The following is a 166,933-nucleotide window of genomic DNA, read 5'->3' as shown; positions in this document are numbered from 1 at the left end:
GCCGCCCAGCGTGTCCAGCAGTCCGTCAGCCAGGACGTCGTCGTCGGCACCGCCCAGCAGGCCCCGACGGCTCAGGCCACCTTCGCGGAAACCGGCAAGAGCGTCGCGGCAGGTCGTGTCGAGACCGCCCTGACCCAGTCGTCCATTGAAGGGCACGGCAGCGCTACCGCCAGCCGTGAACAGGCCTTCGACAATGACGCTGGCAAGAGTGTCGCCGCTACCCGCGTTCAGCACGCCCTGAGCGACAGCAACGTCTGATTGACCGTCATCCCTGACCTGCATTTCCAGGTCTGATCATCACTTCATCTTCATCGAGGAAATCATCATGAACACTCTCAAGACCCTGATCGCCGCTGCCGCTCTCGCCACCGTCAGCACCGCCACCTTCGCGGCTGATGACAGCCCGGCTGCCCAGCGTGTCCAGCACAACGTCAGTGAAAGTGTCATCCATGGTGCCGCTCAGCAGGCACCGACAGGCCAGGCGACCTTCGCGGAAACCGGCATGAGCACTTCGGCAGGCCGTTTCCAGATTGCCTCCGGTGACGACGAGATCCGTGGCCATGACCGCTCCATCCATCTGCAGGAATTCGATGTCGCCAATGATTCAGGCGATAGCGTTGCCGGCACCCGTGTTCGTCACGCCGTGAGCGACGTCAACGTCTGAGACGCCCGATGTCTGCGTCAGGCGCTTGCAGGCCAGGTGTCTGCACTGACATGACCTTTTTCAATAGGAGAACCCCCATGCAATCTCTCAAGTCTCTATTCGCCATTGCCGCATTGTCCGTTGCCGCCACTGGCGTGGCCTCTGCCAATGACAGCGAAGCCGATGCCCGCGTACGTGCCACCCTCAGTGATCGCGTGATCATGGGTCAGGCACAGCCGGTCACTCAGCAAGCCACACTGCACCATGATGATGTCGTGAAAACCGGCATGAGTGTCGCTGCCAGCCGCGTCCAGACATCCATCAGCAACGCCGGCATCCAGGGCACCACCCGTGCACTGGCAAGCGATTCGGCGGATTACGTCAACGATGCCGGCAAGAGTGTCTCTGCCACACGCGTCGAACATGCCTTGAACGAGAGCGCGTAACCGCTCGCGGCAACGCAATAGTCCCCGACTCTGCAAGACAGCCAAGGACGCCGATATGCCATCGACCTACCTCTGTCAGTTGCTGAATGGACCCACTGACCATCACGTTGTCTCCTGATGGTCAGTGCTCCAGAGAACAACTCGTGAGAGAGAAGAACGCTTGAGCAAGTGTTTTGACCCGAACGCAAGACCGCACTCGTCGTCAATGGCAGAACCCTTGCTCAAACGCTTTCCTGTCCTGAATGTCCTGTCCCGACATTCCCTGCCCGCCATTGGCGGGCTTTTTTTTGGCTTTTCGACGCTTCATGTGGATGTGACTTCATCCAGCACACGAACCACGGGGCTGTTGATCAGCGAGATCATCGCAATGAGGTCCCGTGAGAGAAAGGGCGCCGTGTGGTCGTGGTGACTCGCCTTGCATGAGAAACGCCCGCCATTCGGCGGGCGTTTCTCATGCAAGGATTTTCTCTTGCGTGGCGCTCGGATCAGTGAGCGCGAGTCAGGCGCGTGGCCAGCCACCAGCCCAGTAGCATCGTCAGTAGAAAACCCGCCAATGGCAGACTCATGGCGCTGCTGGAGACGATGGCAGGCCCGGGGCAGTATCCGCTCAGGCCCCAGCCGGTACCGAACAGGGCCGCGCCGAGCAGCAGGCGACCATCGATATCGCGGCGTGTAGGCAGTTGGAATCGCTCACCCAACAGGGGAGTGCTGCGTCGCCAGGCGAGGCGATAACCGATGAAGGTGGTGATGACCGCCCCGCCAAGCACGAAGATCAGCGTGGGGTCCCAGTCTCCGGCCACGTCGAGAAAGCCGACGACACGCGCGGGGTCGGTCATGCCGCTGAGTGTCAGGCCGAGGCTGAAGACCAGCCCGGTAATGAAGCCGGTGACAGCTTTCATGGTGACTCTCCCAGCAGATGTCGGGTCACGAAGACCGTCAGCATGGCGATGGCCACGAACACCCCCGTGGCCACCAGCGAGCGCGGGGAGAGACGCGCGATGCCGCAGACGCCGTGGCCACTGGTGCAGCCGCCGCCGATGCCTGTTCCCAGGCCCACCAGCAGGCCGGCGAACATCATGCTCAGCACCCCGCTGGCGGGATCGCCGATCAGCGCATCCGTGCCCTCGGCCACATTGCCCCAGTCAAGATTGAACAGCACAAGGAGCAGCGGGCCGCTGATCAACCCGAGCACGAAGGCGATACGCCAGCGGCGGTCCGGGCCTGATTCCAGCAGCGCGCCCCGCGTGATGCCACTGATACCGGCGATACGTCCCAGAAAGGCCATCAGCATCACTGCCGAAAGACCGATCAGAACGCCGCCGGCGAGTCCTTTCATGCTGCTCATCATGTCCATGTGGTTCGTCCTCGTGTCGCGGTCATCCTGCGTTGCGACGATGATATGCTCGTGCCTGGCGAGCGCCAACCGTCATCGGCCACCGACTGCTGAGTCTGCTGGTCATGACATCTGCCCATCGGGTGGCCTGAGCGGATCCGGTTGACCCGACAGCCACGGAAAGGCCCGCCTCGAGCATCTCGGGGCGGGCCTTTCCGTGGCTGTTCTACGTGTGGGCAAGGTCAGACCAGCTCGCGGTGCTCCTTGCGAGCGCGACGACTGTCACGCACCACGGCGCCGCAGATCACGGCGAGTACGCCAAGAGCCGCCGGGGCGCTTGTGGCAAGCATCCCGATCAGGTCAGGGACTCGTCGTAATGGCCGACCTTGTCGGTGATGGTGGTGAAGTCAAAGCGCGGCTGGCGGCTGGCGAGACTCCAGGCCGATGCTCAAGCGCTGGAAGATCGCCTGAGTCGCGCCGCTCATCTTATGACGTGCGGGCCCGTCTTCAGCGAAATCTTCGCGCCTTCGGCTCAGGACTGGGGGAGGTCCCAGTAAGGCGGGCTACCGAAGTACTCGGAGAAGTAGTCCAGAAACGCCCGGATCTTGGGGGCCAGTTGTCGGGAGCTTGAATAGATCGCCCAGATACCGGTCTCGTTGACCAGCGGTGTCTCGGGCAGCACTTCCACCAGCTCGCCCCTCGCCAGATGACGATAGAGACTCCAGGTCGAGGAGAGGGTGATGCCCAGGCCCGCGGCGCAGGCATCGCGCACCGCTTCGCCATTGTCGGTCCGTATGCGGCCCTTGATGCGTATCACCTCGACGCGATTCTCGTGCTGGAAACTCCATTGATCCATCCCGATCAGCGTCAGGCATTCATGGTGTTTCAGTTCCGCAGGGCGGGTTGGAGTGCCATGGCGCTGCAGGTATTGCGGAGAAGCACACAGGATACGCTTGTCCGGGGCCAGGCGCCGCGCGATCAGACTCGAATCCTTGAGAGCGGAGTTGCGGATGGCGATGTCGAAGCCGCCTTCCACCAGATCGACGATGGTATCCGTCAGGCGCAGATCCAGCTCGAGGTCCGGGTAGCGTGCCAGAAAGCCGGCCAGCCCGGGGATCAGATGCATGCGTCCGAAGGAGGCCGATGCCGTGATGCGCAAGGTGCCGGTGGGGGTGGTGGTGCCGGCACCGACGGCAGCCCGCGCCGCCTCGGCACTGGCCAGCACCTCTTCTGCGTGGGGGAGAAAGGCGCGACCTTCTTCGCTCAGTGCCACATGACGCGTGGTGCGATGCAACAGGCGTACCCCCAGACTGTCCTCGAGCTTGCGCAGGTGAGAGCTGGCGACGGCGGGCGACAGTCCCAGGTCCTCGCCGGCCTGACTGATGCTGTTCACGGCGGCGAGACGGACGAACAGCTTCAGGTGCTCAAGATTCATGTCATCTCCCCCCGAGGCGATGGTGTTGTGGACTGATATTCAACAAAATATAGAAACTGATTGTATCAACTCGCCGTTTATTGTTCATGCCGAAGATAATTACCATGGCATGAACATTCACGCAGGAGTCAGACTCATGAAAGCGATGCTGGTGACGTCATTCGGTGGTCCCGAAGTGTTCGAAGCGGCGGAAATCGCCAAGCCCCAAGCGGCGGCAGGTCAGGTACTGGTGCGTATCGCCGCCACCAGCATCAATACCGTCGACACCATGATTCGCGAGATGGGCGCAGAGCTTCCGCTGTCTCCGGCACTGCCGGCGCTGCTGGGCATGGACTTCGCCGGTACTGTCGAAGCCGTGGGCGAGGGCGTCGAAGGCTACGCCATAGGGGATGACGTCTATGGCTGTGCTGGTGGCCTGGCCGACCTGCCGGGTACGCTGGCCGAGTACATCGCCGCCGATGTTCGCCTGATCGCCCACAAGCCGAAGTCCCTGAGCATGGTGGAAGCCGCGGCGCTGCCGCTGGTCGGCATCACGGCCTATGAAGGCCTCAAGCGGGCCAACATCCAGGCCGGTCAGAAGGTGCTGGTTCACGGTGGTGCGGGGGGTGTGGGCCACATCGCCATCCAGCTGGCCCGTCACTTCGGTGCCGATGTCGCCTCTACCGTCGGTCGTGATGAGCACGAGACGCTGGTCGATGGCCTGGGGGCCAGTGCCATCAATTACCGCAATGAGCAGGTCGCCGACTATGTGGCCAGGCTCACCGACGGCAAGGGCTTCGACATCGTGTTCGACTCCGTCGGCGGCGCCAACCTGCCGACCTCCTTCGAGGCTGCCGCGCTCAATGGCCATGTCTCGACGACCGTGTCCTTCATGGACATCGATCTGACCACCGCGCACTTCAAGGGCCTGTCACTGCATGTCGTCTTCATGCTGATCCCGATGCTGCATGACTTCCGTCGTCAGGAGCACCACGAGATTCTGGCCGACATGGCGCGTATCGCCGATGCCGGCGCACTCAAGCCGATCATCGATGATCAGGTCTTCCCGCTCGCGGAAGTGGGCCAGGCCCACGCGCGGCTGGGCAGCGGTCAGGCAACCGGCAAGGTCATCGTCGAGGTCTGATACCGTGACCGAAAGCCACATTGGCAGGATCATCCTGACACTGCGCTGGCACAGACAAACGACAGGGTGTGGCCATACGGCACACCCTGTCGTTCGCGTCTCAAGCGTCGTGGGACATATCAAGGAGAGAGCACATGAAAACCATTCTTATCACCGGTTCCACCGATGGCATCGGCCTGGTCACGGCCAAGGCCCTGCTGGAGCGCGGCCATCGCGTGCTGATCCACGGGCGTAGCGAGCAGAAGGTCAATGGTGTCGTCGCCGAACTTGCGGCGCTGGCCGGGGCTGAGCGTGTCGCCGGTTTCGTGGCCGACCTGTCCGACCTGGTCGCCATCGACTCACTGGCAAGCGATGTGCTGGCGGCCAATGCCAGTCTGGATGTCCTGATCAACAATGCCGGTGTCTTCCAGGCACCCAGCGTCGTGACGGCGGACGGTCTCGACCTGCGCTTCGTGGTCAATACCCTTGCCCCCTATCTGCTCACCCAGAAACTGGCGCCGGCACTGCGTCCGGCCGGGCGGGTCGTCAATCTGTCCTCGGCGGCTCAATCCCCCGTGGACCTGAAGGCCCTGACCGGCGAGGTCGCGTTCAACGACCACTACGCGGCCTATGCCCAGAGCAAGCTCGCGATCACCATGTGGACCCGCATGCTCGCCCAGGACTGGGAAGGCCAGGGGCCTATCCTGATCGCGGTCAACCCGGGCTCTCTGCTGGCCAGCAAGATGGTCAAGGAAGGCTTCGGCGTACCGGGCAAGGATCTTGGCATCGGTGCCGATATCCTGGTACGTGCGGCACTGGATGAGGAATTCGCCGGCGCCAATGGTCAGTACTTCGACAATGACGCCCAGCGTTTCGCACCGCCGCACGCCGACGCACTCGATGATGCGCTGTGCCGTCAAGTGGTCGCGACGATGGAGAGAATGCTTGACCGGATTGGCCGCTGAGTGACTCCGACCAGAGGGCAGCGAGCTGGAGTGCCCTGTCTGAAGACGAAACGCCCACCCCGAGAGTCTCGAGGCGGGCGTTTCGGCTTCTGCGCGCGGACCGATCAGACCAGCTCGCGGTGCTCCTTGCGAGCGCGACGGCTGTCACGTACCACGGCGCCGCAGATCACGGCGAGTACGCCAAGGGTCAGCAATGGCCAGATGAGGACATAGGTGGCAAACAGGAATGTCATGGGCGTGTGTCTCCTGAAATGTGCAGTAGGAAAGTCCCCGGCGACGCCAAGGGCCGCCGGGGCGCTTGTGGCAAGCATCCCGATCAGGTCAGGGACTCGTCGTAATGGCCGACCTTGTCGGTGATGGTGGTGAAGTCAAAGCGCGGCTGGCGGCTGGCGAGACTCATGATCACACAGACCAGGGTGCTGGTGCCGTAGGCCGTGAGCGAGGCCAGCAGCACGGTGTAGTCACGCAGTTCGCCTGTCGCGAAGACGACCATGGCCAGCATGGCCAGCACGCCGGCGACCAGTCCGGCGATGCGACCGAGGAAGCCGAAGACCATCAGGCCGATGATGACGCCGCCGCCGATGCTGGCGAGCAGCTCGAAGATCAGCCCACTGATACCCTCCAGCGGCACCCACTCGAAGCGTGCCATGCAGAACACCACCATGGCGACCAGGACGGAACTGGTGAAGGCCAGGTTGGTGATGCGATCCCAGAAGCAGCTGGCGATCACCGGGAAGACGATGGCGCCCCAGAGTGCGCCGACGAAGACCAGCATCACCAGAATATCCAGGGAGAAGCTGGCGAAGACGATCCCCAGCACGGTGGCGATGATCATCGTCAGACGCCCGACCAGCAACATGCGTCGAGGGTCGGCCTTGCCGCGGGCGATGTTCTTGCCGTAGACGTCCGCCATCATGATCGCCGAGAGTGCCGAGAGGTCGGAGTCAGCGGTGGAGGACAGCGAGCCGATCACCAGGATGAAGAACAGGGCGATGAAGAAGGGCGGCAGGTACTCCGACACCATCTGCGGAATCAGGTTGTTCATGTCGCCATTGAGCGGCTCGACCCCGAGGGTCAGCGCCATCAGACCGATCATCCCCAGACCGATCACGATGGCACCGTAGCCGACGGTAGCCGTGATGAAGGTCGGCTTGATGTGATCTTCATTGACCGCGAACAGGCGCTGGGAAATCGTCTGATTGCCGATGGCATACGCCAGCACGGCCACGAAGAAGGGCGCCCCCTGATTGAGGATGGCATCAGTCGAGAAGAAGTCGGCCTGTTGTGGCGTGACATGCTTGAGCCCTTCCACCAGCTCCGAAGGGCCACCCATGGCAAAGAACACGGCCGGAATGATGACGATGGCGATGGCCATCAGTGCCACCAGCTGGGCGAAATCCGTCAATACCGAGGCGCGGAAGCCCGACCAGAGCGTATAGCAGAGCACTCCGACCCCCGCCAGGATGACGCCTGTCTGGAAGGACAGCGGCGACAGCACCGAGACAAGCGCACCGGCGGCCGTGAAGTTGACCATCAGGCTGATGATGCTGCCCAGCACGTTGGAGAAGGCCAGAATCAGCTGGCTGCTCGAACCGTGGCGTGCATGGATCAGCTCGCCCAGCGTATGGGCGTTGGGGGCCAGCTTGCGGAAGCGGCGGCCGAAGGGATAGATGAACAGGATCATCAGCGCGCCCCAGAATCCATAGTGGATCGGGCCTGACACGCCATAGGTATAGCCGGAGGTGGCAGCGGCATAGAAGGAGGCGGCCCAGATCCAGGTGGCGGTCATGCTGGCGGCGCCCATGCCGAAGCCGACACGGTGGTTGGACACCATGAACTCGTCAGCATCTTCCTTTTTCTTGCGAATGGTGAGAGTGATCAGGTAGGTACCGCCATAGAAGGCGATCAGCAGGAGAAGAACGGTAATGGTCGAGAATTGATAGAGAGAGTCGTTGTTCAAGTACGGAGCCTCCAATGGATGACAGAACACCTGTTGACCTGAGCAGCGAGCTGTTCAGGAGTGCGGTGATGAGAGTCATGAAAGGAAGGTTCTGAGCCGTCTTGCCTTGAGATGGTTGTCGTGTCCAAGGCGTCTTCGTCTGGTGAACAGGCAGACCCTGTCACACTTGCGAGCTACGAGGTGTCAGCACTTTCCAGGGAAGAAAGTGCGGGGTGGCGGGCGTCGTGGCATGCACTTGCCCTCATCAGCGTAATGCTGCGTCATGGATTCCCTCTCTTATCGATAATGTCGAGGTTTCGACAGTCTTTCGAAAATACTGGTGATCCAGTGGGTCGCGAGTCCTGGTGCTTTCGGTGAGCGTTAAGATTGAGTTAATGAAGGCTGCATACCTTAGTGTCTGGTTTGCGACATGTCCACCCTTGACAGATTCCAGCAGATCGCTCTCAGGTATTGCCTGAACTCCAGGTCCATAAAGATGGCGTCATGCCCAGAGGTATCTGGCGTTTTATTGAATCTTCATTCAATATAAATCAAGTGTAATTCTTGGTGTTTCAGGACGTCAAAGTCTGTCATTTAATGTCATTGAACTGTGTGAATTCCCCTTCTTTTTCTCGTGATGCCTCTCGGATCTTTGAGGGATTTTCTCTGCCTCATCGTGGGGTTTCATGTTGATGGATATTCAATGATTTCACGCAAGTGATTGTTTAAAAGGTTGTTTGTCTAAAATTGCTCAGCGTTCGGCCAGTTCTCATGAATACTGTGATGACGAGGAGGGCGCGAGAGGAGTACGAAGAGAGGGCGAGAAGAGTGCAAGGAGAGGGCGAGAGGAAAACAAGGAAAAAAGGGAAGGCTGTCTCGACGGTTGTACGCCACCTTGCTGGCCGATGAGTCAAAAAAACCGCCCCCTGAACGGGAGCGGCAAGATGATGTTCTCAGTGCAGAGCACGTCACTGAGGGGCGTCTTCAGCCCGCCGGGCTCAGGATGCGGATATCGCCATCGGCAATCCAGTCACCGGCGTTGTCGCGGAAGCGCTGCATATGTTCGGTCTCACGGTGGGCCTGCAGCGCATCGTGGGATTCCCAGGCTTCTACCACGGTGATGGTGTCGTGGCGTGGGTCGTTGTCCTTGTCGGCGGCGCGCTCGGAGTCCAGGCACGGGTGGTAGGCGTGGCAGCCATCTTCCTCGCGCACGGTGGGCGCGACGGCGCAGAGTTCATTGAAGACATCCTGAACGTGACCTTCCTTGGCGGTAACGGTGGCGATTACCCAGATCATCCTGACTCCTTGTGACGGTGTTGACCGCAGTTGTGGCAGGGATTCTCGTGATGAGATGTCCTGACTATGTGGAGTCGTTTCTGGCCACTGCAAGGGGCGGCGGCTGACTGCCGGCATGATCTCGCGTGATGCGCACACCAAAGCGCCGGACAGCAGGGCTGTCCGGCGCAGTTGTCACCAGGCAATGATCCGTGGATCAGGCCGGGAAGGCGATCGATCAGGACGGGAAGGCGAACTGGGCGCCTTCACGCAGACCAGCGGAAGGCCAGCGCTGGGTGATGGTCTTGCGGCGAGTATAGAAGCGCACCGCGTCCGGGCCGTAGGCGGACAGATCGCCGAACAGCGAGCGCTTCCAGCCACCGAAGCTGTGATAGGCGACCGGCACCGGCAGCGGCACATTGATGCCGACCATGCCGACCTGGATGTGATCACTGAAGTAGCGGGCGGCTTCGCCATCTCGGGTATAGATGCAGGTGCCGTTGCCGTATTCGTGATCATTGATCAGCTGCATGGCGGCTTCCATCGAATCGGCGCGCACGACCAGCAGCACCGGGCCGAAGATCTCTTCCCGATAGCAGGTCATCTCCGGGGTGACGCCATCGATCAGGGTGCCGCCGACGAAGAAGCCGTTCTCGCCGCCTTCGACCTGCGGATTGCGGCCATCGACCACCACCTTTGCGCCTTGCTGCTCGGCGCTATCGATGTAGCCCACCACCTTGGCGCGATGCGCCGCGGTGATCAGCGGGCCGAAATCATTGCCCTTGTCGCTGTAGATACCGACCTTGAGGCCTTCCATCTGCTGCTTCATCTGCGCGATCAGCTTGTCGGCGGCGTCATCGCCCACGGCCACCGCGACGGACAGCGCCATGCAGCGCTCACCGGAGGAGCCGAAGGCGGCGCCATTCAGTGAGTTGGCCACGTATTCCATGTCGGCGTCCGGCATCACGATGGCGTGGTTCTTGGCGCCACCGAGGGCCTGACAGCGCTTGCCGTTGGCGGCGGCGCGGCTGTAGATGTACTCGGCGATCGGCGTGGAGCCCACGAAGCTGACCGCCTGGATGCGCGGGTCATCCAGCAGCGTATCGACGGCTTCCTTGTCGCCATTGACGACATTCATGACGCCGGCCGGCAGGCCAGCCTCCATCAGCAGCTCGGCGATGAACAGCGTGGAGGTCGGGTCGCGCTCGGAGGGCTTGAGGACGAAGGTGTTGCCGCAGGCGATCGCCATCGGGTACATCCACAGCGGCACCATGGCCGGGAAGTTGAACGGCGTGATGCCGGCAACGACGCCCAGTGGCTGGAATTCGCTCCAGGAGTCGATGCCCGGGCCGGTATTGCGGCTGTGCTCACCCTTGAGCAGTTCCGGGGCGCTGCAGGCATATTCGACATTCTCGATGCCGCGCTGGAGTTCCCCCAGCGCATCGTGACAGATCTTGCCGTGTTCCTGGCCGATCAGGCGGGCGATCTCGTCGGCGTGCTCTTCCAGCAGCTGCTTGAAGCGGAACATCACTCGGGCGCGCTTGATCGGCGGCGTGTTGCGCCATTCCGGGAAGGCGGCGGCGGCGGCCGCGATGGCTTCCTCGACGGTCGCCTTGCTGGCCAGGCGCACCTGACCGCCGACCTCACCGGTGGAGGGATTGAAGATGTCCTGGGTACGGCCTTCGCTGTGATCGAGGTTGCCGTTGATGAGGTGACCGAGCGTTTTCATTGTTGTGGGCTCCATGAAATGACTTGCAAGAAAAAGGGCAGTGATGGGGCTGGCGTCGATCGCCAGTCCGAACGTGATTGTCAGTCCTGAACGTGATTGTCAGTCCTAAGCGTCGATCATCAGTCCTGTGCGGCGAAGGCATCGCCCAGGGCATTGATCAGACGATCCAGTTCATCGTGCTCGGTGATGAACGGCAGACCCAGCTGGATGGTGTCGCCGCCGTAACGCACATAGAAGCCGGCCTTCCAGCAATGCATGGCGATCTCGTAGGGACGCCGCGCCGGCTCGCCGGGATAGGCCTCGACCTGCAGAGCACCGGCCAGGCCGTAATTGCGGATGTCACTGATGTAGCGAGTGCCCTTGAGCTCGTGCAGCTTCTTCTCGAAGACCGGGCTCAGTTCACGGACACGGGGGATGAGCTGGTCATTCTCGAGCACGTCGAGGGCCGCCAGCGCCGCGGCACACGCCACCGGGTGACCGGAGTAGGTGTAGCCGTGGGGAATCTCCATCATGTAATCGGCGCCGCCGTTGTCCATGAAGGTCTGGTAGATATCGCCCTTGACGACCACGGCACCCATCGGCACCGCGCCATTGGTAAGCTGCTTGGCGACATTGAGGATGTCCGGTGTGACACCGAATTCCTCGGCGCCGCTCATGGCGCCCATGCGCCCGAAGCCGGTGATGACCTCATCGAAGATCAACAGGATATCGTGCTGGTCACACAGCTCGCGCAGTCGCTTGAGATAGCCCACAGGTGGCGGCAGCACGCCGGCGGAGCCTGCCATCGGCTCGACGATGACGGCCGCGATGTTGGAGGCATCATGCAGCGCGATCAGCTCCAGCAGCTCATCGGCGCGCTCGGCACCGGTCTGGGGCATGCCGGGGGTGAAGACATTTTCCTTGAGCAGGGTATGCGGCAGATGGTCGGCATCGACCCCCTGGCCATAGAGCGTGCGGTTGGCGCCGATGCCGCCGACGCTGAAGCCCCCGAAGTTGACGCCGTGATAACCCTTGCTGCGACCGATCAGCTTGGTCTTGGTCGGCTTGCCTTTCTTGCGCCAGTAGGCGCGAGCGATCTTCAGTGAGGTATCGGCGCTTTCGGAACCTGAGCCGGTGAAGAAGACGTGATCCAGCCCCTCGGGCATCAGTCCCGTGATGCGATGTGCCAGCTCGAAGGCCTTGGGGTGGCCGTACTGGAAGGATGGCGCGTAATCCAGCTCGCGCAGCTGTGCGCTGACCGCTTCGGCGATCTCCGGGCGGCAATGGCCGGCACCGCAGGTCCAGAGACCCGACAGGCCATCGAATATCTGGCGTCCCCGAGAATCCGTGAAGTAGGCACCCTGCGCCTTGGTGATGATGCGTGGGTCCTGCTTGAACTGCCGATTGGCCGTGTAGGGCATCCAGTAGGCGTCAAGTTGTTCCTTGCTCAATCCTGCCTGGGCGGAAGGGGATGTGTCGAAGGCGGTCATGATGTCTCCCGAAGAGTGCTGTTGTTGTTGGATCTCGGCTCCTGTCTGGCTAGATTAGAAAGCCCTTTTGATAAGATAAATGCCGTTGTCTTTATCTTCAGGAAAGCATTTACTTAACTTTCCATGTCGTGGAACTCAGGAGGGCAGACCATGCGCAAGGACGGCATGAGAGGACAGCTTGGCGATGCCGATCTGCGCTTGCTGCGCATCTTTCGCAAGGTGGTGGAATGCGGAGGCTTCTCGGCGGCCGAGATCGAGCTCAACATCAGTCGCTCCGCCATCAGCATGGCGATGAGTGACCTGGAGACGCGGCTGGGCCTCAAGCTCTGCCAGCGGGGTCGCAGTGGTTTCGCGCTCACCAATGAGGGAAGAGACGTCCATGAAGCCGCGATGCAGATGCTGGCAGCGGCGGAAGGCTTTCGCACGCGCATCAACGGACTGCACGCCTGGCTCAAGGGCGAGCTGAACATCGGCATCACCGACAACCTGGTCACCATGCCGGAGATGCACATCACTCACGCCCTGAGCGCGCTCAAGAAGCACGGTCCGGAAGTGAAGATCAACATCCGCATGATCCCGCCCAATGAGATCGAGCGCGCCGTACTGGATGGGCGATTGCATACCGGGGTGATCCCGACGCTCAAGACGCTGCCGGGACTCGAGTATCGCTCGCTCTACGAGGAAACCTCCTGCCTTTACTGCGCGCGGGGCCATGTGCTGTTTCGCGAACCCCGGGAAGGCGACACTCGCGCGCGCGGACGCCCGGTGGGGCAGGAGGAAATACGCCAGCATGATGCCGTGCTGCCTGCCTACGCGCAGACGCCTGCGATCAAGGCGCTGCACGAGCCGCTCAAGGCCGCCGCTTCCGCGACTGACCGCGAGGGCATCGCCTTCCTGGTGCTTTCCGGGCGCTATCTCGGCTATCTGCCCACCCACTATGCCGAGCGCTGGGTGCGCGATGGCCAGATGCAGGCGCTCAGCCCGGTGGCCAACTCCTATGTCACCTATTACAGCGCCATCACGCGTAAGAGCCGCCCACCCAATCTGGTGCTGGAGCGTTATCTGACGGAGCTGGATGCCCTGCGCCAGGCGAAACCGACACGGAAAGCGCCAACTACCCAGGAGGGCCGGTCATGAATCAGCACCAGGGGAAGTGGGCCATCCAGGGGCGGGGAGACTGTCGGGATCATCAGGCGCGGTGAAGCGGATGACCTATTCGTTGTCGTCGTAGTGAATGATCGACAGCAGCTGAATCGGGACCTCGTTCAACTTCTCGGGGCCATGCGGAACGCCGGCATCGAAGGCCAGGCTGTCGCCGGGGCCCATGTCATAGAACTTGTCACCATGACGGTAGGTGAGATGTCCTGACAGCAGATAGATGAATTCATGCCCGGCATGACAGAAGTTGGGGAAGACTTCGCTGGCATCATCCATGGTGATCAGAAAGGGTTCGTAGCGCTTCTTGGGGCCTTGTTTGTAGCTCAACAGTTGATAGGCATGGCCGACTTCCGTGCCGGTGCGTACCACCTGCATGCCTTGCCCGGCCTTGATGTGCTGGGCACCACGCCCATTGACATCGTAATCGCTGAACAGCTTCGAGATCGGCAGACTCAAGGCATTGCACAGCTTGTTTAGGGTATCGAGACTGGTGGATACCTGGGCGTTCTCCACCTTGCTGATCATGCCTTGACTGACACCGGCGATACGCGAGACGTCAGAAATCTTGTAGCCCTGCGAGACGCGCTGCTGCTTGAGCGCGCGTGCGATGTGCTGCTCAAGTCCGAGACGCGTCTCGTCAGCTGCCGCCGTGATGGTGTCTTTCCTCTCTGATTGCGCAGCGGGGTCGGTCGCTGGTTCACGGGGCAGAGTGTCGGAGCTGTCCTGTTCCGACTTCTCGGAGGGAGCGGGGGATTTTCGCGGCATGATGACTCCTGTAGCGGAGAGGGTGGCAATGGGAAGGGGATGGCCGGCGAGGACGCGGCATGCCCTTGTGAGGCATGCGGCGCATCGGCTCGCGAGCGGGGTATGGCGTGACATTACCAACTTTGCCGTCAACCCTCATCCTTGATGTCTGCCAAGGGGGCGGGAGTACCTTTCGAGAGTCCTTCTCAATCACCTGGACTGGGTGTGAGGCAAGAGGCCTCCTCGACGTCACGTCGAGGAGGCCTCTTGCGTCTTGCGTTCGCAATGCGTCCTGCCACTTCACCCGGTTGTCACTGCAGGTCTTGCAGTGCCCGACATGGTGCGTGTGCTCAGCCGCGCGCCAGTCGCTTGGCCTTTTCCGGGTCATCGAAGGGCAGGGAATGGCTGATGGCCGAGAGGCTGGTCTCTCCGTCAGTGCCGGTCTTGAGGGTCAGCGGGGTGCCATGCTCGGCATAGCCGGGTTCGAGACGTGCCAGCGCCATGGAGCGATCGCTCAGGCGCGAGTACATGCCTTGGGTGATGACACCGACACACTTGCCGTCGGCGTAGATCTTGTCACCGATCTGGGCGACGTCTTTCGAGTCCAACAGCACGCCATAGACCTTGACGCGCTCCTTGCCCTGCAGCGCGAAGTGTTCGCTGGCGCCACGGAATTCGGTCTTGCCCGGCGAGACGGTGAAGTCCAGGCCCAGCTCCCACAGGGTGTCGCCCACCGGCTGGTCGGGATACGGGTAGGTTTCGGAATTGTCCGCCGGGTAGAACAGCAGGTGGCTCTCGACCCGCAGCCAGTCAAGGGTGCCAAAGCTGCACGGCTTGATGCCCATGTCGGTGCCATCTTCGAGAATCTGTTCCCACAGAGAGGGAGCGTCCTTGGCCTTGCAGAAGATCTCGTAGCCACGCTCGCCGGTGTAGCCGGTGCGCGAGATCATCACGTGGTAGCCGAACAGCTGGGTCTGCAGATGGTGGAAGTAACGCAGCTCACGGATGCCCGGCACATGACGCTCCAGAAAATCCACCGCGACCGGCCCCTGCAGTGACATGTCATGCATGTCGTCATCGAAGGTCAGGCTGACGGCGCGCCCCAGGGCACTCTTGGCCAGCATTTCATTCGCGGTGCCCGTGCCGTGCACCACGAGGTAGGAGTTCGGCGCCAGACAATAGACGATGCAGTCGTCGACGAACTTGCCGGCCTCATTCAAGACGCTGGCGTACACCGATTTGCCTGGATACAGCTTGGACATGTCCCGCGTGGTGACGTAATCCAGCACGGCCTGGGCGTGCGGGCCATTGCAGTGGATCTTCTTGAGCCCCGAGACATCCATCAGACCGGCGCGGGTGCGGATGGTCTCGTGGTCATCGGCCGTGTCCGAGACGGCGTAATTCCAGGCGGTGCCCATGCCATTCCAGTCTTCAAGCTCCGCGCCCAGCTTGCGGTGTTGTTCGGCCAGTGCCGAGATGCGCCATGAATTCGCCATGCGTCCCTTTCTCCTGTGAGTCGTGCTGCCTAGCGTAAGTGGGTGGTGCCGTAGTCCTGCTGGTGCTGGCGAAGATGGCGCGCAAGACGCGCATTCGCCGCAGGAGGTGTTGTTGTTCTGTTGCCTCTTCAGGCGCCTATTCAGGCGCTTCACAAGGGCTTGTGCCTGCTGCTTGCCTTGCCTGATCGCATGAGTGTCGATTCTTGAAAGGAAAGAAACATTCCTCATGGTTAAGCAAGGGGCTTGCCAATTCCGTCAAAGGCCATGGACACGGCAACCCTTGAGCGGGTCAGGCGCTGATTGGCAGCACGAATTCGGGCGTGAATATCAGCGCTTTGCGTCATGCTGGTGCGAAGAGGGGGCTTTGGGCGCCGAAATGATGCCTATTTCGAGAAACGGGCAGGATTTCACTCAGGATCACCTGACGTTTCCGGTGAGGTAAAACGCCTATGGAAAATAAATTTCCATACAAAACAGGAGGTTGATGAAAAGTTAAGGGCGACAGCTGACGAAATGGCATGCTGCATGCTTTTCTTTGAGGGAAATAAAGTTGACCAGCAGGAATCACAAAAACTCGTTTCATCCGCTATCTTGGCGTGGCGTGTCACCACAAGGGGTCAGGTTTCCCGGGGTGGCAGACAGTGTCGAGGGAGATGGAACCCGGTCCGCTCTCAGAGGAAACCCAGATGTCACCCGAAAAGGCGCAACAGTTCATCAAGGATCACGATATTCGCTACTTGCTGGCGCAGTTCGTGGATATTCATGGCGCTGCCAAGACCAAGTCCGTGCCGGCCAATTGCCTGATGGATGTGGTCGAGAAGGGCGCCGGCTTTGCCGGCTTCGCCGTCAGTGGTCTCGGCATGTCGCCGGAGGGGCCGGACTTCATGGCGCGGGGTGATCTGAGCTCGCTGTGCCTGGTGCCGTGGCAGCCTGGCTATGCGCGCATGGCCTGTGATGGCTACGTCAATGGGCAACCGTTCGCCAACGACAGCCGTGTGGTACTGCTCAAGCAGCTGGAGCGCCTGAAGGAGAAGGGCTGGACACTCAATAGCGGGCTGGAGCCGGAATTCTCGCTGTTCCGCCGCGGGGAAGCGGGTGAGCTGTTGCCGGTGGATGAGAGCGATACCCTCGCCAAGCCCTGCTACGACTACAAGGGTCTGTCGCGTTCGCGTGAATTCCTCGAACGGCTGGTCGAATCGCTGCAGGCGGTGGACTTCGACGTCTATCAGATCGATCACGAGGACGCCAATGGCCAATTCGAGATCAACTACACCTACAGCGATGCGCTGACCTCGGCAGACCGCTTCACCTTCGTGCGCATGGCTGCCGGCGAGATCGCCAATGATCTGGGCATGGTGTGCTCCTTCATGCCCAAGCCGCTGGCGGACCGCCCGGGCAACGGCATGCACTTCCACCTGTCCGTGTGTGATGACACCGGCCGCAACCTGTTCGGCGATGACTCCGATTCCCAGGGCATGGGCCTGTCGCCGCTGGCGTATCACTTCCTCGGCGGTCTGCTGGCGCATGCCCCGGCGCTGTGTGCCTTTGCCGCGCCGACCGTCAATTCCTACAAGCGTCTGGTCGGCGGCGGCAGCACCAGCGGCGCGACCTGGGCGCCGGTCTTCATCGCCTACGGGGACAACAACCGCTCGGCCATGGTGCGTGTGCCCTACGGTCGCCTCGAGTTCCGCCTGCCGGACGCCGGCTGCAACCCCTATCTCGTGCACGCCGCCATCATCGCCGCGGGGCTGGATGGCGTGGCGCGCAAGCTGGATCCGGGCACGCCCCACAACATCAATCTCTACTCGCTGACCCCGAGCGAATGCGCCGAGAAGGGCATCGAGACGCTGCCGCAGAATCTCTCGCTGGCCATCGATGCGCTCGAGGCGGACAGCATTCTGCGCGAGAGCCTGGGCGAGGGGATCTGCGCCGAGTTCATGCGCCTCAAGCGCGAGGAATGGCAGGACTACAACGCCCAGGTCAGTGAGTGGGAAGTCAAACGCTACGCCGAATTCTTCTGATCTCATCCGGCGGCGCTCGCGGATCTCGCGGGTCATGTCAGACGAGGGTCGCCACTGTCACCACCACGCTCAAGACACCAGGCAGGAGACGCCTCCTGCCCGTGAGAGGACATCACCATGTGTGGAATCGTAGGGCTTTATCTCAAGAACCCGGCGCTGGAATCGCGCCTGGGGGAGCTGTTCGAGCCGATGTTGATCGCGATGACCGATCGCGGCCCGGATAGCGCCGGCTTCGCCATCTATGGCGACGAATTTGACGCTGGCATCAAGCTGACGCTGCAGAGCGATGGTGTCGATGAGGATTGGGGGGCGATCGCCAAGGGCCTGGGCGAGCAGGTCGGCACGGTGGCGGACTGGTTCAGCAATGCCAGTGTCGCGGTATTCAAGATCGCCGGGGAAGAGAGTGCCGTGCGCAGCTGGCTTGCCGACAGCGCCCCGCAGATACGCGTATTGAGCGTGGGGCAGAGCATCGAAATCCTCAAGGCGGTGGGCCTGCCGGCGCATATCGCCAGCCTCTATGGCCTCAAGGGCATGCAGGGCAGCCACATCATCGGCCATACCCGCATGGCGACCGAAAGCGCCGTGACCCTGCAGGGCAGCCACCCGTTCTCCACCGGGCGTGACCTGTGCCTGGTCCACAATGGCTCGCTGTCCAACCACAACTGGCTGCGCACCAAGCTCAAGCGTGAGGGCATCAGCTTCGAGACCGACAACGATTCCGAAGTCGCCGCCGGCTACCTGACCTGGCGTCTGGAGCAGGGCGACAGCCTGGAATCCGCGATCACCGGCGCCCTGAAGGACCTTGATGGCTTCTTCACCTTCACCATTGGCACCCGTGATGGCTTCGCCGTGGTGCGTGACCCGATCGCCTGCAAGCCTGCCGTGATCGCCGAGACCGATGACTACGTGGCCATGGCCTCGGAATACCGCGCCCTGGCCAGTCTGCCGGGCATCAAGGATGCCCGCGTGTGGGAGCCGGAACCCGGCCGCCTGTATCTGTGGGAAAAAGACACCGCCCGTTCGGAGGCCGCGTAATGATGAAGACTCACGATCTGGCCGTTGATGGGCTGCGCGAATTGAACCAGGCCTTGCACGATGCCGACACCCTGAAGGACGCGCGTGAGTGGCGAGTGGTCAATTCCGACGGCGCCCACAACATCGCCTGCGGCATCAATGACGCTATCAGTGTCGATATCGATGGCCACGCGGGCTACTACTGTGCGGGCATGAATCAGAAGGCCAGCGTCACCATCCACGGCAACACCGGGGTCGGGGTGGCGGAAAACATGATGTCCGGCTGCGTGCGGGTCAAGGGCGATGCTTCCCAGTCCGCGGGCGCGACCGCCCACGGCGGCCTGCTGATCATCGAAGGCAACGCCTCGGCGCGCTGCGGCATCTCGATGAAGGGCGTGGATATCGTCGTCAAGGGCAACATCGGGGCCATGAGTGCCTTCATGGGCCAGGCGGGGCGCATGGTGGTCTGCGGCGACGCCGGCGAAGGACTCGGCGATTCGCTCTATGAAGCGCGACTCTACGTGAAGGGCACGGTCGCATCGCTGGGCGCGGACTGCATCGCCAAGGACATGCGTGCCGAGCACCTGGAAGAACTGGCGGAGCTGCTGGCGAGTGCCGGAATTGATGAAGACCCGGCCAGCTTCACGCGTTATGGATCTGCGCGTCAGCTCTATCACTTCAAGGTCGACAACGCCTCAGCCTACTGATCAGGATGCCCAACATGACTGACGAAACTCAGACACAGCCTTACAACCCGGCACTGCGCGAATCCGCCACCTTCGGCCGCGATGTCATCCATGAGATCCAGCGCGCGGCGGAGACGGGAATCTACGATATCCGTGGCTGGGGCGCCAAGCGCAAGGTGCCGCATTTCGATGACCTGCTGTTCCTCGGCGCCAGCATGTCGCGCTATCCGCTGGAAGGCTATCGCGAGAAGTGCGAGACCGAAGTCGTGCTCGGCACGCGCCATGCCAAGAAGCCGGTCGTGATCAGCACGCCGGTCACCATCGCCGGCATGAGCTTCGGGGCCCTGTCCGCCCAGGCCAAGGAAGCCCTGGGGCGTGGCGCCTCGGAAATCGGCACCTCCACCACTACCGGCGATGGCGGTATGACCCCGGAAGAGCGCGGCCAGTCCTCGCGCCTCGTCTATCAGTATCTGCCATCACGTTATGGCATGAACCCGGACGACCTGCGCAAGGCCGATGCCATCGAAGTCGTGCTCGGCCAGGGCGCCAAGCCCGGCGGTGGCGGCATGCTGCTGGGGCAGAAGATTTCCGAGCGAGTCGCGGGCATGCGCACCTTGCCGCAGGGCATCGACCAGCGCAGCGCCTGTCGCCACCCGGACTGGACCGGCCCGGATGACCTGGCGATCAAGATTGCGGAACTGCGCGAGATCACCGACTGGCAGGTGCCGATCTACGTCAAGATCGGCGCGACCCGCACCTACTACGACGTCAAGCTGGCGGTGAAGGCGGGCGCGGATGTCATCGTGCTGGATGGCATGCAGGGCGGCACCGCCGCCACTCAGGATGTCTTCATCGAGCACGTCGGTATCCCGACCATGGCCGCCATCCCGCAGGCCACTCAGGCACTGCAGGAAATGGGCCTGCACCGTGAGGTGCAGCTGATCGTCTCCGGCGGGATTCGCAACGGCGCCGATGTGGCCAAGGCCATCGCACTGGGTGCTGATGCCGTGGCCATCGGTACCGCCGCCTTGATCGCGCTGGGCGACAACCATCCGCGTTACGCCGAGGAGTATCAGAAGCTGGGGTCCGCCGCCGGTTTCTATGACGATTTCCAGGATGGCAAGTGTCCGGCCGGTATCTCCACCCAGGACCCGGAGCTGAGCCAGCGACTGGACCCGGTCGCGGCCGGCAAGCGTCTGGCCAACTACCTGCGCGTGCTGACGCTGGAAGCCCAGACCCTGGCACGTGCCTGTGGCAAGTCACACCTGCATCATCTGGAGCCGGAAGATCTGGTCGCCCTGAATGTGGAAGCGGCCGCCATGGCACGTGTTCCGTTGGCGGGCACCAACTGGGTGCCGGGCCAGGGCGGTTACTGATGGCACGATCTCTATCGTGCGTGTGCCATTGCGCATGAGAGCGATCGTGCATGGCTGCCATTGCGCATGATTGTCATGGCAAAGCTGCGAAGCCTTTTGTCAGCAAGATCGCCGCAATGTTGTCCAGGAAAAATGTCGCAATGACAAGAACTCTGCTCCGGTTGATGTAGAAAAATATGACCTGACGATATTGAGTCATCAAAGCGCCTCACCCTTCGGTGAGGCGCTTTCTTTGGTGGTGAGTAAAATCAAGGAAAAAGGCCAATATCATGCAAGCGAAAGTGCATCAGAATGCTGACGGTGGAGAAGCGCGTAGTGTCGTGTCGATTGTGAGATCGTGATTCTCCCAAGATAAAGTTTTTCCATTCTTTCAGCATCTTGAAGACATTAAATGAGAAATATGTCAGGCGTAGCGATTGGCTTATGAGGTGAGGTTGGGTCAGGGCAATAATGGTGAATGCAAGCCGATATTCATGAGCTTTGTGTTCTGTTTTGGTGCGTGAATACCTCTATTGATTTTTCATATGTGAAATGGGGTTTTCAGACGATTTTGCCGGGCATGCGGGGTAATGATTTTGCCGTCAATGGCACGAAATATGCTCAAGAAATGGAGTGGTAGTCGAATGCACGTCATCGTCAAGACGGCGGCATTACAACAAGGACAATTTCTCAGAGCAGGGTCGTGTCATGAAAAGCCCGCAATCATCCTCTGTCACTGCCGGGATTCGAAGTCGGCAACACTATCCACGCATCGAGGCGCTGCCCGATGCCCAACGGTATCTGGTGGCATGCCAGTCTCCCGAGAGCCTGCCAGGCACTGGAGAGGCGGCGGGCAACGCCCGTCAGCAACTGCAGATGCATTGTCAGCTGATCAGTACGCTGCTGGGGCAGCTCGGTAGCCGCGAGGTGGGAGGCGCCGTGCAATCCGCTCCGGCAACAGAGGCGTTGCCCAAGGGGCTCGCCGACAGCGCCCGCCTGTATCGCTGGTACGACGTCGATGATCGCCCCCTGGCCTGCGATGCGCTGGCGGGTGCCATCGGCGAGGTAGGCGCGGCGGGGTGTCTGGTCATCATCGGCAGTGAGCATTTCGTGTGGCAGGTCGCCAATCTGGCTCAGCAGCAGGGGCTGCTGCTGGATGACATGGTGATGTTGCCGGTGGCTGCCCTGGGGCGGCATGTGTTCTGCGTGCACTGCCAGCAGGTCAGTGAGCACGTCATTCACTCGCCGTCAGCCTGTGATGGCTGCGGCCTGATGCTGGAAGTGCGTGATCATTTTTCCAAGCGTCTCGGCGCCTACATGGGCGTGCGAATCGATGCGGAAGCGCCGGGAGAGATTCCCTCACAGGAGGAGGTGGCACCATGTCTCGCTTCATGAAGGCGCGGGTCGCCGCGGTCGATCAGCTCAGCAGCAGCGTGCGCCGTCTCACTCTGGTGCCTGCCGATGAGGCCTCACCCTTCACGCCGTTCTCGCCGGGCAGTCATGTGGTGCTGGGCATTCCGGGAGAAGGGCGGGTGTGTCGCAACGCCTATTCATTGATCAGCCCGCCGGATGATCCCTCGCAGTACTGCATCGCGGTGCGTCGTCAGCCGGTCTCGCGTGGGGGCTCCGAAGCCATCCATTCCCGCGTCAAGGTCGGCGACGAGCTGGAGCTCAGCCCGCCGGCCAACCTCTTTCTGCCGCACTGGCAGGCGCGCCATCACCTGATGCTGGCAGGCGGCATCGGCATCACGCCGTTTCTCTCCTACCTGCCGGAATTGGAGAGGCGTGGCGCCAGCTGGGAGCTTCACCTGCGCAGCCAGGACCTCGACGTCGCCCGCTTCCCGGAGGCCGCGCCCTATCTGGCGAGTGGCAACATCACCCAGCACCGTCTCGAGCGTCCGAATCTGAAGGCCCTGCTGGCGCGTCAGCCCGACGGCACGCACGTCTACCTCTGCGGCCCGCAGGCCATGATCGATGCCGTGAAGGACGCGGCGCGCGAGCTGCACTGGAGTCTCGCGCGCATCCATCACGAGGTCTTTGCCGCCCCGGAACCGGGGACTCCTTTCACGGCCGTGGCGCGCGGCAGCGGCGTGGAAGTGACGGTCGGTGCCCAGGAATCCCTGCTGGAAGCGCTGGAGCGCAGCGGTGTCGAGGTGACGAGCCTGTGTCGCGGCGGGGTCTGCGGACAGTGTCGGGTCGAGATGCTGGAGGGGGAGGCGGAACACCGTGACGCCTTCCTCGATGAACAGGAGCGGGCCAGTCAGCGCTGCATGATGCCCTGCGTTTCCCGGGCACGCAGCCAGCGGCTGGTGCTGGATCTCTGAAACCGTCTTTCGCGAGATGGACCCCCAAGGAGCAGGAACATGCAATTTTCCCCGCGAGATGACCAGGCGTTCCATGGTCAGTTCACCTTCAAGAACTCCGACTACGCCATCCAGCGTTTTCCCTTCCCGTTCCCGGAAGATGAGTACCGTTACTCGGTCAATATCGAGCCGCATGTCTTGCCGGGCAAGCCGGGCTCCATCACCGAGCACATGCTGGATATCGATGAGCACTACCTGAGCGAGATCGCCGAGCGTGAGCGGGTGCTGGCCAAGGACCCCAGACGCTGCCTGGTGATGCCACACATGCAGCCGGCAGCCTGGGACTTCCTGGAATTCGTGATGACGCACTACGCCCGGGACTATCCGCAGGCCTTCAGTTTCGAGCGCGACGGCGATGACTGCGTGTGGCGCAACCATCTGCTGGGGCTGGAGCAGGCCTTTTGCATGGGTGATGCCACCAGCCTGCCACTGCCGCCACTGGACTATATCGGCCGTCAGATGCAGGGCGATATCGCGCTGCTCGACCAGCGCGACGGTGACCTCTTCATGGACGCCGGCATGATCACCTGTCCGGCGGACTGGTCACTGGCCTTCGATGCCGGCATGAGCTTCAAGCAGTGGCATGGTCCGGTGCCGCTGGCGCATGAGATGGGCGTGTTCGATCGCGCGCTCAAATACCTGTGCGCCATCCAGGTCGGCGGGCCGGTGCGACGCCTCAACTGGACCATGACCATCCATCCGCGCATGGACAGCTCCCCGGAGACCTATGCCGAGTGGGGCAGTGATCGCACCACCATCACCGCCGAAAACGCCGGTCGTGATGTGCATCTGCGCGTCGAGCTGCAGACGCTGGTGCGCATGCCGCGTAGTCATGCGCTGTTCTTCGGTATCCGCACCTATCTGATCAGCCTCGAGGACCTGTGTACCAACCCGGTCTGGCAGACGCGTCTGCTGAAGGTGCTGCATACGCTGCCGCCGGAGCTGATCGACTACAAGGGACTGACGCGCTATCTGCCCAGCGTGCTCGAGTGGCTGGAAGCCCGCGAGGCAAGCGTGGCGGCCATGGCCGAAGCGACGGCGCAGGCAGCGGTCTAGGCCACGCTCTCGGCAAGCTGCTTCTGGCAGACAGCTCCTGATAAAGAGCTCTTGATAAAGAGCTCTCGGCCAACCGCTCTCGGCGCCGAGGGCGTGATAGGGAATGGATCGCAAGCCACTGACCACAGCGCTTGCGGATAACAACAAAGGGGAAACGCTGGTGAATATCGATGTGCTGCAACTCAGCTACGCGCTGGATACGTTCTACTTCCTGATGTGTACCGCGCTGGTCATGTTCATGGCCTGCGGCTTCGCGATGCTGGAATCCGGGCTGGTGCGCTCCAAGAATACCGTCGAGATCCTGACCAAGAATGCGCTGCTCTACGGCATCGCCTGTCTGGTGTTCCTGGTGGTGGGCTACAACGTGATGTATCCCGGTGACAACGCCATCAGCAGCGTGATTCCGGGGCTGTCGTTCATGCTCGGCGCTGACAATACCCTCAGCGACATCAGTGCTGGCGAAGGGGCGGTCTATTACTCCAGCATGGCGGACTTCATCTTCCAGGCGGTGTTTGCCGCCGCGACCATGTCCATCGTCTCGGGGGCCGTGGCGGAACGCATGCGCCTGTGGCCGTTTCTGATCTTCGCGGTGGTGATGGTCGCGGTCATCTATCCGGTGGAAGGCTACTGGAAGTGGGGCGGCGGTTTCCTGGATGCGATGGGCTATCAGGACTTCGCAGGCTCGGTGGTCGTGCACATGGCGGGCGCGGCGGCGGCATTGGCGGCGGTGCTGCTGGTCGGTCCGCGCAAGGGGCGCTACGGCGTGGACGGCAAGGTACGTGCCATTCCGGGTGCCAATTTGCCGGTCGCCATGCTGGGCATGTTCATCCTGTGGATGGGCTGGTTCGGTTTCAATGGCGGCTCGATGCTCAAGATCGCCAGTCTCGATGATGCCAACAGCGTGGCGCGTATCTTCGTCAACACCAATGCCGCGGCCTCGGCAGGGATGGTGGCCGCGGCACTGCTGTCACGCGCGATGTTCGGCAAGACTGACATGACCATGGTGATGAACGGCGCGTTGGCCGGTCTGGTCTCGATTACTGCCGAGCCGTTGCTGCCGTCTGCCGGCCTTGCGGTGCTGGTCGGTGCGGTAGGCGGCATCATCGTGGTGCTGTCGGTGGTGGGACTGGACCGTCTCAAGATCGATGACCCGGTCGGTGCCATCTCCGTACACGGCTCCGCCGGCCTGTGGGGCATCATGGCAGTGCTGTTCTCCAATCCGGACGCCGCGTACGGTACCCAGATCCTGGGCACGCTGATCATCTTCGTCTGGATGTTCGGCGCAAGCTTGGTGGCGCTGCTGGTGATCAAGAAGGTCTGTGGTGGCCTGCGTGTCAGCGAGGAAGAGGAACTGGAAGGCATGGACATGCACGAATGTGGCATGGGGGCCTACCCGGAATTCGTGAACATGTCCTCCCCGTCACAGGGAGAAGGCACTGCGTCCGGGCATGCCGGCAAGGCGAGCGCTGCAGTTCCGGCTGCGGTGCTCAAGGGGGCGGCGCGTTGAGTCTGCCCCCCAAGTGCTGGATTCCCCGAGTGAGGTGAGTCCTGTCAGCGTGTGATACGAGAAGGCCCGCCAATTGGCGGGCCTTCTCGTGTTCCAGGGGGAGCGTAAGGGGAAAGGGTGGGCAAGGGATGGGGAAAGGAGGGGGAAACAAGAGGGAAACAAGAGGGAAACAAGAGGGATGATGGACGTCCCGGGAGAACAAGCAGCGACCAGCAGGAAACTGCCTGTCAGCGGCGGTGCAGTCCCCCCAGCTCATGATTGATATGGCGGGCGCAGTCCATCAGCGCGCCGCGCAACAGCAGGCGCCGGCGCTCGTCGGCCATCATCGCATCGGGGCCCGAGATATTGATGGCGCCCACCAGATGGCCGGTGTGGTCATAAAGCCCCGTGGCGATGGCGGTGGCGTAGTCGGAGCGACTTTCCACCCATCCCTGGCGGCGAGCTTCCTCGATGGCATCCTTCAATGCCGGCAGGTTCTGGGGCGCCGGCGGTGGGTAGTCATCCAGGCGGATCTGGCGGTAGAGCTGCTGCAGTTCATCCTCGCCCAGCACCGTGAGCAGGATGCGCCCCATGGCGCTGACATGACACGGCAGACGGGAGCCGATGGGGATGTTGACCGACATGCGCTGTGCGGCGAAGGCGCGGTAGAGATAGATGGCATCCGTGCCCTCACGCACGCTCAGGTGACATGACATGGTGGTCTGATCGCGCAGGGTGTCCAGGTGGGGTGCCACTACCTCGACCAGGTCACGACTGGCCAGATAGCTGAAGCCCAGCGAGATGACCTGTGGCCCCAGTTCATAGGTGTTGCGAGCGATCTTCTTGAGATAGCCCATGTCGGTGAGGGTGATGACGATACGGTAGATGGCCGAATTGGTGGTGCCCAGTTCCTCGGCGAAGTCATTGGTGGTCAGCACCTTGCGCCTGCTGCTGAACATCTCGAGGATTCTCAGCCCGCGAAACAGCGCCGGCACGGTGTAATCATTCTCGCGAGCAGGCGCGGTCGAGAGCGATGGGTCATCGGTCACGACATCCTGCCTGGAAGGGAGCGAGGCGTGGGAATCGGGCATACCTGGTTCCTTTTGCTGCGTATGGCGAGCCGTAGGTGAAACGCAGTCTCCCCGTCGCTGCCTGGAAGTCAGACAACGACGGGGAGCGGGTGACAACGTGAGAGGCATGCGCGAGCGGATGCCAAGGTTGCGTCGCAATCGCTAGCCGTGATGATGGGCCAGCAGGGCAGCGGCTGTCACGGTCTGCCCCGAGTATTCGCGCATGGCATCGAGCATGACGCCCCACAGATAGTGGCTGGAGGCGATGTCGAACAGCAGGTGGAAGCAAGGGCACTGATGGCTTCCCACGTTGACGATGATGGCATTGGTGCGTGCCACCGAGGTCTGGGCGACGCTTCCCGGCGGGAAGGCCTCGCTGCGCAGATCCACTCCACACAGCTTGGCCATCAGGGCGGGCAGGGTGATGCCGCTCAGGCTGAACCAGGCGTGGGAATCACGCCGTGGCAGGGAATGCACGCGCATGCCCTGGGCCAGCGCTTCATCCGCCTGCGCCATGAGCGGCAGCTCGGCCACGCCCGCATCGGGAGTGATGGCCGGCGTCAGTTGCAGAAACTCGCCCACTGACAGCCTGACCAGCCAGCTGCCATCCGTCTGGAGCCTTGCCGTATTGGGCGTATCCGGCACCGTGAAGCCCAGCGAGGCCAGCCAGTCGGCGGCCTCGCGGCCGCGGACGCCTGCGCGTCCCAGGGCGCTCATGTCGGCGAGCGCACAGTGGCTGGTGGCCGGCGTCATGTCACTTGAGCTTTCGGCGGTCGACGCGCCAGTGAGGCTTGCCGGCAGTGCACAGCGCGCCAACGCCGTGGCGCCATCCAGGTGGACCGTCATTGATGTCGTCATTTCACAGCTCCTGGCGGGCAGACTTGGGATCAAAGAAGGGCAGTGCCACGACCTCGGCCTGGACCAGTACGTCGCCCTGGGTGCGGATGGTGATCTTGCTGCCGGGCGTACTGCTGTCGATTCCGGCGTAGGCCAGGCCGATGATGGCACCCAGCGTCGCGCTGTATTCACACGAGGTCACGTTGCCGGTGATATCGCCACCGGGCTTGGCGGCGTCGGCGCTCTGCTCCCCGCCGCTGAGCACCAGCTGACCTTCCAGCGGTTGCGGGCTGTCCTTGGGCAGCATGAAGCCGACCAGCTTGCGGGTCTGGGGCTGGGCGGCAAGAATCTCGATCGCACGACGGCCGACACAGAAGGGCTTCTTGTGGCTGACAGCCCACTCAAGGCCGATCTCGCCGGGATGGCTCATGCCATCGGTATCCTGACCGATGATGATGTGACCTTTTTCGAGGCGCAGCAGACGCTGGGCCTCGACACCGAAGGGGCGGATACCAGCTTCCTTGCCCGCCATCATCAAAAGATCCCACAGCGCTTCGCCGAAACGGCTCGGCACGTGGATCTCGTAGCCCAGTTCACCTACGAAGCCGACCCGCAGCAGGCGGGCGGGAATCCTGCCCGATGTGCCCAGCAGCTCGGTCTCGAGATGGCCGGTGCGCAGCTCCAGATAGGGGAAGGCCTGGGGGCTCAGGTCGATGTCGCGACACACCTTGCTCAGCACCTCACGGGCCTTGGGCCCGGCCAGATTGACGGCGCAGTAAGCGGCGGTGACGTTGGTGATATCGACATCGAGTCGCCACTGGGCATTCCACTTCAGCATCTGCTGGTAGACACGGTCCACGCCGCTGGTGGTGGCGGTGACATAGAAGTGTTCCTCACCGAGGCGGCACGAGACGCCATCGTCGATGATCACGCCTTGCTCGTTGGCCATGGTGGCGTAGCGCGTGCGACCCACCGGCTGCTTGAGGAAGGCGAAGGTGTAGAGGCGGTTGAGCAGCTCGGCGGCATCCGGCCCGCGCAGCTCGATGCCACCGAGGGTCGAGACATCGATCAGGCCCACGCCGTTGCGCACGGCCAGCGCCTCGGTCTGCATGGCGTCATTGCGCTGCTCGGGGCGGCCATAAAAGGCCGGGCGCGCCCAGTGGCCGGCCGGCATCATGCTGGCACCGAGAGCCAGATGGCGCTGATGCATCGGTGTCTGGCGGTAGGGGTCGAAACTGCGACCGGCCAGCAACGGCAGGGGTTCGGCCACGAAGGGCGGGCGCGCGGTGGTCACGCCGGTCTCACTGACGGTACGTTGCGTGGCCTCCGCGACCAGGCGCGCGGCTGGCAGTGCCGAGTGACGACCCTGTGACGGGCCCATGCCCAGTGTAGAGAAGCGCTTGACCAGCTGGATGTCGCGGTAGCCGTGGCGGGTGGCATTGAGGATATCGCGAATCTGCAGGTCTTCATCCAGATCGACGAATTCCTTGCCCTTGGGGTGCGCGAACAGCGGCCAGCCATGCTGACGGAAGGGACGTGATGGCGTGATGGCTGCCGGCTCATTCGCCTCCGGCGTGACATCCACGACCTTGCCTGCGGCGGCAAGCCCAGCCAGTGCAGACCTGGCGGCACGCTGGCCATCGGCGATCACGTCCTTGAGGTGATAGAGGCCATTGGCGGAGCCCGCCATGTGCAGGTGTGCCGGCAGGCCGCTGAGGCTGAAGCGTGCATCGTCATCCAGATAGGAGAGCTTGGCACCCGCCTGGCAGGCCAGCTGATAGACCGGCATGTAGCCCGCCGTCATGCAGACCAGATCACAGGGGATCACCTCTCCCTCGGTGGCCAGTTCGCCGCGCGCGATGATCTTGCGTACCTCGACGCCCGTGACGTGATGCAGCGACTTCTCCGCCTGCGCCTCGAAGATGGCGTGCTCGAGCTTCAAGGCGATGCCGCAGTGGCGCACCGCATCGGCAAGGCTTGCCTCATCGGGCTGGGCGCGCATGTCGAGCAGCGCGACGATGTTGACGCCGTGCTCCATCAGGTCCAGCGCGGCCAGATAGCCATCATCGCTGCCGGTGATCACCACGCCTTGCTTGCCCGGCAACACGCCATAGTGCTGCATCAGGCGCTGGGCGGCACTGGCGAGCATGATGCCCGGCAGGTCGTTGTTGCGAAATACCACCGGCTGATCGAAGGCGCCGCTGGCGAGAATGCATTCCTTGGCGCGCACCTTGTAGAGGCGCTTGCCGCGGATCACCGGCAGGTAGTTGTCGGTGAACCAGGCATTGCAGGTCGCTTCGGTCATCACGTCGATGCGCGGATGCGCCGTGACGGCCGCGCTCAGCGTCTGCAGTGTCTGGTTGGCCTCATGGCCTTCGGCGTCGAAGCGCGCATAGGTCAAGGCGCCGCCGAGCAGACGGCCCTGTTCGACCAGCAGCACGTTGGCGCCACCCTCGGCAGCCCCAAGCGCCGCCGTCATGCCCGCCGGGCCGGCGCCCACCACCACCACGTCGTGGAACAGATAGGCCTTGTCGTGATAGTCGCCACGCACGTCCAGATTCAAGGTCCCGAGCCCGGCCTTGCGGCGAATCAGCGGCTCCCAGTACTTCCAGACGCCCTTGGGCTTGTAGAAGGCGCGGTAATAGAAGCCCACCGGCATGAATTTCGAGAACTTGCCCAGTCGCATGTCGCGGTCATTGTCCAGACTGCCATTCACGTTCTGAGCTGTGACCTGCAAGCCGCTGCTGATCTGGCGCTCATCGCCCAGCACGTTGGGCTCATCCGGCAATTGCACCAGGGTGTTGGCATCCTGGCCGGCAAAGGTCAGGGCGCCGCGCGGGCGGTGATACTTGAAGGAGCGCGACAGCAGCCAGCGGCCATTGGCGGCCAGGGCGCTGGCGATGGTGTCGCCGGCAAAGCCCTGATAGCTCTTGCCGTCAAAGCTGAAGGTCACCGGCGTGTCACGGTCGATCAGTCGGCCCATCGGGGCTGGCAGACGTGCGCCTCGGGTCATGGGGACTCTGGCGTTCATGCGCGTTCTCCCGAGCTATCCGTGGTGTGCAGTGGAAACTCCACGCGCTGGGTGAAGCGCTCGGAGGGATCGAAGGTGCGCAGGATCTCGTCGGTCACGGTGTGACGCTCGGCGAGAAACCAGTAGCTGGAGGCGGCGTGCATCCACCATTCGGTGACGACACCGGCGGTGTTGTCGCTGAAGAAGACGTAGTCGGCCCACTCGCGATCACTGCAGGTATCGGGGTCTGGCATGTCGGCAAGCTCGCCGCCATACACGAATTCGCTGATATTTCGGGGCCCATTGAGTGGGCAGGGCATGATCTTCATCGCGGAAATCCTTGACCGTTGTTCTTGTACATCCAGCGTGGGGTGCGCATTCCCGGGCAGTCATCGAGCCTTGTAGGTCGAGCCGTCGCGAGGCATCAGTGGCTGGCGGCAGTCGCGCCCATCTCGTTGACTTGACGGAAGCGCGCGAAGCGTTCCAGCGCGAAGGGGGCGATCAGGTCCGGGGTCTTGCCGCCGGAGGCGACCAGTTCGGCCATGGTCTTGCCGCAGATCGGCGTCGCCTTGAAGCCCCAGGTGCCCCAGCCGGCATCCAGGTAGTAATTCTCGACGGGGCTTTCGCCCATGATCGGGCTGTAGTCCGGCGTCATGTCGGTCGTGCCTGCCCATTGGCGCATCAGGCGGGCCTGGGACAGGAAGGGGAACATCTCCAGCGCCGCGGCGATCAGGCTTTCCTTGAGGTCCAGCGTCGAGCGGGTGTTGTAGAGCGGGTAGGGGTCGGAGCCACCGCCGAACACCACCTCGCCACGGCTGGTCTGCTGCACGTAGCAGTGCAGGGCCGAGGAGCTGACGAGCGGATCGAGAAACGGCTTGAACGGTTGGGTGACCATCGCCTGCAGCGGGTAGCTGATGATGGGCATGGTAAAGCCGGCCTTGCTGGCGAGCACCGAGCTGTGCCCGGCCACCGCCTGCACCACGCAGCCACATTGCACGGTGCCGCGATTGGTCTTCACCGCGCGGATCTTGCCGCCTTCGACCACGAGGTCCTGTACCTCGGTGAGCTGGTGGATCTCGACACCGCGCTTGGCGGCCTCCTTGGCGTATCCCCAGGCGACGGCATCGTGCCGCGCAGTGGCACCATCGATATGCCACAGGCCCGCCATGACCGGCAGGTGGCCGGGGTCCAGGTTCAGGCTCGGTACCAGCTCGCGGATCTGCTGGCGATCCAGCATCTCGGTGCGCCCACCGAAGTGGGTGTTGACCTCGGCGCGCTGACGGAAGGCCCGCACGGTGGAATCGGTATGCGCGAGGGTCAGCTGGCCACGCTCCGAGTACATGATGTTGTAGTCGAACTCGTTGGACAGTCCCTGGAACATGCGCACCGATTCGCTGTAGAAGCGCACGCCTTCCGGGGTCAGATAGTTGGAGCGAATCACCGCGGTGTTGCGCGCGGTGTTGCCGCTGCCCAGGTAGGCCTTTTCCAGCACGGCGATATTGGTGATGCCGTGATACTTGGCCAGATAGTAGGCGGTGGCCAGGCCGTGTCCGCCGCCGCCGATGATGACCACATCGTAGCGGGACTTCAGCTCCGTGGGCGGTGGGAGGTCGACTTCGGCCGGATACTCGGAGGACAGGCCGTACTTGAGCAGGGAAAAGGGCATCATTCACTCCCGGTACGCGCAGGCGTACCTCTAGTGGTTCAGGCCGACTGGCGACGCGCGGCAGTCAGGGTGTTGGCAAGCAGGCAGGCGATGGTCATCGGGCCGACGCCCCCCGGGACAGGCGTGATGGCACCCGCGATCTTGCTGACCGCAGCGAAGTCCACATCCCCGACCAGTCGCGTGCGCGCCTTGCCGGTAGGGCTTTGCTCGGCGGACTGCGCGATGCGATTGATGCCCACATCGATGACCACGGCGCCGGGCTTGATCCAGTCAGTTCCGATCATGTTCGGGCGACCGACGGCAGCCACCACGATATCGGCCTGGCGGCAGAGTTCGGCGGGATTCTGGCTGCGTGAGTGCAGCTGGGTGACGCTGCAGTTGGCGGCCAGCAGCAGGCTGGCCATCGGCTTGCCGACGATGTTGGAGCGCCCGATGATCACCGCATGCAGGCCGGAAAGATCCCCACCGCGCTCGGTAAAGGTGTCACGCAGCAGGCGCATGCAGCCGGTGGGCGTGCAGGGCGCCAGGGCATCGGCCCCTTGGACCAGCGCCCCGACGTTCATGCGATGGAAGCCGTCGACGTCCTTGGCGGGATCGATGGCCTCCAGCACCGCGTCTTCCTGGATATGCGACGGCAGCGGCAGCTGGACGAGAATGCCGTGCACATCAGCGTCGGCATTGAGCTTCGCTACCAGCGCCAGCAGCTCGGCCTCGAGGGTCTCGCTGGGCAGGATGTGCTCGAAGGACTGCATGCCACACTCGACGGTACGCTTGAGCTTGTTGCGCACATACACCTGACTTGCCGGGTCCTCGCCGACCAGCACGACGGCAAGCCCCGGTATCACGCCCTGTCGTGCGAGGCCGGCGACCTCTGCCGTGACTTCCTCCAGCAGTCGCGCCGAGGCGGCCTTGCCATCGATCACGGCGGCGGTGGGCTGTGCGAGTGTCTCGTCCACGATCGCGGTGGGTGTCGCTTGGGTATTCATGACTGCGCTTCCTCCCTTGGGTGACGGCCGATGATTCACACGTGGTCTGTCTTGAAGGCTTGTGTGACGCCTTGCTTGAAGACTTATTTGACGCCTTACTTGAAAATCACGGTGCGATCATTGGCGAGGAAGACGCGGTGTTCGATGTGATAGCGCACGGCATTGGTCAGCGCCTGGGTCTCGGTATTGCGGCCGGCGGCAACCAGGTCATCCGGGGCGAAGTTGTGCTCGACCCGCTGTACGGCCTGATCGATGATAGGCCCTTCGTCGAGGTCTGCCGTGACGTAGTGGGCGGTGGCACCGATCAGCTTGACCCCGCGGGCGTGTGCCTGGTGGTAGGGCTTGGCGCCCTTGAAGCCCGGCAGGAAGGAGTGGTGGATGTTGATGGCGCGCCCGGCCAGCTTCTGGCACAGCTCATCGGAGAGAATCTGCATGTAGCGCGCCAGTACCACCAGTTGAGTGCCGGTTTCCTCGACGATGTCCATCAAGGCTGCTTCCTGGCGCGCCTTGGTGTCCCTGGTGATCGGCAGGTAGACGAAGCGGATGCCTTCGCGCTCGACCATCGGGCGCAGGTCCAGGTGGTTGGAGACGACCGCGGTGATCTGCATGTCCAGCTCACCCTTGCGATAGTGGTAGAGCAGATCATCCAGGCAATGGTCGAACTTGGAGACCATGATCAGCACCGGCATCTTGTCCTTGCCACCGTGGATCTGCCACTGCATCTCGAAGGGCGCCGCCACATCTTCAAAGGCCTGACGCATACGCTCGATATCGCCTTCGATGCCCGTGTTGAAACGGAAGCGTGCGCGCAGGAAGAACTGCCCCTTGTCCTCATCATCGTACTGCGCCAGCTCACTGATGTAGCACTCGTGAGTGGTCAGGAAGGTGGTGATGGCCGCCACGATGCCGGACGTCGCCGGGCAGCTGATGGTGAGGATGAAGTGATCGTCTGAGGTGCAGGTCGCGTGAGGCATTCTGGGCTCCGATGTCGGCAGAAAGGCATTGTTGTTGTGATATGAAGAATCTCATTCACTGACGTGGTTTCGATTCGGTTATTTCCTGTCAGTGACTTAATTTTCTTCTCAAGTAAATAACAATGTTTTTCTGGCGCTGGGTCAAGCCTGATCGACACGTCGACCGGTGTTAGTGTCCATGAAATGAAGACAATGATTCACTGATGAATCTTTACCGCTTTTGGGGATCGTGGAGCAGGGTAAAGCCATGAGGCGGGCGAGGGTGGGACAGGTGCCTGATGAGACACGCTCGTCTCGAGTTGGCTACAGCCTGCGAGCAACGTGAAAGGAATCGTCATATCCCGGTTGGGCAATTGCTGGCTGCAATATCAACACGTTAGTGTGCACTCATTGTATGCCTTGAGGTGTGACCTCTTGAGCGGTATTCCTGCAAGACAATGAGGTAGACACGATGCGCACATTGACGATCGCGGCACTGATGGTGGCCAGCATGGCCGGTTCCAGCGTGGCGATGGCCGGCAACCCGGTCGATGATGGCCATGCTGCCAAGTCCCAGTACACCCAGCACAAGGACAGCGTCAGGACCTCTGCCCAATCCCACAAGGCGGCCGCTTCCGGGCAGGTGGCTGACAAGTCCTCTCACGTTGCCAGCAAGGCCCACGATGCCAAGTCCAAGGTGAGCAACAAGGCGAGCGATGCCAGGTCCAAGGCGAGCGATACCAATTCCCGCTATCAGAAGAAGAACTATGCTGACGTGCTCAAGAACGAGCGCCACTGATGGCATGACGCTTTTGCTCGGCACGGCTTGAGTCGGGCAGTTGCCCGCTGTTGACAAGACCCCCTGAAGCCTCCGGTTGCAGGGGGTCTTTGCATGCCGGGCACGCTCCTTGAGATCCGCGCCTGACTGGCGCGGCAGGCGGTGTGCCTCTGGTGTGCGTCATCAGACGCTGACGTCGCGTGTTTCATACGCTCGCCTCGACAAGATGCAAGCATTCGTCAAGCGAGCCTGACTGGCTTGCGAACATAAATATCAAGGAGTTAGTGTGCCACCACCCTGTCTCCCTGGACCCTGGTCTTCAGGTCAGGAAGGGGACAATTCGCGAGTAGAGAGGAGTAGGTACGATGCGCAGGATGACGATTGCAGCACTCATGGTAATGGGCATGGCTGGCTCCTCAGTGGCAATGGCAAATTCCTACACTGATGCGGCGAAGGACAGTGCCAAGTCCCAGTACACCACAGCCAAGGACAACGCCAGTTCCAAGGTGACTTCCCGGACTGACAGTGCCTCTTCCAAGGTCAGCTCTGCCAAGCACAAGGCAAGTGACAAGGCCAGCTCTGCCAAGGCCAAGACAAGTGACAAGGTCAGCTCTGCCAAGTCCACCAAGTCCAGCTACGAAGACAAGTTCAAGTGATCTGATCCCCCTGGATTCGGGGGAGTCATGTGACACCCAGTCCCCGTCAGCCTCAGGCTGGCGGGGGCTTTTTCGTGGGGGGATCCCCAAGGCCGCGCAGGAGTCGTCTCTCGCCGGGAAGTGCGTTCTGCCCGGCACGCCATGAGGAGAATGAGCGAGCCGGACGGGCATTGGCAGATCAGTGGTCCGAAAAGGTCTCGACCAGATGCTGGGCGAAGGCCTGCACGCGGCGTGGTTGAGCGCGGGCGGGCGGGAACAGCAGCTGAAGCGGTGAGGGCGGAGCAGCGTGCTCCGGCAGCAGCTCCACGAGGCGACCCTCGCGCAAGTCATCCGCCACGTCGACTTCCGATTTCAGGGCGATACCAAACCCTTCCAGACACCATTGACGCACCAGCTCCCCATCATTGGCGATGCGATTGCCGCTGACGGTGACGATCTGCGGCACCTTGTGGTTGCCGAAGTGCCATTCATTGTCGAGGCTCTTGCCAAAGCGCATCACCAGACAGTTGTGGTGCTTGAGATCGGCCGGCGTCAGCGGTGCGGGGTGCTGCGCCAGATAGGCGGGAGAGGCACACAGCAGGCGACGTTTCTGGCCCAGATGACGCACGCGCAGCGTGCTGTCCATGATGGTGCCGAAACGCAGCGCAAGATCGATCCCCTGACTGACGATATCGATGTAACTGTCCGACAGCAGCAGCTCTATCTCGATGGTGGGGTGCTGACGCTGAAATTCGGTGATGGCGCGTGACAGGGCGTTGCGACCCAGATCGCTCGGTGCGCTGATGCGAATTCGACCGGTGAGTGTCTGGGCGCCCAGGCGGATGCGGGTCTCAAGCTCCGAGACACTGTCGAGCAGACCACGGGCTTCTTCCATCAGCGTGCGGCCCTCTTCGGTCAGGCTGATGGCACGTGTGGTGCGGTTGAGCAGCACCACCCCGTAGTGCGCCTCCAGTGAAGCCAGACGCTCCGATACCGTCGTCGGCGACAGTCCCGTCTCGCGCCCCGCGGCGGTCAGGCTGCCTTTCTCGACGATGGTCAGAAACAGCGCGATGTTGTCCAGTAGCATTGTGCGGTTTTTCCGAATTATCTTTGCGAAAAGGGGATGTTTATACGGACAAGGCTTGTGACTAGGATGATCACATCGCTTGAGCAACTCAAGCCTTCCTGACACATCACGGAGTTCCTTCCATGTCCCAGTTGACCATCATCGCCAATATCCACGCCAAGCCGGACCAGATCGAGAAGGTCAAGGCGGCGCTTCTCAAGCTGGTGCCGATCACCCGCGCTGAAGAAGGCTGCCTCACGTACACCCTGCATCAGAACAACGAGAATCCGGCACATTTCACCTTTCACGAGAACTGGGTCTCGCGTGAGCTGTGGCAGCAGCACATGCAGGCACCGCATCTGGAAGAGTACGTGGCAGCGACAGAAGGCGCGGTCACTGAGTTCACCTTGCAAGAGATGACGGCTTTCGCCTGAGGTGTGGCCTTCGGGTGATAGGTGGTCCTGATATTCCACGCAGGCAATACAGGCTTGCTCGCCAGCTCATCGGCGCCGCGGCGCTCAAGGATCTCTCCCAGCTCTATATCGGCAATCCGCGTCTCAGTGAACTGGAAGATGGACTGCGCCGTCGCGCCTGATTCTTTGCGCCTGATTCGTCGCACCTCAATCTCTACAACCCCCGGGCGATGACCACGTCATCGTCCAGTCTCTCTATCTCATCTTCATCGACCCTGCCGGCCCGGCGCACAGCGCCAACCGGCGGGCTAGGAGTCCCCATGCGTTTTTCTCGCCTCAAGACTGTCATCTTCATCGCCTCGCTGGGCGTCAGCGCTGCCTCTACCGTGCAGGCTGATGCCACAACGGCTGAAGCCTCCGCCGACAACCACCAGAGCGCCGCAGCCAGTGCCTGGAGCCACGCGACCCTCAGTACCTTTGCCGAGTACTCGGACACCCGCCCCGGCAATATCACCTTCACGCCGGATGGCCGCCTGATCATGTCCCAGCAGCCACTCGATGCTCCGGCACTGCGCGTGGTCGAGATCACCCAGGACGGCAAGCGTGTGCCATTCCCGACCCTGGATTGGGCCGATGGCCCGGCAGAAGGCGAGGTCGGCATCGCGTCAATCATCGGCGTACATTCCGACCGTCAGGGCGTGGTGTGGATGCTCGACATGGGCAGTCAGGACAGTGCGCCCAAGCTGGTGGGCTGGGATACCTGCAGTGATTCGCTCAAGAAGGTGATCCCGCTTGGGGGAGACAGCGTGCTGCCGATCTCCTTCCTGCAGGATTTCGTCATCGATGAAAGGCGCGGCAAGATCTATATCGCGGACATGACCTTCACTGCCCCCGCCTCCCACATGAAACCGGCCTTCGTGGTGGTGGATATCGCCAGTGGCAAGACGCGCCGTGTGCTGCAGAGCGATGAAAGGCTGATGCCGGTGGCGCATGACATGGTCATCAATGGGCGTCTGATGGCGGCCAAGGGCGATGGTGATGGCGAGGGAGAGCAGAGTGGCGGGCCGAAGCCCTGGTACCTGGGCTTGAACGCCATCGCCTTCGATCCGGAAGATGACGTCGTCTATTTCGGTGGCGTGAACGGCAGTGAGATCTATCGCCTGCCAGCGGCTGAGCTGGCCGATGACACTGCCACACAGGCGGAGCTGTCGAGCGCCATTACGCATTACGCCACCAAGCGTCCCAATGATGGCTTCATCTTCGACGCCAGTCGCGGCGGCATCATTGCCGGTGACGCAGAGCACAATGCGCTGACCTTCTCCTCTCCCGAAGGCATGTCGGTCATTGCCCAGGATGATGAGCGTCTGCGCTGGCCGGATGGCTTCGCCTTCGCGCCCGATGGCAGCCTCTACCTCACCACCAATCAGCTGAATGCTCACCCGGCGCTCAATCAGGATGTCGATGGCAGCGACAAGCCTTACTACCTGCTCAAGCTGACACCCGCCAACTGACAGGCTCTGCTGGCGGCAGGCGAAGGGCTTGTCTGGCCAGTCCTTCGCCCTGTCTTGCCTGTCAGCGTATTTCCCCAACGCAGGACGTGTCTGATGACCGTCCTGCGTTGTCGTCTCTTGCCCTTCGCCTCTGTAGCCGACGACCCGCTGGTGTCTCCCTGGAGGCAACCCGCAAACTCGCTACTCATTATCCGCTTTATCCGGATTAACTTTGCGGATATGGGTCGTTTTTACGCTCAGCCCATGGAGTTAGCATGGTGTCATCGCTTCACGGCAAGGCCATTCAGCGCTGCCGTGACTGACATGATCTCAGGAGAGACTTTGATGAAAGCCATTGGTTACTACGCTGCCGGTTCCATCGATCGTGATGATGCCCTGGTCGATATCGAATTGGACACACCGGTCGCCACCGGTCACGACCTGCTGGTCAAGGTTGCCGCTGTCTCGGTCAACCCGGTGGACTACAAGATCCGCGAAAGCCGCGAGCCGACCGCAGGCGAAGCTGCCGTCATCGGCTGGGACGCCGTAGGGGAAGTCGTCGCCGTCGGTGACAAGGTCACTTCCTTCGCCGCAGGTGACAAGGTCTGGTATGCCGGCGATATCACCCGCGCCGGTACCAACAGCGAATTCCATCTGGTGGATGAGCGCATCGTCGGTCATGCGCCCAGGTCCGTTGAGGTCCATGAGGCGGCTGCGCTGCCGCTGACCACGCTGACCGGCTTCGAGATGCTCTTCGATCGCCTGCGTGTCACCGAGCCGGTACCCGGCGCTGCACGTGCCATCCTGATCATCGGCGGGGCCGGTGGCGTGGGCTCCATCACCATCCAACTGCTGCGCGCACTGACGGATCTGACCATCATTGCCACCGCGTCACGTCCAGAAACCCAAGCGTGGGTCACGTCGCTGGGCGCGCATCACGTCATCGACCACAGCCAGCCGTTGCCGGCGCAGATCGAGGCATTGGGCATCGGTGCACCGGCCTTCGTGTTCTCGACCAATTTCTCCGAGCACTACGCACCGCAAGTGGCTGAGTTGATCGCGCCGCAGGGGCGTTTCGGCATGATCGATGATCCGCAGACCCTCGATGTGGTGCCGTTCAAGGGCAAGGCCGTGTCCATCCACTGGGAGCTGATGTTCACTCGCTCACTGTTCACCACCGCTGATATCGCGCGTCAGGGCGAGATCCTCACCAAGGTGGCGGGTCTGCTGGACACTGGCAAGATCACCTCCACGGCAACGGAGACCTTCGGCACCATCAATGCCGAAAATCTCAAGCGCGCACATGCCTTGCTGGAAAGCGGCAAGGCCAGGGGCAAGATCGTGCTTGAAGGCTTCTGATCGAACCCACTGCTGAGGCGGTGACGTGAAAGGCGTGCGGCCGGGCAACCGGTCGCACGCCTGTGTCCGGGAGAGGGGCTGCCAATATCCTGGTCAGCGACGAGCGCCGGGCATCGCTGGCGCATGAAGGCGCGCAGGCCATCGTACACGGCAACCCTTGGCTCTATGACCGCCTCACGGGGTGAGTCGAGACGGTGGCGGCAGTACGTTGCCGAGATCCCGGGGATCACCTCTCATCTGGGTCAGATGGGCGATATCTGGCGTCAAGTGCTTGTCAGGCATATAAAAGATCGTTCCGATGAGAGTTATCCGACCGCACATTGCGCTGCTGACGCGTTATGCTGAGAGGGGAGAACAGGGGGCCTGACACATCGCTTCCCGGGACCACTTATGGTTGTCTGAGCCGGGCTCAGGGCGCCAGAGGCATACAGCCTGACGAGGAGACAAGACATGAACAGGTGGTCATTGACGGGGCTGACTCTGGCGTTGGCGTTGTTGGGTGCCTCGGTGGTGCAGGCCGAGGCCGCGGATGACGGCAAGAGTCATGAGGAGCAGCTCAAGAAGAAGCACGAAGCGCTAGAAGGGCAGGCCAAGGCTGAACGCGTTCAGGCCGAGCAGATGCATGAGCTGAAGCAGATCCAGAAACAACGCCAGGCTGCAGAAGCGCAGGCGGACAAGGCGGTTGCGGACAAGGGTGCCCCGGCCAAGGCGGTTGCGGACAAGGCTGTTCCGACCAAGGCCGTTGCGGACAAGGCCGCCCCGGAGACTCCTCCGGCAGGAAAGTCCGATACGAAGGCAGCGTCACCTGGGCCTCTGCTCAGACGTGGCGGTCAGTTGCCCGATGCCTTGGCGTCTGACAAGGCGCTCTGGGTGGAGGACTGGCAGCGACATCAGCTACCCGAACCTGGCGAAGGTCAGCGCTGGCTTCAGCTTCGCAGCGGATTCGTCCTGACGGATATTCAGAGCGGCACCATTGAAGAGATACTGCTTGGGCCGTGAACCGCACTTCTGACATGACACCCGTGACAGGATCTCGTCGTGTTGCGTGGTATCTCTGTCGGTAAGTCGCGACATCTATGGGTATCTTGGCGACAACTTCGGTCACATTGTCGGGAAACGTGAAGAAACCTGCGCAGACTTGCAGAGTGCAGCGTAAGTCATCAGAATTAGGGAACAGTGTTTTCTAATTCCCGGTGTTGAACGTGCCCGGGCATGACGAGGAGATCGAAGATGCGCAACCGCACCCTGACAGTCTGCAGCATGGTGATTGCCCTGATGAGCGCCTCCGTCGCGCAGGCGGCTCCTGATGATCGTGATGATCGTGGGCAAGGCCAGCATCAGCAGCAACGCAAGCACTCTCAAGGCAATCAGCAAGGTAATCAGCAAGGCAACCATCAAGGCAATCAGCAAGGTCAGAAGCACCAGGCCAAGCAGCAACATGCAGCGCAAGGACACGGCAAGGCCCGTGCGGGGCATCATTCCGCTGGGCCCCAGCACTGGAAGCGGGGCGACCACGTCTCGCGCGATTATTACGGCAACAAGCGTTACTGGGTAAGTGACTGGAAGGCACACCACCTGTCCCGGCCGCCGGAAGGGCATCGCTGGTTGAATGTGGATGGCCGCTACGTTCTGACGGCCGTCGCGACCGGTGTGATCACGGCGATCATTCTCAATCAGTGATGCCGCCTGGACTGACAGTCCATTGACGACGCCATGGCATCGCACAATGAAAACCGTGTCATCAGAACCGTGTCATGAAAAAGGGGCCTCCAGATGGAGGCCCCTTTTTTCGTCTTGCGGTCAGCCGTCGCTGCGGTCAGCCGTCGCTGCGGTCAGCCGGGACAGCATCATCGGGCCAGCAGTGTCTCCAGCGCCTGGGCGACGCGCAGCAGCGCCACATCCTGACCCTGAGGGCGTGACAGCATCAGGCCCAGCGGTTCCTCGTTCTGTGGTGCCGGCGCGGGAATCGAGATCGAGCTGGCATCCAGATAGTTGAAGACGCTGGTGTTGCGCAGCGCACGCTTGTTGAGCTGGGCAAACAGCGCGCCATCCTGCTCCAGCAGGTCACGACGCGGGGCGCGCATGGCCACGGTCGGCATCAGCACCGCATCGACATCCTGCACCTGCTGAGCGAAGCGTTGCTGGATGGCGGTGCGCGGCCACAGGCGCGCCAGATACTCGCTGGCCGTGATGTCACGCCCGCCATTCAGGCGCTCGGCGATCAGCGGATCATACTGATCTTCATGGGCAGCCAGCAGTTCGTGATGCACGGCGGCCGCTTCCGGAATAACCAGCCCGCCGCGCTGATTGATGGCGTAAGCGGCCTCGATGGCCTCGACCGGCACGCGCTTGAGACGAACACCCAGCCCCTCGAGTCGTTCCAGCAGGGCGGCGAAGTCGGCGGCCACATCGGCATCCACTTCACTGACCAGCTCGCTCTCCGGCACCAGCAGCGTCAGCGGGCGAGTGAGCGGCGTCGGGTCAGCGACCTCACCGCTCAGGACTTCCCACAGCGTGCGACAGCAGGCGACGCTGGGCGCGATGGGCCCGATACAGTCCAGGCTCGGTGACAGCGGAAAGGCGCCATCTCCCGGCACGCTGGCCTGTGACGGCTTGAAGCCCGTCAGCCCACAGAAGGCCGCCGGAATCCGCAGCGAGCCGCCGGTATCGCTGCCCAGGGTCGCCGCGGCCAGCCCGAAGGCGACGGAGGCCGCCCCGCCGGAGGTCGAACCGCCGGTGATGCGCTCGCCATCGAAGGGGTTGGGCGGCGTGCCGACGTGCGGGTTGAGGCCAAGGCCAGAAAACGCGAACTCGCTCATGCTGGTGCGACCGGCATGCAGGATGCCGGCGGCTTTCAGGCGGCTCAGCGCCGGAGCGTCCTGGCTTGCCGGGTGACTCTCTGCCAGTGCCCGCGAGCCTGCCAGCGTCGTCATGCCGGCCTCATCGAAGAGATCCTTGATCGAGACCGGGACCCCTCCCAGCGGCAACGACGTCGCAGCCGCCTGCAGTTGCTGCTGGGCCGCTGCCTGCGCGCTCATGACCGCGTCATCGCGGCTGATGATGCTGTGGCTGGCGGTCTCACCCAGGGCCTGGTGGCGCTCGGCAAGCACCGTGGCAGTCTGCTCGGGACCGAAACTGCCTGCCTGATAGGCGGCCAGCAGCTGCGTCAACGTACGCTGGCGGGACGAGCGCGCCCAGAGTTCCCGGGCGTTGTCCATCTTCACGCGCTCAGCGCTCATGCCTTCATCACTCATGCCACCACCTCAAGTTCTTCCACCTCGTAACGGTGCTCGATGCGACGACCCGTCTGCGGGTCGATCAGGCGCATGGTAAAGCTCGGGCTGGGGCGGATGCCACCGATCGCCGGCACGGTACCGCACAGCAGCACGCTGTTGGGGGCCAGGCTGCCATCCTTGGCGATGGCGGCGGGCAGGCGCTCCATCAGGGTGGCGACCGGCAGCAGCTCGGCGAGGGTGCCCTGCTGGTAGCGCACGGTCTTGCCGGCGTCCTCGATCTCGCTTTCGATCTCGAGGCTGTCCCAGTGGTCGATGACCTCACTGAGCTTCCAGGCATGACGGGCAATCGGCTTGGCGCACAGCTGCTTGGATTCGGCGACGCCGACGGCTTCGAGCTTGCGGTCGGTGTGATCCGAGGCAATCGTCACCCACAGAGTGCCCTCGGCGTCGCTGACCAGACAGGTCTCGACCTCACCGGAGCCTTCGCCGCCGAGCATCGCGACCTGAGAGGCCTGGGTCAGCGTCTCGCGGCTCACGCGGTAGAACAGCGGAGTCTGGGAGGGCGGTGCCACACCCAGCAGCTTGAGCTCGTCGATATGGTGCTGCACGCCTTCCTGGTCGCGTCCGGCCCAGCCGGCAATCGCGACGCGTTGGATATCAAGGGTGAATTCGCCGTTGTCATGGGTAAAGGTCAGCATGGTTTATCGCTCCGTTATCGGGGTTGTCGTTGTTCTTTGAAAAATTCTTGAATGAACGGTGTGGCGCCAATGACACCTGCCGGCTTGCCAGCAGGTGCCAGGCAAGAGCAGGTTTACAGTGCCGAAGGCAGCCACAGCGCGATCTGCGGGAAGGCCACCAGCAGCGCTGCCATCACCAGCATCGCGCCCAGATACGGCAGGGTGCCGATGATGACGTCGGCGAAGGCTTCGCCACGCCGTGAGGCCTGCACGATGTAGAGATTCAAGCCGACTGGCGGGGTGATCAGCGCCAGCTCGACGAACAGGATCATCACGATGCCGAACCACACCTTGTCGTAACCGGCCGCGACGATCAGCGGGGTGACGATGGGAATGGTGATGACCATCAGCGACAGGGTCTCGATGAAGAAGCCGAGCACGATGAACAGCGCGATCACCGCCATCAGCAGCGCGAAGGGACCCAGGTCATAGGCTTCGAGCAGGCCGGTGACCTGCTGGACCATGCCGGAGGAGGCCAGCGCGAAGTTGAGGAAGGAGGCCGCCATGATGATGAACAGGATCATCGAGGTGGTCTTGACGGTGCCGTCCAGCGCGCGGCTGATCATCGACAGGTTCAGCGAGCGGTTGATGGCGGCGAGGCCCAGTGAGGCCAGCACGCCGATGGCGGCGGCTTCGGTGGGCGTCGCCCAGCCCAGATAGATGGAGCCGACGATGACGATGAACAGCACCAGCAGCGGCAGCAGGAACGACAGGCTCTTGAGGCGGGTGCTCCAGCTCGCGCTCTTGCGCGGGCCGCCCAGCGATGGCTTCCAGACACACAGCAGCAGCGAGGCCAGCATGAACAGCGCCGCCAGGCCGAGGCCCGGAACCAGGCCGGCCATGAACAGCTTCGGGATGGAGGTCTCGGTCAGGAAGCCATAGACGATCAGGTTGATCGACGGCGGGATCAGGATGCCGAGGGTGCCGCCCGCGGCGATGCTGCCGCAGAACAGCTTGGGGTCGTAGCCGAGCTTCTTGCCCTGAGGGAGCGCCACGGTCGAGACCGTCGCCGCTGTCGCGACCGAGGAGCCGGAGGTCGCCGAGAACAGCGCCGAGGTAGTGATGTTGGCATGCAGAAGACCGCCCGGCAGCCACGACAGCCAGTGGTCCATCGCGCGGTAGGCCTTCTCGGCGATGCCGGCGCGCACGATGATCTCGCCCATCAGCACGAAGAGCGGAATCGCGATCAGCAGGAAGGAGTCCGCGGCAGACCACAGGTTCTGGCCCAGTGCCTTGGTCAGCGGGAAGAAGGAATAGAACTGGTCGATCCCGAAGGCGAGCAGGAAGAGGGTGACCGCAACGGGAATGCCGGCCAGCAGCAGGGTGAGGATACCTACCGAAAGAAAGCCCAACATCAGCGTGTCTCCTTGGTCGTGGAGGCCGCCTGGGCCAGAGCCCCTTCGCTTTCTCCGTGATCGGGGCCGGCCAGTGTCTCCAGCGTGGTGGTATCACGCAGACAGGCGGCAACGAGAACGCGCAGTCCCAGCACGCTGGTGGTGATCGCGAACCAGGCATAACCGGACAGCCACAGCAGCTGCGGAATCCACAGCGGTGTCGCCAACGGGGTATTGGCGGTGGAGCCGTTGCTCAGCGACTTGCCGAGCACCGGCCAGGCATTGATCAGGATTACCCAGGCCACCAGGTTCAGCGCCAGCATCGCGAGGATATCCAGAGTGTGGCGCGAGAAGGCCGGCAGCTTGCCATGCACGACATCGATACGGATGTGGGCACGCTCCATCAGGGTATGGGACAGACCCCACGCCGAGAGCATCGCCAGCACATAGCCGGCATATTCGTGCACGCCGGGCAGCGGATGATTGAACAGTTGGCGCATGAGGATTTCCGCGCCGATGAAGACCACGACGGCCAGCAGCAACAGGCCCATCAGGCGTGCGGCGTGGCGCGATATCGCACGTGTCAGGGACACGAGGACATCGAGTGCGTGAAGGAAGGAGTTCATGAGTCGGGTCCTGCTGGGGCGGTGAACGACGCTGATCCGTGCCAATCAGGCGAGGTGCGGGCGTTCAGCGCCGTGTCTCTGGGGAGCATGTCTGCCGTATCCGGGCAGGGCGGGGCTTTCGGCCCCTGCTCACGAACAGCCCTTCGCGAGCAGGGGCCGTTGGATCACTCCGCGGTGGCGGTCAGGCCGACGACCTTGCCGACACTCTCGTTCCAGGCCGTGCGCGTCTCGGCATCGACACGTGCCGCCCAGGCAGGCAGAACGGTGTCCTCGAGCGCCGCACGTGCGCGTTTGGCATCGTCATCGCTGAAGTCGACCAGCGTCATGTCGGCGCTCTTGCCCAGCGGGCAATCGCCTTCGCCGGTCAGACAGGCCACGCCTCGCGCGGTCTCGCCACGCGCGTTTTCCCACACCGGCGCGGTGAATTCGCTGTCCACCTGTTGCTGGATCAGCGTCTGGCTATCAGCGCTCAGGCTCTGCCACTTGTCCTGATTGATGGCGGTGATCACGTAATCCCAGCCGCCCAGCGGCAGCGGCATAAGATGGCTGGAGACTTCGTGCCAGCCGGCGCTGTAGCCGGAGAGCGAACCGGTGACGGCGCAGTCGATCACGCCACGTTCCAGGGAGCCCGGCACCTCGTTGAAGGCGATGTTGAGGCTCTGCGCGCCCAGCGCCTCGATGAACTCACCGGTGGAGCGGCCGCTGGCACGTACCTTCTTGTCCTTCAGACCATCGAGCCCTTCGATCGGGGTATTGCAGAACAGCACCTGGGCCGGATACGGCACGATCGCCAGCACATGGCTGTTGAAGCGCTTGTTCATGGCGGATTCGGCCAGTGGGCGGAAGGCTTCGGCCACCTTCTGGGCCTCCTCGGCCGTCGGGGCCATCATCGGCAGATCCAGACCTTCGAGTTCCGGCGCGTCCGACACGGTGTAATCCGCGACGGTCATGCCGACATCGAAGACGCCATCGCCCAGGTAGCGATAGACGTCGGAGCCAGGGATGCCCATCTGGTCGAAGGTGGTCACCTGGGTGCTGAGTTCACCGCTGCTGGCAGCTGGCAGCGTCTCGCTCCAGAAGGGCTTCTCGAACTGACGGTTGAGCTCAAGGCTGCTCCAGCTGCCTACCACGTTGAGGGTGTCGGCAGCATTGGCGCTACCGGCAGCGGCGAGCGCGAGACCAAGGGCGGAGAGGGCAAAACGTGTCTTCATGGGAGTCACCATTGTTGTTGTGCATCTGGTGTTATCGAAAGAATCTGACGGTCTTGTCTGTTGCGGAGCAGGTCCGTGGCTCCCACAAGCGGTCATCCGTATTTGAGGCGATGATTGGGGATATCGGTGATCAGCATGTGGCCCGGGCTGTGTGCGATGGCCAACGGCAGGCGCGCCTTCTCCAGCGCCAGTTGCGGCGTGACGCCACAGGCCCAGAACACCGGCAGGTCGCCTGTCTCAAGCGTAGGTGCATCGCCGAAATCAGGGCTGTTGATATCGGAAATGCCGATCAAGGCGGGGTCACCCAGATGGACGGGCGCGCCGTGGACGCGGGGCATGTCGGTGGTGATCTGGATCGCGCGAATGGCATGCGCCGCCGACATCGGACGCAGGGACACCACCAGGTTGCCGTGGAAACGACCAGTACTGATCAGCGGAATGTTGGTGCGATACATCGGCACATTGCGCTTCAGGCGCGCATGGCGAACCTCGACGCCTTCGTTGAGCAGCGCCTCTTCAAACGAGAACGAGCAACCGATGGAAAACGCCACGAAATCGTCCTGCCACAGGGCGGCGATATCCGTGCGCGTTTCTTCAAGCTTGCCGTGACGGTAGATGTGATAGGCGGGCAGGTCGTGGCGCAGGTCGATGTGCTCACCGAGCCCTGTCGGGGCGGGAGAACCGACGGCCGTGACATCCAGCAACGGGCAGGCCTTGGGATTGGCCTGGCAGAACTGCAGGAATTCGCCGGCAGCCTCGGCTGGCAGGATGATCAGGTTCGTCTGGGCAAAGCCTGCAGCGATACCGCTGGTGTGGCTGGCCCAATGACCGCTGCGGATCTGCTCGCGCGCCTCGCGGGGGGACGACGCGGCACTGAGAAGTGTCTGGGGCATCGTGGGGGCTTCTTGTGAAGTTGTTGTTGTCTGTCTTCACCATAAGAAGCACGCCCGGATAAATCCAATCGATTTTTATCGAGTCAAGCCATCGGAAATTCCTTTCATGTGGTGTATGAAATGGCCCGTCGCAGGCCCGCGAGACGTGAGCGAGACAGGAAACGTGGGAGCAGGAACATGGGGGATGCGAGAGCGTCGTTGGCAGACAGCGATGCTCAGGACAGGCGTGAATGCGCCTCCTGATCCTGGCGGGCGATCTCGATGGCCAGTTCACACACGCCTTCGGCGAGGGCGCTTTCCATATGGGTCGGCCAGGAGGCGGTGAAGGTCAGCTCGGGCAGGTCGCAGGGCAGGCTGAGCAGGGTGCCCTGGCGGATTTCCTCGGCGACGATGCGCGGCGGGATGGCGCCGACGCCCAGGCCATCCAGGGTCATGCGCACGATGGTCCACAAGGAGCTTGAGCAATGCAGCTTCACGTCATCGAGTCCCATCTGATGCAGCATGGAGCCAAGTTCATGGTGCGGCCGGCTGTTGCGGGCAAACGAGATCAGCGGCAGAGCATTCAGGCGTCGCAAGGAGAAGTTGTCTTCGGTGAAGCCAAGAGACGGGCTGGTCACGAAGCCCATCGTGTAGTTGCACAGAAAGCGGTTGAGCACGTTTTCCGCCGTGACCGGCCCCATCAGGAAGGCGAGATCGATATCGCCGGCGGTGAGCATGGCGGCAAGCCCCGGGGAGCTGTCGACTTCCAGTTCCAGGGTGAGATCCGGGTAACGGCGCGCCAGTTCGGCCAGAAAGCCGGGCAGCCAGCTGTGCGCCACGGTCTCCACGACGCCCAGTCGCAACACGCCCTGGAAGGGCGTGCTCAACGCCATCATGGACAGCGCTTTCTGGCGCGCTTCCAGCAGCGCCTCGGCGTGACGATAGAATTCGCGCCCCTTGAGAGTGGGCTGTACCGGTCGGCGAGTGCGCTCCAGCAGGCGGGTTTCCAGGGTGGTTTCCAGCTTGTTGATACGTTCGGAAATCGACGGCTGGGTCAGATGCAGATGCTGGGCAGCCAGTCGGAACGACCCCAGGCGAGTGATCCACACGAAGGCTTCCACTTCCTTGAAATCGAACATGGCCAGATCCTGTCGTGATTGATGCCGCAAGCTTGGGGCTCACATTACCATTCGTTAAGAAATTGCGTTCTCGATGGCGTGCATTCCGGTACGATGTGGAGCATCGAGAAATGTGTATTTTCAAGAAAGGAAATGATGATGCAGTCTAGCGTGCGAGTTGTCAGCCTTGTGATGCTGAGTGCCCTTGTCATGGCGGGGTGCAGTTATACACCGGCGCGGATCGATGCCGAACCCATCATCGAAATCGGTGATGGACATCATGATCACAAGCGTGGAGGCGGCGACTTCTGTCCGCCGGGGCAGGCCAAGAAAGGCAACTGCTGATCACGTCGAACCACAAGGAGCCGCTCATGCGGCTCCTTTTTCGTTGTCGCTCGCTTCCTGATATGGGCCTCTGGAGTCGCTTGATCTGCAAGGATATCCTGAGTGATCCGAGTCTTGCCTCTTCCTCCACTGCTGCTGGCGGGTACCGTATTCCATGCTCAATCCCAAGGCGCTGACGGCGCTGAATGAAATCATCCGTCGCGGCTCACTGCGCCGTGCGGCACGGCACCTGAATCTCGACCCTTCCGCCGTCAGCCGCCAGATCAAGCAGCTGGAAGAAGAGGTGGGTGTCGCGCTGTGCGAGCGCAGCGAGACGGGCATGCGTGCGACCCAGGCCGGGGTGTTGCTGCTGGATCATTTCCATCGTCAGCAGGCGGCGGAGGCCGCAGCGCTCTCGCAGCTGAGTGCCCTGCAGGGGCTGCGTAGCGGTGAGGTGCGAATCGCGGTGGGCGAGGGCTTCATCGCCGATCTGATCTCGCTGCCCTTGCAGAGCTTCATGGCACGTCATCCCGGCATCGAGGTGGTGGTACGCATGGCCGGCGTGAATGAGGCGACCGAGCTGTTGCGCGACTTCGAGGTGGATATCGCGCTGCTCTACGCCCCGCCGGTAGACCCGATTCTCTGCTGTCATGTGGAGACCTGTCAGCCGTTGGATCTGATCGTGCCGGCGGCACATCCGCTGCTCGAGATCGGCAAGCCATTGACGCTCGCACAGGTGGCGGATTGGCCACTGGCATTGATCGACGAGTGCACCGGCATGCGCCAGATGGTGAATCAGGCGGCGCAGCAGGAGCGGGTCTCGCTGCGCGCGCAATTGCGCACCAATTCCGTCTCGGTGCTCAAGAACTTCGTGCGCTCGGGAATCGGTGTCACCTTCATGCCCGAGCTCAGCGTAGTGGAGGAGTTGCGGCGTGGCGATATCTGCCTGCTGCCGATGCAGCATCCGGCCCTGGCACAGACCCGCGCGCAGATGTGTACGCGGCGCGGGCGTGAGATGACGGTGGCCGTCGAGGCCTGCCTTACCCACCTGCAGCAGGGATTGCGGTTCTTCACCGCAGATGCGCCACGTCTGCTCGGCAAGTGACACCCGCTGGACAGCGCCGCGAGTGGGTCAATCCTCGGCGCATCCAGTCTTGACGGCTTCTCGTATCAGAGTCTGGGCATAGTGATATCTCACGACAACAACACCTGATGCGAGGATTTCCTCCGATGCTGAGCCCCCTCAAGACACTACTGGCGCTGGCAGCGCTTCCTTTCAGTCTGCAGGCCCAGGCCTATGAGATAGAACCTCTCGGAGAGGGGCTCTATCGCTTCATCGATGATCGCCATCGCTCCGTGTTCATGATCACCGATCAGGGCGCGCTGGTGACGGACCCGATGAATCACGCTGCGGCGAGCTGGTTGAACAACGAGATCAAGCAGCGCTTCGACACTCCGGTTCGCTATGTGGTGTATAGCCACAACCACAGTGATCACATCTATGGCGGCGAGGTCTTCGACACGCCGGATACCACCTTCATCGCGCACCGGCTGGCAGCTCAGGATATCGCCAGCACCCGGGCGAAGGCCGTACCGCCGGATCTCGTCTTCGAGGATGAAATGACCTTGCGACTGGGCGGCAAGGAAGTCCAGCTGCGCTATCACGGCCCGAATGACGGGCGCGGGTCGATCAGCATGTACTTCAAGGACCACGCCACGATGTTCGTGGTCGACTGGATCGTCATCGGACGCATGCCATGGCAGAAGCTCTGGAGTTATGACATCCAGGGCATGATCAACTCGACGCGTGAAGTGCTGGAATATGACTTCGATACCTTCGTTGGCGGGCATGCCGAGATCGGTGATCACGCCGATGTCGAACGCTACCTGACCTATCTGGAGTCACTGTATTCCCAGGTGACGGAGGGCATTCTCGCCGGCAAGTCACTGGAGCAGATCCAGCAGGAGGTCGATCTCTCCGAGTACAGGGATCTGGCTCAGTATGAGGAGTGGGTCGGTCTCAATATCGAGGGCGTACATGAACGCCTGAAGGAAGAGTCCGGCATGGGCTGGCGTAGTGATCTCAAGGGGGAGCATACCCACTGACGATGTAGCGCCTCGTTCAGCCCTGCTTCGCTCAACACTGCCTCGTTCAGCACGGCCTCGCCGTGTCATTGAAATGGCCCCGAAAACTCCGGTTTTCGGGGCCATTCTGGTCTTGGGGTACGTCAGGTCTTGGGGTACGTCAGGTCTTTGGATACGTCAGGTCTTTGGATATGTCAGGTCTGTGGGAACGCCAAGCCAGAGATGGGCTTGTCAGGTCCAATGGGTGTGGACGAAAAAACAACACTCGCACGATTGATTAGTCTACAGCGACAACGCTACTTTCGACGTGTGAGGGTAACGCCCACCACCTGGCTGGCCACAGTGCCATATCCCCGGGACGGCGTTTCTCCCGCCGCATACCACCGATATCTACAAAAACAAAAGGGAATCCACATGTCCTTGTCCAAGACATCTCTGCTGCGCAAGACGCTTACCGGTTCCACTCTGGCGCTCAGCCTGCTGGCGGCCAGCGTGCAGGCCCAGACCATCAATCTCAGCTACAACGGCGCACCGGATGCCGACAAGAATGCCGTGCACGTCTTTGCCAGCAACCTGAAGACGCTGGTGGAAGAGAAGACCGATGGTGAGCTGGAGCTCAAGCTCTACCCCAACAGCATGTTGGGCGAGGAGCAGGAGCGCATGGAGCAGGTCATCAGCGCACCGAGCCTGAACATCGCCTCCTTCGCGGGCATGGCCCCCATCGTGCCGGAAGTCTATGTCAGCGCCACGCCGTTCATGTTCGACGGCTTTGATGAGGCGCGTCGTTTCTTCGATGAAGGTCAGTACTGGCAGCAGGTGCAGCAACTGTTCAGTGAGCGCACCAACGGCGCCGAGATTCTGGCCGTCGTGGAGGAAGGGGGCTTTCTGGCGTTCACCAACGACAAGCGTCCGATCACCAGCCCCGATGACTTCGAGGGGCTTCGCTTCCGCGCGATGGACCCGAGCCAGGTAGCGCTCTATGAGGCCTTCGGCGCCTCGGGTACGCCGATTCCGTGGACGGAAGTCTATATGGCGCTGCGTACCGGGGTGGCGGATGGCCAGATGAACCCGCCGATGTACATCCTGCTGGGCAGTCTGCAGGAAGTGCAGAAGTACCTGACGCTGGCCAACATCCAATACTCGGATCAGTTCCTGGTCGCCAATGGTCAGCTGCTCGAGAGCCTGTCTGATGAAGAGCGCACCGCACTGCTCGAATCAGTCAAGGAAGCCAATGCTCAGGCCCGTCAGGACAACCAGAGCCAGGTCGAGTCACGCATCGCCTTGCTTGAAGAGCAGGGCATGCAAGTGATCCGCCCGAGCGAGGCAGACCTCGAGGCATTTCGCAGCAAGGGCCAGCCGGCCTACCTCGAGTGGCTCAAGAGTCAGGACATCGCACCAGAGCTGATCGATACCGCGATGAAGGATGCCGGTCTCTCTTCATGAGGGGCATGTGAGGCGCGCGGTTTCCACAGCGCTCAAGTGCCCAGGCGCCTCTCGACGTGAGAGCGCCCTGGGCCTGATGAGCTGATGGTGCAGTTCCCCCGATGCCCGGGGAATGTCGTCCGGGCATCGGGGCTCTGATTCTCCCTCCTTTCTGGTGGATTGCGGTAAATGACTTCCATGACTCCTTCACGACTGTCTTCCTTCAGGGAAGGCCTGCTGCATGCCTGTGGCCGCGTGACGCTGGCGCTCGCGGCGATGCTGCTGGCTTCCACGGTGCTGATCATGCTCTACGGCGTGGTGATGCGCTATATACTGGGCGGCGCGCCCATCTGGGTCGATGAGCTGACCCGCTATCTCATCATCGCCAGTGTCATGCTGGCGATCGGCGTCGTCTGGGCAGAAGGGGCACACATGCGCGTGGCGCTGCTGGAACGGCGTCTGCCTCCGCGCCTGGCCAGGGGGCTGATCCATTACCAATGGTGGCTGACGCTCGTATTGATGGCCGGCGCGACCTGGATGACCTGGCACTACGCCATGTCGGCGAGCATGTTCCGCACCATGGGGCTGGGCATCAGCCGCAGCGTGCCGATGCTGTCGATGCCGATCGGTTTCGCGTTGATCACGGCCCAGGTGCTGTTGCATGGCCCACGGCCGCTGAGATCCCAGACACTGGAGATCGCACCGGACGAGGAGGCCGCCGACCTTCCGGCGCATGATGACAAGACAGGAGGGCCGCGCACATGATCTGGGCAATGCTGGCCATCTTCGTGGTGCACGTCCTGCTGGGCCTGCCGCTGTTTCTCTCCCTGCTCGCCACCGCCGTGACCGGCTTTCTGTTCATCGATATCTCGATGCTGGAACGTCTCGGACCACAGCAGTTCTTCGGTGGCATCAATGCCTTCTCGCTGATGGCGATTCCGCTGTTCATCCTTGCCGGCAACCTGATGAACATCAGTGGTCTGACCGAGCGCCTGATGCGCCTGGCGCGGCTGATGGTCGGGCATCTGCGCGGTGGCATGGGTCACGTGAACGTCGTCTCCAGCGTCTTCTTCGCCGGCGTCAATGGCTCGGCGGTCGCCGATACCTCCGCGCTTGGCTCGTTGCTGGTGCCCGCCATGCGCAAGGAAGGCTATTCGACGTCCTTCGCCGCAGGCCTGACCGCAGGCAGCTCGTTGATCGGGCCGATCATTCCGCCCAGCATCTTCATGATCCTCTACGCCTCGCTGACCAATACCTCCGTGGGCAGCCTGTTCCTGGCCGGGGTCGTGCCCGGACTGGTATTGGCGGTGGCGTTCATGGCGATGAATGCCTGGTATGCCCGTCGGCATGGCCTGCAGGCGCGCGGTCAGGCACCGGCACGCAGTGAAGTGATCTCGGCAATCATCGGCGCGCTGCCGGCACTGGTCGCGCCGGTGATCATCGTCTCCGGTATCGTGCTGGGCATCGTGACCCCGACGGAATCCGGCGCCTTGATCGTCGCTTACGTGCTGCTCTGCGGGTTGTGTCAGGGGCCGCTCAAGCTTGTCGAGGTATGGGGTGCCATCAAGGATACGGCGCGTCTGACCAGTGCCATCTTCGTGATCATGGCGGTGTCGTCCATCGTCAGCTGGCTGCTGTCCTATGCCCAGGTGCCCAATCAGTTCGTGGCCCTGCTGACGCCCTACATCGACAGCCCGATCCTGATCCTGTTGCTGCTCAGTGCCATCACCTTCGTCACCGGCATGTTCATGGAAGAGGTCTCGGCGCTGATGCTGCTGACACCGATCTTCGTGCCCGTGGCCATGGCCGCCGGCATCGACCCCGTGCATCTGGGTGTCATCATCACGCTCAATATCACCATCGCGCTGATCACGCCGCCGATGGGGGCCTGCGTCTTCGTGGCCGCCGCGGTCAGCAAGCTCGAGATCACCTCACTGTTTCGCACCATCTGGCCCTTCGTGCTGGTGGCAGTCGCGGTACTGCTGATGCTGATCGTCTTCCCGCCCTTAACTCTGTGGTTGCCGACCCTGTCTGGATAACACCTCATGACGTCATCACTGACTTTTACGCCTCCTGCCATCCCGAGTCATGACGAGCCGGATTGGTCGCAGGTGACCTGCATCCCCGTGAAGGGCTGTGACAGTCCTCTGGTGCCCACCAGCCTCGGGCCGTCATGCCTGAAGGTCTATCCCGCCTACGCACGCCTCGGCATTCCCGGGGCGGTCAATGAATGTCTGGTGCGGCGTGCGGTGTATCAGCGCCTGCTGCAGGCCGCACGCGCCTTGCCGGAAGGGCTGTCGCTGGTGGTGATGGATGGCTGGCGACCCTGGCGGGTACAGCAGTATCTTTTCGAGACGCTGTATCAGTCGCTCAAGACGCATGACCCCTCGCTTTGCGAGGCCCAGCTGCTGGCGCGTACGCGGGAATTCGTCTCCTTGCCCAGTCGTGATCCTGACGCGCCGAGCCCGCACCTCACCGGCGGTGCCGTGGATGTCACGATCTGCGATGCCGATGGCTTGCTGCTCGAGATGGGGACGCTGTTCGATGAGGCGACACCTGAATCCCACGCCGATTATTTCGAACGTCATCCGCCTGGCGCAGACACGCCCCAGGCTGAGGCACGCGACAACCGGCGGCTGCTCTATCACGTCATGACCCAGGCCGGTTTCACCAACCTGCCCAGCGAATGGTGGCACTTCGACTTCGGGGATCAGCTCTGGGCCTGGTACCGGGGCGAGCCCGAGGCACTCTTCGGTCCGGCGGAGATGGACAGTATCGAGAGTCTCTGGAAGCGGTCTCTGCAATAGCGACTCATGGCGGGTCGCACGGATAGGCCATGCTCAGCGCCAGACACAAGACGCCCCGCTCGATGACCTCTCGAGCGGGGCGTCTTGTCATCCTGTGGGAGGGGAATCACGCCTCAGCTGACGATCTCGGCCTGATCCAGCATGGCGTGGAAGAGCACGTTGCAGCCGGCGTGCAGGTCCTTGGGGGCGGCGTTCTCGATCTCGTTGTGGCTGATACCGCCTTCGCAGGGCACGAAGATCATGCCGGCGGGGGCGATACGGCCCATGAAGATGGCGTCGTGACCGGCGCCGCTGACGATGTCGAGATGCGAGTAGCCGAGCTGGCTGGCGGCATTGCGCACCGCGTTCACGCAGTTGTCGGCGAAGTGCTCGGGGACGAAGTCGGCGGTAGGGGTGAGCTCATAGGTCAGACGATGTCGCTGACCGACGGCTTCGACGACTTCTTTCAGCTCGGCGACCATCGCGGTGAGGGAGTCGGGCTCCAGCGAACGCAGGTCGATGGTCATGTTGACCTGACCCGGGATGACGTTGCGAGAGCCCGGATGGACCTGCATCACGCCCACGGTGCCGCGACCGTGCGGTGCATGCTCTATGGCGATGCGGTTGACGGCGACGGTGATCTCGGCCGCGCCGAGCATGGCGTCCTGGCGCAGCGACATGGGCGTGGGGCCCGCATGGGCTTCCTGGCCGGTCAGCGACAGATCGAACCAGCGCTGGCCCAGTGCGCCCATCACAACGCCGATGGTGGTCTCTTCATCTTCCAGGATCGGGCCCTGCTCGATATGGCTCTCGAAGAAGGCGCGCACGTTCTCGCGGGGGATCTCATCGCTGCCCCGATAGCCGATGGCATCCAGCGCTTCGCCGGCGGTCACGCCATCCGTGTCCTTCTGAGCCAGCATCTCGTGCAATGACAACTGGCCGGTATGCACGCCGGACCCCATCATGCAGGGCGCAAAGCGACAGCCTTCCTCGTTGGTCCAGACCACCACCTCCACCGGGCAGCGGGTCTTGATGTCGTGCTGATTGAGGCTGCGCAGCACTTCCAGTCCCGCCATCACCCCGAAGCAGCCATCGAACTTGCCGCCCGTGGGCTGGGTATCGATGTGGCTGCCGGTCATTACCGCCGGGGCGTCCGGATCGGTGCCGGCGCGGCGCGCGAAGATGTTGCCGATGGCATCGATACGGATCGTGCAGCCTTCGGCCTTGCACCACTCGATGAAGAGATCGCGCGCCTGGCGGTCCAGTTCGGTCAACGCCTGACGGTTGACGCCGCCCTTGGGCGTGGCGCCCAGCTCGGCCAGGGTCATCAGGGCTTGCCACAGGCGATCACTGTCGGTGCGCAGCTCGCTCAGGGTGCTGACGGGGGAGGTATCCATCTGGGCAGTGGTCATCGATTTCCTTCCTCTCGTGAATATTGTTCTTGTGATGTGTCGTGCGGTTTCAGGCTCTGCTGTCGGCCATCAGCTGCGCCGGAGTGACGAGCAGCTGGTCGGCCATTTCCACCTCGAGGGCCGTCATATGGTGCTCGGCATCCTGCATGTGCTCCGTCATGAGCTGACGGACCTGTTCGTGATCCTGCTGGCGGAACGCCGTGATCAGCCCACTGTGGTAATGCTGATTGGCGGCATCGAACTGCTTGCGCTCCGGGAGATAGGCCTTCTTGATGACGACAAGCTCGTGCAGCATGTCGTTGAGGAACTGGCACATGAAACTGAGCAGCGGGTTGGGGCAGGCGCGCGCCAGTACCTGATGGAACTCGATTTCCAGAAAACGCTGGCGACGCTGGTCCTCGTCCTGTGGCTGATGGCAACTGCAGTCACTGACATTGTGCTCGAGCGCCACCAGGTCTTCTTCGCTGAGCAGGCCCACCACCGATACCGCCATCTCGACTTCCAGCAGCCGGCGCAGCTGATAGACCTGGGCGCCATTGAGCGTCTTGAAGTGCAGGAAGCTTCTCAGCATGCGACTGGCGGGCTCCATGCTCGGCGCATTCAGCACGGCGCCGCCATTGGGGCCCGTCTTCAGCGTGATCAAGCCTTCGACTTCCAGAATCTTGAGGGCTTCACGCAGCGTGCCCTTGGCGCAGCCGTATTGCGCCATCAGCGCCTTCTCGTTGGGTAGCCGGTCACCTTCGCTCAACCCGTCACGCACGATGCTGCGCCTCAGATCATCGCTGATCAGCTCGGCCAGTTTCTGGCGTTTGGGAGCGCCAGAGCCATTGCTGGTGCGTGACGTGATCAGTGGTGGAGGCGATGTCGGCATGCGATGTCCTGAGCGGAGGCGAGTCATTCATATTTATTCGTATAAATAAGCTTTAGTCGCGGACTCGAGCGCTGTCAAACCCGCAATGCGAACGTGAGCGTCGCGAATTCGATCAAGGACATGACGCGTCGCATCAAAGGCTGCGCATTGGCGAAGTTCCGGGTGGCAGTCTTGAAAAGCGCCTGGTCTGACATAAGGTTTCTCTCTTCGACCCCGCTAAAGGAGGCCCTATGGAAACGCATGACTCTCAGCGAACGCGTAACGCCGATATCGTCATCGTCGGTGGCGGTGCCGGCGGACTGGAGCTGGCGGTCCGCCTGGCCAAGGCAGGCCACAAGGACGTGTTGCTGATTGATCGCGACACCAGTCACGTGTGGAAGCCGCGCCTGCATGAGATCGCGGCGGGCCTCGGACGGCGTCAGGTCGATGAGTTGGGGTATGCCGGTCTGGCGGAGCAGTGGGGATTTCGCTTCGAGTGCGGCACCCTCGAAGGCGTGGACCCTGAACAACGCCAGATCACCCTTGCGGCGATACCGGGGAGGGAAGATGACGCGACCGCCGAGGTGCCGGTCCGCGTCAGAGGTTATCGCCAGCTGGTACTGGCCCTGGGAGGGGTGACGCCTGACATGGGCGTCGAGGGCGTGCTGGAGCATGCCTGTCTGCTTGACTCGCCGGAAGACGCCGAACGTATTGCCGAGCGCTTCTCGCGTGGCTTGCTGGCCAATCATGTGGCGATGGAAACAGCACCGACAGGCGATGCTGACGTGTCAGCCACCCAGGACGGCGCTCAGGATGGCGCCAAGGGTGGCGCTCAAGAGTCTCCGGGGCGGCCGTATCAGGTGGTGATCGTCGGCTCCGGTGCCACCGGTGTCGAGCTCGCGGCGTATCTGCATGAGGCACGTGGCAGACATGATGCGCCTGCGCCGAAGGACTCGCGGGTCGAGATCACGATCCTCGAGGCCACCGAGACCTTCATGCCCGGTGTCTCACAGGAACTGCGCGAGGCGATCCATCAGCGACTCGAGGCACAGGGCATCAATATCGAGCTGTCTCGTCAGGTCGCCAAGGTGTCACCCGGCAGCGTCGAGATCAGCGAAGGTGACGAGTCCGTGACTCGCGAGGCAGACCTGGTGGTCTGGGCGGCGGGGCGTGTGGGGCCTGCCATCGTCGAGGAGATCGAAGGTCTGGCCAGCAACAAGAAGCGTCAATGGAAGGTGACGCCCGGACTGCAATGCCTTGAGCAGGAAGCCATCTTCGCGCTGGGCGACTGTGCCTGCATCGATGAGGCACCCCTGCCACCCACGGCACAGGTGGCCAGCGAACAGGCCGAGTTCCTGGCGGAAGAACTGCCGCGTCGCCAGCAGGGCGAGGCGGCTCAGGCCTTCGAGTTCAAGGATCGCGGCACGCTGTTGTCGCTGGCCAGGGCGGGCAGCGTCGGCGAGCTCGGTGGCAAGCTCAGCGCCAAGCTGAGTAACGCACAAGGCAACGATGGGCATGAGGATCTGCAGGTGAGAGGGCGCTTTGCACGCGCGGCCTATCAAGGACTGCAGCGTCAGCATCAGTTTTTGCTGCTGGGGCCGCTCAAGGGCTCAGCCGAGGTGGTCAGTGACGTTCTGCGCCATGCCATGGGGCCGCGACTCAAGGTGCATTGAGGCAAGCCCATGCAAGCCGGTGCGCTGGCCCGAGAGGGCAGCGTGCAAAGGAGGACAGGCCGACATGTGCCGTGGTGGATTCCATCGGCGCATGTCGGCCGTCGTCATCAAAGGCTTGTGTTTCTCACGAGCTTCTGGTCTGTGAACTGGCCACCGGATAGGTGCCGGGCCTGAGAATTCGCGTGTCCACGTCATGGATATCCCGCAGTCCGCACAGGGCCAGCGTCGTGTCGAGCTCCTTGTGGATGATCTCCAGGGTCTTCGTCACGCCTTGCTCGCCCATGGCGCCGAGTCCATACAGGAAGGCGCGTCCCAGATAGACGCCCTTGGCGCCCATCGCCACCGCCTTGAGCACATCCTGGCCAGAGCGAATCCCGCCATCCATGTGGACCTCTGTCCTGTCGCCGACCGCCGCGAGAATGTCCGGCAGAGCGGAGATGGAGGAGGCCGCACCATCGAGCTGACGTCCACCGTGGTTGGAGACGATCACGGCATCGGCGCCTGCCTGAACGGCCATCTCGGCATCCTGCGGCTCCATGATGCCCTTGATGATCAACTTGCCGCCCCAGCGATCCTTGATCCATTTGATGTCATCCCAGCTCAGGCTGGGGTCGAACTGACTGGCGGTCCATTTCGACAGGGAGCTGAGGTTGTCGGTGTCCTTCACGTGACCGGCGATGTTGCCGAAGCTGTGGCGCTTCGTCTTCAGCATGCCGGCGCACCAGCGCCACTTGGTCGCCAGGTTTAGCGCGGTGGCCACGGTGGGACGAGGAGGGACACTCAGGCCATTGATCAGGTCCTTGTGGCGCTGGCCGATGATCTGCAGATCAGCGGTGAGCACCAGCGCGGAACATTCCGCCGCCTTGGCGCGATCGATCAACCGCCCGATGTAATCCTTGTCGCGCATCACGTAGAGCTGGAACCAGAAGGGGCGTGTGCTGACGGATGCGACATCCTCGATGGAGCAGATGCTCATGGTCGAGAGCGTGAAGGGCACGCCGAAGTCACTCGCCGCCCGCGCGGCCAGCATCTCGCCATCGGCATGCTGCATGCCGGTGAGGCCTGTGGGCGCGATCGCCACCGGCATGGCCACATCCTCTCCCAGCATCTGCGTGCGCAGGGTGCGATTGTCCATGTCGACCATCACCCGTTGACGCAGTCCGATGGCGGAAAAATCAGCCTCGTTGGCGCGATAGGTGGTTTCCGTCCATGAGCCGGAGTCGGCATAGTCGTAGAACATCTTCGGCACACGGCGTTTCGCCAGGCGTTGCAGATCATTGATGCAGGTGATGGTCATGCAGAACTCCATCCAAGGAGAGAAGGCGGATCGTTCGAGGTCCAGGGACATCGCCAAGGGGATGCTGGGCTTACTGTCTCCGATGGATGGGGGGTTCACCATTGGCGATACGTCTATCTGTCGAGGACGCCTGTGCCATAGCATCATGGCAATGATGCAACCAACCTGCTGCACGACGTCTGCAGACGGACACGTTGACTGCGCGACCTGAGGTGTCAGGTAGCGCCCCCATGAAAGGTGATGGACCCATGAGATTTGCCTGTAGCGCCTCAGCCGATGGTCGGCGCCCGACAACGCCGCGCGATCCGGCCAGGCCCCATGGCGCGGCAAGGGCAAGAGTCCTGCGTCGTGGGCGTGACGCGATGCTGGCGTGCTGGCTGTCATGGCTGATGATCAGTCCGGCTCACGCAGCGTCCGTGATCGCTTCCGAGGCGGAGCGCGAGGGACTTGTGGTCGCCAATCTGCAGGAAATAGAGCAGCGGGTCGGCGCGCGCCTTGGTGTGACGGTACTGGATACTGCCAATGGCAGACGTGTCAGTTGGCGGGGTGATGAGCGTTTCCCCATGAGCAGTACCTTCAAGGTGCTGGCATGCGGCAATCTGCTCTCGCGGGTGGATGCCCGCCAGGAGTCGCTGTCACGCAAGGTGGAGATTCGCCCGGCGGATCTCGTGTCCTATTCCCCCGTCACCGAACGTCAGGTGGAAGGCGATGGCATGACACTGGCGGCGTTGTGCCGCGCCACCATCACCACCAGCGACAATACCGCCGGCAATCTGATTCTCGATGCCATCGGTGGGCCTGTCGGGCTGACGAATTATCTGCGGACTCTGAAGGATGACATCACACGTCTGGATCGTCGTGAAACGGCGCTCAATGAGGCCACTCCGGGAGATCCCCGTGATACCACCACTCCCGACGCGATGGCGTCCACCCTTCAGCGGCTGCTGCTGGGGGAGGCGCTGAGCGAGGCGTCGCGTCTCACGTTGCAGGGCTGGATGCTGGCCAATACCACGGGAAGTGACAAGCTGCGTGCCGCCTTGCCGGATGACTGGCAGATCGCTGACAAGACCGGGGGCGGGGGGCATGGCACCAACAATGATATCGCCATCATCTGGCCGCCGAATCACGCCCCGTTGATCGTGGCGGTCTATCTGACCGAGAGCGAGGCCGAGCGTGCGGTGCGTGACGCCGCGATTGCCGATGTCGGGCGTCTGCTGGTGTCTGAGGTACTGGCCAACGAGGGGGTGGACACGCACGCTGACAATTGATCGCGTGATGGATGAGAGAACGTGCGTAAGGAGCGTGCCTGAGAAAGCCTGCGTGAAGCCTGGGCAACTCAGCGTTGCCGGCCCTGATGCCATCCTTTGCTTGTGACTCCTGCCTCTCGCCCGCATTGTGCCTGAACTATGTCCGCAATGGTTTGCCGGGGGAGATGGAACCCGTTCCCCCTGTCATGTCCGCTCATGAGCCTTGCCCAACCTGTTCCTGCACGTGTCTGGAGGATATCCATGTCCACACTGTTTTCCCCGCTGAAGCTCGGCCCGCTCACGCTGGACAATCGCATCATCATTGCACCGATGTGCCAGTACTCCGCCCAGGATGGCCGGATGCAAGCCTGGCATGACCAGCATCTCGGCAACCTGGCCCAGTCAGGTGCCGGCCTGCTGATCTTCGAGGCCAGTGCCGTCTCCCCCGAAGGGCGTATCACCCATGGCGATGTGGGGCTCTTTGACGAGGCAACGCGTGACGCGATGCAAGGTGTCGTCGAGCGTATCCGTCGTTATTCGCCGATGCCGTTGGCCGTGCAGATCGGTCACGCGGGCCGCAAGGCCTCATGCGAGAAGCCCTGGGAGGGCGGAACTGCCATTGCTCCGGGACAACCCAACGGCTGGCAGACACTGGCACCCAGCGCGATTCCCTTCAGTGAAGGGGGGCCGCTTCCCGAGGCGATGAGCGCCGAGCAGATCGCCCAGACCATCGACGCCTTCGTGGAAGCGGCCCGGCGTGCCGTCGAGATCGGTCTCGACGGGATCGAGCTGCATGCGGCCCATGGTTATCTGCTGCATCAATTCCTGTCACCGTTGAGCAATCAGCGCGAGGACGACTATGGCGGTTCACTGGAGAATCGCATGCGGCTGACGCTTGAGGTGTTCGACGCCGTTCGCGCCGCGATTCCTGACGAGGTCATGCTGGGCATCCGGATCAGCGCGACGGACTGGGTCGAGGGCGGCTGGGATCTCGCACAGAGCATCGAACTCGCCAAGGCGCTTGACCGCCGTGGCTGCCACTATCTGCATGTCTCAAGCGGCGGGCTCAGCGAGCAGCAGCAGATTCCGGTGGAACCCAACTATCAGGTGCCGCACGCCGAGGCCTTGAAGGCTCAGGTGGTCATGCCCGTCATCGCGGTGGGCTTGATCACCGAGCCACAGCAGGCGGAAGACCTGCTGGTGACAGAGCGTGCCGATGCCATCGCCCTGGCGCGTGGCATCCTCTACGACCCGCGCTGGCCCTGGCATGCGGCCGCCGCGCTGGGAGATACCGTCAAGGTCTCGCCCCAGTATCTGCGTTGCCAGCCGCATGGGCTGAAGTCATTGCTGGAGAATCAGCAGGACTGAAGTCCGTGAAAGGACATCGATGACTGACGCCCGCGTTCATGAGCCCTTGCTCGATGATCGCGGGCGTTCTTGTTTGCTCAATCCCCTTTGCTCAATTCCCTTTGCTCAATCCCCCTGGCGGCGCGAAGCCTCGATCTGAGGGTGGAGAGTGGAGAGGCGTTTGCGCCTCTCCTGTGGCTCAAGGCGGCGCTGCGCCAGCAGGGCGATGAAGGCACGGGGGAGCACAGGACGGCTGGCAGTAATTATACGAGTGTGCAATAGTGGCGGAAGATCCACCGCAATCCACTCGCTGCCAGTCGTGACACAAGGAGAGCCAATGCCAAGCCAAGCCCCGATTCTGGGTGTCTACCTGAGTGAATCCCTGGACCTGGACAGCCTCTACGGTGAGGCGCTGCGCCAGCTGGGCGAGGATGTCGTGCTGCAGAACCCGCAGGAGATCGAAGACCCCACGGAGGTCGCGTTCGCCATCTGCTGGCAGCCGGGAGAAGACGCCTTCACGCCGTACCCCAATCTCATGCTTGCCATGTCGATCGCGGCGGGGGTGGATGCTCTGCTCAGTCATCCGGGGCTGTCAGATGAGGTTCAGGTGGCACGGGTACGAGATCCGCATCAGGCATTTCTGATGGCCGGGTTTGCCGCGCATGAAGTGCTGCATCAAGAGCGCGAGTTTGCCGTCATGGCAGACAATGCCACGCGCCGTGAGTGGCAGCCCTTGCCGATGCGTGCGCCCGAGAAGGCGCAGGTGGCGGTGCTGGGCCACGGCAGCATGGGGCGCGCGGTGGTCACTTCGCTGTCGGCACTGGGATTCTCGGTGACGGTCGCCTGTCGCAGTGAACCTGTCGCACCAGTGCAAGGCGTGTGCTATCTGACGGGCGACAATGCGGTGATGGCCGCGGCTCAGGGGGCGGATTACCTGATCAACATCCTGCCGCTGACTCCGGTCACCGAGAATGTGCTGAATGCGACCCTGTTCGCCCAGCTGCGGCCGGGGGCCTGGCTTGTGCAGATCGGCCGCGGCGAGCACCTGGTGGAAGCCGATCTCGATGCGGCACTGGCGTCCGGTCAGCTGGCGGGCGCGACGCTGGATGTCTTCCGCGAGGAGCCATTGGCGCCCAATCATCGCTGGTGGCAGGACGCGCGCCTGCGCATCACGCCGCATGTCGCCAGTGACTCGCTCCCCGAGGTGGTCGCCGAGCAGGTGGTGGCCACGGCGCGCGAGTTGCGCGATGGCCTGCCGCTCACGTTGGGCGTGGATCGCCAGCGCGGCTATTGAGGCCCTAGGCTATTGAGGACCGGAAGGTGGAGGCGTCAAGGCTTTTCAGGGCTCAGCGGAGCCTTTCTCGACCCCAGACAGCGACATCTTGATCACAGGAGACAGCGACATGCAGACATCAACCATGAGTGACGCGGAATGGCAGGCACGCCTTGATCTGGCAGCCTGCTATCGGTTGGCGGCGCACTATCGCATGACCGACCTGATCTATACCCACATCACGGCGCGAGTGCCGGGTGAGGAAGGGCACTTCCTGATCAATCCCTATGGTTGGCGCTGGGAGGAGATCACCGCATCCTCGCTGGTCAAGATCGACGTCAACGGCGAGAAGGTCGATGACAGCGCCGCGCGGGTCAATCCAGCCGGCTTCACCATTCACTCAGCGATTCATGCGGCAAGCCACTCTGCCAGCTGGATCATGCATACCCATACGCGCGCCGGCGTGGCGGTATCGAGCCTGGAAGAAGGACTGCTGCCGCTGAATCAGATCGCCCTGCAGTTCCATGGTCGCGTCTCCTACCACGACTACGAAGGCATCGCGCTGGATCTGGATGAGCGCGAACGCATCGTGGCAAGCCTTGGCGACAATCCGGCGCTGATCCTGCGCAATCATGGCCTGCTGACCACGGGTGCCTCTGCTGCCGAGATGTTCAACAACATGTTCTACCTCGAGCGCAGCTGCGAGATTCAGGTCGCGACCCTGTCCATGGGCCAGCCGGTGCGCCGTCTCTCGCCCGAGATCTGTGCGCATGTGGTCGGCCAGTACGACATGGCCATCCATGAGGATGGCGATCTGGCACTGGAATGGGATTCCCACCTGCGTCTGCTGGAGAGCCTTGGCAGTGACTATCGACGATAAGCCTTCCCTCGATGCGTGGCCGCTGTCACGTGAGAGTGAGGCAAGTGCGGCAATCCCGGCGTTGAGTGAAGGAGAGGGGCCCAGATGAGTCGCAAGGTGTTCCAGCGCCTTTCCCAGGATCAGCGTCGTCGCGACCTGCTGGAAGCCACGCTGAGCTGTGTCGCGCAGCATGGTCTGGCCGGCGCCAGCGTGCGCCGCGTGGCGGAGGCGGCCGGTGTCTCACCCGGGCTGATTCGCCACCACTTCGGCACCAAGGATGACATGATGCGGGCCGCCTATGCCTACATGATGGGCCAGCTGACCTCCGATATCGCCGATGCCAGCCCAGCCAGTGATGAATCCTCGGCGTGTCGTCTGGCACGCTTCATCGCGGCGAGTCTCACGCAGCCCAATCTGGCCGCCCACAAGGTCTCCCTGTGGGCGACCTTCATTGGTCGGGTACGTCACGATGCCACCTACTCGGCGGTCCATCAGGAAACCTATCGTGAGTTTCTCGATCTGCTGCGGTTACTGATCCAACCCGTTCTGAGCGCCAATGATCTGCCCGCTGATGACGCCATCTGTGAGGAGCAGGCGATCGCCCTCAATGGCTTGATCGATGGTCTGTGGCTGGAAGGCGGGCTGGAACATGGCCTCTATGCCGTCGAGCGCCTGCCCGCGATCGCGATACGGGCGGCAGAGGGCATCCTGCGCCTGCCCCACGGCACCTTGCTTGAGCATGTCGAGATGACAACAACACCCCCACCTCACAGGAGTTGAGCATGCGCTACGCCACCATCACCGAACGATTGAGCGATCTGGGCGGTGACAAATGGGCCGTCCACAGTGCCGCTCGTCAGCGAATTCTGGCGGGAGAACCGATCATCGAGCTGACCATCGGGGAACCCGACATCGCCACGCATCCGGCTCTGGTCGAGCGCTGTGTCGAGGCGCTGCGCGCCGGGCGTACCCGCTACTCCGATGGCCGTGGTGAACCGGGGCTGGTCGCGGCATTGGCCGAGCGCTACTCAGCGCGCATGCCCGAGATCAGCGCAGACAACGTGCTGTGTTTCCCCGGCACTCAGACGGCGCTGTTCGCGGTGATGCTGGCGCTGGTGGAAGAAGGATGCGGCGTACTGACCGGCGACCCCTATTACGCCACCTATGAAGGCGTGATCCGGGGTGCCGGCGGTGACCTGCAGCCGGTACCGCTGCGCATGGAGCATGGCTTCGTGTTGCAGCCGGAAGATCTGGCCGCGGCCATCACGCCGCAGAGTCGCGTATTGCTGCTCAATACGCCGCACAATCCGACGGGCGCGGTGATGGACCGTACGACGCTCGAGCGCATCGGTGAGCTGTGTCGCGAGCATGACCTGTGGATCGTCTGTGATGAGGTCTATGAAGCGCTGATCTTCGCGGGCGAATTCGTCTCGCCGCTGGAGATCGAGGCACTGCGTGAGCGCACCGTGGTGGTGTCCTCCATCTCCAAGAGCCATGCTGCCACCGGCTTTCGCAGTGGCTGGGCCATCGGCTCAGCGGAATTCTGCCGCCGGCTGTTGCCTGTCTCGGAGACCATGCTGTTCGGCAACCAGCCCTTCATCGCCGACATGACCGAGGCCGCGCTGCGCGGGGATTTCGATACCACCGAGCGTCTTCGCGAATCACTCGGGCGCCGCGCGCGTCTGGTCCATGAGGCGCTGGCGGCCATCCCGCAGCTGTCCTCCAGCCTGCCCCAGGGCGGCATGTTCCTGATGGTCGATGTCTCAAGCACCGGCCTGGACGGTGAGCAGTTCGCCTGGCGGCTGCTGGAACGGCAGCAGGTCGCGGTAATGCCCGGCAGTGTCTTCGGCGACTGCGGAAGGCCACTGGTACGTGTTGCCCTCACCGTGCCGGATGACACCCTGCTGGAAGCCGTGCAGCGCATGGCGACACTGTGTGATCAGCTGGAAGGGGAAGTCATCGTCTGAGGCGCGACTTCGGCCATGCACAGTCTTTCGCTCAATTTCGTGCAGGTTCACGCACAAACGCCGCTCATGAGCGGCGTTTGTGCGTTCAGCGATGCTCATTTCAGGAAATCATTTCCAGCCCATCTGCCAGACATCGTCCTGCTTCAGCTCACGCCAGCCCAGCACGTGATCGCGATGTGTCAGCACCGCCTGCAACACGACCTCGACCACATGCTCATCCTGATCATCACGAATCACGCGCGTGACGATGAAATGTCGCTCACGATTCCTGGGTGTCACGGCGGTCCATTTGCTCTGCAACAGCTTTTCGGGGTTGATGCGGTTCATGCAATGTCTCGTCGGTAAAAAGGAAAAGGGAAAATGAGGAACAGGGGAGGGTATCTGAACTGGGGTAACGTGAGGATGAATCTGACCCTCAAGTCACTTCTTGAGGCCGCTCACTGCCCGAGCGGCGTTGCTCGCGCTCCTGCAGGTAGCGGGCAGGCGTGGTGCCGAGCAGCTTCTTGAACATGCTGATGAAGGCGTTGACGGATTGATAACCGACGTCTTCCGAGACGCGCTGCACGCTCATGCCCTCGGCCAGCAGGCGGATCGCCACCACCAGGTGGAGTTGCTGGCGCCAGCGGCTGAAGCTCAGGCCGGTGTCGCGCTGGATCAGGCGGGCGAGGGTGCGTTCGCTCATCGCCAGTTCGCTCGCCCACTCGGCCAGGGTGCGCCGATCATCCGGTGTCTTGATCAAGGCATCGCTGATGCGGGTCAGCCGCGGGTCTTCGGGCAAGGGCAGATGCAGACGTTCGCTGGGCATGCAGGCCAGTTCTTCCAGCAGGACATCGACCAGCCGCGCTGTCGGCCCCTGTTCAGGATATGGCTGGGGCAGCTCCGCCAGACGCAGCACCAGCTCGCGCAGCAGGGGCGAGATCGACAGCGTACAGCTGTGGCTCGGCATCTCGAGCGCTCCTGGCTCGATGAACAGGTGGCACACGCGGCCGCCACGGGTCAGGTGGTTGCTGTGGGGCAGGTTGCCGGGAATCCAGACGCCGCTGTGCGGCGGCACCATCCACAGCCCTTCCGGCACGCGGCTGGTCACGACGCCATGCAGGGCGATGACCAGCTGTCCCTTGCGATGCTGGTGGATCGGGACTTCCATCACCTGTTGTCCGGTATCCACATGCAGGGCACTGGCCGGAATCTCGTAGATGTCCGGGTCATGTTCGCAGACGCTGCTGGAGAAGGGCACGGAGGAGTGACCGCTGGCGACTCCTGACGATGAGGTTGCGTCTCGCGTGGCAAGGGAAATCGGCGTCGCGGAGGTCCTAGAGGAGGTGGCTGACATGTCGGCTCGCAGATTGTCTGATTTCAGGTATCTGATGTCATGATGGCTCAATTCTGCAGCGATATTGGCGATTACGCTATCGTTAATCTGCGCGGGAATTCACCTTTGATGTGTCGTCCCGCTATCTGTCCGTTCCAAGTTCGCTGCGAGCGTCTCATGACTGAACTCTGCCACTCTTCTCCTGTTCGGCGATTGAGCCATCCTGCCGTGTTGATCGCCGGCATCCTGATGATTGCCATGAATCTGCGTGCGCCCTTTACCAGTATCGCGCCGTTGCTTGAGCGTCTGCAGGCGGCGCTGGGCTTCAATGCCACGGCGGCAGGGTTGCTGATGATTCTGCCGCTGTTGGCGTTCGTCGTGGTGTCCCCCTGGGTACCCCGTCTTGCACGGCATGTGGGGCTTGAGCGCAGTGTCTTCCTTGCCTTGCTGGCGATCGCCGCCGGCATCGTGCTGCGGGTGCAGGGCAACACGCTGGCGCTCTATGTGGGGATCGCCTTGATCGGGGCGGGCATCGCGGTGGGCAATGTGCTGTTGCCCAGTCTGGTCAAACGCAGCTTTCCCCGACACATCGCGCTGCTGACCTCCTGCTATGTGCTGACCATGGGCATCATGGCCGCCATCGCCTCGGCGGTGATGGTGCCGCTGGCGCAGGATAGTGCGGATGGCTGGCAGTTCGCGATGCTCATCGTGGTCATCCTGCCAGTGGTGACGATGGTGGTGTGGTGGCCACAGTTGTCGCATCGCTCCCTACCGACGGCGGCGAAGGAAGCCGAGAAGGTAGCCGAGAAGGGTGCCGCGCGGCCGGTGCGTCAGGCAGCCGTGTGGCGCTCGCCACTGGCCTGGCAGGTGACGCTGTTCATGGGGATCAATTCGCTGCTGTTCTATACCGTCAACAGCTGGCTGCCGAGCATGCTGGCGGACAACGGCTTTTCCCCCGAAAAGGCGGGATCGTTGCACGGCCTGCTGCAGCTGGCCTCGGCCTTGCCGGGGCTGATTCTGGTGCCCCTGATGCCGCGCCTGAAGGATCAACGCCTGATCGCCTTCGCGACGCCTTGCATGTCGCTGGCAGGGTTCATCGGGCTGTGGCTGATGCCGGGGTGGGCGCTGGTGTGGGTCTTGCTGCTCGGTGCGGGGTCCGGGGCCAGCTTCATTCTCGCCCTGTCGTTCATGGGGCTCAGGGCGCGCGATGCCATGCAATCGGCGTCGCTGTCGAGCATGGCGCAGACCCTGGGCTACCTGCTCGCGGCCATGGGGCCGCCGTTGATCGGGGCGCTCTACGATCGGCAGGGTGACTGGCAGCTGGCATTGATGGTGTGTGCCTCCCTCAGTGTGCTGATGGCGGGAATCGGCTGGTTGGCGGGCAGGGACCGCCAGTTGCCTGAGGCGTCGGCATCTGAATAATGGAGCGCTGCCCCCAAGGGGCACTGGCATATCCCCCCATGACAAGGAAGTGAGAGATGGCGAATGCTTCATCGGCTAGCGAAGATCAACGGGCGTCTGACGCGCCAGGTGTTGCGCAGCACCCCGGACGTCGGCGCAAGCCCCATTTGCGGGCAGCCATCCTTGGCCTGGCCAGCCTCGGAGGTATCTTCATGATCGCTCAGCCAGCCAATGCCGCGACGCTGTCACTGCGCGTGATCGAGACCACCGACATCCACGCCAACGTGATGGATTACGACTATTACAAGGATCGTCCCAGCGTGCGCATCGGCCTGGTGAGGGCGGCGAGCCTGATCCAGCAGGCGCGTTCCGAGGTGGCCAACAGCGTGTTGCTGGACAACGGGGACCTCATTCAGGGCAGCCCAATGGGCGATTACATGGCGGCGGAAGGTCTCGAGGAGGGTGATGTCTTCCCGGCCTACAAGGTCATGAATCAGCTGGATTACGATGTCGGCAACATCGGCAATCATGAGTTCAATTACGGGCTCGAGTATCTCGAACGGGCGCTTTCCGGCGCGCAGTTCCCCTATGTGAACGCCAACCTGCTGGATGCCACGACCGGCGAGCCGTACTTCACGCCTTATCAGATCACCCCCCATGCCTTCACCGACGGTGAAGGCAACGCTCAGACGTTGAAGATCGGCTATATCGGCTTTGCGCCGCCGCAGGTGATGACCTGGGATCGCAAGCACCTCAAGGGCCGCCTGACGGCCGAGGACATCACCGAGAGCGCCCGGCGCTGGGTGCCCGAGATGCGCCGGGCGGGCGCGGATGTGGTGATCGCCATCCCGCACTCCGGCATCTCGACCGACCCTTACCGGGTGATGGCCGAGAATTCGGTATATTACCTCTCGCAGGTCGAGGGCATCGATGGCATCGCCTTCGGGCATGCCCATGCGGTCTTCCCCAGCGAGGAATTTGCCGAGGTGCCGGGGGCCGACATCGCCAAGGGCACCCTCAATGGGGTGCCGGCGATGATGCCAGGGCATTGGGGCAGCCATGTGGGCGTGATGGATCTCGAACTGAGCAATGACTCGGGCCAGTGGCGGGTGGTAAGTGGCCAGACAGAGGCACGCCCGATTCAGGTGGGTGGCGAGGCGCAGGTGGGGGAAGATGCCGAACTGGCGGCGTTGGTCGAGCATGAGCACGACGCCACGCGGGAGTACGTCAACCGCAGCATCGGTCGCGCCAGTGCGGCGATGAAGAGCTATCTGGCGCTGGTGCAGGACGACCCGACGATCCAGATCGTCAATCGTGCCCAGGCTGATTACGTCAAACGCTTCGTCGAAGGCGACCCGGATCTGGAAGGCTTGCCGATTCTCTCGGCGGCCGCGCCGTTCAAGGTCGGTGGCCGTCACAATGATCCGACCCAATTCACCGAGATGGAGGCCGGCGAGCTGAGCTTCCGCAATGCCGCCGACCTCTATCTCTATCCGAATACGCTGGTGGCGCTCAAGGTTACCGGCAAGGAAGTGCGGGAATGGCTCGAGTGCAGTGCCGGGCAGTTCCATCGCATTGACCCGAATCTCGCCACGCCCCAGCCCCTGATCAACTGGGAAGGTTTCCGCAGCTACAACTTCGATGTGATCGACGGCGTCGAGTATCAGGTGGATGTCACGCAGCCGGCGCGTTATGACGGCAATTGCGCGCTGATCGACGCCGATGCCCACCGTATCCAGGGGCTTGCCTACGAGGGCGAGCCGGTCAAGGACGACGATGTCTTCCTGCTCGCGACCAACAACTATCGCGCCTACGGCGAGGACTTCCCCGGCACCGGAGAGTCGCATGTCGCTTTCGCGTCACCGGATGAAAATCGCAGCATTCTGGCCCAGTACATCTCGCGCCAGACGCAGCAGCAGGGCGCGGTGGACCCTGCGGCGGATCACAACTGGCGGCTGGCCGCGATCGACACCGATACCCCGCTGGACATTCGCTTCACCACCGCCCCCGGTGAGGATGCGCAGCAGTTCATCGATGCTCAGGCCGTCTACCCGATGACACTGGTGGATCAGGACGAGATGGGCTTTGCCCGTTATCGCGTCGGGCTGGACCGGATGAAATAGCCAAGGCAGCACATTGTCGAGCACGTAGTTATTGGCCTTGATTCAGGTGGGAAAAAACGCCAGTCAGCGATTGCTGACTGGCGTTTTTCTGTCGCCAGTCGTTACCCGCTATCTGTTTCACTATCCGCTTTCACTTCACGACTCTCGATCGCAGGCTCACTGCGGATCAGCGCCAGGGCGCGTGCAAGGCGATGCTCAACAGCACACGTTTGCCGCGCTCGATGCGGCTGACGCTGTGTTCGTGAAGGTCGGGGCGGAAGAACACCACGCGGTCCGTGAGGCAAAAAATGCTGCCATCGGTCTCGAAGACACCGCCCTGGCGGGGCTTCTTGAGCACGATATTGAGCTTGTAGTAGCTGCCGCTACCCATCGGGTCGTTATGGCGCATCACGCTGTGGCCCTCGGGGTAGGTCACCAGATTGATGGTCAGGCGGCGAAGATCGAGCAGACTACGGTTGATGACACGGGCCATTGGGCTTTCCCTTTGAAGATTGCGGCTATTGAAACGTATTTTGAGTGATTGATCAAAAAAGAGGTTGAGTGATTGCTCAAAAATACGTACGGTGGCTCCACGTTCACGGCGCACAAGGTTCGGCAATCGAGATCGCCGAGGCCGTGATTGAGAATCGAGCAAGCAAGGAGGTCAGCAATGAGCCACGACAACGTGACAATGGAAGCCCTGGATACCCGTTATGCGATGATCGAAGGTCACCGCATTGCCTACAAGGAAATGGGGGAAGGTCAGCCGCTGTTGTTGATTCACGGCATTCCGACCAACAAGCTGATGTGGCGCGATGTGATGCCGGAATTGGCCAGACATTACCGTGTCATCGCCCCGGACATGCTCAACTATGGCGAGTCGGACATGCCGGTGGATGCTGATGTTTCCATCAATGCCCAGACACGCATCTTCATCAAGCTGATGGATGCGCTGGGTGTGGCGAGTGCGGATGTCGTCTCGCATGATATCGGCGGGGGCATCGGTCAGCTGATGGCGGTCAACCACCCCGAGCGCGTTCGTCGCCAAGTGCTGATCGACAGCGTGTGCTTCGATTCCTGGCCGATTCCGGAGTTCAAGCAGCTGCTGGAGCCGGGCGTTGAGGAAGCCACCAGCGTCGAGGAATTCATCAGCACCATGCGCGGCTTCATGCCCAGTGGTGTGCATGATCCGGCGGTGGCGACCGAAGAGATGGTCGAGCGCTACGTGTCCCAGTGGAACAGCGAGCAAGGCAAGGCAGCCTTCTTCCGCAACATGCGTCGTCTCAACAAGGAATACACCCAGGCCATTGCGGGCGAACTCAAGAATATCGAGATCGACACCTTGGTACTGTGGGGCGACAAGGACAACTTCCAGAAGCCGGATTACGCCCCGATGCTCACAGATGCCATCCCGGGTGCCGAGCTGATCTGGGTGAAGGATGCCGGTCACTGGGTCACTGACGAGAAGCCCGAAGAAACCGTGCGCTATATCCTGGATTTCCTGGCGCGCTGAGTGATGGCCAGCCCCGATGCCCAAGCGGGGTGTCGGGCGCCATGCCAGAGAGCAAACAAAACCGCCCGGTCATGAGACCGGGCGGTTTTGTTGTCATTGCAGAGACGCTGCCGAGCTTTCTGCCATGGCGTCATGGCGAAGAGGGGGCGAAGACATCTCACTGGATGTCATGGCCCTGGCCCCCGTCATGACCTTGCGCTGCATGGCGATGATGCCTCCCGCGCGCGTCGGGGTGAAGGGCTCCTCGAGTCTCACGAATCCATGACGTTCATACAGGGCGATGGCCGGGCTGTCGGAGAAGGCCCGAAGCCGCAGGAGGGTGTCGTGGGGCTGACGCTTGCTGAGGCAATCGATCAACCAGCTCAGACAGGTGGAGCCGATACCGCGTCCCTGCCACTGGGCCACCAGCTGCAGGTCACGCAGATACACCATGTCGTTCAGCGACTTGAGGCTGATGAAGCCGATCCATTCGCCATTGAGGCGCACGGCGAAGTTCTTGTTGTCCTGCCATTTTTCCTCGAATTGCTCTGCATCCCAATGGAAACCATGACGCTTGTAGGTCGCGAGCATGTTGCCACAACTCAGCCGTTGCGCCGCTGCATTCAGGTAGCGGTTGGCAGGTGTGTCGTAGATGGGGGAAATGCTGAGATCATCCATGATCCTTCCGATTCTTTTGAGAGTTATGTCAGGGAGTAGCATCCGTCACGTTGCAATTTCTGCAGGCCGACCATCCAGTCAGTTAGTGAGTGCTAATTCAAGCGCACTATCTTCAGGTTTTCAGGACAGCCTGACAAGTGAATGCCTGTCCAGTACCAGATGCCGCTCGGGATTGCCAACGCTGGTCCGTTATACTATAACATTGCGCCTTTCTCACGCTGTCTGACGGCAGCGAACATGTCTTTTTGACAGGATGCGCAATGACGATGGTCCACCCTCTGAGCAGGCTCAGGCCTCCTGACGCTGAACGGCGATGGTACAAGTCGCTTTTCCGCTCTCTGACAGCTCCCGTGTCGGCTGATCTTTCCCGATCTGCAAGGCATTCCCGGCCCGTGGGTGAGCAGATCACGTGCTGGCTGGGAATGACGCTCATGATGCTCGGTCTTGGCATGCCTCAGGCCGTCAAGGCATCCGCTCAGTCTTCGGGCGATGAGCAGGCGACGTCGCGTCGTCTGGAGATCGTCGCGCCCTTTGACATCAAGGGGGCGGACCCGCTGCTCAGCGGTATCCTTTTCCAGCGCATGCAGGTCGTCGAGACATTGGTCGAGGTGGATGCCACGGGAGAGCTTCAGCCGGGGTTGGCGATCGATTGGAAGGTCTCGGATGACGGCCTGGAGTGGCGCTTCACGCTGCGCTCCGGCGTGCAGTTCCATGATGGCAGCCGTCTGGATGCCGAAGTCGCGCGTCAGGTACTCGAGATCGCCCGTGCCAAGCCGGGCATCTTGAAGTCAGTGCCAATCGAGCGGATCGTCGCCGCAGATGACCATACGCTGGTGATTGCCCTCAGCGAGCCCTTCGCCGCGTTGCCCGCCTATCTGGCCGATTATCGCCAGCAGATTCTGGCACCGGCGTCCTTCGATGAGTCAGGCACTGCCCAGCAGGTCATCGGCACCGGCCCCTATCGCATGCTGCGCATGACGCCGCCGCTGAGCCTGGAAGTCGTCGCCTTCGAGGATTACTGGGGCCCGCAGCCCGAGGTGCGTCAGGCGCGCTATCAGGCGGTCAGTCGCGCGGAGGGCAGGGCATTGATCGCCGAGAGCGGAGATGCCGACTTCACCTACGGGCTGGACCCCGCCAGTCGTCAGCGTCTCTCTAAGTCACCGCGCGTGACCCTGGCGGCGGCCGCGACGCCGCGCACGATGCTGTTGAAGGTCAACGCCAATCATCCGGCCTTCCAGGACCCTGATGTGCGGCGTGCCTTGAGCCTGGCGATCGATCGTACCGCCATCGCGCAGGTGGTGCTGCGCTATCCGCGCGGGGCCAGCCAGCTGTTTCCGCCGATGGTGGAAGGCTGGCATGACCCCGCGCTGCCCGAACTCCATCAGGATGTCTCTGAGGCGCGTGCATTGCTGGACGCCGCTGGCTGGAAGGTCGCGGAGGATGGCGTTCGTCAAAAGGATGGTCAGCGCCTCGCGATCAGCTTGATCACCTTTTCGGATCGTCCGGAGCTGCCATTGGTGGCCACGGTGCTGGAGCGTCAGTTCCACGCCATCGGCATCCAGACACGTCTGGATATCACCAACTTCTCGGCAATTCCGGCCGGTCATCATGACGGCAGCCTCGACATGGCGCTGTTCGCGCGCAATCTGGCCATGGTGCCGGACCCCATCGGCAACGTGCTGAGCGATTACGCGGGAACGCCTGAAGCCCCCGGTGGCGACTGGGGCGCGATGGGCTGGTTCGATGCGGACTTCACCGCAGAGCTTGAGCGCATGGCACGCGAGGGCTACGGGCCTACGCCCGCAGGGGAGAACCCGCGCGCCCAAGCCAGTGGCGTGATCCAGCAGGCATTACCCGTGATCCCCATCGCCTGGTACTACCAGAACCTGGCGATCTCCAATCGACTGCAACGCGCTCAGGTTGACCCCTGGGAGCGTAGTTTCGGCCTTTCAGCATTGCGGTGGGCACAATGAATCTCCCTTCACGTCTGTTGCAGCTATTGATGGTGGTGCTGATGGTCGGCGGCGCCAGCTATCTGATGATGCAGAGTTTGCCCGGCGATGCCGCCTGGCGCATCGCGGCCGGTCGCTATGGTTATGACGCGCTGGATGCGGCCGCTGCGGCCTCGGTACGCGCCGAACTGGGTCTCGAGGCACAGGGCGGCTTGCACTTCCTTTACTGGCTGGGCGATATCCTGCGCCTGGAGCTGGGCACCTCGCTGATTTCCGGGGAATCGGTGTGGGTGGAGATTCGTCATCAGCTGGGCAACTCCCTGTCGCTCGCCGGCGCGGCATTGGGCATCTCGCTGTTGATCGGCCCGCCGCTGGGGCTGCTGGCCGGTCTGCGTGCCGGTGGCTGGCTGGACCGAAGCCTGCTGGCCGTCTGCAGTCTGCTGCGCGCCACGCCGCAATTCTTGCTGGCACTGGTGCTGATCCTGCTGATCTCCGTGGAGATGGGCCTGCTGCCGGCCGCCGGTCACGGTGAGCCGCAGCACTTCATCCTGCCGGCGATGACGCTGGCGCTCGGGCTGGCAGCCGTATCGGCACGCCTGGCACGCGATGCCATGGCCGCCGTCACCCAGACAGCCTTCCATGATTTCGCGCGCTGGAAGGGCCTCAGCAACGCCCAGACCTTCTGGCGTCACGGCCTGCGCCATGTGGCCTTGCCGCTGGTGACCTACCTGGGGCTGCAGTTCGTGACCCTGGTGGAAGGGGTGGTGGTGATCGAGAGCATCTTCGGCTGGCCGGGCATCGGCCATGCGCTGGTGCACGCCATCTTCTCGCGCGATGTGCCGATGGTGCAGGGCACCGCCCTGGTGCTGGGCGTCGGCTTTGTCTTGATCAATCTGCTGGTCGATCTGCTGGGTCGCCAACTGGACCCACGGGGTGTGAAATGAATCAGGTGGTGGAAGGGCTTGCGCCGCAGCGCGTGGACGCCGTGCGTCGTCCACGTCTTGACTGGCCATTGCGTCGGGTGATCGGGGCCGCAATTGTCGCGAGTCTCGTGCTGCTGGCTCTGCTGGGCAATCTGGTGATACCGGGGGACCCGCTGGAACAGCATCTCTATCGTGCGCTGCAGGGCGCGGACGCCGTCGGTGTCTCTGATGCCGGTGAGGTGATCACCAGCGCCCCGCTGGGCTATGACCATCTGGGGCGCTCCCTGTATCACCGCCTGGTGGCGGCGCTCGGGCTGTCGCTGTCCATCGCTGCGGGGGCGGTGATTCTGGCGGCGTTTTCAGGCATCTCGCTGGGCCTGCTGGCCGCGGGACGCGGTGGCTGGGCCGAGCGCCTGTTGAGCCTGGTGGCAGATAGCCTGCTGGCATTGCCGGGGCTGCTGCTGGTGCTGATGGTCAGCGTCATCCTGCCGTCGACGCCGCTGGCATTGTGGCTGGGCCTGTCGCTGGTGTTGTGGGTGGAATTCTTCCGCCTGGCACGTGCCACCGGTCGCAGCGTGCTGGCGAGTCCCGGCGTCGAGGCCAGCCGTCTGCTGGGCTTCGGGGCCTGGTACCGTTTTCGTCATCACCTGTGGCCGGAAATGGCCCCCGTGATGATGACGGCGATGGCCTTCGGCATGGCCAACGCCCTGATGGCGATTGCCGCGCTGGGCTTCGTGCACGTCGGCATTCCGGAGCCCACGCCGGAGCTGGGCACCATGATGGTCGAGCTGTTGCCGTATTGGCGTGAAGCGCCGTTCGCGCTGCTGACGCCGGTGCTGGTCACCTTCCTGCTGTTGCTGGGGCTGTTGCTGATGTCCGGCAGCAAGGCCAGAACGTCAACCGCCGCTGAGACCCTCGAAGGAGCGCGCCCATGAATGTCGCGACGATGACCATGCCTGCCTCTCACACGCGGCATGGGGCAACGGCGGATGATGTGGTGCTGAGTGCCGAGGATGTTAGCGTGCGGGTCCGCGGCGTGCAGGCGGCGCTGCTGGCGCCTGTCTCGCTTGCGCTCAAGCCGGGAGAGCCGCTGGTGGTGATCGGCGAGACAGGCTCCGGCAAGAGCCTGCTGGCTCAGGCTCTGCTGGGCACGCTGCCCCGGGAGCTTGTGGCCTCCGGCAGCCTGTGGCTCGACGGCGAGTCATATCCTCTGCACACGCCAGAGAATCGTCGCCCGCTCTGGGGTCGCCGTATGGCGGTATTGCCCCAGGAGCCCTGGCTGGCGCTGGACCCGCTGATGAAGGTGATTCGTCAGGTCAGTGAGGCATATCGTCTGGTCGCGAGGCGTTCGGCGCAGGCCTCTCATGCGGCCGCGCGCAGTGATCTGGAGCAGCTTGGCGTCGCTGCCGCCGGCGAGCAGCTGCCGGGCAAGCTGTCCGGTGGCATGGCGCAACGTGTGGCCTTCGCGGCCGCCCGCGCCGGCGGCGCGCCGCTGTTGATCGCCGACGAGCCGACCAAGGGGCTGGACGCCGCCCGCGTCAGCGAGATCGGCGAGCTGCTGCTCAAGTCACTGGCCGAGACACCGCGTGCCGGCTTGATGGTCATCACCCATGACATGGCGCTGGCGCACCAGATCGGCGGCCGCCTGATGGTAGTACGCAAGGGCGAAGTGATCGAGCAGGGCGCGACCCGTGACGTGCTGGCCGCGCCGACACATGCCTATACCCAGCGCCTGGTGAATGCCGCGCCGCAGGCCTGGCCGGAGGCCGCCTTCAAGCCGGCAGCGGACAGTGCAAGCCGTGATGGCAAGGCGGCAGGCGAGACCATCATTCACGCCGAGACTCTGACCATCGCGCGCGGGGGCACCGCGCTGCTGCATGACGTGGAGCTCAGCGTGAAGGGCGGTGAGATCATCGGTGTCCAGGGCGCGTCAGGTTGTGGCAAGTCATCGCTGGGGGATGCGCTGCTCGGCCTGCTGGCTCCGTATTCAGGGAAAGTGGTGCGCAGCGCCGAGATGCTTGAGTATCAGAAGCTCTATCAGGACCCCGTGGCGACCTTCCCGCCACGCCGGACACTGGGCCGTCTGCTGAAGGATCTCAGCGCACGCCATCGTCTCGATGACAGCCAGCTTGCGCAGCTGATGGCGCAACTGAGCCTGGCGCCGGAATTGCTCTCGCGTCTGCCGGGACAGGTCTCGGGTGGCGAGCTGCAGCGTTTCGCGCTGTTGCGTCTGATGCTGATCAAGCCGCGCTTCGTGTTCGCCGATGAGCCAACCTCACGCCTCGACCCGCTGGTCCAGCAGGAGGTGATCGCCTGCATGGTGAAGATGGTGCGGGAGCAGGGTACGGCGCTGGTGCTGGTCAGTCATGATGCGGCGCTGCTGCGCAAGGTCGCGGATCGCGTGCTGGTGGTGGAGGAAGGTCGCTTGAAGGCGCGTCAGCAGCTCTGATCACTCATCAGAGCCCATGGCGGCAGGGTCGCGACAGCAAGAGGACGATTCAAAAGACAGTGCTTCATACGCCAACGCCCGGCCGAGACTCCTGCAGAGTGTCGGCCGGGCGTTGGCGTATCTGGTGTGTTCGTCAGGGCGAGAGGCTCACGGTGCGCAGCGCTCAGCTCCCCAGCAAGGCGGGATTGGCTTGCCAGACGGACCAGGTCAGGGCACTGGCCAGCGTCACCCATGCCAGGTAGGGCAGCATCAACAGTCCGGCGAAGCGATTGATGCGCCAGAAGGTGAACAGGGTGACGGCGATCAGCGTCCACAGCACCAGCACATCGATGAAGGCCGCCTGACCGAGATGCCAGGCAAAGAACAGCCAGCTCCACAGGGCATTGACGATCAGTTGCACCACGAAGAGTCCGAGCGCCAGACGATGGCGCGAGCGGAAACCGTTGCTGGCATGCAGACCGTCGCGCGCGACCCGCCAGGCGGCGAGTGCCATCATCACGAAGAGCGCCGTCCAGACTGGTCCGAAGGCGCCTGCCGGAGGTGCCCAGGCGGGCTGGGTGAGGCTTGCGTAGAAGGCCTTGGCATCTACCGAAGCAAGTGCACCGATGGCGGCAGTGAGAAAGCTCAGCCCGAACCAGATTCCCATCTGCACGGTGGCGCGCAGGGCGGTGGGGGGTGAGGACGGTGAACGCTGCAAGGTCATCGGCTGCCTCCTGCTTTCATGGGACGTGATGAAGGAAAGAACGATATACCACGCTGGGCCATGAGAAACGACCATGACTCACACGTTGTTCAGTCCGGTATCGGGGCGTCGAAGACGTCCGTGCGGCGACCGGTCAGCGTCGTGCCAACCGAGGCGGTGATCACCAGTCCAATGGCAAGCCATTGAAGTAGGCCCAGTGTCTGGCCGAGGAACAGTAGCCCGGACAGCGCCGCCACGGCCGGCTCCAGACTCATCAGGGTGCCGAAGGTATGAGTGGGCAGGCGCGGTAGAGCGATCATCTCGAGCGTATAGGGCAGGGCGGTCGAGAGCACGGCGACGGCCAAGGCCAGCGGCAATATCTCGAGTGAGAACATGGCGCTGCCCGCCTCCATCACGCCGATGGGTGCGACCACCACCGCCGCGATCGTGATGCCCAACGCAGCACTCTGAGTACCGTTGCCTGCCCCGGCCTTCTGGCCGAACAGGATGTAGAGCGCCCAGCACACGCCGGCGCCGAGGGCGAAAGCGGCTCCGACGGGGTCGATCGGCGCGGCGGTGTCCTCACCCAGCAACAACAGCAGTACCAGTCCGATGATGGCCAGCGCGACCCAGCCCAGGTCGAGCCAACGACGCGAGCTCAACAATGCCACGGCCAGCGGGCCGGTGAATTCGAGTGCCACGGCGATACCCAGCGGCACCGTCTTGAGGGCCTGGTAGAACAGCAGGTTCATCACGCCCAGCGCCACGCCATAGAGGGTGATGGACTTCCAGGCCTTGCGTGTCACTGCCTTGCGCCATGGGCGCAGAATGGCCAGCAGCAGAACGGAGGCGATGATCAGACGAATCGCCGTCGCGCCAGCGGCACCGATCATCGGGAACAGGGAAGTGGCCAGCGAAGCACCGCTCTGGATCGAGCACATGGCGACCAGCAGCATGGCGACGGGCCACAGACGAGAAGAGGAGGCTGCGACAGCAACGGACATGGGGGTCTCCTTGAGTGATCCAGTGGGTGATGGGCATGGTCAGTCAGCAACACATGCGGCATGATTCGTGGACAATGAGGTAGCAAGGGAGGAGGCGGGCCGGGCGTTATGCCCCCACTTCCTCGTCGTCGGCAAGATTGTACGGATGCGCATTATATTGCACAACGAAAATCAGAGACCTGATGTACTGGTTCACGTCGCGGCCAACGTCCGTCGCCTGCGGCTGGCGGCCGAGCTGAGCCAGCAGGCACTCGCGGATCAGGCCGAGATCAGTCGGCGGATGCTGGTGAACATCGAGAAGGGTGACGTCAATGTGAGCCTCGGCACGCTCGACAAGCTCGCCGAGGCGCTCGGGGTGCTCTTCTACGCGCTGGTGCAGCCGCCGGAAAGCGAGGATTCAGCACGTATCAATGAGGTGGCCTGGGTCGGGAAGGCACCTGAGAGCCGAGCCGTACTGCTGGCCAGCAAGCCGGCCACACAGGAAGTCGAGTTATGGAGCTGGACTCTGGCCCCCGGCGAGCGTTACGACTCCGCCCCGGATGATGCCGGCTGGCACGAGATGCTGGTGGTCACCCAGGGAGAGCTGACATTGACGCTGGAACGCGAGGACATCGTCATTCGCGCCGGCGATTTTCATGTCTATCCCAGTGACCAGGCTTATGCCTACCGCAACACCGGCACTGACATGCTGCGCTTCATTCGCAATGTGATGCATTGATTGCTGCCGGGCCATGGCCTCTCAAGCTTGCAGTATTCGACCCGAACTCAATCCAGCCTGGCCTGTCCCATTGTCATGATGTTTCGTTTCGAGGAGCAACGGATGGCGAAGGTACGTATCACGCAACAGGGCACGATCCATTGTTTTCCGGCAGGCTTGAAGGATGAGGATGGCAAGCTGGTGAATGCCGAGATTTCCGCCGTGGCCTATGACGGTGAGCGGTTGTTAATGGCGAGTGACAAGCCGATTCCGGGCGAGGGGCGTTCAGCCGTCTTTTCATTGCCGTTGGATTCCAGCGGGCCGGATGATAGCCAGCTTGAGTATCTGACCACCCCGCTGATTCGTCAGGCGGTCAAGTATGAAGACTTCGCGCTGACCACCGATGGGCGTCACATGTTGGCGACTACCGGGTTTGATCGCATCGACAGCGAGAGCCATGCCCTGAATGCCTACAACCACCTGTTGATCTGGCCGCTGGGCGAACCCGACAAGGTACAGGTGGTCGACCCGGACCCACGTGATGGGGTCGAGGGCTCACTGGAATTTCGTCAGAAGCTGGAAGCGGCCATTGGCCAGCCGTACTACAAGATCGAAGGTCTGGCGGTCGTGCCGAGTGACAGGGGCGATGGTCTGATCCTGTTCGGGGTGCGGGAACAAGGCAATTCGCATGATGATTTCGCGTATGTGCGTCGGGTCATCGGGGCGCGTTATGCCATGACCGACAGCGACAACATCGAGTTCATTGAGGAGCTTCACGACGTCTATGCCTTCGACCCGGCCGAGTATGACGGCGTGGATCACGAGTGTGGTCTTTCTAGCCTGGAATATGACCCCTATCACGCACGCCTCTATCTGGTGACCAGCTTCGAGACCGAGCAGGGCAGTGAGGAGGTGATCGGGGGATATCTGTGGGTGCTGTCGCTGGCGGACTTCCACGCCGGGAAACCTCCGACGCTGGTGACGCATGAGGATGGCCGTGTGCTGGAGTTCGAGCACAAGGCAGAAGGGCTTGCGGTACTGGATCGCGAACGGCTCTTCGTGGTCTATGACAATGATCGCAACCACGAGCTGGGCAGTGTGGATGAACGCGACGAGCGCCATTCCTGTGAAGCGCCCTATACGATGCTGGCGCTGGTCTGACGGCAGCTCGCCGGCTCAGAAGCTTTCTCACTGCCCGGGAGAATCAGACTCATGGCTTTTGCACTTGAATGGCAGACTGTCTGTCTTCGCCATGGCGCCGTTGTCGCCAGACGGGACTGATCAAAAAATCCAGCCGGAATCATCCATCTCCTGTCGGGATTGATGACGACAAAGCCCCGACATGCTTCTGCATGTCGGGGCTTTTCATGATCTCACCTTCCCTGTGTCAATGCGCTCTGTCACACGACATCGAGTGGTGAATCTTCTTTATCTCTGGCTCAAGATTACATGGCCTTGTAGAACAGATAATCGGCTTGGTACATCACGATTTCGACCTTGTCCTTGTGGGCATCATCACAGGCCATGTCAGGAGCGGCACCGCCCTGGGTATTGAGGCGCTGCACATAGGTGACGCCCTGCATATGCCCTTCACCTTCGGCCGGATTGGCCTCGACCAGCTGCAGCGGAATATTGCCCTTGCCGTTGGGCTCTACCGCCAGCTGTGTGCCGGTGATCTTGGAGCCATCCATGGATTCCCAGGTGGCGGGCGGACCATAGTATTTGCCGACCTGCTTGCCATCAGCATCATTCAGCGCAGCATCCGGCCCCTTGAAGACCCAGCCCATGGTGCCATCATCCTTTGCTTCACAGGCCCATTTGATCTTGCCGACGCCAACGGTTTCCATGGCGACGTCATTGCCTTTCGGCACCGTGACGCTTTCGGGAATTTCCATGGCTTGAGCCATCGGGCTCATTGCGAGGGCAGCGAAAATACCAGAGATACAGGCGATTGTTTTCATCTTGACGACTCCGTAGACAGATAAGGTTCAGCTAGCGGTTGCAGGTGTGTCGTTGTCTCCCTTGCACTGCTCATAACGCTGGCCTTTCCCGTCTGGATGTCACGGGATCAAGATTTTTTCGTGCTTTCTATTCGAGGTGCGTTTCTGGCTTGTCAGGCGGAGTGAGGCAAGGACAGATTGAGGTAAGAGCGGGATGATCAAAGAAGGGAGGGTAAGGAGAGAGTGGCGAAAGGAAGCCGAAAGAAAGAGGAAAGAGTGATGAACGATACAGGGCAGGTTTGAAGGCCCTGATACAAAGCCGCCCCGCAGCACCAAGGCTGCGGGGCGGCTTTCCTGCGCGACCGGAACCCTGAAAGGTTCAGCCGTAATTGCGGGTGCCGCGAATCGGGTAGTGGTTGTCCGGCTTGCGGATGAACTCGATACCCCCGATGAGCGTGTCCAGGCCAGGACGTACGAAGGGCGCATTGGCGACTTCTTCGATCTGGACCTTGCCTTCGCCATTGACGATGAAGAAGGCCGGCTCCGGGAAATCGTGATCGGTTTCCTTCTCGCTGCGTGGCGTGGAGATGAACAGCCCCAGCGTTTCCATCTGCTCTACCGTCAGGCCACCGGCAATCGGGAAATTGAGATCCAGAGATTCGAGGTGCTCGTTCAGCTGCTGCTGGCTGTCGGCAGAGACGGCGACGAGATCCACGCCTTGTGCGCTGAAGCGCTCACGATATTCCGTCAGCTTGTTGAGGAACTTGGTGCAGATCGGGCAATGCTTGCCGCGATAGACGACCACCAGTTGCCAATCATGCTCGCCCTGGGGCTTGCCGAGCGTCAGGGTTTCGCCATCGTGGCGCTGGACCTGGATGGCCGGAAATTCACTACCTGGATGAAGCTTGCGTGTATACATGCAATCTGGCTCCCCTATTGGATATCAAGATGTGCGATACGCCACATGTCCCTCTTGAATGACGCCATTGTCAGGGTTTTCAAGGGACCCTTGGCGGAACGCGGAGATGCATCCATCGCCAGGGGCAGGGACTGGTCGGGCCAGAGCCCCCTTGCTGGGGGCTCTGGCCTGCTGGGGAAAGCCTTAGCCAAGATAGCCGGTGTGTTCCAGCAGGATGGTCGTGCCGATGCCGATCAACACCAGGCCACCGATGATTTCCGCGCGCTTGCCGACCATCTTGCCCAATACGCCCCCGAGCATCACACCGGTGGTGGCCATCACGAAGGTGGCGGTGCCGATCGCCAGCGCAGTGGTGATGATATTCACGCCAGCAAAGGCAAGCCCGGCACCGACGGCCATGGCATCGATGCTGGTGGAAAGGCCAGTCAGCATCAGGCGGGGCAACGATTGCGGCGTGCTGCAATCCTCATCTTCCTCGTCCTTGGAGAGCCCCTCATGAATCATGTGGAGACCGAGCAGCAACAGCAGAGCGAAGGCGATCCAGTGGTCCCACTGTTCGACGTAGACGGCCAATGAGCGACCGATCAGCCACCCGATCATGGGGGTGATGGCTTCGATGACGCCAAAGATGAGGCCGATGCGCAGGGCATCTTTCAGGGACGGCCGTCGAATGGCCGCACCCTTGCACAAGGCAGCAGCGAAGGCGTCGCAGGACATGGAAAAGGCGAGCAGGAATGTCGATAGCAAAGGCATGTGTCAGGAAGTTCCAGGCCGGTTACGAGTCAATAACAGCGAGACACCACCGGCCGGAAGCGTCTGACTGTCATTGGTCTCGCCGAACCTTGTCCTGACCGATCATGGGCATGATCTGGATAGGTGGGTCCTCGGTGCCACGGCAATGCCTGCCGACCATGTTGACAACCGAGACTCTCGTTGGGTAACGAGAGCGGGCTACTCCCCAAAAACTGGTGGCATGTTAGCAACAAACTTTCGTCGTTTCATCCCCTTGTGTCACAAGCGTCTGACCGTCATAACTGGGCTACCGAGTCAGAGCGCCACAACACCGACGTTTCTGACGCCATCGAAGTCTTGAAGCTTCAACAGGATGCCAAGGAGTCAAGGGTATGAGCGACAGCTATCAGCCACCCAAGGTCTGGACATGGGAAAGTGAAAGTGGCGGCAAGTTTGCCAGCACCAATCGGCCTATTGCCGGACCGACGCATGACCAGGAGCTGCCGGTCGGGGAGCATCCCTTCCAGCTCTACTCCATGGCGACACCGAACGGTGTGAAGGCCACCATCATGTTCGAGGAGCTGCTGGCGCTCGGACATTCCGGTGCGGAATATGATGCCTGGCCGATCCGCATCGGTGATGGCGATCAGTTCGGCAGTGACTTCGTCGCGATCAATCCCAATTCGAAGATTCCCGCGCTGATGGATAGAAGTGGCGACACGCCTGTGCGTGTCTTCGAGTCCGGTTCCATCCTGCTGCATCTTGCGGACAAGTTCGGCGCGCTCATCCCCAAGGAGCCGGCCAAGCGGGTCGAGGTCATGAACTGGCTGTTCTGGCAGATGGGCTCTGCGCCGTATCTGGGTGGAGGCTTTGGCCACTTCTATGCCTACGCCCCGGAGAAGATGGAGTATCCGATCAACCGTTTCGCGATGGAGACCAAGCGTCAATTGGACGTGCTGGATCGTCAGTTGGCTGACAATGCCTACATCGCGGGTGATGAATACAGCATCGCGGACATCGCCATCTATGCCTGGTATGGCGCGCTTGCCGAGGGCAAGCTCTATGACGCTGCCGAGTTCCTTTCCGTGCAGGACTACCCCCATGTGCAGCGCTGGGCCAAGTCGATTGCCGAGCGTCCTGCGGTCAAGCGTGGTCGCATGGTCAATCGTTTCTGGGGGGAGCCGCATGAGCAGCTGATCGAACGCCACTCGGCGAGTGACTTCGACACCAATACCGAAGACAAGCGCGCCGACTGACCCTCAAGACACAATGTCTAATGTCTTGTGAAGTTGCCGCTGTCTGGCAATGAAAAGGGCTACCCATCGGGTAGCCCTTTTGCATTCTGGCCATCAGTCCCTGAGGAAACTGACTCAGTCCTGGCAAACCTTGAGCACGACCTTGCCCACATGACCTTTCTGCTGGAAGACGGCCTGGGCAGCGACTCTGCCTTGGCAGCGCTGGTGATGGCGATCACATGAGCACCACGTGCCTTGGCGAGCTGAACGGCTGCAGAGCCGCCCCCCCTGAGGCGCCGGTGATCAACACGCGTTCCCCCTTGGCAAGCTGCGTGCGTGTCAGCAGGTTCTCGGCGGTGGAGTAGGAACATGGGAATGAGGCCAGTTCCACATCGCTCAGTGCGCTCTTGATGGGGTGTGCATGGTGTGCTGCCACCTTGGTGTATTCGGCGAAGCCGCCATCTCCCTTGGAGTACCACGCCAGGCGTGTGTTGATGTCGGTGTTGTTGACGCCAGCAGCCCCGACGCGCACCAGTACGTCGCGCGGGCCGGGAACCGGACGGGGGATGTCGTCGCGCACTTCCAGCACCTCCGGGCCGCCGTGGCCGGTCAGTTAGATACCGTGCAGGGTGCCATGGCGTGTGGATACAGCGCTCATTTGCGAGGTTCTCCCAGGAGGGTGAGGGTGGTGGAAAGTGCCGCTTCGATCGCTGTGTCGCCCAGTACCAGCCAGGCCGAGGATGCCCCTTCATGAATCAGGAACAATTCGTTGGCGAGATCTTTCCGCCGACTGCGCGTGCCAAGCCAAAGGAGGGTTTCCCGTTTGTGACGGGTGACGGCATCACTGACGTCACGGTTGTCAGGGAAGGCCGCCAACGCATTGATCGACATGCAGCCATTGGGGGCTTCGTGCTTCATCCAGTGGCCCAGTCGTCGGTAAAGATGACTGAGCGCAGCGGCGCCATCGCTGGGCACCTCGTCCTCAAGAAAGGCGAGGTAGCGCTCATGGCGATGCTGGAGGGCACCGATGACCATGCTTTCCTTGGAAGGAAAATGTCGGTAGAGGGTGCGTAGGCTCACGCCAGAGGCAGCCTTGAGCTCTGACACACTGGGTTCTGCGAAGCCACGCTGGCTGAAGAGGGCTTCCAGGCGAGCGGCGATGTCGTGCTGAATCATGGAAGGACCATCGTCGAAGATTTCAGGAAGAGCGTTTGTTCTACCTCTGCAGGGTAGAGCGTTCATTCTCCCTGTGTCAATGTCCTGCAGCATTGTCCCGCTCGTCACCCCCCTTTGATGGCTCGGCGACCCACGTGCGGTCCTCAATGAGGAACGACATCCTGTCCCCAGAGCGCAAGAGACTGCTTTCATCACGACCAATGGCGATGATTTCGGCCACCTGCTGGCTGGATTCTCGAGATAACGTTGCGACACTTTATGGTAAAGATTATCATTCGCGCTCAATTTGCTGGCGCAGGGGGCGTCAGTCATGGCCATGCTCTGTCAAATACAGGGCGAGATGTTGATTCAGCAGGACGCTGGCACATCACATAGAAGGGTTCCAGGTGCCAAGTCATTCTCGCAACCACGTCGTCAACAAGAATACCGTCAGCAAGAGCACCGTCAGCAAGAGCACCGTCAGCAAGAGCAAGGGGCCATTTTCCTGTCTGGTCTTCAGCCTCATGGCATTGCCGAGTACCACACTGGCGGCAGGTGAGTCGGCACAGGACGCCTCGGCAGTCGCAAGCTCGGTGATGGTGGTCACCGGCCAGCGGGAATCGGAAGTGGCGCCGGGCAGTTACCGTGCAGAGGCCTCAAGCCTTGCCAACAAGCAGTCGGTGGAGTTTCTCGAGCAGGCCCGCACCATCAATGTGGTGACCCGGCAGGTCATGCACGACTTCAATCTCGATGACCTGGAAGAGTCGCTGCAGCCGGTGGCTGGCATTCAGCTGGGCAATACGCTGGGGGGCACCGAGGATGGCTTCGTCAAGCGAGGCTTCGGCAGCAACAGCGATGGCTCGATGCTGATCGATGGCATCCGTCAGCCGCGCCGTACCTACACCACGGCGACGGTGGACCGCGTCGAGGTCCTCAAGGGGCCGTCATCGCTTTTCCAGGGGCAACAGAACCCCGGCGGCGTGATCAACATGGTCACCAAGCGTCCGCAGTACGAGACGCACACCGAGATCAGTGGCGAAGTCAGCTCCTTCGGCGGTGGCAATACCACCCTGGACACTACCGGTCCCATCGAGGATACCGGCCTGGCCTATCGCTTCATCCTCTCGCATGAGGATGAGGACTCCTGGCGCGAGTACGGCAATGACCGCCGCACCACCATCGCCCCGTCCTTGCGTTGGGAGGGCGAGCACAGCAGCGCCCAGATCAGCTACGAGTATCAGGACTACGAGCTGGATATCGATCGTGGCACCGTCTTCTACAACGGCAGCGCCGCCAACGTCACGCGTGGCACGCGTTTCGATGAATCCTGGAACCGCGTCTATGGCCATGACGAGTCCGTCAATGCCTGGTGGAAGCAGGAAGTCACCGACAACTGGGACATGAAGCTGACCTACGGCTGGACGCGTCGCCAGTACAGCGATGCGCGCGCCAACGTCACGAATGTCAGCGATAGCGGTGATGTGACCGTGCGCGCCGAAGAGAACCAGGGCTATGAACGCAGCGAGCACTACACGGCGCTGGACGCCATGGGTGATGTCGAGATTGCCGGGCAGCGTCACCAGCTGGTCATCGGTGCCGATTACGAGACCACCCGCGACTATCTGGATGAGCGCTATTTCGGCGACTCCGTCACGGTCTCCACCGTCACCGACGTGAATCACGGCCAGCTGGCCCAGGTGACCTCCGACGACATCAACACCTCGCGCAGCAATCGTCTCGACGAGAGTCAGGCCATCGGGGTCTATGTCAGCGACCGCTGGTATCTGAGTGACAAGTGGATTCTGGGCCTTGGCGGGCGCTACACCTGGTTTGATCAGCAGAGCGGGCAGGGCGAGGATTTCGTGTCTGACCCCGATTACAGCGATGACCTGTTCCTGCCCTCCGCGAACCTGCTGTATCGCATCGACGATGCCAGCTCTGCCTACATCAGCTACAGCGAATCCTTCGTGCCCAACGGCAGCGACAGTGACAGCGGCGAGAGCCTCGACCCTGAGCTCGGCAAGGGCTACGAGATCGGCTACAAGCGTCAGTGGAATCCGCGTCTGGCGACGTCTGTGGCGCTCTACCAGATCCGCAAGGAGAACGTCGCAGTCACTGACAATGGGGTGACTCGCACCATCGGTGAAGCCGGCTCGCAAGGCCTGGAGTTCAGCCTCGAAGGCGCCCTGACGGATCGTACTTCCTTGCTGTTCAGCTATGCCTACACCGATACCGAAGTGCTGGAGGATACCGAAGGCACCGAGGGCAATCGTCTCCCGAACGCGGCGCTCAACGCGGCCAGCCTCTATCTGGCACATGATCTGGCGATTGATCCGTCCTACGGCGAGTGGCGTGTCGGCGGTGGCGTGCGCTACGTCGGTGAGCGTGAAGGTGACGACGACAACAGCTTCTCGATGGATGCCTACACCGTGGCGGATGCCTTCGTCGGCTGGCGTCATGACTTCTTCGGTCCGGACACCGAATTCAAGCTGAATGCGAAGAATCTGTTCGATACCGCCTATTACTACGGCAGTGGCGGTGACACGCGCGTACTGGTGGGCGATCCGATGGAAATTACCCTGTCGGCCAGCGTGGGCTGGTAACACCGCTGATTGCTCTTTATGAGCTGATTGCTCTTTATGAAGAGGGGACGACAGGCAACTGTCGTGGACCAGGGGCGCTCCAATGCGCCCCTGATGCGTTGCGACGACTCGACATCGGGGCCTGACGTATCGGGTCCTGCCGCTGATTCAATCGGATTGGCTGATAGACTGACGTCTCGAGGGTCTCTGCCTTCATTCGATGTCACTACTGTCCGGAGAGCTTCACATGCTCGACTCGCTTCCCCTTGCCGATATCCGTGCCTTTGTCATGACAGCGGATCACGGCAGTTTCACCCGGGCCGCCGAGACGTTGGGCGTATCGCGTTCACAGGTGTCCAAGCAGGTCACCGCGCTGGAGAAGCTGCTGGGCGTTACTTTGATGCAGCGTTCCACTCGCTCGTTGCGGCTCACCGAGAGTGGTCATCTTCTCCACGCGCAATGTCGTAGTGCGCTGGGCGACATGGCGCAGATCGTGACGCTGGTGCGTGAAGAGCGTAACGCCATGCGCGGTCGGATTCGGCTCAACAGTGTCGGGGGCCCAATCGGCGAGCGTCTGCTGGGGCCAGCCGTTCACGCCTTCATGCAGGCCTGGCCGGAGGTCGAGATCGAACTGGATTTCAGCAGTCATCGCGTGAATCTGATTCGCGATGACTTCGATATCGCCCTGCGCATGGGTGCACTCGAGGATGCCGATTTCATTGCCCGTCCGCTGGCGACTCTGTCCTATGTGGTCGTGGCGAGTCCTGACTATCTATCGCGGCATGGCTCACCGCATACTCCCGGTGGCCTGCAGGCTCACCGCTGCCTGGTGGGCTCGGTCGCGCGCTGGAGCTTTCGCGCCCGACATGACCCGAAAAGCGAGACACAGGTGGATATCAGTGCCCAGTTGCAGTGTCGCAACGGGCATGTGCTGGTCAGTGGTGCCCTGGCCGGCAACGGCATCATTCGCGTGCCCAGACTCTACTGTGATGACGCCATCGCAAGCGGAGAGCTCAAGGAAATCCTGCAGGATTGGCAGCCGGCGGATGTGCCGTTGTCATTGATCTACCATCGTGAGCGCCATCGTCCGCTGCGTACCATGCGTCTGATCGAACATCTGGTCACCTGGTTTGATGAGCGCAATGCCTGATTGTGTGCTTCATTACCAAGTGAGTCATACTGAGTTGATTAGGAGCACGATGCTCCTGTGAATGTCGGCCTTCAGTGGGAAACCGCTGGGGATTCACGCATTGCGTGCGCGATGTGCTGGCGGCAAGTCACGGAGTTCCAGGTGGGATCAATCTGACAGGGAGTCGCTCATGAACCTGATCGCTGCATTGGCCAGTGCGTTGTCAGTCTGAATGCGCCACTTGCCGAGTTACCTTTATCAACCGCCCTACGGTGTGGGGACGCTCGCGTCGGAGGCGCTTGACCTGTTGGAACGGCTGTACCGACATGACGCTGACACCCTGGCGCATTCCTGGCGGGTGGCAGGGCTTTCGGTCTCGCTCTATGCCAGGCTGCTCGACCCGCAGGCGCGCAGGCTTTCCTTGCAGGCACTGCACCATGCGGCGCTGCTGCATGATATCGGCAAGCTCTCTATCCCTCGCGAGTTACTGCAGGCGCCACGAGCGCTGATACCAGAGGAGCGCTGCCTGATGCAGTGCCATGCGAGTGAAGGTGGCCTGCTGCTCGACACGCTAGGGGAGCCGCTGCGTACGCTGAGTATCGAGATTGCGGTAGGGCATCACGAATGCTGGGATGGCTCTGGCTACCCTGGCCAGATCATGACGAAGGCACTGCCCTTGCATTGCCGAGTGGTCGGGCTCATGGATGTCTTTGATGCATTGGCGTCTCCTCGGGCCTACAAGGCGGGATGGCCGCTGGACAGATTGATCGCCTTGTTCGTTGCCCAGGCCGGGCGTCAGTTCGATCCGCAGTTGATCGGTCGCCTCTCACCCCTCTGGAAGGAACTGCTCGCGGTGCATCATCAGTTGCTTGATCAGACACGAAGTGATTGAGCGTGGTGATGTCTCTCCGGGTCATTCAAAGGCCCCTGTCTTGAACATCGACAGGGGCCTTTGAAGTTAAGTGCCATGCGAGCAATGCGTCATCAACTGCAGCGCTCACGCTTGATGGCGGCCCAGTCAGTAGTTGGATTGCGGCGGCCATGATTGCCGGCATAGGCCGCGATCTTGGGCGACTCCCAGTCTGCGAGAACATCACCTTCCAGACGGTAGATCTCCACACCGAGCGGGTTGCAGGTCTCGAGCGGGTCACGCGCATCAGGGCCCCACAGGTCCACAGACAGATCACCGCCCGGGCAGCAGGACATCGCGCACAGCAGGTCCGTCTCGGCAAAGAACTCCAAGTAATCGCCCTTGCGAGCCGGGCAGGCCTTCATGAAGTACTTGTCTTCGTTGTTGAGGCCGGTGCACTGGAAGATGTTGAGCACATCGTGGATATCGAATTCGGTCAGGCCCCAGGGTGCCACCGCGCGCACCAGATTGGAGTGGCAGTGGTGATCGAAGTCCTCGCCGGTCAGCAGGCGATTGACGTAGGGGTCGCAGCGCGTGCCCAGCAGGTCATGCACGCGGCCGCCCTCTGCATCGACACCATAGTCGGCGAGGGTGTCATCGATGATGGTCGCCATCGGACGTAAATAGGGCAGTGTCGACCACAGGCGATCATAGGTGCTGACATGCGCGCGCTGCAGCTGGCGAGTGCGAGACGCCCACATGCGCTCACGCGGATTGTGCAGGTTCCACATGTTGAAATCGCCGACCTGTGAACCTTCGGTGATCTTGATGCGCAGCACGTGGCCCGCCGGCACTTCCCATGCCAGGCCATCGCGCAGCGGCACGGTATGGGTCGCGACCAGCGTGCGCTCGGCCTTGCCTTCGGTGAGGCTGTCGTAGAAGTCGCGATCGACGTCCAGAATCGATCCCTTGCTGGCTTGATAGGCGGCAGGTACATCACTCATGACAGGACTCCTCGTAAATCGAAATTGGGTCTGATGACCAGGCCGGACTGCCTGGAATTCGCTGCCCGGTCGGGGCTTTCGTGCACTGCCGGCAAGTGTGATGGCCGGCAGTGGCGGTATCTGCAGGGCACAGGGAAGTTTCTCGGTCCCCCTGCGCGGGGTCAGGCCTGTTCGCGGCGCCAGTGCTTCATCAGACGGTCGAAGCAGGCGCTGGCGGCAGGTTCTGCGTTCATGCGGCTGACGATGCCGACGGCGATCAGGGCGAACAGGAAGCCGGGTACGACCTCGAACATGTCGAATATCTCCAGCGGGCCGCCGCTCAGCGGCTTCCAGATCGCGACGGTAAGGGCACCGACCAGCAGGCCGGCGATGGCGCCATTGCGGGTCATGCCACGCCAGAACAGTGACAGCAGGATGACGGGACCGAAGGCGGCGCCGAAGCCACCCCAGGCGTAGGACACCAGGCCCAGGATGCTGCTGTCACGCTCGCTGCCCATCACGGTGGCGAGCAGTGCGATGCCGATCACGCTGGCACGGCTCAGCCAGACCAGCTCCTTCTGCGTCGCCTTGGGGCGAATCAAGCCACGGTAGATGTCTTCGGCGATGGCGCTGGAGCAGACCAGCAGCTGGGAATCGACGGTACTCATGATCGCGGCCAGGACGCCGGCCAGAATGAAGCCTGCCACCCAGGGGTTGAGCATGATCTGGCTCAGGGAGATGAAGACACGCTCGCTGTCCGTGAGACCGCCACCCAGCTCACCGCCGAACCAGTAGTAACCCAGCACGCCCACTGCTACCGCAGCTGCCATGGTGATGGCGGACCACAGCAGGGCGATATGACGTGACACCTTGATATCTTCACGCTTGCGCAGGGCCATGAAACGCACCACGACGTGTGGCTGGCCACAGTAGCCGATCGCCCAGCCGGCCAGCGACAGCATGCCCAGGAAGGTCACGCCTTCCATTAGACCACCGATGGGGGCGACATCCTGCGCCGCTGCCGGGGCGGCTGCGCCATCGCCGAACAGCGCCACCGCCGTCATGGCAGCCACGGCACACAGCGAGGCGGCCATCATCAGGCCCTGGATGAGGTCGGTCCACGAAGCGGCGAGGAAGCCACCGAGGAAGGTATAGCCGACGATGACCAGCGCGCCCAGCCACAGTGCGACGCGGTAATCGATGTCGAAGAGACCTTCGAACAGCACGGCACCACCGACCAGGCCCGCCGAGACATAGAAGGTGAAGAACACCAGCATGACCACGGATGACAGAGTGCGCAGTACGCGCGAGCGGTCTTCGAAACGCGCTTCCAGATAATCCGGCACCGTCAGCGCATTGCCGGCCGCTTCGGTGAACACGCGCAGTCGCTCGGCGACCAGGGTCCAGTTCAGGTAGACGCCGACCAGGGTCCATACCGCGATCCAGGCTTGCGAGAGGCCACCACTGAAGATGGCGCCGGGCAGGCCCATCAGGGCCCAGCCGCTGAGATCGGAAGCGCCGGCACTCAAGGCCGCGACGCTTGGCGGCAAGCCGCGTCCCCCGAGGATGTAATCCGACAGATTGTGGGTGATGCGATAGAAGTAGATGCCGATGCCAAGCATCAGCAGCAGATAGAGCCCGAACGACAGCAGGACAGGTAAGTTCATCCTAGGAGACCTCATGGTGACGCCGAGGCGTCTTGTTATTGTTCACCAGTGATGTCGTGTTGCAGCAGGCTTGCACGGAACAAGCCGCGGGGAGCTGGCAATAGCACTGACACCGTCACCTTAACCATGAGGTGGATTGCAGAAAACTGATCATTTTTCGTTTAACATATGACTCAATGTCATGGGTAGCCGTCATGTGCTGGTTGACGCCTTTCTTCTATCAGGGCGCTGCTCGCAAGTACTCGGCACAGCGCTTGGCACAGGCACTCGGCACCCAGTTCTGGCACCCGGCCAGGCCAGTCATCAAGGACAACCCATGCGACCCAGTCTGTCATCGCTCAATGCTTTCGAGGTCGTGTCACGCCTGGGAAGCATTACTGCGGCTGCGGATGAGCTCAACATCACCCAATCGGCAGTGAGTCACCAGATCCGCCGCCTGGAGGCCACGCTGGAGGTCAGTCTGTTGGAGCGGGCTGGACGCGGCGTGGTGCTGTCACATGCCGGGCGTCGACTGGCCGATGGCCTGCAGGCCGGCTTTGCCAGAATCGAGCAGTCGGTGGCCGAATTCGAGGTCGACCCACAAGGCGTGCATCAGCGGCGCCAGCTGCGCGTCAGCTGTCTTCCTTCAGTGGCGGTGCGCTGGCTGATCCCGCGGCTCAACAGCTTTCGCGAGCAATGCCCTGATATCGCGGTCAGCCTGCAATATGCCGGCGTCAGTGCGCGGGGACTGCTGCCGGAGGTCGATGTGATGATCACCTGGCAGGACGAACTCCCGGACAAGGCATCACAGGCGTTCCGCTTGTTCTCGGGGGCTACCCAGCCGGTGGCCAGTCCGCTGTATCTGGAGCATCACCGCCGCCCGTCCCAGCCGGCGGACCTATTGAAGCTGGAGCTGATCCACGACCAGTCGCGCCAGCCCTGGCATGACTGGTTCAACAACTGCGGGCTGTATCCCTCCCAACTCGACAAGGGCGATCTCTATCAGGACTTCAGTCTGCTGAGTGCTGCGGTGGTCGCGGGGCAGGGGGTCGCGCTGTGTCCACCACGCCTGATCCGCAAGGAGCTTGAGGACGGCACCCTGGAATGCCTGTTCGAGATGGCCGCCAACCGCCAGCGTGCCTACTGGCTGTTCCATCACCCGCAGCCTGCCAGACACGTGCAGCAATTCTGCGACTGGATGCGCGCGCAGATCGCCGCCGAGGGTGAAGCGGCCGACAGTGGAGTCATCGTCAGTCGCCGCCAGCCCTGACGGCGGACATCTCACTGCCAGTCAATGGCGCACATAACGCAAAAGCCCCGCCGGGATTCGGCGGGGCTTTCTTGTGCAGGCACTCATGTTGCGGCATGAGCCATTAGCAAAGCCATGACCTGAGCCACTACCTGGCGAGGTCGTCAGCCGTTGAGCACACCAAGCCAGGCCCACAGGCCGAGCAGGGTGGCGACAGATTGAACAGAGCGTAACTGGGTCTCTTGGTTGGCCAAGAATTACTGGTCCTATACACAACTTGACCTGTAATGGATCACTAAGTGAAGCAAGAACGTGTCAATTTCTTCAGTAAATATTTGACAATCAATATGAGAATATACGAAATTATGCATTGACGTTAAATGGCTGAAAGATGAGGTTGCATAATGAGTGAAGATAAAGCCAGAGATAGGTTTGTGCGCTTGGCAGAGTCTCGAGTTTCCAAAGCTCTCAAGGATATCAAGTTGATTGGGAATTTATCAAACAGGAATCACTACACTTATACAGAAGAAGATGTAAAGAAAATTAACCAAGCTCTCAAGAGAGCTGTAGATGATGTGAGATCAAGATTCGATAACAAGGGTGATGAAGAGAAAGAAATATTTAAACTTTGATGATGAGACAAAATATGTCAATTATGTTAGAGGGTGAACATGAAAGCAAGCTGGAAATTTGAAAAAAAGCGCCGGAGTCAAAAATCCAGAGACCCGATGCAAGCTAGTTTTTTTACAAATGCAAGTATTGATGAGGATGCTCAAGCTCTGATAAGAGAGCTCATCCAGAACTCACTTGATGCAAAGGTAAGTTCGACATCGGACGAACCGGTTAGAGTGCGTCTGAGTGTTGGTAAGCACGAGCCTGAAAATGGCGTAATGAAAAATTATATAACTGAGGAGGCTTGGAAGCATTTTACTGCTGAAGATAATGGTCTGGATACCTCCCTCTCTGCTTCTCATTTGTGTAGGTTCTTGGTGTATGAGGATTTCAATACATGCGGTCTAGTGGGTGATGTGACAGTCAATGATGAGCAACCAGGCAATTCATTTTATTATTTCATGCGGGCTGAAGGTCAATCAGGAAAGCTTGAGGGCGTTAGAGGACGACATGGGATAGGTAAGTATGTTGTTCCAAAGACTAGTTGTATCAGAATGTTCATAGCTCTCACGGTTCGAGAAACGGATAAGAAATGCTTGATCGCTGGTCAGAGTGTACTTAAATCTCATCATGTTGATGGTGTTGCATATACTCCTGATGCATGGTGGGGGGTATTCGACGAGTATGATAGCGGAGATTATTTTCCGATGCCTGTAGAAAGTGAGGAATTGTTCAATCGAGTCGTCGAGGATTTTGGGCTTGCTAGAAATCGTCAAGAGACAGGCCTTTCCTTGATAATTCCGTATGTCCAAGAAGATATTTCTGTAGAGACTCTTGCGAAGTATATCGTGAATGAATATTTTTGGCCGATTTTGAATGGCCAACTTTTGGTGGAGGTCGAGGAGATATGACGAAACATGTAATTGATGCCGATTCCATTCATGCTAACCTCCGTGATTTGCTGCCGGTCGACCGCCTGGCGGAGATGGAGCCGCTTGTCCAGCTCGCATCTGATATTGTTGCCAAGAATAATCTTCATACGGTCATTCTAAAGCTACCGGAAGCACCTTCCCAGCCTAAATGGGGCAAGGGCTATATGACCTCAGAACTGGCTGCTGACTGCCAAGAAAAGCTTACAGAGCCCAATACAATTCTTCATTTGAAGTGCCCTCTTTATATCCAGAGAAAGAACTCTTCCCCGGACGAATCTTATTTCGATATGTACATCACCCGAGATTATTCGGATCATTCTCGAAAACCCCGCTTCATTCGAGAGGGTATCACTATACCAGAGGATCGTGTATCAAAAGTCAGAGGGTATACAAGTTTAGTAGTAGTCGGTTCCGGGCCGCTGGCGACTCTGCTTGGTGATTCTGAAAACCCTGCTCATACGGAGTGGGAGAAGAATGCGACAAAATTCAAAGGAAAATACAAATGGGGGCCATCTACTATAGATTTCGTCAGGCTAAGTGTCGGTAAAGCTATACAGTTGATGAGTCAAGGTGACAAGGAGCAGGATTATACTCTGCTTTCAGATATCTTCTATCTGGAGCAGCCTGAGAGTGAAGAAGAGGTCCCTGATCAGCGGCTAAAAAAGAAAAAAAAAGAAGCAGGCGATCAAGCTGAATCCTCACCTCCCAAGCCTCATGAAGCAAGACCTAGGCATTATAGACTATCAAAAATTGATGGGGGATTCATTTTGAAAGGCCCCAGAGAACCAATGCCCTTAACTCGTAGTTTTAGAGTCACTGTGGCTTACGACTTTGTAGGCGCTTCGAAAATTAGCGCTTTGAAAAAATACCATAAAAACGATTTTTCACTTGATAAAGCAAGATATGTTGATCAGCCACAGGCAAGAAATGTAGAAAACCTTGAAGTGGGAGGAAATACACTGGAATTTACAGCACAAACAAATGATTTCGAAGTGTCTGTCACTGGATTTGATAATGAGCGAGATATTATCGTTGATGTGAAGTCGGAGGCGCTGAAGACTGATGAAAAGATTTAACTTTACAGGCAGGAAGAAGATTTTCCGCGAGGATGTTAGTATCAGATTGTGTGGTGGTTTTTATGAGAAGCCTGTTGTAAATGTCTCTGTAAATCTCGCCGATTATAACCTCTCTCCTGACAGCATCGTTTTTCTTGAGGCACAGTCTAGAACACGATTCTCACGTGAAAGATTAGGTGGTGTATCGCCGAGTGTAAGAAAGAACGCAATCTCGCTTGAGCAGTTTGATGATGCTGAAAATCTGTCTTTCAGAATCAAGGTTGTTGATGAGTGTCGTGGGCTATTGGAAGCCATTGCCGAAAATATCAAGCCATATGATAAAGATGATAATCCGGCTGATCATCATAAAAGCATTCTGCCGGTGGCAAGTGCCGATTTACTGAGCTATGGGGGTCTATGGAGGGTTGATTATGATGACCAGAACGCCACTCTCCAGATCGAGCAGGAGTTGGGTAGCAAGGATCAGGTAGTTCGTTCACTTCTGTTTCGTGGTTTCATTTTGCCAGCTGCCATGCGTCAGATTCTTGCCAAAATTGTCTATGGGGACTGGGATCCGGACTTGAGTGATCCAGAGGAGCTTTCTACCCGGTGGTTGTTATTCGTGAAACAGATAGGTGGAGACGTTCCTGAAGTTAACACTGATGATCATGAAGACTGGTTGGATGATGCTGTACGGTATATCTGTAACCGAATTAGCGTACGAAATCAGATCATTGAGGAGTTTGATTCGGGGGTATGGAAATGAAAATTTGTCGTTTGACCGGGCGAGGCATCGAAAAATTCATAAATTATCTTGATAGCCTGAAGACTGACCGCCCACAGCAGTTTCCTCACGAGCTTATGTCTCCTTCAGATTATGCTGTCGAGATCGGTGGTAAAGCTGAATGGCTCGATGCTCTGGAACTCTCTGATCGCATGGAAACTGCTAAGGGGCTCGATGCTATAGTCCATAAGCTCGGTTTGCAGTCGGCTGAACGAGATAAAGGATTTTGGACTTGGTGCGCAGCTTATCTATTTGACAGGCTATGCAAGCGTAGTGACGGTCGTTACTCACCTGGAGAGCTGGCAATATGGGTAGCTGAGCCTGATAATTGGAAACGCTATTATCGCCATTATCTTGCGTCTATATGGCAAGTCTATTCTGCACATAAAGATATGGAGGAGCAACTGATAGTTCTTCTCAATGGTCCTGTAAATACTCCTGGTGAGCTATGGGCTCAAGTTGCTGCGAACCAGAAACTAATAACCAATCCTTCTATGATTGGTGCTATTTTCCACTTGTTTTGGGACAAGGAGAATGGTGAGCGAAAGCGTGGATCTGGTGGTATTGGAGCACGTCGCCTTAGTCAGGTTCTAAAGCAGTTTGAACGTACATATGATTTTTATTCGATGAAACCCGATGATCTGGTACGCCTTCTTCCTCAAGAATTTGAGAAATTCAAAGAGTTCAGTTCTTCTCAAAAATGACTGTGAATCAAGTTGAATTCTCCAGGCACAGATATAGTGCCGGGAAGCAGATGTCTCTGCGCATCTTGGGCAGACAAGGCAGGGGGTCGCGCTGTGCCCGCTACGTCTGATCCGCAAGGAGCTTGAGGACGGTATCCTGGAATGCCTGTTCGAGATGGTCGCCAACCGCCAGCGTGCCTATTGGCTGTTCCATCACCCGCAGCCTGCCAGACACGTGCAGCAATTCTGCGACTGGATGCGCGCGCAGATCGCCGCCGATGGTGAAGCGGCCGACAGTGGAGTCATCGTCAGCCGCCGCCAGCTCTGACGGCGGACATCTCTATCTCGGGCAATGACGCACGCAACGCAAAAGCCCCGCCGGGATGCGGCGGGGCTTTCTTGTGCAAGTGCCCATGTCATGACGGCATGGGTCGCGATCTAAGCCATGGCCCTTGGCCAGGAGATGGCGGGCCGTCAGCCATTGAGCACGCCCAGCCAGGCCCACAGGCCGAGCAGGGTGGCGATCAGCACCGGCGGCGTCAGGATCAGGCCGACCTTCATGTATTGCCCCCAGCTGATGTGATGGCCTTTCTGATCGAGCACATGCAGCCACAGCAGTGTGGCGAGACTGCCGATCGGGGTGAACTTGGGCCCCAGGTCATTGCCGATCACGTTGGCGTAGACCATCAGCTCACGCGTCGCGTCACTGACATGCTGCGCGGAGAGGTGGTCGATGGCCAGCGCGCCGATCAGCGTGGCCGGCATGTTGTTCATCACCGAGGCGGTGACGGCGGCCAGCACGCCGGTGCCGAGAGTGGCGACCAGGCTGCCCTGACTGGCAAGCCAGGCGAGGATGTCGCTGGCGTGATCGGTCAGGCCGGCATTGCCCAGCCCGTAGACCACCAGATACATGCCCACCGAGAACAGCACGATCTGCCACGGCGCACCGCGCAGTACCGGGCCGAGTTCGATCACGGCATCACCGCTGCCCAGCCAGCGGCCGGCGATGGCCAGCAGAACCAGCGCGGCGCTGCCGGTGACGACGGCCAGCGGGATGCCCAAGGGTGCGGTCACGAAGTAGGCCACCAGCAGCACGCCGAGCAGCGGAAAGGCCGCGCGGAATACCTGGGGGTCCTTGATGGCGCTCGAGGGTGCCTCGAGCTTCTCCAGCGCGTAGTGCGAGGGCAGCTCCTTGCGGAACATCAGCCACAGCACGATCAGCGTGGCGGCCAGTGCGATCAGATCCACCGGTACCATCACCGCGGCGTAATGCGTGAAGGAGATATCGAAGTAGTTGGCACTGACGATGTTGACCAGATTCGAGATCACCAGCGGCAGGCTGGTGGAATCCGCCACGAACCCGGTGGCGATGATGAAGGCCAGCGAGGCCGCCGCCGAGAATTCCAGGCGTACCAGAATCGCGATCACGATCGGTGTCAGCAAAAGGGCCGCGCCATCATTGGCGAAGAAGGCCGCGATCACCGCACCCAGCAGCACGATGAGCGGGAACAGCCTGCGCCCATTGCCGCCGCCCCAGCGCGCGACATGCAGTGCCGCCCAGCTGAAGAAGCCCGCTTCATCGAGAATCAGCGAGATGATGATCAGTGCCACGAAGGTGAAGGTGGCGTCCCAGACGATGTCCCACACCACCAGTACGTCCGGCAGCGTGACCACGCCGCAGACCAGTGCGATCACGGCGCCGCCGAGGGCGCTGGTGCCGATGCCCAGGCCGCGTGGTTGCCAGATCACCAGTGCCAGCGTGATGACGAAGATTGCCAAGGCAAGCATGACGTCTCCTTGTCGAGGGGGAAGAGCAAGAAAAGCACGACGTGTGCGAACACGGACAGCGTCAGATCGTGCTCTGATTGACGCGTTTCGAGACCTCTTCGGCACTCTCGACACGCTCGGAATAGCGCTCGGTCAGATAGTCACTGCGCTCGCGGTTCATCCAGGTGAACTTCATCAGCTCTTCACAGACATCGACGATGCGCAGATACAGCGGTGACATGCGCATGCGGCCGTTTTCATCGAATTCATTGAAGGCCTTGGGCACGGATGACTGGTTGGGGATGGTCAGCATGCGCATCCAGCGCCCCAGAATGCGCATCTGGTTGACGCTGTTGAAGCTCTGGCTGCCGCCGCTGACCTGAAGGATGGCCAGCGTCTTGCCCTGGGTAGGACGTACGCCGCCCAGTGACAGCGGAATCCAGTCGATCTGCGCCTTCATGATCGAGGTCATCGCGCCATGACGTTCAGGGCTGGCCCAGAGCATGCCCTCGGACCACTGAGCCAGCTCGCGCAGCTCCTGTACCTTGGGATGATCGGCATCGCAGTCATCCGGCAATGGCAGGCCGGCCGGCGAGTACAGGCGCACCTCGGCACCGAATGCGGTCAACAGGCGCGCCGCTTCCTCGGCGGCAAAGCGCGAGAAGGAACGCTCACGCAGGGAGCCGTACAGCACCAGAATGCGCGGCGCATGACGTGGTGCATCCGGGCCGACCAAGCGGTCGATCTCCAGCGGTCGCCAGTGTTCGGCGTCGATATTGGGCAGATCGGCCAGCGCCGCTTTCATCGCGTCTGTCATGGTGTCGCCTGTCGGCAGGTGAGAGTGGGTGGAAGTGTGTGCGTTCATGGGTCAAGTCCTTGGGGCGTGGACGACGTCGCCGTCTTCCTTGGTGTAGTGCGCGACCGGGTTGTCCAGAAGCTCCAGTACCGTCTCCGACGGGCGGCACAGGCGCGTGGCTTCGGGCGTCACCACAATGGGGCGATTGATCAGGATCGGGTGGGCCATCATGACGTCGATCAGCTCGGCATCGCTCATGGACGGGTCATCCAGATTGAGCTCGTCATAGGGCGTGCCCTTGCGGCGCAGCAGCGGGCGCGGGCCACCTCCCATGGCGGCAATCAGCGACTCCAGCGTCTCGCGCGTCGGCGGGGTGACCAGATACTCGATGACCTCCGGTGTCTCACCGGAAGCCTTGAGCATGGCCAGCACATTGCGTGACGTGCCGCAGGCCGGGTTGTGATAGATCGTGATCGTGTGGGAAGAGCGAGTGGATTCAGTCATCGTTTCCGGGCTCCTGCGATGTACCGGGAGTGTGGGCGTCACCGCAGCTGGGCAGGGTGAGCGAGGCCAGCAACGGATCGCAGACCACCGAGGAGCCAGCGCAGCAGTCGCGTACCAGAAACTGCACGGTGGCGAGCATGTGCTCGAGGTTGGCGCGGTAGATCAACGAACGGCCCTCGCGCTGGGAGTGGATCAGCCCCGCGCGACTCAACACGCCAAGATGGGTCGAGAGCGTGTTGTGCGGCACCTCGAGACGACGGGCGATCTCGCCGGCCGGTAGTCCCTCTGGCTCATGGCGGACCAGCAGCCGAAACGTGTCCAGACGCGTGGCCTGGGATAGCGCCGCGAAGGTGTCCAGCGTGGCCTGCGGGTCGGGCAGGCTGTCAGTATCATTCATATCATCTTGTCCATATGTCGAGACTTGTCGAAATGACGATGGTGCGATGATAGATCAGCGTGCCGCATATGGGAAGATGCCCGGAGGAAAGAATGGGTGCAGATAGCCCTTGGCCATTCTCGAGGATTTGTGAGGGCGCGTATTCCGGTCAGGCAAAGCCCGCACAGTCTTGGTAGCATGTGCGCCATTGATTACCGGACAAGGGAAGATGGCACGATGATGATGGTATTGCAGATTCTGGGGGGCTTCGTGCTGGCGGCGGGTGTGCTGCTTGCGGCAGTGCCGGAGCTGGTCAATCGCTTCAAGGGCCCGGATGACACGCCCTTGACCGTGCCCAGACAAACGGGCGCGGCGATCTCTCGCCGGATCCGCTGGGGCTGGGTCATCGCGGTAGGGTACCTGCTGATGTATCCGCCGATCGGTCTGGGAGTGTTGCCGGTGCTGGTGACACTCGCCGTGGCGGGTATCGCCGGCATCATGACGGCACGCCTGATGGGGTTGATGCTGGATGGCATCGACATGCGTCATCTGTTCCGCTTTGCTGCCGAGTCGCTGATTCTCGGCGGCCTGTGGACCTGGTTCGTCAAGCTGTCCGCTTGAGAGGGGGGCTCCCAGGCAGAGAGCGATTCCCGCTGTTTTTCCCTTCCCTGAGGCTTCTCCATGCCGCTCAATGACAATACGCTAGCCGCATTGGCTCATCTGGACAGGTCGCACCCCGTTCTGGTGACAGGAGCGACGGGGTATGTGGCGGGACAGCTGATCCGTCGCTTGCTGCAGGAGGGCCTGACAGTGCATGCCGCTGTGCGTGATCCAGGTAACACCGAGCGTCTGGCGGCACTCAAGGCACTGGAAGACAGCATGTCGGGCAAGCTGCGCGTCTTCGCCAGTGATCTGCTCGAGCAGGGCTCTTACGCCGAGGCGATGGCGGGGTGTCGCGTGGTCTTTCACACCGCCTCGCCTTTTGTCGTCAGTGTCGAGGATGCACAGCGAGATCTGGTGCGGCCAGCAGTGGAGGGCACGCGTAACGTGCTCCAGGAAGCCAATCGTCAGAGCAGTGTCGAACGCGTGGTGCTGACCAGCAGTTGTGCTGCCATCTACAGTGACAATGCCGATGCGCTGGACACCCCGCGTGGCTGTTTCGACGAGAGTGTCTGGAACACCACGGCGTCGCTGACACACCAGGCCTACTCCCACTCCAAGACGCTGGCGGAACAGGCCGCCTGGCAGATCGCCGAGCAGCAGTCGCGCTGGCGGCTGGTGGTGATCAATCCCTCGCTGGTGCTCGGCCCCGCGATCAGCGATGACACGCACGGCGAATCCTTCAGCCTGATGACGCAGCTCTGTGACGGCACGCTCAGGATAGGCGCGCCGGATTACGGCATGGGCGTGGTGGATGTGCGGGATGTCGCCGAGGCGCATCTGGCGGCGGGATTCTTGCCCACGGCCACCGGGCGTCATCTGGTCGCCGGGCACTCCTCAAGCTTCATCGCGCTGGGGCGCCTGTTGAGTCATCACGCCGGCCCGCAATATGCGATTCCCACTCGCCAGCTGCCCAGATGGCTGGTGTGGCTGGCGGGTCCGCTGGCCAACAGGGCGGTGACCCGCAAGGTCGTCTCACGCAACGTGGGGCATGCCTTCGTGTTCGACAATACCCGCAGCCGTGAGCAGCTGGGGCTGATCTACCGGCCCCTCGAGACGACGCTGCACGACATGTTCGATCAACTGGAGGCCAGCGGCCGCCTGTCGTGAACCTCATCTTCTGCATGTCAGCGACGTCGCAGCGGCTCCAACAGGGCGTTCAACCCGTTGTGATCTATCTCGTGCATCAGCGCCAGCAAGCGACCTATCTCGCCTTGCGGAAATCCCTTGCGCGCAAACCAGCCCAGGTAATCGCCGGGCAGGTCGGCAATCAAGCGTCCGGCGTACTTGCCATAGGGCATCTGGCGGGTCGTCAGTTTCTGCAGGTCTTCGGGGCTCATCCAGTGACTCTCATTCCACTCGGTTAAGGACGGTCTGGTCAGTTGCAGGTGCCATTCTGGCACAGCTGTGATGCAACGGTTGGGTTTTGCTCCGGCACCGCCATGTCTTGATCATACTCATGACACGGAGTGACTCATGTCCCGCGACTATCAGAATCTCGAGCAGCTACCCCTCGCAGGAGAATGGCGTAACGGCCGAGCCGGCAGGACGCTTGAGGTGGTGGACCCCTTCGATCAGAGCTCGCTGCTCTCGATTCCCATGGCCAATGCCGAGGATCTCGATGCCAGCTATCGCAGGGCGCGTGATGTCCAGCCTGACTGGGCTCTGACACCGGCGAGCGAGCGCGCTGGCGTGATGCACAAGGTGGTGGAGCTGATGGACGAGCGACGCGAGGAGTTGCTCGGCTGGCTGGTGCGTGAGTCGGGCAGTACCCGCCTCAAGGCTCAGGCGGAACTGGCGGCAGCCCGTGCAATCACGCTGGAATCCGCCGCGATGGCCAATCGCGTGGCCGGGATGATGATGGAGGCTCAGGTACCGGGCAAGGAGAGCCGTGTCTTCCGCAAGCCGCTAGGTGTCATCGGCATCATCAGCCCGTGGAATTTCCCGCTGCATCTGACCCAGCGTTCCCTGGCGCCGGCACTGGCACTCGGCAACAGCGTCGTCATCAAGCCGGCGAGTGACACTCCGCTGACCGGCGGCCTGCTGCTGGCCAGGCTATTCGAGGAGGCGGGGCTGCCTGCCGGTGTCCTGAGCGTGGTGGTCGGTGCCGGCAGCGAGATCGGCGATGCCTTCGTGGATCACGAGGTACCGCGGCTGATCTCCTTTACCGGTTCCACCCAGGTGGGCAAGGGCATCGGTAGTCGCGCCGTCGGTGGTGATCATCTCAAGCAGGTTGCCCTGGAGCTGGGCGGCAACAGCCCCTTCGTGGTGCTTGATGATGCAGATATCGAGCAGGCGGTGGACGCCGCGCTGGTCGGCAAGTTCCTGCATCAGGGGCAGATCTGCATGGCCATCAACCGCATCATCGTCGATGCGTCGGTCCATGACGCCTTCGTCGATCGCTTCGTGGCGCGTGCCCGTAAGCTGAAGGTCGGCAACCCCGCTCAGGTCGATACCGTCATCGGGCCGATCATCAATGCCAAGCAGCGTGATGGTCTGCTCGAGATGATCGAGATGGCCAAGGGTGAGGGTGCCCAAGTGATGCTTGAGGGCGAGGCGCAGGGTCAGCTGGTGCCGCCGCATGTGTTCACCGATGTTACCAATGACATGAGCCTGGCGCAGAACGAGATCTTCGGCCCGGTGGTCGGCATCCAGAAAGCCCGTGATGAAGCGCATGCGCTGGAACTTGCCAATGGCACCGAATATGGTCTCTCAGCCTCCGTCTTCACCGCGGATATCGCACGCGGCGAGCGCTTCGCGCGTCAGGTCGAGGCGGGCATGGTGCACGTCAATGACATGCCGGTGAATGATGATCCACGCTCGCCCTTCGGCGGCGAGAAGAATTCAGGCCTTGGGCGCTTCAATGGCGACTGGGTGCTGGAGGAATTCACCACCGATCAATGGGTCAGTCTGCAGGTCGAGCCACGCCAGTATCCGTTCTGATCCCTCTTATCTGTAGTTGCGCATGACAAACAACGCCCCGCTCAGCCTGCTGGCTGAGCGGGGCGTTTTTGATGGTGAGTAATGCAGACACGTCATGGTGATGATGCAGGCAAGAAGGCCTAGGGATCTTGACAGCAAGGGCGGCGCTGTAGAGAGGACAGAGACGCAAGCTGCGATCATCAGTAGGGATCGAGGGCGGAAAGCGTCACGACCAGCCCCAGTACCAGCGCCGCCAACATCACTTCCAGTCGCGTCATCCACTCAAGGGCTCGTGTGGTGCCGCCCTGGCCGGAAAGCTTCGGCACAAGCCAATAGCGATTGAAGAGGGCGATACTGACCATGCTGAGCACCAGCCCGATCTTGATGGCCAGCAGTCCTTGATAAGGGTGTGACCAGTCCAGCGGGGGTGTCCCGAGAATCAGCCCGGTATTGAGGGCCCCCGTCACGACCACCAGAGCGACCGCGAGGTGGCCCATGCGGGAGAAGCGTATCAAGGCAGCTCTGGCGGCTTGGCACAAAGTTTCGGCATGCAATGCACGCAGGGTGGACACCACCGGGAACAACGCCCCGATCCAGAAGCCACCACTGAGTAGGTGCAGCCATTGATTGGCGCGGTGAATACCTCCCAGCCAGCCACCGTGCATGGCGGCGTGACCGGAGAACGCAAGGCTTGCCAACATTGCCATGCTAGCAAGCGCCAGGACCACCAGGCGATGTGCGGGAATCACCATCAGCGCCAGCAGTGCCATCGACAGGATGCCTGCCTTGCCTGCCCAGGCAAGCCCCGAGGTCGTCTGGGTCATGACGCTCCATGCCAGGGAGACATTGGAGAGATCTCCCCAGCCAGCCCCGATGATGGCAGTCTGGAGTGGCAGTTGGCAGGCAGTGGCGATCACGGCCAATGCCAGTGCCAGGCGCAAGGCCCCCGACCAGCGCTCCTCAAGCCAGAGGCGCAGCTCGCGCGATGACGATGTCAGCAGGAATCCGCTGACGCCCCAAAGGAACACGACCGCTCCGTCAAGGACGAAGCGGCTCGCGGCAAGGGCGTTATCGGGGCCGATCACGGCGTGACGGTGAACTGATACTGACCTTCGGTCTTGTGACCATCGGTGGAAAGCACATGCCATTTGACGGCATATTTTCCTGCCTCGAGCGTCTTGCTGACCGGAGCGTTCAACGTCTTGCCGCCATTGTCGAGAGTGGCATCCCCCAGGGAGACGGGGTTGCCATCGACTCTGCTGAGACCCAGGCCACTGAAGGGCAACTCCAGCCCTTCGCTGAAGGTGAGGCTGATGCTAGTCGGCGAGGCGATTCTGGCGCCGTCCGCGGGATTGGCACTGCTGACATGGGCGTGAGCGAATGCCTGGCCACTGAACAGCAGGCTGCCAGCGACGAGTGTGGTGAGCCAATGTCTTGCATGCGTCATCTTGATGTCCTCTGGACTTCGGTCGCGTTGACTTGTGCATGGTCCAGCCATGGGGATTCACACCCTCTGGCCAGAGGTATGCACTTGCAGAAGGGGCACGTTACCTCAGCCAGCACTGTGGTGTCCCCCGCAATAATGTCGCACCCCGAGTTCCGCCTGGTGGCGGATCAATGACTGATCAGAGAGACGCTACCCAGCCAGGCAAGCCTGAGTGCCAGCAATGACAGCGCCCATTTGAACAGGCCATCGAAGTGCCGGTTGGAGACACGATCCAGAAAACGCAGTCCGAGGCGGGTACCGATCAGGCCCGCACCGATCATCAGCACGATCAGGGGCAACCACTCATGGAAGAGAAACCCTGCCATGCCGAAGATGAAGGCCTTGGTGAGGTGCTGCGCGACCATGCAGGCCGCGAAGGTCGCCACCTTGGTGTGACGCTCGCCGCCGCCTTGTTTGATGAAGCTCGCGACCAGTGGGCCGCTGGCCCCGATCAGACTCGAAAGGAACGTCGTGATGGCACCGGCGATCAAGGTGCCTGTGCGGCTCAATGCCCGCTTGGGCAGCGGCGGCCCCCAGCAGGTGAACAGCACGAACAGCGCGATGGAAAGCTCCAGCACCCCCTCAGGCAAGCGGATCAACACCCAGGCCGCGACCAGCGCACCCAGCGCCACACCCGGCAGAAAGGCTAGCAGCCGGCGCATGTCGATATGGCGCCAGGTCATCGCCATGCGCCCGCCGTTGGAACCCAGCTGCACCATGCCATGCACCGGAATCAATGCAGCGGCAGGCATCAACTGCGCCATGATCATGATCAGCAACGTTCCGCCGCCAACCCCGACAGCCGCAGACAGCGCGGAGGTGGCAGCAGCCAGCAGGATCAACGCGAAGACGATGGGCAGCGAGAGCGGGAAATACTGCGCGAGGCCGTCAAGCAGGCTTGCGAGGTAGGGAATATCGGCGGAATTGGCGGGCATTGCGGGCATCCTGTGCAGATAGCCAATAAAGAGAGGGAATGGGGGCTCAGGCAAGACAGTCGACATGATGCATGACCTGCCTGACAAGCGTGCAAGGCTACCGTGACAGAGAGGCTCTGCCCAGTATCTCAGGTGTCACCTGAGGGTGTTGCAGGCCCCCCTGGAAGATTCATCCGCTGATGAGCTGGCAAGTGTCGGCTGACTTGGACATCAGAGAGGTGCTTTCCAAAGGCAATGGTGTAGTGTCCGGTGCCTGTCATTGCCGTGGCTGGCGCTTTTCAGCCAGCACTCAGCATATACCTGCAGGATGGGGGGGGGTTCTGCAGATGTTGCGCTTGCCATGGGAGCGGTGTTCAGTGAAGGTCAGTGGGATAAAGGAGGGTAGGCATGAAGCTGTTGTTGCTTGAGGATGATGACCTGCTGGCAGAAAGCCTCGCTGAACTGCTGGAAGATAATGGCTATCGACTGGATGTCTCCACGAGTCTGCATGAAGCACAGGCTTTCATGGCGACGGAACAGTATGCATTGGTCGTTCTGGATCTCGGGCTTCCGGATGGTTCGGGGTTGGAGTTGCTGAAACGCTGGCGACAGTCTCACGTGGATATTCCCGTGCTGATTCTTACGGCACGTGATACCTGGGAGGACAAGGTTGTGGGGTTGCGCAGCGGGGCAGATGATTATCTGACCAAGCCATTTCATGAAGCCGAGTTGCTGGCGCGACTTCATGCGCTGCTTCGGCGTCGCCAAGGGGGAGGCCATACGTATCTTGAGGTCAGCGGGATTCAGCTGGATGAGGAGTCGCAACGTGTCCGTTGCGACGGCGAGGATTGGTTGACCTTGACGGCTACCGAATTCCGTTTGCTGCGCTACCTCATGCATCATCCAGACAGAGTGCATTCCAAAGTGCAGTTGCTGGATCAGCTCTATGCACTGGAGCAGGATGCCGCTGCACCCAATCTGGTGGAAGTCTATATCGCTCGTCTTCGCCGCCGCGTGGGCAAGGACTTGATACAGACCCGTCGCGGACAGGGGTACCTGCTTGTTTCACATCGATCGTCGTAGCCTTCGTTTTCGTCTGCTGACACGCCTGGGAGGGGCATCCCTCGCTGTAGTGTTGTTTGCCTGGTATCTGCATGGGGTCTTTCTGCACGAGCTGGCGAAGGATTTTCTTGGTGAGCGTCTCAAGGATGAGGCATCTCACATCGTCACCTTGCTCAAGAAAGATGAGCGTCCTGTTGCCCAGCTCATGGTGGCGGCACGCGAGGAGTCTCTGAGCTTTCATCATTTCTATGTGTTGCGAGTCGGGAACGAGGTCAGTACTTCGCTTCCTGCCATGCCTACGGAGATGCTTCCTTTGCTTGAGGGCAAGGGGGATGCGTTGTTCATGCATCAGCTGCAGCAGCAGCCTATGTTGGCCTATCGGTATGGCTTTGATCTGCGCGGGCAACGGGTGCAATTGTTGATTGCCGAGAATTTCTCGCCAGTGGAGAAGGGCTTGACCCGAGTTCATTGGTGGATTGGTGCCAGCGCCTTGTTGTTGTGGGGAATTCTCGTGTCACTCAATCTGCTGGCGGTAAGACGGGGTCTCAAGCCCTTGAGTGGCTTGCGTCACCAGTTGAGTGAACTCCAAACCGGCCATCGAAAGCGGATTGCCCTCACGGTGCCGTCGGAGCTGGATACGCTGGTGTCACAGCTCAATAAGCTACTGGATGAATTTGATCGCCGTCTGACTCGCTCACGAGAGTCCGTCGCCAACCTGTCCCATGCTCTAAAGACACCTCTGGCGGCATTGACGCAGGTGTTGCGGGGCACACGCCCGATCAATGAGGTACGTCGTGGCAAGATGCTGCAACGTGTCGAAGCGATACACTCCCAGCTGGAGGCCGAACTCAGGCGAGCCCGTATTGCTGGCCCACGTGCGGGCCAGACCACGCGCCCTGCTGAAGAGGCCGGGCGATTGATCGAGATGTTCCAGGGACTCTATCCGCAGCGCACCTTCTTGCTGGAGTGTCTGGGCGTATCTAATGAGCATGCGGATAGCTGGGTGAATGTCGAGACACAGGATTTCACCGAAATGCTCGGGATATTGCTGGATAATGCGGGCAAGTGGTCTGTCAATCAGGTGCAATGCCGAGTGACGGTAGAGAGTGACCAGGTCGTACTCTGTATTGAGGATGATGGTCCTGGGGTGCCGCAGGAACAACTGGCCCATCTTGGCGAGCGTGGGTGGCGACAGGACGAAACTTACCCAGGTTATGGGTTGGGGCTCTCCATTCTTTCGCATCTCGTCAAGCAATACGCGGGTTACGTGAGCTACTCATCAGGAGCAGCAGGGGGATTGAGAGTCAACGTGCATCTGCCAACACGTAAATAGTCTCTTCATTCAGGATCGTTTCAGCTTGCCGTGGCTTCATCCATGTCATGACTCATCATTCATGACCCGGGGGCAACAATGGCCATGGCATCAGGAACGTCTGATTTCTCTGTATCACGTCGTCAATTGCTGAAGGGAGGTTCTGCCCTGGGGCTTGGCACAATGGCACTGGGGATGGCACCTGTCTGGGCCAATCCCTGGGGGCAAACATCGACTTATTCTCAAGGGATTGTGCATGGCCCCGAAGTCTCGCTTGTCATTCGTCGTGAAGATTTCGACATCGACGGGCAGTTCGCGCGTCCCATCACGATCAATGGCAGCAGCCCCGGCCCCATGGTGCGTTTGAAAGAGGGGCAAGATGCTGTCATCAAGGTGACGAACCTGATGGATGAGCCGACCTCCATCCATTGGCATGGCATCATACTTCCCCCGGAAATGGACGGCGTGCCGGGTATCAGCTTCGCGGGAATCGCACCGGGCGAGACCTTTACCTATCGGTTTCCTGTCACCCAGAGCGGTACCTACTGGTATCACAGCCATTCAGGCCTTCAGGAGCAGGAAGGCCATGCTGGGCCCCTGATCATCGATTCAGCGACTCCCGAAGCCTTCGAATACGATCGTGAGCATGTCCTGCTGCTCACTGACTGGACGTTTGAAGATCCCAAGACAGTCTTTCGCAATCTCAAGACCATGGAGGGGTATTACAACTTCCAGGAACGGACCGTTGCTGATTTCTTTGCGGATGTGCGGCGTAGAGGGCTGGTAGACACGATCGAGGCACGCAGCATGTGGGCTGAGATGCGCATGAGTTCGCGGGATATCGCGGATGTCACCGGCAGTACCTATACGTATCTTCTCAATGGTCATTCACCAGAAGAAAACTGGAGCGCGCTATTCAAGCGTGGGGAAACCGTACGTCTGCGTGTCGTCAATGGCTCGGCAATGAGTTACTTCGATTTACGTATTCCAGGTTTGAAGATGACCGTGGTCGCTGCAGATGGCCAGCCAGTGCAACCGGTAGAAGTGGATGAGTTCCGCATTGCCGTGGCGGAAGCCTACGATGTGCTGGTGACACCGGAAGACGACAAGGCGTACACCATCTTCGCCGAAGCCATGGACCGCAGTGGCTATGCGCGAGCCACGCTGGCACCTCGCCCCGGGATGGAGGCGCCCGTACCTGAACGACGACAGATCGCTGATCGCGGGATGGAGGCCATGGGCGCTCATGCGGGAATGGACCATTCGCAGATGGCAGGCATGGATCGTTCGAAGATGGCAGGTATGGAACATTCGAAGATGGCCGGTATGGATCATTCGAAGATGGCCGGTATGGATCATTCGAAGATGGCAGGCATGGATCATTCGCAGATGGCTGGTATGGATCATTCGAAGATGGCAGGCATGGATCATTCGAAGATGACGGGCCTGCAAGCCGATGTAGCCAAGGATGGCATGCTGATGGCGGGTGCTGTTCAGCAGGGGGCTCGTTACGACCAGGCTGGCATCGGTCTGGATCAATCGCTGCGTCGTGTACTGGTCTATCAGGACCTCAAGGCCCATGCGCCCTGGCCGGACAGGCGCGGCCCCACGCGCGAGATGGAGCTGCATCTGACCGGCAACATGGAGCGCTATATGTGGTCCTTCGATGGCAAGAAGTTCAGTGAAGTCAATGGCCCGATTCACTTCAAGAAAGATGAGCGACTTCGGCTCATCCTGATCAATGACACCATGATGGAGCATCCCATACACCTGCACGGCATGTGGATGGAGTTGGAGAATGGTCAAGGAGATCTGATTCCTCGCAAACATACCTTGAATGTCAAACCGGGTGAGCGAGTGTCAGCGTTGATCACTGCAGATGCAGAAGGTAGCTGGGCTTTCCATTGCCATCTTCTGTATCACATGGACGCAGGTATGTTCCGTGTCGTAAAGGTTTCTTGAGGAGTCATCATGTCAATCAGTCATCATTCATTTCGTCTTGCCAGCGTGACGGCGTTTCTGTTCTCCAGTGCTGGTGTCTCTCAAGCGTTCGCTCAGGATGGCTATGATGCCCCGCAGTCATGGCCATCACCCATGGCAGAACATCTCCAGTGGAGTGCAGCATTCGATCGCTTGGAATATAGCCTTCCGAATAAGGGCGAGGACTCACTGATATGGGATTTTCAGGCCTGGTATGGCGGAGATACCCATCGTGTCTATCTCAAGTCAGAAGGGGAAAATACCCAGGGCGATGGCGAAGACGCCGAGTTTGAGTCACTTGAGCTTCTTTATAGTCGCCTGATTGCCGATTTCTGGGAGTTTCAGATTGGAGGTGGCTATCAGGGCGGCGTACTCAGTGATGATCATGATGAAAGCGTGTATGGGGTCTTCGGGCTTCAAGGGACTGCACCCTACAGAATCGAGACGGATGCAGCAGTCCAATATCGAGAGGGAGGCATCGTCACTGCCAGTCTGGAACTTGAACATGATATACGCCTGACGCAGCGCTGGTATCTACAGCCACGTAGTGAAATCGTCCTTGCTGCCAATGAATCCAGACAACAGGCTATCGGATCGGGTCTCAATTCTGTGCGAATCGGCTTGCGTGCTCGCTATGAGGTGACTCGTAGAGTAGCTCCTTATGTAGGTATGTATTGGCAGCGGGAGTATGGCGAAACTGCTGATATGCGGCGTGAGGAAAGCGAGACGGTAGAAGATACGGGTGTCGTGATTGGGATGCGCATGATGTTCTGAAGCACGCTGGCGGCGGTGTTCAGTCATCAGGTTACGCCTCCGCGACGGTGACCAGCATTCGTGGCATTCGTGAAGACCTGCTCATGATTGGATACTGCGCCTTTCCTGAATTTCAGGAAGCATGACGAGGCAAGGCCCCATTGTCTGCATGGTGTCAGACGATCTGTTCATTGAATATGCTTGCTTGACCAAGGGATATGACATGAAAAAAATGCTATGGGGAATGTGGCTGACGTTGATGATGCTGGCAACTCTTGGTGCGGGGGCGGTTTATTCCGGGGTCATCAGTGTGGCCGCGGATGACCCGCACTGGGGTTGGGTGTACGAAGTATTTGAAACGGCGCGTGATCGCTCCATCGAGTTCCACTCCAGTGCTATCCAGGCTCCCCTGCTTGATGATGAAGCCATGATTGTCGCCGGTGCAGGCAATTATGCCTCGATGTGCGCCTCCTGCCATCTGGCACCTGGTATGTCAGAGACAGAACTCAGTAGGGGGCTTTATCCCAGTCCCCCGAATTTCGCAGCATCTACCATGAGCGGTGAGCCTCATGAGCGTTTCTGGGTCATCAAGCATGGGATAAAAGCCAGCGGAATGCCTGCATGGGGCAAGAGTATGCAGGATGAGTACATCTGGCAGATGGTCGCCTTCATGGAAGAACTTCCTGACATGAGTGCTGCGCGTTATACGGCCCTTGTGGCAGCAAGTGATGGTCATCAACATGGCGGAGGTGAGACTACGCTATCGCAGTCATCGCACCATGCTGATGGGGTTGGAGAGTTACCCCATGATGATGGGCATCATGATGCTTTGCAGGAAAGCCCTGCTCAGGAAAGTCATGATCTGAAAAGCAACGGTGATGCAGATGGTCATTCTCACGCCGCGCATGATCAGGAGCATCAACATTGAAATCGCGTGCGATACTGGGCAGCCCCAGGCTTGTATGGAAACTTTCGGGGCTGCCATTTCTTTACGCCATCTTGATGTTCGAGTATCAGACCGTAGGCGTTGCCTCGACCCGCTCCGCGCGCTCGGCACGCTTGAGCATGCGATAGCGCGAGCGTACCTCGTCACGCTCCAGGTAGCAGCCCTGCAGCCAGCGGCTGCCGCTGTCGCCTTCGAAGGCATCGCGGGCGTGCAGAAGGCGGCGATTGTCGAAGATGACAAGGTCACCTGGCGCGTAGGTGAAGCGCAGGGCGAAGCGCGGCTCACGCAGCATGCGCTGCAGTGTCATCAGGGCATCGTAGGCGATTTCGGTCTGCTCGAACGGTGCCATCATCGGGCCCCGCAGGAAGTCGGCGATCCGCACTTCCAGCAGCTCTCCCGCCTGGCCCAGCACGATCATTGGTGAATGCCAGACGTGATCGGTATTGCGCGAGGTATTGGCGTAACGCCAGTGCACCGTGGTGAGGGTCTCGTAGGCCTCTGGGTGTTCTTCCTTCAGTGCCGTGGCGATGGCGAAGCCATCCATCATCACCGCCATGCCGCCTTCCACGCTGTTCTCGATGCAATGCAGACACTGCAGGCCCGGCTGGTATTCCCGGGTCGGCAAGTCTACATGCGGTGGCAGCGCGATGGAGGTATAGGCGTTGGAGTCCGGGTTCTGGATCGCGCGGACATTGAAGAGGTGACCGAAGTTGGTGGTGCGGATCGAGCCGATGCGCTCGGCGACCTTCTCCAGGGCGCCGGACTCCGCCGGCAGATTACGCAGACGCACCAGTCCCTTGCCGAGCAGCTCGTGCAGGGCCGGATTGAGGATCTCGGACTCCTGCTGGCTGCCATGCTCGGCACTGGCCAGGCGGGCGGCGTCGATGGTCGGGGGCTGTTCCAGCTGTTCACCATGCCAGAGAGCAAGCGGCGGCAGTTCTGGCGGCAAGACACTCTGGTTGTCGTAATCATTGGCACGCAGGAAGCCCGGGTGGAAGCGCAGGCGGCGGTCTTCCGGCGTGAACAGCACGCTGAGCGCACCGTCCTCATCGATGCTGGCCTTGGCGATCTCCGGCCATGCTGGCAGCTGGGAGAGATCCAGTATGCGTTCGCGTGTCGCTGGATTGATGGTGGTGTCATCCGCGGCGTTCTCGCGCAACCAGACACTGTGGAAACGACTGACGCGCCCGTCGCTCCAGCTCACGCTGAGATAGCGCGCTTCGTGGGTGACCTTCACGAGAGTCTCGTCAATCGGCCAGCTGTCGTAGTCGGGTGTCATCGGGAGCGCCATGGAGAGTCCTTCCTTCTGTCGGTGATCAGTTCCCCGACAGAATGGCAGTCCATGCAGGTGTCTTCTGTGCCCAATTCGACGCCATCTGTGCCCAATTCGACATCTGGTGCGCGCGTGGCGTGTCAGCTCATGAGACGGGACGCGGTGGCTGGCGTCGTGCCTGTGTCGGGGTGATCCCGAAGCGGCGACGAAAGGCGCGGGTGAAGCTCGAGTGCGATGTGAATCCGCAGGCCAGGGCGATATCGGTGATGCCGTGGCGGGTGTCATGAAGCAGACTGCGCGCATGCAGCAGGCGACGTTCTCCCTGATAGGCCTGAGGCGTGCATCCCAGCCCTTGCTGGAAGCGCCGCTCCAACTGACGCCATGAGAGCCCGAGCTCCTCGGCCAGTGCCTCGATGCTGAGTGGCGCCTCCAGGGTGTTTTCCATGCGCGTGATGGCACGTCTGAGCAGCGGATCTGCCAGGTCTGCCGATTGTTGACTGAGGCCGCGCTGCCGGCTGGCGGGCAGTCGTCCCTGATCGAGAATCAACTGTTCGCGTACCGCCTGATAGAGCGTCTGGCCATGCTGGCGGCGGATCAGCTCCAGGCTCATGTCCAGCGGGGCGCTGCCTCCGGCGCAGAAGAAACCATCATCACTGATTTCATAAAGAGACTCCACGGCATCCACCTCATCGAAGCGTTGGGTGAATTCCGGCAGGCTCTCCCAGTGCAATGTGACTGTCTTGCCCGTCAGCAGGCCTGCACGTGCCAGCACGAAGCAGCCGGTGTCCACGCCCCCGAGCTGGCAGCCGCTGCGGGAGCGCTGCTCAAGCCATTGAAGAGTGCGATCTTCCAGATAGGCTTCCGGGGCAAAGCTGGTACATACGACCAGCTTGTCCACCGAGGGGAGCTCGTCACGTGCCGTGTCCACCGGCAGGACCATACCGTTGGAGGCCTTGACCGGTGCGCCATCCTGACTGGCGAGTGTCCACTGATACAGGCGCATCCCGCGCAGGCGATTGGCGATGCGCAGCGGTTCGATCATCGAGAACAGCGCGACCATCGCGAAGCCCGGCAGCAGGAAGATGCCCAGTTGGTGGCGCTCGTGCTGGGTCGGCGAGGCGAGCGCTGCCGTCAGGGGCGCGATGCCGGTGGGCTGCGCTGACAGAACGCCATCTTCCGCCAGGCCGACGGCGCTGCGGGAATCAGGGGAGGAGGCATGGGAGTCGTGTGATGACATGAACGCTCTGGCAATGAAGGCGTCGGGTGGCTTGGCATCGAGGCGAAGCCCATGACATTAGCCTGTTCGCTGGCAGAGTGCGAGGCGTCAGCCAATCCCCGCTCGATCGCTCGCGGGTCATCAGGAGGAGGGGCGGTTGGCGGGAAAACAAGAGGCCAGAGTGTGATCTCGGGCCCGTTTGGCGTGAAGGCAGACTGCAAGACTTTCTGTCACACCATTCTGAGGCAGTTCCGCCCATCTTCCTTGGCGGCGTACATGGCCTCGTCCGCGCGAGCGATGAGCTGCTCGCGCGTGGCACGCTCGCTGGGTGCAAGACAGGTAAGTCCGATGCTCAATGACAGTGGCAGACGTTGTCCAGCGTGCTCCACGACACTGTCCTTCATGCGCTGACGCAGCGTATTGATGCGTGTGGCAGAGTCGCTGAGCAGTGAATTGGGCAGGATGGCCAGAAATTCCTCACCTCCCCAGCGGGCGAGAGTATCCCCGGGAAGCAGAATGTCCTCGGCGAGGACACCCAGCTGCTGCAAGGCAAGGTCACCGGCGTCATGGCCGTAGTTGTCGTTGATCTTCTTGAAGTGATCGAAGTCCAGCAATGCGACGCACAATGGTTGGTCGACCTGGGAAGTCGACAGCGCGGTGATACTCTCCTCCAGCACTTTCTGAGCATGACGTCGGTTGTAAAGGCCGGTCAGCGGGTCAGTGATCGCGACCTTCTCGAGCGCCTGATGGGCTTCCTTCAGAGCATTGATGTCATTGGCACGCGCGACTTCATGTCCGGCCCACAGTGCGATGAGACGCACCAGCTCGATATCCTGCGAAGTGAAGGGTTTCACCGGATCGGGGCTCGAGAAGTTGAAGGTACCGTAGCGTTCACCATCCACGATCACCGGCGCGCCGATGTAGGCTTCCAGATTGAAGTTGGAGTAGCAGGGATGGTTTCTGATCTCGCTGCTTGCCACATGGTGGAAGGCTTGTACGCTATCGGCCTTGTAGACGTGATCACAGTAGGTATCGCTGAGGGAGAAACTCAGTCCCGGTGCCAGCAGGTCTTCCGGATGGCAGGCACGCTGGACGACGTAATCACCATCCGTGATGCGGCTGAAGATACCGATGGGCAGGCCAAAGTGTGCACATCCCAGTTTCAGGAGTTCATCAATGCGATCATTGAAGGACAGCTGGCGAGAAGAGGTGATGGCGTGGAGTCGGTGCAGGGTGTGCTCTGCTGTCACGCGACGAGAGACATCGCGGATCAGGCCGAACATGAAGGTGTTGTCGCTGGACGGGTCCTTGATGGGGCCGCCGAGTGTCTCGCCATAGAAGAAGCTGCCATCCTGACGTCGATAGCGAATGACCCGCCCCTCCCTGGGGGGCAGGGCATCGGTGCGGAATTGTCGCGTGCCCTGGCGCTCGAATTCATCGTTGGAGGCATACAGTATGCGTGTCTGCTGGCCGATCAGCACGTCACGCGGATAGCCGAATGCCTTTACCGCGCTGTCGTTCATGTAGGTGATGTGTCGCTGATCATCCGCAAGCAAGATGATATCGTCGATCTGGCCAAGCATCTGGCCCAGCAGGGTTTGAATCATCTCAAAGCGTTGCATGACGCATGCTCCTTGAGTCGTGCCGGTATCTTGGGAGGGGCATTCCTTGCCGCAGTCGTCATTCACATCGCTGGGAAGGCACGGACGTTACCGTCATCAAGCAGTGGCGTCGCGACGGCTGTTGCACGTTACTGAATTCATCTTAACGTATGGGGATGCAGTCGCGTCTTGATCTCATCCTGCTCGGCATTCGTATATTCAACGTAAGGGTATTGCAGTGCCAGAGGCCGTATCGTCAGGTTTCCCCCAACCGTCCACTCGCCAGGATGACCTCGAGCCGGACACAGGCGTGAAAGCGACTCCCACCACGGCTCATCAGGGCTTCGTGATGACGCGACACTGGCGGGATACGTCGGAAGGTGTCGTGATCAGCGTCTGGATTCGCACCGAGGATGGCGGGATGCGAGTCCAGACTCAGCCCCAGGAGGTGGTCGCTTTCCTGCCAGCTGAACAGCAGGTGCTGGCGCAGACTCTGGTCCGCTTCCAGCCCGGGGCCGAGCTGCGCCCGTTGGCACTGGAAGACTTTCATCATCGTCCGGTGGTGGGACTTTACTGTCGCGAATACCGCACGTTGGGGCAGCTGGCACGTCGTTTGAAAGCGATCGGTGTCGACGTCTATGAGGCGGATGTCCGTCCGCCTGATCGCTATCTGATGGAGCGTTTCATCACGGCGGGCGTCACGGCGCGTGGTGAGCGTCACGCCGATGGCAGTCTGCACAATGCACGCCTCATGCCGCTTGACGGCTACCGTCCCCCCCTGCGCTGGGCATCGCTGGACATCGAGACCGATGCCCGGGGCAATCTGTATTCCATCGCGCTTGAAGGCTGCGGCCAGCGTCAGGTCTACATGCTGGGCCCGGCGAACGGTGAGACGACTGCCCGATGCGACTTCGGGCTCGAGTATCGGGACAGCCGGCATGAATTGCTGCAGTGCCTGATCGACTGGGTGGCACGCCACGATCCGGACGTCATCATCGGCTGGAATGTCATCCAGTTCGATCTGCGCATGTTGGTGCGGCTCTCGGAGGCCGAGAATCTGCCTCTGTGCCTGGGGCGCGATGGCAGCACGATGCAGTGGCGAGCGCATTCGCGTCAGGCGGAGCATTATTTCGCCGAGATTCCCGGCCGGTGGGTGGTGGACGGCATCGAGGCGCTCAAGTCGGCCTTCTGGCATTTCGAGTCGTTCAGCCTCGAGAATGTCTCGCGTGAGCTGTTGCAGGAAGGCAAGGCCATCGATGATCCCTATTCCCGTCTGGACGAGATCCTGCGCATGTTCGCCGAGGACAAGCCGTCGCTGGCGCGCTACAACCTCAAGGATTGCGAGCTGGTCACGCGTATCTTCGAGCGGACGCGGCTGATGGAATTTCTGCTGGCGCGGGCCAGTGTCACCGGACTTGAAGCCGACCGCAGCGGTGGCTCGGTGGCGGCCTTCACCCACCTTTATCTGCCGCGCCTGCATCGACTCGGCAAGGTCGCGCCCAATCTGGGAGATGTGGTGGGGGAGGACAGTCCCGGCGGCTTCGTGATGGACTCCCAGCCCGGACTCTACGACTCGGTACTGGTGCTGGATTTCAAGAGTCTGTATCCCTCGATCATCCGGACCTTCCTGATCGACCCGCTGGGGCTCATCGAAGGGTTGCATGAGTCGGATGATGTGTCGTTGGGCCAAAGCGTCCCGGGGTTTCTCGGTGCGCGGTTCTCGCGTGACAAACATTGTCTGCCCGCCATCGTCGCGGAGATATGGCAGGCGCGGGACGCCGCCCGGGCGGCAGGCGATGTGCCGCTGACGCAAGCGCTCAAGATCATCATGAACGCCTTCTATGGTGTGCTGGGCTCACGCGGTTGCCGATTCTTCGACCCGCGTCTGGCCTCCTCGATCACACGGCGTGGCCATCAGATCATCCAGCAGACGGTGGCGTTGATCGAAGCACGCGGCTACACCGTGATCTACGGTGACACCGACTCCACCTTCGTCTGGCTTGGCGAGGCGCACACGGAGGAGGAGGCCGGTGAGATCGGCCGTGAACTGGCCGCCCATGTCACCGCCTGGTGGCAGCGGCATCTCAAGGACAGTCTGGGGCTCGACAGTGCTCTGGAGCTCCAGTTCGAGACCCATTATCAGCGTTTTCTGATGCCCACCATCCGGGGAGCAGAGGAGGGCAGCAAGAAGCGCTATGCAGGCCTCCGGCAGACGGGTGAGGGAGGTGAGAGCGAGCTGGTGTTCAAGGGGCTCGAGTCCGTGCGCTCCGACTGGACGCCGCTGGCCAAGGTATTCCAGCAAGGCCTCTATCGCCGCATCTTCGAGGGAAGCCCCTACCAGGAGTATCTCAAGCGCTACGTGCAGGAGTCTCTGCAGCGCCATGCTCAAGGGACTGACAGCCACTCTGACGTGGATGCGCTGATCTATCGCAAGCGCCTGCGGCGACGTCTGGATGACTACCAGCGCAACGTGCCCCCGCATGTGCGGGCAGCGCGTCTGGCGGATGACGAGAATCGCAGGCTCGGCTTGCCGTTGCGTTACCAGCGTGGCGGCTGGATTCGCTACGTGATGACCACTGCCGGGCCGGAGCCTGTCGAGTACCTGCGCTCTCCCATCGATGTGGAGCATTATCTGAGTCGTCAGCTCAAGCCCGTTGCCGATGGCATTCTTCCGTTCGTGAAGGATGATTTCGATCGTCTGCTGGATCGCCAGATGACGCTATGGTGAGACTCACGGCCACTTGAGTGGCCCGTGACCGCCGAGCGTCATGAGCGGGGGCGGTTCTCGCGGGGACAGGTGCAAAGAGCCGGATCGCGCGACGGTACCTACCGCTGTCATTTCGTAGTGATAATATTTCTCATTATTTCTTGCATTAAAGTATGCGCGCCGTAAGATTCCTGTCGGCGCAGTCACATGAGCTGCGTCGCCGCCTTCTGGTGGCGGTCTGATTGCCATGGTGCCCGGGAGCAGGTGTGACGTTACTGAAAGTGGTTCTTGCCCATTATCGCTGGTCCTTTCTTGGTGTGATCTTTCTGAGCCTTGTCAGTGCAGGGCTGGGAATCGGTGTCATTGCCTATATCAACCAGCGACTCATCGCGCATTCTGCCACCGTCCCCCTGGACGAGGGGCTTGCGGCCCATGTCGGGGTGCTTCCGGAGTTTCTCGGGCTGATTCTGCTGTTGCTGGCGATTACCCTGGGGGCACAACTGGCGTTGACGACGCTGGGGCATCATTTCGTGCACGGACTGCGCGGGCGTCTGGTCAAGCAGATCCTCGATACCGATATCGAGCGGCTCGAGCAGCTGGGCAGTGCCAATCTGCTGGCGAGTCTGTCGAGTGACATCCGCAACATCACTCTGGCGTTCGTGCGCCTGCCGGAACTGGTGCAGGGCATCGTGCTGACCCTCGGAGCCGTGTTCTATCTTGGCTGGCTATCCCCCGGCATGATGCTGGTCACCGCCATCTGGGTGACCTTGACCATCATGGGGGGCAGCTGGCTGGTCACGCGAGTCTATCGCCACTTGGCCGAGGTGCGTGAAGCGGAGAGTCGCCTTTACGCCGACTATGAGGCGGTCATCGATGGGCGCAAGGAGCTGGCGCTCAATCGACCCCGTGCGCGTGACTATTTCGACACCCGCTATAGCGTCAATGCCCGTGAGTATCGCCATCACGTCGTGCGCGCGGATACCTACCACCTGAGCGCCGTCAACTTCTCCAACATCATGATGCTGGGTGCCATCGGCATCGTCTTCTATCTGGCCAATGGCCTGGGCTGGGCCAGCGGTGAGGTCGCCGCGACCTTTTCCCTGACGCTGCTGTTTCTGCGCACGCCCTTGATCCAGGCCGTGGGGGCATTGCCGACCTTGCTGGGGGCGGATGTGGCCTTTGCCAAGCTGCGCAAGCTGGCATTGGCACCGGTCAACGCCGACTTCGCGTCTCCTCAAGATGCACCGCCGCAGGGACATGCGTCAGCCGCAGACACGTCGGCCGGGTCTGACTGGCAGGCCCTGAGTCTGCAGGGTGTCTGTTTCCGCTACGCCGGCCGCGAGACCCTGGGACAGGACATTGCGCACAACGACGCGCAGGCCTTCTGCGTCGGCCCGCTGGATCTTACCCTCAGGCGCGGAGAGCTGGTCTTCCTGATCGGTGGCAATGGCAGCGGCAAGTCGACCCTGGCCAAGCTCTTGACCGGCCTCTATCGGCCGACATCAGGCTCCCTTATGCGGGACGGGCACCCGATAGGAGAAGACGAGCGGGAAGCCTGGCGTCAGCAGTTCTCGGCGGTCTTCACTGATTTCCATCAGTTCGATCGCCTGCTGGGACCGACCGGTGAGCAGGCAGATCCGGCATTGATCGCGCAGTGGATCGACTACCTGCAGATGCGCGAGAAGCTGGTGCTCGAGGAGAACCGTGTGATCAACACCGAGCTGTCTCAAGGGCAGCGCAAGCGACTGGCGCTGTTGATGGCCGTGGCAGAGCGTCGCGACATCGTGTTGTTGGATGAATGGGCGGCAGATCAGGACCCGCAGTTCCGCCGTATCTTCTATCGCGATCTGTTGCCGCGTCTGCGCGAGATGGGCAAGACGGTCTTCGCCATCAGTCACGATGATCATTATTTCGCGCAGGCAGACAGGTTGTTCGAGATGCGCGCCGGCACGTTGCAGGAGTTGTCGGGCGCCCAGCGTGATCGCATCAGCCAGGATGCCGTCGCGCGTCTGGATGAAGCCTGAAACAACCCGTTCGGGCTGGCGGCGGGGCGGCCGCGGGATGCCGCGGTCGCTCATTTCCTCCGACATCACCAGACAGGCAGTGGCAGGACGTGAGCCCCGGAGGCGGTCTCATGTGATGTATCAGGGATGATGCCCGGCTGCAGCGTGAATCGCCCCTCGGGGTGCTGCAGTCGGTCAGACGCGCCATTCTCGGGATTGCATGCTGGTGCATGCAGAACGGTGTGTCACCACGATTCACATTAGATGAATACGAATCATCCTGATTCCATTCCGTATTCGCCATGAGCGTGCCAGTGAGAGACGCCACGAGGCGGAAGGGGAGATTGACCACACAACGATCGTTGCAAGGGAACACGATATGTCCAGACATCCAACATCACGGCAGACACCTGTCCGGCCGGCACTCGCCTCTCTAACGCATGCCATACGGCTCTGTATCGCGGCAGGGCTCCTGTCACAGTCGGCCAGCGCGCTGGCCGCCGAGACCGATGACACCATGGTCGTGGTCGGCACGGCACTGAAAGTCGATGCGCCACTGGTGGAGACACCGCGTCCGGTCTCGACGGTCAATCGCGAAGAGCTCGACACGCGCAACGTCCAGCAGCTCGATGAAACCTTCCGTTACCGTGCCGGCGTCCTGTCTGGCCATTATGGGTCCGACAACAATACCGACTGGTTCAAGGTGCGTGGCTTTGATCAATCCACCTATCAGGATGGCCTGCGTATCTACCGTGAAGGCTTCTATCAGTGGTTGCCGGAGACCTGGGGCCTGGAGCGGGTCGATCTGTTCAAGGGACCTTCTTCCATCCTCTATGGTGAGGCGCCTCCCGGCGGGTTGATCAACGCCATCAGCAAGCGCCCCACCGATGAGCCGCAGAGCGAGATTCAGATTCAGGTCGGCAATCGCGGTCTGCGCCAGACGGGGCTTGATACCAGTGGCTATCTGAGCGAGTACGGGGATGTACGCTATCGTCTGGTCGGGCTGTACCGCGAACGTGATGGGGATCTGGATCATACCGAGAACGAGCGCTACTACTTCGCGCCGAGTCTGACCTGGGACATCTCGGAGGCAACCCAGCTGACGCTGCTCGCCAGCCTCCAGAAGGATGATGGCGTCCCTACCAATGCCTTCAAGCTGGCCTATGGCACCCATGATGATACGCCGTTCGGCAAGGTGGACCCGCAGACCAACTACAGTGAGCCGGGGTATGACAAGGATGAGCGTACCCAGACCTCCCTGGGCTATGAGCTGAGCCACCAGCTGAACGACACCTGGGCGCTGGAGCAGGATTTCCGCTATAGCCAGCTGGATCTCGACCTGATCAGCAGCTACATCCTCTATCAGTCCTCGGCGCGCGAAGGACAGCGGGGGCTGCTGTACCGTGAGGGCACCATCGACAGCTATACCGTCGACAATCGGGCCATCGGCAAGTGGTATGGCGAGCGCACCGAGAACACCTTGCTGCTGGGCGTGGATTATCAGAATCTGAGCCTGTCGGGCAAGGAAGCGGATGACTATGCCTTCGGCGATCCGATCGATCTGTTTGACCCGCAATACGGCAATTACACCGCCTTGAGCGATGACCAGATCACGCGGCGTGATATCGACAAGGAGCAGATCGGCCTCTACGTGCAGGATCAGCTGCGCATCGACGACAAGTGGGTACTGCTGGCGGGGGTGCGCTACGACCAGGCCGAGACCGAGAACGTCAATCAGACGACGGGGTCACGTGAGCGCTCCGATGATGACGAGATCAGCTGGTCGGGCGGGGTGATGTACCTGAGTGACTTCGGCCTCAACCCCTATCTGAGCTATACCGAATCCTTCGAGCCGATCAGCGCGACCGATGATCGCGGTTCGCTCTATGAGCCTCGCGAAGGACGCCAGTGGGAACTGGGCGCCAAGTACCAGCCCGCCGGCTGGGATGGCTACGTGACGGCGGCTGTCTTTGATCTCACCGAAGACAATACGCTGGTCACCACCGGCGGAATCCAGGTGCAGGAGGGCGAGCGTCAGTCGCGTGGCTTCGAGCTGGAAATGGTCGGTTATCTGACGGACCATCTCAAGCTGACCTCGGCGTATACCTATACCGATGCGCGTCTGGAAGACGATGTGCGTGCCCCGCTGATACCGCGCCACCAGGCCTCCAGCTGGCTGGATTACGCCTTCGAGCGTGGTGCCCTGGAGGGGCTGCGTCTGGGAGCGGGTGCGCGCTATGTCGGAGAATCGGTGGATGGCGACACCACCGTGTCCGACTATCTGCTGTTCGATGCGATGGTCGGGTATGACTTCACCCGCGAGCTGAGCGCTCAGGTCAATGTCAGCAACCTCACCGACAAGGAATATGTCGCCAGCTGCAGCTACTGGTGCTACTACGGGGAATCCCGCAGCATCATTGGCAGTCTGAGCTATCGCTTCTGATTCCTTGCGCCTTTGTATCATGTCCTTTTGAACGACAACGCCCCGCAGGCATCCGCCTGCGGGGCGTTGTCGTTTCCTGCCGCGTGCCACACTCTCGCCCGCGACCTGGAGCAGTGGTCATCCCGTGATGCGCCGTCTACATCAACGCCAGATGGTTGTCCCAGTGGGTATTGGTCAGGCGCATCGGCCCCAGCGCCGGCAGCCCGTCCTCATCGATCAGCAGCCATTCTCCGCGACCATTGCTGACCACGAACCCCGCGGGAGTCTCCTGAGTGGCCGGTACTGCCAGCGCCCCCGCACAGTCGGCGAAGTCCAGTGTCGTCTCAAGCTCGCCGGTCTCGAGGTTCCACAGCGTGATCAGGTTGCCCCTGGGGGCAGTGGCCACCGCCAGGTGACCCTCGGGGGCGATGGCGATGCTCGCGATGTACTGCTTGAACTGAGGGACGTATTCCAGCGGTAGCGGCAATTCCTGCAAGGTCTCGCTGGCGGGGCGTTTCATCACCACCAGGGGGTGATGGTCCGAGGCAGGTCCCTGATACTGATACCCCGCGACGATGGTGCCATCGCGGCTGACATCCAGATGACGCAATGACAGCTGATGATGCGATGGCTCGCCTTGCCAGTGAATCTCGCCCGAGACGCGATCCAGCAGCGTCAGATTGGACTGCATCGACTCCAGATTGAGCTTCACGCGACCGGTCTCCGGGCGCGTGAGAATTCCGCCATTGGCGATGATCAGCTGCCGACCGTCCGGATGCAGACGGATCTCATGCGGGCCGATCCCGCCACTGGCGAACTCGCCGAGTCGCGCGAAGTCGCGATGCATGTCGTAGATCCCGATACGGCCTTCCCCGGAGGTGATGGCGTTCTCGGTGGTGTAGAGCAGACCGCCATCCGGGCTGAACACGCCATGCCCATAGAAGTGGCGGTCCGGCGCGGCTTCGATGCGCGTGATCCGCTCACCGGTCTCGAGGTGGAAGACATTGATTTCGGTGCCGGGGCGCCGGGCGAAGATCAGCGCCCAGGGCTTGTGAGGATGGCGGGTGGCGCCATGGGCGCGTTCCTTGATGGGCTGACGCCAGCGCTCCTGTCCCTGGTAACTGGTACAGCTGGCAAAGTGCTGCCCCGTGTCATCGTCACAGGCCGAGATGGCCACCCCGGCTGGCACATGGCCTCGAGCACTGGCGGCATTGTTGCCACCCGCCAGGACCCTGCCGCCGGAGAGCCCCATCAGAGGCGTGCACGCCAGCGCCTTGAGCAGACGGCGGCGCTGACGTGCCTCCGCTGGTTGGGTATCCAGCATGCTGTGTCCTGCTTTGTTCACGCGCTCCACTCCCGAATCAATCGCCATCGGTGCTGTTGAAGCCCAGAGACAGCCCGAGTGCCGGGTTGAGCGTGTCAGCGAAGCCGGCCTGCAGGGTCTCGAGGTGGATCATGGCCTGCTGCAGATCGCCATTGCGCGGGTCGTCGCGCAAGATGCCAGCGAGATCCGCCGGCAGGGCGGCGAAGGCGTCACGCGCATCGGCAAAGTCTCCGGTGGTGGAGGCCACCATGCGCGGGTCGACCTGCTGATTCAGGTAGCCCTGAATGCCTGCGACCTCGTCATTGCCGAGCCAGAGCGTCTCCATCATCGCAAGCGTCGCCCCGATGTTGGCAAGCCCCATGCCGCCACGCCAGGACTCTGCCGCGTAGGGGTTGGCCGTGCCGCCGTTGTCGAGCCCGATCGGGCGGCGCAGCTTGCGGTCCTTGATGGCCTCAAGCTGCACGGTCATCGCGCGTACCAGGGAAAGCACGGCGTCACGTGGATCGCTGAAGGCGCCAGTGCCATCGGCCAGTTGTGGCGCGAACTGCTGCCACTCTTCGAGCAGCGTCTTGCCGGTGCTGGCGGCGTAGGCGGTGTTGGCCGTCATCAGCTCACACCGCCGCGTGTTGGCGGTGAGGGGCGAGTCGGCATAGCGGGCATCGAACAGTTGAAATTCCACACTGCCCAGCCCCTGCATGACGATGGATTGCTCCGCCAGGCCATCGGCCGTGATCGGGGCATCGCCAGCGAGCAGGGCGCGTGTCTTGCCTGACACCAGGTCCTTCTTGTCCGGCCAGAAATACAGCTGCCATTGGCGAGAATTCTGCAGGATGGGCCCCATCTCGACCCAGTTGACCTGATTCAGACCCAGCATGGCGCTGCGCCAATCCTCCTTGAGCGTCTCGAGCGTCACGTCACCCTCGGCGGAGCAGAACGCCTGGCTGTGCTGCGAGAGCTGCGTCAGGCGGTTGGCGAGCTGCTGGTGGGCTTCGCTCAAAGTGTCAGCGGCAAACTGGCTGACGGCGTCCGCGCTGGTGGTGTTGGCGCTAGAAGAGTCCGATGCCGCCAGTGTGCTCGTCGACAGCAGTGCGGCGCCCAGCAGGGTCATGGCGGAAGTCATCAGCGCCAGGGGCGAGGGCTTGCGCGTGAAAGGTTTCATCGGGATGGCAGCAGTGGTGAAGGTGTCACGGGACATGTCGCGGGATTCCTTGTCAGAACGGCACGCCAGGCGAAAGTCGGGGGCGTGCCAGAGTCGGCTGGCGGGTAGGGGCTGAGTGGAGATCAGAGCGATTCCAGGAAGCGCAGCAGCGCCTGCCGCTGGTCAGTCGGCAACGCCACGACCTTGTCTCGACTGGCCCTGGCTTCCCCGCCATGCCAGAGCACGGCTTCAAGCAGGGTGCGGGCGCGTCCATCATGCAGGAAGCCCGTCGCGGGATTGACCGTCTGCGCCAGGCCGATCCCCCAGAGTGGCGGTGTGCGCCACTCATTGCCGGTCGCCTCGAATTCGCGGCGATCATCTGACAGGCCATCGCCCATGTCATGCAGCAGCATGTCGCTGTATGGCCAGATCGTCTGGTCAGCCAGTTGGGCGGCCACACCACCGGACGCGGTCGTCAGGCGTGGTCGGTGGCAGCTGGCGCATTCAAGCTCCCGGAACAGTTGCTCGCCTTCGCGCACCGTCGGGTCATCGAGGTCACGCCGTGTCGGTACGGCGAGATTGCGCGAATAGAACGCCACATTGTCCATGACGTTGTCTTCCACCTCGATGGTGCCCCCGTTGGGCAGGTCTGCGCATTTCTGGACCGGCGTGCAATCGGTGGAGCTGACCAGATTCGATGTCAGGCCCATGTCGCCGGCGAACGCCTTGGCGCTTTGCTGGCGAACGTCGGGTTGGCCGGCCTTCCAGCCAAAACGCCCCATGACCTCGTGCTGCTCGGTCAGTGACCAGACGGTATTGGCGCGGCCGCTGATGCCATCGCCATCCGCATCCTGCGGGTCGGCCCACTCGAGCAAGGTCTCCTCGCTGACCGCCTCGAGCAGCCCGAGGCCTACCATGCCCGGGGCAAGGCGCGGTGAGAGTGCAATGGGGCCAGGGTCGCCGAAGCCAGCCTCGACCAGGGAATAGCGCGGTTTGCGCAGCAGAACGACCTCTCCATCCGCCAACGGGACGGGCATCTCTTCATGGACGACCTGCATGCGGCCTTCGCGCTCGATACCGGGCACCGCGGCATTCTGCAGCTGAGTGCCATAGACGGGGTGCGGCATCACTCCAGCGATGCGGCGGAATTCACGCTCCTCATCGCTCCAGCTGTCCTCGTGGCTGTCCGGCATGCCCAGGCGCAGGAAGAGGCCCACCGAGGGGTCGCCCTCGGCCGGCAGACTGCCGCGTCCATCCTTGACGTGGCAGTTCTGGCAGGCATTGGTGTTGAACAGCGGACCGAGGCCATCGCGAGCGGTGGTGCTGGCGGGCGCGATCACCCAGGGGCTCTTGAAGAAGCTGTTGCCGACGCTGAAGGACAGACGTTGATCGAAGCTCAGGTTCTTGGCCGGCAGGGAATAGGCATTGGTATCGTGCTTGCGCACGCTGCCCTCGCCACCACTCTTCGCGGTGTCCTGCAGTGGCAATGCGGCCAGATAGGCGCTGACGGCCAGCGGTGTCTGGGCGGCCTGTGCCACGCCCTGGGGCAGGGCGGTCAGTGCGATGGCAAGCGACAACGCGTGAAGGATCGGGTGTTTCGGGATGACGTGTGGCATCGATGTAGGTCCTGGCTTGCGCGGTCAGGCTGCGAGTCCATCAGTGGCCTTCGGGCAAGGCACTCTGAAGAATTAGCAGGCGCGCATAAAATGCTGGCACGAAAGCATCAACGCCCGAACCTGTACGAGACAGGTTCGGGCGAGGGGGCTGCGCGGCCATGGGCGGTTTCATCACCGCCCATGGCCTGGCAATCTCGGGTGAGTGCCTAGAATTCGTGATCCGCGGTATCGGCCTTCAGTCCGCTGATGCCGACGTCGTTGGCAATCTCTTCGATCAGGCGCGTCTGCGCGACCAGGTCTTCGATGCTGGCATTGATGATCTCGGCACCCTCGGCATTGCCCGGGGCGATCATCTGATCAAACTTCATGCCGTCTTCGGCGTCTGCCGTATCCACCATCACCTGCAGCTGGCCCATGGTGGTGTCCAGCGCCTCGTGCATCTTCTCGGCCAGCTCCGGGTCATTCTGGGCGACGAGTGCGTGCAATGACGGGCCTTCGAAGGTACGGCCATCCAGCGTCACGTACGTGCCTTCATAGACGTTCTGGATGCCCTTGGCATTGTAGAAGTGCGAGTAGTGGGTGTTGTCGGAGAAGCAGTCGTGCTCGTCCTCGAAGGAATTGGCTTCCAGCGCGACCTTCATGCGCTCACCGGCCAGCTCGCCCAGTGACAGGGAGCCCATGCCGAACAGCATCTTCTCGAGGCCTTCACCGGCCGGCAGGGAGGTCAGCTCGGCGCGATAGTTGTCCTTGTCGCCCTGTGCCCACTGGCCGACCATGTATTCCAGGTCATTGATCAGCAGGTCATTGGCCGCCAGCAGGTAGGCGCCACGGCGGTCACAGTTGCCGCCGGTGCAGTCCTCTCCCTTGGCATAGTCCGACGCCGGACGCTCGCCTGCGCCAGACTCGAAGCCATGCATGTCCTGGCCCCAGAGCAGGAATTCGATGGCGTGGTAGCCGCTGGCCACGTTGGCCTCGAATCCGCCCAGCTCGTTCAGGGAGGCCAGCAGCTCCGGGGTGATCTCGGTAGTGTCGATCTTGTCGGCACCGATCTGCACGCTGTCGTTGGCGATGATGTTGGCGCTGGCGCCCGGGTTGCCCAGTTCCGCCTGATAGCCGTCGCCTTCGACGTAGTCGATCAGGCCTTCATCCAGCGGCCAGGCATTCAGCTGACCTTCCCAGTCATCGACGATGGCATTGCCGAAGCGGAAGACTTCACTCTGCTGATACGCCACGCGCGCCTGTTTCCAGGCAGTGCGAGCCGCGGCAAGCGTCGCCTCGGACGGAGCTTCGATCAGCGCGGCGTTGGCGGCACGCAGGGCATTGGCGCTGGCCAGGGCATCGCTGTAGGTGGCATGGGCCACGTTGGCGTACTGGTCAACGACGGCTTCAGCGCTCACCTTGCGATCATCGTGTGCATGGCCTTCATGCGCCTGGGCGGCAGAGCCGATCAGTGCCACGGAGAGCGCGATGGCGGCAGCCAGCGGCTTGCGAGCGATAGGGCGGAAATGTGCGGACATGAGGTTCCCTTGAACAGTCTTTTATTATGCAGATCGCGTGACGCGATGTCGTGAAGGCTCGACGCGACGGTGACAGGTGTCATGTCGTGCGCGGTGTCGCGTGGCCCACCTCTGACGGAATCATATTGAGAACCTTTATTATTTGCAATCGTCCAGAGTCAGTCAGGCAACTCAGCAGTGCGTTCCGTGCAATGCAGGATGCCTGTCTTCTCGAGACTCGCCACATGAGGGACGAGGCCTCCGCTGCCTTGGTGGCGGGCGCGCCCTTGAGTGGCAAGCGGAACTGTCACGTCAGTCCTGCCGCCTGGATCAGGGCCCGCGTGTAGTCCTCCCTCGGATTGCCCAGTACCTCGGCAGTCGTTCCGCTCTCCACCAGCTTGCCTTCGCGCAACACCATCACGCGGTGGGCCAGAGCCCTCACCACGGCCAGATCATGACTGATGAACAGGTAGCTGAGGCCATGACGCGCCTGCAGGTCGCGCAGCAGGGCGATGAGTTGCTTCTGGACGCTGCGATCCAGCGCCGAGGTGGGTTCATCCAGCACCAGCAGGTGAGGTTCGAGAATCAGGGCGCGGGCCAGCGAGATGCGTTGGCGTTGCCCGCCGGAGAACTCGTGTGGATAGCGGTCGGCGCACTCGGCAGGCAGCTCGACCTCGCGCATGACCTGCGTCACGCGCTGGCGTACCTCGTCCTCTGAGAGCTCAGGCTGATGAAAGCGCAGGCCTTCACTGATGATGTCCGTGACGGGCATGCGCGGTGAGAGCGAGCCATAGGGGTCCTGGAAGACGATCTGCATCTGGCGTCGCTTGTGACGCAGGGCGTTGCGATCCAGCGTATCGATACGGGCATTCTCCAGACGAATCTCACCGCGTGCGGCCTGCAGCTTCAAGAGCGCCAGGGCGAGGGTGGTCTTGCCGGAGCCCGACTCGCCCACGATCCCGAGGGTCTCCCCGCGCGCGAGGGTCAGATCCAGCGGCTGAAGCGCGATGAAATCCGCTGGACGTTTCTGGAACAGCTTGCGAGGACGCGAGAAGCGCACCTCCAGATCACGTGCTTCCAGAACGGGCGTGCCCGCATCCTCAGGGTCGAGTGGCGCGGCCACCCCTTCAGGCTCGGCGGCCAGCAGTTCGCGGGTATACGGGTGGCTGGGAGAATCGAAGACCTCTGACACCGGCCCTTGCTCGATGCATTCGCCTTCCCGCATCACGATGACGCGGTCTGCATGGCGGCGGACCAGATTGAGGTCATGGCTGATCAGGATCATGGCCATGCCTTGGTCTCGCCGCAGTCTGTCGAGCAGAGCGAGGATGTCCTGCTGCACCGTGACGTCCAGCGCCGTGGTGGGCTCGTCGGCGATCATCAAAGGCGGCTGATTGGCCATCGCCATGGCGATCATCACGCGTTGGCGCTGACCGCCAGAGAGCTGATGCGGCCAGGCCTCGAGGAGTTCTTCCGGGCGAGGCAGCTGAACCTGCTTGAGCAGCTCGATCACTCGCTGGCGTGCCGCATGACCACGCAGGCCCTGATGCAGCCGCAGGCTCTCGCTGATCTGGTCGCCGACTCGGGCCAGGGGGTTGAGGGATGTCATCGGTTCCTGAAACACGAAGCCGATCCGGTTGCCGCGCACGCGTTGCCATTGGCGGCTCGTCAGGGCTGACAGATCCAGCCTCTCTCCCTCGAGCGTGGTGAATTCCCGCGTGCCGGTGACATGGGCATGCCCCGGTAGCAGGCCGAGGCTTGCCAGCAGGCTCACTGACTTGCCCGAGCCGGATTCGCCGACGATGGCCAGACATTCGCCGCGCTTCACGTCCAGCGACAGATGCCTGACGACAGGTGTCTTGCCAAAGCGGATGCAGAGATCGTCCAGCCGCAGCACGCAGTGATCCCGGGAGCGCGGCTCGGCGTTGGCTGCTGTCGTGGCTTCATGCATTGACTGACTCATGCGTCCTGCTCCCGGGCACTGATATGACGTGGGTCGAAGGCATCGCGCAGCCCTTCACCGATGAAGACCAGCAGGGTCAGCATGATGCCGAGACTGAGAAATGCCGTCATGCCAAGCCAGGGGGCCTGGAGATTGTTCTTGCCCTGCGCGACCAGTTCGCCCAGCGACGGGGAGCCTGCCGGCAACCCGAAGCCCAGGAAGTCCAGCGCGGTCAGGGTCGTGATGGCGCCCGTGAACAGGAAGGGGATGAAGGTCAGGGTGGCGACCATCGCATTGGGCAGTACATGACGCCACATGATGAGACGTGAGGGCAGGCCCATGGCGCGGGCCGCGCGCACATACTCCAGATTTCGCGCACGCAGGAATTCGGCGCGCACGATATCGACGATCCCCAGCCACGAGAACAGCAGCATGATGCCGGTCAGCCACCAGAGATTGGGTTCCACGATGCTGGCCAGGATGATCAACAGGAACAGCACCGGCAGTCCAGACCAGATCTCGATCAAGCGCTGCCCGATCAGATCGACCTTGCCGCCGAAATAGCCCTGAACGCCACCGATCAGCACGCCCAGCACGATGGAACCGGCGGTCAGCACCAGAGCGAAGAGGACCGACAGGCGGAAGCCGTAGATCACCCGCGCCAGCACGTCCCGTCCCTGATCATCCGTGCCCAGCCAATGACGGGCATTGGGAGCCGAAGGCGCGGGAGACCCCAGGTTGAGATCCAAGGTGTCATAGGAATACGGGATCAGAGTGTTGAGCATGAAGCCCTGCGCCGCGATGGCGTCGATCACATAGGGATCGCGATAATCCGTGGCGGTCGGCAGGAAGCCGCCGAAGGTCGTTTCCGGATACTCCTTGAGCATCGGCAGGTAGAGCTCGTCCTGATAGGAGACCAGCAGTGGGCGGTCATTGGCGATCAGTTCCGCCCCGAGCGACAGAATGAACAGCACGCCGAAGATCAGCAGTGACCACCAGGCGCGCCGGTTGTCACGAAACGCCGTGATACGCCGCCGCGTGATGGGCGACAGGCGCGAGCGGTGCAGGCGTTCCGGCACGTCCTGGACGACGTTGGTCTCCCCTTGAAGGGGTGTGTCGTGACGCATCTCAAGCCTCCCGGGTCGCGAAGTCGATGCGCGGGTCGATCCACACATACATCAGGTCTGATACCAGTTTCAGGATCAGGCCAATCAGGGTGTACAGGTACAGGGTGCCGAAGATCAGCGGATAGTCGCGCTGCAGTACCGCCTCGAAGCCCAGCAGGCCCAGGCCATCGAGAGAGAAGATGACCTCGATCAGCAGCGAGCCGGTGAAGAAGATGCCGACCAGCGCCGCCGGCAGCCCCGCGATGATGATCAGCATGGCGTTGCGGAAGACATGTCCGTAGAGAATGCGGTTCTCGCTGGCCCCCTTGGCGCGCGCCGTCAGCACGTACTGCTTGTGGATCTCATCCAGGAAGCTGTTCTTGGTCAGCATCGTCAGGGTGGCGAAGCTGCCGATGGCGGAGGCCAGCACGGGAAGGGCGATGTGATGGAAATAATCGAGGACCTTGCCAAGCGTCGAGAGCTCCTCGAAATCCGGGGAGGTCAGCCCCCTGAGCGGGAACCAGTCGAGATAGCTGCCGCCGGCGAACACCACGATCAACAGGATCGCGAACAGGAAGCCCGGAATCGCGTAGCCGACGATGACGACACCCGAGGTCCAGACATCGAAGCGTGAGCCATGCACCAGTGCCTTGCGAATGCCCAGTGGTATCGACACCAGATAGACCAGCAGCGTCGTCCACAGGCCCAGGGAAATCGAGACGGGGAGTCGCTCCAGCATCAGGTCGATCACCGGGCGGTCGCGGAAGAAGCTGTCGCCGAAATCGAACTGCGCGTAGTCGACCACCATGTCGCGGAAGCGCTCCCAGGCGGGCTTGTCGAAGCCGAATTGCTGCTCCAGCTCGGCGATCAGGGCCGGGTCGACTCCCGAGGCTCCGCGGTAGGTGGAACTGGTGCCGGAGCCGCTGGTGACGCCATCGCCACCCCCACTGTTCAGCCGTGTGCTGGCCCCGGCGCTGAGGCCGTCAAGACGCGACATCAGCTGCTCGATGGGCCCGCCGGGAGCCGCCTGGACGATCAGGAAATTCAGCAACAGGATTCCAAGCAGTGTCGGAATCATCAACAGGACTCGGCGCAGAATATAGGCACCCAAGAGCAATCTCCCTGCGTGTCATGCGGCCGCCTTGTGAGTGGCGGTCCGGATGGCATCGTGTTCATTCATGGTTGAGCAATCGCCGGGGCGGGCCTTGCAGACGCCCCATGTCGGTCGTGCTGGCCAATGCCGAGGGATGCGCGGCAGTTGGCCATCTTCACGCGAGTGTTTCAGTCGTCTGACTCGTCATCAGCCTCAGCCCCGGGGACGATCCACCAGCTGTCCAGGCTCAGCAGATACTCCGGGAACGGCTGCGGATAGCCGAACTTGTCCCACAGCGCGATGCGAGTCGCCGCGAGATGCCACTGCGGCACGACATGGAAGCCCCAGCGCAGCACGCGATCCAGTGCTCGTGTGGCGCTCAGCAGATCTTCGCGGGTCTGGGCCTGGATCAGGGCATCGGTGAGTGCATCGATGACCGGACTCTTCAGACCGATCAGGTTGCGCGAGCCGGCGACATCGGCGTAGTCACTCGTCCAGTACTCGCGCTGTTCGCTGCCGGGACTGTTGGACTGGGGGTAACTGCCGACCACGACATCGAAATCGAAGCTTCGCCGACGATTGATGTACTGGTTGACGTCGACGGTGCGGATACGCGCCTGGATGCCGATGCGTGCCAGATTGCGAATCCACGGCTGGATGACCCGTTCGAACTGGGTGTCGTAGTTGAGGACTTCCAGTGTCAGCGGCTTGCCCGTCTCGTGATTGACCAGCTGGCCATCCGCGACGCGATAGCCAGCGTCCCGAAGCAGGTTGAGTGCCTTGCGCAGCCGCGGGCGCAGTTCCGTGGGCTCATCGATGGGCAGCGGGTCGCGGAAGACGGCGGCGGGCAACTGGTCCTTGAACGGCTCAAGCAGGGCTAGTTCCCGTCCTTCAGGCAGGCCATTCGCGGCCATGTCCGAATTCTCGAAATAGCTGTGGGTCTGCTGGTAGGCGCCGTAGAAGAGATTGCGGTTGACCCAGTCGAAATCGAAGACCAGTGCCAGGGCTTCGCGTACCCGCGGGTCCTGGAAGCGCGCGCGGCGTTCATTGAGCACGAAGCCCTGCATGCCGGCAGGATTGCTGTCTGGCACCTCCAGCTTCTTCAGACGCCCATCTCTGAGCGCAGGCGTGTCATAGGCCGTCGCCCAGTTCTTGGCGCTGCTCTCCACATGTAGGTCAATGCTGCCGGCCTTGAAGGCCTCCAGCGACACGCTCTGGTCGCGGTAATAGTCATAGACCAGTGTCTGGATGTTATGGCGTCCCTTGTTGACGGGCAGGTCCTTGCCCCAGTAATCCGCGACACGCTCATAGCGTACCTGGCGTCCGGGATCCAGCGAGGCCATGCGGTAAGGCCCTGAGCCAAGCGGCAGTTCCAGCGTGGCGCGGGTGAAATCACGTGTCTTCCAGTAATGCTCGGGCAGGACCGGCAGCTGACCTATGATCAAGGGCAGCTCGCGGGCGGCGTCGGGGGCCATGTCGAAGCGAACGGTATCGGTGTCGATCAGGCTGACGCGAGTGACATCGTGGTAGTAGCTCTTGAAGAAGGGCAGGCCATCCTTCATCAGCAGATGATAGGTGAAGACGACATCCTCGGCGGTGACGGGTTCCCCATCATGAAAGCGTGCGCGGGGATCGATATCGAATTCGATGGCACTGCGGTCTTCTGCCAGTCGGATCCCGCTGGCCAACAGGCCATATTCAGTGAAGGGTTCATCGGCAGACTGGGTGAGCAGGGTGTCATAGATCAACCCGCCGAAATAATTGAGCCCTGCCACCGAGTTGCCCTTGAGGATGAAGGGGTTGGTGGAGTCGAAGCTGCCGATGGCGGCGCGAGTCATGCGTCCGCCGATGGGGGCGTCAGGATTCACGTAGGGGAAGTGCGTGAAGCCTGCCGGATGTGCCGGTTCGCCATAGATGGCCAGTCCGTGCACGGTCGGCACGTCCAGGGGGGCCACGGGAGTCTTCTGATCAGTGGTCCGCGATGAGGATGCATGCGCCGGTGCAATGGCGGAGAGAATCAGAGCCCCGAGGCACAGTGCACAAAGTAGGCGTGCATGCCGAGGGATAAGAGAAGCAGCCTGCATCAAAGGACATCCTTGAATGGGGGATCATGGCGCGAAGGGCCAGGTGACAATGTCGGGCGGCACTGGTGGACACAAGGCAGGCGAGTCAACTCACTGCCAGGGGTCCGCAAGCATCGACCCCGCCAAGAGTATCGAAGTTCCCCGTTATCGACCATTGTTCGGCCACGACGAGGGCGACTGACTGGTGTCAGTGCCGGCGTTTCAGTGTCTGTTGTTGCCTCGCGGTGCCGGTCACCGGGTGTCGGCCACCGAGTGCTGGAGGAGTCCAGGCTGACAGGTGCCTGATATCAAGACGCCCCCGCCATGGAGCATGGCGGGGGCGTCTTGATGTTGCGTACGTGCTACGTAGTTGCTGCGTAGGAGCTGCGCAGGCGATGGCGCTCAGTTGGCGCTGTAGAGCGTCAGCATCTGGCCCGGACGCAGATAATCGGCGGAAGAGAGCTTGTTCCAACGCGCGATCTGGCGGGTGGTGACATTGTGACGCGCCGCAATCACCGACAGCGAATCGCCACGCTTGACGCGCACCTTCTTGAGGCCGTTGGCTTCTGCGAGTTGCGCCGCTGCCACGCCGCGAGTGGCGTCAGGCACCAACAGAGGCTGACCGACCCGGATGGTGTTGCCGCTCAGGCGATTCTTCTGCTTGAGCTCCGCCAGTGTCAGTCCACTGCGACGGGCGATGACCGACAGGCTGTCGCCACGCTGGACACGGTACTCCGCCCAGCTTTCGCGGGTCTCTTGCGGCAGGGTCTCAAGCTTGCTGAGGAAGGTGTCACGTGCCGTGGCCGGAATCACCAGCGAGCTGTCTCCCGGGCTTGTCGCCCACCGCTTGTACGCGGGATTCAGGGTGCGCAGCTCGCTTTCGCTGATGCCAGCCAGTCTGGCGGCAACGGAAAGGTCAAGCTGGCCCCGGGTATCGACAGCGGCGATTTCCGGGGTGTCCGGAATCGCCGGCAGATTCAGGCCGTACTCTTCGGGTTCACGGATCACCGCAGCCAGCGCCAGCAGCTTGGGCACGTACTCCATGGTCTCGCTGGGCAGCTTGATGTTCCAGTAATCCTCATCCCCTGAGCCGGCACGTCGGCGCGCGCGGTTCACGGTGCCGGCGCCGGCGTTGTAGGCGGCCAGCGCAAGTTCCCAGTCTCCGTCGTACCAGCGCTCGCCCTGGGACTGCAGATAATCCAGTGCGGCATCGGTGGCCATCAGGACGTCCTTGCGGCCGTCGTACCAGCGGTTGCGGGTCAGGCCCATGGCATCGCCGGTCTGGGGCATGAACTGCCACATGCCGGTGGCGCCGCCGGGGTGGGCGGCATCCGGATCATAGGCACTCTCGATGAAAGGCAGCAGGGCAAGTTCGGCCGGAAGGCCGCGCGCCTCGGTGCGACGCGTCACATAACGCAGCCAGGGGCGAGCCTGTTCGGCGATACGCTCCACGTGCTCCGGGTGCTCTTCATACCAGTCGATCCATTTGCGTACTCGAGGGCGTCCGGTGTCCTGCTGCAGCTGATAGCCGGCACGCAGGCGCTCCCACACATCATCGTAGCGCGCAGGCACCGCATCGATGGCTTGCATGAAATTCAGAGGAGCGCTCTGATGCACGCTGGTGGGTGTCAGGTCGTCGAGCGCCCGGGAGCTTGCATTGGCAGGAGTCGCCATCAGCGGCAGGCACAGGCCGGCTCCGAGCGAGGCGAGGCGAATCAGGTAACGCAGACGTTCAGCAGTCAGTGGCAGGCGGGCCGGCGTGTCGGCGGCAGATGTCTTGATGACAGAGGTGTCGTCGGTACGGAGGTCTTGCTGATGCATTGACGGAGTACTCTTTGGCGAGCCAGCGTCGGATGGGCACGACACGGGCTCAGCATGCCGGACATTCCGGCGCAAACTGTGACTGCGGGGGCTGATCGGGATCACGAGAACCCGACCCGCTGTCACGCGAGACGCCTGCCCATCTTCAGGTCGTGGGCAGGCGCGCGGTCAGCGGGTCTAGAAGCTGTCCTTCCACTGGCGCAGTGCCGTGAAGGCTGCCAGTGACGTGAGGGACTGGTCCTCTGAGGCAGTGAGGCGCCCTTGCTGGAGCAAGCGTTGTTGCAAGGTGGGGTCATCGCTGCGCAGGAAGGGGTTGATCTGTCTTTCACGCGCGATGCGACTCGGGAGGGTCGGGCGGCCGGTCTCGCGGGCGCGCTCACACCCGGCGATCACCTGATCGCGTTGCGTGTTGTCAGGCTCCGCCGCGCGGGAAAATGCCAGGTTGGCCAGGGTGTACTCGTGAGCCGGGAAGACGAGGGTGTCTTCAGGGAGTGATGCCAGGCGCGTGAGTGACTGGTGCATCTGCTCTGGTGTGCCTTCGAACAGACGGCCACAGCCCGCACTGAAGAGGGTGTCCCCGCAGAACAGCAGCCCCGGCATGCCGGCACTCACGAACGCGATGTGGTCCAGTGTGTGGCCGGGCACTTCCAGGACATCGAACAAGCGTCCCTGCACGCGCACGCTGTCACCATCGGCGACACGCACATCGATTCCCTCGATGGCCGGGTTGTGCGGGCCGACCACGCGAGGGCGGTAGCGCTTGATCAGCTCGGGGAGGCCGCCGGTGTGATCCTGATGGTGGTGAGTGATCAGAATCGTGTCCAGAGCCAGGCCGCGGGTTTCCAGAACCTCGATCACCGGCGTGGCATCACCCGGATCGACGACGGCAACCGTGTCGCTGTCGTCGCTCTGGATCAGCCAGATATAGTTGTCCTGAAAGGCCGCTATGGGCGTAACGCTCATCATGGTGGTCAGGTACTCTTGTCGTGTCGGTATCCCATTGCGTGACGGGGGAGGCTGCCGGTGACGTGACCGAATGAAAGAACTTGGCAGTTCCGTCCCGCTGGCGATTGGCGCAAGCCTTCGCCAGGCATATGGTGGATACGATGTCTTCAAGTGATGTCGAGGCCATTGCTCACGGAGGTTTTGGCGTGGCATCGACGATGCGATTTCTCATCGGACAGCCCGGGGCGTTCATCGCCGCTCTTTTCCGGGGTGTCTGGCGTTGGCAGCGCGCAAGCGGCTGGCGTATCGCCATGCAAAGGCGTAAAGCCTGCCGAGCAAGCGGGTAAGTGTCAAACCTCTTGTGGTGTGAGAATGTAGAAGTGTGTGACATCTTGCTTGCGCGTGGGGCGCTCCCCCATGAAAGAGACGGGAGATGCAGGGATGTGGAAAAGTCGCTCACGCGGGGCGGATTCCGCTGCGCAACTCACCCCGGAAGCGCGTCGCCGACAGCACGCGCGGCTGCTGGGCGCCCACGTGCGAGCGATGCGCGCCTTTCTTGAAGGGGCGGACGGCAAGGACATTCTCATCGCCGAGCGCGAGATGTTGACGCCACTGTTCGAGCGTTGCTTCGGCTTCCACAGTCTGTGTCTGGGGCCGGGAGACAATGACCTGCTCTCCTTGTCTCCCATCCGGCATGCCATCCATTGGGCGCCGGAGCCCGCCCTGGCCCAGTCGCCATCGACCCTCATCTGCCCGCTCACTCAGCTGGCCCTGCCAGATGAAAGCATGGACATGGTGATGATCCATCATCTGCTGGAGGTCGCACCGGAGCCTCATCGCCTCTTGCGCGAAGCGGCGCGTGTCCTGCGCTCCAGCGGTTGTCTGATCATCGTCGCCTGGCAGCCGATGTCCGGGGAAGGGCTGCTGCGCCTCGACCCCCGGCGGCGGCACATCACTCCCTGGGAAGGCAGCTGGCGCACCCCGGCGGCGCTCAGGGACTGGTTGGCCTTCGTGGACTTCGAGATCGAGCGTATCGACTACGCGGGGTTTCACCTGCCTGGCTTGCGCCTGCGCCATGGTTGGCTCGAGCGGATGGGACGCCGTTACAACCTGCCTCTGGGCAGCCTGATGCTGATACGGGCCCGTCGCAATGTCGGGTACGTGCAGCCTCTGAATGCCAAGCGCTCACGCGTGGCGATTCCCGGTGTCGCCATCGGGCAGGTGACCCGCCTGCATTCACGCGACAATCATGACTCCCGTTCGTCGGATGACTCGGGCAAGGTGTGAGCCGTGCAGGGCATGCCGACACGCCGTCCGTGTCGCCAGGTGGGCTGATATGGACTGTAAGGACACACAGGTCGCTTTGCCGCTATCCGGCATGAGCGGTTAGAATGTCGCCCTGGCAGCAAGCCCGCGTCGAAGTGACGTCGCGTCGTGTCATTGCCTGTGTCCTGTCCTTTCTCCAAGAGTGTTCCCCTGTGAGTCACAGTGTCTCCTCGTCCGATCTCGCCAATGATGCCTCCTCAGCCGCCCCCAGCCCTCGGGTGATCATCCACACCGATGGTGCCTGCCGGGGAAATCCCGGCCCGGGAGGGTGGGGAGCCATTCTCGTCAGTGGCAAGCATCGCAAGGAACTCAAGGGCAGCGAACAGGACACCACCAACAATCGCATGGAGCTTATGGCCGCCATCGAGGCCCTGAAGGCGTTGACCCGGCGCTGTGACGTGGTGCTGTGGACGGACTCCGAATACGTCAAGAATGGCATCACCAAGTGGGTCCATGGCTGGGTCAAGCGCGGCTGGAAGACGGCTGCCAAGCAACCGGTCAAGAATGAGGCGCTGTGGAAGGCGTTGCTGGAACAGAGTCAGCGTCATGATATCGAGTGGCGCTGGGTCAAGGGCCACAGTGGCGACGAAGGCAATGAACGTGCCGATAGCCTTGCCAATGAAGCGATCGATGAGATGCAGTCACGCCGTTGAGCACGCGGCCACTGGCCCGGCAGCTCAGAGTCAGGTGCCACCGAGTCACAAACCTCAGCGTCAGAAGCACCAGCGTCGGATACATCAGGACCAGTGTCTTCAGAGCCAAGTTCACCCGGACCCGTTCACCAGGTCCCGTTCACCAAGAGGTCTGAGATGCGTCAGATTATTCTCGATACCGAAACGACCGGTATCGACCCGAAGGAAGGCCACCGTCTGATCGAGATCGGTGCGGTGGAGATGATCAATCGCCGTTTGACGGGGCGCACTTATCACCAGTACATCAATCCGGAACGATTGATCGATGAAGAGGCGATCGGCGTCCACGGCATCACCGATGAACGGGTCGCCAATGAGCCGGTCTTCGCGGACGTGGCGGATGCCTTCTGGGAGTTCATCAAGGGCGCCCAGCTCGTCATTCACAACGCGCCCTTTGACGTCGGCTTCATTGATCATGAATTCGGCCTGATCAATCCACGGCGTAGCCAGCCGCTGGGGCCGGTGGCGGAACACTGCGCGATCCTCGATACCCTGAAGCTCGCCCGTGAGAAGCACCCCGGTCAGCGCAACAATCTGGATGCGCTGTGCAAGCGCTACGATATCGACAATGGGCACCGCGTGCTGCACGGTGCCTTGCTGGATGCGGAGATCCTCGGCGACGTCTATCTGGCGATGACCGGCGGGCAGACGGCGCTCGGGCTGGACGACATAGACGATGGCGATGAGGGAGAGGGCGGCATTGTCGGGGTGCGTCGCCTTCGGGCGGACCGCCCGCGTCTGGTCACGCCCGGGCTCTCGGCGCTGGAGCTTGAGCGCCATGCTGCCTGGTGCGAGGAAATTCGTGCCAAGACAGAATGTGCCTTTGACAAGGTGGCGATCGACGCGCTGGGCAGCCTTGACGGCAGAGGCAACCCGGGAGGCGCTGTCTGATGCTGATACGTGATCTGTCACGAGTGAACCAGCGTCAGGGTTACCTGATTCGCATCGGGCGCGACGGGGTCGCCCCGGCGCCCGATGGCGGCATCATTCAACCGCCATGCGACTGGCCATCCGGCGCGATTGCACTGGGAGAGTGGCAGGGGGCGCCGATCGCCGTGCTTGGCGAGAATGGGTCTTCCGAGTGGCCAGGCGCTCGGCAATGGTTGCATTCACTGCCCAGAGAGCAGTTCCCGCTGCTCTCAAGTGCCCTGCAGGTGCTCAAGTGGGCGCGGGACCATCGTTTCTGTGGACGTTGTGGCAAGCGAATGAAACGTCTGGAACATGAGTTCGCGATGCACTGTACCGGTTGTCAGCATCGCAGCTATCCGCGAATCTCACCCTGCATCATCACGCTGATCACGCGTGGGCGTGAGTTGCTGCTGGCACGCAGTCCGCGTTTCGGGCCCGGCATGTACTCGACCCTGGCCGGCTTCATCGAAGCCGGGGAAAGCGCCGAGGAAGCGGTAAGGCGCGAGGTCCTGGAGGAAGTGGGTGTCGAGGTCGGGCGCGTGAGTTACTTCCAGAGCCAATCCTGGCCATTTCCTCACTCCTTCATGTTGGGATACTACGCCGAATATGCGGGCGGGGAGATCGCCATTGATGGCCATGAGATAGAGGATGCCCAGTGGTTCACACCTGAATCCTTGCCTGGCTTGCCGCCGAAGTTCTCGATCTCGCATGCTTTGATCGACAACTTCCTGCGCTCGGTGGCCAGCGGCCGCTGACGCCTGGCACTCCGGGCTGTCAATGAAAACGCCCCTGCCAATGGCAGGGGCGTTTTCATTGGCGGTATCGCTCATCGAGCGATACCGATCAGCAGAGGTCACATCCGCTGTTCTGCCGTCACTTGTTCGGGAAGAGTGAGGTCAGCTTGGTGGCCAGCATGATGTTGCCGGTCGCTTTCAGGCGGCCCGTCATGAAGGCCTGCATGCCGTCGACTTCGCCCTTCATCACGCCCTTGAGGGTATCGCTGTCAGTGGACAGCGTGACGGACGGATCGTCGTGCTCCCCTTCGCCCACGTCCAGGGTGCCATCCTTGACGACCATGTAGTAGTCATCACTGTCGGTGATGTTGAACTGGAAGACGTCGTTCATGCCCTTGGCGGCGTCCGGGTTGAAGCGACTTTTCAGCATCTCGATGACGGCGTTGGCGTCTGCCATGGCAATATTCCTTTTCAATGGTGAAGGCTGGGAAAGTGGATATGGGGTTCAGCACTTTCAAGGCTGTGCATCAGACTATTTCAAACGATCGTTCCAATCAAGCGCCGAAGATGATCTCTTCCGTTGCAGTGGCCCTTGCGCTGACCGGATCAACCGGCGTTGTGCCACCCTGCCTCGCAGCGCCGTGCTCGCCTTGCAGAGAGGGTCATTTGCCCCCATGTAGCAGGAATCTCACAGCTGGCCTGGTGGCCGCTAAAGTCGTTGTCCGTCAGACAGATCCGTGCAGGTCGCGGTGTCCGACGACACCCATGTCGTTCAGGAGCAAGTGCATGCAATGGTTATCGGAATATGGCCTCTTTCTCGCCGAGGCAGTCACGGTGGTGGTGGCCATTGGGGCGATCATCCTCATGATCGTGCGTGCCCGTCACGGGGATAGTGGTGAACGCGAGGCTCGCCTCAAGATTCGTCCCTGGCATGAGCGCATGCAGCACCTCCAGCGGGAATTGGGACAGGCCGGGTTGGAAGATGCCGAGCGCACCGCCAATGCCAAGGCACGCGCCAAGAAGGAAAAGCAGGAGGCCAAGTCTCTCAAGAAGGCGCTCAAGGCCAAGGCGAAGCGCAAGCCTTCAGATGACGTTCAGGAACAGGACTCCACTGCCGGGCGTCGGGTGTTCGTGCTCGACTTCGTCGGCGATATCAAGGCGACGGGAGTGGAAAGCCTCGCCGAGCAGGTCACCGCGCTGGAAGGCGTGCTGACCGACAAGGATGAAGTGGTACTGCGACTGGAGTCTGGTGGTGGCCTGGTGCACGCCTACGGTCTGGCCGCCGCACAGCTGGATCGTCTGCGTGCGGCAGGAGCGCGTCTGACGATTACCGTCGACAAGGTGGCCGCGAGTGGCGGGTACATGATGGCGTGTGCCGCTGATCACGTCGTGGCGGCGCCGTTTGCCGTGATAGGGTCCATCGGCGTCGTGGCACAGGTGCCCAATGTGTACCGTCTTCTCAAGAAGCACGATGTCGATGTGGAGATCCTGACGGCTGGGCGTTACAAGCGAACGCTGACGATGCTGGGGGAGAATACGGAAGAAGGGCGTGAAAAGTTCCTGTCTGACCTGGCACGCACCCATGATCTGTTCAAGCAGCACGTCGGTAGCCGTCGTCCGCAACTGGATGTGGAGGCCGTGTCACAAGGGGACATCTGGTATGGCAGCGAGGCGATCGCGATCGGTCTGATCGATGAGGTGGGCACAAGTCAGGCGCTGCTGGCTGGCTATCTCAAGCAGGATCTCAAGATATTCGAAGTCAGTCTTGAAAAGCCGCGTCGCATGATGGATCGATTCGGGAAGGGGGTGACGCTGAGTCTGGATCGTGTGCTTGACCGCGTGCTGGAGCGCAATGTCGAGTCACGCTGGCAGCAGCACTGAGACCTTCGCGAATCGAGACCTGCGGAAAACAGGATCTGCGCGAATCGTGATCTGCAGGCGCCAGGCTCTGCACGAATGCAAGTCTGTGGGCAATGGCGGCCATTCCCTGGCCATCCGTCAAACGAGGAGTGAGGAAGGTGCGAGAGACCCGGTTATGTTGCGGGTCTGGCTCAGCCTGGTCATGGCATCACGTCGCGACATGGCGTGACCGGATGATCCGATGGCTTCCCTCAAGGGCGTCAGTCTTCGACTGGCGCCCTTTTTCAGCGATAGAGTTGTTGAAGCGTGCGGATCACGCCTGCAGCGTTGGGGCCCAGCAGTGAGTAGTAGATGGTCTGTGACGCCCGGCGAGTCCGCACCATGCCTTCGCGACGCAGAATGGCCAGATGCTGCGACAGGGCTGACTGGGAAAGTTCGAGACGTGAATTCAGTTCACTGACCGACATTTCGCTTTCACTGAGCAGGCAGAGAATTCGCAAGCGATTTTCATTGCCCATTGCCTTCAACAGGGCAGTGGCTTCCTCGATCACGCGATCACCTGCCTGGTGTAACGTGATGACATCATCTTGCGCAGGCATGGCGGGTTTCCTCGCGGTTGAGACCTTGGCATTCATTGGTGAGCTCCGGTGCTGTCTGGGGGATTCCATCATCAGATTGGCCGTCCTTGTGGTGTCAGGCATGAAGTATCCTTGTTTTAGTGAATCATCAATAACTCCACGTGCTACGTCCAAGGCAATATTAAACGATAAATCATCGAGGGTGGTCTGATCAGGGGTGGACTTTTCCTTTTCCTGACGCTGGTCGACATACGGTCGTTCGTTTCACTGCGTGCCGATGACGTCATACGACGAACTGACCAGAGTTGGATGCCTCATCTGACATTCACACGGTCGGGTTTTGGCCTAAGGTTCTGATAGTGCGCATGCGCGTCACCTGCCATCAGCGTGGTGGGACACTTGGGGTCGCCAGCTGTCAGCATCTTCCAGGCGCAGTCCCCGAGTCGAAGGCGCGTAAGGCGTGATACTGCTTTCTGATGGCAACGCCATGCCATGAACCCCGTGCCAGCATCGTCAACGAGGTAAGCCATGCCTGAGACCGCCAAGCGATCCGCACGCGAGCACTACGAATCACTTGTCTCGCGTGCCAATCAAGCGCCAGAGGACTTCTGGGCTGAGCAGGCCAGGCGCATCGTCTGGTTCCGTGATCCATCGACCATCCTGGCCTGGGATGCCCAGGAGCACGCCCGTTGGTTCATTGATGGCGAGATGAATATCTGTCATGCCGCGCTGGATCATCACGTGGCCAATGGCCGCGGGGATCAGGTGGCGCTCTACTGGGACTCTCCCGTCACTGACAGCAAGTGCCAGTACACCTATCGAGAGCTTCGCGACGAAGTGGCCAGGCTGGCGGGTGCCCTGCGTGACAAGGGGGTCGAGAAGGGTGATCGCGTGATCATCTACATGCCGATGGCGGCGGAGGCCGCGATGGCGATGCTGGCCTGCGCACGCCTGGGGGCGGTGCATTCCGTGGTCTTCGGAGGATTCTCCCCCAAGGAGCTGGCCGTACGGATCGATGATGCGACGCCCAAGGTCATCCTGGCGGCCTCCTGTGGCATCGAGGTCGACCGTGTCATTCCCTACAAGCCGTGGCTGGATGAGGCGATCGAACTTGCGACGCATACGCCAGAGGCCTGCCTGATCCTGCAGCGTGAGCAGCAACGAGCCACCCTGGGGCCGCGAGACCACGATTGGCAGGAATGTCTGGCGCATGCCCAGGCCACGGAAGCGGTCAGCATGCTGGGAAGCGAGCCGCTCTATATCCTCTATACCTCAGGCACCACCGGGACGCCCAAGGGTGTGGTGCGCGATCACGCCGGCTACGCCGTGGCACTGCATTACTCCATGGAAATTCTCTACGGGACCCGCCCGGGGGACACCTTCATGGCAGCCTCCGATATCGGCTGGGTCGTGGGGCATTCCTATATCGTCTATGGCCCGTTGCTGGTGGGAGCCTCGACGGTCATGTATGAAGGCAAGCCGGTCAGGACGCCGGATGCCGGAGCCTTCTGGCGCTTGATCGAGGAGTATCGGATCAACTGCTTCTTCACGGCACCGACCGCCTTCAGAGCCATCAAGAAGGAAGACCCCGACGCCAGCCTGATGGCCGGGCGTGACCTGTCCAGCCTGCGCAGCCTGTTCCTGGCGGGGGAGCGACTCGATCCTCCCACCTATCATTGGTTGAATGACCTGCTGCCAGTGCCGATCGTGGATCACTGGTGGCAGACGGAAACCGGCTGGCCGGTCGCGGGAAATCTGCTCGGTCTCGACATGATCACTCGCCAGGCGAGTGGTCCCCGAGCGCCGGTCGAGGCACGCGCGGGCAGTGCGACCTGGCCGTTGCCCGGTTTCAATGTGCAGGTGCTCGATGGCCTGGGGGATGAGGTCGAACCCGGGGTGCAGGGCAACGTGGTCATTCAGCAGCCGCTGCCGCCCGGGTGTCTCACGGGGCTCTATCACAATTCCGCGCGTTTCCACGCCGCCTACCTGGCGGCGTACCCCGGCTACTATCTGACGGGAGACGGCGGCTATCTTGACGAGGACGGCTACCTCTTCGTGATGGGGCGCATCGATGACGTCATCAATGTGGCAGGGCATCGCCTGTCCACCGGGGAAATGGAACAGGTCCTCGGCTCACACGAGGCAGTGGCGGAATGTGCGGTGATCGGCATCGAGGATTCGCTCAAGGGCGAGATGCCGCTGGGACTGGTGATCATCAAGGATGCCTGGCGCGGTGACGAATCTGCTCTTCGTCAGGCGCTGGCGCAGCGTGTGCGCGATGAGATAGGGGCGATCGCCTCGCTCAAGGACGTACTGATCGTCGAGCGGCTGCCCAAGACACGCTCCGGCAAGATTCTGCGCAAGATGATCCGTCAGATCGCCGCGGGAGAGCAGTACCAGATTCCCTCGACCATCGATGATCCGGCGAGTCTGGAGGATGTGCGTGAGGCATTGAGCGAGGCAGGCGTCGGTCTGGCCGGGCAGGCGCGCAGCGCTTGAGTGACGTGAGCATTGCCGGTGAGTGAACGCTTGGGCGCAGATCGCGCCTGCCGCAAACACAAGGCCCCCGTCATGAACCATGACGGGGGCCTTGTGTTCTTGCGTGGAGCGATCAGTTCATCAGGTGCGTGCGACCACGGGGTTGGCGCGCTCCCGACGGGCAAGCCAGGCGATGCTGACGACCAGCAGCCCTGCCAGACTCAGCCAGCCGAACAGCGTGCTGTCGGTCAGGCCCATCACCAGGTACGCCAGCAACGAGATGCAGGCGCCCAGCAGCGCGTAGGGCAACTGCGTCATGACGTGATCGATGTGATGGCAGCTCGCGCCCGTCGAGGACAGGATGGTGGTGTCGGAAATCGGTGAGCAGTGGTCACCGAAGACCGAGCCCGCCAGTACGGCACCCATCATCGGCAGCATCATCGCGATCTCGGTGGCTGCCGCCATGTCTCCGGCGATCGGCAGCATGATGCCAAAGGTGCCCCAGCTGGTGCCGGTGGCGAAGGCCATCAGGCCGGACAGCACGAACAGCAACATCGGAAGCCAGGTGGGGGAGACCACGCCATCCACCAGCGTCGCCAGGTATTCGCCCGTGCCGAGTGAGCCGATGATGCCGGTCAGCATCCAGGCGAACACCAGGATATAGACGGCCGGCAGCATCGAGCGCGCGCCCTGGACGATGGCACCGATGCTGCGGCCAGTGCCCATGCGGTGACGCAGCAGCATCATCACGGCGGCGAGCAGGCCGATGGCACCGCCGATGATCAGCGATCCTGCGACATCGGTCAGTTCGAAGGCACGCACCAGGCCGAATGCCTCGCCCTTGGCGGCCAGCGCACTGGCGCCGGTCTGCACGATCATGAAGAAGGTGGCGATCACCAGCACGATGATCGGAATCAGCAGATCCACGGGGCGGCCACGTTCCGACTCTTCGACATGGGTGTTGCCGGGAGGATTGCCACGGCTGGCGTCAAACAGCTCGCCATCACGCGCGGCGATGGCATGTCGGCGCATGGCACCGAAGTTGATGTCGAACCAGGCCGAGGCGATCACCAGCACCAGCGCCGCAATCGCGTAATAGTTGAGCGCGGAAAGCTCCAGGAAGGCACCGAAGGGGCTGACATCGGTGATGTGGTGCGTGGCCAGGATTCCAGCGATCAAGCTGATGATGTAGGCGCCCCAGCTGGAGATGGGGGTCAGCACGCATACCGGTGCGGCGGTGGAGTCGATCAGATAGGCCAGACGAGCCCGCGACAGGCCCTGGCGATCCGTCAGGGGGCGGCAGATGTTGCCGACCGCCAGGCTGTTGAAGTAGTCATCGATGAAGATGAAGACTCCCAGCAGGACGGTCATCAGCTGCGAGCCGCGACGGGTAGTAACCCGTTCACGCGCCCAGTTGCCGAAGGCGCGCGTACCGCCGGCCAGAGTGATGACACCGACCATCGCCCCGAGAGCGAGCAGAAACAGCAGGATATAGACATTCCAGCTGTTGAGCGTGACATCGGCCAGTTGACCGCTGTCCGGCAGCTCGACGAAGACCGCGACCAGCTGGCGCCAGAGATAATCCAGCGTGGTGAGCGGTGAGAAATCATTCAGCAGCAGAGCGCCAGAGACAATACCCAGCCCAAGGGAGAGCATGACGCGACGTGTCAGTATTGCGAGACCGATGGCTATGATCGGGGCGAGCAGCGAAAGCGGGGACGCCGCGTAGCTGGTCAGTTCCATGTATCACCTGTTTTCAAAGGCAGGCGCCGGGACAATGCGCGCTGCCGGGTGCCGTAATGGCTGTTAGGGTGCGTGGGCGTCAGGGGAGAGCACCGTCCTGATGTGGCGCATCCGACCGGCCGCAGTCGTGGTGTCGCAACTGGGGGAGGGCGTCGCTGATGCGCCGAACACGTCCTGCAGCATCAGGCTGACCGATGCCTGCAGGTGGGAAGGGGGCGCATTATGCCCGAGAGGATCAGACAGCGAAACATTGCCTTGTGCATCTAAAGTCTAGGATGCAGTGAAAAAGACCGACATTTCGCCGGTTCCCCACTAGAATCCCGCTGTGAAACGCCAATGTTCAGTATGCTCTTCTTGCTAATCCGTGTCGGATATGAAGAATGGCGCTCACCAAAGCATGTCGAGCAACCCTTTCGTAGTGGTTGCTCGCTGCCAGCGGCAGGATGGCCATGGCTTTTCACGCCGCCTGGCAGCGTCGACAAGATCAAAAACCCGCCAAAGCGAGACCGACATGTCGGAAACAACGTCCATCATTCCAGCGCCGATTCTGGCGTTGATCGATGCAGGCAATGGCCTGCTGTGGGGCAGCGTATTGATCTACCTGCTCATCGGAGCGGGTCTTTTCTTCACGGTCATGACCAAGGGCATCCAGTTCCGCTACTTCGGGCACATGTGGAAACTGCTGGCCACCTCACGTCAGGGTAGCGAAGGCGGGATCTCCTCCTTCCAGGCGCTGGCCACCTCCCTGGCGGCACGTGTCGGTACCGGTAACCTGGCCGGTGTCGCCGTGGCGATTTCCCTGGGTGGCCCGGGTGCCATCTTCTGGATGTGGATGACGGCACTGGTCGGCATGTCCACCAGTTTCATCGAGTCCACCCTGGCCCAGGCCTACAAGGTGTCACACGATGACAATACCTTCCGTGGTGGCCCGGCCTACTACATCGAGAAGGGCCTGGGGCAGCGCTGGATGGCGATCCTGTTCTCCGTGTGTCTGATCATCGCCTTCGGTCTGGCCTTCAACTCCGTGCAGTCCAACTCTATCGCGCTGGCCATGGAGCAGGCCTTCAGCGTGCCGCCGTGGATCATGGGCGTGATTCTGGTCGTGGTGATGGTGCCGATCATCTTCGGTGGCATGAAGCGCATCACGCGGACCGCCGAGCTGATCGTGCCGATCATGGCGCTGCTCTATCTGCTGCTGGCCATCTTCGTCGTGGCGATCAACATCACCGAGCTTCCGGCGGCACTGGGCACCATCTTCCGCAGCGCCTTCGGTCTTGAGCAGGCAGCAGGTGGTGCACTGGGCTACACCATCGCGCAGGCGATGATGAACGGCATCAAGCGCGGTCTGTTCTCCAATGAAGCCGGCATGGGCTCTGCGCCGAATGCCGCGGCGATGGCGACCACCCGGCACCCGGCCTCCCAGGGCTTCGTCCAGATGCTGGGCGTCTTCATCGATACTCTAGTCATCTGCACCGCAACCGCTGCCATCATCATCATGAGCGGCACGCTGGGCAACGATGGCGGCAATGATGGTATCCAGATCACCCAGGCGGCGTTGACCTCGCAGGTCGGCAGCTGGGGGGGTGGCTTCGTGGCGATCGCCATTCTGCTGTTCGCCTTCACCTCGCTGGTGGCAAACTACTCCTATGGCGAGTCCAACATCGAGTACATCTCGGGCAAGAAGAACGCCAAGCCGGTCATCATGCTCTATCGCTTTGCGGTGCTGGGCATGGTGATGCTGGGCGCAGTCGCCAGTCTCAAGAACATCTGGAACTTCGCTGACCTGTCGATGGGGGCGATGGCGCTGATCAACCTGATCGCCATCCTGCTGCTGTCGCCGCTGGCCTTCCGGATCTTCAAGGACTACGACCGTCAGCACAAGGCCGGTCAGGAGCCGACCTTCGACCCCGAGAAGTTCCCGGAGCTCAAGGGCAAGGTCGACCCCGCCATCTGGAAGAAATGAGCGTCACCCATGAAAGCCCGCGGTGCGGAATGAGGCGTCCACCTCTCCCTGACCACCCGGTCAGAATCTCCGTGAGTTGACATGCCAATGGCCGCGCATCGTGATACGATGCGCGGCCATTCTGGTTCTCGACGGCGAGATATCGCGCGAGATACCGTCAATCGTCAGCTGTTATGCCGTCTGTCAGGGTTCCCTCACCCCTGCTGTTGGCCTGGAACCAAAAAGGACCTCAGATGCTCCTCCTCACCGCGAGTCAATCGCGTCGTGCGCTCGTCGCACTGTCCCTGTTTCATATCCTGATCATCACGGCCAGCAACTACCTGGTGCAGTTGCCGATGACACTGTTCGGCTTCCATACCACCTGGGGTGCCTTCAGCTTCCCGTTCATCTTCCTGGCCACTGACCTGACCGTCCGGCTGTTCGGCAAGGTACATGCTCGCCGCATCATCGCGCTGGTCATGCTGCCGGCATTGCTGGTCAGCTACATGATCTCGGTGATCTTCCATGGCGGCAGCCTTGCCGGGATCGAGGCGTTGGGCGAGTTCAATCTGGTCGTGGCACGCATTGCGCTGGCGAGCTTCATCGCCTATGTGATCGGCCAGCTGTTGGATATTCAGGTCTTTGATCGTCTGCGTCGCAATGCTCACTGGTGGGTCGCGCCCATGGCATCGACGCTCTTCGGCAATCTCGCCGATACCTTCGCCTTCTTTTCGGTGGCATTTCGCAATGGCCCGGACGTCTTCATGGCGGCACATTGGGTCGAGATCGCCTGGGTGGACTACGCCATCAAGTTGATCATTTCGCTGCTGCTCTTCCTCCCGATGTACGGTCTGTTGCTTGGCTGGTTGACGCGTCAACTGCTGGCGAGAGGCTTCATCGCCGGGCGTGAAGGCGCCTGATCAGTCCGACATCTCCCTGTACTCGAATTGCCGCCACGATGTGGTAGCCTTGAGAAAAACAGGGAGTTGATCTGCAATGAAAATCGCGGCGGTGTACAGCATCAAGGGCGGTGTCGGCAAGACGGCTTCTGCCATCAACCTCGCGTATGTCGCTGCCAACAGTGGTCTCAGAGTGCTGTTGTGGGATCTTGACCCTCAAGCCGCCGCGACTTTCTATGTGCGGACCAAGCCCAAGCTCAAGGGCGGCGTCGAGAAGCTGATCAGCGGCAAGCAGGACCTGTCACGCGTGATCCGGGCGACCGACTATCGCAATCTGGATGTCCTGCCGGCCGAGTTCTCCTATCGCAATCTCGATCACATTCTCGAGGAAGAGAAGCGCTCTCGCCTGCGCAAGGTGTTGAAGCCGGTGCGTGACGATTACGACCTCGTCATCCTGGATTGCCCCCCGAGTATCTCGACCCTCTCCGAGCAGGTCTTCGCGGCCGCTGATACGCTGCTGGTCCCGATGATTCCGACGGTGTTGTCACTGCGCACGCTGGAGCAGCTCAATGCCTATCTGGCCGAGATCGATCTCGATGTGCCTGTCTGGCCATTCTTCACGCTGGTCGATCGTCGCAAGACCTTGCACAAGGATGTGATGGAGTCCCTCAAGCAGGACCATCCGCTGCAGCTCAGTGGGCATATTCCTTACTCCAGCATCGTCGAGCGCATGGGAATCGAGCGCAAGCCGGTGCCGGTCTTCTCGCGCAACAGTGCTCCGGCGGCAAGCTACCGAGAGTTGTGGAAGGAAGTCGGCCAGCGCCTCGGGCTGCTCAAGGAGCCGGCAGCTGGTGAGGGGAAGGCAGACGCAGACGCGAGCATGCCTGAGACGAGCACGACCGCTGGCACGTCCACTGCCAATCAGTCCGCTCAGCCCTCGGACAAGCTGGAGGTCAGCACCGACTCCAAGGCCAGGACAGCCAGGTCGTCCACCGCGAAATCGTCTGGCAAGCCCTCTGGCAAGCCCTCTGACAAGTCTTCCGGCAAGCCCTCCGGGAAGGCGGGAGCAAAGCGCAGCAAGAAGGGCGGCAACCTCGGCGATTGATGCCCTGCGTCTCACTGAGGCCCACAATGCAAGAAGCCCCGCACTGGCGGGGCTTCTTGCATTGTGGGGGAGGGTGACTCAAAGCCCGGGCAGGCCGGAACTGGCATCGGCATCTTCCAGCAGGCGCTTGAGCGGTGCATGCAGGGCCGGTGAAGCTACCACGATATTCTCGCCATACAGCTCCTCGGGGATGCCGTCCGGGCAACGATAGAGGTGACCGGTACGTGCGCCGGCTTCGCGGGCAATCAGCAGGCCCGCCGCAAAGTCCCAGGGAGAGACGCTCTCATAGTAGGCATCCAGGCGGCCGCAGGCGACATCGCAAAGATCCAGCGCGGCACTGCCATTGCGCCGGACATCCTGACACACCAGCAACATGGCGGAGAGACGTTTGAGCAGGGGAGGACGGCTGTCCCGGTTATAGGGAAAGCCGGTCGCGACCAGTGCGCGGCTCATGTCTTCGGTCTCGCTGACCGTGATGCTCTCGCCATTCATCCAGGCTCCCTTGCCGCGAATGGCGGTGAAGGTCTCGCCGAGGAAGGGCGCGTGGACCACCCCCATCTGGATCTTGCCACGCTCGCACCAGGCGATGGAGACGGCCACATGGCGCAGCCCGTGAGCAAAGTTGACGGTGCCGTCGATGGGGTCGATCACCCACAGGCCTCCCTTGGTGCCGATGACGTCGCGCTCGGGCGATAGCTCCTCGGTCAGGCGTGCATCTTCAGGGAATTCGGCCTCGAGCGCCTCGGCAAGGAAGGTGTCGATCGCCACATCGATGTCCGTGACCAGCTCATCGCCTTTCTTGTAGTGGTGCGCGAACCCTTGATCCTCGCGCGCTTTCACCATGCGTTCTCCCGCGTCTCTGGCCAATTGCGTTGCACGTTCCAGGCGTTGTTCCAGCGTCATGTGGCTCTCCAGCAGCGATGATCAGGTCAGATGAGTTGACGCTCATCCCTCCGGTGACCTCCTGTATAACAGACTCATGTGGTGAGTTCAGCCTCGAGGGAGGGAACGGACGCACGAAGGGTGTGCTCAGGCATCCGATTCAGGCGTTGCATGCCCTTTCATGGTGCTTTCCCTGCAAGGCATGCACTGCCAGCGGGAGGTGGCGAGGATCGCTTCAACGGTTATCCCGTTATCTTGATGGGGCGTTTACTCGTCACGCTTCCTGAAGCATCCCGCTTGGGGACCTGTCGCTACCCCGCCCAGCAGCGAAGAGCCTGACGTCTGGCCGACATGACGTGACTGGCGAGTCTTCGTCAGGACAGGCCGGTGGGATCTGGGGATTCAACATCCGTTTCATTTTTTGATTTCTGGCGCACTTGTTGCAGTAGTCTGGTCATGGCGTTCGGCAAGCCGCCGAACCTTCCCGCATTCAATGCCCTGATGCACAAGGAGCGAACGTGACCCCGATCCCTGACCAGATTCACCCCCCGCAGCGCCTCCTGATGGGCCCGGGCCCGATCAACGCGGACCCACGTGTGTTGCGTGCGCTGTCAGCGCCATTGATCGGCCAGTACGATCCCGCGATGACGCATTACATGAACGAGACGATGCAGCTCTATCGCGGCGTCTTCGAGACCCGGAACGCGGCGACCCTGTTGATCGATGGCACATCGCGGGCCGGGATCGAGGCGGTGCTGGTCTCGTTGATCCAGCCGGGGGAGCGTGTACTGGTGCCGATCTTCGGCCGTTTCGGTCATCTGCTGCGCGAGATTGCCGAGCGCTGCGGTGCCCAGGTGCACACGCTGGAATGTGAGTGGGGCGAGGTCTTTCGTCCCGAGCAGATCGAAGCCGCCATTCGCGAGGTGCAGCCAACGCTTCTCGCGCTGGTACAGGGCGATACCTCGACCACCATGTGCCAACCGCTCGAGGAGATCGGTGCCATCTGTCGCCGCGAAGGCGTGCTGTTCTACAGCGATGCCACGGCCTCGCTGGCGGGCAATCCGCTCAAGACGGACGAGTGGGGACTGGATGCCGTCACCGCAGGCCTGCAGAAATGTCTCGCCGGTCCGTCTGGCAGTTCGCCGCTGACGCTGTCGCCGCGTGCGGTGGAGGTGGTGCATGCACGCCGGCACGTCGAGGCCGGGATCAGCAGTGGGGGCGATCGACTGGCGGAGCCGGGCGCGCGTATTCGCTCCAACTATTTCGATCTTTCCATGGTGCTCGATTACTGGGGAGCGCTGCGCCTCAATCACCACACTGAGGCCACCAGCATGCTGTATGGCGCGCGCGAGTGTGCGCGACTGCTGGTCAACGAGGGCATGGACAACGCCATCGCGCGACATGCGTTGCACGGTCAGGCGATGGTCGAGGGACTCAAGGGGCTGGGGCTTGCGCTGTTCGGTGACCAGGCACATCGCATGAACAACGTCAGCGCGGTGAGGATTCCGGATGGCCTGGATGGCGAGGGGTTGCGTCGCAGCATGCTGGAGGATTTCGGCATCGAGATAGGCACCAGCTTCGGGCCGCTGCACGGCAAGGTCTGGCGCCTCGGCGTGATGGGCTACAACGCGCGTCGCGACACGGTACTCACCACGCTGGCGGCGCTGGAGCAGACTCTGCGACGCGGTGGCGTCCAGTGTGTCGCCGGCGGTGGTGTCGGCGCGGCGCTGGACTTTTATCAAGAGCATCAGGACCAGCCGGCGGGAGAGCGGCCATGACCATTGATGTGTCCCGAGCGCGCACGACAGCGGGCATCGCCTCGCTGGAAACCGCGGCGGACGTGCTGGCAGCCTGTGATGCCCTGGCGGCGATTTCACGCAGTGACAGCGGGATCGATCGCCGTTATCTGACGCCTGAGCATGCGGCGGCCAATGCCACCACGGCGGCCTGGCTCAAGGCGGCAGGACTTCACAGCTGGCAGGACGGGGCGGGCAATCAGTGGGGGCGATGGTGCCCGAAAACGCTCTCCAGCGAGAGCGAGGCGCCACGGCTGGTGATCGGCTCCCATCTGGACAGCGTACCGGACGCCGGTCGTTATGACGGAATTCTGGGCGTGCTTCTGGGCGTCGCGGCGCTGACCCACTTCCAGCAGCGCGCTGAACAGGAGGGTGCCGACTTGCCGTTTGCGCTCGAGGTGGTCGGCTTTGGCGATGAGGAAGGCACGCGCTTCGGCGCGACCCTGCTCGGCAGCCATGCTATCGCGGGCAGCTGGCAACCGGGATGGGAGCTTCTGGAAGATGAGGAGGGTATCAGCCTGGGGGAGGCGCTGACCGCCTTCGGGCTCTCGGGGCAATCGGCGGCCAGTGCCAGCCTGCAAGCGACTCCGCCGCTGGGCTATCTGGAAGTGCACATCGAGCAGGGGCCGGTGCTGGAAGCCGAGAATCTGGCGCTGGGCACCGTGACGGGTATCGCTGGCGCGCGTCGCTTTGCCGTCAACTTCGCCGGTCAGGCCGGCCATGCCGGCACCACACCGATGGCACTGCGTCAGGATGCGCTGTGTGCCGCGGCAGAGTGGACACTGGCCGTCGAGACCCTGGCGCGTGAGGTCCAGACAGGCAAGCGCGCTGACATGCCGGATCACTCACTGGTGGCCACCGTGGGGTGTTGCGAATTGCGTCCCGGTGCGGTGAATGTCATTCCCGGCGCCGCGGCGTTGAGTCTGGATATCCGTGCCCTGGACGATGCACAGCGTGACCGGGCGCTGGAGGAACTGCTGCATCAGGCCCACCAGATCGCCGAGCGTCGCGGCGTCACCTTCCGCTGTGAGCAGACCCACGCCGCGAATGCCGTCGCCTGTGATGAAGGGTTGATGCAGGCAGTGGATCTCGGTATCGCCGCTACCGGACAGGCGCCTTTCCGGCTGCCCAGCGGTGCCGGCCATGACGCCATGGCGGTGAGTCATCTGTGCCCGGTGGGCATGCTGTTCCTGCGCTGTGAGCGGGGCATCAGTCACCACCCTGCGGAGGCGGTGACGGAGGCGGATGTCGCCAGAGCACTGGCGGCCTTGATTGCCAGCATCGAGGCAGTGGCCGCCAGATATTCGTGTTGATCATCGGCGGCCAGAAGATGGCATGGGCGGCTGCCTAGCTCGCGTCCAGCAGGCCCGGCAGTCGCACTGCGGCAATGGCATCGATCTGATTCAGGGCTTCCTGAAATTCCGTCTCGGTGGATTGCGGCAGGCGTCGTTCCAGTTCGGCGAGGATGCTTGAGGCGCTATGGCCCTTCACGCAGATGATGAAGGGGATTCCGTGACGGGCCTGATAGTCGGCGTTGGCCTTGAGGAAGCGTTCGCGGGTGGCGTCATCGAGCTGGTCCAGCCCCGCGCCACGCTGTTCGCCTTGAGAGGCGGGCGTGAGACTCTCGAGCTTGCCGGCCGCCAATTCCGGGTGGGCGTCGATCAACTGGCGGCGCTCGGTCTCGCTTGCTCGGCGTACCGCCTCGGCACAGGCGCTCAGCAGGGCTTCGGTACTGGCAAAGGGGCGCTCTGCAGCGGCGCGTTCCACTACCCAGTCGGAGTGCTCATAGAGGCCGCTCAAACGACGAGCAAGCGCTTCTGGTGGCAGGGCGTTGAGGGTGTCCAGCATTGCCAGATATTCCATCGGGGTTTCGATTGGCATGTGCCTTGCTCCAGAGAAGAAAAGAGAAAAAGACGTGAAGAATCCATTGCTTGCAAGGCACATGCCGCCGCCAGACAAGCCGGGACCCGCCCTCGAGGCAGTGCGTCTGCCAGGGAGACGTGTCCCCTGCACCTTGACCGTCAGGTCAGATTAGGCGAGTGCACTCCTGCGGTGCAATGCCACCAAAGCCCTGAGCCGTGACATGCCGAGCGCCATGCATCATTGATCGGATCAGCGGCTGCATCACGGACAACGCGTCAATGTCACACGCTATCCATCACAAGGAAATGACCATGCCCAGACTTACCACGCATGTGCTCAACCAGGCTGAAGGCATCGCCGCCAGTGGCGTCACCATTCTCCTGGAGCGCCAGGATGCGCAGGGCAACTTCCAGCAGATTGCCCGAAGCATCACCAATCAGGATGGCCGTGTCGAGGCGCCATTGCTGGAGAACGCGCCATCGAGTGACGACGATCACTCCGGCGTCTACCGCCTGACGTTCCAGATAGGGGACTACTTTGCCGGGCGTCCGATGGGCAAGGGCATGCTCGGGCGGGTGCCGGTCGAGTTCACGCTGGAGGCCAGCGGCCACTATCACATTCCGCTGCTGGTCACTCCGTGGGCCTACAGCGTCTACCGCGGCAGCTAAGGAGCCGGCATGAGCGCATATCTCCTCGATTGGACAATGCTGCTGACACGTTGGCTGCATGTCATGGCGGGTATCGCCTGGATTGGCGCCTCGTTCTTCTTCATCTGGCTCGACAATCGCCGCCAGCCTGCCCGTCATGCCCTCGATGGTCGTCCGGGGGGCGAGCTCTGGGCAGTGCACGGCGGTGGCCTCTACCATCTGTTTCGCCATGACGGCGTCAGTGAGACGCTGCCCAGCGAGATCCACTGGTTCAAGTGGGAGGCTTATGTCACCTGGTTGTCCGGGATGGGGCTGTTCACGCTGATCTACCTGCTGCAGCCGCAGGCCTATCTGATTGATCCGCGCGTGTTCGAGATGAGCGGCAGCATGGCCGTCGGTAGCGCACTGGGACTGCTCCTCGCAGGCTGGCTGGGCTACGAGGCGCTGTGTCGCAGCCCCCTCAAGCGCAGCGCTGCGGCGCTGTTCGTCGCGGTCGGTGTCTGGCTGACGCTGGCGGCCTGGTTCGCGACGGAGCTGTTCTCCGGGCGCGCCGCCTTCCTGCTGATGGGCGCGCTGATGGGCAGCATCATGGCGGGCAATGTCTTCAACGTGATCATCCCGGGTCAGAAGGCGCTGCTTGCCGCCGCGCAGCGTGGCGAGACCCCGGACCCGATCCACGGTCAGCGCGCCAAGCAGCGCTCGGTGCACAACACCTTCATCACGCTGCCGGCGGTCCTGATGATGATCAGCAACCATTACCCGCTGCTGTACGCCAATGACTATCGTCTCGGCGTCATCCTGCTGCTGCTGGTGACGGGGGGGCTGATTCGCATCGCCACGGTGGATCACCACAAGGGCGTCAAGCGACGTTGGGTACCGGTGGGAGCCGTAGCGGCGCTGATCGGCGTGATCGTGCTGTGTGCACCACGCGCTCAGCCCGCTCCGGCAACGGCCGGAAACGCCGCGTCTTCACCGTCCGTGGCGGCCAGCAACACCGCTGACAATGCGGTGATGGGAGAGAATGAGGCTCTGCGCGAGAAGGTCCGCCATATCGTCGAGCAACGCTGCGCCGGCTGTCACAGTGATTCGCCGACGTTGATCGGGCTTACCGCGCCGGCGGCAGGGGTCGCCTTCAATGGCTGGGAGGACATCCAGCGTCAGGCACTGCGCATCCACCAGCGCACGGTGGTCGACAAGAGCATGCCGCTGGCCAACATGACCCAGATGACCGATGCCGAGCGTCAGATGCTGGACGACTGGTGGCAGGCGACACGCTGAGAGAGTGCCGGGTCAGTCATGCATGTCATCGCTACAGTTGTGGGGCGTTCGGCCGATAGTCGTGATACTTCACTCACGGATCGGAATCGCGCGCAATGATGACAACAAGAAGGCGACTGGCCCGCGCCAGCGTCGGCAGCAAGTTGGCCTTGCTGGTGCTGGGGTTGATGATGGTGGCCTTCATCGTGCTGGGACTGGTGTTCTCCACCGCCAGCAAGCATCAGGTGGAAGAGGGCACGGAACGTGCCCTTGCCCAGCAGCAGCAACAGATCACCAATACCATCGAACTGTTCGATACCACCATGCAGGCCAGCGTGACGCGCATGCTCAATGCGTTCCTGGCCACCATCCCGGACAATTTCACGCGGATAGAGACTCGCCGCCTGCCGATCGGTCAGCGAGATGCACCGGCGCTGCTCAATGCCGGTTTCATGCTCAATGATCAATCCGGCTATCTGGCCGATTTTGCCAAGCGCACCGGAGCCCCGGTCAGTTTCTTCGTGCGCGATGGTGATGATTTCGTGCGCATTGCCACCACGCTCAAGACCGAGGATGGCTCGAGCCTGCTCGGGCTGACGCTGAGTGGTGGGGTCAAGGAAGCACTGAATGCCGGCCAGCCCTATACCGGCATGCTCTATCTCGCCGGCCATCACTACATGACCCGCTATCGCCCGATCACCGACTTCAATGACAACGTCATCGGAGCCTCCTTCATCGGAGTGGATATCGGAGCGCAGATCGATGAGCTCTACGCCACCATCACCAGCATCCAGCTGCATGACAAGGATTTCAGTCTGGTGGCCAGCACGGCGGCTGAGCAACGTGGGCTGGTATTGACCGAGGGGCCGTGGCAGGGCCGTTCATTGACGGACTTCAAGGATGAGGCGGGCCGGTCGGCCATGGCGCCGCTGTTTGCCGCCGATAGTGGCCAGTTTGAATATCGCCTGGCAGGCGAGGACAGCTCACGCATCACTCGCTTCCAGCACTACCCGGCATGGAACTGGGTCGTGGCCACCACCATCGACGAGAACGAGGTGACCGCTGGCATCACCCGTCTTCGCAATCAGGTCTTCGGCCTGGCGTTGCTGCTGGCGCTCTCGGTGGCCGCCATACTCTATTTCCTTGAGCGTCGCTTGATCAGTCGCCCGCTCGATGCCCTGGTCAAACTGGCTCAGGCACTGGCGCGTGGGGATCTTTCCCAGCGCATCACGAGCCAGCGTCAGGACGAGATCGGCAAGCTGACGGACGCCATGAACAGTATCGGTGAGGACCTGAGCCGCGTGGTCGGTCAGGTCCGGACGACCACCGTTGCCGTCAATCAGGCCGCCGGGGAGATCGCCCAGGGCAACGAGGAGCTGTCGGCCCGCACCGAGCAGTCGGCGTCGAGTCTGCAGGAAACCTCCGCCTCGATGGAGGAGATCACCACGACCGTGCAGCACAGTGCCGATTCCGCTCAGCAGGCCAGCCAGCTGGTCAACTCGACCTCGGAACAGGCACGCCGTGGCAACGAGGACATGAACAAGGCGCAGGCGAGCATGGAAGACATCAATCGCTCTGCCGAACGCATCAACGAGATCATCAGCCTGATCGACGGCATCGCCTTCCAGACCAATATCCTGGCGCTCAATGCGTCGGTGGAGGCTGCGCGGGCCGGCGAGCATGGGCGTGGCTTCGCGGTGGTTGCCCAGGAAGTGCGAACGCTGGCGACACGCTCCAGCGATGCCTCTCGTGAGATTCGCGGTCTGATCGATGAGTCCATCTCCCACACGCAGCAGGGTGTGGCACAGGTGAAGGACGCCAGTCATGCGATGGCCGAGATTCTGTCGAGCGTCGAGCGTGTCAACGACATGATCGCCGAGATCAGTGCCGGTGCCCGTGAGCAGAGTGCCGGGGTCGGTCAGGTGAATACGGCGGTCAGCGAGCTGGATGCGATGACCCAGCAGAACACCACCTTGGTCAATCAGGTCAGTGGCGCGGCGCGCAGCATGAGTGCCCAGGCACAGTCGCTGGAGTCGTTGATGTCAGGCTTCAAGGTGGCTGGCGGGCATGATGGGGCGAACCCGCACATGTCTGATGCAAACGCTTCTCCCCGACAGGAGAGTGCGGCGTTCCATCGGGCAACGCAGTCGCCGCGTGATACGCGATTGCGTGAGGAAGAGGAATGGGAGGCCTTCTGAACCGGACTTGGGCATCATCGCCTGACTCGAGAACTGTCTCGAGGACTGACTCGAGAACCGGATAGGCGCACCTTGGGCGAGAGGGACAATCCGCGACGCCATGGCACGTTTAGCAGGCCCCCATCGACGATGTGTCGATGGGGGCCTGCTGCGTATCAAGCGCGCGGTGGACACGCCTTCAGCCTGAATGACGCGCCGCGAAGCGCGCCAGTTCATGTGGCTGGCAGGGTTCACCCACGAAGATTTCCACATAGTCAGCGACGCGCCCGATGCGCTCCGCGACGCTTTCCCGGGTGCGCATCGAAAGGTAGCCGATCTGGGTCAGGTAGATGGTGCGCGCTCGGACATCGGCCTGGGATTCAGGCTGGCCATGACGCATCAGCATCGCGGTCAGTGCCTGAATGCGTGTCTGATCCGCCTGGTCGACGACGGCGGCAACGTCCTCGTTCTGCAAGCCCCAGTTGCGGATCGCCAGCTCAAAGCGAGAGTCGAACAGCGACTCATCCAGCCAGCAATCGAAGACATTGAGCATGGCCTCCACCACCGTGGCGGCGTATTGCTCGCAGCGCCCGATCAGCCTGGCGGTATTGTGGGCATCCCAACGGGCGAGCAAGGCGGCGAGCAGGGCATCGCGGTCCTTGAAGCTCCAGTAGAAACTGGTGCGAGACAGCCCCAATGTCTTGGCCAGCGTCAGAACGCGTACCGAGTCCACGCCACCGAGCAACAGCTGCTGATAGGCGGCCTCCAGCCAATCCTCGGCCTTGCCACGTCCTTCCGTTCTGGCGCTCGCACTCTCGGGTCGTGTGGCGGTGGTCTCTGACATGGGCGGGCTCCTGAAGGGGCTGACAGGCGGGGGATGCTGTCGTCGGGGGCTCGAAGATCCAAGCGTGACACCAGCACGGGGGTGAGTGGCGTGGCTCGAGCATGCTGTCTGCGACAGTGATGATTCTGTCTGCGCCAGCGGGACAAGAACGCCATTTCCAGCGACGCACGATCTGGATTCTAGGGCTATAGTCAGCTCATGTACACATGTGTACACGATCAAGGCATCTCTGTTTACGATGTCTCATGACCTGACATTCAGGAGGCCGCATGGCTCAGGATCCGCTGCTCACACCGTTCACGCTCAAGCACCTCACCCTCAAGAATCGCTTGATGATGACCTCCCACGAGCCCGCCTATCCCGAAGATGGCATGCCCAAGGCACGTTATCGCGCCTATCACGAGGAGCGTGCGCGCGCCGGTATCGCCTTGACCATGACAGCAGGCTCCGCCTCGGTCGCACGGGATAGTCCGCCGGTATTCAACAATATTCTCGCCTGGCGTGATGAGGTGGTGCCCTGGCTGAGCGAGCTGACCGATGCCTGCCATGAGCACGGTACCGCAGTGATGATCCAGCTCACCCACCTGGGGCGGCGTACGCGTTGGGACAAGGCCGACTGGCTACCTGCCGTGTCGGCGTCGCATCGTCGCGAGGCGGCTCATCGCGCCTTTCCCAAGCGGGTCGAGGACTGGGACATCAGGCGCCTGATCCAGGACTATGCGGACGCCGCAGAACGCATGAAAGCGGCGGGTCTTGATGGTATCGAGCTGCAGGCCTACGGGCATCTGATGGATCAGTTCTGGTCACCACTGACCAACACCCTGGAGGGGCCCTATGGTGGCAGTCTCGAGAATCGACTGCGCTTCACCATGGAAGTGTTGAGCGCGATTCGTGCCCGGGTGGGCAACGAGTTCATCGTCGGGGTGCGCTACACCGGGGATGAATGCCTGAGTGGCGGTCTGGATGCCAGTGATGGCCTTGCGGTCTCGCGCCTGCTGCGCGATAGCGGACAGGTCGATTTTCTCAATGTGGTACGCGGCCATATCGATACTGATGCGGGCCTCACCGATGTCATCCCGATTCAGGGCATGGCCAGTGCGCCGCATCTGGACTTCGCGGGACAGA

Annotated in this window: 150 protein-coding genes (1 of these 150 running past the window's edge); 82 read left to right on the top strand and 68 right to left on the bottom strand. The window is 61.6% G+C overall.

Going from position 1 to position 166,933, the window contains the following annotated elements; all coding sequences use genetic code 11:
- From HXS66_RS13210 to HXS66_RS13200, 3 genes are all read left to right on the top strand, one after another.
- On the top strand, positions 1–258 hold a 258-nt coding region (locus HXS66_RS13210; protein WP_176503750.1), incomplete at its 5' end, for a hypothetical protein.
- Positions 259–325: 67 nt separating this feature from the next.
- Positions 326–664 carry a hypothetical protein gene (locus tag HXS66_RS13205; RefSeq protein WP_077377126.1) on the top strand — a complete coding sequence of 113 codons (339 nt, stop codon included), beginning with the start codon at positions 326–328 and terminating at the stop codon, positions 662–664.
- A gap of 77 nt (positions 665–741) precedes the next feature.
- On the top strand, positions 742–1,089 hold the full coding sequence (locus HXS66_RS13200) for a hypothetical protein (RefSeq protein ID WP_077377123.1): 348 nt from the start codon (positions 742–744) through the stop codon (positions 1,087–1,089).
- A 485-nt stretch (positions 1,090–1,574) separates the two neighbouring features.
- Here the strand turns inward: HXS66_RS13200 and HXS66_RS13195 are convergent, their stop codons facing one another.
- The 3 genes from HXS66_RS13195 to HXS66_RS13185 all read right to left on the bottom strand — a co-directional run bounded on the left by HXS66_RS13195 (position 1,575) and on the right by HXS66_RS13185 (position 3,857).
- Positions 1,575–1,988 carry a DUF6691 family protein gene (locus HXS66_RS13195; protein ID WP_077377120.1) on the bottom strand — a complete coding sequence of 138 codons (414 nt, stop codon included), beginning with the start codon at positions 1,986–1,988 and terminating at the stop codon, positions 1,575–1,577.
- Positions 1,985–2,485 (bottom strand): YeeE/YedE family protein, encoded by a 501-nt coding sequence (locus tag HXS66_RS13190; protein ID WP_333781921.1) that lies wholly within the window; start codon positions 2,483–2,485, stop codon positions 1,985–1,987. The genes HXS66_RS13195 and HXS66_RS13190 overlap by 4 nt, the downstream gene beginning before the upstream one ends.
- Before the next feature lie 469 nt (positions 2,486–2,954).
- On the bottom strand, positions 2,955–3,857 hold the full coding sequence (locus tag HXS66_RS13185) for a LysR family transcriptional regulator (protein WP_176503749.1): 903 nt from the start codon (positions 3,855–3,857) through the stop codon (positions 2,955–2,957).
- Positions 3,858–3,993: 136 nt separating this feature from the next.
- Here HXS66_RS13185 and HXS66_RS13180 point away from each other — a divergent pair, with 136 nt between their 5' ends.
- Both HXS66_RS13180 and HXS66_RS13175 read left to right on the top strand, forming a co-directional pair.
- The gene (locus tag HXS66_RS13180) at positions 3,994–4,980 is read left to right on the top strand and encodes a zinc-dependent alcohol dehydrogenase family protein (RefSeq protein WP_176503748.1); all 987 of its coding nucleotides are present in this window, start codon (positions 3,994–3,996) and stop codon (positions 4,978–4,980) included.
- A 134-nt stretch (positions 4,981–5,114) separates the two neighbouring features.
- Entirely contained in the window at positions 5,115–5,924 is an 810-nt protein-coding gene (locus HXS66_RS13175) for an SDR family NAD(P)-dependent oxidoreductase (protein WP_176503747.1), read from the top strand.
- 104 nt (positions 5,925–6,028) lie between these two features.
- Here the strand turns inward: HXS66_RS13175 and HXS66_RS17380 are convergent, their stop codons facing one another.
- The 5 genes from HXS66_RS17380 to HXS66_RS13155 form a co-directional block, all read right to left on the bottom strand.
- Complete coding sequence (locus HXS66_RS17380) at positions 6,029–6,157, bottom strand: putative transporter small subunit (RefSeq protein ID WP_218015038.1); 129 nt, start codon at positions 6,155–6,157, stop codon at positions 6,029–6,031.
- Between the two features lie 83 nt (positions 6,158–6,240).
- Positions 6,241–7,884: a sodium:solute symporter family protein gene (locus tag HXS66_RS13170; RefSeq protein WP_136937978.1), complete on the bottom strand. Its 1,644-nt coding sequence runs from the start codon at positions 7,882–7,884 to the stop codon at positions 6,241–6,243.
- Positions 7,885–8,847: 963 nt separating this feature from the next.
- Positions 8,848–9,159 carry a putative quinol monooxygenase gene (locus HXS66_RS13165; protein WP_176503746.1) on the bottom strand — a complete coding sequence of 104 codons (312 nt, stop codon included), beginning with the start codon at positions 9,157–9,159 and terminating at the stop codon, positions 8,848–8,850.
- Positions 9,160–9,376: 217 nt separating this feature from the next.
- Positions 9,377–10,867 carry a CoA-acylating methylmalonate-semialdehyde dehydrogenase gene (locus HXS66_RS13160; RefSeq protein ID WP_176503745.1) on the bottom strand — a complete coding sequence of 497 codons (1,491 nt, stop codon included), beginning with the start codon at positions 10,865–10,867 and terminating at the stop codon, positions 9,377–9,379.
- A 119-nt stretch (positions 10,868–10,986) separates the two neighbouring features.
- Positions 10,987–12,336 (bottom strand): aspartate aminotransferase family protein, encoded by a 1,350-nt coding sequence (locus tag HXS66_RS13155; RefSeq protein ID WP_077377099.1) that lies wholly within the window; start codon positions 12,334–12,336, stop codon positions 10,987–10,989.
- A 150-nt stretch (positions 12,337–12,486) separates the two neighbouring features.
- Here HXS66_RS13155 and HXS66_RS13150 point away from each other — a divergent pair, with 150 nt between their 5' ends.
- Complete coding sequence (locus tag HXS66_RS13150; protein ID WP_176503744.1) at positions 12,487–13,473, top strand: LysR family transcriptional regulator; 987 nt, start codon at positions 12,487–12,489, stop codon at positions 13,471–13,473.
- Between the two features lie 75 nt (positions 13,474–13,548).
- Here HXS66_RS13150 and HXS66_RS13145 read toward each other — a convergent pair whose 3' ends face one another.
- Both HXS66_RS13145 and HXS66_RS13140 read right to left on the bottom strand, forming a co-directional pair.
- Entirely contained in the window at positions 13,549–14,259 is a 711-nt protein-coding gene (locus HXS66_RS13145; protein ID WP_176503743.1) for an XRE family transcriptional regulator, read from the bottom strand.
- A gap of 329 nt (positions 14,260–14,588) precedes the next feature.
- On the bottom strand, positions 14,589–15,734 hold the full coding sequence (locus HXS66_RS13140) for an aminomethyltransferase family protein (RefSeq protein ID WP_176503742.1): 1,146 nt from the start codon (positions 15,732–15,734) through the stop codon (positions 14,589–14,591).
- A gap of 686 nt (positions 15,735–16,420) precedes the next feature.
- On the opposite strand from HXS66_RS13140, the gene glnT reads away from it, so the two are divergent.
- The 8 genes from glnT (at position 16,421) to HXS66_RS13100 (ending at position 25,736) form a co-directional block, all read left to right on the top strand.
- On the top strand, positions 16,421–17,755 hold the full coding sequence (glnT, locus tag HXS66_RS13135; protein WP_176503741.1) for a type III glutamate--ammonia ligase: 1,335 nt from the start codon (positions 16,421–16,423) through the stop codon (positions 17,753–17,755).
- 117 nt (positions 17,756–17,872) lie between these two features.
- Positions 17,873–18,790, top strand: coding sequence for a glutamine amidotransferase family protein (locus HXS66_RS13130; protein ID WP_176503740.1), 918 nt, complete (start codon positions 17,873–17,875; stop codon positions 18,788–18,790).
- On the top strand, positions 18,790–19,476 hold the full coding sequence (locus tag HXS66_RS13125; RefSeq protein WP_240499541.1) for a protein glxC: 687 nt from the start codon (positions 18,790–18,792) through the stop codon (positions 19,474–19,476). The genes HXS66_RS13130 and HXS66_RS13125 overlap by 1 nt, the downstream gene beginning before the upstream one ends.
- Before the next feature lie 14 nt (positions 19,477–19,490).
- Positions 19,491–20,831: an FMN-binding glutamate synthase family protein gene (locus HXS66_RS13120; RefSeq protein WP_077377081.1), complete on the top strand. Its 1,341-nt coding sequence runs from the start codon at positions 19,491–19,493 to the stop codon at positions 20,829–20,831.
- Between the two features lie 687 nt (positions 20,832–21,518).
- A complete protein-coding gene (locus HXS66_RS13115) occupies positions 21,519–22,205 on the top strand; it encodes a dimethylamine monooxygenase subunit DmmA family protein (protein ID WP_176503739.1) in 687 nt (228 codons plus the stop codon).
- On the top strand, positions 22,190–23,134 hold the full coding sequence (locus tag HXS66_RS13110) for a PDR/VanB family oxidoreductase (protein ID WP_176503738.1): 945 nt from the start codon (positions 22,190–22,192) through the stop codon (positions 23,132–23,134). Before HXS66_RS13115 ends, HXS66_RS13110 begins: the two co-directional genes overlap by 16 nt.
- A 39-nt stretch (positions 23,135–23,173) precedes the next feature.
- Positions 23,174–24,229 (top strand): DUF3445 domain-containing protein, encoded by a 1,056-nt coding sequence (locus HXS66_RS13105; protein ID WP_176503737.1) that lies wholly within the window; start codon positions 23,174–23,176, stop codon positions 24,227–24,229.
- Between the two features lie 103 nt (positions 24,230–24,332).
- Positions 24,333–25,736, top strand: a complete 1,404-nt coding sequence (locus HXS66_RS13100) for an ammonium transporter (RefSeq protein ID WP_373996128.1) — start codon at positions 24,333–24,335, stop codon at positions 25,734–25,736.
- 227 nt (positions 25,737–25,963) lie between these two features.
- Here the strand turns inward: HXS66_RS13100 and HXS66_RS13095 are convergent, their stop codons facing one another.
- The 7 genes from HXS66_RS13095 to purU form a co-directional block, all read right to left on the bottom strand.
- Positions 25,964–26,806 (bottom strand): IclR family transcriptional regulator, encoded by an 843-nt coding sequence (locus HXS66_RS13095; RefSeq protein WP_176503736.1) that lies wholly within the window; start codon positions 26,804–26,806, stop codon positions 25,964–25,966.
- 141 nt (positions 26,807–26,947) lie between these two features.
- Positions 26,948–27,643 carry a sarcosine oxidase gene (locus HXS66_RS13090; RefSeq protein ID WP_176503735.1) on the bottom strand — a complete coding sequence of 232 codons (696 nt, stop codon included), beginning with the start codon at positions 27,641–27,643 and terminating at the stop codon, positions 26,948–26,950.
- A 1-nt stretch (position 27,644) separates the two neighbouring features.
- On the bottom strand, positions 27,645–30,653 hold the full coding sequence (locus tag HXS66_RS13085) for a 2Fe-2S iron-sulfur cluster-binding protein (protein ID WP_255303254.1): 3,009 nt from the start codon (positions 30,651–30,653) through the stop codon (positions 27,645–27,647).
- The gene (locus HXS66_RS13080; protein WP_054555966.1) at positions 30,650–30,961 is read right to left on the bottom strand and encodes a sarcosine oxidase subunit delta; all 312 of its coding nucleotides are present in this window, start codon (positions 30,959–30,961) and stop codon (positions 30,650–30,652) included. Before HXS66_RS13080 ends, HXS66_RS13085 begins: the two co-directional genes overlap by 4 nt.
- Positions 30,962–31,056: 95 nt before the next feature.
- Entirely contained in the window at positions 31,057–32,298 is a 1,242-nt protein-coding gene (locus HXS66_RS13075; RefSeq protein WP_084208837.1) for an FAD-dependent oxidoreductase, read from the bottom strand.
- Positions 32,299–32,336: 38 nt separating this feature from the next.
- Complete coding sequence (folD, locus tag HXS66_RS13070) at positions 32,337–33,284, bottom strand: bifunctional methylenetetrahydrofolate dehydrogenase/methenyltetrahydrofolate cyclohydrolase FolD (RefSeq protein WP_176503734.1); 948 nt, start codon at positions 33,282–33,284, stop codon at positions 32,337–32,339.
- A 95-nt stretch (positions 33,285–33,379) separates the two neighbouring features.
- Positions 33,380–34,258 carry a formyltetrahydrofolate deformylase gene (purU, locus tag HXS66_RS13065; protein WP_176503733.1) on the bottom strand — a complete coding sequence of 293 codons (879 nt, stop codon included), beginning with the start codon at positions 34,256–34,258 and terminating at the stop codon, positions 33,380–33,382.
- 451 nt (positions 34,259–34,709) lie between these two features.
- Between purU and HXS66_RS13060 the strand changes: the two genes are divergently transcribed.
- Both HXS66_RS13060 and HXS66_RS13055 read left to right on the top strand, forming a co-directional pair.
- Positions 34,710–35,036, top strand: a complete 327-nt coding sequence (locus HXS66_RS13060) for a hypothetical protein (protein WP_176503732.1) — start codon at positions 34,710–34,712, stop codon at positions 35,034–35,036.
- A 383-nt stretch (positions 35,037–35,419) separates the two neighbouring features.
- A complete protein-coding gene (locus HXS66_RS13055) occupies positions 35,420–35,671 on the top strand; it encodes a hypothetical protein (protein ID WP_176503731.1) in 252 nt (83 codons plus the stop codon).
- A gap of 178 nt (positions 35,672–35,849) precedes the next feature.
- On the opposite strand, the gene HXS66_RS13050 is transcribed toward HXS66_RS13055, so the two are convergent.
- Complete coding sequence (locus tag HXS66_RS13050) at positions 35,850–36,737, bottom strand: LysR family transcriptional regulator (protein WP_176503730.1); 888 nt, start codon at positions 36,735–36,737, stop codon at positions 35,850–35,852.
- A 122-nt stretch (positions 36,738–36,859) separates the two neighbouring features.
- Here HXS66_RS13050 and HXS66_RS13045 point away from each other — a divergent pair, with 122 nt between their 5' ends.
- The 6 genes from HXS66_RS13045 to HXS66_RS13020 all read left to right on the top strand — a co-directional run bounded on the left by HXS66_RS13045 (position 36,860) and on the right by HXS66_RS13020 (position 41,658).
- Positions 36,860–37,150 carry a putative quinol monooxygenase gene (locus tag HXS66_RS13045; RefSeq protein WP_024952318.1) on the top strand — a complete coding sequence of 97 codons (291 nt, stop codon included), beginning with the start codon at positions 36,860–36,862 and terminating at the stop codon, positions 37,148–37,150.
- A 14-nt stretch (positions 37,151–37,164) separates the two neighbouring features.
- A complete protein-coding gene (locus tag HXS66_RS13040) occupies positions 37,165–37,311 on the top strand; it encodes a hypothetical protein (RefSeq protein WP_176503729.1) in 147 nt (48 codons plus the stop codon).
- A 138-nt stretch (positions 37,312–37,449) separates the two neighbouring features.
- The gene (locus HXS66_RS13035) at positions 37,450–38,640 is read left to right on the top strand and encodes an L-dopachrome tautomerase-related protein (protein ID WP_176503728.1); all 1,191 of its coding nucleotides are present in this window, start codon (positions 37,450–37,452) and stop codon (positions 38,638–38,640) included.
- 324 nt (positions 38,641–38,964) lie between these two features.
- Entirely contained in the window at positions 38,965–39,978 is a 1,014-nt protein-coding gene (locus HXS66_RS13030) for a zinc-binding alcohol dehydrogenase family protein (protein WP_176503727.1), read from the top strand.
- 450 nt (positions 39,979–40,428) lie between these two features.
- Positions 40,429–40,977, top strand: coding sequence for an RcnB family protein (locus HXS66_RS13025; RefSeq protein WP_176503726.1), 549 nt, complete (start codon positions 40,429–40,431; stop codon positions 40,975–40,977).
- A gap of 231 nt (positions 40,978–41,208) precedes the next feature.
- Positions 41,209–41,658 (top strand): RcnB family protein, encoded by a 450-nt coding sequence (locus HXS66_RS13020; RefSeq protein ID WP_176503725.1) that lies wholly within the window; start codon positions 41,209–41,211, stop codon positions 41,656–41,658.
- A gap of 167 nt (positions 41,659–41,825) precedes the next feature.
- Here the strand turns inward: HXS66_RS13020 and HXS66_RS13015 are convergent, their stop codons facing one another.
- The 7 genes from HXS66_RS13015 to HXS66_RS12985 form a co-directional block, all read right to left on the bottom strand.
- Positions 41,826–43,232, bottom strand: a complete 1,407-nt coding sequence (locus HXS66_RS13015; protein WP_176503724.1) for an amidase — start codon at positions 43,230–43,232, stop codon at positions 41,826–41,828.
- On the bottom strand, positions 43,229–43,912 hold the full coding sequence (locus HXS66_RS13010; protein ID WP_176503723.1) for a DUF2848 domain-containing protein: 684 nt from the start codon (positions 43,910–43,912) through the stop codon (positions 43,229–43,231). The genes HXS66_RS13015 and HXS66_RS13010 overlap by 4 nt, the downstream gene beginning before the upstream one ends.
- A 113-nt stretch (positions 43,913–44,025) precedes the next feature.
- Positions 44,026–45,306, bottom strand: coding sequence for a TRAP transporter large permease (locus HXS66_RS13005; protein WP_077377031.1), 1,281 nt, complete (start codon positions 45,304–45,306; stop codon positions 44,026–44,028).
- On the bottom strand, positions 45,306–45,911 hold the full coding sequence (locus HXS66_RS13000; RefSeq protein WP_054555982.1) for a TRAP transporter small permease subunit: 606 nt from the start codon (positions 45,909–45,911) through the stop codon (positions 45,306–45,308). The genes HXS66_RS13005 and HXS66_RS13000 overlap by 1 nt, the downstream gene beginning before the upstream one ends.
- 164 nt (positions 45,912–46,075) lie before the next feature.
- Positions 46,076–47,122, bottom strand: a complete 1,047-nt coding sequence (locus tag HXS66_RS12995) for a TRAP transporter substrate-binding protein (RefSeq protein ID WP_240704140.1) — start codon at positions 47,120–47,122, stop codon at positions 46,076–46,078.
- 92 nt (positions 47,123–47,214) lie between these two features.
- Positions 47,215–48,015 carry a putative hydro-lyase gene (locus HXS66_RS12990; protein ID WP_176503722.1) on the bottom strand — a complete coding sequence of 267 codons (801 nt, stop codon included), beginning with the start codon at positions 48,013–48,015 and terminating at the stop codon, positions 47,215–47,217.
- A 215-nt stretch (positions 48,016–48,230) separates the two neighbouring features.
- Positions 48,231–49,133, bottom strand: a complete 903-nt coding sequence (locus HXS66_RS12985; RefSeq protein ID WP_136937950.1) for a LysR family transcriptional regulator — start codon at positions 49,131–49,133, stop codon at positions 48,231–48,233.
- Between the two features lie 138 nt (positions 49,134–49,271).
- On the opposite strand from HXS66_RS12985, the gene HXS66_RS12980 reads away from it, so the two are divergent.
- From HXS66_RS12980 to HXS66_RS12950, 7 genes are all read left to right on the top strand, one after another.
- Positions 49,272–49,457 carry a hypothetical protein gene (locus HXS66_RS12980; RefSeq protein ID WP_176503721.1) on the top strand — a complete coding sequence of 62 codons (186 nt, stop codon included), beginning with the start codon at positions 49,272–49,274 and terminating at the stop codon, positions 49,455–49,457.
- 154 nt (positions 49,458–49,611) lie between these two features.
- Positions 49,612–50,541 (top strand): LysR family transcriptional regulator, encoded by a 930-nt coding sequence (locus HXS66_RS12975; RefSeq protein WP_136937949.1) that lies wholly within the window; start codon positions 49,612–49,614, stop codon positions 50,539–50,541.
- Positions 50,542–50,666: 125 nt separating this feature from the next.
- Positions 50,667–51,542, top strand: coding sequence for an MBL fold metallo-hydrolase (locus HXS66_RS12970; protein WP_176503720.1), 876 nt, complete (start codon positions 50,667–50,669; stop codon positions 51,540–51,542).
- Positions 51,543–51,935: 393 nt separating this feature from the next.
- The gene (gene dctP / locus HXS66_RS12965; protein ID WP_077377013.1) at positions 51,936–52,964 is read left to right on the top strand and encodes a TRAP transporter substrate-binding protein DctP; all 1,029 of its coding nucleotides are present in this window, start codon (positions 51,936–51,938) and stop codon (positions 52,962–52,964) included.
- Between the two features lie 168 nt (positions 52,965–53,132).
- On the top strand, positions 53,133–53,708 hold the full coding sequence (locus tag HXS66_RS12960) for a TRAP transporter small permease (RefSeq protein ID WP_255303253.1): 576 nt from the start codon (positions 53,133–53,135) through the stop codon (positions 53,706–53,708).
- On the top strand, positions 53,705–54,982 hold the full coding sequence (locus HXS66_RS12955; protein WP_077377007.1) for a TRAP transporter large permease: 1,278 nt from the start codon (positions 53,705–53,707) through the stop codon (positions 54,980–54,982). Before HXS66_RS12960 ends, HXS66_RS12955 begins: the two co-directional genes overlap by 4 nt.
- A 6-nt stretch (positions 54,983–54,988) precedes the next feature.
- Positions 54,989–55,750, top strand: coding sequence for a M15 family metallopeptidase (locus tag HXS66_RS12950; protein ID WP_176503719.1), 762 nt, complete (start codon positions 54,989–54,991; stop codon positions 55,748–55,750).
- Positions 55,751–55,863: 113 nt separating this feature from the next.
- Here the strand turns inward: HXS66_RS12950 and HXS66_RS12945 are convergent, their stop codons facing one another.
- Both HXS66_RS12945 and HXS66_RS12940 read right to left on the bottom strand, forming a co-directional pair.
- Positions 55,864–57,141, bottom strand: a complete 1,278-nt coding sequence (locus tag HXS66_RS12945) for a Zn-dependent hydrolase (RefSeq protein ID WP_255303252.1) — start codon at positions 57,139–57,141, stop codon at positions 55,864–55,866.
- Between the two features lie 49 nt (positions 57,142–57,190).
- On the bottom strand, positions 57,191–58,012 hold the full coding sequence (locus HXS66_RS12940; protein ID WP_176503718.1) for a FadR/GntR family transcriptional regulator: 822 nt from the start codon (positions 58,010–58,012) through the stop codon (positions 57,191–57,193).
- 230 nt (positions 58,013–58,242) lie between these two features.
- On the opposite strand from HXS66_RS12940, the gene HXS66_RS12935 reads away from it, so the two are divergent.
- Positions 58,243–59,664, top strand: coding sequence for an NAD(P)/FAD-dependent oxidoreductase (locus tag HXS66_RS12935; RefSeq protein ID WP_176503717.1), 1,422 nt, complete (start codon positions 58,243–58,245; stop codon positions 59,662–59,664).
- A 124-nt stretch (positions 59,665–59,788) separates the two neighbouring features.
- Here the strand turns inward: HXS66_RS12935 and HXS66_RS12930 are convergent, their stop codons facing one another.
- Positions 59,789–60,961 carry an alpha-hydroxy acid oxidase gene (locus HXS66_RS12930; protein ID WP_176503716.1) on the bottom strand — a complete coding sequence of 391 codons (1,173 nt, stop codon included), beginning with the start codon at positions 60,959–60,961 and terminating at the stop codon, positions 59,789–59,791.
- Between the two features lie 248 nt (positions 60,962–61,209).
- On the opposite strand from HXS66_RS12930, the gene bla reads away from it, so the two are divergent.
- The 6 genes from bla (at position 61,210) to HXS66_RS12900 (ending at position 67,654) form a co-directional block, all read left to right on the top strand.
- Positions 61,210–62,229 carry a class A beta-lactamase gene (gene bla / locus HXS66_RS12925; RefSeq protein ID WP_255303250.1) on the top strand — a complete coding sequence of 340 codons (1,020 nt, stop codon included), beginning with the start codon at positions 61,210–61,212 and terminating at the stop codon, positions 62,227–62,229.
- A gap of 240 nt (positions 62,230–62,469) precedes the next feature.
- Complete coding sequence (locus HXS66_RS12920) at positions 62,470–63,576, top strand: NADH:flavin oxidoreductase/NADH oxidase (RefSeq protein ID WP_175090268.1); 1,107 nt, start codon at positions 62,470–62,472, stop codon at positions 63,574–63,576.
- 316 nt (positions 63,577–63,892) lie between these two features.
- On the top strand, positions 63,893–64,849 hold the full coding sequence (locus tag HXS66_RS12915) for an NAD(P)-dependent oxidoreductase (protein ID WP_176503715.1): 957 nt from the start codon (positions 63,893–63,895) through the stop codon (positions 64,847–64,849).
- Between the two features lie 109 nt (positions 64,850–64,958).
- Positions 64,959–65,708, top strand: a complete 750-nt coding sequence (locus tag HXS66_RS12910) for a class II aldolase/adducin family protein (protein WP_218015181.1) — start codon at positions 64,959–64,961, stop codon at positions 65,706–65,708.
- Positions 65,709–65,792: 84 nt separating this feature from the next.
- A complete protein-coding gene (locus HXS66_RS12905) occupies positions 65,793–66,467 on the top strand; it encodes a TetR/AcrR family transcriptional regulator (protein WP_176503714.1) in 675 nt (224 codons plus the stop codon).
- Between the two features lie 2 nt (positions 66,468–66,469).
- Positions 66,470–67,654, top strand: a complete 1,185-nt coding sequence (locus tag HXS66_RS12900; protein WP_176503713.1) for a pyridoxal phosphate-dependent aminotransferase — start codon at positions 66,470–66,472, stop codon at positions 67,652–67,654.
- Positions 67,655–67,762: 108 nt separating this feature from the next.
- On the opposite strand, the gene HXS66_RS12895 is transcribed toward HXS66_RS12900, so the two are convergent.
- Positions 67,763–67,981, bottom strand: a complete 219-nt coding sequence (locus tag HXS66_RS12895) for a TIGR02450 family Trp-rich protein (protein WP_077376973.1) — start codon at positions 67,979–67,981, stop codon at positions 67,763–67,765.
- An 88-nt stretch (positions 67,982–68,069) separates the two neighbouring features.
- Positions 68,070–68,987, bottom strand: coding sequence for an AraC family transcriptional regulator (locus tag HXS66_RS12890; RefSeq protein WP_176503712.1), 918 nt, complete (start codon positions 68,985–68,987; stop codon positions 68,070–68,072).
- A 192-nt stretch (positions 68,988–69,179) separates the two neighbouring features.
- On the opposite strand from HXS66_RS12890, the gene HXS66_RS12885 reads away from it, so the two are divergent.
- Positions 69,180–70,388, top strand: a complete 1,209-nt coding sequence (locus HXS66_RS12885) for an MFS transporter (protein ID WP_255303245.1) — start codon at positions 69,180–69,182, stop codon at positions 70,386–70,388.
- Positions 70,389–70,579: 191 nt separating this feature from the next.
- Complete coding sequence (locus tag HXS66_RS12880; RefSeq protein ID WP_176503710.1) at positions 70,580–72,490, top strand: bifunctional 2',3'-cyclic-nucleotide 2'-phosphodiesterase/3'-nucleotidase; 1,911 nt, start codon at positions 70,580–70,582, stop codon at positions 72,488–72,490.
- Positions 72,491–72,656: 166 nt separating this feature from the next.
- Here the strand turns inward: HXS66_RS12880 and HXS66_RS12875 are convergent, their stop codons facing one another.
- Positions 72,657–72,962, bottom strand: coding sequence for a hypothetical protein (locus HXS66_RS12875; protein ID WP_077376944.1), 306 nt, complete (start codon positions 72,960–72,962; stop codon positions 72,657–72,659).
- A 177-nt stretch (positions 72,963–73,139) separates the two neighbouring features.
- Here HXS66_RS12875 and HXS66_RS12870 point away from each other — a divergent pair, with 177 nt between their 5' ends.
- A complete protein-coding gene (locus tag HXS66_RS12870; RefSeq protein ID WP_255303244.1) occupies positions 73,140–73,982 on the top strand; it encodes an alpha/beta fold hydrolase in 843 nt (280 codons plus the stop codon).
- Between the two features lie 93 nt (positions 73,983–74,075).
- On the opposite strand, the gene HXS66_RS12865 is transcribed toward HXS66_RS12870, so the two are convergent.
- Positions 74,076–74,639 carry a GNAT family N-acetyltransferase gene (locus tag HXS66_RS12865; RefSeq protein ID WP_176503709.1) on the bottom strand — a complete coding sequence of 188 codons (564 nt, stop codon included), beginning with the start codon at positions 74,637–74,639 and terminating at the stop codon, positions 74,076–74,078.
- Positions 74,640–75,070: 431 nt separating this feature from the next.
- Between HXS66_RS12865 and HXS66_RS12860 the strand changes: the two genes are divergently transcribed.
- The 4 genes from HXS66_RS12860 to HXS66_RS12845 are packed head-to-tail and all read left to right on the top strand — an operon-like array spanning position 75,071 to position 79,963.
- Positions 75,071–76,612, top strand: a complete 1,542-nt coding sequence (locus HXS66_RS12860; RefSeq protein ID WP_176503708.1) for an ABC transporter substrate-binding protein — start codon at positions 75,071–75,073, stop codon at positions 76,610–76,612.
- Positions 76,609–77,535, top strand: coding sequence for an ABC transporter permease (locus HXS66_RS12855; RefSeq protein WP_054556011.1), 927 nt, complete (start codon positions 76,609–76,611; stop codon positions 77,533–77,535). Before HXS66_RS12860 ends, HXS66_RS12855 begins: the two co-directional genes overlap by 4 nt.
- Positions 77,532–78,449 carry an ABC transporter permease gene (locus HXS66_RS12850; RefSeq protein WP_176503707.1) on the top strand — a complete coding sequence of 306 codons (918 nt, stop codon included), beginning with the start codon at positions 77,532–77,534 and terminating at the stop codon, positions 78,447–78,449. Before HXS66_RS12855 ends, HXS66_RS12850 begins: the two co-directional genes overlap by 4 nt.
- Positions 78,446–79,963 (top strand): ABC transporter ATP-binding protein, encoded by a 1,518-nt coding sequence (locus tag HXS66_RS12845; protein ID WP_255303243.1) that lies wholly within the window; start codon positions 78,446–78,448, stop codon positions 79,961–79,963. Before HXS66_RS12850 ends, HXS66_RS12845 begins: the two co-directional genes overlap by 4 nt.
- Before the next feature lie 163 nt (positions 79,964–80,126).
- On the opposite strand, the gene HXS66_RS12840 is transcribed toward HXS66_RS12845, so the two are convergent.
- Both HXS66_RS12840 and rhtA read right to left on the bottom strand, forming a co-directional pair.
- Entirely contained in the window at positions 80,127–80,666 is a 540-nt protein-coding gene (locus tag HXS66_RS12840) for a TspO/MBR family protein (RefSeq protein WP_254696469.1), read from the bottom strand.
- 89 nt (positions 80,667–80,755) lie between these two features.
- Positions 80,756–81,649: a threonine/homoserine exporter RhtA gene (rhtA, locus tag HXS66_RS12835; RefSeq protein ID WP_136937920.1), complete on the bottom strand. Its 894-nt coding sequence runs from the start codon at positions 81,647–81,649 to the stop codon at positions 80,756–80,758.
- Positions 81,650–81,794: 145 nt separating this feature from the next.
- On the opposite strand from rhtA, the gene HXS66_RS12830 reads away from it, so the two are divergent.
- Positions 81,795–82,367, top strand: coding sequence for a helix-turn-helix domain-containing protein (locus HXS66_RS12830; protein ID WP_077376906.1), 573 nt, complete (start codon positions 81,795–81,797; stop codon positions 82,365–82,367).
- Positions 82,368–82,469: 102 nt separating this feature from the next.
- Positions 82,470–83,507, top strand: coding sequence for a hypothetical protein (locus HXS66_RS12825; RefSeq protein WP_084208803.1), 1,038 nt, complete (start codon positions 82,470–82,472; stop codon positions 83,505–83,507).
- A 284-nt stretch (positions 83,508–83,791) separates the two neighbouring features.
- Here HXS66_RS12825 and HXS66_RS12820 read toward each other — a convergent pair whose 3' ends face one another.
- The 3 genes from HXS66_RS12820 to HXS66_RS12810 form a co-directional block, all read right to left on the bottom strand.
- Positions 83,792–84,241 (bottom strand): DUF3455 domain-containing protein, encoded by a 450-nt coding sequence (locus HXS66_RS12820; RefSeq protein WP_255303242.1) that lies wholly within the window; start codon positions 84,239–84,241, stop codon positions 83,792–83,794.
- Between the two features lie 424 nt (positions 84,242–84,665).
- A complete protein-coding gene (locus HXS66_RS12815; protein WP_176503706.1) occupies positions 84,666–85,205 on the bottom strand; it encodes a redoxin domain-containing protein in 540 nt (179 codons plus the stop codon).
- A 183-nt stretch (positions 85,206–85,388) separates the two neighbouring features.
- The gene (locus HXS66_RS12810) at positions 85,389–85,958 is read right to left on the bottom strand and encodes a manganese efflux pump MntP family protein (protein WP_077376891.1); all 570 of its coding nucleotides are present in this window, start codon (positions 85,956–85,958) and stop codon (positions 85,389–85,391) included.
- 371 nt (positions 85,959–86,329) lie between these two features.
- On the opposite strand from HXS66_RS12810, the gene yghU reads away from it, so the two are divergent.
- On the top strand, positions 86,330–87,193 hold the full coding sequence (gene yghU, locus HXS66_RS12805) for a glutathione-dependent disulfide-bond oxidoreductase (RefSeq protein ID WP_077376888.1): 864 nt from the start codon (positions 86,330–86,332) through the stop codon (positions 87,191–87,193).
- A gap of 214 nt (positions 87,194–87,407) precedes the next feature.
- On the opposite strand, the gene HXS66_RS12800 is transcribed toward yghU, so the two are convergent.
- Positions 87,408–87,752 (bottom strand): hypothetical protein, encoded by a 345-nt coding sequence (locus HXS66_RS12800; protein WP_218015180.1) that lies wholly within the window; start codon positions 87,750–87,752, stop codon positions 87,408–87,410.
- Positions 87,753–87,826: 74 nt separating this feature from the next.
- On the bottom strand, positions 87,827–88,441 hold the full coding sequence (locus HXS66_RS12795; protein WP_255303241.1) for a TetR/AcrR family transcriptional regulator: 615 nt from the start codon (positions 88,439–88,441) through the stop codon (positions 87,827–87,829).
- Between the two features lie 293 nt (positions 88,442–88,734).
- On the opposite strand from HXS66_RS12795, the gene HXS66_RS12790 reads away from it, so the two are divergent.
- The 3 genes from HXS66_RS12790 to HXS66_RS12780 all read left to right on the top strand — a co-directional run bounded on the left by HXS66_RS12790 (position 88,735) and on the right by HXS66_RS12780 (position 92,930).
- Positions 88,735–90,930: a TonB-dependent siderophore receptor gene (locus HXS66_RS12790; RefSeq protein WP_255303240.1), complete on the top strand. Its 2,196-nt coding sequence runs from the start codon at positions 88,735–88,737 to the stop codon at positions 90,928–90,930.
- Between the two features lie 226 nt (positions 90,931–91,156).
- A complete protein-coding gene (locus HXS66_RS12785; RefSeq protein WP_176503705.1) occupies positions 91,157–92,059 on the top strand; it encodes a LysR family transcriptional regulator in 903 nt (300 codons plus the stop codon).
- Positions 92,060–92,279: 220 nt separating this feature from the next.
- Positions 92,280–92,930, top strand: a complete 651-nt coding sequence (locus tag HXS66_RS12780) for an HD-GYP domain-containing protein (protein ID WP_176503704.1) — start codon at positions 92,280–92,282, stop codon at positions 92,928–92,930.
- Positions 92,931–93,022: 92 nt separating this feature from the next.
- Here the strand turns inward: HXS66_RS12780 and HXS66_RS12775 are convergent, their stop codons facing one another.
- Together HXS66_RS12775 and putP are read right to left on the bottom strand one after the other, a co-directional pair.
- A complete protein-coding gene (locus HXS66_RS12775) occupies positions 93,023–93,892 on the bottom strand; it encodes a DUF1989 domain-containing protein (protein WP_176503703.1) in 870 nt (289 codons plus the stop codon).
- Positions 93,893–94,053: 161 nt separating this feature from the next.
- Entirely contained in the window at positions 94,054–95,538 is a 1,485-nt protein-coding gene (gene putP, locus HXS66_RS12770; RefSeq protein ID WP_176503702.1) for a sodium/proline symporter PutP, read from the bottom strand.
- 316 nt (positions 95,539–95,854) lie between these two features.
- On the opposite strand from putP, the gene HXS66_RS12765 reads away from it, so the two are divergent.
- The 7 genes from HXS66_RS12765 to HXS66_RS12735 all read left to right on the top strand — a co-directional run bounded on the left by HXS66_RS12765 (position 95,855) and on the right by HXS66_RS12735 (position 101,160).
- A complete protein-coding gene (locus HXS66_RS12765) occupies positions 95,855–96,787 on the top strand; it encodes a LysR substrate-binding domain-containing protein (protein WP_176503701.1) in 933 nt (310 codons plus the stop codon).
- A 383-nt stretch (positions 96,788–97,170) separates the two neighbouring features.
- On the top strand, positions 97,171–97,398 hold the full coding sequence (locus HXS66_RS12760; protein WP_176503700.1) for a hypothetical protein: 228 nt from the start codon (positions 97,171–97,173) through the stop codon (positions 97,396–97,398).
- A gap of 39 nt (positions 97,399–97,437) precedes the next feature.
- Positions 97,438–98,289, top strand: coding sequence for a hypothetical protein (locus HXS66_RS12755; protein WP_176503699.1), 852 nt, complete (start codon positions 97,438–97,440; stop codon positions 98,287–98,289).
- Complete coding sequence (locus tag HXS66_RS12750; RefSeq protein WP_176503698.1) at positions 98,241–99,386, top strand: hypothetical protein; 1,146 nt, start codon at positions 98,241–98,243, stop codon at positions 99,384–99,386. Before HXS66_RS12755 ends, HXS66_RS12750 begins: the two co-directional genes overlap by 49 nt.
- Positions 99,373–100,131, top strand: coding sequence for a hypothetical protein (locus HXS66_RS12745; RefSeq protein ID WP_176503697.1), 759 nt, complete (start codon positions 99,373–99,375; stop codon positions 100,129–100,131). The genes HXS66_RS12750 and HXS66_RS12745 overlap by 14 nt, the downstream gene beginning before the upstream one ends.
- On the top strand, positions 100,122–100,853 hold the full coding sequence (locus HXS66_RS12740) for a hypothetical protein (RefSeq protein ID WP_176503696.1): 732 nt from the start codon (positions 100,122–100,124) through the stop codon (positions 100,851–100,853). Before HXS66_RS12745 ends, HXS66_RS12740 begins: the two co-directional genes overlap by 10 nt.
- Before the next feature lie 154 nt (positions 100,854–101,007).
- Positions 101,008–101,160 (top strand): hypothetical protein, encoded by a 153-nt coding sequence (locus tag HXS66_RS12735; RefSeq protein WP_176503695.1) that lies wholly within the window; start codon positions 101,008–101,010, stop codon positions 101,158–101,160.
- Between the two features lie 146 nt (positions 101,161–101,306).
- Here HXS66_RS12735 and HXS66_RS12730 read toward each other — a convergent pair whose 3' ends face one another.
- The 4 genes from HXS66_RS12730 to HXS66_RS12715 all read right to left on the bottom strand — a co-directional run bounded on the left by HXS66_RS12730 (position 101,307) and on the right by HXS66_RS12715 (position 104,296).
- Complete coding sequence (locus tag HXS66_RS12730; RefSeq protein WP_176503694.1) at positions 101,307–102,620, bottom strand: arsenic transporter; 1,314 nt, start codon at positions 102,618–102,620, stop codon at positions 101,307–101,309.
- A 61-nt stretch (positions 102,621–102,681) separates the two neighbouring features.
- The gene (gene arsH / locus HXS66_RS12725; protein ID WP_373996129.1) at positions 102,682–103,404 is read right to left on the bottom strand and encodes an arsenical resistance protein ArsH; all 723 of its coding nucleotides are present in this window, start codon (positions 103,402–103,404) and stop codon (positions 102,682–102,684) included.
- Between the two features lie 63 nt (positions 103,405–103,467).
- Positions 103,468–103,899 carry an arsenate reductase (glutaredoxin) gene (gene arsC, locus HXS66_RS12720; RefSeq protein WP_176503693.1) on the bottom strand — a complete coding sequence of 144 codons (432 nt, stop codon included), beginning with the start codon at positions 103,897–103,899 and terminating at the stop codon, positions 103,468–103,470.
- Positions 103,892–104,296, bottom strand: coding sequence for a helix-turn-helix transcriptional regulator (locus HXS66_RS12715; RefSeq protein ID WP_176503692.1), 405 nt, complete (start codon positions 104,294–104,296; stop codon positions 103,892–103,894). The genes arsC and HXS66_RS12715 overlap by 8 nt, the downstream gene beginning before the upstream one ends.
- Before the next feature lie 216 nt (positions 104,297–104,512).
- Between HXS66_RS12715 and HXS66_RS12710 the strand changes: the two genes are divergently transcribed.
- Positions 104,513–104,896 carry a hypothetical protein gene (locus HXS66_RS12710; RefSeq protein ID WP_077376856.1) on the top strand — a complete coding sequence of 128 codons (384 nt, stop codon included), beginning with the start codon at positions 104,513–104,515 and terminating at the stop codon, positions 104,894–104,896.
- A gap of 60 nt (positions 104,897–104,956) precedes the next feature.
- The gene (locus HXS66_RS12705) at positions 104,957–106,045 is read left to right on the top strand and encodes an NAD-dependent epimerase/dehydratase family protein (protein WP_176503691.1); all 1,089 of its coding nucleotides are present in this window, start codon (positions 104,957–104,959) and stop codon (positions 106,043–106,045) included.
- Positions 106,046–106,062: 17 nt separating this feature from the next.
- Here HXS66_RS12705 and HXS66_RS12700 read toward each other — a convergent pair whose 3' ends face one another.
- Entirely contained in the window at positions 106,063–106,275 is a 213-nt protein-coding gene (locus tag HXS66_RS12700; RefSeq protein WP_052384432.1) for a DUF3820 family protein, read from the bottom strand.
- 136 nt (positions 106,276–106,411) lie between these two features.
- On the opposite strand from HXS66_RS12700, the gene HXS66_RS12695 reads away from it, so the two are divergent.
- Positions 106,412–107,878: an aldehyde dehydrogenase family protein gene (locus HXS66_RS12695; RefSeq protein WP_176503690.1), complete on the top strand. Its 1,467-nt coding sequence runs from the start codon at positions 106,412–106,414 to the stop codon at positions 107,876–107,878.
- Between the two features lie 179 nt (positions 107,879–108,057).
- Here HXS66_RS12695 and copD read toward each other — a convergent pair whose 3' ends face one another.
- From copD to HXS66_RS12680, 3 genes are all read right to left on the bottom strand, one after another.
- Positions 108,058–109,005 (bottom strand): copper homeostasis membrane protein CopD, encoded by a 948-nt coding sequence (gene copD, locus HXS66_RS12690; RefSeq protein ID WP_255303239.1) that lies wholly within the window; start codon positions 109,003–109,005, stop codon positions 108,058–108,060.
- Complete coding sequence (copC, locus tag HXS66_RS12685; RefSeq protein ID WP_136937901.1) at positions 108,939–109,304, bottom strand: copper homeostasis periplasmic binding protein CopC; 366 nt, start codon at positions 109,302–109,304, stop codon at positions 108,939–108,941. Before copC ends, copD begins: the two co-directional genes overlap by 67 nt.
- A 167-nt stretch (positions 109,305–109,471) precedes the next feature.
- On the bottom strand, positions 109,472–110,278 hold the full coding sequence (locus HXS66_RS12680) for a sulfite exporter TauE/SafE family protein (protein ID WP_176503689.1): 807 nt from the start codon (positions 110,276–110,278) through the stop codon (positions 109,472–109,474).
- A 387-nt stretch (positions 110,279–110,665) separates the two neighbouring features.
- Between HXS66_RS12680 and HXS66_RS12675 the strand changes: the two genes are divergently transcribed.
- The 5 genes from HXS66_RS12675 (at position 110,666) to HXS66_RS12655 (ending at position 116,292) form a co-directional block, all read left to right on the top strand.
- Positions 110,666–111,340 carry a response regulator gene (locus HXS66_RS12675; RefSeq protein WP_176503688.1) on the top strand — a complete coding sequence of 225 codons (675 nt, stop codon included), beginning with the start codon at positions 110,666–110,668 and terminating at the stop codon, positions 111,338–111,340.
- On the top strand, positions 111,318–112,652 hold the full coding sequence (locus tag HXS66_RS12670) for an ATP-binding protein (RefSeq protein WP_176503687.1): 1,335 nt from the start codon (positions 111,318–111,320) through the stop codon (positions 112,650–112,652). The genes HXS66_RS12675 and HXS66_RS12670 overlap by 23 nt, the downstream gene beginning before the upstream one ends.
- 78 nt (positions 112,653–112,730) lie before the next feature.
- Positions 112,731–114,593 carry a copper resistance system multicopper oxidase gene (locus HXS66_RS12665; RefSeq protein WP_176503686.1) on the top strand — a complete coding sequence of 621 codons (1,863 nt, stop codon included), beginning with the start codon at positions 112,731–112,733 and terminating at the stop codon, positions 114,591–114,593.
- A 9-nt stretch (positions 114,594–114,602) separates the two neighbouring features.
- A complete protein-coding gene (locus HXS66_RS12660; RefSeq protein WP_176503685.1) occupies positions 114,603–115,385 on the top strand; it encodes a copper resistance protein B in 783 nt (260 codons plus the stop codon).
- 202 nt (positions 115,386–115,587) lie between these two features.
- Complete coding sequence (locus HXS66_RS12655) at positions 115,588–116,292, top strand: cytochrome c (protein ID WP_176503684.1); 705 nt, start codon at positions 115,588–115,590, stop codon at positions 116,290–116,292.
- Positions 116,293–116,377: 85 nt separating this feature from the next.
- Here HXS66_RS12655 and HXS66_RS12650 read toward each other — a convergent pair whose 3' ends face one another.
- The 3 genes from HXS66_RS12650 to HXS66_RS12640 all read right to left on the bottom strand — a co-directional run bounded on the left by HXS66_RS12650 (position 116,378) and on the right by HXS66_RS12640 (position 120,421).
- On the bottom strand, positions 116,378–117,601 hold the full coding sequence (locus HXS66_RS12650; RefSeq protein WP_176503683.1) for a TauD/TfdA family dioxygenase: 1,224 nt from the start codon (positions 117,599–117,601) through the stop codon (positions 116,378–116,380).
- 127 nt (positions 117,602–117,728) lie between these two features.
- Positions 117,729–118,820, bottom strand: coding sequence for a GlxA family transcriptional regulator (locus tag HXS66_RS12645; RefSeq protein WP_255303238.1), 1,092 nt, complete (start codon positions 118,818–118,820; stop codon positions 117,729–117,731).
- A 209-nt stretch (positions 118,821–119,029) separates the two neighbouring features.
- Positions 119,030–120,421: a diguanylate cyclase gene (locus tag HXS66_RS12640; protein ID WP_084208784.1), complete on the bottom strand. Its 1,392-nt coding sequence runs from the start codon at positions 120,419–120,421 to the stop codon at positions 119,030–119,032.
- A gap of 289 nt (positions 120,422–120,710) precedes the next feature.
- Here HXS66_RS12640 and HXS66_RS12635 point away from each other — a divergent pair, with 289 nt between their 5' ends.
- The 3 genes from HXS66_RS12635 to HXS66_RS12625 all read left to right on the top strand — a co-directional run bounded on the left by HXS66_RS12635 (position 120,711) and on the right by HXS66_RS12625 (position 127,553).
- Positions 120,711–123,128: a DNA polymerase II gene (locus tag HXS66_RS12635; protein WP_255303237.1), complete on the top strand. Its 2,418-nt coding sequence runs from the start codon at positions 120,711–120,713 to the stop codon at positions 123,126–123,128.
- Positions 123,129–123,373: 245 nt separating this feature from the next.
- Positions 123,374–125,131 carry a multidrug ABC transporter permease/ATP-binding protein gene (locus HXS66_RS12630; RefSeq protein WP_176503682.1) on the top strand — a complete coding sequence of 586 codons (1,758 nt, stop codon included), beginning with the start codon at positions 123,374–123,376 and terminating at the stop codon, positions 125,129–125,131.
- A gap of 358 nt (positions 125,132–125,489) precedes the next feature.
- A complete protein-coding gene (locus tag HXS66_RS12625; protein WP_176503681.1) occupies positions 125,490–127,553 on the top strand; it encodes a TonB-dependent siderophore receptor in 2,064 nt (687 codons plus the stop codon).
- A gap of 136 nt (positions 127,554–127,689) precedes the next feature.
- Here the strand turns inward: HXS66_RS12625 and HXS66_RS12620 are convergent, their stop codons facing one another.
- The 10 genes from HXS66_RS12620 to gloB all read right to left on the bottom strand — a co-directional run bounded on the left by HXS66_RS12620 (position 127,690) and on the right by gloB (position 142,097).
- A complete protein-coding gene (locus HXS66_RS12620; RefSeq protein WP_176503680.1) occupies positions 127,690–128,856 on the bottom strand; it encodes a DUF1513 domain-containing protein in 1,167 nt (388 codons plus the stop codon).
- A 37-nt stretch (positions 128,857–128,893) separates the two neighbouring features.
- Positions 128,894–130,051 carry an imelysin family protein gene (locus HXS66_RS12615; protein WP_176503679.1) on the bottom strand — a complete coding sequence of 386 codons (1,158 nt, stop codon included), beginning with the start codon at positions 130,049–130,051 and terminating at the stop codon, positions 128,894–128,896.
- Positions 130,052–130,137: 86 nt separating this feature from the next.
- Positions 130,138–131,610, bottom strand: a complete 1,473-nt coding sequence (locus HXS66_RS12610) for a di-heme oxidoredictase family protein (protein WP_176503678.1) — start codon at positions 131,608–131,610, stop codon at positions 130,138–130,140.
- Between the two features lie 206 nt (positions 131,611–131,816).
- Complete coding sequence (locus tag HXS66_RS12605; protein ID WP_136937889.1) at positions 131,817–133,127, bottom strand: imelysin family protein; 1,311 nt, start codon at positions 133,125–133,127, stop codon at positions 131,817–131,819.
- 286 nt (positions 133,128–133,413) lie between these two features.
- A complete protein-coding gene (locus HXS66_RS12600; RefSeq protein ID WP_084208777.1) occupies positions 133,414–135,057 on the bottom strand; it encodes an ABC transporter ATP-binding protein in 1,644 nt (547 codons plus the stop codon).
- 8 nt (positions 135,058–135,065) lie between these two features.
- Complete coding sequence (locus HXS66_RS12595) at positions 135,066–136,175, bottom strand: ABC transporter permease (protein WP_077376794.1); 1,110 nt, start codon at positions 136,173–136,175, stop codon at positions 135,066–135,068.
- A 1-nt stretch (position 136,176) separates the two neighbouring features.
- Positions 136,177–137,265: a microcin C ABC transporter permease YejB gene (locus tag HXS66_RS12590; protein WP_084208776.1), complete on the bottom strand. Its 1,089-nt coding sequence runs from the start codon at positions 137,263–137,265 to the stop codon at positions 136,177–136,179.
- A gap of 170 nt (positions 137,266–137,435) precedes the next feature.
- Complete coding sequence (locus tag HXS66_RS12585) at positions 137,436–139,331, bottom strand: extracellular solute-binding protein (RefSeq protein WP_176503677.1); 1,896 nt, start codon at positions 139,329–139,331, stop codon at positions 137,436–137,438.
- A 381-nt stretch (positions 139,332–139,712) separates the two neighbouring features.
- Complete coding sequence (locus HXS66_RS12580; RefSeq protein ID WP_176493234.1) at positions 139,713–141,131, bottom strand: LysM peptidoglycan-binding domain-containing protein; 1,419 nt, start codon at positions 141,129–141,131, stop codon at positions 139,713–139,715.
- Between the two features lie 177 nt (positions 141,132–141,308).
- Positions 141,309–142,097, bottom strand: coding sequence for a hydroxyacylglutathione hydrolase (gene gloB / locus HXS66_RS12575; RefSeq protein WP_176503676.1), 789 nt, complete (start codon positions 142,095–142,097; stop codon positions 141,309–141,311).
- Positions 142,098–142,517: 420 nt separating this feature from the next.
- Here gloB and HXS66_RS12570 point away from each other — a divergent pair, with 420 nt between their 5' ends.
- The 4 genes from HXS66_RS12570 to nudC all read left to right on the top strand — a co-directional run bounded on the left by HXS66_RS12570 (position 142,518) and on the right by nudC (position 145,758).
- Entirely contained in the window at positions 142,518–143,363 is an 846-nt protein-coding gene (locus HXS66_RS12570; RefSeq protein WP_077376780.1) for a methyltransferase domain-containing protein, read from the top strand.
- A gap of 191 nt (positions 143,364–143,554) precedes the next feature.
- Entirely contained in the window at positions 143,555–144,055 is a 501-nt protein-coding gene (rnhA, locus tag HXS66_RS12565) for a ribonuclease HI (RefSeq protein WP_255303235.1), read from the top strand.
- 156 nt (positions 144,056–144,211) lie between these two features.
- Complete coding sequence (gene dnaQ / locus HXS66_RS12560) at positions 144,212–144,985, top strand: DNA polymerase III subunit epsilon (RefSeq protein ID WP_077376774.1); 774 nt, start codon at positions 144,212–144,214, stop codon at positions 144,983–144,985.
- Positions 144,985–145,758 (top strand): NAD(+) diphosphatase, encoded by a 774-nt coding sequence (gene nudC / locus HXS66_RS12555; protein WP_077376771.1) that lies wholly within the window; start codon positions 144,985–144,987, stop codon positions 145,756–145,758. Before dnaQ ends, nudC begins: the two co-directional genes overlap by 1 nt.
- 118 nt (positions 145,759–145,876) lie before the next feature.
- Here nudC and HXS66_RS12550 read toward each other — a convergent pair whose 3' ends face one another.
- Complete coding sequence (locus HXS66_RS12550; RefSeq protein ID WP_077376768.1) at positions 145,877–146,194, bottom strand: SCP2 sterol-binding domain-containing protein; 318 nt, start codon at positions 146,192–146,194, stop codon at positions 145,877–145,879.
- A 329-nt stretch (positions 146,195–146,523) separates the two neighbouring features.
- Here HXS66_RS12550 and sohB point away from each other — a divergent pair, with 329 nt between their 5' ends.
- Positions 146,524–147,618 carry a protease SohB gene (gene sohB, locus HXS66_RS12545; RefSeq protein WP_176503674.1) on the top strand — a complete coding sequence of 365 codons (1,095 nt, stop codon included), beginning with the start codon at positions 146,524–146,526 and terminating at the stop codon, positions 147,616–147,618.
- A gap of 263 nt (positions 147,619–147,881) precedes the next feature.
- On the opposite strand, the gene HXS66_RS12540 is transcribed toward sohB, so the two are convergent.
- Positions 147,882–148,196 (bottom strand): helix-turn-helix transcriptional regulator, encoded by a 315-nt coding sequence (locus HXS66_RS12540; protein WP_077376763.1) that lies wholly within the window; start codon positions 148,194–148,196, stop codon positions 147,882–147,884.
- A gap of 507 nt (positions 148,197–148,703) precedes the next feature.
- On the opposite strand from HXS66_RS12540, the gene HXS66_RS12535 reads away from it, so the two are divergent.
- Complete coding sequence (locus tag HXS66_RS12535) at positions 148,704–150,674, top strand: AMP-binding protein (RefSeq protein ID WP_176503673.1); 1,971 nt, start codon at positions 148,704–148,706, stop codon at positions 150,672–150,674.
- A gap of 120 nt (positions 150,675–150,794) precedes the next feature.
- Here the strand turns inward: HXS66_RS12535 and HXS66_RS12530 are convergent, their stop codons facing one another.
- Positions 150,795–152,396 carry a Na+/H+ antiporter NhaC family protein gene (locus HXS66_RS12530; RefSeq protein WP_084208769.1) on the bottom strand — a complete coding sequence of 534 codons (1,602 nt, stop codon included), beginning with the start codon at positions 152,394–152,396 and terminating at the stop codon, positions 150,795–150,797.
- A gap of 511 nt (positions 152,397–152,907) precedes the next feature.
- Between HXS66_RS12530 and HXS66_RS12525 the strand changes: the two genes are divergently transcribed.
- The 3 genes from HXS66_RS12525 to HXS66_RS12515 all read left to right on the top strand — a co-directional run bounded on the left by HXS66_RS12525 (position 152,908) and on the right by HXS66_RS12515 (position 156,342).
- The gene (locus HXS66_RS12525) at positions 152,908–154,359 is read left to right on the top strand and encodes a sodium:alanine symporter family protein (RefSeq protein ID WP_136937883.1); all 1,452 of its coding nucleotides are present in this window, start codon (positions 152,908–152,910) and stop codon (positions 154,357–154,359) included.
- Between the two features lie 233 nt (positions 154,360–154,592).
- A complete protein-coding gene (locus HXS66_RS12520; RefSeq protein ID WP_077376751.1) occupies positions 154,593–155,258 on the top strand; it encodes a 7-cyano-7-deazaguanine/7-aminomethyl-7-deazaguanine transporter in 666 nt (221 codons plus the stop codon).
- A 76-nt stretch (positions 155,259–155,334) separates the two neighbouring features.
- Positions 155,335–156,342, top strand: coding sequence for a ParA family protein (locus HXS66_RS12515; protein ID WP_218015179.1), 1,008 nt, complete (start codon positions 155,335–155,337; stop codon positions 156,340–156,342).
- 78 nt (positions 156,343–156,420) lie between these two features.
- Here the strand turns inward: HXS66_RS12515 and HXS66_RS12510 are convergent, their stop codons facing one another.
- Positions 156,421–157,245: an inositol monophosphatase family protein gene (locus tag HXS66_RS12510; RefSeq protein WP_176503672.1), complete on the bottom strand. Its 825-nt coding sequence runs from the start codon at positions 157,243–157,245 to the stop codon at positions 156,421–156,423.
- A gap of 497 nt (positions 157,246–157,742) precedes the next feature.
- On the opposite strand from HXS66_RS12510, the gene HXS66_RS12505 reads away from it, so the two are divergent.
- Together HXS66_RS12505 and HXS66_RS12500 are read left to right on the top strand one after the other, a co-directional pair.
- Positions 157,743–159,002 carry an alanine--glyoxylate aminotransferase family protein gene (locus tag HXS66_RS12505; protein WP_255303234.1) on the top strand — a complete coding sequence of 420 codons (1,260 nt, stop codon included), beginning with the start codon at positions 157,743–157,745 and terminating at the stop codon, positions 159,000–159,002.
- A complete protein-coding gene (locus tag HXS66_RS12500; RefSeq protein WP_176503671.1) occupies positions 158,999–160,333 on the top strand; it encodes an allantoate amidohydrolase in 1,335 nt (444 codons plus the stop codon). The genes HXS66_RS12505 and HXS66_RS12500 overlap by 4 nt, the downstream gene beginning before the upstream one ends.
- A 34-nt stretch (positions 160,334–160,367) precedes the next feature.
- Here HXS66_RS12500 and uraD read toward each other — a convergent pair whose 3' ends face one another.
- Positions 160,368–160,901 carry a 2-oxo-4-hydroxy-4-carboxy-5-ureidoimidazoline decarboxylase gene (uraD, locus tag HXS66_RS12495; protein ID WP_170877430.1) on the bottom strand — a complete coding sequence of 178 codons (534 nt, stop codon included), beginning with the start codon at positions 160,899–160,901 and terminating at the stop codon, positions 160,368–160,370.
- Positions 160,902–161,194: 293 nt separating this feature from the next.
- On the opposite strand from uraD, the gene uraH reads away from it, so the two are divergent.
- The 3 genes from uraH to HXS66_RS12480 all read left to right on the top strand — a co-directional run bounded on the left by uraH (position 161,195) and on the right by HXS66_RS12480 (position 164,985).
- A complete protein-coding gene (gene uraH, locus HXS66_RS12490; protein WP_176503670.1) occupies positions 161,195–161,551 on the top strand; it encodes a hydroxyisourate hydrolase in 357 nt (118 codons plus the stop codon).
- 9 nt (positions 161,552–161,560) lie between these two features.
- Positions 161,561–162,808: a urate hydroxylase PuuD gene (locus HXS66_RS12485; RefSeq protein WP_176503669.1), complete on the top strand. Its 1,248-nt coding sequence runs from the start codon at positions 161,561–161,563 to the stop codon at positions 162,806–162,808.
- A gap of 95 nt (positions 162,809–162,903) precedes the next feature.
- On the top strand, positions 162,904–164,985 hold the full coding sequence (locus HXS66_RS12480) for a Cache 3/Cache 2 fusion domain-containing protein (RefSeq protein WP_176503668.1): 2,082 nt from the start codon (positions 162,904–162,906) through the stop codon (positions 164,983–164,985).
- A 178-nt stretch (positions 164,986–165,163) separates the two neighbouring features.
- Here HXS66_RS12480 and HXS66_RS12475 read toward each other — a convergent pair whose 3' ends face one another.
- Positions 165,164–165,808, bottom strand: coding sequence for a TetR/AcrR family transcriptional regulator (locus tag HXS66_RS12475; protein ID WP_176503667.1), 645 nt, complete (start codon positions 165,806–165,808; stop codon positions 165,164–165,166).
- 269 nt (positions 165,809–166,077) lie between these two features.
- Here HXS66_RS12475 and HXS66_RS12470 point away from each other — a divergent pair, with 269 nt between their 5' ends.
- Positions 166,078–166,933, top strand: partial view of an NADH:flavin oxidoreductase gene (locus tag HXS66_RS12470; protein WP_176503666.1) — the beginning only. Its footprint extends 1,241 nt past the window's final position; 856 of the gene's 2,097 nt are visible here — the first part of the coding sequence; it begins with the start codon at positions 166,078–166,080; its stop codon lies off the right edge, out of view.

The organism is Cobetia sp. 5-11-6-3, from assembly GCF_013374055.1.
GTDB classification, from domain to species: domain Bacteria; phylum Pseudomonadota; class Gammaproteobacteria; order Pseudomonadales; family Halomonadaceae; genus Cobetia; species Cobetia marina.
The sequence above is the reverse complement of the archived record's forward strand: the minus strand, read 5'-3'. Positions and strand labels throughout refer to the sequence as shown.

What these genes read in the sequence shown, in the direction of transcription:
- HXS66_RS12850 (WP_176503707.1), top strand. Translation starts at nt 77,532, where the DNA reads ATGAATCAGGTGGTGGAAGGGCTTGCGCCGCAGCGCGTGGACGCCGTG.
- HXS66_RS13155 (WP_077377099.1), bottom strand. Translation starts at nt 12,336, where the DNA reads ATGACCGCCTTCGACACATCCCCTTCCGCCCAGGCAGGATTGAGCAAG.
- HXS66_RS12955 (WP_077377007.1), top strand. Translation starts at nt 53,705, where the DNA reads ATGATCTGGGCAATGCTGGCCATCTTCGTGGTGCACGTCCTGCTGGGC.
- HXS66_RS13165 (WP_176503746.1), bottom strand. Translation starts at nt 9,159, where the DNA reads ATGATCTGGGTAATCGCCACCGTTACCGCCAAGGAAGGTCACGTTCAG.
- HXS66_RS13145 (WP_176503743.1), bottom strand. Translation starts at nt 14,259, where the DNA reads ATGCCGCGAAAATCCCCCGCTCCCTCCGAGAAGTCGGAACAGGACAGC.
- HXS66_RS13125 (WP_240499541.1), top strand. Translation starts at nt 18,790, where the DNA reads ATGATGAAGACTCACGATCTGGCCGTTGATGGGCTGCGCGAATTGAAC.
- HXS66_RS13020 (WP_176503725.1), top strand. Translation starts at nt 41,209, where the DNA reads ATGCGCAACCGCACCCTGACAGTCTGCAGCATGGTGATTGCCCTGATG.
- copC (WP_136937901.1), bottom strand. Translation starts at nt 109,304, where the DNA reads ATGACGCATGCAAGACATTGGCTCACCACACTCGTCGCTGGCAGCCTG.
- HXS66_RS12855 (WP_054556011.1), top strand. Translation starts at nt 76,609, where the DNA reads ATGAATCTCCCTTCACGTCTGTTGCAGCTATTGATGGTGGTGCTGATG.
- nudC (WP_077376771.1), top strand. Translation starts at nt 144,985, where the DNA reads ATGCTGATACGTGATCTGTCACGAGTGAACCAGCGTCAGGGTTACCTG.
- sohB (WP_176503674.1), top strand. Translation starts at nt 146,524, where the DNA reads ATGCAATGGTTATCGGAATATGGCCTCTTTCTCGCCGAGGCAGTCACG.
- HXS66_RS12645 (WP_255303238.1), bottom strand. Translation starts at nt 118,820, where the DNA reads ATGTCATCACACGACTCCCATGCCTCCTCCCCTGATTCCCGCAGCGCC.
- HXS66_RS12570 (WP_077376780.1), top strand. Translation starts at nt 142,518, where the DNA reads ATGTGGAAAAGTCGCTCACGCGGGGCGGATTCCGCTGCGCAACTCACC.
- HXS66_RS12675 (WP_176503688.1), top strand. Translation starts at nt 110,666, where the DNA reads ATGAAGCTGTTGTTGCTTGAGGATGATGACCTGCTGGCAGAAAGCCTC.
- HXS66_RS12820 (WP_255303242.1), bottom strand. Translation starts at nt 84,241, where the DNA reads ATGGAAATTCCCGAAAGCGTCACGGTGCCGAAAGGCAATGACGTCGCC.
- uraD (WP_170877430.1), bottom strand. Translation starts at nt 160,901, where the DNA reads ATGCCAATCGAAACCCCGATGGAATATCTGGCAATGCTGGACACCCTC.
- HXS66_RS12480 (WP_176503668.1), top strand. Translation starts at nt 162,904, where the DNA reads ATGATGACAACAAGAAGGCGACTGGCCCGCGCCAGCGTCGGCAGCAAG.
- HXS66_RS12515 (WP_218015179.1), top strand. Translation starts at nt 155,335, where the DNA reads ATGAAAATCGCGGCGGTGTACAGCATCAAGGGCGGTGTCGGCAAGACG.
- arsC (WP_176503693.1), bottom strand. Translation starts at nt 103,899, where the DNA reads ATGACTGAATCCACTCGCTCTTCCCACACGATCACGATCTATCACAAC.
- HXS66_RS12740 (WP_176503696.1), top strand. Translation starts at nt 100,122, where the DNA reads ATGGAAATGAAAATTTGTCGTTTGACCGGGCGAGGCATCGAAAAATTC.
- HXS66_RS12890 (WP_176503712.1), bottom strand. Translation starts at nt 68,987, where the DNA reads ATGTCAGCCACCTCCTCTAGGACCTCCGCGACGCCGATTTCCCTTGCC.
- HXS66_RS12795 (WP_255303241.1), bottom strand. Translation starts at nt 88,441, where the DNA reads ATGCTGCAGGACATTGACACAGGGAGAATGAACGCTCTACCCTGCAGA.
- glnT (WP_176503741.1), top strand. Translation starts at nt 16,421, where the DNA reads ATGTCACCCGAAAAGGCGCAACAGTTCATCAAGGATCACGATATTCGC.
- HXS66_RS12825 (WP_084208803.1), top strand. Translation starts at nt 82,470, where the DNA reads ATGGCGAAGGTACGTATCACGCAACAGGGCACGATCCATTGTTTTCCG.
- HXS66_RS12905 (WP_176503714.1), top strand. Translation starts at nt 65,793, where the DNA reads ATGAGTCGCAAGGTGTTCCAGCGCCTTTCCCAGGATCAGCGTCGTCGC.
- HXS66_RS12940 (WP_176503718.1), bottom strand. Translation starts at nt 58,012, where the DNA reads ATGCCGACATCGCCTCCACCACTGATCACGTCACGCACCAGCAATGGC.
- HXS66_RS12600 (WP_084208777.1), bottom strand. Translation starts at nt 135,057, where the DNA reads ATGCATGAAGCCACGACAGCAGCCAACGCCGAGCCGCGCTCCCGGGAT.
- HXS66_RS13015 (WP_176503724.1), bottom strand. Translation starts at nt 43,232, where the DNA reads ATGAGTGATGAAGGCATGAGCGCTGAGCGCGTGAAGATGGACAACGCC.
- HXS66_RS12595 (WP_077376794.1), bottom strand. Translation starts at nt 136,175, where the DNA reads ATGCGTCACGACACACCCCTTCAAGGGGAGACCAACGTCGTCCAGGAC.
- HXS66_RS12930 (WP_176503716.1), bottom strand. Translation starts at nt 60,961, where the DNA reads ATGACCATCACCTGCATCAATGATCTGCAACGCCTGGCGAAACGCCGT.
- HXS66_RS13205 (WP_077377126.1), top strand. Translation starts at nt 326, where the DNA reads ATGAACACTCTCAAGACCCTGATCGCCGCTGCCGCTCTCGCCACCGTC.
- HXS66_RS12935 (WP_176503717.1), top strand. Translation starts at nt 58,243, where the DNA reads ATGGAAACGCATGACTCTCAGCGAACGCGTAACGCCGATATCGTCATC.
- HXS66_RS12540 (WP_077376763.1), bottom strand. Translation starts at nt 148,196, where the DNA reads ATGCCTGCGCAAGATGATGTCATCACGTTACACCAGGCAGGTGATCGC.
- HXS66_RS12840 (WP_254696469.1), bottom strand. Translation starts at nt 80,666, where the DNA reads ATGACCTTGCAGCGTTCACCGTCCTCACCCCCCACCGCCCTGCGCGCC.
- HXS66_RS12785 (WP_176503705.1), top strand. Translation starts at nt 91,157, where the DNA reads ATGCTCGACTCGCTTCCCCTTGCCGATATCCGTGCCTTTGTCATGACA.
- HXS66_RS12475 (WP_176503667.1), bottom strand. Translation starts at nt 165,808, where the DNA reads ATGTCAGAGACCACCGCCACACGACCCGAGAGTGCGAGCGCCAGAACG.
- HXS66_RS12975 (WP_136937949.1), top strand. Translation starts at nt 49,612, where the DNA reads ATGCTCAATCCCAAGGCGCTGACGGCGCTGAATGAAATCATCCGTCGC.
- HXS66_RS13005 (WP_077377031.1), bottom strand. Translation starts at nt 45,306, where the DNA reads ATGTTGGGCTTTCTTTCGGTAGGTATCCTCACCCTGCTGCTGGCCGGC.
- HXS66_RS13200 (WP_077377123.1), top strand. Translation starts at nt 742, where the DNA reads ATGCAATCTCTCAAGTCTCTATTCGCCATTGCCGCATTGTCCGTTGCC.
- HXS66_RS12610 (WP_176503678.1), bottom strand. Translation starts at nt 131,610, where the DNA reads ATGCCACACGTCATCCCGAAACACCCGATCCTTCACGCGTTGTCGCTT.
- HXS66_RS12730 (WP_176503694.1), bottom strand. Translation starts at nt 102,620, where the DNA reads ATGCTTGCCTTGGCAATCTTCGTCATCACGCTGGCACTGGTGATCTGG.
- HXS66_RS13085 (WP_255303254.1), bottom strand. Translation starts at nt 30,653, where the DNA reads ATGAACGCCAGAGTCCCCATGACCCGAGGCGCACGTCTGCCAGCCCCG.
- HXS66_RS12845 (WP_255303243.1), top strand. Translation starts at nt 78,446, where the DNA reads ATGAATGTCGCGACGATGACCATGCCTGCCTCTCACACGCGGCATGGG.
- HXS66_RS12535 (WP_176503673.1), top strand. Translation starts at nt 148,704, where the DNA reads ATGCCTGAGACCGCCAAGCGATCCGCACGCGAGCACTACGAATCACTT.
- HXS66_RS12655 (WP_176503684.1), top strand. Translation starts at nt 115,588, where the DNA reads ATGAAAAAAATGCTATGGGGAATGTGGCTGACGTTGATGATGCTGGCA.
- HXS66_RS13185 (WP_176503749.1), bottom strand. Translation starts at nt 3,857, where the DNA reads ATGAATCTTGAGCACCTGAAGCTGTTCGTCCGTCTCGCCGCCGTGAAC.
- HXS66_RS13105 (WP_176503737.1), top strand. Translation starts at nt 23,174, where the DNA reads ATGCAATTTTCCCCGCGAGATGACCAGGCGTTCCATGGTCAGTTCACC.
- uraH (WP_176503670.1), top strand. Translation starts at nt 161,195, where the DNA reads ATGCCCAGACTTACCACGCATGTGCTCAACCAGGCTGAAGGCATCGCC.
- HXS66_RS12700 (WP_052384432.1), bottom strand. Translation starts at nt 106,275, where the DNA reads ATGAGCCCCGAAGACCTGCAGAAACTGACGACCCGCCAGATGCCCTAT.
- HXS66_RS13180 (WP_176503748.1), top strand. Translation starts at nt 3,994, where the DNA reads ATGAAAGCGATGCTGGTGACGTCATTCGGTGGTCCCGAAGTGTTCGAA.
- HXS66_RS13080 (WP_054555966.1), bottom strand. Translation starts at nt 30,961, where the DNA reads ATGAAGATCATGCCCTGCCCACTCAATGGGCCCCGAAATATCAGCGAA.
- HXS66_RS13035 (WP_176503728.1), top strand. Translation starts at nt 37,450, where the DNA reads ATGCGTTTTTCTCGCCTCAAGACTGTCATCTTCATCGCCTCGCTGGGC.
- HXS66_RS13050 (WP_176503730.1), bottom strand. Translation starts at nt 36,737, where the DNA reads ATGCTACTGGACAACATCGCGCTGTTTCTGACCATCGTCGAGAAAGGC.
- HXS66_RS13100 (WP_373996128.1), top strand. Translation starts at nt 24,333, where the DNA reads ATGGATCGCAAGCCACTGACCACAGCGCTTGCGGATAACAACAAAGGG.
- HXS66_RS12920 (WP_175090268.1), top strand. Translation starts at nt 62,470, where the DNA reads ATGTCCACACTGTTTTCCCCGCTGAAGCTCGGCCCGCTCACGCTGGAC.
- HXS66_RS13045 (WP_024952318.1), top strand. Translation starts at nt 36,860, where the DNA reads ATGTCCCAGTTGACCATCATCGCCAATATCCACGCCAAGCCGGACCAG.
- HXS66_RS13110 (WP_176503738.1), top strand. Translation starts at nt 22,190, where the DNA reads ATGTCTCGCTTCATGAAGGCGCGGGTCGCCGCGGTCGATCAGCTCAGC.
- HXS66_RS12585 (WP_176503677.1), bottom strand. Translation starts at nt 139,331, where the DNA reads ATGCAGGCTGCTTCTCTTATCCCTCGGCATGCACGCCTACTTTGTGCA.
- HXS66_RS12765 (WP_176503701.1), top strand. Translation starts at nt 95,855, where the DNA reads ATGCGACCCAGTCTGTCATCGCTCAATGCTTTCGAGGTCGTGTCACGC.
- dnaQ (WP_077376774.1), top strand. Translation starts at nt 144,212, where the DNA reads ATGCGTCAGATTATTCTCGATACCGAAACGACCGGTATCGACCCGAAG.
- HXS66_RS13055 (WP_176503731.1), top strand. Translation starts at nt 35,420, where the DNA reads ATGGCTGGCTCCTCAGTGGCAATGGCAAATTCCTACACTGATGCGGCG.
- HXS66_RS12960 (WP_255303253.1), top strand. Translation starts at nt 53,133, where the DNA reads ATGACTTCCATGACTCCTTCACGACTGTCTTCCTTCAGGGAAGGCCTG.
- HXS66_RS12990 (WP_176503722.1), bottom strand. Translation starts at nt 48,015, where the DNA reads ATGCCCCAGACACTTCTCAGTGCCGCGTCGTCCCCCCGCGAGGCGCGC.
- HXS66_RS12625 (WP_176503681.1), top strand. Translation starts at nt 125,490, where the DNA reads ATGTCCAGACATCCAACATCACGGCAGACACCTGTCCGGCCGGCACTC.
- HXS66_RS12665 (WP_176503686.1), top strand. Translation starts at nt 112,731, where the DNA reads ATGGCCATGGCATCAGGAACGTCTGATTTCTCTGTATCACGTCGTCAA.
- HXS66_RS12880 (WP_176503710.1), top strand. Translation starts at nt 70,580, where the DNA reads ATGATCGCTCAGCCAGCCAATGCCGCGACGCTGTCACTGCGCGTGATC.
- HXS66_RS12520 (WP_077376751.1), top strand. Translation starts at nt 154,593, where the DNA reads ATGCTCCTCCTCACCGCGAGTCAATCGCGTCGTGCGCTCGTCGCACTG.
- HXS66_RS12705 (WP_176503691.1), top strand. Translation starts at nt 104,957, where the DNA reads ATGCCGCTCAATGACAATACGCTAGCCGCATTGGCTCATCTGGACAGG.
- HXS66_RS13115 (WP_176503739.1), top strand. Translation starts at nt 21,519, where the DNA reads ATGAAAAGCCCGCAATCATCCTCTGTCACTGCCGGGATTCGAAGTCGG.
- HXS66_RS13000 (WP_054555982.1), bottom strand. Translation starts at nt 45,911, where the DNA reads ATGAACTCCTTCCTTCACGCACTCGATGTCCTCGTGTCCCTGACACGT.
- rhtA (WP_136937920.1), bottom strand. Translation starts at nt 81,649, where the DNA reads ATGTCCGTTGCTGTCGCAGCCTCCTCTTCTCGTCTGTGGCCCGTCGCC.
- HXS66_RS12830 (WP_077376906.1), top strand. Translation starts at nt 81,795, where the DNA reads ATGCGCATTATATTGCACAACGAAAATCAGAGACCTGATGTACTGGTT.
- HXS66_RS12550 (WP_077376768.1), bottom strand. Translation starts at nt 146,194, where the DNA reads ATGGCAGACGCCAACGCCGTCATCGAGATGCTGAAAAGTCGCTTCAAC.
- HXS66_RS13175 (WP_176503747.1), top strand. Translation starts at nt 5,115, where the DNA reads ATGAAAACCATTCTTATCACCGGTTCCACCGATGGCATCGGCCTGGTC.
- HXS66_RS13150 (WP_176503744.1), top strand. Translation starts at nt 12,487, where the DNA reads ATGCGCAAGGACGGCATGAGAGGACAGCTTGGCGATGCCGATCTGCGC.
- HXS66_RS12530 (WP_084208769.1), bottom strand. Translation starts at nt 152,396, where the DNA reads ATGGAACTGACCAGCTACGCGGCGTCCCCGCTTTCGCTGCTCGCCCCG.
- HXS66_RS12870 (WP_255303244.1), top strand. Translation starts at nt 73,140, where the DNA reads ATGAGCCACGACAACGTGACAATGGAAGCCCTGGATACCCGTTATGCG.
- HXS66_RS12865 (WP_176503709.1), bottom strand. Translation starts at nt 74,639, where the DNA reads ATGGATGATCTCAGCATTTCCCCCATCTACGACACACCTGCCAACCGC.
- HXS66_RS13140 (WP_176503742.1), bottom strand. Translation starts at nt 15,734, where the DNA reads ATGGCGAATTCATGGCGCATCTCGGCACTGGCCGAACAACACCGCAAG.
- gloB (WP_176503676.1), bottom strand. Translation starts at nt 142,097, where the DNA reads ATGATGAGCGTTACGCCCATAGCGGCCTTTCAGGACAACTATATCTGG.
- HXS66_RS12760 (WP_176503700.1), top strand. Translation starts at nt 97,171, where the DNA reads ATGAGTGAAGATAAAGCCAGAGATAGGTTTGTGCGCTTGGCAGAGTCT.
- HXS66_RS13010 (WP_176503723.1), bottom strand. Translation starts at nt 43,912, where the DNA reads ATGCTGACCTTTACCCATGACAACGGCGAATTCACCCTTGATATCCAA.
- HXS66_RS12815 (WP_176503706.1), bottom strand. Translation starts at nt 85,205, where the DNA reads ATGTATACACGCAAGCTTCATCCAGGTAGTGAATTTCCGGCCATCCAG.
- HXS66_RS13090 (WP_176503735.1), bottom strand. Translation starts at nt 27,643, where the DNA reads ATGACGACATCAATGACGGTCCACCTGGATGGCGCCACGGCGTTGGCG.
- HXS66_RS12995 (WP_240704140.1), bottom strand. Translation starts at nt 47,122, where the DNA reads ATGAAGACACGTTTTGCCCTCTCCGCCCTTGGTCTCGCGCTCGCCGCT.
- HXS66_RS13130 (WP_176503740.1), top strand. Translation starts at nt 17,873, where the DNA reads ATGTGTGGAATCGTAGGGCTTTATCTCAAGAACCCGGCGCTGGAATCG.
- HXS66_RS12910 (WP_218015181.1), top strand. Translation starts at nt 64,959, where the DNA reads ATGCAGACATCAACCATGAGTGACGCGGAATGGCAGGCACGCCTTGAT.
- HXS66_RS12510 (WP_176503672.1), bottom strand. Translation starts at nt 157,245, where the DNA reads ATGACGCTGGAACAACGCCTGGAACGTGCAACGCAATTGGCCAGAGAC.
- HXS66_RS12695 (WP_176503690.1), top strand. Translation starts at nt 106,412, where the DNA reads ATGTCCCGCGACTATCAGAATCTCGAGCAGCTACCCCTCGCAGGAGAA.
- HXS66_RS12500 (WP_176503671.1), top strand. Translation starts at nt 158,999, where the DNA reads ATGACCATTGATGTGTCCCGAGCGCGCACGACAGCGGGCATCGCCTCG.
- HXS66_RS12915 (WP_176503715.1), top strand. Translation starts at nt 63,893, where the DNA reads ATGCCAAGCCAAGCCCCGATTCTGGGTGTCTACCTGAGTGAATCCCTG.
- HXS66_RS13160 (WP_176503745.1), bottom strand. Translation starts at nt 10,867, where the DNA reads ATGAAAACGCTCGGTCACCTCATCAACGGCAACCTCGATCACAGCGAA.
- HXS66_RS13075 (WP_084208837.1), bottom strand. Translation starts at nt 32,298, where the DNA reads ATGCCCTTTTCCCTGCTCAAGTACGGCCTGTCCTCCGAGTATCCGGCC.
- HXS66_RS12900 (WP_176503713.1), top strand. Translation starts at nt 66,470, where the DNA reads ATGCGCTACGCCACCATCACCGAACGATTGAGCGATCTGGGCGGTGAC.
- HXS66_RS12755 (WP_176503699.1), top strand. Translation starts at nt 97,438, where the DNA reads ATGAAAGCAAGCTGGAAATTTGAAAAAAAGCGCCGGAGTCAAAAATCC.
- bla (WP_255303250.1), top strand. Translation starts at nt 61,210, where the DNA reads ATGAGATTTGCCTGTAGCGCCTCAGCCGATGGTCGGCGCCCGACAACG.
- HXS66_RS13030 (WP_176503727.1), top strand. Translation starts at nt 38,965, where the DNA reads ATGAAAGCCATTGGTTACTACGCTGCCGGTTCCATCGATCGTGATGAT.
- HXS66_RS12875 (WP_077376944.1), bottom strand. Translation starts at nt 72,962, where the DNA reads ATGGCCCGTGTCATCAACCGTAGTCTGCTCGATCTTCGCCGCCTGACC.
- HXS66_RS12945 (WP_255303252.1), bottom strand. Translation starts at nt 57,141, where the DNA reads ATGACCACTGCCCAGATGGATACCTCCCCCGTCAGCACCCTGAGCGAG.
- arsH (WP_373996129.1), bottom strand. Translation starts at nt 103,404, where the DNA reads ATGAAAGCGGCGCTGGCCGATCTGCCCAATATCGACGCCGAACACTGG.
- HXS66_RS12680 (WP_176503689.1), bottom strand. Translation starts at nt 110,278, where the DNA reads ATGCCCGCCAATTCCGCCGATATTCCCTACCTCGCAAGCCTGCTTGAC.
- HXS66_RS12985 (WP_136937950.1), bottom strand. Translation starts at nt 49,133, where the DNA reads ATGTTCGATTTCAAGGAAGTGGAAGCCTTCGTGTGGATCACTCGCCTG.
- HXS66_RS13025 (WP_176503726.1), top strand. Translation starts at nt 40,429, where the DNA reads ATGAACAGGTGGTCATTGACGGGGCTGACTCTGGCGTTGGCGTTGTTG.
- HXS66_RS12775 (WP_176503703.1), bottom strand. Translation starts at nt 93,892, where the DNA reads ATGAGTGATGTACCTGCCGCCTATCAAGCCAGCAAGGGATCGATTCTG.
- HXS66_RS13060 (WP_176503732.1), top strand. Translation starts at nt 34,710, where the DNA reads ATGCGCACATTGACGATCGCGGCACTGATGGTGGCCAGCATGGCCGGT.
- HXS66_RS12735 (WP_176503695.1), top strand. Translation starts at nt 101,008, where the DNA reads ATGGTCGCCAACCGCCAGCGTGCCTATTGGCTGTTCCATCACCCGCAG.
- HXS66_RS12620 (WP_176503680.1), bottom strand. Translation starts at nt 128,856, where the DNA reads ATGCTGGATACCCAACCAGCGGAGGCACGTCAGCGCCGCCGTCTGCTC.
- HXS66_RS12895 (WP_077376973.1), bottom strand. Translation starts at nt 67,981, where the DNA reads ATGAACCGCATCAACCCCGAAAAGCTGTTGCAGAGCAAATGGACCGCC.
- purU (WP_176503733.1), bottom strand. Translation starts at nt 34,258, where the DNA reads ATGCCTCACGCGACCTGCACCTCAGACGATCACTTCATCCTCACCATC.
- HXS66_RS12650 (WP_176503683.1), bottom strand. Translation starts at nt 117,601, where the DNA reads ATGGCGCTCCCGATGACACCCGACTACGACAGCTGGCCGATTGACGAG.
- copD (WP_255303239.1), bottom strand. Translation starts at nt 109,005, where the DNA reads ATGGCATGTGCTTTCCACCGATGGTCACAAGACCGAAGGTCAGTATCA.
- dctP (WP_077377013.1), top strand. Translation starts at nt 51,936, where the DNA reads ATGTCCTTGTCCAAGACATCTCTGCTGCGCAAGACGCTTACCGGTTCC.
- HXS66_RS12715 (WP_176503692.1), bottom strand. Translation starts at nt 104,296, where the DNA reads ATGAATGATACTGACAGCCTGCCCGACCCGCAGGCCACGCTGGACACC.
- folD (WP_176503734.1), bottom strand. Translation starts at nt 33,284, where the DNA reads ATGAATACCCAAGCGACACCCACCGCGATCGTGGACGAGACACTCGCA.
- HXS66_RS12640 (WP_084208784.1), bottom strand. Translation starts at nt 120,421, where the DNA reads ATGCAACGCTTTGAGATGATTCAAACCCTGCTGGGCCAGATGCTTGGC.
- HXS66_RS12980 (WP_176503721.1), top strand. Translation starts at nt 49,272, where the DNA reads ATGCAGTCTAGCGTGCGAGTTGTCAGCCTTGTGATGCTGAGTGCCCTT.
- HXS66_RS12485 (WP_176503669.1), top strand. Translation starts at nt 161,561, where the DNA reads ATGAGCGCATATCTCCTCGATTGGACAATGCTGCTGACACGTTGGCTG.
- HXS66_RS12810 (WP_077376891.1), bottom strand. Translation starts at nt 85,958, where the DNA reads ATGCCTTTGCTATCGACATTCCTGCTCGCCTTTTCCATGTCCTGCGAC.
- HXS66_RS12660 (WP_176503685.1), top strand. Translation starts at nt 114,603, where the DNA reads ATGTCAATCAGTCATCATTCATTTCGTCTTGCCAGCGTGACGGCGTTT.
- HXS66_RS12580 (WP_176493234.1), bottom strand. Translation starts at nt 141,131, where the DNA reads ATGCATCAGCAAGACCTCCGTACCGACGACACCTCTGTCATCAAGACA.
- putP (WP_176503702.1), bottom strand. Translation starts at nt 95,538, where the DNA reads ATGAACTTACCTGTCCTGCTGTCGTTCGGGCTCTATCTGCTGCTGATG.
- HXS66_RS13120 (WP_077377081.1), top strand. Translation starts at nt 19,491, where the DNA reads ATGACTGACGAAACTCAGACACAGCCTTACAACCCGGCACTGCGCGAA.
- HXS66_RS12860 (WP_176503708.1), top strand. Translation starts at nt 75,071, where the DNA reads ATGATGCTCGGTCTTGGCATGCCTCAGGCCGTCAAGGCATCCGCTCAG.
- HXS66_RS12615 (WP_176503679.1), bottom strand. Translation starts at nt 130,051, where the DNA reads ATGTCCCGTGACACCTTCACCACTGCTGCCATCCCGATGAAACCTTTC.
- HXS66_RS13095 (WP_176503736.1), bottom strand. Translation starts at nt 26,806, where the DNA reads ATGCCCGATTCCCACGCCTCGCTCCCTTCCAGGCAGGATGTCGTGACC.
- HXS66_RS12950 (WP_176503719.1), top strand. Translation starts at nt 54,989, where the DNA reads ATGACGTCATCACTGACTTTTACGCCTCCTGCCATCCCGAGTCATGAC.
- yghU (WP_077376888.1), top strand. Translation starts at nt 86,330, where the DNA reads ATGAGCGACAGCTATCAGCCACCCAAGGTCTGGACATGGGAAAGTGAA.
- HXS66_RS13195 (WP_077377120.1), bottom strand. Translation starts at nt 1,988, where the DNA reads ATGAAAGCTGTCACCGGCTTCATTACCGGGCTGGTCTTCAGCCTCGGC.
- HXS66_RS12710 (WP_077376856.1), top strand. Translation starts at nt 104,513, where the DNA reads ATGATGATGGTATTGCAGATTCTGGGGGGCTTCGTGCTGGCGGCGGGT.
- HXS66_RS12745 (WP_176503697.1), top strand. Translation starts at nt 99,373, where the DNA reads ATGAAAAGATTTAACTTTACAGGCAGGAAGAAGATTTTCCGCGAGGAT.
- HXS66_RS12525 (WP_136937883.1), top strand. Translation starts at nt 152,908, where the DNA reads ATGTCGGAAACAACGTCCATCATTCCAGCGCCGATTCTGGCGTTGATC.
- HXS66_RS12605 (WP_136937889.1), bottom strand. Translation starts at nt 133,127, where the DNA reads ATGTCCGCACATTTCCGCCCTATCGCTCGCAAGCCGCTGGCTGCCGCC.
- HXS66_RS12970 (WP_176503720.1), top strand. Translation starts at nt 50,667, where the DNA reads ATGCTGAGCCCCCTCAAGACACTACTGGCGCTGGCAGCGCTTCCTTTC.
- HXS66_RS17380 (WP_218015038.1), bottom strand. Translation starts at nt 6,157, where the DNA reads ATGACATTCCTGTTTGCCACCTATGTCCTCATCTGGCCATTGCTGACC.